The 225,418-nt window shown below is 74.5% G+C and carries 222 protein-coding genes, 1 other RNA gene and 1 pseudogene (2 of these 224 only partly in view); 123 read left to right on the top strand and 101 right to left on the bottom strand.

Translation table 11 applies throughout. From position 1 onward, the window contains the following. Together FB380_RS01365 and FB380_RS01360 are read right to left on the bottom strand one after the other, a co-directional pair. Window positions 1-1,244 carry the 5' portion of a citrate synthase gene (locus FB380_RS01365; RefSeq protein WP_166753515.1) on the bottom strand. It extends 58 nt beyond the left edge of the window, so the window shows 1,244 of its 1,302 coding nt (coding positions 1-1,244); its start codon is at window positions 1,242-1,244; its stop codon lies beyond the left edge, outside the window. A 128-nt stretch (window positions 1,245-1,372) separates the two neighbouring features. After that, window positions 1,373-2,776, bottom strand: coding sequence for a class II fumarate hydratase (locus FB380_RS01360; protein ID WP_166753514.1), 1,404 nt, complete (start codon window positions 2,774-2,776; stop codon window positions 1,373-1,375). Between the two features lie 209 nt (window positions 2,777-2,985). Between FB380_RS01360 and FB380_RS01355 the strand changes: the two genes are divergently transcribed. Then, window positions 2,986-3,645, top strand: a complete 660-nt coding sequence (locus FB380_RS01355) for a DUF1707 SHOCT-like domain-containing protein (RefSeq protein ID WP_166753513.1) — start codon at window positions 2,986-2,988, stop codon at window positions 3,643-3,645. Window positions 3,646-3,699: 54 nt separating this feature from the next. Here the strand turns inward: FB380_RS01355 and glpX are convergent, their stop codons facing one another. Continuing rightward, window positions 3,700-4,755: a class II fructose-bisphosphatase gene (gene glpX / locus FB380_RS01350; RefSeq protein WP_268237741.1), complete on the bottom strand. Its 1,056-nt coding sequence runs from the start codon at window positions 4,753-4,755 to the stop codon at window positions 3,700-3,702. 70 nt (window positions 4,756-4,825) lie between these two features. Here glpX and FB380_RS01345 point away from each other — a divergent pair, with 70 nt between their 5' ends. After that, window positions 4,826-5,497, top strand: a complete 672-nt coding sequence (locus FB380_RS01345) for a DUF4245 domain-containing protein (RefSeq protein ID WP_166753511.1) — start codon at window positions 4,826-4,828, stop codon at window positions 5,495-5,497. A 36-nt stretch (window positions 5,498-5,533) separates the two neighbouring features. Here the strand turns inward: FB380_RS01345 and FB380_RS01340 are convergent, their stop codons facing one another. The 4 genes from FB380_RS01340 to FB380_RS01325 are packed head-to-tail and all read right to left on the bottom strand — an operon-like array spanning window position 5,534 to window position 9,068. Beyond that, window positions 5,534-5,764 (bottom strand): exodeoxyribonuclease VII small subunit, encoded by a 231-nt coding sequence (locus tag FB380_RS01340; protein WP_166753510.1) that lies wholly within the window; start codon window positions 5,762-5,764, stop codon window positions 5,534-5,536. Beyond that, a complete protein-coding gene (xseA, locus tag FB380_RS01335) occupies window positions 5,761-6,996 on the bottom strand; it encodes an exodeoxyribonuclease VII large subunit (protein ID WP_166753509.1) in 1,236 nt (411 codons plus the stop codon). The genes FB380_RS01340 and xseA overlap by 4 nt, the downstream gene beginning before the upstream one ends. Window positions 6,997-7,027: 31 nt before the next feature. Beyond that, complete coding sequence (locus FB380_RS25745; RefSeq protein WP_166753508.1) at window positions 7,028-7,870, bottom strand: M15 family metallopeptidase; 843 nt, start codon at window positions 7,868-7,870, stop codon at window positions 7,028-7,030. Beyond that, window positions 7,863-9,068: a hypothetical protein gene (locus FB380_RS01325; protein ID WP_166753507.1), complete on the bottom strand. Its 1,206-nt coding sequence runs from the start codon at window positions 9,066-9,068 to the stop codon at window positions 7,863-7,865. Before FB380_RS01325 ends, FB380_RS25745 begins: the two co-directional genes overlap by 8 nt. A gap of 156 nt (window positions 9,069-9,224) precedes the next feature. Between FB380_RS01325 and FB380_RS01320 the strand changes: the two genes are divergently transcribed. After that, a complete protein-coding gene (locus tag FB380_RS01320) occupies window positions 9,225-10,196 on the top strand; it encodes a 4-hydroxy-3-methylbut-2-enyl diphosphate reductase (protein ID WP_166753506.1) in 972 nt (323 codons plus the stop codon). A 97-nt stretch (window positions 10,197-10,293) separates the two neighbouring features. Here FB380_RS01320 and FB380_RS01315 read toward each other — a convergent pair whose 3' ends face one another. Next, complete coding sequence (locus FB380_RS01315) at window positions 10,294-10,890, bottom strand: DUF6542 domain-containing protein (RefSeq protein ID WP_166753505.1); 597 nt, start codon at window positions 10,888-10,890, stop codon at window positions 10,294-10,296. A 392-nt stretch (window positions 10,891-11,282) separates the two neighbouring features. Here FB380_RS01315 and FB380_RS01310 point away from each other — a divergent pair, with 392 nt between their 5' ends. Continuing rightward, window positions 11,283-12,278, top strand: a complete 996-nt coding sequence (locus FB380_RS01310; protein ID WP_166753504.1) for a YihY/virulence factor BrkB family protein — start codon at window positions 11,283-11,285, stop codon at window positions 12,276-12,278. 27 nt (window positions 12,279-12,305) lie between these two features. On the opposite strand, the gene FB380_RS01305 is transcribed toward FB380_RS01310, so the two are convergent. From FB380_RS01305 to FB380_RS01295, 3 genes are all read right to left on the bottom strand, one after another. Beyond that, on the bottom strand, window positions 12,306-13,376 hold the full coding sequence (locus tag FB380_RS01305; protein WP_166753503.1) for a DNA recombination protein RmuC: 1,071 nt from the start codon (window positions 13,374-13,376) through the stop codon (window positions 12,306-12,308). A 71-nt stretch (window positions 13,377-13,447) separates the two neighbouring features. Beyond that, window positions 13,448-13,981, bottom strand: a complete 534-nt coding sequence (locus FB380_RS01300) for a methylated-DNA--[protein]-cysteine S-methyltransferase (RefSeq protein ID WP_166753502.1) — start codon at window positions 13,979-13,981, stop codon at window positions 13,448-13,450. Beyond that, window positions 13,978-15,480, bottom strand: a complete 1,503-nt coding sequence (locus FB380_RS01295) for an Ada metal-binding domain-containing protein (protein ID WP_166753501.1) — start codon at window positions 15,478-15,480, stop codon at window positions 13,978-13,980. Before FB380_RS01295 ends, FB380_RS01300 begins: the two co-directional genes overlap by 4 nt. A 140-nt stretch (window positions 15,481-15,620) precedes the next feature. On the opposite strand from FB380_RS01295, the gene FB380_RS01290 reads away from it, so the two are divergent. From FB380_RS01290 to FB380_RS01270, 5 genes are all read left to right on the top strand, one after another. Continuing rightward, window positions 15,621-16,523: an ABC transporter ATP-binding protein gene (locus tag FB380_RS01290; protein ID WP_166753500.1), complete on the top strand. Its 903-nt coding sequence runs from the start codon at window positions 15,621-15,623 to the stop codon at window positions 16,521-16,523. Then, window positions 16,520-17,347 carry an ABC transporter permease gene (locus FB380_RS01285; RefSeq protein ID WP_166753499.1) on the top strand — a complete coding sequence of 276 codons (828 nt, stop codon included), beginning with the start codon at window positions 16,520-16,522 and terminating at the stop codon, window positions 17,345-17,347. The genes FB380_RS01290 and FB380_RS01285 overlap by 4 nt, the downstream gene beginning before the upstream one ends. Further along, window positions 17,344-18,588, top strand: coding sequence for a sensor histidine kinase (locus tag FB380_RS25190; RefSeq protein WP_166753498.1), 1,245 nt, complete (start codon window positions 17,344-17,346; stop codon window positions 18,586-18,588). The genes FB380_RS01285 and FB380_RS25190 overlap by 4 nt, the downstream gene beginning before the upstream one ends. Beyond that, on the top strand, window positions 18,585-19,262 hold the full coding sequence (locus FB380_RS01275) for a response regulator (protein WP_166753497.1): 678 nt from the start codon (window positions 18,585-18,587) through the stop codon (window positions 19,260-19,262). Before FB380_RS25190 ends, FB380_RS01275 begins: the two co-directional genes overlap by 4 nt. Window positions 19,263-19,542: 280 nt before the next feature. Further along, window positions 19,543-20,742: an HNH endonuclease signature motif containing protein gene (locus FB380_RS01270; protein ID WP_166753496.1), complete on the top strand. Its 1,200-nt coding sequence runs from the start codon at window positions 19,543-19,545 to the stop codon at window positions 20,740-20,742. Between the two features lie 73 nt (window positions 20,743-20,815). On the opposite strand, the gene FB380_RS01265 is transcribed toward FB380_RS01270, so the two are convergent. Continuing rightward, complete coding sequence (locus FB380_RS01265; RefSeq protein WP_166753495.1) at window positions 20,816-21,175, bottom strand: cupin domain-containing protein; 360 nt, start codon at window positions 21,173-21,175, stop codon at window positions 20,816-20,818. Between the two features lie 54 nt (window positions 21,176-21,229). On the opposite strand from FB380_RS01265, the gene ychF reads away from it, so the two are divergent. Next, window positions 21,230-22,303 carry a redox-regulated ATPase YchF gene (gene ychF / locus FB380_RS01260; RefSeq protein ID WP_166753494.1) on the top strand — a complete coding sequence of 358 codons (1,074 nt, stop codon included), beginning with the start codon at window positions 21,230-21,232 and terminating at the stop codon, window positions 22,301-22,303. Between the two features lie 120 nt (window positions 22,304-22,423). Here the strand turns inward: ychF and FB380_RS01255 are convergent, their stop codons facing one another. Further along, complete coding sequence (locus FB380_RS01255) at window positions 22,424-22,906, bottom strand: hypothetical protein (protein WP_166753493.1); 483 nt, start codon at window positions 22,904-22,906, stop codon at window positions 22,424-22,426. 150 nt (window positions 22,907-23,056) lie between these two features. Between FB380_RS01255 and FB380_RS01250 the strand changes: the two genes are divergently transcribed. After that, entirely contained in the window at window positions 23,057-23,902 is an 846-nt protein-coding gene (locus tag FB380_RS01250; protein ID WP_166753492.1) for a mechanosensitive ion channel family protein, read from the top strand. A gap of 13 nt (window positions 23,903-23,915) precedes the next feature. Here the strand turns inward: FB380_RS01250 and FB380_RS01245 are convergent, their stop codons facing one another. Then, window positions 23,916-24,602, bottom strand: coding sequence for an LmeA family phospholipid-binding protein (locus tag FB380_RS01245; protein WP_166753491.1), 687 nt, complete (start codon window positions 24,600-24,602; stop codon window positions 23,916-23,918). Between the two features lie 110 nt (window positions 24,603-24,712). Then, a complete protein-coding gene (locus FB380_RS01240) occupies window positions 24,713-27,133 on the bottom strand; it encodes an MMPL family transporter (RefSeq protein ID WP_229682039.1) in 2,421 nt (806 codons plus the stop codon). A gap of 93 nt (window positions 27,134-27,226) precedes the next feature. Between FB380_RS01240 and FB380_RS01235 the strand changes: the two genes are divergently transcribed. Together FB380_RS01235 and FB380_RS01230 are read left to right on the top strand one after the other, a co-directional pair. Beyond that, a complete protein-coding gene (locus FB380_RS01235) occupies window positions 27,227-27,793 on the top strand; it encodes a hypothetical protein (protein ID WP_166753490.1) in 567 nt (188 codons plus the stop codon). A 174-nt stretch (window positions 27,794-27,967) separates the two neighbouring features. After that, window positions 27,968-28,201 carry a hypothetical protein gene (locus FB380_RS01230; protein WP_166753489.1) on the top strand — a complete coding sequence of 78 codons (234 nt, stop codon included), beginning with the start codon at window positions 27,968-27,970 and terminating at the stop codon, window positions 28,199-28,201. Between the two features lie 51 nt (window positions 28,202-28,252). Here the strand turns inward: FB380_RS01230 and FB380_RS25740 are convergent, their stop codons facing one another. Continuing rightward, entirely contained in the window at window positions 28,253-29,527 is a 1,275-nt protein-coding gene (locus FB380_RS25740) for a reverse transcriptase family protein (protein WP_208382717.1), read from the bottom strand. Between the two features lie 367 nt (window positions 29,528-29,894). On the opposite strand from FB380_RS25740, the gene FB380_RS01220 reads away from it, so the two are divergent. Beyond that, the gene (locus FB380_RS01220; RefSeq protein WP_229682038.1) at window positions 29,895-30,509 is read left to right on the top strand and encodes an LURP-one-related family protein; all 615 of its coding nucleotides are present in this window, start codon (window positions 29,895-29,897) and stop codon (window positions 30,507-30,509) included. A gap of 12 nt (window positions 30,510-30,521) precedes the next feature. On the opposite strand, the gene FB380_RS01215 is transcribed toward FB380_RS01220, so the two are convergent. Together FB380_RS01215 and FB380_RS01210 are read right to left on the bottom strand one after the other, a co-directional pair. Further along, entirely contained in the window at window positions 30,522-30,926 is a 405-nt protein-coding gene (locus FB380_RS01215) for a hypothetical protein (RefSeq protein ID WP_166753487.1), read from the bottom strand. 99 nt (window positions 30,927-31,025) lie between these two features. Beyond that, window positions 31,026-31,391 (bottom strand): hypothetical protein, encoded by a 366-nt coding sequence (locus FB380_RS01210; RefSeq protein ID WP_166753486.1) that lies wholly within the window; start codon window positions 31,389-31,391, stop codon window positions 31,026-31,028. 123 nt (window positions 31,392-31,514) lie between these two features. Here FB380_RS01210 and FB380_RS01205 point away from each other — a divergent pair, with 123 nt between their 5' ends. After that, the gene (locus FB380_RS01205) at window positions 31,515-32,504 is read left to right on the top strand and encodes an LLM class flavin-dependent oxidoreductase (protein ID WP_166753485.1); all 990 of its coding nucleotides are present in this window, start codon (window positions 31,515-31,517) and stop codon (window positions 32,502-32,504) included. Window positions 32,505-32,510: 6 nt separating this feature from the next. On the opposite strand, the gene FB380_RS01200 is transcribed toward FB380_RS01205, so the two are convergent. Continuing rightward, window positions 32,511-33,848 carry a C40 family peptidase gene (locus FB380_RS01200; protein WP_166753484.1) on the bottom strand — a complete coding sequence of 446 codons (1,338 nt, stop codon included), beginning with the start codon at window positions 33,846-33,848 and terminating at the stop codon, window positions 32,511-32,513. Between the two features lie 159 nt (window positions 33,849-34,007). On the opposite strand from FB380_RS01200, the gene FB380_RS01195 reads away from it, so the two are divergent. Together FB380_RS01195 and FB380_RS01190 are read left to right on the top strand one after the other, a co-directional pair. Next, a complete protein-coding gene (locus FB380_RS01195) occupies window positions 34,008-34,205 on the top strand; it encodes a hypothetical protein (protein WP_166753483.1) in 198 nt (65 codons plus the stop codon). A 117-nt stretch (window positions 34,206-34,322) separates the two neighbouring features. Beyond that, window positions 34,323-34,931 carry an SGNH/GDSL hydrolase family protein gene (locus tag FB380_RS01190; protein ID WP_166753482.1) on the top strand — a complete coding sequence of 203 codons (609 nt, stop codon included), beginning with the start codon at window positions 34,323-34,325 and terminating at the stop codon, window positions 34,929-34,931. Between the two features lie 52 nt (window positions 34,932-34,983). Here FB380_RS01190 and FB380_RS01185 read toward each other — a convergent pair whose 3' ends face one another. The 4 genes from FB380_RS01185 to FB380_RS01170 form a co-directional block, all read right to left on the bottom strand. Next, window positions 34,984-35,373, bottom strand: a complete 390-nt coding sequence (locus tag FB380_RS01185) for a thiol-disulfide oxidoreductase DCC family protein (RefSeq protein WP_166753481.1) — start codon at window positions 35,371-35,373, stop codon at window positions 34,984-34,986. A gap of 118 nt (window positions 35,374-35,491) precedes the next feature. Further along, the gene (locus FB380_RS01180) at window positions 35,492-36,271 is read right to left on the bottom strand and encodes a succinate dehydrogenase/fumarate reductase iron-sulfur subunit (protein WP_229682037.1); all 780 of its coding nucleotides are present in this window, start codon (window positions 36,269-36,271) and stop codon (window positions 35,492-35,494) included. A 19-nt stretch (window positions 36,272-36,290) separates the two neighbouring features. Then, window positions 36,291-38,237, bottom strand: coding sequence for a fumarate reductase/succinate dehydrogenase flavoprotein subunit (locus tag FB380_RS01175; protein ID WP_166753480.1), 1,947 nt, complete (start codon window positions 38,235-38,237; stop codon window positions 36,291-36,293). Window positions 38,238-38,254: 17 nt separating this feature from the next. Then, entirely contained in the window at window positions 38,255-38,965 is a 711-nt protein-coding gene (locus FB380_RS01170) for a succinate dehydrogenase cytochrome b subunit (RefSeq protein WP_229682036.1), read from the bottom strand. 195 nt (window positions 38,966-39,160) lie between these two features. On the opposite strand from FB380_RS01170, the gene FB380_RS01165 reads away from it, so the two are divergent. Beyond that, window positions 39,161-39,772, top strand: coding sequence for a sulfite oxidase-like oxidoreductase (locus FB380_RS01165; RefSeq protein ID WP_166753478.1), 612 nt, complete (start codon window positions 39,161-39,163; stop codon window positions 39,770-39,772). Between the two features lie 82 nt (window positions 39,773-39,854). Continuing rightward, window positions 39,855-40,568 carry an FAD-binding oxidoreductase gene (locus FB380_RS01160; protein ID WP_229682035.1) on the top strand — a complete coding sequence of 238 codons (714 nt, stop codon included), beginning with the start codon at window positions 39,855-39,857 and terminating at the stop codon, window positions 40,566-40,568. A gap of 48 nt (window positions 40,569-40,616) precedes the next feature. Here the strand turns inward: FB380_RS01160 and FB380_RS01155 are convergent, their stop codons facing one another. Next, on the bottom strand, window positions 40,617-42,728 hold the full coding sequence (locus FB380_RS01155) for a catalase (RefSeq protein WP_166753477.1): 2,112 nt from the start codon (window positions 42,726-42,728) through the stop codon (window positions 40,617-40,619). A gap of 180 nt (window positions 42,729-42,908) precedes the next feature. On the opposite strand from FB380_RS01155, the gene FB380_RS01150 reads away from it, so the two are divergent. After that, window positions 42,909-43,754 carry a formate/nitrite transporter family protein gene (locus tag FB380_RS01150; RefSeq protein ID WP_229682034.1) on the top strand — a complete coding sequence of 282 codons (846 nt, stop codon included), beginning with the start codon at window positions 42,909-42,911 and terminating at the stop codon, window positions 43,752-43,754. A 2-nt stretch (window positions 43,755-43,756) separates the two neighbouring features. On the opposite strand, the gene FB380_RS01145 is transcribed toward FB380_RS01150, so the two are convergent. Next, entirely contained in the window at window positions 43,757-44,305 is a 549-nt protein-coding gene (locus FB380_RS01145; protein ID WP_166753476.1) for a DUF1990 family protein, read from the bottom strand. Between the two features lie 40 nt (window positions 44,306-44,345). Between FB380_RS01145 and FB380_RS01140 the strand changes: the two genes are divergently transcribed. The 4 genes from FB380_RS01140 to FB380_RS01125 all read left to right on the top strand — a co-directional run bounded on the left by FB380_RS01140 (window position 44,346) and on the right by FB380_RS01125 (window position 50,493). Next, window positions 44,346-45,215, top strand: a complete 870-nt coding sequence (locus tag FB380_RS01140) for a HipA family kinase (protein WP_229682033.1) — start codon at window positions 44,346-44,348, stop codon at window positions 45,213-45,215. After that, a complete protein-coding gene (locus FB380_RS01135) occupies window positions 45,212-45,607 on the top strand; it encodes a DUF3037 domain-containing protein (RefSeq protein ID WP_166753475.1) in 396 nt (131 codons plus the stop codon). The genes FB380_RS01140 and FB380_RS01135 overlap by 4 nt, the downstream gene beginning before the upstream one ends. A gap of 233 nt (window positions 45,608-45,840) precedes the next feature. Further along, window positions 45,841-48,069: a PhoX family protein gene (locus FB380_RS01130; protein WP_166753474.1), complete on the top strand. Its 2,229-nt coding sequence runs from the start codon at window positions 45,841-45,843 to the stop codon at window positions 48,067-48,069. A 192-nt stretch (window positions 48,070-48,261) separates the two neighbouring features. Then, window positions 48,262-50,493 (top strand): PhoX family protein, encoded by a 2,232-nt coding sequence (locus FB380_RS01125; RefSeq protein ID WP_166753473.1) that lies wholly within the window; start codon window positions 48,262-48,264, stop codon window positions 50,491-50,493. Between the two features lie 66 nt (window positions 50,494-50,559). Here the strand turns inward: FB380_RS01125 and FB380_RS01120 are convergent, their stop codons facing one another. From FB380_RS01120 to FB380_RS01095, 7 genes are all read right to left on the bottom strand, one after another. Beyond that, window positions 50,560-51,984 carry an FAD-dependent oxidoreductase gene (locus FB380_RS01120; protein WP_166753472.1) on the bottom strand — a complete coding sequence of 475 codons (1,425 nt, stop codon included), beginning with the start codon at window positions 51,982-51,984 and terminating at the stop codon, window positions 50,560-50,562. A gap of 32 nt (window positions 51,985-52,016) precedes the next feature. Then, window positions 52,017-52,400 (bottom strand): nuclear transport factor 2 family protein, encoded by a 384-nt coding sequence (locus tag FB380_RS01115; protein WP_166753471.1) that lies wholly within the window; start codon window positions 52,398-52,400, stop codon window positions 52,017-52,019. Between the two features lie 96 nt (window positions 52,401-52,496). Further along, entirely contained in the window at window positions 52,497-52,790 is a 294-nt protein-coding gene (locus FB380_RS01110; protein ID WP_166753470.1) for a 4a-hydroxytetrahydrobiopterin dehydratase, read from the bottom strand. Between the two features lie 32 nt (window positions 52,791-52,822). After that, entirely contained in the window at window positions 52,823-53,536 is a 714-nt protein-coding gene (locus FB380_RS01105; RefSeq protein ID WP_166753469.1) for a phosphoadenylyl-sulfate reductase, read from the bottom strand. A 226-nt stretch (window positions 53,537-53,762) separates the two neighbouring features. Further along, window positions 53,763-55,442 (bottom strand): nitrite/sulfite reductase, encoded by a 1,680-nt coding sequence (locus FB380_RS01100; RefSeq protein WP_166753468.1) that lies wholly within the window; start codon window positions 55,440-55,442, stop codon window positions 53,763-53,765. Between the two features lie 93 nt (window positions 55,443-55,535). Then, on the bottom strand, window positions 55,536-55,622 hold the full coding sequence (locus FB380_RS26180; RefSeq protein ID WP_371327776.1) for a putative leader peptide: 87 nt from the start codon (window positions 55,620-55,622) through the stop codon (window positions 55,536-55,538). 61 nt (window positions 55,623-55,683) lie between these two features. Next, on the bottom strand, window positions 55,684-56,166 hold the full coding sequence (locus FB380_RS01095; RefSeq protein WP_208382715.1) for an RrF2 family transcriptional regulator: 483 nt from the start codon (window positions 56,164-56,166) through the stop codon (window positions 55,684-55,686). A gap of 27 nt (window positions 56,167-56,193) precedes the next feature. Between FB380_RS01095 and FB380_RS01090 the strand changes: the two genes are divergently transcribed. After that, complete coding sequence (locus tag FB380_RS01090) at window positions 56,194-56,946, top strand: (deoxy)nucleoside triphosphate pyrophosphohydrolase (protein ID WP_166753466.1); 753 nt, start codon at window positions 56,194-56,196, stop codon at window positions 56,944-56,946. Window positions 56,947-57,021: 75 nt separating this feature from the next. Here the strand turns inward: FB380_RS01090 and FB380_RS01085 are convergent, their stop codons facing one another. Next, window positions 57,022-57,192, bottom strand: a complete 171-nt coding sequence (locus FB380_RS01085; RefSeq protein ID WP_166753465.1) for a CsbD family protein — start codon at window positions 57,190-57,192, stop codon at window positions 57,022-57,024. 396 nt (window positions 57,193-57,588) lie between these two features. Between FB380_RS01085 and FB380_RS01080 the strand changes: the two genes are divergently transcribed. From FB380_RS01080 to FB380_RS01050, 7 genes are all read left to right on the top strand, one after another. Further along, entirely contained in the window at window positions 57,589-59,307 is a 1,719-nt protein-coding gene (locus FB380_RS01080; protein WP_166753464.1) for an ABC transporter family substrate-binding protein, read from the top strand. A gap of 226 nt (window positions 59,308-59,533) precedes the next feature. Further along, window positions 59,534-60,523: an ABC transporter permease gene (locus tag FB380_RS01075; RefSeq protein WP_166753463.1), complete on the top strand. Its 990-nt coding sequence runs from the start codon at window positions 59,534-59,536 to the stop codon at window positions 60,521-60,523. 27 nt (window positions 60,524-60,550) lie between these two features. After that, window positions 60,551-61,507: an ABC transporter permease gene (locus tag FB380_RS01070; RefSeq protein WP_166753462.1), complete on the top strand. Its 957-nt coding sequence runs from the start codon at window positions 60,551-60,553 to the stop codon at window positions 61,505-61,507. Window positions 61,508-61,518: 11 nt separating this feature from the next. Continuing rightward, window positions 61,519-62,817 carry an ABC transporter ATP-binding protein gene (locus FB380_RS01065; RefSeq protein WP_166753461.1) on the top strand — a complete coding sequence of 433 codons (1,299 nt, stop codon included), beginning with the start codon at window positions 61,519-61,521 and terminating at the stop codon, window positions 62,815-62,817. Then, entirely contained in the window at window positions 62,814-63,878 is a 1,065-nt protein-coding gene (locus tag FB380_RS01060; RefSeq protein ID WP_166753460.1) for an ABC transporter ATP-binding protein, read from the top strand. Before FB380_RS01065 ends, FB380_RS01060 begins: the two co-directional genes overlap by 4 nt. A 302-nt stretch (window positions 63,879-64,180) precedes the next feature. Then, a complete protein-coding gene (gene mshB / locus FB380_RS01055) occupies window positions 64,181-65,077 on the top strand; it encodes an N-acetyl-1-D-myo-inositol-2-amino-2-deoxy-alpha-D-glucopyranoside deacetylase (protein ID WP_166753459.1) in 897 nt (298 codons plus the stop codon). After that, a complete protein-coding gene (locus tag FB380_RS01050) occupies window positions 65,074-65,499 on the top strand; it encodes a hypothetical protein (RefSeq protein ID WP_166753458.1) in 426 nt (141 codons plus the stop codon). The genes mshB and FB380_RS01050 overlap by 4 nt, the downstream gene beginning before the upstream one ends. Here FB380_RS01050 and FB380_RS01045 read toward each other — a convergent pair. Together FB380_RS01045 and FB380_RS01040 are read right to left on the bottom strand one after the other, a co-directional pair. Beyond that, window positions 65,456-66,208: a GNAT family N-acetyltransferase gene (locus FB380_RS01045; protein WP_166753457.1), complete on the bottom strand. Its 753-nt coding sequence runs from the start codon at window positions 66,206-66,208 to the stop codon at window positions 65,456-65,458. The genes FB380_RS01050 and FB380_RS01045 overlap by 44 nt on opposite strands. Window positions 66,209-66,226: 18 nt before the next feature. After that, the gene (locus FB380_RS01040) at window positions 66,227-69,076 is read right to left on the bottom strand and encodes a bifunctional diguanylate cyclase/phosphodiesterase (RefSeq protein ID WP_166753456.1); all 2,850 of its coding nucleotides are present in this window, start codon (window positions 69,074-69,076) and stop codon (window positions 66,227-66,229) included. Window positions 69,077-69,274: 198 nt separating this feature from the next. Between FB380_RS01040 and fdxA the strand changes: the two genes are divergently transcribed. Continuing rightward, window positions 69,275-69,601, top strand: a complete 327-nt coding sequence (fdxA, locus tag FB380_RS01035; RefSeq protein ID WP_166753455.1) for a ferredoxin — start codon at window positions 69,275-69,277, stop codon at window positions 69,599-69,601. Further along, the gene (gene dapC / locus FB380_RS01030; RefSeq protein ID WP_166755953.1) at window positions 69,598-70,701 is read left to right on the top strand and encodes a succinyldiaminopimelate transaminase; all 1,104 of its coding nucleotides are present in this window, start codon (window positions 69,598-69,600) and stop codon (window positions 70,699-70,701) included. The genes fdxA and dapC overlap by 4 nt, the downstream gene beginning before the upstream one ends. Before the next feature lie 49 nt (window positions 70,702-70,750). Here dapC and FB380_RS01025 read toward each other — a convergent pair whose 3' ends face one another. Then, on the bottom strand, window positions 70,751-71,689 hold the full coding sequence (locus FB380_RS01025) for an AraC family transcriptional regulator (protein ID WP_166753454.1): 939 nt from the start codon (window positions 71,687-71,689) through the stop codon (window positions 70,751-70,753). Window positions 71,690-71,770: 81 nt separating this feature from the next. Here FB380_RS01025 and FB380_RS01020 point away from each other — a divergent pair, with 81 nt between their 5' ends. Both FB380_RS01020 and FB380_RS01015 read left to right on the top strand, forming a co-directional pair. Continuing rightward, complete coding sequence (locus tag FB380_RS01020; protein WP_166753453.1) at window positions 71,771-72,598, top strand: NmrA family NAD(P)-binding protein; 828 nt, start codon at window positions 71,771-71,773, stop codon at window positions 72,596-72,598. After that, window positions 72,595-73,062, top strand: coding sequence for an anthrone oxygenase family protein (locus tag FB380_RS01015; protein WP_208382713.1), 468 nt, complete (start codon window positions 72,595-72,597; stop codon window positions 73,060-73,062). Before FB380_RS01020 ends, FB380_RS01015 begins: the two co-directional genes overlap by 4 nt. A gap of 6 nt (window positions 73,063-73,068) precedes the next feature. On the opposite strand, the gene FB380_RS25185 is transcribed toward FB380_RS01015, so the two are convergent. Both FB380_RS25185 and dapD read right to left on the bottom strand, forming a co-directional pair. Beyond that, entirely contained in the window at window positions 73,069-73,839 is a 771-nt protein-coding gene (locus FB380_RS25185) for a hypothetical protein (protein ID WP_208382712.1), read from the bottom strand. A gap of 235 nt (window positions 73,840-74,074) precedes the next feature. After that, a complete protein-coding gene (gene dapD / locus FB380_RS01005) occupies window positions 74,075-75,058 on the bottom strand; it encodes a 2,3,4,5-tetrahydropyridine-2,6-dicarboxylate N-succinyltransferase (RefSeq protein ID WP_166753452.1) in 984 nt (327 codons plus the stop codon). 52 nt (window positions 75,059-75,110) lie between these two features. Here dapD and dapE point away from each other — a divergent pair, with 52 nt between their 5' ends. Genes dapE through FB380_RS00985 form a run of 4 tightly spaced genes read left to right on the top strand, consistent with a single transcriptional unit; the run spans window position 75,111 to window position 77,920 of the window. After that, window positions 75,111-76,241, top strand: coding sequence for a succinyl-diaminopimelate desuccinylase (gene dapE / locus FB380_RS01000; protein ID WP_229682032.1), 1,131 nt, complete (start codon window positions 75,111-75,113; stop codon window positions 76,239-76,241). Further along, window positions 76,238-77,068 carry an LOG family protein gene (locus tag FB380_RS00995; protein WP_166753451.1) on the top strand — a complete coding sequence of 277 codons (831 nt, stop codon included), beginning with the start codon at window positions 76,238-76,240 and terminating at the stop codon, window positions 77,066-77,068. The genes dapE and FB380_RS00995 overlap by 4 nt, the downstream gene beginning before the upstream one ends. Window positions 77,069-77,070: 2 nt before the next feature. Then, window positions 77,071-77,463, top strand: a complete 393-nt coding sequence (locus FB380_RS00990) for a DivIVA domain-containing protein (RefSeq protein ID WP_166753450.1) — start codon at window positions 77,071-77,073, stop codon at window positions 77,461-77,463. After that, window positions 77,456-77,920, top strand: a complete 465-nt coding sequence (locus FB380_RS00985; RefSeq protein WP_166753449.1) for an SRPBCC family protein — start codon at window positions 77,456-77,458, stop codon at window positions 77,918-77,920. The genes FB380_RS00990 and FB380_RS00985 overlap by 8 nt, the downstream gene beginning before the upstream one ends. Here the strand turns inward: FB380_RS00985 and FB380_RS00980 are convergent. Then, a complete protein-coding gene (locus tag FB380_RS00980) occupies window positions 77,896-78,645 on the bottom strand; it encodes a cytochrome c oxidase assembly protein (protein WP_229682031.1) in 750 nt (249 codons plus the stop codon). The two genes, FB380_RS00985 and FB380_RS00980, sit on opposite strands and share 25 nt — an antisense overlap. Before the next feature lie 10 nt (window positions 78,646-78,655). Then, complete coding sequence (locus FB380_RS00975; RefSeq protein WP_229682030.1) at window positions 78,656-79,120, bottom strand: DUF2243 domain-containing protein; 465 nt, start codon at window positions 79,118-79,120, stop codon at window positions 78,656-78,658. A gap of 176 nt (window positions 79,121-79,296) precedes the next feature. On the opposite strand from FB380_RS00975, the gene FB380_RS00970 reads away from it, so the two are divergent. The 10 genes from FB380_RS00970 to FB380_RS00925 all read left to right on the top strand — a co-directional run bounded on the left by FB380_RS00970 (window position 79,297) and on the right by FB380_RS00925 (window position 88,110). Next, entirely contained in the window at window positions 79,297-80,205 is a 909-nt protein-coding gene (locus FB380_RS00970) for a DMT family transporter (RefSeq protein WP_166753447.1), read from the top strand. After that, window positions 80,202-80,780, top strand: a complete 579-nt coding sequence (locus tag FB380_RS00965) for a DNA-3-methyladenine glycosylase I (protein ID WP_308423032.1) — start codon at window positions 80,202-80,204, stop codon at window positions 80,778-80,780. The genes FB380_RS00970 and FB380_RS00965 overlap by 4 nt, the downstream gene beginning before the upstream one ends. A gap of 116 nt (window positions 80,781-80,896) precedes the next feature. After that, the gene (locus tag FB380_RS00960; protein ID WP_064972432.1) at window positions 80,897-81,064 is read left to right on the top strand and encodes a DUF3117 domain-containing protein; all 168 of its coding nucleotides are present in this window, start codon (window positions 80,897-80,899) and stop codon (window positions 81,062-81,064) included. 173 nt (window positions 81,065-81,237) lie between these two features. Then, entirely contained in the window at window positions 81,238-82,734 is a 1,497-nt protein-coding gene (locus FB380_RS00955) for a leucyl aminopeptidase family protein (protein ID WP_208382711.1), read from the top strand. A gap of 86 nt (window positions 82,735-82,820) precedes the next feature. Further along, the gene (locus FB380_RS00950; RefSeq protein ID WP_229682068.1) at window positions 82,821-82,988 is read left to right on the top strand and encodes an antitoxin; all 168 of its coding nucleotides are present in this window, start codon (window positions 82,821-82,823) and stop codon (window positions 82,986-82,988) included. 57 nt (window positions 82,989-83,045) lie between these two features. Next, entirely contained in the window at window positions 83,046-84,494 is a 1,449-nt protein-coding gene (locus tag FB380_RS00945; RefSeq protein ID WP_166753445.1) for a hypothetical protein, read from the top strand. Between the two features lie 49 nt (window positions 84,495-84,543). Continuing rightward, window positions 84,544-85,242 carry a hypothetical protein gene (locus FB380_RS00940; RefSeq protein WP_166753444.1) on the top strand — a complete coding sequence of 233 codons (699 nt, stop codon included), beginning with the start codon at window positions 84,544-84,546 and terminating at the stop codon, window positions 85,240-85,242. Window positions 85,243-85,405: 163 nt separating this feature from the next. Further along, window positions 85,406-86,332 carry an ABC transporter ATP-binding protein gene (locus tag FB380_RS00935; protein WP_166753443.1) on the top strand — a complete coding sequence of 309 codons (927 nt, stop codon included), beginning with the start codon at window positions 85,406-85,408 and terminating at the stop codon, window positions 86,330-86,332. Then, the gene (locus FB380_RS00930) at window positions 86,329-87,204 is read left to right on the top strand and encodes an ABC-2 transporter permease (RefSeq protein ID WP_166753442.1); all 876 of its coding nucleotides are present in this window, start codon (window positions 86,329-86,331) and stop codon (window positions 87,202-87,204) included. The genes FB380_RS00935 and FB380_RS00930 overlap by 4 nt, the downstream gene beginning before the upstream one ends. Window positions 87,205-87,330: 126 nt before the next feature. Next, entirely contained in the window at window positions 87,331-88,110 is a 780-nt protein-coding gene (locus FB380_RS00925; RefSeq protein ID WP_166753441.1) for a CPBP family intramembrane glutamic endopeptidase, read from the top strand. Here FB380_RS00925 and FB380_RS00920 read toward each other — a convergent pair. From FB380_RS00920 to FB380_RS00885, 8 genes are all read right to left on the bottom strand, one after another. Further along, a complete protein-coding gene (locus tag FB380_RS00920; protein ID WP_166753440.1) occupies window positions 88,064-89,569 on the bottom strand; it encodes a phytoene desaturase family protein in 1,506 nt (501 codons plus the stop codon). The two genes, FB380_RS00925 and FB380_RS00920, sit on opposite strands and share 47 nt — an antisense overlap. A gap of 178 nt (window positions 89,570-89,747) precedes the next feature. Beyond that, on the bottom strand, window positions 89,748-90,620 hold the full coding sequence (locus FB380_RS00915; RefSeq protein WP_166753439.1) for a polysaccharide deacetylase family protein: 873 nt from the start codon (window positions 90,618-90,620) through the stop codon (window positions 89,748-89,750). 252 nt (window positions 90,621-90,872) lie between these two features. Further along, a complete protein-coding gene (locus tag FB380_RS00910; protein ID WP_166755946.1) occupies window positions 90,873-92,342 on the bottom strand; it encodes an HNH endonuclease signature motif containing protein in 1,470 nt (489 codons plus the stop codon). 228 nt (window positions 92,343-92,570) lie between these two features. After that, window positions 92,571-94,118, bottom strand: a complete 1,548-nt coding sequence (locus FB380_RS00905) for a DUF2252 domain-containing protein (RefSeq protein WP_166753438.1) — start codon at window positions 94,116-94,118, stop codon at window positions 92,571-92,573. 195 nt (window positions 94,119-94,313) lie between these two features. Continuing rightward, window positions 94,314-95,333: an ABC transporter permease subunit gene (locus tag FB380_RS00900; protein ID WP_166753437.1), complete on the bottom strand. Its 1,020-nt coding sequence runs from the start codon at window positions 95,331-95,333 to the stop codon at window positions 94,314-94,316. Beyond that, complete coding sequence (locus FB380_RS00895) at window positions 95,330-96,244, bottom strand: ABC transporter ATP-binding protein (RefSeq protein ID WP_166753436.1); 915 nt, start codon at window positions 96,242-96,244, stop codon at window positions 95,330-95,332. Before FB380_RS00895 ends, FB380_RS00900 begins: the two co-directional genes overlap by 4 nt. A 108-nt stretch (window positions 96,245-96,352) precedes the next feature. Further along, complete coding sequence (locus FB380_RS00890) at window positions 96,353-97,348, bottom strand: MsnO8 family LLM class oxidoreductase (protein WP_166753435.1); 996 nt, start codon at window positions 97,346-97,348, stop codon at window positions 96,353-96,355. Then, window positions 97,348-98,460 (bottom strand): spore photoproduct lyase family protein, encoded by a 1,113-nt coding sequence (locus tag FB380_RS00885; protein ID WP_166753434.1) that lies wholly within the window; start codon window positions 98,458-98,460, stop codon window positions 97,348-97,350. Before FB380_RS00885 ends, FB380_RS00890 begins: the two co-directional genes overlap by 1 nt. 99 nt (window positions 98,461-98,559) lie before the next feature. Here FB380_RS00885 and FB380_RS24020 point away from each other — a divergent pair, with 99 nt between their 5' ends. Beyond that, window positions 98,560-98,979, top strand: a complete 420-nt coding sequence (locus tag FB380_RS24020) for a DUF350 domain-containing protein (protein WP_036337523.1) — start codon at window positions 98,560-98,562, stop codon at window positions 98,977-98,979. Between the two features lie 41 nt (window positions 98,980-99,020). Here FB380_RS24020 and FB380_RS00880 read toward each other — a convergent pair. Next, a pseudogene (locus FB380_RS00880) lies at window positions 99,021-99,869 on the bottom strand (EamA family transporter); the annotation flags it as partial. Window positions 99,870-99,941: 72 nt separating this feature from the next. On the opposite strand from FB380_RS00880, the gene FB380_RS00875 reads away from it, so the two are divergent. Together FB380_RS00875 and FB380_RS00870 are read left to right on the top strand one after the other, a co-directional pair. Beyond that, on the top strand, window positions 99,942-100,868 hold the full coding sequence (locus FB380_RS00875) for a LysR family transcriptional regulator (protein ID WP_166753432.1): 927 nt from the start codon (window positions 99,942-99,944) through the stop codon (window positions 100,866-100,868). A gap of 183 nt (window positions 100,869-101,051) precedes the next feature. Further along, window positions 101,052-102,005 (top strand): GGDEF domain-containing protein, encoded by a 954-nt coding sequence (locus FB380_RS00870; protein ID WP_166753431.1) that lies wholly within the window; start codon window positions 101,052-101,054, stop codon window positions 102,003-102,005. A gap of 10 nt (window positions 102,006-102,015) precedes the next feature. Here FB380_RS00870 and glgA read toward each other — a convergent pair whose 3' ends face one another. Then, window positions 102,016-103,188, bottom strand: coding sequence for a glycogen synthase (gene glgA / locus FB380_RS00865; RefSeq protein ID WP_166753430.1), 1,173 nt, complete (start codon window positions 103,186-103,188; stop codon window positions 102,016-102,018). A gap of 71 nt (window positions 103,189-103,259) precedes the next feature. On the opposite strand from glgA, the gene glgC reads away from it, so the two are divergent. Together glgC and FB380_RS00855 are read left to right on the top strand one after the other, a co-directional pair. Beyond that, on the top strand, window positions 103,260-104,480 hold the full coding sequence (glgC, locus tag FB380_RS00860) for a glucose-1-phosphate adenylyltransferase (RefSeq protein WP_166753429.1): 1,221 nt from the start codon (window positions 103,260-103,262) through the stop codon (window positions 104,478-104,480). A gap of 6 nt (window positions 104,481-104,486) precedes the next feature. Then, window positions 104,487-105,008 (top strand): 2'-5' RNA ligase family protein, encoded by a 522-nt coding sequence (locus FB380_RS00855; protein ID WP_166753428.1) that lies wholly within the window; start codon window positions 104,487-104,489, stop codon window positions 105,006-105,008. On the opposite strand, the gene FB380_RS00850 is transcribed toward FB380_RS00855, so the two are convergent. After that, window positions 105,005-105,682 (bottom strand): O-methyltransferase, encoded by a 678-nt coding sequence (locus FB380_RS00850; RefSeq protein WP_166753427.1) that lies wholly within the window; start codon window positions 105,680-105,682, stop codon window positions 105,005-105,007. The two genes, FB380_RS00855 and FB380_RS00850, sit on opposite strands and share 4 nt — an antisense overlap. Before the next feature lie 233 nt (window positions 105,683-105,915). Here FB380_RS00850 and sigE point away from each other — a divergent pair, with 233 nt between their 5' ends. From sigE to FB380_RS00825, 5 genes are all read left to right on the top strand, one after another. After that, the gene (gene sigE / locus FB380_RS00845; RefSeq protein ID WP_229682029.1) at window positions 105,916-106,524 is read left to right on the top strand and encodes an RNA polymerase sigma factor SigE; all 609 of its coding nucleotides are present in this window, start codon (window positions 105,916-105,918) and stop codon (window positions 106,522-106,524) included. After that, a complete protein-coding gene (locus tag FB380_RS25180; RefSeq protein WP_166753426.1) occupies window positions 106,521-107,099 on the top strand; it encodes an anti-sigma factor family protein in 579 nt (192 codons plus the stop codon). Before sigE ends, FB380_RS25180 begins: the two co-directional genes overlap by 4 nt. Window positions 107,100-107,254: 155 nt before the next feature. Continuing rightward, window positions 107,255-108,724, top strand: a complete 1,470-nt coding sequence (locus FB380_RS00835; RefSeq protein WP_229682028.1) for a S1C family serine protease — start codon at window positions 107,255-107,257, stop codon at window positions 108,722-108,724. A gap of 91 nt (window positions 108,725-108,815) precedes the next feature. Further along, on the top strand, window positions 108,816-109,214 hold the full coding sequence (locus tag FB380_RS00830; RefSeq protein ID WP_166753425.1) for a twin-arginine translocase TatA/TatE family subunit: 399 nt from the start codon (window positions 108,816-108,818) through the stop codon (window positions 109,212-109,214). Window positions 109,215-109,219: 5 nt separating this feature from the next. After that, window positions 109,220-109,561, top strand: coding sequence for a TfoX/Sxy family protein (locus tag FB380_RS00825; RefSeq protein WP_166753424.1), 342 nt, complete (start codon window positions 109,220-109,222; stop codon window positions 109,559-109,561). Between the two features lie 66 nt (window positions 109,562-109,627). Here the strand turns inward: FB380_RS00825 and FB380_RS00820 are convergent, their stop codons facing one another. Further along, a complete protein-coding gene (locus tag FB380_RS00820) occupies window positions 109,628-110,788 on the bottom strand; it encodes an Mrp/NBP35 family ATP-binding protein (protein ID WP_166753423.1) in 1,161 nt (386 codons plus the stop codon). Between the two features lie 188 nt (window positions 110,789-110,976). Between FB380_RS00820 and FB380_RS25175 the strand changes: the two genes are divergently transcribed. The 3 genes from FB380_RS25175 (at window position 110,977) to FB380_RS00805 (ending at window position 113,681) form a co-directional block, all read left to right on the top strand. Further along, window positions 110,977-112,569, top strand: a complete 1,593-nt coding sequence (locus tag FB380_RS25175) for an esterase (RefSeq protein ID WP_166753422.1) — start codon at window positions 110,977-110,979, stop codon at window positions 112,567-112,569. An 88-nt stretch (window positions 112,570-112,657) separates the two neighbouring features. Continuing rightward, window positions 112,658-113,350: an AzlC family ABC transporter permease gene (locus tag FB380_RS00810; RefSeq protein ID WP_166753421.1), complete on the top strand. Its 693-nt coding sequence runs from the start codon at window positions 112,658-112,660 to the stop codon at window positions 113,348-113,350. A gap of 13 nt (window positions 113,351-113,363) precedes the next feature. Next, on the top strand, window positions 113,364-113,681 hold the full coding sequence (locus FB380_RS00805) for an AzlD domain-containing protein (RefSeq protein ID WP_166753420.1): 318 nt from the start codon (window positions 113,364-113,366) through the stop codon (window positions 113,679-113,681). Window positions 113,682-113,726: 45 nt separating this feature from the next. On the opposite strand, the gene FB380_RS00800 is transcribed toward FB380_RS00805, so the two are convergent. The 4 genes from FB380_RS00800 to FB380_RS00785 are packed head-to-tail and all read right to left on the bottom strand — an operon-like array spanning window position 113,727 to window position 117,220. Beyond that, window positions 113,727-114,128, bottom strand: a complete 402-nt coding sequence (locus FB380_RS00800) for a universal stress protein (protein WP_166753419.1) — start codon at window positions 114,126-114,128, stop codon at window positions 113,727-113,729. Further along, the gene (locus FB380_RS00795) at window positions 114,125-115,669 is read right to left on the bottom strand and encodes a tripartite tricarboxylate transporter permease (RefSeq protein WP_188959573.1); all 1,545 of its coding nucleotides are present in this window, start codon (window positions 115,667-115,669) and stop codon (window positions 114,125-114,127) included. The genes FB380_RS00800 and FB380_RS00795 overlap by 4 nt, the downstream gene beginning before the upstream one ends. Continuing rightward, window positions 115,662-116,204 (bottom strand): tripartite tricarboxylate transporter TctB family protein, encoded by a 543-nt coding sequence (locus FB380_RS00790; RefSeq protein WP_166753418.1) that lies wholly within the window; start codon window positions 116,202-116,204, stop codon window positions 115,662-115,664. The genes FB380_RS00795 and FB380_RS00790 overlap by 8 nt, the downstream gene beginning before the upstream one ends. Continuing rightward, window positions 116,201-117,220, bottom strand: coding sequence for a Bug family tripartite tricarboxylate transporter substrate binding protein (locus FB380_RS00785; protein ID WP_166753417.1), 1,020 nt, complete (start codon window positions 117,218-117,220; stop codon window positions 116,201-116,203). Before FB380_RS00785 ends, FB380_RS00790 begins: the two co-directional genes overlap by 4 nt. A 155-nt stretch (window positions 117,221-117,375) precedes the next feature. On the opposite strand from FB380_RS00785, the gene FB380_RS00780 reads away from it, so the two are divergent. The 4 genes from FB380_RS00780 (at window position 117,376) to FB380_RS00765 (ending at window position 120,866) form a co-directional block, all read left to right on the top strand. Beyond that, window positions 117,376-118,968: an ATP-binding protein gene (locus tag FB380_RS00780; protein WP_208382708.1), complete on the top strand. Its 1,593-nt coding sequence runs from the start codon at window positions 117,376-117,378 to the stop codon at window positions 118,966-118,968. Continuing rightward, window positions 118,965-119,684, top strand: coding sequence for a response regulator (locus FB380_RS00775; protein WP_166753416.1), 720 nt, complete (start codon window positions 118,965-118,967; stop codon window positions 119,682-119,684). The genes FB380_RS00780 and FB380_RS00775 overlap by 4 nt, the downstream gene beginning before the upstream one ends. 71 nt (window positions 119,685-119,755) lie before the next feature. Continuing rightward, window positions 119,756-120,364: a DUF6518 family protein gene (locus tag FB380_RS00770; protein WP_166753415.1), complete on the top strand. Its 609-nt coding sequence runs from the start codon at window positions 119,756-119,758 to the stop codon at window positions 120,362-120,364. A 4-nt stretch (window positions 120,365-120,368) separates the two neighbouring features. Continuing rightward, window positions 120,369-120,866: a P-loop nucleotide/nucleoside kinase family protein gene (locus tag FB380_RS00765; RefSeq protein WP_166753414.1), complete on the top strand. Its 498-nt coding sequence runs from the start codon at window positions 120,369-120,371 to the stop codon at window positions 120,864-120,866. A gap of 3 nt (window positions 120,867-120,869) precedes the next feature. Here FB380_RS00765 and FB380_RS00760 read toward each other — a convergent pair whose 3' ends face one another. Next, window positions 120,870-121,415: a DUF1003 domain-containing protein gene (locus FB380_RS00760; protein WP_166753413.1), complete on the bottom strand. Its 546-nt coding sequence runs from the start codon at window positions 121,413-121,415 to the stop codon at window positions 120,870-120,872. Further along, window positions 121,408-122,646, bottom strand: a complete 1,239-nt coding sequence (locus FB380_RS00755) for a magnesium transporter MgtE N-terminal domain-containing protein (protein WP_166753412.1) — start codon at window positions 122,644-122,646, stop codon at window positions 121,408-121,410. Before FB380_RS00755 ends, FB380_RS00760 begins: the two co-directional genes overlap by 8 nt. 92 nt (window positions 122,647-122,738) lie before the next feature. On the opposite strand from FB380_RS00755, the gene FB380_RS00750 reads away from it, so the two are divergent. The 3 genes from FB380_RS00750 to FB380_RS00740 all read left to right on the top strand — a co-directional run bounded on the left by FB380_RS00750 (window position 122,739) and on the right by FB380_RS00740 (window position 125,608). Then, a complete protein-coding gene (locus FB380_RS00750; RefSeq protein ID WP_229682027.1) occupies window positions 122,739-123,620 on the top strand; it encodes a PhzF family phenazine biosynthesis protein in 882 nt (293 codons plus the stop codon). Then, entirely contained in the window at window positions 123,617-124,543 is a 927-nt protein-coding gene (locus FB380_RS00745) for a DMT family transporter (protein WP_229682026.1), read from the top strand. Before FB380_RS00750 ends, FB380_RS00745 begins: the two co-directional genes overlap by 4 nt. A 111-nt stretch (window positions 124,544-124,654) precedes the next feature. Next, window positions 124,655-125,608 (top strand): HpcH/HpaI aldolase/citrate lyase family protein, encoded by a 954-nt coding sequence (locus FB380_RS00740; RefSeq protein WP_166753410.1) that lies wholly within the window; start codon window positions 124,655-124,657, stop codon window positions 125,606-125,608. 46 nt (window positions 125,609-125,654) lie between these two features. On the opposite strand, the gene FB380_RS00735 is transcribed toward FB380_RS00740, so the two are convergent. Further along, window positions 125,655-126,080, bottom strand: a complete 426-nt coding sequence (locus tag FB380_RS00735; protein WP_166753409.1) for a DUF4190 domain-containing protein — start codon at window positions 126,078-126,080, stop codon at window positions 125,655-125,657. A gap of 16 nt (window positions 126,081-126,096) precedes the next feature. After that, on the bottom strand, window positions 126,097-126,789 hold the full coding sequence (locus FB380_RS00730; protein ID WP_166753408.1) for a hypothetical protein: 693 nt from the start codon (window positions 126,787-126,789) through the stop codon (window positions 126,097-126,099). Between the two features lie 109 nt (window positions 126,790-126,898). On the opposite strand from FB380_RS00730, the gene FB380_RS00725 reads away from it, so the two are divergent. Continuing rightward, the gene (locus tag FB380_RS00725; protein WP_166753407.1) at window positions 126,899-128,095 is read left to right on the top strand and encodes an acyl-CoA dehydrogenase family protein; all 1,197 of its coding nucleotides are present in this window, start codon (window positions 126,899-126,901) and stop codon (window positions 128,093-128,095) included. Between the two features lie 281 nt (window positions 128,096-128,376). On the opposite strand, the gene FB380_RS00720 is transcribed toward FB380_RS00725, so the two are convergent. Next, entirely contained in the window at window positions 128,377-130,515 is a 2,139-nt protein-coding gene (locus tag FB380_RS00720) for an ArnT family glycosyltransferase (RefSeq protein WP_166753406.1), read from the bottom strand. Then, a complete protein-coding gene (locus FB380_RS00715; protein WP_166753405.1) occupies window positions 130,512-131,813 on the bottom strand; it encodes a bifunctional glycosyltransferase family 2/GtrA family protein in 1,302 nt (433 codons plus the stop codon). Before FB380_RS00715 ends, FB380_RS00720 begins: the two co-directional genes overlap by 4 nt. A gap of 118 nt (window positions 131,814-131,931) precedes the next feature. On the opposite strand from FB380_RS00715, the gene FB380_RS00710 reads away from it, so the two are divergent. Beyond that, window positions 131,932-132,870 carry a quinone oxidoreductase family protein gene (locus FB380_RS00710; protein ID WP_166753404.1) on the top strand — a complete coding sequence of 313 codons (939 nt, stop codon included), beginning with the start codon at window positions 131,932-131,934 and terminating at the stop codon, window positions 132,868-132,870. A gap of 41 nt (window positions 132,871-132,911) precedes the next feature. Here FB380_RS00710 and FB380_RS00705 read toward each other — a convergent pair whose 3' ends face one another. Further along, window positions 132,912-133,577 (bottom strand): DNA alkylation repair protein, encoded by a 666-nt coding sequence (locus FB380_RS00705; RefSeq protein WP_166753403.1) that lies wholly within the window; start codon window positions 133,575-133,577, stop codon window positions 132,912-132,914. A 100-nt stretch (window positions 133,578-133,677) separates the two neighbouring features. Between FB380_RS00705 and FB380_RS00700 the strand changes: the two genes are divergently transcribed. Then, entirely contained in the window at window positions 133,678-135,216 is a 1,539-nt protein-coding gene (locus FB380_RS00700; RefSeq protein ID WP_188959571.1) for an acetolactate synthase large subunit, read from the top strand. 397 nt (window positions 135,217-135,613) lie between these two features. Here FB380_RS00700 and FB380_RS00695 read toward each other — a convergent pair whose 3' ends face one another. Both FB380_RS00695 and FB380_RS00690 read right to left on the bottom strand, forming a co-directional pair. Beyond that, window positions 135,614-136,279, bottom strand: a complete 666-nt coding sequence (locus FB380_RS00695) for a response regulator (protein WP_166753401.1) — start codon at window positions 136,277-136,279, stop codon at window positions 135,614-135,616. Beyond that, window positions 136,276-137,442, bottom strand: coding sequence for a sensor histidine kinase (locus FB380_RS00690; protein ID WP_166753400.1), 1,167 nt, complete (start codon window positions 137,440-137,442; stop codon window positions 136,276-136,278). The genes FB380_RS00695 and FB380_RS00690 overlap by 4 nt, the downstream gene beginning before the upstream one ends. Window positions 137,443-137,611: 169 nt before the next feature. On the opposite strand from FB380_RS00690, the gene FB380_RS25170 reads away from it, so the two are divergent. Further along, window positions 137,612-139,771 (top strand): MMPL family transporter, encoded by a 2,160-nt coding sequence (locus FB380_RS25170; RefSeq protein WP_208382707.1) that lies wholly within the window; start codon window positions 137,612-137,614, stop codon window positions 139,769-139,771. 19 nt (window positions 139,772-139,790) lie between these two features. Here the strand turns inward: FB380_RS25170 and FB380_RS00680 are convergent, their stop codons facing one another. Together FB380_RS00680 and FB380_RS00675 are read right to left on the bottom strand one after the other, a co-directional pair. After that, a complete protein-coding gene (locus FB380_RS00680; protein WP_166753399.1) occupies window positions 139,791-141,380 on the bottom strand; it encodes an FMN-binding glutamate synthase family protein in 1,590 nt (529 codons plus the stop codon). Between the two features lie 84 nt (window positions 141,381-141,464). Next, entirely contained in the window at window positions 141,465-143,258 is a 1,794-nt protein-coding gene (locus FB380_RS00675) for a hypothetical protein (RefSeq protein ID WP_166753398.1), read from the bottom strand. A 408-nt stretch (window positions 143,259-143,666) separates the two neighbouring features. On the opposite strand from FB380_RS00675, the gene FB380_RS00670 reads away from it, so the two are divergent. From FB380_RS00670 to FB380_RS00645, 6 genes are read left to right on the top strand one after another with little or no spacing between them, the layout of a single operon-like run. Next, window positions 143,667-144,914, top strand: coding sequence for a TadA family conjugal transfer-associated ATPase (locus FB380_RS00670; protein WP_229682025.1), 1,248 nt, complete (start codon window positions 143,667-143,669; stop codon window positions 144,912-144,914). Further along, a complete protein-coding gene (locus tag FB380_RS00665; RefSeq protein WP_188959569.1) occupies window positions 144,911-145,774 on the top strand; it encodes a type II secretion system F family protein in 864 nt (287 codons plus the stop codon). The genes FB380_RS00670 and FB380_RS00665 overlap by 4 nt, the downstream gene beginning before the upstream one ends. A 28-nt stretch (window positions 145,775-145,802) precedes the next feature. After that, window positions 145,803-146,744 carry a type II secretion system F family protein gene (locus FB380_RS00660; protein ID WP_188959568.1) on the top strand — a complete coding sequence of 314 codons (942 nt, stop codon included), beginning with the start codon at window positions 145,803-145,805 and terminating at the stop codon, window positions 146,742-146,744. A gap of 28 nt (window positions 146,745-146,772) precedes the next feature. Further along, complete coding sequence (locus FB380_RS00655; RefSeq protein ID WP_166753397.1) at window positions 146,773-146,979, top strand: hypothetical protein; 207 nt, start codon at window positions 146,773-146,775, stop codon at window positions 146,977-146,979. After that, window positions 146,969-147,379 carry a TadE/TadG family type IV pilus assembly protein gene (locus FB380_RS00650; RefSeq protein WP_166753396.1) on the top strand — a complete coding sequence of 137 codons (411 nt, stop codon included), beginning with the start codon at window positions 146,969-146,971 and terminating at the stop codon, window positions 147,377-147,379. The genes FB380_RS00655 and FB380_RS00650 overlap by 11 nt, the downstream gene beginning before the upstream one ends. Then, the gene (locus FB380_RS00645; protein WP_166753395.1) at window positions 147,376-147,837 is read left to right on the top strand and encodes a hypothetical protein; all 462 of its coding nucleotides are present in this window, start codon (window positions 147,376-147,378) and stop codon (window positions 147,835-147,837) included. Before FB380_RS00650 ends, FB380_RS00645 begins: the two co-directional genes overlap by 4 nt. 130 nt (window positions 147,838-147,967) lie before the next feature. Here the strand turns inward: FB380_RS00645 and FB380_RS00640 are convergent, their stop codons facing one another. Continuing rightward, entirely contained in the window at window positions 147,968-148,903 is a 936-nt protein-coding gene (locus tag FB380_RS00640; protein WP_166753394.1) for a sugar phosphate isomerase/epimerase family protein, read from the bottom strand. A 473-nt stretch (window positions 148,904-149,376) separates the two neighbouring features. Between FB380_RS00640 and FB380_RS00635 the strand changes: the two genes are divergently transcribed. Next, window positions 149,377-150,999: an ABC-F family ATP-binding cassette domain-containing protein gene (locus FB380_RS00635; protein WP_166753393.1), complete on the top strand. Its 1,623-nt coding sequence runs from the start codon at window positions 149,377-149,379 to the stop codon at window positions 150,997-150,999. 81 nt (window positions 151,000-151,080) lie between these two features. On the opposite strand, the gene FB380_RS00630 is transcribed toward FB380_RS00635, so the two are convergent. The 3 genes from FB380_RS00630 to FB380_RS00620 all read right to left on the bottom strand — a co-directional run bounded on the left by FB380_RS00630 (window position 151,081) and on the right by FB380_RS00620 (window position 153,284). Continuing rightward, entirely contained in the window at window positions 151,081-151,311 is a 231-nt protein-coding gene (locus FB380_RS00630; protein ID WP_166753392.1) for a hypothetical protein, read from the bottom strand. A gap of 93 nt (window positions 151,312-151,404) precedes the next feature. Next, window positions 151,405-152,058, bottom strand: a complete 654-nt coding sequence (locus FB380_RS00625; RefSeq protein ID WP_166753391.1) for a response regulator transcription factor — start codon at window positions 152,056-152,058, stop codon at window positions 151,405-151,407. Further along, a complete protein-coding gene (locus tag FB380_RS00620) occupies window positions 152,046-153,284 on the bottom strand; it encodes a sensor histidine kinase (RefSeq protein WP_188959567.1) in 1,239 nt (412 codons plus the stop codon). The genes FB380_RS00625 and FB380_RS00620 overlap by 13 nt, the downstream gene beginning before the upstream one ends. A gap of 152 nt (window positions 153,285-153,436) precedes the next feature. Between FB380_RS00620 and FB380_RS00615 the strand changes: the two genes are divergently transcribed. The 4 genes from FB380_RS00615 to FB380_RS00600 all read left to right on the top strand — a co-directional run bounded on the left by FB380_RS00615 (window position 153,437) and on the right by FB380_RS00600 (window position 157,244). Continuing rightward, window positions 153,437-153,655, top strand: a complete 219-nt coding sequence (locus tag FB380_RS00615; RefSeq protein WP_166753286.1) for a hypothetical protein — start codon at window positions 153,437-153,439, stop codon at window positions 153,653-153,655. Then, entirely contained in the window at window positions 153,652-154,416 is a 765-nt protein-coding gene (locus FB380_RS00610; protein WP_166753390.1) for an ABC transporter ATP-binding protein, read from the top strand. Before FB380_RS00615 ends, FB380_RS00610 begins: the two co-directional genes overlap by 4 nt. A gap of 3 nt (window positions 154,417-154,419) precedes the next feature. Continuing rightward, on the top strand, window positions 154,420-156,927 hold the full coding sequence (locus FB380_RS00605) for an ABC transporter permease (RefSeq protein ID WP_208382706.1): 2,508 nt from the start codon (window positions 154,420-154,422) through the stop codon (window positions 156,925-156,927). 131 nt (window positions 156,928-157,058) lie between these two features. Then, complete coding sequence (locus FB380_RS00600) at window positions 157,059-157,244, top strand: hypothetical protein (protein WP_166753389.1); 186 nt, start codon at window positions 157,059-157,061, stop codon at window positions 157,242-157,244. A 4-nt stretch (window positions 157,245-157,248) separates the two neighbouring features. Here FB380_RS00600 and FB380_RS00595 read toward each other — a convergent pair whose 3' ends face one another. After that, the gene (locus FB380_RS00595) at window positions 157,249-157,485 is read right to left on the bottom strand and encodes a hypothetical protein (protein WP_166753388.1); all 237 of its coding nucleotides are present in this window, start codon (window positions 157,483-157,485) and stop codon (window positions 157,249-157,251) included. 280 nt (window positions 157,486-157,765) lie between these two features. Next, window positions 157,766-158,002, bottom strand: a complete 237-nt coding sequence (locus FB380_RS00590; protein ID WP_166753387.1) for a hypothetical protein — start codon at window positions 158,000-158,002, stop codon at window positions 157,766-157,768. A gap of 231 nt (window positions 158,003-158,233) precedes the next feature. On the opposite strand from FB380_RS00590, the gene FB380_RS00585 reads away from it, so the two are divergent. Beyond that, window positions 158,234-160,015, top strand: coding sequence for a putative bifunctional diguanylate cyclase/phosphodiesterase (locus FB380_RS00585; protein WP_166753386.1), 1,782 nt, complete (start codon window positions 158,234-158,236; stop codon window positions 160,013-160,015). Window positions 160,016-160,038: 23 nt separating this feature from the next. Here FB380_RS00585 and FB380_RS00580 read toward each other — a convergent pair whose 3' ends face one another. Continuing rightward, entirely contained in the window at window positions 160,039-160,353 is a 315-nt protein-coding gene (locus FB380_RS00580; protein WP_208382704.1) for a DUF6343 family protein, read from the bottom strand. 45 nt (window positions 160,354-160,398) lie between these two features. Here FB380_RS00580 and prfB point away from each other — a divergent pair, with 45 nt between their 5' ends. The 7 genes from prfB to FB380_RS00545 all read left to right on the top strand — a co-directional run bounded on the left by prfB (window position 160,399) and on the right by FB380_RS00545 (window position 166,724). Next, window positions 160,399-161,511 carry a peptide chain release factor 2 gene (gene prfB / locus FB380_RS00575; RefSeq protein WP_166753385.1) on the top strand — a complete coding sequence of 371 codons (1,113 nt, stop codon included), beginning with the start codon at window positions 160,399-160,401 and terminating at the stop codon, window positions 161,509-161,511. Between the two features lie 177 nt (window positions 161,512-161,688). Further along, entirely contained in the window at window positions 161,689-162,378 is a 690-nt protein-coding gene (gene ftsE, locus FB380_RS00570; protein ID WP_166753384.1) for a cell division ATP-binding protein FtsE, read from the top strand. Window positions 162,379-162,456: 78 nt separating this feature from the next. Continuing rightward, entirely contained in the window at window positions 162,457-163,341 is an 885-nt protein-coding gene (gene ftsX / locus FB380_RS00565; RefSeq protein WP_166753383.1) for a permease-like cell division protein FtsX, read from the top strand. An 83-nt stretch (window positions 163,342-163,424) separates the two neighbouring features. Continuing rightward, window positions 163,425-163,901 (top strand): SsrA-binding protein SmpB, encoded by a 477-nt coding sequence (smpB, locus tag FB380_RS00560; RefSeq protein WP_166753382.1) that lies wholly within the window; start codon window positions 163,425-163,427, stop codon window positions 163,899-163,901. 5 nt (window positions 163,902-163,906) lie between these two features. Continuing rightward, entirely contained in the window at window positions 163,907-164,827 is a 921-nt protein-coding gene (locus FB380_RS00555) for an NADP-dependent oxidoreductase (protein ID WP_166753381.1), read from the top strand. Next, entirely contained in the window at window positions 164,824-165,717 is an 894-nt protein-coding gene (locus FB380_RS00550; protein WP_188959566.1) for an amidohydrolase family protein, read from the top strand. The genes FB380_RS00555 and FB380_RS00550 overlap by 4 nt, the downstream gene beginning before the upstream one ends. Before the next feature lie 11 nt (window positions 165,718-165,728). After that, window positions 165,729-166,724: a GNAT family N-acetyltransferase gene (locus FB380_RS00545; protein WP_166753380.1), complete on the top strand. Its 996-nt coding sequence runs from the start codon at window positions 165,729-165,731 to the stop codon at window positions 166,722-166,724. A 46-nt stretch (window positions 166,725-166,770) separates the two neighbouring features. Here FB380_RS00545 and FB380_RS00540 read toward each other — a convergent pair whose 3' ends face one another. Together FB380_RS00540 and FB380_RS00535 are read right to left on the bottom strand one after the other, a co-directional pair. Further along, window positions 166,771-168,318 carry an MFS transporter gene (locus FB380_RS00540; protein ID WP_166753379.1) on the bottom strand — a complete coding sequence of 516 codons (1,548 nt, stop codon included), beginning with the start codon at window positions 168,316-168,318 and terminating at the stop codon, window positions 166,771-166,773. A 172-nt stretch (window positions 168,319-168,490) separates the two neighbouring features. Then, window positions 168,491-169,126 (bottom strand): TetR family transcriptional regulator, encoded by a 636-nt coding sequence (locus FB380_RS00535; protein WP_229682024.1) that lies wholly within the window; start codon window positions 169,124-169,126, stop codon window positions 168,491-168,493. Window positions 169,127-169,306: 180 nt separating this feature from the next. On the opposite strand from FB380_RS00535, the gene FB380_RS00530 reads away from it, so the two are divergent. The 3 genes from FB380_RS00530 to corA all read left to right on the top strand — a co-directional run bounded on the left by FB380_RS00530 (window position 169,307) and on the right by corA (window position 172,538). Further along, on the top strand, window positions 169,307-170,182 hold the full coding sequence (locus tag FB380_RS00530) for a glycoside hydrolase family 25 domain-containing protein (protein ID WP_166753378.1): 876 nt from the start codon (window positions 169,307-169,309) through the stop codon (window positions 170,180-170,182). A gap of 18 nt (window positions 170,183-170,200) precedes the next feature. Next, complete coding sequence (locus FB380_RS00525) at window positions 170,201-171,082, top strand: SCO6745 family protein (RefSeq protein ID WP_188959565.1); 882 nt, start codon at window positions 170,201-170,203, stop codon at window positions 171,080-171,082. A 307-nt stretch (window positions 171,083-171,389) separates the two neighbouring features. Then, window positions 171,390-172,538: a magnesium/cobalt transporter CorA gene (gene corA, locus FB380_RS00520; protein ID WP_229682023.1), complete on the top strand. Its 1,149-nt coding sequence runs from the start codon at window positions 171,390-171,392 to the stop codon at window positions 172,536-172,538. 10 nt (window positions 172,539-172,548) lie between these two features. Here corA and FB380_RS00515 read toward each other — a convergent pair whose 3' ends face one another. Continuing rightward, on the bottom strand, window positions 172,549-173,454 hold the full coding sequence (locus FB380_RS00515) for a dioxygenase family protein (protein ID WP_166753377.1): 906 nt from the start codon (window positions 173,452-173,454) through the stop codon (window positions 172,549-172,551). Between the two features lie 173 nt (window positions 173,455-173,627). Between FB380_RS00515 and ssrA the strand changes: the two genes are divergently transcribed. After that, window positions 173,628-174,003, top strand: a transfer-messenger RNA (tmRNA) gene (gene ssrA, locus FB380_RS00510). Between the two features lie 86 nt (window positions 174,004-174,089). Here the strand turns inward: ssrA and FB380_RS00505 are convergent. Next, window positions 174,090-174,251, bottom strand: a complete 162-nt coding sequence (locus FB380_RS00505; protein ID WP_166753376.1) for a hypothetical protein — start codon at window positions 174,249-174,251, stop codon at window positions 174,090-174,092. Between the two features lie 200 nt (window positions 174,252-174,451). On the opposite strand from FB380_RS00505, the gene FB380_RS00500 reads away from it, so the two are divergent. Continuing rightward, window positions 174,452-176,077, top strand: a complete 1,626-nt coding sequence (locus FB380_RS00500; RefSeq protein WP_166753375.1) for a sodium-dependent transporter — start codon at window positions 174,452-174,454, stop codon at window positions 176,075-176,077. Next, window positions 176,074-176,208, top strand: coding sequence for a methionine/alanine import family NSS transporter small subunit (locus FB380_RS00495; RefSeq protein WP_166753374.1), 135 nt, complete (start codon window positions 176,074-176,076; stop codon window positions 176,206-176,208). Before FB380_RS00500 ends, FB380_RS00495 begins: the two co-directional genes overlap by 4 nt. Window positions 176,209-176,259: 51 nt before the next feature. Here the strand turns inward: FB380_RS00495 and FB380_RS00490 are convergent, their stop codons facing one another. Together FB380_RS00490 and FB380_RS00485 are read right to left on the bottom strand one after the other, a co-directional pair. After that, entirely contained in the window at window positions 176,260-176,952 is a 693-nt protein-coding gene (locus FB380_RS00490) for an NADPH-dependent F420 reductase (RefSeq protein ID WP_166753373.1), read from the bottom strand. Between the two features lie 97 nt (window positions 176,953-177,049). Then, on the bottom strand, window positions 177,050-178,084 hold the full coding sequence (locus FB380_RS00485; protein ID WP_166753372.1) for a 5-methyltetrahydropteroyltriglutamate--homocysteine methyltransferase: 1,035 nt from the start codon (window positions 178,082-178,084) through the stop codon (window positions 177,050-177,052). A 160-nt stretch (window positions 178,085-178,244) separates the two neighbouring features. Here FB380_RS00485 and FB380_RS00480 point away from each other — a divergent pair, with 160 nt between their 5' ends. Both FB380_RS00480 and FB380_RS00475 read left to right on the top strand, forming a co-directional pair. After that, on the top strand, window positions 178,245-179,183 hold the full coding sequence (locus FB380_RS00480; RefSeq protein WP_166753371.1) for a Rieske (2Fe-2S) protein: 939 nt from the start codon (window positions 178,245-178,247) through the stop codon (window positions 179,181-179,183). Continuing rightward, window positions 179,180-179,662, top strand: a complete 483-nt coding sequence (locus FB380_RS00475) for a hemerythrin domain-containing protein (RefSeq protein ID WP_166753370.1) — start codon at window positions 179,180-179,182, stop codon at window positions 179,660-179,662. Before FB380_RS00480 ends, FB380_RS00475 begins: the two co-directional genes overlap by 4 nt. A gap of 34 nt (window positions 179,663-179,696) precedes the next feature. On the opposite strand, the gene FB380_RS00470 is transcribed toward FB380_RS00475, so the two are convergent. Together FB380_RS00470 and FB380_RS00465 are read right to left on the bottom strand one after the other, a co-directional pair. After that, window positions 179,697-180,434 carry an ABC transporter permease gene (locus FB380_RS00470; RefSeq protein ID WP_166753369.1) on the bottom strand — a complete coding sequence of 246 codons (738 nt, stop codon included), beginning with the start codon at window positions 180,432-180,434 and terminating at the stop codon, window positions 179,697-179,699. Further along, on the bottom strand, window positions 180,431-181,321 hold the full coding sequence (locus FB380_RS00465) for an ABC transporter ATP-binding protein (RefSeq protein WP_166753368.1): 891 nt from the start codon (window positions 181,319-181,321) through the stop codon (window positions 180,431-180,433). Before FB380_RS00465 ends, FB380_RS00470 begins: the two co-directional genes overlap by 4 nt. 130 nt (window positions 181,322-181,451) lie before the next feature. On the opposite strand from FB380_RS00465, the gene FB380_RS00460 reads away from it, so the two are divergent. Beyond that, a complete protein-coding gene (locus FB380_RS00460; RefSeq protein ID WP_166753367.1) occupies window positions 181,452-182,627 on the top strand; it encodes a sensor histidine kinase in 1,176 nt (391 codons plus the stop codon). After that, window positions 182,624-183,274, top strand: a complete 651-nt coding sequence (locus tag FB380_RS00455) for a response regulator transcription factor (RefSeq protein ID WP_166753366.1) — start codon at window positions 182,624-182,626, stop codon at window positions 183,272-183,274. Before FB380_RS00460 ends, FB380_RS00455 begins: the two co-directional genes overlap by 4 nt. 15 nt (window positions 183,275-183,289) lie before the next feature. Here the strand turns inward: FB380_RS00455 and FB380_RS00450 are convergent, their stop codons facing one another. Continuing rightward, entirely contained in the window at window positions 183,290-183,793 is a 504-nt protein-coding gene (locus FB380_RS00450) for a superoxide dismutase family protein (protein ID WP_166753365.1), read from the bottom strand. Window positions 183,794-183,919: 126 nt separating this feature from the next. On the opposite strand from FB380_RS00450, the gene FB380_RS00445 reads away from it, so the two are divergent. Next, window positions 183,920-184,921 (top strand): aldo/keto reductase family protein, encoded by a 1,002-nt coding sequence (locus FB380_RS00445; RefSeq protein ID WP_166753364.1) that lies wholly within the window; start codon window positions 183,920-183,922, stop codon window positions 184,919-184,921. Between the two features lie 63 nt (window positions 184,922-184,984). Here the strand turns inward: FB380_RS00445 and ggh are convergent, their stop codons facing one another. From ggh to FB380_RS25165, 4 genes are all read right to left on the bottom strand, one after another. Then, window positions 184,985-186,553 (bottom strand): glucosylglycerate hydrolase, encoded by a 1,569-nt coding sequence (ggh, locus tag FB380_RS00440; protein WP_166753363.1) that lies wholly within the window; start codon window positions 186,551-186,553, stop codon window positions 184,985-184,987. A gap of 124 nt (window positions 186,554-186,677) precedes the next feature. Next, the gene (locus FB380_RS00435) at window positions 186,678-188,045 is read right to left on the bottom strand and encodes an APC family permease (protein ID WP_166753362.1); all 1,368 of its coding nucleotides are present in this window, start codon (window positions 188,043-188,045) and stop codon (window positions 186,678-186,680) included. Window positions 188,046-188,103: 58 nt separating this feature from the next. Next, window positions 188,104-189,132: a potassium channel family protein gene (locus tag FB380_RS00430; protein ID WP_166753361.1), complete on the bottom strand. Its 1,029-nt coding sequence runs from the start codon at window positions 189,130-189,132 to the stop codon at window positions 188,104-188,106. Window positions 189,133-189,215: 83 nt separating this feature from the next. Next, window positions 189,216-189,758: a MarR family winged helix-turn-helix transcriptional regulator gene (locus tag FB380_RS25165; protein ID WP_166753360.1), complete on the bottom strand. Its 543-nt coding sequence runs from the start codon at window positions 189,756-189,758 to the stop codon at window positions 189,216-189,218. 40 nt (window positions 189,759-189,798) lie between these two features. On the opposite strand from FB380_RS25165, the gene FB380_RS00420 reads away from it, so the two are divergent. Continuing rightward, entirely contained in the window at window positions 189,799-191,943 is a 2,145-nt protein-coding gene (locus tag FB380_RS00420) for an MMPL family transporter (protein ID WP_243850099.1), read from the top strand. On the opposite strand, the gene FB380_RS00415 is transcribed toward FB380_RS00420, so the two are convergent. Further along, entirely contained in the window at window positions 191,855-193,663 is a 1,809-nt protein-coding gene (locus FB380_RS00415) for a class I adenylate-forming enzyme family protein (RefSeq protein ID WP_166753359.1), read from the bottom strand. The two genes, FB380_RS00420 and FB380_RS00415, sit on opposite strands and share 89 nt — an antisense overlap. A 93-nt stretch (window positions 193,664-193,756) precedes the next feature. Here FB380_RS00415 and FB380_RS00410 point away from each other — a divergent pair, with 93 nt between their 5' ends. The 3 genes from FB380_RS00410 to FB380_RS00400 all read left to right on the top strand — a co-directional run bounded on the left by FB380_RS00410 (window position 193,757) and on the right by FB380_RS00400 (window position 196,787). Then, a complete protein-coding gene (locus FB380_RS00410) occupies window positions 193,757-194,611 on the top strand; it encodes a patatin-like phospholipase family protein (RefSeq protein ID WP_166753358.1) in 855 nt (284 codons plus the stop codon). A gap of 31 nt (window positions 194,612-194,642) precedes the next feature. Beyond that, entirely contained in the window at window positions 194,643-195,407 is a 765-nt protein-coding gene (locus FB380_RS00405) for a crotonase/enoyl-CoA hydratase family protein (protein ID WP_166753357.1), read from the top strand. Between the two features lie 243 nt (window positions 195,408-195,650). Next, a complete protein-coding gene (locus FB380_RS00400) occupies window positions 195,651-196,787 on the top strand; it encodes a glycerophosphodiester phosphodiesterase (RefSeq protein WP_229682022.1) in 1,137 nt (378 codons plus the stop codon). A gap of 72 nt (window positions 196,788-196,859) precedes the next feature. Here FB380_RS00400 and FB380_RS00395 read toward each other — a convergent pair whose 3' ends face one another. Together FB380_RS00395 and FB380_RS00390 are read right to left on the bottom strand one after the other, a co-directional pair. Next, window positions 196,860-197,732 (bottom strand): endonuclease domain-containing protein, encoded by an 873-nt coding sequence (locus FB380_RS00395; protein WP_166753355.1) that lies wholly within the window; start codon window positions 197,730-197,732, stop codon window positions 196,860-196,862. 124 nt (window positions 197,733-197,856) lie between these two features. Then, the gene (locus FB380_RS00390) at window positions 197,857-198,372 is read right to left on the bottom strand and encodes a MarR family winged helix-turn-helix transcriptional regulator (RefSeq protein ID WP_229682021.1); all 516 of its coding nucleotides are present in this window, start codon (window positions 198,370-198,372) and stop codon (window positions 197,857-197,859) included. 89 nt (window positions 198,373-198,461) lie between these two features. Between FB380_RS00390 and FB380_RS00385 the strand changes: the two genes are divergently transcribed. Further along, window positions 198,462-199,019 carry a YceI family protein gene (locus FB380_RS00385; RefSeq protein ID WP_166753354.1) on the top strand — a complete coding sequence of 186 codons (558 nt, stop codon included), beginning with the start codon at window positions 198,462-198,464 and terminating at the stop codon, window positions 199,017-199,019. A 103-nt stretch (window positions 199,020-199,122) separates the two neighbouring features. Here FB380_RS00385 and FB380_RS00380 read toward each other — a convergent pair whose 3' ends face one another. Next, a complete protein-coding gene (locus FB380_RS00380) occupies window positions 199,123-201,207 on the bottom strand; it encodes a putative bifunctional diguanylate cyclase/phosphodiesterase (RefSeq protein WP_166753353.1) in 2,085 nt (694 codons plus the stop codon). Window positions 201,208-201,390: 183 nt separating this feature from the next. On the opposite strand from FB380_RS00380, the gene FB380_RS00375 reads away from it, so the two are divergent. The 4 genes from FB380_RS00375 to FB380_RS00360 all read left to right on the top strand — a co-directional run bounded on the left by FB380_RS00375 (window position 201,391) and on the right by FB380_RS00360 (window position 205,818). Further along, window positions 201,391-201,729, top strand: a complete 339-nt coding sequence (locus tag FB380_RS00375; protein WP_166753352.1) for a hypothetical protein — start codon at window positions 201,391-201,393, stop codon at window positions 201,727-201,729. A 202-nt stretch (window positions 201,730-201,931) separates the two neighbouring features. After that, entirely contained in the window at window positions 201,932-203,821 is a 1,890-nt protein-coding gene (gene typA, locus FB380_RS00370) for a translational GTPase TypA (RefSeq protein WP_166753351.1), read from the top strand. A gap of 313 nt (window positions 203,822-204,134) precedes the next feature. Further along, a complete protein-coding gene (locus FB380_RS00365) occupies window positions 204,135-204,614 on the top strand; it encodes a DUF5994 family protein (RefSeq protein WP_208382703.1) in 480 nt (159 codons plus the stop codon). 223 nt (window positions 204,615-204,837) lie between these two features. Then, window positions 204,838-205,818 carry an NAD-dependent epimerase/dehydratase family protein gene (locus FB380_RS00360; RefSeq protein ID WP_166753349.1) on the top strand — a complete coding sequence of 327 codons (981 nt, stop codon included), beginning with the start codon at window positions 204,838-204,840 and terminating at the stop codon, window positions 205,816-205,818. Window positions 205,819-205,864: 46 nt separating this feature from the next. Here the strand turns inward: FB380_RS00360 and FB380_RS00355 are convergent, their stop codons facing one another. The 5 genes from FB380_RS00355 to FB380_RS00340 all read right to left on the bottom strand — a co-directional run bounded on the left by FB380_RS00355 (window position 205,865) and on the right by FB380_RS00340 (window position 210,388). Next, window positions 205,865-206,515 (bottom strand): class I SAM-dependent methyltransferase, encoded by a 651-nt coding sequence (locus FB380_RS00355; protein WP_229682020.1) that lies wholly within the window; start codon window positions 206,513-206,515, stop codon window positions 205,865-205,867. A gap of 9 nt (window positions 206,516-206,524) precedes the next feature. Further along, on the bottom strand, window positions 206,525-207,556 hold the full coding sequence (locus FB380_RS00350; RefSeq protein WP_166753348.1) for an NAD(P)/FAD-dependent oxidoreductase: 1,032 nt from the start codon (window positions 207,554-207,556) through the stop codon (window positions 206,525-206,527). Between the two features lie 110 nt (window positions 207,557-207,666). Then, window positions 207,667-208,671: a sulfite exporter TauE/SafE family protein gene (locus tag FB380_RS00345; protein ID WP_166753347.1), complete on the bottom strand. Its 1,005-nt coding sequence runs from the start codon at window positions 208,669-208,671 to the stop codon at window positions 207,667-207,669. Window positions 208,672-208,762: 91 nt separating this feature from the next. Then, entirely contained in the window at window positions 208,763-208,888 is a 126-nt protein-coding gene (locus FB380_RS25160) for a putative leader peptide (protein ID WP_268237739.1), read from the bottom strand. Window positions 208,889-208,945: 57 nt separating this feature from the next. Then, window positions 208,946-210,388: an MFS transporter gene (locus FB380_RS00340; protein ID WP_229682019.1), complete on the bottom strand. Its 1,443-nt coding sequence runs from the start codon at window positions 210,386-210,388 to the stop codon at window positions 208,946-208,948. A gap of 115 nt (window positions 210,389-210,503) precedes the next feature. On the opposite strand from FB380_RS00340, the gene FB380_RS00335 reads away from it, so the two are divergent. From FB380_RS00335 to FB380_RS00315, 5 genes are all read left to right on the top strand, one after another. Beyond that, window positions 210,504-212,312, top strand: a complete 1,809-nt coding sequence (locus tag FB380_RS00335) for a copper resistance CopC/CopD family protein (RefSeq protein ID WP_229682018.1) — start codon at window positions 210,504-210,506, stop codon at window positions 212,310-212,312. Window positions 212,313-212,349: 37 nt separating this feature from the next. Beyond that, entirely contained in the window at window positions 212,350-213,081 is a 732-nt protein-coding gene (locus FB380_RS00330) for a YcnI family copper-binding membrane protein (protein WP_166753346.1), read from the top strand. Beyond that, complete coding sequence (locus FB380_RS00325) at window positions 213,078-213,746, top strand: SCO family protein (protein WP_166753345.1); 669 nt, start codon at window positions 213,078-213,080, stop codon at window positions 213,744-213,746. Before FB380_RS00330 ends, FB380_RS00325 begins: the two co-directional genes overlap by 4 nt. Further along, a complete protein-coding gene (locus FB380_RS00320) occupies window positions 213,743-214,834 on the top strand; it encodes a hypothetical protein (protein ID WP_166753344.1) in 1,092 nt (363 codons plus the stop codon). Before FB380_RS00325 ends, FB380_RS00320 begins: the two co-directional genes overlap by 4 nt. Window positions 214,835-214,992: 158 nt before the next feature. After that, entirely contained in the window at window positions 214,993-215,871 is an 879-nt protein-coding gene (locus tag FB380_RS00315; RefSeq protein ID WP_166753343.1) for a M23 family metallopeptidase, read from the top strand. 92 nt (window positions 215,872-215,963) lie between these two features. On the opposite strand, the gene FB380_RS00310 is transcribed toward FB380_RS00315, so the two are convergent. The 5 genes from FB380_RS00310 to FB380_RS00290 all read right to left on the bottom strand — a co-directional run bounded on the left by FB380_RS00310 (window position 215,964) and on the right by FB380_RS00290 (window position 220,760). Then, the gene (locus tag FB380_RS00310; RefSeq protein WP_166753342.1) at window positions 215,964-216,446 is read right to left on the bottom strand and encodes a hypothetical protein; all 483 of its coding nucleotides are present in this window, start codon (window positions 216,444-216,446) and stop codon (window positions 215,964-215,966) included. Further along, window positions 216,443-216,730, bottom strand: coding sequence for a helix-turn-helix transcriptional regulator (locus tag FB380_RS00305; RefSeq protein WP_166753341.1), 288 nt, complete (start codon window positions 216,728-216,730; stop codon window positions 216,443-216,445). Before FB380_RS00305 ends, FB380_RS00310 begins: the two co-directional genes overlap by 4 nt. 52 nt (window positions 216,731-216,782) lie before the next feature. After that, a complete protein-coding gene (locus FB380_RS25735) occupies window positions 216,783-217,514 on the bottom strand; it encodes a response regulator (protein WP_166753340.1) in 732 nt (243 codons plus the stop codon). Then, window positions 217,511-220,060, bottom strand: a complete 2,550-nt coding sequence (locus FB380_RS00295; protein WP_229682017.1) for an ATP-binding protein — start codon at window positions 220,058-220,060, stop codon at window positions 217,511-217,513. The genes FB380_RS25735 and FB380_RS00295 overlap by 4 nt, the downstream gene beginning before the upstream one ends. A 67-nt stretch (window positions 220,061-220,127) precedes the next feature. Further along, window positions 220,128-220,760 (bottom strand): DedA family protein, encoded by a 633-nt coding sequence (locus tag FB380_RS00290; protein WP_166753339.1) that lies wholly within the window; start codon window positions 220,758-220,760, stop codon window positions 220,128-220,130. A gap of 224 nt (window positions 220,761-220,984) precedes the next feature. On the opposite strand from FB380_RS00290, the gene FB380_RS00285 reads away from it, so the two are divergent. From FB380_RS00285 to kdpB, 5 genes are all read left to right on the top strand, one after another. After that, window positions 220,985-221,419, top strand: coding sequence for a helix-turn-helix domain-containing protein (locus FB380_RS00285; protein ID WP_166753338.1), 435 nt, complete (start codon window positions 220,985-220,987; stop codon window positions 221,417-221,419). Window positions 221,420-221,429: 10 nt separating this feature from the next. Beyond that, window positions 221,430-221,852, top strand: coding sequence for a VOC family protein (locus tag FB380_RS00280; RefSeq protein WP_166753337.1), 423 nt, complete (start codon window positions 221,430-221,432; stop codon window positions 221,850-221,852). Between the two features lie 369 nt (window positions 221,853-222,221). Then, a complete protein-coding gene (gene kdpF, locus FB380_RS26175) occupies window positions 222,222-222,302 on the top strand; it encodes a K(+)-transporting ATPase subunit F (RefSeq protein WP_166755923.1) in 81 nt (26 codons plus the stop codon). Next, window positions 222,302-224,011, top strand: coding sequence for a potassium-transporting ATPase subunit KdpA (gene kdpA, locus FB380_RS00270; RefSeq protein WP_166753336.1), 1,710 nt, complete (start codon window positions 222,302-222,304; stop codon window positions 224,009-224,011). Before kdpF ends, kdpA begins: the two co-directional genes overlap by 1 nt. A 61-nt stretch (window positions 224,012-224,072) precedes the next feature. Beyond that, window positions 224,073-225,418, top strand: partial view of a potassium-transporting ATPase subunit KdpB gene (kdpB, locus tag FB380_RS00265; RefSeq protein ID WP_166753335.1) — the 5' portion only. The gene runs 712 nt beyond the window's last position; the window shows 1,346 of its 2,058 coding nt (coding positions 1-1,346); its start codon is at window positions 224,073-224,075; the stop codon falls past the right edge of the window.

Below are 225,418 nucleotides of genomic sequence, written 5' to 3'. Positions count from 1 at the left end.
GGGCGGCCGATCTTCGTGGCCGGGTCCTCGATCATCTCCCGCCACTGGGCGATCCAGCCCGGCAGCCGGCCGATGGCGAACAGCACGGTGAACATCCGGGTCGGGAAGCCCATCGCCCGGTAGATGAGGCCGGTGTAGAAGTCGACGTTCGGGTAGAGCTTGCGCTCGACGAAGTAGTCGTCGGAGAGGGCGATCTCCTCGAGCTGGCGGGCCAGGTCGAGCAGCTCGTTGTTGCCGCCCAGCTTGTCCAGCACCGTGTCGGCGGTCGCCTTCACCAGGGCGGCGCGCGGGTCGTAGTTCTTGTAGACCCGGTGCCCGAAGCCCATCAGCTTGACGCCGGGCTCCTTGTCCTTCACCCGGGCGACGAAGCGCTCGATGTCGCCGCCGTCGCGCTTGATCGCCTCCAGCATCTCCAGCACCGACTGGTTGGCCCCGCCGTGCAGCGGGCCGAACAGCGCGTTGATGCCGGCGGAGACCGAGGCGAACATGTTGGCGTGCGAGGAACCGACCAGCCGGACGGTCGAGGTCGAGCAGTTCTGCTCGTGGTCGGCGTGCAGGACGAAGAGCATGTCCAGCGCCTTGACCAGCTCCGGGTCGGCCTCGTAGGGCTCGGCCGGGAACCCGAAGGTCATCCGGAGGAAGTTCTCCACCAGGCCCAGTGAGTTGTCCGGGTAGAGGAACGGCTGCCCGACCGACTTCTTGTAGGCGTAGGCGGCGATGGTCGGCAGCTTGGCCAGCAGGCGCAGCGTGGAGATCTCCACCTGCTTGGAGTCGAACGGGTCCAGCGAGTCCTGGTAGAAGGTCGACAGCGCGCTGACCGCCGAGGAGAGCACCGGCATCGGGTGCGCGTCGCGGGGGAAGCCCTTGAAGAACTGCTTCAGGTCCTCGTGCAGCAGGGTGTGCCGCCGGATGCCCTGGTCGAACTCCGCCAGCTGGTCGGCCGTCGGCAGCTCGCCGTAGATCAGCAGGTAGGAGACCTCGAGGAAGCTGGCCTTCCCGGCCAGCTGGTCGATCGGGTACCCGCGGTACCGCAGGATGCCCTGGTCACCGTCGATGTAGGTGATCTCCGAGGTGCAGGACGCGGTGTTCACGAACCCGATGTCCAGGGCGACCTGGCCGGTGGTGGCCAGCAGCTTGCTGGTGTCGATGCCCTCCGACCCTTCGGTCGAGGGGATGACCCGCAGCGGCAGTTCGCCGCCGGGCCAGCGCAGGGCTACGTCTGGGGTGTTCGCTGTCTCGCTCATCAGGTCTGGACGCTACTCAGTTCTCCGCGGGATGCGACACGGCCCCGCCGCAGAGTCCTGCGACGGGGCCGCGTCGGCCCTCCTGCCGGGCCCGCCACGCGCGTGGTGGGGAGCAGGAGGGGCCTCGGTCAGGGGTGGGTCATCGAGAGCACGTCGAGGGCGGCGTCCAGCTGCTCCTCGGTGAGCTTCCCCTGCTCCACGTACCCGCGCTCCACGACGACCTGGCGGATCGTCTTCTGCTCGGCCAGCGACTGCTTGGCGACCTTGGCCGCCTCCTCGTAGCCGATGTACTTGTTCAGCGGCGTGACGATCGAGGGGGAGGACTCGGCGTAGGTGCGGCACTGCTCGACGTTGGCGGTGACGCCGTCGACGCAGCGGTCGGCCAGCAGCCGGCTGACGTTGGCCAGCAGCCGGATCGACTCGAGCACGTTGCGGGCCATCAGCGGCAGGGTCACGTTGAGCTCGAAGACGCCGGTGGTGCCGGCGTAGGTGACGGCGGCGTCGTTGCCGATCACCTGGGCGCCGACCTGGATCACCGCCTCGGGGATCACCGGGTTCACCTTGCCCGGCATGATCGAGCTGCCCGGCTGGAGGTCGGGCAGGGCGATCTCGCCCAGGCCGGTGCGCGGGCCCGAGCCCATCCAGCGCAGGTCGTTGGCGATCTTGATCAGCCCGACGGCGATGGTCTTGAGCTGACCGGAGCCCTCGACGAGGGCGTCCCGGGAGCTCTGCGCCTCGAAGTGGTCACGGGCCTCCGACAGCGGCAGGTCCAGCTCGCCGGCCAGTCGCTCGATGATGGCGGCGGCGAAACCGGGCGGGGTGTTGATGCCCGTGCCCACGGCGGTGCCGCCGAGCGGGAGCTCGCCGATCCGGGGGAGGGAGGCCTGCAGCCGCTCGATGCCGTAGCGGACGGCGGCCGCGTAGCCGCCGAACTCCTGCCCGAGGGTCACCGGGGTGGCGTCCATCAGGTGGGTGCGGCCGCTCTTCACGACCTCGGCGAACTCGGTGGCCTTGCGCTCCAGCGAGCCGGCCAGGTGCTCCAGCGCGGGCACCAGGTCGCGCACGATGGCGCCGGTCGCCGCGACGTGGATGGCGGAGGGGAAGACGTCGTTGGACGACTGCGAGGCGTTGACGTGGTCGTTGGGGTGCACCGGCGACCCGAGGGCCTCGGTGGCCAGGGTCGCGATGACCTCGTTGGTGTTCATGTTGCTCGACGTCCCCGACCCCGTCTGGAAGACGTCGATCGGGAAGTGGGCGTCCCAGTCGCCCCGGGCGACGGTCGCCGCGGCCTCGGTGACGGCGTCGGCGACGTCCTGCGGCAGCACCCCGAGGGAGGCGTTCACCGCGGCGGCGGCGCCCTTGATCGCGGCCAGCGCGCCGATCAGCTCGCGCTCGATGGGCGTGCCGGAGATCGGGAAGTTCTCCACGGCCCGCTGGGTCTGCGCGCGCCACTTCGCCCACGAGGGGACGCGGACCTCCCCCATGGAGTCGTGCTCGATGCGGTACTCCCCGCCGTCGGTCTCGGTGGCCACGCTGCGCTCCCGGTGTGGTGTGGTGGTGATGGCCTTGCGGGAGCGACCCTAGACACCGCGGGCGGGCGCCGCGGCCAGGGTCCGGCGCACGAGCCGGCGGCAGGCCGCGGGGGAGTGCACGGCAGGGCCGTGGCGGTGCGCTCGTGCTCTGGCCGTACCGGTGCACCAGAGCACGAGCGTCCGCGGGGTCCGCGGCTAGGGTCCCGGGCATGAGCCAGCAGCAGGGCGGCGAGCCCGGTCCGGTGCCCGTGGTGCGTGCGTCCGACGCCGAGCGCGACGCGGTCGTCACCCGGCTGCAGACCGCCCTCGGCGAGGGGCGGATCAGCGTCGACGAGTTCACCCAGCGGGCCGACGTCGCCTACGCCGCGGTGACGACGGCCGACCTGGACCAGCTGCTCGCCGACCTCCCCGCGCCGGCGACGGCCGTCCCGGCCTTCGGGGAGATCGTCGGCGAGCGCACGACGGGCACCATCGCCACCGTCTTCGGCGACGTGAAGCTGACCGCGACCACCAGCGTGCCGGAGCGGGCCAGCACCGTCTTCGGTGACGTCCGCATCGACCTGCGCGGGCTGCGCACGGCCGAGGAGACGGTGGCGCTGCAGCTGGGCACGGTCTTCGGCGACGTCGAGGTGATCGTCAGCGAGGGCGTGGCCGCGGAGATCGAGGGCTGGACCGTCTTCGGCGACCGCAAGACCGAGCTGGCGCCGGTGCCCCGGCTCCCGGGCACCCCGCGGGTCCTCGTCCGGGGCTGGACGGTCTTCGGTGACCTGAAGCTCCGCAGCCTGGCGCCGGGGGAGTCACCCAGCCGCTGGCGGGCCGTCCTGGACCGGCTGGCCGAGCGCCGGTCGGCCCCGCCGCCCGCTCCCTGAGCGGCCGGCCGACCTCGCCGGAGGGCCCGCTGCCCGGGGCAGCGGGCCCTCCGCTCAGTCCTCGTCCTCGCCGAAGGGGACGGCCGAGTACTGGTTGAGCTTCTCCAGCGAGTGCAGGCTCTCGATCGAGCGGATGGTGCCCGACCGCGAGCGCATGACCAGCGACTGCGTGGTCGCGCCGCCGGCCCGGTACTGGACGCCGCGCAGCAGCTCGCCGTCGGTGATGCCGGTGGCGACGAAGAACACGTCGCCGCTGACCAGGTCGTCGATGGCCAGCACCCGGTCCAGGTCGTGACCCGCGTCGAGTGCCCGCTGCCGCTCCTCGTCGTCCTTGGGCCACAGCCGGCCCTGCAACGCACCGCCCATGCACTTCAGGGCGCAGGCGGTGATGATCCCCTCCGGCGTGCCACCGATCCCCATCAGCAGGTCGACGCCGGTGCCCTCCCGGGCGGCCGCGATCGCCCCGGCGACGTCGCCGTCGGTGATGAACTTGATCCGGGCGCCGGCCTCGCGCACCTCGCGGACCAGGGTCTCGTGCCGCGGCCGGTCCAGGATGCAGACGGTGACGTCGCCCACCGAGCTGCGCTTGGCCTTCGCCACCTTGCGGATGTTGTCCGCCACGGGGGCGGTGATGTCGACGACGTCGGCGGCCGCGGGGCCGGTGGCGATCTTCTCCATGTAGAAGACGGCGGACGGGTCGTACATCGCCCCGCGGTCGGCGACCGCCATCACCGCGATGGCGTTGGGCATGCCCTTGGCCATCAGGGTGGTGCCGTCGACCGGGTCGACCGCGACGTCGTAGTCGTTGCCCCAGCCGTCGCCGACGTGCTCGCCGTTGTAGAGCATCGGGGCCTGGTCCTTCTCGCCCTCCCCGATGACGACGACGCCGCGCATGTGCACCGTGCCGATGAGCGCGCGCATCGCGTCGACCGCGGCGCCGTCCCCACCGTTCTTGTCGCCCCGGCCGACCCACCGGCCGGCGGCCAGCGCGCCGGCCTCGGTGACGCGGACCAGCTCCAGGGCCAGGTTGCGGTCCGGCGCCGGACGGCCGGCGCGCAGGGTCGAGGCCGGCCGTGCGTGCGGCGGGCCGTCGGGCAGTGGCAGGGACACGGGACCTCCTGAGAGCCGTCGGGCGACGCTGCCCAGCGGTGTGGTGGAGCGGTGCTGCGATCCTAGGGGCATGCCCGACACCGGCCAGGACGGCCAGCAGCCCCGGCCCGACCAGACCCGGCCCGCCCAGACCTCCGTGACCACCACCGACGCCGCGAGCACCGCCCCCGCGACCGGTGCCTCGCCCGCCGCCTCCCCGGCCGTCGACCGGATGCACCGATTCACCTCGGCCAACATGATCCGGTCGCTGCTGCCGCTGCTGGTCATCTGCCTGGTGATCGTGGGCATCACCGCGCTGCGGCAGAACCCCTCGGACCCGGTCCGCGACGTCGACCCCACGAGCGCGCAGCGGGCGGCCGCGGAGCGGGCCGACTACGCGCTCCTCGTGCCGACCGACCTCCCCGACGGGTGGCGTCCGACCAGCGTGCGCACCAACGCCGGCTCGGTCCGGGCCGGGGACGCGGTCACCCTGGAGATCGGCTGGTTCACCCCCGGCGAGGAGTACGCCGGGTACGTCGTCAGCGACGACCCGGCCGCATCCGCGGTCGCCGACGTCCTGGAGGGCGCGACCGCCGACGGCTCGGAGCAGGTCGGCGGGCAGACGTGGGAGCGGCTGGACACCCAGCGCGGTGAGACGGCGCTGACCCGGGTCGAGGACGGCGCCACCCTGGTGGTCACCGGTTCGGCGACGGAGGAGGAGCTGGCCACGCTGGCCGGCTCGCTGGAGCCCTACGCCCCCTGAGCCCGCTCGGCGGGCGCGGCCGGCTCGCTCGGAGCCCTACGCCCGCTGGTCCTGCTCCGGGGGAGCGGCGGCCGCCAGGCGTTCGCGCGCCCGGTCCAGCCAGTGCTGGCACAGCTCGGCCAGCTGCTCCCCGCGCTCCCAGAGCGCCAGCGACTCCTCCAGCGTCAGGCCGCCGGCCTCCAGCCGGCGCACCACGTCGGCGAGCTCCTCGCGGGCCTGCTCGTAGGTCTGGGTCGGCTCGACGGCCTGCTCGGGCTGTTCGGTCACGGTTGCCCATCCTCCCCGGCGGGCGTGCGGTCGACCCGCACCGGGAGGCGGCCACCGGCGACCCGCACCTGCAGCCGCTCGCCGTCGTCCACCTCGGCGGGGTCCCGGACCAGCGTGCCGTCGGCCCGCTGGACCACCGCGTAGCCGCGGTCCAGGGTCGCCGCCGGGGACAGCGCCGCGACCCGGGCGCGGGCGTGCACGAGGTCGCGTTCGGCGCCCTCCACCCGGTGGGTCAGCGTGCGGGTGGCCCGGGTCCGCAGCGCGGTGACGTCGTCGGCCCGGCCGGCCAGGAGTCGCTGGGGATCGGCGAGCACCGGGCGGCTGCGCACCGACTCCAGCCAGCGCTCCTGCTGGTCCAGCCGGCTGCCCAGCAGGTGCCGGGCCCGGGCGCGCAGCCCCTCGACCAGCCGGGTCTGCTCGCCGATCTCCGGGACGACCCGGTGGGCGGCGTCGGTGGGGGTGGCCGCCCGGACGTCGGCCACGTGGTCGACCAGCGTGGTGTCGGTCTCGTGCCCGACCGCGGTGACGACGGGCGTGCGGCTGGCCGCGATCGCCCGCACCAGGCCCTCGTCGGAGAACGGCAGCAGGTCCTCGACCGAACCGCCGCCGCGGGCGATGACGATGACCTGCACCGTCGGGTCGGCGTCCAGCCGCTGCAGCCCGGCGATCACCGACTCGGCCGCCGTCGGGCCCTGCACGGCGCAGTTGTGCATGGCGAAGCGGACCGCGGGCCAGCGTCGGCGGGCGGTGACCAGCACGTCGCGCTCGGCGGCGCTGTCCCGCCCGGTGATCACGCCGACGACGGCGGGGGCGAAGGGCAGCGGGCGCTTGCGGGCGGCGTCGAAGAGGCCCTCGGCGGCCAGCAGCCGGCGGATCCGCTCGATCCGGGCCAGCAGCTCCCCGAGACCCACCGCCCGGATCTCGGTGGCGCGCAGCGAGAAGGACCCGCGCGCGACGTAGTAGTCGGGGCGGGCCCGGACGATGACCCGGGCGCCCTCGGTGAGCTCCAGGCCCGGCCGGTCCGCGACGTCCCGGTGGCAGGTGACCGGCACCGAGAGGTCCGCGGCCGGGTCGCGCAGGGTGAGGAAGACGGTGGCCGCGTTGCCGCGCCGGGACAGCTGGGCGACCTGCCCCTCGACCCACACCTCGCCGAGCCGGCCGATCCACTCGGCGACCTTCCGGGCGACGGTGCGCACCGGCCACGGTGACTCGGGGGAGGACGGGCTGCTCACCCGGCCGAGCCTGCCATCCCCCTGCTCCTGCTCAGCCGGGGTACCCGGGAGCCGCGGGGAGCCCGAAGAACTCCTCCATGGTCGACGCCCCGGTGCGCTGCATCTCGGTGGCCAGCGGGACGCCGACGTACCGGACGTGCCAGGGCTCGTACTTGAACCCGGTCACGTCCTGCCGGCCCTCGGGGTAGCGCACGAGCCAGCCGAACTCGGCGGCGTGCGCGGCCACCCACTGGCCCTCGGCGGTGGTGGCGAAGCAGCTCTCGATGTCGCAGCCACCGCCGCCGACGTCGGCGGCCAGCCCGGTCTGGTGCTCGCTGTAGCCGGGCCGGGCCACCTGGACCTCGGCCTGCGCCTCCCCGAAGCGGCTGACCTGGGCGCTGAACAGCGCCACCTGGTAGTCGTAGGACCGGTAGGCGCTCTGCACGCCCACCTGCAGGCCCTGCGCGGCGGCGGCGGCGAGCATCGCGTCCATCGCCTGCGCCGCCTCCGCCCGCAGCTGGTACCCGTTGCCGACCGGGACCAGGTCGGTCGGTGCGAAGTCGATCGGGCTGAGCGGGCGGGCCTTGTTGACCACGACCCAGCTGCTGGCCGGGTCGGTGGTCGACAGCTGGGCGCGGTCGAAGGTCGGCGTGGGGGGCGGCGTCGGCGCCGGGCTGGGGGCCGCGGCCGGCGCGGTCGTGGCGGGCTCGCTGTTCGCCGCCGGGGCCGGGCTGCCGGGCTCCCCGTCCTCCCGCAGCCAGGCGGCCACCCCGACGGCGGCGGCCAGCACGACGGCCAGCGTGAGCAGCAGGAGCAGGACGCGGCGGCCGCGGTGCCGGGCCGGCGTCGCGGGCCGCCGCGTCTCCTGCCGTGTCCCTGCTGCCGGCTCAGCCACGGTCGGCGCTGAGCTTCTCCAGCCGGTTCTGCAGCAGCGTCACGTAGGGCGCGCGGGCGCGGGTGGCCCGCTCGTAGTCCAGCAGGTCGGCCACCGTCTCGGTCGGGTAGGCGCGCAGGTGCCCGCGCAGCGCCGGGATGCTGAAGGTGTCGTAGCCCTCGACGGGGCTGACCGGTGCACCGTCGGCGGCCGACCCGGTCGCGTCGGCCGGCGTGCCGGCGGGGACCAGCGGGTCGCTGGCGGCGCTGTCGGTCACCCCGCTGCCCGGCGTGACGCTCTCCGCGGCCTCCGGGCCGCCGAGGTCGACCAGCTCCTCCGTCGCGTCGTCGAGCGCGGGGACGTCGGGGACGGCGTCGTCGACGATCCGGGTCTGCCCGGGCACCTGCTCGGCGGCCTGGTCGGGGGCGATGTCGTCCAGCGTCGACACCCCGGCCGCGAGGACCCCCGCGGGCGGGGTGCCCGGCACCGCGGGCTCGGCGACGAGCTCGTCGGCGACGGCCTCCCCGATCTCGGCCTCGATCTCCGCCTCGTCCTCGGCGATGTCGGCCACGGTGTCGGCGGTGAGGTCCTCGAGCACCTCGTCCGGGACGGCCTCGGGCACCTCGGCCGCCACCTCGTCGGCGACCTCGGCGGCGAGTTCGTCGACGACCGCGGTCACCGCGTCGGCCTCCGGGTCGTCCGGCAGCGCGGCCACCTGCGCGGGCGTCAGGTCGGCGACGGTGTCGTCGGCGCTGGCCGCCAGCACGGCCGCCACCTCCTCGGAGAGGTCGTCGGGGTCGGCCACCGGCAGGTCGGCGGCGGCCAGGTCGTCCGCCAGGTCGTCCGCCAGCGTGTCGGCCGGCGGCTCCTCGCCGAGGTCGTCGTCGAGGTCGGCGACCCGGTCGAAGGCCGAGGTGCGCCCGGCCGAGGCAGGCCGGGCCGGGGGACGGGCGGGGGCCCCGCCGTCGTCGTCCTCGTCGTCGTCGTCGAAGGTGGCCAGCCCCGGCTCGGCGGCGCCACGCAGCCCGGTGAGCACCTCGTCGCCGCGGGCGACGAGGCCGGAGTACTGCTGCTGCAGGTGCAGCGAGGTCTGCAGGGCCTGCCCGATCAGCCGGACCGGGAGCCCCGGGAGCGTCGTGGGGAGCTTGCGGGCCTCGTCCAGCACGGTGGCGGCCAGTCCGGCTGCCGCGCGGACGACCTCGGGGATCTCTCGAGCCATGGGGCCCAGGGTGCCGCACGTGGCGATCACCGGCAGCCCGACCCGGTGCGCCGTCCCCCGTCCGGGCGGGCGTGGGGTCGGCCCAGCGTGTCCAGCGCCACCCGGTCGGGGCCGCAGCGGCGGGTCCTGGGCGTCGGGCGCACATACAGTGGGGGCATGGCTGAACCGCGTGGACGCGTCCTGCTGGCCGATCCCCGGGGGTACTGCGCCGGCGTCGACCGGGCGGTCGTCGCCGTCGAACGCGCACTGGAGATCCACGGCGCCCCGGTCTACGTCCGGAAGCAGATCGTGCACAACAAGCACGTCGTGGCGACCCTCGAGCGCCGCGGCGCCGTCTTCGTGGAGGAGACCGACGAGGTGCCCGAGGGTGCGGTCGTCGTCTTCAGTGCCCACGGGGTCTCCCCGGCGGTCAAGGCGGAGGCGGAGCAGCGGTCGCTGCGGACGATCGACGCCACCTGCCCCCTGGTGAGCAAGGTCCACATGGAGGCCAAGCGCTTCGCCAAGGACGACTACGACATCCTGCTGATCGGTCACCGCGGTCACGAGGAGGTCGAGGGCACGATGGGCGAGGCCCCGTCGAACACACAGCTCGTCGACGGCGCCGAGGACATCGCCAACGTCCAGGTGCGCGACCCGGAGAAGGTCGTCTGGCTCTCCCAGACCACGCTGTCGGTCGACGAGACGCTGGCCACCGTCGACTCGTTGAAGACCCGGTTCCCCGGTCTGCAGAGCCCGCCGAGCGACGACATCTGCTACGCCACGCAGAACCGTCAGCAGGCGGTCAAGCAGATGGCCGCCGAGTGCGACCTGGTGCTGGTGGTCGGCTCCACGAACTCCTCGAACTCGGTCCGGCTGGTGGAGGTGGCCCTGGAGGCCGGGGCCCGGGACTCCCACCTGGTCGACTTCGCCTCCGAGGTCGACGAGGCCTGGCTGGACGGCGTCGGCACGGTCGGGGTGACCAGCGGCGCCTCGGTGCCGGAGATCCTGGTCAGCGAGGTGCTCGACTGGCTGGCCGCTCGTGGGTACGCCGACGTGGAGACGGTCGAGGCCGCGGAGGAGCGGCTGGTGTTCGCCCTGCCGCACGAGCTGAAGCCGCGCCGCGAGGCGCTCGCCGTCGAGACCGACTGACGACCACCCGGGCCCGCCTCCGCAGGGCAGGGCAGGACGGATGCGAGAGGGCCGGCACCCCGGGTGGGGTGCCGGCCCTCTCGCAGGTCGGGGTGGGTCAGCGGCGGGCGGCCAGCCGCCCGAGGGTGATGACGAGCGCGGCGCCGGTGGCCAGGCCCATGGCCGGGAAGCCGCGGACGAGCAGCGTCGCCAGCGTGGGCAGGTTCAGGCTGGCCGACGGCGCCAGGCCGATGTTGAGCAGCGCCACCCCGACGAACACCAGGGGCGGGGCGACCAGGACGCTCAGCAGGTCGCTGCGCCGGGTGACCAGGGCGGCCCCGATGGTCCCGGCGGTCAGCGCCACCAGGGTGATCGTGCCCAGACCGAGGCCGATGTAGGAGTCGGCGGCCGCGGCGACCAGGGTGACCAGGAAGACGCCGGCGATCGCCAGGGCACCCCGGATCCCGGTGGCGTCCGCCTGGGTGCCGCGTGCCGTGGACCCGGTCCGTCGCCCGTCGCGGGGAGCAGCGGACGGCGCGGGACGGAGGTCGTCGGGACGCCGGCCCCCGCGGCCGGCGGCACGAGGGCCGTCCGCTCGGCGCTCGGGCGGCCGTGGGCTGCGCTCGGGGGCGCGGCCGGATGGCGTGCCACCGGCCCGGGGCGACGGGTAGCCGCGTCCTGCGACCCGGCCGGCGTCGCTGCGTTCTGCACGCACGGCGTCCTCCCGCCTGTCTGGAACTCGGGCATCGACAGTGACCGGAGCCATGGTGCACCTCCTCGTCGGCAGCGGAGGGCCGAGACCACCCCGCTGATCGGGCCACGGTATCGGCCCTCCCTGAGTGAACGCTGGACCGAGCCGGGAGTGGCGGGCCAGAACTCGCCGGTGTCGTCCGACCGCGGTGGCACGATGTGGGCACGCGGACCCCAGCCGCCCCACGCGTCCCCGCCGCCACCCCGGCCGCCGATGGGGGAGATGACGATCCCGACACGCGCGCGTGAACCGGGGACCATGGGGGATCGAGGACAGGCTGGTCCTCGCGGAGTGCGGTTGCCGGCTGTGCGGGCACCGCGTCCGTCCACCGACCCCGTCCAGGAGGACCTGCCCGCATGAGCTCGGTGAGCCTGGTGCCTGAGGTCGCCGCGCGGGACGAGGAGCGGCTGACCGCTCGCGACGCGTGGGCGGTCCTGCGCAGCTGCCGGGTGACCGAGCTCTGGCGCGCCTCGTGGTCCCGCTTCCGCTACGGGGACGGCTTCTCCCACGCCCGGGCGCTCGGGCTGCAGCTGTCGCTGGCCGCGGTGCCGCTGCTGATCGCCGCCATCGGCCTGAGCAACCTGCTCAAGACGCCGTCGCTGCGCCTGCTGGTCGACCGGACGGTCCTGCAGCTGTCGCCCAGTGCCTCCGACGCGATGGTCCGGCGGGTGCTGTCGCCGTGGAGCGACCAGCCGGACGGCGTCCCGCTGGCCACGGCGCTGGGGCTGGCGGCGGCGACGGTGGCGATGGCGACGGCCATGGGGCAGCTCGAGCGCGGGGCCAACCGGATCTACGGCATCCAGCGGGACCGGCCCACCGTGGCGAAGTACCGCCGTGCGCTGGTGCTCGCCGGCATCGCCGGGGTGCCACTGCTGGTGGGGTCGGTGCTGGTGACCACCCTCGTCGCCGCGGCCGAGGCGATGGAGGACGTGTACGGCGTCGAGGAGGAGGTCGTCGTGCTGCTGGTCGGCCCGATCGCCGTCGGGCTCCTGCTGGCCGCGATCACCCTGATGCTGCGCCGGGCACCGGACCGCCTCCAGCCCGCCTGGTCGCTGCTGGTGCTGGGGAGCGTGCTCGCCCTGGTGCTGTGGACCGGGCTCACCCTGCTGCTGGCCGGCGCACTGGACCTGATCGGCTACCTCGGCTCGGCGTACGGACCGCTGACCGGCATCATCGCGCTGCTCTTCTGGGCCCAGCTGACGTCCGCGGCGATCTTCCTCAACTTCGCCGTCTCCGCGGAGCTGGAGCTGGCGGCCATCCGCATGGCGGACGACCGCCTGGCGCGGTCCCGTGGGCCGGCCGACGACGGCGCCCGGTCCAGCGGGTCGTCGACCGCCGGCGCCTCCGCCTGACCCGTCGCGACCGCGTCCGGGGCCCGGTCAGCCGGTGGTGCCGTCGCGTTCGTCGAAGCCGGGCAGCTCCTGCGCCGGTGGGCGCAGCGCCCGCACCGTGCCCTCCACCGGAGCCGGGGTGGGCACCGGGGCGGCGGCGACGCCGAGGTCGTCGAACCGGCGGGTGGCCACCAGCACCGACCGCTCGTAGGAGCCGACCGTCTCGTTGTACCGGGTGAGCGCCGAGCCCAGGGCCGAGCCCAGCCGGGTCAGGTGCCCGGACAGCGTGCTCAGCCGGGCGTGCACGGTGCGCCCGGCCTCCAGCACGGCGGCCGCGTCGTGCGCGAGCCGCTCCTGCCGCCAGGAGTATGCGACGGTGCGCAGCAGGGCGAGCAACGTGCTCGGGGTGGCGATCACGACGTCCCGGCCGAAGCCGTGCTCCAGCAGCGCGGGCTCGGCCTCCAGCGCCGTGGTGAGGAATCCGTCGGCGGGGACGAACAGCACGGTGAACGGCGCCGCGGTGCCGAACGCCGACGGGTAGCGGCGGGCGGCGAGGACGTCGACGTGCGCACGCAGCTGCCGGGCGTGGTCGGCGACCCGCTGGGCGCGCACCGCCGGGTCGGTGGCCTGGACCGCCTCGATGTAGCCGGTGAACGGCACCTTCGCGTCGACGACCACCTGCCGGCCGTCGGCCAGCGTGACCACCAGGTCGGGGCGCACGCCGGATCCCTGGTCGGTGGTGCCGGACGGCTGCTCGACGAAGTCGCAGTGCTCGAGCAGGCCGGCCACTTCCACGACCCGGCGCAGCTGCACCTCCCCCCAGCGGCCGCGGACGTGCGGGGTGCGCAGCGCGGTGACCAGCGCGGCCGTCTCCTGCCGCAGCAGGGCCGAGGTCTGGCCGATGGTGCCCACCTGCTCGCGCAGCTCGCCGTGCGCGGTGGCCCGGTCGCGCTCGATGCCGGCCAGCAGCCGGTGCAGGTGGTCGAGCGACTCGTGCACCGGCTCGAGGGCCTCCGGCGCCGCCCCGCCCCGACCGCGCAGCGCCACCACCCCGAGGGTGACGGCGGCGGCCAGCAGCGCCCCGACGAGGAGCCCGACGAGCAGGGAGGCGGCGTCCATGCCGGTCAGGCTGCCGGACGGGTCCGACAGTTCCGGTGAACCGGCCGGGCGCGCCGCTCAGGCGGGGACGGTCAGGCGGGGACGGGGGCGTGCTCGGCCTCGTGGTCCAGCAGCCAGCGCTTCACCGGCGTGCCCCAGCGGAAGCCGCCCAGGCCGCCGCCGGTGGACAGCACCCGGTGGCAGGGGACGAACAGCGCCGCGGCGTTGCGCGCGCACGCCCCCGCTGCGGCCCGGACGGCCGACGGGCGGCCGCAGCGCTCGGCGAAGGAGGCGTAGGTGTCCGGCCGGCCCGCGGGCACGGTGCGCAGCACCTCCCAGGCGTCGGTGAGGAAGGGCCCGGAGCGCTGGCGCACCGGCACGGTGTCGATCGCGGTCACCTCCCCGTCGGCGAAGGCGGCGACGACGTCGAGCACCGGCAGCTCGTCGGCGTGCTCCACCCAGGTCGGCCGCAGGGACCGGTGGACGACGGGCAGCAGCTCGCCGACGTCGTCGGTCCAGCCGCTGGCGAGGACGACGTCGGCGCCGTCCGGGCCGTCGGTGACGAGCACGGTGAACGGGCCGGGCGGCGTGGCCACGGTGGCGTAGCGGGCGGGCGCGGTGGTCATGACGGGCTCCGATCGGGAGAGGTGCCGCGGGTGAACAGGGACGGGACGGCCAGCGCCCACAGGTGAATCACGGCGTAGGAGCGCCACGGCCGCCAGCGGGCCGCGGCGTCGGTGTCGGAGCTGCCGAGCGCGGCGAGGCTGCGCCGCAGCGCCAGGTCACCGGGCAGCCAGACGTCGGGGTCGGCCAGCCCGCGCAACCCGACGAGGGCCGCCGTCCACGGGCCGATGCCGGGCAGGGCCAGCAGCTGACGGCGCGCCTCGTCACGGTCGGCGCCGGGGTCGAGCGGGACGCTGCCGGCGGCGAGCGCGGCGGCCAGGGTGTGCACGGTGCGCCGGCGGGCCCCGGTCAGCCCGACCGCGGACAGGTCGGCGTCGACGAGGGCGTCGGCCCGCGGGAAGGCGTGGGTGAGGGTGCCGACCGGCTCGGCCAGCGGCCGGCCCGCCGCGGTGACCACCCGGGCGGTGAGCGTCCGGGCGCCGGCCACCGAGACCTGCTGGCCGAGCACCGCACGGACCGCGAGCTCCTCGGCGTCGGGGGCCGCCGGGACCCGCCGTCCCGGGGCACCGGCCACCAGCGGGGCGAGCGCCGGGTCGGCGCCGAGGAGCGCGTCGACGGCGGCCGGGTCGGCGTCCAGGTCGAGCAGCCGCCGGCACCGGGCGACGGCCACGCCGAGGTCCCGCAGCTCGGTCAGCCGCAGCCGGGCCAGCACCGCCGGCCCGCCGTCCGGGGCGGGGGAGAGCCGGACGACGGCGGGGCCGTGCGGGAGGTCCAGCACCCGGGAGAACGTCGTCCCGTCCCACTCCTCCAGGCCGGGGGTGGCGTGGGCGCCGAGGAAGAGCAGCACCTCGTCGGCGGCGAACGGGGCGCGGGCGGCCAGCCGCAGGGTCAGCCAGCCGGGGGCGCCGCCGTCGCTGCGCGGGGTGGCCGGGCGGAGCGCGGAGGGCGTCGTCCCGAACACCGACCGGACCGTGTCGTTGAACTGCCGGATGCTGGCGAAGCCGGCCGCGAAGGCGACGTCGGCCATCGGCAGCAGGGTGGTCTCGATCAGCAGCCGCGCGGTCTGGGCGCGCTGCGCGCGGGCCAGCGCCAGCGGGCCGACGCCCAGCTCCGCGGTGAGCAGCCGGTGCAGCTGGCGTTCGGAGTAGCCCAGCCGCGCCGCCAGGCCGCCGACCCCGCCGCGCTCGACCTCGCCGTCGGCGATCAGCCGCATCGCCCGGGCGACGACGTCGGCGCGCACGTCCCACTCCGGTGACCCGGGGACGGCGTCCGGGCGGCAGCGGCGGCAGGCCCGGAAGCCCGCGGCCTGGGCCGAGGCGGCGGTGGTGTGGAAGGAGACGTTGTGCTCCAGCGGGGTGCGCGCCGGGCAGGACGGGCGGCAGTAGATGCCGGTCGTGTGCACGGCGGTGACGAACCACCCGTCGAACCGGGGGTCGCGGCTGGTGACGGCGCGGTAGCAGTGCTCCACGTCGAGCCGTCCGCGTTCCAGCACCTCGGTCATGACACGAGCATGGCACCGTGCGACCCGGTCGACTGGCGGCTTTCGGACACGGTGGTGGCGGCCCCCGTCCACCGATCGGCGGACGGGCGACCCACGCTCCGGTGGTCCCGGCCGGTCCGGCGCGGCGACAGGCTCGGGTCATGACGACGACGGAGGCAGCACCCCTGCCGACCTCGACCGGCGGGCCCGACCCCGCCGTCCTGGTCCGCGGGCTGCGGAAGAGCTACGGGGGGAAGGCCGTCCTCGACGGGCTGGACCTCGAGGTGCGGCGCGGGGAGTGCTTCGCGCTGCTCGGGCCCAACGGCGCGGGCAAGACCACCACGATCGAGGTGCTGGAGGGGGTCCGGCGGCGCGACGCCGGCGAGGTGCTGGTGCTGGGCGAGGACCCGGCCACCGCCGGCCGCTCCTGGCGCGCCCGGATCGGGGTGGTCAGCCAGGGGGAGGGCGCCGGCCAGGCGCTCAGCGTGCGGGAGACCCTCGACCACTTCGCCCACCACACCTCCACCCCGCGGCCCACCGATGAGCTGCTCGCGGCGGTCGGCCTGGTCGAGAAGGCCGGCACCCGGGTGGCCCGCCTCTCCGGCGGCCAGCGGCGCCGGCTCGCGGTCGCGCTCGGGGTGCAGGGCCGGCCGGAGCTGGTCTTCCTCGACGAGCCGACCACCGGGATGGACCCGGTGGCCCGCCGGCAGTTCTGGCAGCTCGTCCGCGACCTCCGGGCCGGCGGGACGACGGTGCTGCTGACCACCCACTACCTGGACGAGGCCGCCGAGCTCGCCGACCGGGTCGGCGTCATCGCCGGCGGCCGGCTGGTCGAGGTCGCCCCGCCGGCCGAGCTCGGCGCGCCGCTGCGCCGGCAGGCCACGGTGCGCTGGCAGGAGGACGGCGGCTGGCGCGCGGTGCCCACCGAGACCCCCGTCGCCGTCCTGCGCGACCTGCTCGCCGCTGCCCCGCACGGTGAGGTCCCCGGCCTGACCGTCACCCGCCCCGACCTGGAGGACGTCTACCTCCAGCTCGTCACCACCGCTGGAGGAGAGCCCCGATGACCGTCCTGACGACCACCGCCCGACCGGCCCCGCCGTCGACCGCCCGCATCGCGCTGGCCCGGGTCGGGCTGGAGCTCCGGCTGTTCGCCCGGGAACGCCAGCAGGTGGTGTTCTCCTTCGCCTACCCGGTCGTGATGATGGTCGTCTTCGGCTCGGTGCTCGGCGGTGACGTGCTGCCCGGCGGGGTGCCGTTCCCGCAGTACTTCCTGGCCGGGATCGCGGCCACCGGCATCATGCTGACCAGCTTCCAGGCGGTCGGCACGGCGATCGCCGCCGAACGCGAGGCCGGCCAGCTGGAGCGGCTGCAGCTGCTGGGCACCCCGCCCGCGGCGTACTTCGCCGGCAAGGCCGGGCAGGTGCTGGTGACCACCGTGGCGCAGCTGGCACTGCTGCTGCCGGTCGCCCGCTTCGGCTACGACGTGCCGCTGCCGGTGGACCTGGGGCACTGGCTGACGTTCGGCTGGGTCGCGGCGCTGGGGGCGCTGTCCGGGACGGTGCTGGGCATCGCGGTCTCCGCGCTGCCGGGAAGCGCAGCCTCGGTGACCACGACGGTCTCGGCGTTCGCGATCGTGCTGCAGTTCTTCTCCGGGGTGTTCTTCGCCTTCTCGGAGCTGCCCGGCTGGATGCAGCAGGTCGCGGCGGTGTTCCCGCTGAAGTGGCTGACCCAGGGGATGCGCTCGGCCTTCCTCCCCGACCAGGCGGCCGCGTTCGAGGTCGCCGGCGGGTGGGAGCACGGCCGGACCGCCCTGGTGCTGGTCGCGTGGGTGATCATCGGCGTCATGGTGTGCGTGCGCACGTTCCGCTGGCGCCGGGGCGAGGGATGACCGTCGGGTCCCGGCTCCGGTCCGCCGTCGTCCCCGCACCCGGTGGGGACGACGGCGGACCGCCGCTGTCCGAGCGGGGGTGGCGGATCACCGTGCTGGTGCTGCACCTGGCCTTCGGGCTGTTCGTCGCGCTGGCGGTGCTCGACACGCTGCTGAGCGACGTCGGCTCCCGCGCGGTGCTGCTCACCGCTCTGGCCGTGCTGGTGCTGGCCTACGCGACGCTCGGCGCGCCCGCGCTCGCCAGCCGCGACCAGCGCCGGGCCACGGCCTACCTGCCGGTGCTCGTCGGGGTGGTGGGGGTGCTCGCCTGGGAGTTCCCCGAGCTGCTGTTCCTGCTCTTCCTCGGCTTCCCGCAGGTCTGGTTCCTCGCGGAGTCCGCGGTCGTGGGGCTGTGCTGGACCGGTGCGCTGACGGTCGCGGCCACCCTGGGGCCGCTGGTGCACTGGTCGGAGGGCACCGAGCCGGCGTCCGGGCCGGGGCAGACCCTGGTCGGGGCGGCGTTCAGCGTGACGATGGGCCTGTGGGTCACCCGCGTGCTGGAGCAGAGCCGCGAGCGGGCCCTGCTGATCCGGGAGCTGGAGGCGACCCGCGCCGAGCTCGCCGAGGCCCACCGGGAGCAGGGCGTCGCGGCGGAGCGGGAGCGCTGGGCCCGCGAGGTGCACGACACCCTCGCGCAGGGGTACACGAGCATCGTCGTCCTGGCCCAGACCGCCGCGGGGCAGCTGCCCGGCGACCCGGGCGCGGCGGGGGAGCGGGTGGCCCTGATCGAGGAGGTCGCCCGGGAGAACCTGGCCGAGGCCCGCGCGATGGTCGCCGCCCTCGCCCCGGTGGCGCTGGACTCCGCGACGCTGGTCGACGCGCTGCAACGGCTCACCGAGCGGTTCGGCCGGGAGACCGGCCTGGCGACCCGGCTGGACACCGCGGCGCTGGAGGACGACGCCGGGCTGACCCGCGCGGAGGAGATCGTGCTGTTGCGCGGGGCGCAGGAGGCGCTGGCCAACGTCCGCCGGCACGCGGCGGCCAGCGCGGTGCTGCTGCGGGTCAGCCGGGTGGGCGCGGGGGAGTCGGCGCAGGTGTCGGTGCACGTCGAGGACGACGGGGTGGGCTTCGACCCGGCGGCGGCCGACGGGGTGGGCCTGGCCGGGCTGCGGGACCGGGCCGAGCAGGTGGGCGGCGGGGTCGAGGTCGTCTCGTCGCCGGGTGCGGGCACCCGGGTGACGGTGCGGGTGCCAGGGCGATGACCGCGGGCACCGGCGAGCGCGGGACGGAGCGGGACGTGACGACGATCGTGGTGGTGGACGACCACCCCGTCGTCCGCGGTGGGCTCGTCGGCTGGCTGACCGCCCAGCCGGACCTGGCGGTCGTGGCGGAGGCCGGCGACGGGCTGGCGGCGCTCGCGGCGGTCGCCGAGCACTCCCCGGACGTCGTCCTGATGGACCTGCGGATGCCCCGGATGGACGGCGTGACGGCCACCGGCCGGATCACCGCCACGCACCCGGGCGTGCGGGTGCTGGTGCTGACCACCTACGACACCGACGCCGACATCGTCCGCGCGGTCGAGGCCGGCGCGACCGGCTACCTGCTCAAGGACACCCCGCTGCCGCAGCTGGCCGACGCGGTGCGGGCGGCGGCCCGGGGGGAGACGGTGCTGGCCCCGCCGGTCGCCGCCAAGCTGGTGTCCCGGATGCGCGCGCCGGCGGTCGAGGCCCCGACCGCCCGGGAGCTGCAGGTGCTGTCCGGGGTGGCACGCGGGCTGACCAACGCCGAGATCGGCCGGGAGCTGTTCATCGGCGAGGCGACGGTGAAGACCCACCTGCTCCGGGTGTTCGCCAAGCTCGGCGTCGACGACCGCACCCGCGCGGTCCTGGTCGCCGTGGAGCGCGGCCTGCTGGCCGGCCCCGGCTCGGCCGGCTGATCGGCGCTGCGGGTCGGGTTCTGGTTCGGCCGGTTGGCCGGCGTTGCGGGTTGGGCGCTGGTTCGGCTGGTTGGCCGGCGCTGCGGATCGGGCTCTGGCTCGGCCGGCTGACCGGCGTTGCGGGCGGGCCCTGGCTCGGCCGGCTGGCCGGGGCCGCGGCGGCCTGTCAAGGGCCCGTGCGCATCTGTGGACGGGCGCCTGACCTGGGGATTCACGTTGTGCGGCCCCCTCTGAGGCGATAAGATTCGTACACACGTTCGAACGGGTCGGGAGGTGTTCGGTGAGCGAGTTGATCTCTGCGCTGGACGCCCTGGCCACCGATGACCTGCATCTCCTGTCCGACGCTGCCGTGCTGGAGCGGACGGCGTTGCTCGTGCAGCTGGGCAATCGTGTTGCGGCGGAGTTGACCCGCACGGTGCGTCAGGCCGACATCGTGCAGGCCGCGGAGCGCGACGGGCTGAAGTCGATGCGGTCCTGGCTGATCGGGCACGCGCGGCTCGCGCCGGCCGAGGCGTCGCGGATCCTGCGGTCGGGTCGGGGCCTGGAGTACTTCCCGGCTCTTGCGGCTGGGTTTGCCGAGGGCTCGGTGACCGCCGAGCAGGTCGACGTGGTGGCCAGGGCGGTCGGCCCGGTCGAGGTCGCCCGCGCCGGGGAGCAGGGCATCGACCTCGGTGCGTTCGATGAGGTGTGGACTCAGGTGGCGATGGCCTCACCGCACCAGTCGCTGGTGGATGCGGTGCAGGCCTTCGAGGACGCCTTGAACCCCGACGGGCCGGAGCCGGACCCGACGGAGGGGCGGCGGCTGACGATCGCCACGCACGCCGACGGTTCGGTGACCGGCCGCTTCGACCTGGACGTGACCGGGGGCGAGAAGGTCAAGGCAGCGATCGAGTCGATCGTGCAGGCCGACCGCCCGCAGGGTGATGAGCGGACCCGGGCGCAGCAGAACGCCGACGCGCTGGTGCAGTTGGCGGACAACCAGCTCGCCGCAGGGAACCTGCCGACCCTGCGGACGGTGAAGCCGCACGTTGTCGTCGGCATCGACATCGAGGACCTGGTCGACCCGGCCACCGGCGCCCGTGCGGGGGAGCTGGGGTTCGGGGCGACGATCTCCGCCGCCCGCGCCCGATATCTGGCCTGTGACGGCAGCATCTCCCGGATCGTGATGGGCCCCGACGGAACTCCGCTCGATCTCGGCCGGGACCACCGGGTGGTCACCCCGGGGCTGCGCAAGGCCGTCGAACGCCGGGACAAGTCCTGCGTGTTCGCCGGCTGTGGTGCACCGACGTGGTGGTGCGACGTGCACCACCTCATCCACTGGGCTCACGGCGGGGACACGGCGCTGAGCAACTCGGCGTTGTTGTGCGAACGCCACCACACCAAGGTCCACCACGGCTTCCGGGTCGAACGAGATCCCGACGGACGATGGCGGACCTGGCGCCCCGACGACACCGAGATCCTCATCGGCCCACCGCTGTAGTCCCCGCGCTGATGCGGCCCGGGGCTCGGGCCACCCTGGGCTCAGGCGACGCAGCGCTGAGACGTCCTTACGGTCAGACGACCCTGCGTTCGGCGGTCAGCTCGCTGGGGGTGTCGCCGGTGTTCACCGTCGCGCTCGGCTCGACCAGCAGCACCTGGGCGCCGTCGGGGCTGTACGGCTGGTGCGGGGTGCCCTTCGGCACGACGTAGAGCTGACCGGGGCCCAGGGTGACGTCGCCGTCGTCCATCCGGATCGTGAGCGAGCCGGAGAGGACGAGGAAGACCTCGTCGGTCTCCGGGTGGCTGTGCCGGGTGAACTCCCCGCGCGTGTGCACCACACGCAGGTCGTAGTCGTTCAGCACGGCGACGGTGCGGGGCGACCACGGCTGGTCGACGGTGGCCAGGACGGCGGCGAGATCCACGGGTTCGGGCATCTGGCCATCCTCGTCCACCGGGGGAGCGCGTCAACGCCCGTAAGCTGGTTCCCCGTGAGTCTCACCATCGGGATCGTCGGCCTGCCCAACGTCGGCAAGTCGACCCTCTTCAACGCCCTGACCAAGAACGACGTGCTCGCCGCGAACTACCCGTTCGCGACGATCGAGCCGAACGTCGGCGTGGTGGGCGTGCCCGACCCGCGGCTGGCGAAGCTCGCCGAGGTCTTCGGCTCGCAGAAGATCATCCCGGCCACCGTGTCCTTCGTGGACATCGCCGGCATCGTGCGCGGCGCCAGCGAGGGGCAGGGCCTGGGCAACAAGTTCCTGGCCAACATCCGCGAGAGCGACGCGATCTGCCAGGTGATCCGGGTGTTCACCGACCCCGACGTGGTGCACGTCGAGGGCAAGGTCTCCCCGGCCGACGACATCGAGACGATCAACACCGAGCTGATCCTCGCCGACATGCAGACGCTGGAGAAGGCGATCCCGCGGCTGGAGAAGGAGTCGCGCAAGGAGAAGGACCGCAAGGTCCTGCACGACGCCGCCGTCGCCGCCCAGGAGGTGCTCAACAGCGGGAAGACGCTCTTCGCCGCCGGTGTCGACGCCGAGCCGCTGCGCGAGCTGACCCTGCTGACGACCAAGCCGTTCCTGTACGTCTTCAACGTCGACGCCGACGAGCTGGCCAACACCGAGGTGCTCGACGAGCTGCGGGCACTGGTCGCCCCGGCGGAGGCGATCTTCCTCGACGCGCAGACCGAGTCCGAGCTGATCGAGCTCCCCGACGACGAGGCCGCCGAGCTGCTGGCCTCCATCGGCCAGGACGAGCCGGGGCTGGACCAGCTGGCCTCCGTCGGCTTCCGCACGCTCGGCCTGCAGACCTACCTGACCGCCGGGCCCAAGGAGTCGCGGGCCTGGACGATCCCGGTCGGCGCCACCGCCCCCGAGGCGGCCGGGGTCATCCACACCGACTTCCAGCGCGGCTTCATCAAGGCCGAGATCGTCGGTTTCGACCAGCTCATGGAGGCCGGCTCGATGGCCGAGGCCAAGTCCAAGGGCTGGGTGCGGATCGAGGGCAAGGACTACGTCATGGCCGACGGCGACGTCGTGGAGTTCCGCTTCAACGTGTGATCCCGCGCGACCCGCAGGCCGCGCGCTGACGGATCACCGAAGCGCGGGCGTCGGACGGGGGCCGGCCTGGGGTCGGCCCCCGCGCGCCTCCGACGGTCGCACCGCTGCGGGACGGCGCGGTCAGCCCAGGGACGCCGTCATGACGACGTTCTCGGGCGTCACGGTCGTGCACTCGAGGTTCAGCGGCCCGGCGGACACGCTCTCGCCCTCGCTGCAGGAGACCTCCTGGCCGGCGATGCCGACGGTTGCCCGGCCGTCCTGGACCTGGCCGAGGGTGACGGTCTGCCCGAGCACCTCCACCTCGGTCCCGTCGCCGGAGAGCGTGACCACGCAGGAGGTCCCGGAGCACTCCACGCCGGACTCGGTGCTCGTGGCGGCGGCGCCCGTCTCCGACGGGGTGGCGGTGTCGGTGGTGGTCTCGGTCTCGGTCTCCTCCGCCATCGTCGACTCGGTCATCTCGGTGTCGGTCTCGATCGCGGTGTCCACTGCGCTCGTGGCGTCGTCCACGGGCTCGTCGGAGCACGCGGAGAGCGGGACGAGCAGCAGGCCGGCGGCGGCGAGGCCGGACGCCAGGCGGCGGGTACGTGTCGGATTAGTGGCCATACCCGGAGCGTAATGTGACCTAGGTCACACCGCGCCCGGTGTCGGGAAAGTGTCACGTCAGCGTGACCTGACGGCCACCTGCCGGCCCCGGTCGAGGGCCACCCGCGGTCCGCCCGACCCGTCCCCGGCCCCCTGGAGCATCATCCCGGCATGCCGGTCGCTCTGCAGCTCCACGACGTCCTGGCCGCCGTCGAGGACGTCGACGTCGTCGTCGAGGACGACATCGCGGTCTCCGAGGTCGCCCAGGCGCTGGCGGTCTTCGTCGCCTCGATCCTGCTCGCGGTGCTGCTGCGGCGGCTGCTGGTCCGGGCCCTCGACCGCGACGCGAACCGGCACGTCGGGCTCGTCGCCGGCCGGTTCCTCGGCCTGGTCGCGGTCGCCGTCGGCGTCGTCTACGCCCTGGACCTGCTCGGGGTCCAGATCGGCCCGCTGCTCGGTGCCCTCGGCGTGGGCGGCATCGCCATCGCGTTCGCCGCGCAGGACATGCTGCAGAACCTGATCGCCGGCGTGATGCTGCAGATCCGCCGTCCGCTGCGGCTGGGTGACCAGGTCGCCAGCGGCGACTTCGAGGGCGTCGTCACCGACGTCAACCTCCGGACGACGGTGCTGCAGACCTACGACGGCCTGATCGTCTACCTGCCCAACGCCGAGGTGCTGAAGAACCCGATCATCAACTACACCCGCACCCCGCTGAGCCGCACGTCGCTCACGGTCGGGCTGGCCTACGACACCGACCTGGTCCGGGCCCGGGAGGTGCTGCTCGCGGCGTGCGCGGCCGCGGACGGCGTCGCGGACACCCCGGGCCCCGAGGTGTGGGTGGAGGAGTTCGGCGACTCCTCGATCAACCTCGCGGTGCGGTACTGGCACCCCGCGGACATCGCCAGCCGCTGGCGGGTGCGCAGCGGCGTCGCGATCTCGCTGAAGTCCGCGCTGGACGGGGCCGGCATGACCATCCCGTTCCCCCAGCGGGTCCTCTGGTCGGGGGAGGGGGACTGACCGGCGACCCGGCTCAGGGGCGGAGGACGACGTCCGTGCCCTCGGCGCGCACCACCAGGCCGTCCTCTGCGCCCTCGATCGCGGTGAGCTCCTGGCCGAAGGGGAGCGGGTCCAGTGGCACCCGCAGCGAGAACCGCTGCCCGAGCAGGAGCCGGCTGGCCGGGGCGAGCTCGGTCTCGGTGTCCAGCGCGGTGGGGGCGATCGACAGCGCACCGCTCTCGGGGGACAGCTGCGCCAGGGCGGAGGCCGACACGGACTGGCCGAGGAGGTCCACCGTCCCGGTCAGCCGGACCTCCTCCCCGGGTGCCGCGCCGATCTCCACCGGGCGCCCGGTGACCTGGAGGTAGCGGTTGAGGTCGTCGTAGCCGAGGAACGCCTCCCCGACCGACCGCTCGATCCACACCGGCCCCGGCTCCTGCACCAGCAGGTCGTGGAAGGAGACGTGCACGCCGCTGAGCCGGGCCTCCACCCGGTCGACCGACATCGGCCCCGACGACACCTCGCTGAGGGTGACCTCGACGTCGTCGTAGCGGCCCTGCACCGCCTGGAGGAGGAAGACCAGGCCGCGCACCTGCACCGACGGCCGTTCGGCGACGCCGGTCGCCTGCTGGACGTCCCGCGCCAGCAGGGACTCGGCCGCCCACCGGGCCAGCCGGTCGGCCCCCCACAGCAGCAGCAGGGTGCCCACCACCACGGACACGCCCAGGACGACGGTCCGCGGTGCGGGCCGAGAGCGCGGGGCGGTCGCCCCTGGGGCGGTGGGTCCGCCGACGTCCGGGTCGGCTCCAGCCTGCGGCTCGCGGTCGCCGGTCACCGGTGGCCCACCTCCGCACCGGCCGGCTGGCACTCTCGTGCCGGGTCCTCCCGTCCCTCCTCCTCCCGTGCCTCCTCCTCCCGTGCCTCCTCCTCCCGTGCCTCGTCCCGCAGCACCTCCGGGCCCCCGCTCCGGGCCCCCGCGGCCGCGGTGCGGCGCAGCTCGTCGACCGGCACCGACTCGGTGCGCACCCGCCGGCTGGGCCAGCTGGCCGCCCGTCCCAGCAGGGTGAGCACCGCGGGGGTGAGGACCGGACGGATCAGGAACGTGTCGATGAGCAGCCCGGCGGCCATGGTGAACGCCACCTGCCGGAAGGTCTGCAGCGGGATGAGGGCCACCATCCCGAAGGTCGCGGCGAGGATCAGCCCCGCGGCACTGATCGCCCGGGCCGTGCTCGGCATCGCCAGCATGATCGCCTTGCTCAGCGGATGTCGCGCGGCCGCCTCCCAGATCGAGCCGACGGCGAACACGTTGTAGTCCGACCCCAGCGCCAGCAGCAGCACGGCGGTCGCGAACGGGACGTAGAAGGCCAGCCCGGGGTCGCCGAGCAGCACCTGGAAGACCAGGACGCTGAGGCCGAGCGCCGCCGCGACGCCCAGCGCGCTGCACGCCATCAGCACCACCGGGGCACACAGCGCCCGCAGGTAGACGATCAGGATCAGCAGCTCCACCAGCACCGCGGCCGTCAACGTGATCCGGAGGTTGTCCCGGGTGATCGCGGCGAGCTCGGCGGCGATCGCGGTCTGCCCGGTCACCGCCACCTCGGCGTCCTCCAGCCCCGCCTCCGCGGCCAGGGTGTCCAGCTGGTCGCTGAGCTGGCGCAGGTCGCTGATCGCCGGCGCGGCCAGCGGGTCGCTGTCCAGGATCACCACGTAGCGGGCGGCGTCGCCCTCGGGGGAGAAGACGACGCCGAAGCCGTCGGGGAGCGGGTTCTGGGCCGGGCCGAGCACCTCGGCCACCCCGGGCTGGGCCTCGATGGCCGCCTGCAGGCGCTCCAGCGCCGGCCGCTGCTCGATGACCGCGTCGCCCTCGACGATGACCTCCGTGGGGGCGATGACGCCGCGGATCCCGGAGTCCTCGAGCACCGCCGCGCCCCGGCTCACCGGGTCCTCGGGCGGCAGACCGGAGGTGAAGGACAGGTCCAGGCGCATCTGCAGCAGCGGCGCCGCGGCCAGGAGCAGCACGCCGGTGGCGAGCAGCGTCGCCACCGTCGCGCCCCGCCGGTCCACGACGATGCGGAGCAGCCGGCCGTTGCCGCGCCGGGTCGGGCGGCGGGGCGAGGCGCGCAGGGTGCCCAGCCCGAAGAGCCGCTCGCCCAGGATCGCCATCAGCGCCGGCACCAGGGTCAGCGACACGAGCACCCCGATGACGACGGTCAGCGACAGCGCCGGCCCGAAGGCCTGGAACAGCTGGAAGTCCGCGGCCAGCAGCGCCGCGGTGCCGGCCGCGACGGTGATCCCGGCGACAGCGATGATCGGCGCGTTGGTGCTCACCGCCCGCCGGGTGGCGTCCAGCCGCGGGAGCCCGCGGTCCAGCTGCTGCCGGAGGCCGGCGAAGAACAGCACGCAGTAGTCGGTGATCACCCCGATCAGCAGCGCGGCGATCAGCGGCTGCAGCTGGTCGGGCAGCGCGAAGCCCAGTGCTGCGGCGAGCACCCCGAGGCTGCGGATGGCGACCAGGTACCCCAGCCCGGCCGCGATGAGCACGACGAACGGTGCGACGACCGAGCGGAAGGTGAGCCCGACGACGACCGCGATCAGCACCAGGGTCGCCACCTCGAACAGGTGCAGCCGGGACTCGAGGTAGTCGGCCTGGGCGACCTGGGCCGGGACCACACCGGTGACGTAGGTCTGCACCGAGCTCTGGTTGTGGAAGTGCGACGCGTACTCGCGGGCCAGGTCTCTGGTCCGCTCCAGTGACGTGTAGTTGGAGACGTACAGGTAGGTGACCGCGGTCTCCGGCGTCGAGGTGGGCAGCGGGACGGCGGCGACGATCTGCCCCCGCCCGGGCGGCACGTTGCCGTCCAGGTACGCCTGGGTGTGGGTGGCCGCCCAGAGCGCCACGTCGGCGCGGGTGAGGACGCTGAGGCCGTTGGGGTCGTGCACCACCACGGACACCTGGGACAGCACCGGCACGTCGAACAGCTCCAGGGACCGGTCCTGGACGGCGGCCGCCGTGCTGTCCTCCGGCAGCAGGTTGCCGATGTCGGCCCCGCCGCCCCCGCCGGCCGTGGGCAGCATCACCGACACCAGCACGGTGAGCAGCAACCAGCCGGCCACCACGAACCAGCGGGCCTTGACGACGGCGTCCCGGTAGGCGCGGGCGGCCCGCCGGGTCGCGGACCGGGCCGGCCGGGTGACCCGCCGGGACGCAGCCGCCAGCCCGGCGGACCAACGCCTGACGGCCGTGGCTGGCACCGGGGCCTCCAGCCTCGCGGTCCTACCGGATGGGCTCAGCAGCCGTAGGCTACCGGCGGTTGTGCGCCTGCGCTCGACGGTGAGAGGACGACCATGGCCGAGTCCGAAGCCGAGCCCGAGACCGATGCCGAGAGCAGGTCGCCCGTCCGCGACGAGCGGTCCGGACGCGCGGTGCGGTGGTGGCTGGCCGCGGCCGCCTTCGTGCTCGGGGTCTTCGGCGGCGGGCTCCTCGTCGGGTTGCTGAGCGAGGGGTCGGCGCCGGTCCCGCAGGCCGCCCCGGCCGCGCCGGCGACCGATGGCGCCGTCCCGTTGCCGGCCGCCCCGCCCACCGGGGAGACCGCCGAGGTCGTCGTCAACGCGGCCTGCCTGCGGGCGGTCAACGGCGCCCAGGACGTCGTCGCCGTCATCGACGACCTGGGTGAGGCGGTCAGCGAGTTCAACGCCGCCCGGCTCGACGAGGTGGTCCGGCGGCTGCAGCCCCTGCAGGGACGGCTGGCCGGCGACATCGCCGGCTGCCAGGTCGTCAGCGAGGTCGCACCGGCCACGCCGTCCGGCACGCCGTCCGGGACGCCCACCGGGACGCCGACCGGCACCCCGCCCGGGGCCCCGCCGGCAGAGCCGGTGCCGACGTCTCCCGGCCCTGTCGCACCGACCGGCTGATCCGGGAGACTGGCAGCGCGGCGTCCGCACGGCCGGCCGCGCCCGCCCGGGATCCACAGGCCGGGCACACCTCGAGCACAGTGGCGTGCCGACGAGCCCGGTGATCGTGTCGGCATGCGTCTGCACTCCTCACCCGGCACCGATGCGAGCGCACCAGTCGGGAGGACGCCGGACATGCACGACGGTGCGCTCCCGCCACGGCGGGACTTCCCGTTCCCCGAGGCCAGCCGTCACCACATGCGGGAGTGGCCGCTGGTGTGGCACCCCGAGCGCGGCCACTACACACGCACCTGCCCGCACGGCGTGGGGCACCCGGACCCCGACGACGTCGTGCACCTGCAGTCGGTGGGCGGCGTCTCCGGCGTGCACCCCTGCGACGGCTGCTGCCTCGCCCCGCTCCGGGACTGACGGCGGTCACTGCGGCCCGGTCGTGCTCCGCGGACCGGGCACTCGTCCGGGTCAGCTCACCGGCGGGACCCACGGGGGAGGGGGTGTCGTCCAGTCGATGCGGTCGGCCAGGGCGTGCAGTCGGGCGCCGAACCCCGGGTCGATCGAGGCCGCCCAGGCGACCCGGCCCAGCACGTGGTCGCGGAAGCCGGCCGGGTCGCGGCCCCGGGTCTGCGTCGTCCAGCCGTGGACGGCGCAGTTGTGCAGCAGCGCCCGCAGCGCGTCCCGCTCCGGTCTCGGCAGCGCCGGGTGGTCGTTGACCACGGTGCCCAGCACCGACTGCCGGCGGGCCGCGCTGGTCGCCGAGGTCTTCGCCGCGTTGACCCGGAAGCCCTCCTCCTCGACCACCGCGGTGACCAGCTCGGCGAACCGGTCCCGGGCGATCCGGCGGTCCCCGCTGAAGGTCAGGTCGTCGACGTAGCGGGTGTAGCGGCCACCGCAGGAGGCAGCCAGACCGGCCAGCCGGCGGTCCAGCCGGTGGCAGACCAGGTTGGCCAGCGCCGGGGACGTCGGCGCCCCCTCCGGCAGGTGCGGCACCGCCAGCCGCTGCACCAGGCGCCGGTGCCGTTCCCGCGCCTCGATCCCGTCCGGGAGCGGGATGCCCCGCTCCACCTCCGCCGGCAGCACCGTCGTCACCAGCCCGGTGAGCACGTGGGCCACCGGCTCGGGCAGGCCGGCGACGCCCAGCAGCAGCCCGTGCACGCGCCCGGCGGCGATGCCGGCGAAGAAGGACTCCAGGTCCATCCGCAGCACCACCGCGGACCCGGCGTGCGGGGCGACCGCGGTGCGCACCGAGCGGCCGGGCACGCAGCCGTGCGCGGCCTCGTGCACCGGGACGCGGTCGAGCACGTGCCGCAGCACCCGCCGCTGCGCCTCCTTGAGCCGCGGCTTGGGTGCCGCGAGCAGCCGGACCCCGGCCGGCCGCTGGACCACCCGCCACCGGTAGTGCCGCAGCGCCTCCCCGGCCGTGCGCTCCAGCCGGCGGGCGTCGGCGAACCACGCCAGCTCGCCGGCGTCGACGTCGAGCAGCCGGGCCACCGCCGCCTGGTCCGGCAGGTCGGCGACCGGCCACCGCCGCCAGGCCACCGCGGTCGGCGTCGGCTGCCACCGCACGGGCCGGGGGAGCGGGGACTCGGACTGCCCGCGCTCCCACCCCCGCGTCGTCCGGACGACGCGGGCCAGTTCCCGCGGCCGGTCGACGGGGGCCGTGGGGTGGTGGGTCTGCACCTCACCGACCAGCGTGCCCACCCAGGTGTGCGCCCGGGCCTGCCCCAGGGCCACCGCCACCCGGCGCACCATCTCCCGCCGTCGCCAGGGACCCGCCAGCAGCGCGGTCGCGATCGCCGACGCCGTCGCGGCGGCCTGCCGCTCGGTGGTCAGTGCAGCCCCGCGGGTGCACGGCGGGGCGGCCAGCCGCTCCTCGCCGGAGGCGCCGTCAGGTGCGCGGAGCGCACTGCACGGCTCATGACGCGATGCCCGAGCTGCTCACGATGCCCCGGGGTTGCCCCGGGGTGACCGGCTGCTGCCGATCGTCCTGCCCGTCCCGCCGTGCACGGGGCCACCGTAGTGGGGCGGGGGAGGAGCCGGGCACCGCGCGGCCGGGGTGCGCCAGGATGGGCGCACCCTGAGCACCCGCCTGACCGAGGAGCCCTGCGTGACCGTGCCGCCCCCGCACCAGCCCGCGATGAGAGTCCCGGCCTTCTTCGTCACCCAGCGGATCACGATGATGGTCAACCGCTACGAGGTCCGGGCGGTGCAGCCGGACGGCTCCGAGGGGCAGCTGCTGGCGCTGGCCGAGCAGAAGCGGATGAAGCTGAAGGAGGAGGTGGTCTTCTACGCCGACGAGTCCAAGGGCCGCCGGGTGTTCTCCTTCAAGGCCCGGCAGCGCCTCGACGTGTCCGCCGAGCACGACGTGTTCGACGAGCAGGGCCGGCCGCTGGGCACGTTCAGCAAGGCCTTCGGCGCCAGCCTGCTCCGCTCCACCTGGCACCTGGAGGCGCCGGGGCTGTCCGCCCGCGGGCAGGAACGTCGGCCGGCCCTCGCGGTGGTGCGCCGGGTGTGGACGGCGCTGCCCGTCGTCGGCGACGTGCCGGTGCCCTTCGTCTTCCACTTCGACTTCGTCGACACCGCGACCGGTACGCCGGTGCTGGTCAGCGAGCGGCAGAAGTCCGTCCGGGACCGCTACACCGTCACCGTGCCGGACCCCCGGCTGGACTTCCGGGTCGCCGCCGCGATGGCCGTCGCCCTGGACGCGCTGCAGAGCCGCTGACCCGGGCGGGCGCTACAGGTACCGGCTCTCCAGCTCCGCGAAGAAGGCCTTGGCGAGCGCGGTGAAGTCGGCCTCACGGACGGCGATCTCGTCGCCGACCCGGTAGTGGAGCACCGTGCGGGCCGGGTCCAGCCGGATGTGCTTGTCGGCGATCATCGTGCTGCCGTGCACCAGCGACCCGGCGATCAACCGCACCTCGTTGAGCGCGTTGCCGTCCACGCCCTCGATGCCGCGGCCGCGGTGCACGAACCAGTTCTCCAGCACCACGACCAGGTCGTTGAAGAAGACCGGCTCGAACTCGCGCAGGGCGGTCGGCTCGGCGCCGGCGGCCAGGCCCCGGTAGGCGGCGAGGCGGACGTCGACCGCCGCGCGCCGTCCGTCGATGTAGTCCAGTGCGTAGGTGCTCTGACACAACACGGCTGCTCCTCACCGATCGCGACGCTGCGCTCGGGCTGGGCCTCCAGGGTCGCACTCCGTGCGGCGATCCGGAACCGGTCCGGGTGCCGCACCCGCGGGTCAGGCCGGGCTGGGGTCGGGCTGCAGGCTGCGCGGGACCGGTAGCGGGGGGAGCGGGGTCGACGTCCGCCGGGACCGCCCTCCGCCGGGGAGCTGCAGGTCCGGCCGGGTCCGGGGCTCCGGCGCGGGCGCCGCCGGGTCGGGCTGGGGCAGGCGCAGGTCGGCAGGGCGCGGCTCGGCGAGGCGCAGGTCGGCGAGGCGCATCCAGCTGCCCCGGGGCAGCCCGCCGACGACGGTCTGGACGCGCACCCAGCAGGTGCCGTCGGGCTCGTGCCACCAGCCGAGCAGCGCGGCGGGGTGCCAGTCGCCGTCGAGCAGGAACTCGACCGGCAGCGGCTCGCCCAGCAGCGGTGTCATCTCCGGCACGCAGCGACTCTAAGTGTGCAGACGATCACGCAGTGGCAGGCGCGCGTGGGTCGTCCGCCGGTCGGGAAGTGGCCCGGGCCGCCGCGCGTTGTCCCGGTCAACCAACGCGAAAGGCCCGTTCCCATGCGCATCCCGCTGTCCGTCCTCGACCTCGCCCCGATCCCCCGCGGCGAGACCGTCAGCAGCAGCATCGCGGCCAGCGTCGCCCTGGCGCAGCGCGCGGAGGAGCACGGCTACCAGCGGGTCTGGTACGCCGAGCACCACAACATGCCGACGATCGCGTCCTCGGCGACCAGCGTGCTCATCGCGCACGTCGGCGCCCAGACCAGCCGCATCCGGCTCGGCGCCGGTGGCGTGATGCTGCCCAACCACGCGCCGCTGACCATCGCCGAGCAGTTCGGCACCCTCGACGCGATGTACCCCGGCCGGATCGACCTCGGCCTGGGCCGCGCGCCCGGGTCGGACCAGAACACGATGTACGCGCTGCGCCGGGACCCGAACTCCGCCGACACCTTCCCGCAGGACGTGCTGGAGCTGCAGGCGTACCTGGCCGGCCGGTCCCGGGTGCCCGGCGTCGACGCGATCCCCGGCAAGGGCTCCGACGTCCCGCTGTACGTGCTGGGCTCGTCGCTGTTCGGCGCCCACCTGGCCGCCGCGCTCGGCCTGCCGTACGCCTTCGCCAGCCACTTCGCGCCGCAGGCCCTGGAGGCCGCCGTCGCCACCTACCGGCGCGAGTTCCAGCCCTCCGCCCAGCTCGACGCCCCCTACGTGATCGCCGGGGTCAACGTCATCGCCGCCGACACCGTGCGCCAGGCGGAGGAGAACCTGCAGGCGGTCCGCCGGACCATGGCGGTCGGCCTGTTCGGCCGGGGCCGCAGCTTCACCGACGAGGAGGCCGACCTGCTGCTCGAGCAGGGGGCCGGGCAGCACGTCAGCTCGATGTTCACCTACGCCGCGGTCGGCACGCCGCGCGAGATCGGCGACTACCTCGAGGGCTTCCGCAAGCAGGCGGACGCCGACGAGCTGATCGTCGCCCACCAGGCCCCCACCACCGAGGGCCGGCTGCGCTCGGTGACCCTGACCGCCGAGGCCCTCGACTCCGTCAGCGTGTAGGGACCGTCAGGCGGTGGGGCGGACGGCGCCGATGAAGCCGCTCCACCGCATCGACGTGAACCGGATGACCGAGCCGCTCTGCGGCGCCTCCAGGATCTGCCCGTCACCGAGGTAGAGGGCCACGTGGTGGATGGTGGCCGGGCGGCCGGTGTCGGTGGCCCAGAAGACCAGGTCACCTCGCTGCAGGTCCGACCGGGACACCGAGGGCAGGGCCGCGTACTGGGCGCGGCTGTTGCGCGGGATGGAGATGCCAGCCTGGGCGTAGGCGTAGCGGGTGAGGCCGGAGCAGTCGAAGCCGACGATGCCGGCGTCCACGCCCCACCCCATGCTGGGCCCGGTGAGCGAACCGCCGCCCCACGAGTAGATGGTGCCCAGGTGGCGCCGGGCGGCGGAGATCGCCGTCTCGACCGCGGAGGCGTCGCCGTCCCCGGCTGAGGTGCCGCGCTGCGGTGCGGAGACGAGGGACCGGCCGGGGGTCGAGGTCCGCTCGGCGGCGGCCCGCTCGGCGGCGGCGGCCCGCTCGGCGGCGGCGGCGCGCTCCGCGGCGGCCCGCTCGGCGGCCGCCTGCTGGGCGGCGTGCTGCTCGGCGGCGGCGCGGGCGCCCTCCAGGCCGAGGAGGGTCTGCTGGGCCCGGGCGAGGTCCTGCTCGAGGGTCGCCTGCCGGGCCGCCAGGCCGGACGCCTGCGCCCGGGCGCCGGCCTCCAGCTCCGCGGCGGCGGCCAGCGCGTCCTCGGCCTGCTGCTTCAGCGACGCAGCCTCGGCCAGGGTGGCCTGCGCAGCGGTCTCGTCGGCGCGGGCCCGAGCCTCGGCGGCCGTCACCTCGGTGACGACGTCGCCCTGGTGGGCGCCGGCGGCCTCGAGGAGGGCGGCGCGCTCCAGCATCTGGGCCGGCCCGTCGGCGGTGGTCAGCGCCTCCAGCGTCGGGGAGGTGCTGCCCTGCTGGTAGCTCTGCCGGGCGAAGGCGGCGATGGCCGCGCGGGCGGTGGCCAGCTCGGCCGCGCTCCGGTCGGCGGTGGCCGCGGCGGCGTCGGCGGTGGCCTGGGCGACCTCGTACTCGGCCTGTTGTGCCTGGAAGGTGTCCAGCGCGATCGCCGACCGGGCCCGGGCGGCGTCCACCTCGGCCTGGGCGGTGGCGAGCTCGGCGGAGAGGGCGCCGACCTGCTGCGCGGCGGCGTCCTGCTGCGCCCGGGCGGCGCCGATCTGCTCGTCGGAGGGGTTGGTCGGGGTCGCCCCGGCGACGCCGGGGGCCGCTCCCAGGCAGAGGGCCGCCGCCACGACCACCCCGGCGATGCGGTGCGCCGGGCGGCGGCCGGTCCGGCGCTGGGTCGTTGCCTCGGTGCCCATGTCCTCGCGTCCCTCCACTGCTCTCGTGCGCCCGATCGGGTGACCTGACAGAGAGGTCGGACGGTCACGGACGGTGCTTGAGCACCTGGTGACCATGAGCTGCCGGGAGCGACACGCGCCCGGTGCGGACGTCGGGCCCGGGCAGGCGACCATGGGGGCATGAACGTCTTCACCGACTACGCCGAGACCCACTGGGTCCCGATCAACGGCGACATGGTCACCGTGCAGACCATCGACGCCGCCGGGGAGCGGGAGACGCACGTGCTCTCGGTGCCCGACGCGCTCGCCCAGTTCAAGGTCAAGTACCCGTTCGTGGACGACGCGCAGGCCGCCGCGCTCTTCGCCCAGGGCGGCTGAGGAGCGCGACCACCACGGGCCGGCGCATCTCCCGGTGCCGGATCCCGTAGCTGCTGAGCAACGGTGGCGAGGCCCGGATCACGGCACAGCGGGCGACGCCGGGCCGTTGCACAGGACGTGACCCTCCGCTTCCTCGTCCTCGGTGACTCCCTCGCGTTCGGCACCGGCGCCGCGACGGCGCGGGACACCCTCGGCGCACGGCTGACCCGCTCGCTGCAGGCGGCCGGGCACGAGGTCGAGCTGCAGCTGGTCGCGGTGCCCGGTGCCACCTCCCTCGACCTCGCCGTCCAGGTCCGCCGGGTGACCGGGCCCGTCGACGTCGCGCTGCTGGTGGTGGGCGCCAACGACCTGACCCGGCAGGTGCCGCCGGCCCGGGCGGCCACCGCGCTGGGCTCGGCCGTGCAGGACCTCCGCGGGACCGGTGCGGCCGTGCTGGTGGTCCCCACGCCGGACCTGTCCTCGGTGGCCTGGGTGCCGCCGGCCTTCCGTGCGGTCGTCGCGGGCATCTGCGACCAGCTGCGCGCCCGGCAGACCCTCGCCGCGGAGCGGGCCGGTGCCGTCGTCGCCCCGGTCGCCCCCGAGCTGTCCCGGCGGTTCGCGGCAGACCCGGCCTTGTTCTCCGCCGACCGGTTCCACCCGTCCTCGGCCGGTTACGCGCTGGTCGCCGAGGCCCTGGCCCCGACCCTGCTCCGGCTGGCCGCCGCGAGCACCGACGCCGCCGCCTGACCCAGGCGACCGCCTGACCCAGGCGACCGCCTGACCCAGCCGACCGGTCGACTCAGCCGGCGTCGGGCGGGGGCACCCGGCAGGCCGCCGTCCCGCCCGGGAGCCGGTGCCGGTTGGCCGCCACCAGCCGGTAGCCGATCGGGGCGACCCAGCGCACCGGCGGGACGGACAGCAGGACGCCGAGCAGCGACCACGGCCGGCCGGCCGCCCGCAGCGCCGCCGCCACCGCGGGCGCGCCCCCGGAGACGTCGCCGCCCCGGCCGAACCACAGCACCTCGGTCTGCGCCCGCGCCGGGCTCACCCCGGCGGACGCCAGGTCGGTGGACTGCCACGGCACGACCCGCACGTCGGCCGGCAGCAACCGCCGGGCGACGTCGGCGCAGCGGGTGCAGAAGGCGCAGTCGCCGTCGAAGACGAGCGCGGGCCCGGTCGCGGGTGTCATCCTCCGCCCCTCCTCCCGGACGACGGACGGGCCGGCACCCCGAGGGGTACCGGCCCATGAAGGACCCCGTCCTCCTCACCCCTCGCGAGCTCGGGGTGAGCCTCTGGACGGGGCCTTGTCAGCTGGTCGGGACGCCGCCGGCCCGCAGCGCGCCGAGCAGGTCGTGGTTCAGCCGGGAGATGGTCTCCATCGAGATGCCCTTGGGGCACACCGCGGAGCACTCGCCGATGTTGCTGCAGCCACCGAAGTCCTCGGCGTCCTGCTGGGCGACCATCTTCAGCACCCGGGCGTCGCGCTCGGGCTGGCCCTGCGGCATGAGCCCGAGGTGGGAGACCTTGGCCGCGGTGAACAGCATGGCCGAGCCGTTGGGGCAGGCGGCCACGCAGGCACCGCAGCCGATGCAGGTCGCGGCGTCGAAGGCGGCGTCGGAGTTCTTCTTCGGCACCGGGGTGGAGTGCGCCTCGGGAGCCGTGCCGGTCGGGGCGCTGATGAACCCGCCGGCGGAGATGATCCGGTCGAAGGCCGACCGGTCGACCGCGAGGTCCTTGACCACCGGGAACCCGCCGGCGCGCCAGGGCTCGATGTCCAGCACGTCGCCGTCGGCGAACGACCGCATGTGCAGCTGGCAGACGGTGGCCTGCTCGGGGCCGTGCGCGATGCCGTTGATCATCAGGCCGCACGAGCCGCAGATGCCCTCGCGGCAGTCGTGGTCGAAGGCCACCGGGTCGTCGCCGTCCAGGATGAGCTTCTCGTTGAGCACGTCGAGCATCTCGAGGAAGGACATGTCGGGCGAGACGTCGGTGACGTGGTACGTCACCATCTTGCCCTTCTTGGTCCGGTCACGCTGACGCCAGATGCGCAGCGTCAGGCTCATCATCGGTGTCTCTGTGCTGGTCACTTGTAGCTCCGCTGTGCTGTCACTTGTAGCTCCGCTGGGCAAGGTGGACGTACTCGTACTCGAGGGCCTCGCGGTGCAGCACCGGCGGCTCGCCCTCCGGGGTGTACTCCCACGCGGCGACGTAGGCGTAGTTCTCGTCGTCGCGCAGCGCCTCACCCTCCGGCGTCTGGCTCTCGACCCGGAAGTGCCCACCGCAGCTCTCGTTGCGGTGCAGCGCGTCGACGCACATGAGCTCGGCGAGCTCGATGAAGTCGGCGACCCGGCCGGCGTGCTCGAGGTTCTGGTTGAAGATGCCCTGCTCGCCGGAGACCTTGACGTTGGTCCAGAACTCGTGCCGGATCTCCGGGATCCGGTCCAGGGCCTTGCGCAGGCCCTCCTCCGAGCGCTCCATGCCGCACAGGTCCCACATCAGCCGGCCCAGCTCGCGGTGGAAGGAGGCCACCGTGCGGGTGCCGTTGATCGACAGCAGCCGCTCGGTCTGGGCGCGGACGGACTGCTCGGCCTCGACCGCCGCCGGGTGGGTGGCGTCGACCTTGGGGAACGGGCCGTCGGCGAGGTAGTTGCTGATCGTGGCCGGGAGCACGAAGTAGCCGTCGGCCAGGCCCTGCATCAGCGCGCTGGCGCCGAGCCGGTTGGCGCCCTGGTCGGAGAAGTTGGCCTCACCGATGACGAACAGGCCCGGGATGTTGGACGACAGGTCGTAGTCGACCCACAGTCCGCCCATCGTGTAGTGCACGGCCGGGTAGATCCGCATCCCGGTCTCGTACGCGTTCTCGCCGGTGATCCGGTTGTACATGTCGAAGAGGTTGCCGTACTTGGCCTCGATCGCCGGCTGGCCCAGCCGGGCGATGGCGTCGCTGAAGTCCAGGTACACGCCCAGGCCGTTCGGCCCGACGCCACGGCCCTCGTCGCAGACGTTCTTGGCCTGGCGCGAGGCGATGTCGCGGGGCACCAGGTTGCCGAACGCCGGGTACTTGCGCTCGAGGTAGTAGTCGCGCTCGTCCTCGGGGATGTCCTTGGGGTTGCGCGTGTCCCCGCGCTCCTTGGGCACCCACACCCGCCCGTCGTTGCGCAGCGACTCGCTCATCAGCGTCAGCTTCGACTGGTAGTCGCCGCTGACCGGGATGCAGGTCGGGTGAATCTGCGTGTAGCAGGGGTTGGCGAACAGCGCGCCCCGCTTGTGCGCCCGCCAGGCCGCCGTGACGTTGGAGCCCTTGGCGTTGGTGGAGAGGTAGAAGACGTTGCTGTAGCCACCGGAGGCCAGCACCACGGCGTCGGCGAAGTGGCTGGTGATCTCGCCGGTGATCAGATGCCGGACGACGATGCCCCGGGCCTTCCCGTCGACGACGATCAGGTCGAGCATCTCGGTGCGCGGGTGCTGCTCGACGTTGCCCAGCCCGATCTGCCGCTCCAGCGCCTGGTAGGCGCCGTAGAGGAGCTGCTGGCCGGTCTGGCCGCGGGCGTAGAAGGTGCGCGACACCTGGGCGCCACCGAAGGAGCGGTTGTCCAGCAGGCCGCCGTACTCGCGGGCGAAGGGCACGCCCTGGGCCACGGCCTGGTCGATGATCGCGGCGCTGACCTCGGCCAGCCGGTAGGAGTTGTCCTCGCGGGAGCGGAAGTCACCGCCCTTGACGGTGTCGTAGAACAGCCGGTGCACGCTGTCGCCGTCGTTGCGGTAGTTCTTGGCGGCGTTGATGCCGCCCTGCGCCGCGACGCTGTGCGCCCGCCGGGGGCTGTCCTGGAACCAGAAGTTCTTGACCCGGTAGCCCATCTCGGCCAGCGTGGCCGCCGCCGAGCCACCGGCCAGACCGGTGCCGACGACGATGACCGAGAGCCGCCGGCGGTTGGCCGGGTTGACCAGCCGGGCGCGGAACTTGCGCTCGTTCCAGCGGTCGGGGAGCGGGACGTCGCGGGGTGCCGTGGTGTCGGCGATGGGCTCGCCCACGGTGAAGAGCTCGAGAGGCATGACGGTGTCCTTCTCTCTCAGTCGATCAAGCCGAAGGCGACGGACAGCGGGACGAGCAGGAAGCCCACGGTGATGACCCCTGCGACGAGGTAGGCCAGGCCGTTGACGGCGCGCTCGCGGCGCTTGTTCGTCTGGCCGAGGGTCTGCGTGGCGGCGAAGATGCCGTGCCGCAGGTGCAGGCCGAGCAGCACCATCGAGACCACGTAGAAGAGCGTGATCGGGATGTTGGAGAAGCTGGCGACCAGGCGGTCGTAGGGCGTGGAGTCGTGGCCGACCGGGTTCACCGCGCCGAGCGTGAGGTCCAGGATGTGCCAGATGATGAACAGCGCCAGGATCAGGCCGCCCCAGCGGACGGTGCGCGAGGCGAAGCTCTGCTGCACGCGCTTCTTGGTCACGTAGGGCACCGGGCGGGCCCGCCGGGCCTGGCGCCACAGCGAGATGGCCGCCCAGAAGTGCGCCACCACGGCGACCAGCAGCACGATCCGGATGATCCAGAGCGCCGTCTGGGCCGGCAGCGCCGGCTCACCGATGGTGCGGATCCACCCGGAGTAGCTGTTGAACGACTCGGGGCCGGAGAAGGCCTTCAGGTTGCCGACCATGTGGGCGAGCAAGTACAGGATCATGATGATCCCGCTGACCGCCATCACGGTCTTCTTCACGACCGAGTTGTCGAACCGGCCGGTCTTGGGGGCCCTGCGCTGGGCCGGCTGCGTCGTCACTGTCGCCACAGGGCCCAAGGTAAGCCCAGTGCCCACATGACACCCAGGTGAACGCACCGTGACACAGCTCATGTAAGGCGACCCTGACCGGTCCGGGGCCCGGACGGCGCCGCCGGTCGGCGGCGGCCACCCAGGGAGACGACCGCCCCCGGGGTGGAGGAAGATCGGCAGCGACCCAGTCCGGTGCCCCGAGAGGACGACGACGTGCCAGGACCCACCCGCGGCTTCCTCGGCCGCCGCCGCGCGGCCGGAGACCCCCGCCTCCCACCCGGCCAGTACGACGCCGGCAGCGACTGGCCGGTGCTGACCGCCGAGCCCACGCCCCGGATCGCGCCGGAGACCTGGACGATCACCGTCGACGGCGAGGTGGAGACCCCGACCACCTGGACCTGGGACGAGGCGCACGCGCTGCCGTCGTCCGAGTACCGCGGCGACATCCACTGCGTCACCACCTGGTCGAAGTTCGACACCCGGTTCGGCGGGATCAGCGTCGACTCGCTGCTGGAGCTCGCCCGGCCGACGGCCGAGGGCCGGTTCGTGATGGCGACGTCCAAGACCGGCTACACGACCAACCTGCCGATCGAGGACGTCACCGGCGGCAAGGCGTGGCTGGTGTGGGAGTTCGACGGCAAGCCGCTGACCGCGGAGCACGGCGGCCCGGTGCGGATGCTCGTGCCGCACCTCTACTTCTGGAAGAGCGCCAAGTGGATCAGCCGGATCACCGTGCTGAAGCGGGACCAGCCCGGTTTCTGGGAGCAGAACGGCTACCACGACCGCGGCGACCCGTGGAAGCAGCAGCGGTACCAGGGCGACTGATGGAGGACCCCACTGCCCCCCACCACTCGCGAGCTCGCGGCGGGACCCTGCAGCGGGGCCGCACGAACCGCGGGGTGGAGGCGTGACCGCGCCCGCCGGCGGCTGGCGGACGGCGACCGTCGCCGGGCTCCGCCGGCCGATCGCGCGCTCGGTGGAACTCCGGCTGGACGTCCACGACCGGGTCGACCACCTGCCCGGCCAGCACTACGTCGTCCGGCTGACCGCCGAGGACGGGTACACCGCCCAGCGCTCCTACTCGGTGGCGTCGGCGCCGGGCGACCCGCTGGTCGAGCTGTTCGTCGAGCGACTGGACGACGGAGAGGTCTCCACCTACCTCGCCGACGTCGTGGAGCCCGGTGACGAACTGGAGGTCCGCGGCCCGATCGGCGGCTGGTTCGTCTGGGACGGCGCCACCCCGGCACTGCTGGTGGGCGGGGGCAGCGGCGTCGTCCCGCTGGTCGCGATGGTCCGGCACGCCCGGGCGCTGGGGCGGCTGGACCTGCTCCGGGTCGCCGTCTCGGCCCGGACGCTCGCCGAGCTGCCCTACGCCGACGAGCTGGTCGAGGCGGGCGCGTTGATCGCGCTCACCCGGGAGGCGCACGGCATCCGCCCGGCGGCCCGGCTGACCGACATGGACCTGCTGCCCCTGTGGGAGCCGGGGCAGACCGCCTACGTCTGCGGGTCGGCGGGCTTCGCCGAGTCGGCATCCCAGCTGCTGGTCGGGCTGGGCCTCCCGCCTGCGTCGGTGCGGGTGGAACGGTTCGGACCCTCGGCGCTGGAGCTGCCGAAGCGCTGACCGCTGGTGCCGGGACGCAGCTGTCTGCGTCCCGGCACCCGGTGCGGGTCAGGCGGCGGGCGGCACCTGCGAGGCGGTGACCAGCGGCGCCCGCTCCCAGACCCGGTGGCGGCCCATGGCCGCGATCAGGTCACCGGCCAGGGCGCCGGCGCTGTCGGCGGTGAGCACACCGGGACCGTCGACGTCGATGCCGGTCGCGGTCAGCACGTCGGCGCCGTCGCCCCAGGCGCCGATCGCCTTGAGCTGGCGGTAGCTCTCCAGCAGCAGGACGACGGACTTCACGTCCTTGTCCTGGGGCGCTCCACCGGCGACGACGACGGCGTCGAACTCGATCGACCGGGCCGTCACGAAGGTGCGCTCGACGACCTCGGTGGCGCCGTCCCGGCTGAGCTCCCCGCCGGTCGGGGCGATCAGCTTGGTCATCGCCCCCTCCGCCTCCAGCGCCTCGCGCAGCGCGGTGACGCCGGCGATGTCGGCGCCGGGGCCGGCGACGACACCCACCAGCCGGCCCTCGATCGGGTAGGACTCCCCGGTCACCTGGGCCAGCGCCGGGCTGGGCGCCAGGTGCTCCACCGGCGTCCCCTCCGGGGCGGGGAGGCCGAGGCCCTCGGCCACCGCCCGGCACAGCCCGGTGTCGATCTTGGCCAGCACGGTGAGCGCGCGCTCCTTGATCGCCTGCTCGTAGACCTTGCCGAGCTCGAACGTGTACGCCTCCGCGACGTGCTTCTGCTCGTCGGCCGAGAGGCTCGCGTAGAACAGTGCGGCGTGCGAGAAGTGGTCGTCGAAGGACGCCGGGGCACCCCGGACGACCTCGCCCTCGACCTCGCGGGGCACGTTCACGTAGCCACCGTGGGCGGCATCGGCCACGGCGGGGGCGTCGCCGTCGATGCCGTTCGGCTTGTAGGCCACCACGCCCTCGTGGATCCCGTGCTGGTGGAAGCCGTCCCGGGAGTTGTCGTTCACCGGGGCGTGCGGGCGGTTGATCGGGATCTGGGTGAAGTTCGGCCCGCCGAGCCGGCTCAGCTGGGTGTCCAGGTAGGAGAAGTTGCGGCCCTGCAGCAGCGGGTCGTTGGTGCCCTCGATGCCGGGGACCAGGTGCCCGGTGTGGAAGGCGACCTGCTCGGTCTCGGCGAAGTAGTTGGTCGGGTTGCCGGTGAGCACCAGCTTCCCGATCCGCTGCACCGGGCACAGCTCCTCGGGGACGATCTTGGTGGGGTCGAGCAGGTCGATCCCCTCGAACGTCTCCTCGGCGTTGTCCGGCATCACCTGGATGCCGAGCTCCCACTCCGGGTACGCGCCGGCCTCGATGGCGTCGGCCAGGTCGCGGCGGTGGAAGTCGGGGTCGACGCCGGCGGCGATCTGCGCCTCCTCCCAGATCAGGGAGTGCACGCCGAGCTTCGGCTTCCAGTGGAACTTGACCAGTGAGGTCTCCCCGTCGGCGTTCACCAGCCGGAAGGTGTGGATGCCGAAGCCCTCCATCGTCCGGTAGGAGCGCGGGATGCCCCGGTCGCTCATGTTCCAGATCGTGTGGTGGGTGGCCTCGGTGTGCAGCGTGACGAAGTCCCAGAACGTGTCGTGCGCCGACTGCGCCTGCGGGATCTCCCGGTCCGGGTGCGGCTTCCCGGCGTGGATGATGTCCGGGAACTTGATGGCGTCCTGGATGAAGAAGACCGGCATGTTGTTGCCGACCAGGTCCCAGGTGCCCTCCTTCGTGTAGAACTTCGTCGCGAACCCGCGGGTGTCGCGCACGGTGTCGGCCGAGCCGCGCGAGCCCAGCACCGTGGAGAACCGGACGAACACCGGCGTCTCCAGGCCCTCCTCCGCCAGCACCGCGGCCCGGGTCACCCCGGCCGCGTTGCCGTAGGCGGTGAAGACGCCGTGGGCACCGGCGCCGCGGGCGTGCACCACGCGCTCGGGGATCCGCTCGTGGTCGAAGTGCATGATCTTCTCGCGGAGGTGGAAGTCCTCCAGCAGCACGGGGCCGCGACGGCCCGCCTTCAGCGAGTGGTCGGTGTCGGGGATGCGCACGCCGTTGGGCGTGGTGAGGAACTCCCCGGCCTGGGCGCGGGGGTCCCGGCCCCGCTCCGGGCCCTCATAGGCCACCCCGGTGGCGCTGACGGTGGCGGGAGCGGACTGGTCGGGCTGGCGCTTCGGGGGCATGCGGGAGCTCCTGTGCTCGGAGAAGGGGTCGGCGTGGCCTACCCGAGCGGGTCGCGCCGGGAAACGGTCGCGCCCCGCCCTGTGACGCTGTCGGAGACGGGTGTGGCCCGGTCGGCAGCGGGTAGGCCGCGCCGGAGACCGCGCGGCGCCGCCCCGGCCGCAGGAGCAGGAGGAGCAGCCGTGGCGATCCACGAGGACACCGAACGGGCGCCGGGCAACGACGAGGCCCGGGAAGAGCTGGGCGAGACCGCCGGGCCGACGGAGGACGAGCTCCAGGAGGCGTTCGACCGGATCGTCAGCGAGGGGGCCCAGCGGCTGCACCGCAGCTGGCGCGAGGTGCTCACCACCGGCTTCGCCGGCGGCCTGGAGGTGGCGACCGGCGTGCTCCTGCTGCTGGCCGTCTACCACGAGACGGGCAGTCACCTGCTCGCCGGCCTGGCCTTCTCCGTCGGGTTCATCGCGCTCCTGCTCGCCCGCAGCGAGCTGTTCACCGAGGGCTTCCTGGTCCCGGTGACCGCGGTGTTCGCCGGCCGGGCGAGCGTCGCCCAGCTGGGGAAGCTCTGGGGCGGCACCCTGGTCGCCAACCTCGTGGGGGGCTGGGTGGTCACCTGGCTGGTCGCCCACGGGTTCCCCGAGCTGCGGGCCACCGCGATCGAGAGCGCCGTCGAGTTCGTCGACTCCCCGCTGGACCTGCGCGCCGCCTCCCTGGCGGTCCTCGCCGGCATCGCCATCACGCTGATGACCCGGATGCAGCAGGGGACGGACTCGGAGGGGGCGAAGATCGTCGCCGCCGTCGCCGGCGCCTTCGTGCTGGCCGGGCTGGTGCTCTTCCACTCCATCCTGGACTCGCTGATCATCTTCACCGCGCTGCACGCCGGGGCGCCGTTCGGCTACGTCGACTGGCTGTCGTGGTTCTGGTACACCGCCCTGCTCAACATGGTCGGCGGGCTGTTCGTGGTCACCGCGCTGCGCCTGGTCCGCAGCAAGGACATGATCAAGGAGGAGCGGGCGTCGGCCGGCCGGTGAGGTCAGCCGGTCCGCGCGGCCCGCTGGATCGCTCCGACGTAGCGGTCCAGGGCCAGTCGCTGCACCCGCCGGCTGACCGGTGCGCCGAGGCGGGCCAGCGGCGTCGCCAGCCGGGAGAACGCCCGCAGCGTGTAGACCACCTCGCCGCCGGGGCCCAGCGTGACGACGAAGGACTCCTCACCGCTCTCGGGGTGCCCGGGCAGCGTGCCGTAGCCGAACCCGCGTCGTCCGGGCTCGTCGACGGCCCACACCACCCGGCACGGGATCTCCAGCCCGAGCCGGTGCAGCCCGGCGGTCATCAGCACGACCGTGCCGGGGGTGCTGGCCGGGCCGTCGGCCCGGACCCGCAGCCCGGCGCCACGCTGGGCGGCCCAGCGGAACACCGCGGCCCCGGCCCGGTCGAACTCCGCCCGGCCCGCGCCGACGACGGCGGACCGCTCGACGTGGTCGTAGCCGGCCGGCAGGGTCGCCTCCTGCGTGGCCCCGACCTCGGGGTAGGTGAACGGCGCGTCGGCCAGCTGCGCCAGCGTCGTGCGCCGGAGGAGTCCCACGCCGTCAGTCTCCCCGGCCGCGCCCCGGCCCGCCGGTAGGGTGCCCAGCACTGTGCTCCCCGCCGTCTCCGCCACCCGCTACGTCACCCCGCTGCGCGAGGGTGGCTCGCTGCCGGGGCTCATGGAGGCCGACGACCTCGGCACCTACGTGGTCAAGTGGCGGGCCGCCGGGCAGGGCGTCAAGGTGCTCGCCGCCGAGGTGGTCTGCGGGGAGCTGGCCCGCCGGCTGTCCCTCCCGGTGCCCGCGCTGGTGACGGTGGACGTCGTCCCCGAGCTCGCGGTGGGGGAGCCGGACCAGGAGGTCCAGGAGCTGCTGCGCAACTCCGCCGGGACCAACCTGGGGATGGACTACCTCCCCGGCGCGCTGGACTTCGAGGCCGGCGCCGCCCAGGTCGACCCGGAGCTGGCCGGGCGGGTGCTGTGGTTCGACGCGCTGACCGGCAACGTCGACCGCTCGTGGCGGAACCCCAACATGCTCTTCTGGCACGGGCGTCTGCACCTCATCGACCACGGCGCGGCGCTCACGTTCCACCACAACTGGCCCGGCACGCCCGCCGCCGTCACCCGGGCCTACGACGCGACCCAGCACGCCCTGGTGGAGTGCGACCCCGACGTCGGAGCCGCCGATGCGGCGCTGGCCCCGCAGGTCACCGGTCGGCTGCTCACCGAGGTGCTGGCCCAGGTGCCCGACGCCTGGCTGGAGGGCCCGACGGCCGAGGAGCCCGCCGAGGAGGTCCGGGCCCGCTACGTCGGCCAGCTGCTGCAGCGGCTGGCCGCCCGCGAGGCCTGGCTCCCCGGCGTCGTCGCGGCGGCCGCGGCCGGTGGCGCGGGACGACGCACCGCGCCGCGGGGGCAGAACCGGCCGACGTGGCTCGGGCCGCCGCCGCCCGAGGGGGTCACCCAGCGATGACCGGCCGGGACACCTTCGAGTACGCGGTGCTCCGGGTGGTGCCCCGCGTCGAGCGTGGGGAGTCGCTCAACGCCGGGGTGCTCGTCTACTGCCGCCAGCGGGACTACCTGGGCTCACGCGTGCACCTGGACGCCGAGAGGCTGCGCGCGCTCGACCCGACCGCGGACCCGGTCGCGATCGCCGCCGCCCTGCAGGCGGCCGCGGACGTCTGCTCCGCCGCGGTCGGGGCCGGTGCCGCCGGGCGGGAGGCGCTGGGGTCGCGGTTCCGCTGGCTGACCGCGCCGCGCAGCACCGTCGTCCAGCCCGGCGCGGTGCACACCGGGCTCACCGCCGACCCGGACGCCGAGGCCGACCGGCTGCTGGAGCTGCTCGTCCTCCCCGTCCAGGCCTGACCTCCGGGTCCGAGGACCGCGGTCCCGGCCCCTCTCGTGGCGTGTCCGCGCTCCCCCGCCGCCGCTCCCGTTCCGGTCGGTGACTACTCACCGTCTACGGCTGTACACGATGCGCTCAGACGCCCCGCCGGGCTCCCGCAGGCGACCCAGCATTCCTCCCTCCTCCTCCGGAGAGTGATGCAGGTCACCTAGCGTCCCCGTCCTCAGCGGCCCACCCGACCAGAGGACCTCCCATGACGGACATCGCGCCCACCCGCCGTCGTCTGCTTCTCCCTCTCCTGGACTCCTTCCGCCATGGCAGTCGGACGCACACGACGTGCCACTACAAGTGCGGCAACGCCTGTGACGTCCCCGTGCCGAACAAGTCGGACAACCCGACCATCGGCGAGGTCGTCGAGAGCGCCTTCAGCCGGCGGTCCCTGTTCAAGGCCGCCGGCGCCGGGGCGCTGGTCGTGGCGGTGGGCTCCGTGCGCTCCACACCCGCGCTGGCCAGCGGGCCGGGCGGAGGCTGGCAGCCGCACCCGGAGGCGCCCCTCACCTTCGAGCCGGTCGAGCAGAACCTCCTGGACGAACTCGTGACCGCCACCGGCTACCAGTACGCCGTCGTCCTGCGCTGGGGCGATCCGGTGGAACCGGGTGCACCGGAGTTCGACGTCGACAACCAGACGCCGGAGGCCCAGGCGAAGCAGTTCGGCTACAACTGCGACTACATCGGGGTCCTGCCCCTGGACCGGAGCGGGCACCGGGCGCTGATCGTGGTCAACCACGAGTACACCAACGAGCAGCTCATGTTCGCGGGCGTGGCGGACGAGGAGGCGCCCACCACCGACCAGCAGAAGCGCATCGCGATGATGGCCCACGGGCTCTCCGTGGTGGAGCTGCACCGGGAGGGGGACTCGGGCAACTGGCGACCGGACCCGAGGGGAAAGCGCAACCGTCGGCTGACGCCGGCGACGACCTTCGAGCTCACCGGACCGGCGGCCGGCTCGGAGTACGTGCAGACGAACGCCGACCCGGCAGGCCGCCACGTCCTCGGGACGCTGAACAACTGTGCCGGCGGCACGACGCCCTGGGGCACCACCCTGCACGGGGAGGAGAACTTCAACCAGTACTTCGGGCCGTCGACGCCGTTCGCGGAGGACCCGAGGGAGCCGCGGTGGTCCCGCTACGGCATCTCCACGGAGGAGCCCAGCGGCCGCCGGTGGGACCAGGTCGATCCCCGCTTCGACGTCACCCAGGAGCCCAACGAGGCCAACCGCTTCGGGTACATCGTCGAGCTCGACCCGTACGACCCCACCTCCACGCCGAAGAAGCGGACGGCGCTCGGGCGCTTCAAGCACGAGGGGGCCAACGTCCAGATCGCCGAGGACGGGCGGGTGGTCGCCTACTCCGGCGACGACGAGCGGTTCGACTACATCTACAAGTTCGTGTCGAAGAAGTCCTACCGGCCCGGCTTCGACCGCGCGTCGCGGGCGCACAACATGACCCTGCTCGAGGAGGGCGACCTCTACGTCGGGCGCTTCACCGGCGACTCGCCGCCCGAGCAGATCGACGGGCTCGCGACGCTGCCGGCCGACGGTGAGTTCGACGGCACCGGACACTGGCTCCCGCTGGTCAAGGACGGGCAGTCGATGATCCCGGGCAAGTCGGTGCCCTGGGTGCTCACCTTCACCCGGCTGGCCGCCGACCGGCTGGGCAAGGAGCTGGACGCCAACGGCGACTTCCCCGACCCGGCCGCACCCGTGGTCGTCGACCCGTCCCAGCTGCCGACCCGGATGGACCGGCCCGAGGACATCCAGGTGAACCCGGTCAACGGCCGGGTCTACGCGGCGCTGACCAACAACTCGCAGCGGGAGGTGGCCGACGAGGCGAACCCGGTGTCCCGGTCCTTCGCCTTCGACCTCGAGGACGGCACCTACGAGTTGCGGGACGGGAACCGGAACGGGCACGTCCTGGAGTGGCTGGAGACCGACGGGATCGCCGGCGACGACTTCTACTGGCGGGTGTTCATCGTGGCCGGTGACCCGGAGACGCCGGGGACCTACTTCGCCGGCTACGACAAGACGCAGGTCAGTGCCCTCTCCTGTCCGGACAACCTGGAGTTCGACCGCGGTGGCAACCTGTGGATCTCCACCGACGGGACCGTGCTCTCCACCCGCAACCGGGAGGTCGGCACCTACGCCGGGACCAACGACGGGCTCTTCGCCGTGCCCACGGCGGGGCCGGAGCGTGGTCACCTCAAGGCGTTCCTGACGGTGCCGATCGGTGCGGAGTGCAGCGGTCCGCTGATCACCCCGGACGTCCGCTCGGTCTTCGTCTCCGTCCAGCACCCCGGGGAGACGCCCGGGTCGACCCGGGAGGCGCCGTCCAGCACCTGGCCGGACCGGCTGGCCGAGCGGCCGTTCCCGCGGCCCAGCGTTGCGGTCGTCTTCCGGGCCGACGGCGGTCGGATCGGCAGCTGACCCGGTGACGCAGGAGCCCGGCCACACCTGCGGCCGGGCTCCTGCTGCGCCAGTGCCTCGGCGCGACACGCCCGATCGTCCCCAGGAAGCCCACAGGTCACTCCGGTTTCGGCCGCCGTTCACCGGATGGGTGGTCAGGCCTTCCTAGCGTCACGGGTCGGAACAGCCCCACCCGACCAGAGGACCCCTCTCATGACGGACATCGTCCCTGCCCGCCGTCGCCTGCTCCTCCCGCTGCTGAACACCGTCCGGCACGGCAGCCGCAGCAACGTGACGTGCTACTACAAGTGCGGCAACGCCTGCGACCACCCGGTGCCGAACGCCACCACGAACCCCACCATCGGCGAGGTCGTCGAGGGTGCGTTCAGCCGGCGGACCGCGCTCAAGGCGGCCGGCGTCGGTGCACTCGTCGTCACGGCGGGTCAGCTGCAGACCCCGAACGCGCGGGCCGCGGAGCTGCCCTTCCAGGACTGGCGGCCGGGCCTGGACGAGCCGCTGACCTTCGAGCCGGTCGAGCAGAACCTCCTCGACGAGCTGGTCACGGCCACCGGCTACTCCTACGGCGTGGTGATGCGCTGGGGCGACCCGGTGGAGCCGGACGCGCCGGACTTCGACGTCGACGCCCAGACCCCCGAGGCCCAGGCCAAGCAGTTCGGTTACAACTGCGACTACATCGGCCTGCTGCCCCTGGACCGGAGCGGGAACCGGGCGCTGATGATCGTCAACCACGAGTACACCGACGAGCAGCTGATGTTCGCCGGCGTGGCCGACGAGGAGGCGCCGACCACCGTGGAGCAGAAGCGGATCGCGCTGATGGCGCACGGCATCTCGGTGGTCGAGCTGCGCCGGGACGGCCGCACGGGCAACTGGCGGCCGGACCGGAAGGGCACCCGCAACCGGCGGATCACCCCGGTCACCACCTTCGAGCTCACCGGCCCGGTGGCCGGGTCGGAGTACGTGCGGACCTCGGCCGACCCCGAGGGGCGGTCCGTCCTCGGGACGCTGAACAACTGCGCCGGCGGGACGACGCCGTGGGGGACGACCCTGCACGGCGAGGAGAACTTCAACCAGTACTTCGGCACCTCGACGGTGATCACCGAGGACCCGCGGGAGCCCCGCCTGTCCCGGTACGGCATCTCCACCGAGGAGCTGCCCGGCCGCCGGTGGGACGAGATCGACCCGCGGTTCGACCTCGCCCTCGAGCCCAACGAGGTGAACCGCTTCGGCTGGGTCGTCGAGCTGGACCCCTACGACCGCACCTCCGCCCCGAAGAAGCGCACCGCGCTCGGGCGCTTCAAGCACGAGGGGGCCAACGTCCAGATCGCCGAGGACGGCCGGGTGGTCGCCTACTCCGGGGACGACGAGCGGTTCGACTACATCTACAAGTTCGTCTCCAAGGCCCGTTACCGCCCCGGCATCGACCGCGCGTCCCGCGCGCACAACATGACGTTGCTGGACGAGGGGGACCTCTACGTCGCCCGGTTCACCGGCGACTCCCCGGCGGAGCAGATCGACGGCCTGGCCACGGTGCCGGCCGACGGTGAGTTCGACGGCACTGGCCAGTGGCTCCCGCTGGTCAAGGACGGGCAGTCGATGATCCCCGGCAAGTCGGTGCCCTGGGTGTTGACCTTCACCCGGCTGGCCGCCGACCGGCTGGGCAAGCAGCTGGACGCCAACGGCGACTTCCCCGACCCGGCCGCCCCGGTGGTCGTCGAGCCGGCGCTGCTGCCCACCCGGATGGACCGGCCCGAGGACATCCAGGTCAACCCGGTCAACGGCCGGGTCTATGCCGCGCTGACCAACAACTCGCAGCGCGAGGTCGCCGACGAGCCCAACCCGGTCTCCCGGTCCTTCGCCTTCGACATCGAGGACGGCACCTACGAGGAGCGGTCCGGCAACCGGAACGGGCACGTCCTGGAGTGGCAGGAGACCGACGGGATCGCCGGGGACGACTTCTACTGGCGGGTCTTCATCGTGGCCGGTGACCCCGAGACGCCGGGGACCTACTTCGCCGGCTACGACAAGAGCCAGGTCAGCGCCCTGTCCTGCCCGGACAACCTGGAGTTCGACCCGGCCGGCAACCTGTGGATCTCCACCGACGGGAACGTGCTCTCCACCCGCAACCGGGAGGAGGGCACCTTCGCCGGCACCAACGACGGGCTCTTCGCCGTGCCGACCGCCGGGCCCGAGCGCGGGCACCTCAAGGCGTTCCTCACGGTGCCGTTCGGTGCCGAGTGCAGCGGGCCGCTGATCACCCCGGACGCCCGCTCGGTGTTCGTCTCGGTGCAGCACCCCGGGGAGACGGCCGGCTCCACCCGTGAGTCCCCGTCGAGCACCTGGCCGGACAAGCTCGCCGACAAGGCCTACCCGCGGCCCAGCGTGGCGGTCGTCTTCCGCGAGGACGGCGGTCGGGTCGGCAGCTGACCGCACGGGCCGGAGCAGCGGCGCACCCCGGACGCCCGGTGTGGGCTGCTGCTCCGGCCGCGGTGGTCAGCTCGCGGTTGCGCCGGCCACCAGCCGCAGCAGCTGGTCCCGGTCCGGCCCGGGGGGAGCGTCCGGCGGGTGCTCCCCGGCGACCCGCATCACCCGCTCGGCCAGACCCGGGCGGCTGAACACCTCCGGGGGCAGGGCCAGGCAGCCGGCGATCTCCAGCATCGCGCGGAACAGCTCGGCGTCGTGCGCCGCGGCCCGGCCCAGCGCCGGCCCCAGGGCGGCCCGTCCCTCTGGTGGCGCGGGCGTCTGCCCCTCCCGGAGTGCGCGCACCTCGGCCAGCCGTGCCCGGTCGACCGCCAGCGTCGCCCGGTACCACGGGGTCAGGGCGCTCTCCACGCGGTCGTCCCAGCGTTCGGCGAACTCCTGCGGGCCGTCGTCCACGCCGTCCCGCAGGACGTCCCGCAGGCACGCGACCTGCATCAGCCCCATGCTGATCCCGCGGCCCAGCGAGGGGTTCGTGCAGGACCAGGCGTCGCCCACGGCGACCAGCCCGGTGACCACCGGCGCACCGTCGACCACCGCCCGGGTCCAGCGGTCCAGGACGCCGGACATCGACAGCACCCCGGTGATCGGTTCACCGTCCAGCCAGTGGGCGTGCCGGGGACAGGCGGCCACGACCGCGGTCCAGGCGTCCTCGTGCCGCAGCTCCTTGAGCGGCCGGTCGTGCGAGTCGACGACCAGCGTGATCGACCAGGTGCCGCAGTCGCCCGGCAGGGTGAGCAGGGAGAACGTGCCGACGTGGGTCTGCATGCTCGCCCGCATCGGGGGCAGACCACCGGACCGCGACCGGAAGAACCGGGTGTAGTAGGTGAACCCGGAGTCCGTCGCCTCCGTCTGCGGCGGGCGGGCACCGGCTGCCTGCAGCCACGCCGGCAGCGGCGACCTCCGTCCGGTCGCGTCCACGACCAGGTCGGCGTCCACCCGCCGGCCGGTGGTGGTGTGCACGCCCGTCACGTGCGCGGCGCCGTCCACCTGCCGGGTCGCCAGGCCCTCCACCTGCACGCCCCGCTCGACCCGCAGGCGCGGTTCCGCCTCGGCCGACCGGGCGACCACCTGCTCGAGGGTGGGGCGCCGTGCGGTGACGCTGACGAACCGGTCGTCGTCCGGCCGGCGGTCCAGCACCCCGACGGTGGGCGGGGCGTTCCGCAGCGGGTCGTGGCGCAACGCGCCGGCGGCGAGCAACGCGTCGCGGACGTCGGGCAGCTCCGCGTCGAGCACCCGGGTCGACCGGGGGTGCAGGTAGTGCGCCTGGTGGAACTGGGCCACCCCGGCCCGGCGCCAGCCGTCCCAGGCCTCGGTGGGGGAGGTCGGCACCGGCTCGCTGTCCCGCTCCAGCACCAGGACGTCGTTCCCGTCCCGGGCGAGCACCATGCCGGTGGCCAGCCCGCACACGCCACCGCCGAGCACCACGATCGCAGCCATGCCGTCCTCCCTCTCCAGAGGCGGCGTCGGTGTCAGCCCGTCGACCCACCCGGGGGGAGGGGGCCGAAGAAGCCGATGACCCGGCGCACCATCCCGTCGCCGTCCATTTCCCCGAAGTCCGTGCCCTCCAGCGCCACCGACCCGTCCGCTGCCCGCAGCTGCCAGGCGGAGCGGAGGTGGCCGTCGTGCTCGTCGACGCCGCTGACCACCTCGAGGCGGGCGCCGGACTGCTCGGCCTGGAAGCCGCCGATGTGGTGGGGCAGTCCGTCCCGCCCGGCCGCCCGGCCGATCGGGTCGCAGTGGACGCCGTCCTCGGCCCAGCACCGGTCGAGCAGGGCCCGGCGCGCCGTCGCGTCGGTCTCCAGCCGGGCGCGTGCGCAGCTGTCGACGGCGGTGTCGACGGTGCTGGTGCTCACCGCCCGGAAGCTACTCGCGACACGCGGGGGTGACGGTCCGGTCTCGACGGCGCGGGTCGCCGTCCGCGCGCCGTGACCGAGGGTCGATGGCCGGGGTCAGCCGGGGAAGAGGGTGTCGACCCGGCGGGCGAGCTCCAGGTCCAGCTCGGTGAGCCCGCCGGCCGAGTGCGTGACGACCGCGACGCGCACGCTGGTCCAGCGCAGGTCCATGTCCGGGTGGTGGTCCAGCAGTTCCGCGACGTCGGCGATCGCGCTGACCGCCTCGACGGCCGCCCGGAAGGTCGGCAGCTGCAGGGTGCGTTCGATGCCCTCGACCCCACCGGACCACAGCGGCAGGTCGCGCAGTGCGGCGGCGGCGTCGTCGGGGGAGAAGCGCGAGGGGCGGGGCATCGGCCCATCGTGCCGTGCGAGGAGGTGCTGCGTCAGGTGTGCAGCCCGCACTCGACCTTGTTCTTGCCGGCCCAGCGGCCGGCGCGCGGGTCCTCGCCCGGGGCGACCGGACGGGTGCAGGGCTCGCAGCCGATCGAGGCGTAGCCGATCTCCGACAGCGGGTTGACCGGCACCTGGTGCTCGGCGACGTAGGCGTCCACGTCGTCCTGGGTCCAGGCAGCGAGCGGGTTGACCTTCACCATGCCGCGCTTGGCGTCCCAGTCGACGACCCTGGTGCCCGTCCGGGTGGCCGACTCGTCCCGGCGGACGCCCGACCCCCACGCGGTGAAGCCGGCCAGTGCCTGCGCCAGCGGCTGCACCTTGCGCATCGAGCAGCAGAGGTCCGGGTCGCGCTCGTACAGCCGCGGCCCGTGCTCCAGGTCCTGCTCGGCGACGGTGAGCGGCGGCTGGACGTCGTGCAGCGTGATCGGCAGGACGCTGGTGATCCAGTCGCGGGTGCCGATCGTCTCGGCGAAGTGGTACCCGGTGTTCAGGAAGACGACGTTGACGCCGGGGACGGCGCGGCTGGCCAGGTGGGCGAGCAGCCCGTCGGCCATGCTCGAGGTGATGGCGAAGGACTCCCCGAAGGTGTCCCCGGCCCAGGTGAGCACGGCCAGCGCCTGCTCGACCGGGTCGGTGATCCCCTCGAAGCGCGCATCGGCCTCGGCCGCCAGCTCCGGCGTCGGCGTGGTGATCGCGATCGTCATGGGTGCTGCACCCCCGTTCCGGTCAGCCGCAGGGTGAAGGTCCGCAGGCAGGCACCGCAGTGCCAGCCGGTCGCTTCGTCACCGTGCGGGGTCAGGTCCTCTTCGCCGCAGTACGGACAGTGGAACGGCGGCAGCTGTCGCGTCCTTCCGGACGTGCGCTCTGTCACACCGCCCGGGTCCGGCGGGGTCACACCGCCCGGGTCCGGCTCGGACGCATCGCTCGGGGTCACACGAGCCACTCGTCGTCGGCCCGCGCCACGTAGGCGGCGAAGCGCTCGCCGGGCTCGCGGCGGTCGAGGTAGCCGCGGAGCACCCGCTCGCAGTAGTCCGCCGTCTCGTCCTTGGTGATCTTGTGACCGCGGAACTTGCGGCCGAACGAGGCGTCGACGCCGAGGTGGCCGCCCAGGTGGACCTGGAAGCCCTCGACGCTCTCGCCCTCGGCGTTGCGGACGATCATGCCCTTGAAGCCGATGTCGGCGGTCTGGAACCGGGCGCAGCTGTTCGGGCAGCCGTTGACGTTGATCCCGATGGGCTCGTCGAAGTCCGGCAGCCGGCGCTCGAGCTCGGCGTAGAGCTCCTGGGCGTGCTGCTTGGTCTCGACGATCGCCAGCTTGCAGAACTCCAGCCCGGTGCAGGCCATCGTGCCGCGGCGGAAGGCGCTGGGGCGCACGAGCAGGTCGTGCTCGGCCAGCGCGTCGACCAGGTCCTCGACGCGGGCGTCGGGGACGTCCAGGATGACCAGCTTCTGCTGGGTCGTCGTCCGGATCCGCCCGCCCTGGGTCCCGTACTCCTCGGCCAGGTCGGCGATCCGGGTGAGCAGGCTGCCGCTGATCCGGCCGGTGCGCAGCGCGAACCCGAGGGCGTTGTTCCCGTCCTTCTGCTTGCTGACCCCCACGTGGTCGCGCTGGTCGTGCTGCGCCGGCGCCGGGGCCGGGCCGTCGGGCAGCGCGGCGTGCAGGTACTCGTCCTGCAGCACCTGGCGGAACTTCTCCGGGCCCCAGTCGGCCATGAGGAACTTGATCCGGGCGTGGTTGCGCGACCGGCGGTAGCCGTAGTCGCGGAAGATCGCGGTGCAGCCGGCCCAGACGTCGCTGACCTGGTCCGGGCGGACGAAGACGCCGATGCGCTTGGCGAACATCGGGTTGGTCGACAGGCCGCCGCCGACCCACAGGTCGTAGCCGGCCTCGCCCTCGGCGTTCACCACGCCGACGAAGGAGACGTCGTCGATCTCGGGCTCGGTGCAGTGGTCGACGCAGCCGGACATCGACGTCTTCCACTTGCGCGGCAGGTTGCTGAACTGCGGGTCGCCCAGGTACTTCGCCACCGTCTGGGCCAGCACGTCGGAGGCGTCGAGCACCTCGTCCTCGAGGATCCCGGCGAGCGGGCAGCCGAGCATGACGCGCGGCACGTCGCCGCAGGCCTCCATGGTGCTCAGGCCGACCGACTCCAGCCGCCGCCAGATCTCCGGCACGTCCTCGATCCGGATCCAGTGGTACTGGACGTTCTGCCGGTCGGTGACGTCGGCGACGTCCCGGCCGAACTCGGTGCTGATCCCACCGAGGACCCGGAGTGCCTCGCTGGTCAGCTGCCCGCCGTCGATCCGGGCCCGCATCATGAAGTAGGAGTCCTCGAGCTCCTCGGCCTCCAGCACGGCGGTCTTGCCGCCGGGGATGCCCTGCGCCCGCTGGGTGTAGAGGCCCATCCAGCGCATCCGGCCACGCAGGTCGCCGGGGTCGATGCCGTCGAAGCCGGTGTGCGCGTAGATGTCCAGGATCCGCTGGCGCACGTCCAGCCCGTCGGAGTCCTTCTTCATCCGCTCGTTGGGGTTCAGCGGCTCGCGGTAGCCCAGCGCCCACTGGCCCTGTCCGCGGACGGGGCGGTTGCTGCTGCGGGTGGGGGTCGACACGTCAGTCGTTCTCCTCTGCGCCGGCACGCCGAGCGTGCGCAACGCGGCCGGGTGTGGGTGCAGCAGGGAGGCTGCGGGGGAGCGGGGCCGTGGTCAGCGCGCGGCGCGACAGGCGGCGCTGGAGACCCGCGCCAAGTCGACGTGCAGGCGCTCCACGAGGAGGGCGCCGCAGTCCGTCACGCCTCGATCGTGCCACACCGGGCCGACTCGTGTTCCCGACCGCGGCCGCGGCGGTCCGCGGTCAGTCCGCAGCGGGGACCCCGAAGGAGCGCCACGCACTCTCCAGCTCGATCATCTCGGCCACGTGCGGCGGCATCGTGCCGGCGACGACGTCGGCCAGCGTCACGTTCTCCAGCACGCGGCGGTAGGACTCCCGGGCCGCCACCCACACCGAGGCCAGCGGCCCGGCGGCGCCGGGGTACTCGACGTCCTCGGGGCGCTGGCCGTGGACCTCGGCGAGGAAGCCCTGCTCCACCCGCATGACCCGGGCGACGGAGATCTCCGACGGCGGCATCGCCAGCCGGTAGCCGCCCTCCCGGCCCCGCTGGCTGGTCACCAGCCGGGCGTGCTGCAGGTCCCCGAGGATGGCCTGCAGGAAGCGGGCCGGGATGCCCTGCGCCTGGGCGATCCGCTCGGAGGTCAGTGAATCGGGTGCCACCGCGGCGAGCTCGACGGCGGCGCGGACGGCGTAGTCGACCCGGGCGGAGATGCGCACGCGGTCCATCCTGCCGTGTCTGCGACCCTGCTCCCCGTGTTCCAGCTGCGGTTCACCACCCTGGTGGAGGCGCCCCTCACCGTCGCCTTCGACGTCGCCCGTGCCCTGGGGCGGCCGTGGCCGCACCCGTTGCAGGAGGTCGTCTCCGAGCGGCCCTGGCGCGACGTGCACGTGGCCCCACCCGGCAACGGCTGGCGGACCCTGGTGCACACCCGCTCCTTCACGGCCACCGCGGCCGGCACGCTGGTCGAGGAGCAGGTCGACGTGGAGGCCGCGCTGCCGGGGTGGCTGGGTGGGCCCACGCTCCGCCGCCGGCTCGTGCGGGCGATGCAGGCGCACCTGGACGCGTACGCGGCGGCGGCCGCCCGGCGCGCGCAGGAGGTCACCCAGGTGGTCGGCGCCGCGCTGGTCGACGACCGGCAGCGGGTGCTGGTCGCGCAGCGGGGTTCGGGGCCGCTGGCCGGGCTGTGGGAGTTCCCCGGCGGGAAGGTCGAGCCGGGGGAGCCCGAGGTGGCGGCACTGGTGCGGGAGTGCCGCGAGGAGCTCGGCGTCGGGATCACGCCCCGGGCCTTCCTGGGGGAGGTTCCGCTGGACGGCGTGGTCGCCGGCGGCGTGCCGGGGGCCTCGACCCTGCGCCTGTGGTGGGGCCGGATCACCGCCGGTGAGCTGGTCGCCCACGAGCACAGCGAACTGCGCTGGCTGGGGCCCGAGGAGCTGGAGGACCTGGACTGGATCCCGGCCGACCGCCCGCTCCTCCCTGCCGTCCGCGCCCTCCTCGTCGACCGCTGACCCCTCTGCTGCGCGGACGCCGCCCCCGGCGGACCGGGGACGGCGTCCCCGTCACGGCTCAGCAGCGGCGGTGGGTCACCTGAAGACGTCCTTGACCTTCTCGCCGGCCTGCTTGACGTTGCCCGCGGCCTGGTCGTTCTGACCCTCGGCCTTGAGGTCCGGGTCGTCGGTGGCGTCGCCGAGCGCCTCCTTGCCCTTGCCGGACAGCTCCTGGGCCTTGTTCTTCATCTTGTCGATGCCGCTCATGGGACTCCTCCGTCGGGGACGCCGATGGACCGGCGTCGGTGCGGCGGTACCCGGGCGGGGGCGGTGCACACGGACCGTGAGCAGGCGGTTCACAGGCCAAGATCACGTTCTCCGGGATGTGATGCGGACAACCGAAAACCGTGCGGTCGGAGGCCGCTTATTGCGGCGATGTTTCAGGTGTTCCCCGCCGTTCGTTTGCACAGGTCACAAAATGATGACGGCCGTGGACGGCCTCTTCCGGCTCTGCCTAGGGTCTGGCCGTTGCGCTCGTCCGAAAGCGTCCCGACAGCTGGATGACAGCGCGTGTTCATGTAGGAGCCCAGTCCGCCCGGCGATCCCGGGTCGGTCAGACCTGATCGTTCCCCCCGCTCCTGCGGGTCGAGGAGGCAAGCGAACGTGAAGTTGAGCAAGCGCACTTCCATGCTCATCGCGACCGGGCTCACCGGTGCGATGGCGCTCTCGGCGTGTGGGGGCGGCAGCGAGGACGAAGGCGGCGGCGAGGCCAGTGGCGGCTCGGGTCGCGTGGTCTTCGGCGAGTCGACCGACTTCCCGGAGAACCTCTACCCGAACATCGCGGCCGGCAACGCCACCTCGGTGGCCAACGTCCTCATCAAGGTGCTGCCCTCCGCGTACCACATCCAGCCCGACTTCACCGTCGAGTTCAACGAGGACCTCTTCACCGGCGAGCCGACCCTCGAGGAGGTCGACGGCCAGCAGGTGAACACCTACGAGATCAACCCGGACGCGGTGTGGAGCGACGGCACCCCGATCAGCGCGGCGGACTTCGAGTTCACCTGGCGGGCCAACCGCAGCGGTGACCCGGCCGACGGCGGCTGCCCCGCGGTCCTGTCGACCACCGGCTACGAGCAGATCGCGTCGGTCGAGCCGGGCGAGGACGACAAGACCGTCGTCGTCACGTACGAGACGCCCTTCGCCGACTGGCAGGGCAACTTCGAGAACCTGCTGCCGGCCCACCTGATGGACGCCGACGACCCGGCCGCGGTCTGCGAGACGATCACCGAGGGCTGGCCGATCGCCGAGGGTCTGCCGGAGGGCATCTCCGGTGGCCCGTGGCAGGTGTCGAACATCGACGCCGGCCAGCAGGTCATCGTGCTGACCCCGAACCCCGAGTGGTGGGGCGACGGGCCGGAGCTCGAGCAGCTGATCATCCAGAACATCGGCAACGACCCGACGACCGCCGTCCAGGGTCTGCAGTCCGGTGAGCTGGGCGTCATCTACCCGCAGCCCCAGCTCGACCTGGTCGAGCAGGTCCAGGCCCTCGAGCCGAACGTCGAGAGCGAGATCAACTTCGGTCTCACCTTCGAGCACCTCGACCTGAACACCCAGGACCCGCACCTCGCGGACCCGCTGGTGCGCCAGGCCCTCGCCTACGCCCTGGACCGCCAGGAGATCGTGGACCAGACCGTCGGGCAGTTCTCCTCCGACGCGCAGGTGCTGAACAACCGGATCTGGCTGAACACCCAGCCCGAGTACGAGGACACCGCGCCGGAGCAGGTCAAGACCCAGAACGTCGAGGAGGCCCGCGCGCTGCTGGAGCAGGCCGGCTACACCGCCGGTCCGGACGGGTTCTACACCCACCCGGAGCGTGGCCCGCTGAACATCCAGATCGACACCACGGAGAACAACCCGCTGCGGCAGACCACGATCGAGGTCATGATCCCGCAGCTGGCCGAGGCCGGGATCAACGCGTCCTTCAACGCCAACCCGGACATCTTCGCCGGTGCCGAGTCGCCGACCTCGCTGGAGGGCGGCGGCTTCCAGGCGGCGCTCTTCGCCTGGGTGGGCAACCCGTTCATCACCTCCTCCCAGTCGATCTACCAGTCGCCGCAGGGTGACAACATCCAGCAGAACTACAGCCGGATCGGCAACCCCGAGATCGACGCGCTCTTCGCCGAGCTGGCCACCGAGCCGGACCGCGAGCGTCAGGCCGAGCTGGGCAACCAGATCGACGGTCTGCTCTGGGAGCAGATGGCCACCATCCCGCTCTACCAGAAGCCGACCTTCGTCGCGCACCAGGCCAACATCGAGGGTGTGCAGGACAACCCGACCGAGGCCGGTCCGCTGTGGAACTCGGAGACCTGGACGGTCGAGTGACCCCCTGAGCTCCACCCAGCACGGCTGAGCACCACCCAGCACGGCTGAACACCACCGGGCCACCGGCACCCGCGGCCCCCGGGAGACCATCCCCGGGGGCCGCGGTGTGTCGGGGCCCGGCACACCGCTCCCTCCGGACCCGGCACGACCTGCGACGGGTCCGGCGAAGGCACGCCGGACCGGCCGATCGGCCGGACGGCTTCCGCTCTCGGCGTAAGGTCACCACATGTTCTTCTTCACGATCCGGCGTCTGCTCGCGTCGGTCCTCGTGTTGCTGGTCAGCTCGTTCCTGGTGTTCGCACTGTGCGCGGCCAGCTTCGACCCGCTGGAGAAGTACTACACACAGAACCCCCGGCCGCCGGAGTCGTTCTTCAACAACCTCCGCGAGACCCTGGGCCTGAACGACAACTTCTTCGTCCGGTACTGGAACTGGCTCTCTGGGGTCGTCACCGGGGACTTCGGCGAGACCGTCAACGGCACCCCGGTGACCGAGCAGCTCTGGCCGCGGCTCATGGTGACCGGCCGGATGATCATCGGTGCGATCGTGATCGCCATCCTGCTGGCGATCATCGTGGGCGTCATCGGCGCCGTGCGGCAGTACAAGGCCTCGGACTACACCTTCACGTTCATCGCCTACATCCTCATCGCCCTGCCGACCTTCTGGTTCGCCGCGCTGCTCAAGGAGTACGTCGCCGGCGGGGTCAACGACCTGTTCGGGCAGCAACTGCTCTACACGATCGGCGAGGAGACACCGGGCCTGTCGCTGTACGCCTCCGGGTGGGAACTGTGGTCCGACCGGCTCGGCCACCTGGTGCTGCCCACGATCAGCCTGGCCGCGCTGTCCTTCGCGGCCTGGAGCCGGTTCCAGCGGGCCGCCATGCTCGACGTGCTGGGCTCGGACTACATGCGCCTGGCCCGGGCCAAGGGCCTCACCTACCGTCGCACCGTGCTCAAGCACGGGCTGCGGAACGCGCTGATCCCGCTCACCACGGTGGTCGCGCTGGGCGTGGGCACGTTGTTCGGCGGCGCGGTCATCACCGAGACGGTGTTCGTCTGGCACGGCATGGGCGAGTACCTGCTGAGCAACGGCATCGATCAGAACGACATCAACGTGGTGCTCGGCTGGCTGCTGGTCAGCGCCGTGTTCGTGGTCGTCTTCAACCTGGTCGCGGACCTCCTCTACGCGGTGCTCGACCCGCGCATCCGGCTGTCCTGACCCGGACTCGCGAGAAGGAACGGACACATGGCCACCACCCAGACCACCACCGGACCCGTCGTCCCTGCGACACCGGGCACGCCCGAGGGCGGCCCGGTCGAGCGCGAGTTCACCGTCAAGGCGCGCAGCCAGCGCCAGCAGATCGTCGGCCGCTTCCTGCACAACAAGGTGGGGATGACCGGCGCGGTCATCTTCGTGCTGCTGCTCGCCTTCGGGTTCCTCGGCCCGCTGGTCACCGGGGTCGACTACGCCGATCAGGACAGCGGTTTCCAGTCCGTCCCCCCGGGCACCGCCGGCTACCTGATGGGCAGCGACGCCATCGGCCGTGACCTGATGGCCGGGATCATGACCGGGGTCCAGCGCTCGCTGTTCATCGTTCTGCTCTTCGTCGCCATCGCGTTCCCGATGGGCCTGCTGGTCGGGGCGCTGGCCGGCTACTTCGGCCGGTGGGTCGACAGCGTGCTCATGCGGCTGGTCGACCTCATCCTCACCGTGCCGCTGCTGGTCGTGCTGATCGTCGTGGCCAGCAACTTCCCGGGCTCCCGCACCCCGCTGGGCGTGGGCATCATCCTGGGGCTGTTCGGCTGGCTGGACCTCGCCCGGATCGTGCGCAGCCAGTTCCTCTCCCTGCGGGAGAAGGAGTACGTCGAGGCGGCACACGCGATGGGCGCCTCCAACGTGCGGATCATCTTCAAGCACCTGATCCCCAACTCGCTGGGGTCGCTGATCGTCTGGACGACGCTGGCCGCCGCCACCGCGATCACCCTCGAGGCCGCCCTGACCTACCTGGGCTTCGGCGTCAACGGCGCCAACCAGACCTCCCTGGGGCGGCTGGTGTCCGACGGGGTGCAGGCCGCGAGCACCCGCCCCTGGCTCTTCTACTTCCCCGGCATCGCCCTGCTGATCATCGTGCTGTCGATCAACCTGATCGGCGACGGGATCCGGGATGCCTTCGACCCGAGCAACCGCCGCGTGCGGGCCTGACGAGGAGCTCCATGTCCACGACCGGGACCACGGGCCCCAGCATGTCCGGTGCCACCTCCACGGGCACCATGCACCAGGGCCGCACCACCAGCCTGCCCGGGTTCGACCCGAGCGCGCCGCTGCTGGAGGTGAGCGACCTCAACGTCCGGTTCCCCACCGAGGACGGCCTGGTGCACGCCGTCCGCGGCGTCGACTACTCGCTGCGCTCCGGTGAGGTGCTCGGCATCGTCGGGGAGTCCGGCTCCGGCAAGTCGGTGACGTCGCTGGCGGTGATGGGGCTGCTGCCCGGCTCCGCGCGCGTCACCGGCTCGATCAAGTACCGCGGCCAGGAACTGCTGGGGCAGAGCGACCGCAGCATGTCGCGAGTCCGCGGCAAGGGCGTCTCGATGATCTTCCAGGACCCGATGACGTCGCTGGACCCGGTCTACAAGGTCGGCGCGCAGATCGAGGAGACGCTGCGCATCCACGACAAGCAGCTGTCGTCGAAGGCGGCCGAGGCACGGGCGGTCGAGCTGCTGGAGCTGGTCGGCATCCCGAACGCCGTCGACCGCGTGCACTCCTACCCGCACGAGTTCTCCGGCGGCATGCGCCAGCGGGTGGTCATCGCGATCGCGATGGCCAACCAGCCCGAGGTGATCATCGCCGACGAGCCGACGACGGCGCTCGACGTCACCGTCCAGGCCCAGATCCTCGAGGTGCTGCAGACCGCCCTCCACGAGACCGGCGCGGCGATGGTCATGATCACCCACGACCTGGGGGTCGTGGCCGGCATCGCCGACCGCGTCCTGGTCATGTACGCCGGCCGGCCGGTGGAGATCGGCAGCGTCGAGGACATCTACTACGAGCCCCGGATGCCCTACACGCTCGGTCTGCTGGGCTCCCTGCCCCGGCTGGACTCCGCGACCCGCGAGCGGCTCACCCCGATCAAGGGCGCACCGCCCTCGGTGGTCAACATGCCGCCCGGCTGCCCGTTCGCCCCGCGCTGCCCGCTGCACATCGACGAGTGCGACGAGGCCGAGCCCGAGCGCTTCCAGGTCGGCCCCGGCCACACCGCCGCCTGCATCCGCACGGCAGAGGTCGCGGCGGCCCACGGGCACGCCGCGGACATCTTCAGCGAGTCCGCCGACGACCGGGACCTGGGGACCACCCCGGCCCCGGCCGGCGTGGCCCTCGCCGCGGACGACCTCGACGGCGACGGTCCGGCCGTCCCACCGGGTGACCAGACCGCGCCCCGGGCCGGCGCGGAGGACGCCGGCACCCAGAGCGTCGTCAGCGCCCCGCCACGCCCCACGAACGGAGACCGGGCATGACCGCCCCCACCACCCAGCGGCCCGCCGACGGCACGCCCGAGCGCGGTGAGCCGATCTTGTCGGTCCGTGGTCTGGAGAAGCACTTCCCGATCAAGGGCGGCGGCCTGATCAAGCGGACCGTCGGCGCGGTCCGTGCCGTCGACGGCATCGACCTGGACCTCTACCCCGGTGAGGTGCTCGGCCTGGTCGGCGAGTCCGGGTGCGGCAAGTCCACCACCGGGCGCGCCATCCTCAACCTCCAGCCGGCGACCGGCGGCTCGGTCGTGTTCCAGGGGCGGGAGCTCGTCGGCCTCGACCGCAAGCAGATGCGCCCGCTGCGCCGGGACATCCAGCTGGTCTTCCAGGACCCGTACGCCTCGCTGAACCCGCGGCTGCCGGTCTTCGACATCGTCGCCGAGCCCATGATCATCCACGGGCTGACCAAGGACGAGGACGAGCTCCGCTCGCGGGTGCGGGAGCTGGTGGAGACCGTCGGGCTGAACCCCGAGCACACCAACCGCTACCCCGCCGAGTTCTCCGGGGGGCAGCGGCAGCGCATCGGGATCGCCCGGGCGCTGGCCCTGCAGCCCAAGGTGCTCGTCCTCGACGAGCCGGTGTCGGCGCTGGACGTCTCCATCCAGGCCGGCGTCATCAACCTGCTCGAGGACCTCAAGGCCAGCCTGGGGCTGAGCTACCTGTTCATCGCCCACGACCTGTCGGTGGTCCGGCACATCTCCGACCGGGTCGCGGTCATGTACCTGGGGCGGATCATCGAGATCGCCGACCAGGAGACGCTGTTCAGCCGACCGGCGCACCCGTACACGCAAGCGCTGCTGTCGGCGATCCCGCTGCCCGACCCGCGCCGCGAGCGCGCCCGGCAGCGGATCATCATCACCGGCGACGTCCCCAGCCCGGCCAACCCGCCGTCGGGGTGCCGCTTCCGCACCCGGTGCCAGAAGTTCGCCAACGAGCTGACCGACGGCCAGCGCGAGATGTGCCTGACCGTCGACCCCAAGCTCGAGGACCGCGGCGCCGGTCACCTCAACGCCTGCCACTACGCGGAGGCCAAGTCGGTGTTGTGACATGGCGGCTGTGACATGGCGATCCTGGCGGATCGCACCGCGGCCAGGGGGCGTGCCCGGGCTGCGTTGAGCCGTTTCGTCGGATCCGAGCAGGACCCTCCGGGTCCGTGCTCGGATCCGACAGCTCGCTCTGCTCGCGTACCGCATCGCGGCTGGGTCGCGGGCCGGCTGCCGGGACGCGCGTACGTCGGTGGCAGGCAGGACCCTCCGGGTCCGTGCCTGCCGCCGACAGCTCGCTGCGCTCGCGGGGCGTGGGGGTGGGTCGTCCGGGCTCGGGTGACCGGCTCCGGGAGGATGGGGCGGTGACTGCTCCGCGGCGGCTTCTGCTCGTGCACGCCCATCCTGACGACGAGACGATCAACAACGGCGCCACGATGGCCCGGTACGTCGCCGAGGGGGCGCAGGTCACGCTGCTCACCTGCACGCTGGGCGAGGAGGGCGAGGTGCTCGTGCCCGAGCTCGCCCAGCTGGCCGCCGACCAGGCCGACCAGCTCGGCGGGTACCGGATCGGTGAGCTGGCCGCGGCGATGGCCGCGCTCGGCGTCACCGACTGGCGGTTCCTCGGTGGGGCGGGCCGGTACCGGGACTCCGGGATGATGGGGACCCCGCCGAACGACGCCCCGCGCTCCTTCTGGCGAGCCGACCTGGACGAGGCGGTGGCGCACGCGGTCGCCGTCGTCCGTGAGGTGCGCCCGCAGGTGCTGGTCACCTACGACGAGAACGGCGGCTACGGGCACCCCGACCACATCCAGGCGCACCGGGTCGCGATGGGTGCGGTGCAGGCGGCCGCCGACCCCGGCTACCGGGCCGACCTCGGACCGGCCTGGCAGGTGGCGAAGATCTACTGGAACGCCATGCCGCGTTCGGTCGTGCAACGGGGCATCGACGCGCTGACCGCCCTGGGGGAGGCCTCGCCCTTCGCGGTCCCGGCCGGCCTGGACGAGGTCCCGTTCGCGGTCGCCGACGACGTCGTCACCACCGAGGTCGACGCCCGGGACCACGCCGCACGCAAGGAGGCCGCGATGCGCGCCCACCGGACGCAGCTGACCGTGGACGGCCCGTTCTTCGCGCTGTCGAACGACCTGGGCCAGGAGGTGCTGGCCACCGAGCACTACCGGCTGGTGCGCGGCGAGCGGGGCCCGGCCGGGCCCGGCCCGCAGGGCTGGGAGGACGACCTGTTCGCCGGGCTGCCCGGGTGAGGGTGCTGCGCCTGCTGGGCTGGTCGGTCCTGGCGGTGGCCGTCGCCGCCTGGCTGGCGCTGGTCGAGGTGTTCTGGTTGCCCTGGCGGGTCGGTGGCGTCCCGGTGCCGGTGTCCCTGCTGGTGGCCGTGGTCGGCAACCTGATGCTGGTCGACGCGGCCCGCCGGCTGTCCGGCTCCCGGCTGGTGGCCGTCCTCCCGGCGGTCGTCTGGCTGGTCATCGCGATCGCCGGCACGATGCGCCGTCCGGAGGGCGACCTGCTGCTGCCCGGCGGCGACGCCGCAACGCAGGCGGTCACGCTCGGGTTCCTGCTGTTCGGCGTGGTCGCCGCGGCCTTCGCCGTCGGCCGGGCGCTGGGCGCCGAGCCGGTCAGGCAGGTCAGGCCGGCCCGCGCCGGTAGTGGTAGCGGTGGTGCTCGATGAACCCCGCCTGCCGGTAGAGCGCCCGGGCCGGGGCGTTGCCCGCGGTGACCTGCAGGTACACCGAGTGCGCGCCCCGTTCGGCCGCCCACCGTCCCAGCGCGGCCATCACGGCGGTGGCCAGCCCGCGGCGCCGGTGCTCCTCGGCCACGGTGACCGCGGTGACCCCCAGCCAGCCGTCGGTCAGCGCCCCCCGGGCGACCGCCGCCAGGGGCGCGGGCTCCGGGGCGAGCCGCACGGAGGCGAAGACGACGTCCGGGGCGGAGGTGAGCACCCGGCGGGCGACCGGCGGCAGCGCCGCCCCCTGGTGCCGGTAGCCGGCCAGCCAGGCGTCGTCCGGGGTGGGGGAGAGGTCGACCGGGACGGCCGGCTCGGCCGGCCGGCCGAGCGGGGCGGTGAGCACCAGCACGTCCTCGTCCCGGGTCCACCCGGCGGCGTCGAAGGCCGCGTCGGCACGCCGGGACTGCACGCCGGGCAGCTGGGCGGCCGGCCGGAGCCCCCGCTCGTCGTACCAGCGGGCGACGGCGGCCACCGCCTCGGGCAGCGGCACCCCGGGGTCACCGACGACCAGGGCCGAGTTGGCCCGGCCGGTGAAGCCGCCGCCGGCGCGCAGCAGCCAGTCGCCCAGCCGCTCCTCCTCCAGGGCCTGCCAGCCGCGGGCGGCCAGCAGTTCCAGCTCCGGTACCCCCAGGGGTGAGCGCCGCTGTCCCATGGCGTCGATCCTGCGGTGTCAGCCGGGCAGGGGTGCGGCCGGGGTCGGCAGCCGGGCGGCGAGCCAGTCCAGGACGTCCTCGGCCGCCATCGGCCGGGCGACGTGGTAGCCCTGCGCCACGTCGCACCGCCACTCCCGCAGCACCGCCAGCGCGGCGGCGTCCTCGACGCCCTCCACCACGATCGTCATCCCCAGGTCCCGGCCCAGCTGCAGCGTGCTGCGCACGATGGCCGCGGACCGGACGTCGGAGGTGAGCTGGCCGACGAAGCTCCGGTCCAGCTTCAGCTCGTGCACCGGCAGGGCGCGCAGGTAGGTCAGGGACGAGTAGCCGGTGCCGTAGTCGTCGATGGAGAGCCGGACGCCGAGGGCCCGGAGCCCGGCGAGCACCTGGGAGCTGCGTGCCGCGTCGGCCATCAGCACGTCCTCGGTGATCTCCAGGGTGAGCGCGGCGGCGGGCACGCCGGTCGCCTCCAGCAGCATGGCGACCTGGTCGGGCAGGGCGACGTCGGCGAGGTTGGACACCGACAGGTTCACCGCGACCGACAGGTCGTGGCCGGCGGCGCGCCAGCCCTGCAGGTCGCGGAGGGAGCGCTCCAGCACCCGCAGCGCGAGCCGGCGCATCAGGCCCGCTTGCTCGGCGAGGCCGAGGAAGGTGTCCGGGGCGAGCAGGCCCCGCTCGGGGTGCGCCCACCGCACCAGCGCCTCCACCCCGGTGACCTGGCCGCTGCGCAGGTCCAGCTGCGGCTGGTAGTGCGGCACGAGCTGGTCGGAGTCGAGTGCGCCGCGGAGCTCCTCGAGGGTCTGCAGCCGGTCGCGGGGGTCCGTGGCGCCGTCCGGGGTCCACACCTGGGAGCCGTCCCGGGCCCGCTTCGCCGAGTACATCGCGGTGTCGGCGCGGGCCAGCAGCAGCGAGCGGTCCCGGCCGTGGTCGGGGCACACCGCGATGCCGATGCTGGCGTCGACGTGCAGCGACATGCCGTCGAGCACGAAGGCCGCCCGCAGCGCGGCGCCGAGCCGGTCGGCCACCTGCTGGGCCCGCTCCGCGTCGGCGTCGGGCAGCAGGACGGCGAACTCGTCGCCCCCCATCCGGGCCAGCAGGTCCGCCGGTCCCAGGGGCTCCTCGAGCCGGGGGCCGACGAGGCGCAGCAGCTCGTCGCCGACGCTGTGCCCGAAGCTGTCGTTGACCTCCTTGAAGCGGTCCAGGTCGATCATCAGCACCGCGCAGGACCGGGCCGGCGTCGCGTAGACGGTGCGCTCCAGCTCCTCGGTGAAGCGCCGTCGGTTGGCCAGGCCGGTGAGCGGGTCGTTGTGCGCCTCGAGCGCCAGCTGCTGGACGCGCAGCTGCTCCACGGCCCGCAGCTCGGCGTTCTGCACGACCAGGGCGCCCTCGAGCACCACCTGCTCGACGGCCTGGCGCAGCGCCGGTGACCACTCACCCGTCCCGCTGGAGGAGCCGGTGACCACGATCCCGTGCAACCGGTCGCCGGACAGCAGCGGCACGCTGACGTAGGAGCTGAGCGCCAGTGCCTGCACGAGGTCGGCGTCGAGCAGGTCGCTGGCGACCGCGTCGGGGACGAAGACCGGCCGCCGGTCACGGGCGGTCAGCCGCCACAGCCGGACGTCGGCGACGTCCCGGCCGACCAGCCGGTCGCGGACCACCCCGACGTTCTCCGCGGACCAGCCGACGTGGCGCACCTCGGCGAGCCGGCCGGCGTCGTCGAGCAGGAAGGCGGCGCTCCGCTCGGTGCCGGCCAGCCCGCGCAGCACGGTGGCGAGCACCTCGGCCGCCTCGGCCACCCCGGTCACCGACGCCCCGTCCACGAGCAGCTGGCGGACGGCGCGGGCGGTGCGGAGCGAGGCGGCGCGGGACTCGGTGGCGCGCGCCTGCTCGATGACCCCGCCCAGGTGGGCGCCGGCGGCCGCGGCGAGCCGGCGGACGTCCTCGGAGAAGGGCTGGATCGAGGGGCTGTCCAGGGTCAGCACCCCGGACAGCTGGGGGCTGCGGCCCAGGGGCACGGCGAGGGCGGAGGCCATGCCGAAGGCGTCGACCCACCAGCCGGTCAGCAGGGAGGAGTCCCGGTCGGCGGACAGCGGGCGACCGGTGCGCAGCACCTCGTCGGCCAGCCGCAGCGGCTCGGGCGCCTGGCAGAGCGGCGTCCAGTCGTCCGGGCCGCGCCGGCCGTCGGCGTAGCTGGCCATCCGCGGCACCAGGACGCCGTCCTCCAGCAGGAACACGCAGGCGCGGTGCACCTCGCCCAGCGCGGCGAGCTGCTCGCAGGCGGAGCTGAGCAGCTGGTCCATCGACCGGGCGAGGGCGGCCCGCTCGATGAGCCCGAGCAGCACCTCGGCCTGGGCGAGCCGGCGCTGCTCCGACCGTCGCGTCCAGGCCGCCCGCAGGGCCAGGGCCAGTCGCGGCGTCGCGTGCCGGAGCTGGGACGCCGAGGCCGCCGCGGCCGGTTCGATGATGAGGGCGCCGACGACCTCGTCGCCCACCAGGAGCGGCTCGCCGTGGGCGGAGCGCACGCCGTAGCTGCCGGCCTCGTCGGCGAGGGACTGCGGGGCGTCGTCGAGGGTCATGTTCAGCGTGCGGCGCTCGCCGATCACGGCGGAGAGCACGGGTGAGCGGTCCAGGGACAGCGGCACCCGGTCGGCGGCCGGCACCTGGCCGACCGGCTCGCCGGCGCGGACCTGGCGGAACGGGACGGCGACGCCGGTGCTGGCCTCGTGCACCCAGACGGCCACCCGGCTGGCGCCGGAGCTGCGCTGCAACCGGAGCAGGAGCTGCTCGAGGGCTGCGACGGCGTCGTACGGCGAGGGCGGGCCGCCGCGGCCCTGCGCTCCGTCCCCGGACGTCCCGACCTCTGACACACCACTCCATCGGCGGGACGGCGCGGTCCTGGAGGGTGTGCAGCAGGTCACCCCCCGATCGGGTGGCGCGCCCCGGTGGCAGATCGGTGGCCCACCCATCGCGCTGAGCGGGGAGGCCTCGGGTGATACTGGACATGATCGACCGCACTCCCTGGCCGGCCAGGGAGCTCACCGCCCCGCACGTCCCGGAGGAACCCCGTGACCTACGTCATCACCCAGGCCTGTGTCGACGTCCTCGACAAGGCGTGCATCGACGAGTGTCCGGTGGACTGCATCTACGAGGGCGACCGGATGCTCTACATCCACCCCGACGAGTGCGTGGACTGCGGCGCCTGCGAGCCGGTCTGCCCGGTCGAGGCCATCTACTACGAGGACGACGTCCCGGACAAGTGGAAGGACTTCTACAACGCCAACGTGGAGTTCTTCTCCGACCTGGGCAGCCCCGGCGGCGCCGCCAAGACCGGGAAGATCGACAAGGACCACCCGCTGGTGGCCGCCCTCCCGCCGCAGGGCGAGGGAAGCTGAGCGCGGTCCGGCTGCCGGACTTCCCCTGGGACTCGCTGGGTCCTGCGCGCGCTCGCGCCGCTGAGCACCCCGGTGGTGCCGTCGACCTGTCGATCGGCACGCCGGTCGACCCGACGCCGACCCTGCTGGGGGAGGCCCTGGCGGCAGCCGGGGACGCCCCGGGGTACCCGACGGCGCTGGGCACCGTGGACGTGCGGCAGGCGGCGGCCGGCTGGCTCTCGCGCCGGCTCGGCGTCCGGCTGGCCGACCCGCTGGGGGCCGTGCCGTCGGTGGTCCCGACGGTGGGCTCCAAGGAGCTCGTCGCGCTCCTGCCGACCCTGCTGGGGCTGTCGGGCACCGGGACGGTGCTGATCCCCGAGGTCGCCTACCCGACCTACGAGGTGGGTGCCGTCGTGGCCGGGCTCTCGGTGCAGCGCACCGACAGCCCGCCGGCCGAGCCGGGGGACGCCGTCCTGGTCTGGCTGAACTCGCCGGGCAACCCGCACGGCCGGGTGCTCACCGACGACGAGCTCCGGGCCTGGGTGGCCTGGGGCCGGGCGCACGGCGTGCCGGTCGTGGCCGACGAGTGCTACGTCGAGCTGGGCTGGGAGGGCGTCCGGCCGCGGTCCGTGCTGCACCCGGACGTCGCCGGACCGGACCACGCCGGTCTGCTGGCCGTCCACTCGCTGTCCAAGCAGTCGACCGCCGCGGGCTACCGCGCCGGCCTGCTGTCGGGTGACCCGGCGCTGGTCCGCCGGGTGTGGGAGGTCCGCCGGCACCTCGGCCTGCTGGTGCCCACCCCGGTGCAGGCGGCGATGGCCGCGGCGCTGGCCGACGACGCGCACGTGGACGCCCAGCGGGAGCGCTACCGGTCCCGCCGGGACCGGCTGGCGCCGGCCGTGCGGGCCGCCGGCGCGCGGATCGACCACTCCGAGGCGGGGCTGTACCTGTGGGTCACCCGCGACGAGGACTGCTGGGCGACGATCGACTGGCTCGCCGGGCTGGGCATCGTCGCCGCACCTGGCAGCTTCTACGGTCCGGCCGGGAGCCGGCACGTCCGGCTGGCGCTCACCGCCACCGACGAGCGGATCGACGCCGCCGTGGAGCGCCTGACCGCCTGACCGGTGCTCAGGCCAACAGCGTGGCCGCCGGGAGGGCCCGAACGCCTGCTCAGCCCACCAGGGTGGACCGGTGGACGGCCGGGCTGACGCCGGTCGCCCGCTTGTACGCGGCGCTCAGCGCGAAGGGGCTGGCGTAACCGACCCGCCGGGCGATGGTGGTGAGGGTGAGGCCGGGGTCGCGGAGCAGGTCGGTGGCCAGCGCGATCCGCCAGCCGGTCAGGTAGCTCATCGGCGGCTCGCCGACCAGGTCGGTGAACCGGCGGGCGAGGGTCGCCCGGGCGACCCCGACCGCGGTCGCCAGCGCGGCGACCGTCCACGGCTCGGCCGGCCGGTCGTGGAGCAGGGCCAGCGCGGGTCCCACCACCGGGTCGCCGGCGGCCAGGTACCAGCCCGGGGCGCCGGCGTCCGGTCGGGCCGCCCAGGTGCGCAGCGCCGACACCAGCAGGACGTCGAGGAGCCGGTCGAGCACCGCGGACTGCCCGGCGGCGTCCCGGTCGATCTCGGTGGCGAGCAGCTCGGTCACCGCCCGGGTGCCCGCGTCGGCGGGGACCACGACCAGCTCGGGCAGGGCGCGCACCAGCCGCTCGCCCACCGCACCCGGTGCGGGGTAGGTGCCGGTGAGCAGCACCGTCGAGCCGGCCGCGTCGTTGCCCCACGACCGCCCGCCCAGACCGGCCATCCGGTCGCCGGGGGCCCCGTCGACGGGCGTGCACACCTGGCCGGGGCCGACCCGCACCTGCGGCGGCGTCGCCGGGTCGTCGGCCACCGTGTACGGCTCCGGACCGCGCAGCAGGACCACGTCCCCGGCCGGCACCGGCACGGTCCGGTCGCCGGCGAGGACGACGCAGGCGGACCCCCGCAGCACGGTGAGCACGGTCAGCGGGGCCTCGTCGGCGATCCGCATCGACCAGGGTGGCCGCAGCACCGAGCGCAACAGGAAGGCGCCGCGGGCGTGCGGCCCGCCCAGCAGCGCGGCGACCGGGTCCATATCGGGCAGCGTAGACGCCGACGTATGCATATGCGCTCCTGCGCCATGGATCGTCTCGCCGGCGGTGGCTGTACTGACGACATGACCGCACAGACGATCCTCGTGACCGGCGGCACCGGCACCACCGGCAGCCGCATCACCGCCCGCCTCCGTGCCCGGGGCGTCGACGCCCGGGTGGCCTCCCGCAGCAGCGCCTGCCGCCTGGACTGGGCCGAGCCCGGTACCTGGGCACCGGCCCTGGCCGGCGCCGGGGCGGTCTACCTCGCCTACGCCCCCGACCTCGCCGTGCCCGGCTCGGACCAGGTGCTCGCCGCGTTCACCCGGACCGCCGCCGCGGCCGGGGTGCGCCGGGTTGTGCTGCTGTCCGGGCGCGGCGAGCCGGCCGCCCAGCAGGCCGAGCTGGCGGTGCGGGCCGCCGCCGACGCTGCCGGGCTGAGCTGGACGGTGCTGCGCTGCAGCTGGTTCGTGCAGAACTTCACCGAGGGCCAGTTCGCCGACGCCGTGCGCGCCGGTGAGCTCGCGCTGCCCGTGGCCGACGTCGTCGAGCCGTTCGTGGACGCCGAGGACATCGCCGAGGTGGCCGTCGCCGCCCTGCTGGACGACGGCCACGCCGGGCGGACCCACGAGCTGACCGGCCCCCGGGCGCTCACCTTCGCCGAGGCGGTCGCCGGGGTCGCGGCGGCGACCGGCCGGCCGGCGTGCTTCCGCACGGTGCCGTTCCCGGCCTACGCCGCGGAGCTGGCCGCCGCCGGGGTGCCCGACGACGTGATCGGGTTGCTGAATCACCTGTTCACCGAGGTGCTCGACGGGCGGAACGCCGCTCCCGCCGACGGGGTGCAGCAGGCGCTCGGCCGGCCGGCCACCGACCTCGCCTCCGCCGTCCGCCGCAGCGTCGGGAGCTGGGTGTGAGCGGGGAGCGGCCGCTGGTGGTGGTCGCGACGATCGGGTCGGGGCTGGTGGCCGGGGCCTTCGCCGTCTTCAGCCTGATGGTGGTTCCCGCGCTGACCGCCCTGCCCGGGGCGGCCGGGGCGACGGCCATGCAGTCGGTCAACCGGGCGGCGATCCGTCCGGGGTTCATGACGCTGCTCTTCGGCACGGCGCTGGTCTGCCTGGTGCTGGGTGGGGTCGAGCTCGCGGGGCAGCGCCGGCCGGCCTTGCTGACCGGGGTCGCGCTGTACCTGTTCGGCGTCGTCGGGGTCACCGTGCTGGCGAACGTCCCGCTCAACGACGCGCTGGCCCGGCTGGACGCCGCGGCACCGGGTGCGGCGGAGGAGTGGCGGGCGAACGCCGGCCGCTGGACCCGGTGGAACACCGTGCGCTCGCTCGCCGCCACGGGGGCGGCGACGGCCCTCGTGCTGGTGACGGCCGACTGACCGGGGTCAGGCCAGGCGGAGCCGGAGCGGGAGCTCGAACGTGCTCGGGGTGCTCTCCCAGCCGGCCGCGGGCGTCCAGCGCCAGCCGTCCATCTCGATCCCGGTGAGGCCGAAGCGCTCGGCGTGCGCCACCGCCCAGGTGGCCTCCGGCCAGCCGGCACCGGCGATGGAGACGGTGCCGTCGGCCTCGACCGTGGGCGCACCGGCCTCCCGCCGGGCGGCCTCGGTGACCACGGCCGTCCGGTCGGCCACGGTGGCGGGCCCGGCGCCCGGCTCGGCGCCGCAGGCCAGGGCCGAGGGCGAGGTGGCGAGCAGGGCGCCGCTCAGCGCGCTCGCCATCGGCTCCCACTGCTGGTACGCCTCCGGGTAGCCGCTGCGCTGGACCGCCTGGGCCACCTCGGTGAGCCGTCCGGTCTCCCAGCCGGGCACCTCGACCAGGCCGTCGAAGAACTTGCCGGCCGAGTAGACCGGGTCCTGCACCTGCGCCTCGCTGCCCCAGCCCTGCGAGGGCCGTTGCTGGAACAGCCCGAGGGAGTCGCGGTCGCCGTAGTCCAGGTTGCGCAGCCGGGACTCCTGCTGCGCGGTCGCCAGCGCGATGACGGTGGCCCGCGGCGGCAGGCCACGCGACCGCGCGACCGCCGCGATGGTCGCCGCGTTGGCGGCCTGCTCCGTGGTGACGGCGACGTCCGTGCCGGGCACCGTGCACCCGGCGAGCACCGACGGCGTGCCCTCCTCCTCGCGCCAGAACGGGGCGACCGCGGCCAGGAGGACGGCCACGAGCACCAATGGCCCCAGGGCCCGGCCACGGCTCGTCCGGCGCGCGGGGCGCCGGGGTGTGGGCCGGGCCGGGGGACGGCGTGCCGGGCGCGCGGCGGGGCGGTTGGCCCGCGGCGGGGGCCGTCGGCCCGCGACCGGGGTGCTCACCATCGCGCCGATCGTAGGTCGCCGAGCTGTCAGGAACCTGGAAGACGCGGGCCCGCGCGGCGCCCGGTCCCCGGCAGGGGGTCCTCGATCAGTTGGCGTGCAGTGCCGCGTTCAGCGCGCCCCAGTCGCCGTCGCGAGGGAGCGCCTCGAGCGCGCCGCTCAGGGAGTTGCGGCGGAACAGCAGACCGTCGCGCCCGGAGAGCTCGCCGGCCTTGATCGACGTCCCGTCGGGGAGCTGCACCTTCGACCCGGCGGTCACGTAGCAGCCGGCCTCGACCACGCAGCCGTCGCCGAGGGAGATCCCGATGCCGGCGTTGGCGCCCAGCAGGCAGCCCTTGCCGATCGAGATGACCTGCTTGCCACCCCCGGAGAGGGTGCCCATGATCGACGCCCCACCGCCGACGTCGGAGTCGGCGCCCACGACGACCCCGGCGCTGATCCGGCCCTCCACCATCGAGGGGCCCAGCGTGCCGGCGTTGAAGTTGACGAAGCCCTCGTGCATGACCGTGGTGCCCTCGGCGAGGTGGGCGCCCAGCCGCACTCGGTCGGCGTCGGCGATCCGCACCCCCGAGGGGACGACGTAGTCGACCATCCGCGGGAACTTGTCGACCCCGAAGACGGTCAGGTGCCCGGCGGCGGAACGGAGCCGGGCGCGCGCCGCGTCGAGCTCGGTGGCGAGCACCGGTCCGGCGCTGGTCCAGGCGACGTTGGCCAGCAGCCCGAAGACGCCGTCCATGTTGATGCCGTGCGGCCGGACCAGCCGGGCGGAGAGCAGGTGCAGGCGCAGGTAGACGTCGTGGGCGTCGACCGGCGGGGCCGAGAGGTCGGCGATGGTGGTGGAGACGGCGACCGACCGCACGCCACGGGCCTCGTCGCTGCGCACCAGCCCGGAGAAGTCGGGGCCGAGCAGCCCCTCCAGCTCCAGCACCCCGATCTGCTGGGTGCCGCTCTCGCCCTGGTCGGCCCCGCTGAGCGTGGGGGAGGGGAACCAGGTGTCGAGCACCGTCCCGTCGGCGGTGAGGGTGGCGATGCCGACGCCGTTCGCGCCGGTGGTCTCTGCAGCGGTCGTCACGGGCGTCGAGGCTACCCAGCGCGCCGCGTCCCCTTCACTACCCTCGGCAGTCGTGAGCCCCGCCGACGAGCCGTTGCCCCCGCTGGACCTGTCCGCCGACGTCCTCACCCTGACCCGGGCGCTGGTCGACGCCCCGTCGGTCTCCGGCACCGAGGGGCCCCTGGCCGACGCCGTCGAGGCCGCGCTGCGCGGGCTGGGCGGCCTGGAGGTCGAGCGGGTCGGCGACACCGTGCTCGCCCGCACGAACCTCGACCGGCCCACCCGGATCGTGCTCGCCGGCCACCTGGACACCGTGCCGCTCGCCGGCGACCTGCCCAGCCGGCTCGAGGTCGTCGACGGCGAGGAGCGGCTCTACGGCTGCGGCACCAGCGACATGAAGGCCGGCGACGCGGTGATGCTGCGGCTGGCCGGGGTGTTCGGCGTCCGCGGCGCGCAGCCGGCCCGCGACCTCACGTTCGTCTTCTACGACAACGAGGAGGTCGAGGCGGTCCGCAACGGGCTGGGCCGGGTGGCCCGCGAGCGCCGCGGCTGGCTCTACGGCGACCTGGCGGTGCTGCTGGAGCCCACCGACGGGGTGGTCGAGGGCGGCTGCCAGGGCACGCTGCGCGTCGTCCTCACCGTGCCCGGCACCCGTGCGCACAGCGCCCGTTCCTGGCTGGGGGTCAACGCCGTGCACGGCGCCGCCGGCATCCTCGCCACGCTGACCGCCCACCAGGCGCGGGAGGTCGAGATCGACGGGCTGCTCTACCGCGAGGGGCTCAACGCGGTGCGGATCGAGGGCGGGGTCGCCGGCAACGTCGTCCCCGACGAGTGCCGGGTGACCGTGAACTTCCGGTTCGCCCCGGACCGGGACGAGGACCAGGCCCTGGCGTACGTGCGCGAGGTGTTCGCCGACGCGCTGGCCGCCGGGGTCGCCCTCGAGCTCACCGACTCCTCCGGCGGTGCGCTGCCGGGGCTGGCCGAGCCGGCCGCGGCGGCGTTCGTGGCCGCCGTCGGGCAGCCGCCGCGGGCCAAGCTGGGCTGGACCGACGTGGCCCGCTTCGCCGCGTTCAGCATCCCCGCGGTGAACTACGGCCCGGGTGACCCGACCCTGGCCCACACGGTCGACGAGCACGTCCGGGTCGACCGGCTGCAGCCGGCCGAGGACGCCCTGATCGCCTACCTGAGCGGGAGTGACGCATGAGCCAGACCGACGACGGTGCGCGGCGGCGGCCGATCCGGCACCGCGGCCCGATCACCCTGCGCGGCGGTGAGCCCGACCCGCAGATGGCCGGGACGACGACCGACCAGCGCCTGCTGGACCGGCGCGGCAGCAGCGACTGGGTGCACACCGACCCGTGGCGCGTCTTGAGAATCCAGGCCGAGTTCGTCGAGGGCTTCGGGCTGCTCGCCGACCTCCCGCGGGCGGTCAGCGTCTTCGGCAGCGCCCGCACGCCCCGGGACTCCGCCTACTACGCCACCGGCGAGCAGCTGGGCGCCGCGCTGGCCGACGCCGGCTACGCGGTGATCACCGGCGGCGGCCCGGGCGCGATGGAGGCGGCGAACAAGGGCGCCTGCGACGCGGGGGGCACCTCGGTCGGGCTGGGCATCGAGCTGCCGTTCGAGCAGGAGCTCAACGAGTGGGTCGACGTCGGCGTGCTGTTCCGCTACTTCTTCGTGCGCAAGACGATGTTCGTGAAGTACGCGCAGGCGTTCGTCATCCTCCCCGGCGGCTTCGGCACCCTCGACGAGCTGTTCGAGGCGCTCACCCTGGTGCAGACCCGCAAGGTGACCCGCTTCCCGGTGATCCTGTTCGGCAGCGAGTACTGGGCCGGGCTGGTCGACTGGATCCGGCAGACGATGGTGGCGCAGGGCACGGTGAGCCCGGGTGACCTCGACCTGCTGCACGTCACCGACGACGTCGCCGAGGCGGTCGCGATCATCCAGGCCGCCGACGCCACCCGGGCGCAGCACGAGTCGGAGCCCCCCGGCGGGCAGGCGGTGCCCGACCCCGCCCCGGTCGACGACTGAGCATGACCGGACTCGTCTTCGTCATCAGCCTGCTGCTGGTCGGCGGGCTGCTGTTCCTCGGCGCCTCGCTGCTGCTCGGGCGGGGGGAGACCCAGCCGCCGGCCGAGCCCGGGCGCTCCTCGGTGCAGCTGCCCGAGGGCCGCGCGGTGGTCGCCGACGACGTCCGGGCGCTGCGCCTCTCGGTGGCCGTGCGCGGGTACCGGATGACCGAGGTCGACTGGCTGCTGGACCAGCTGGCCTCGGTGCTGGACGACCGGGACGCGGAGATCGCGGCCCTGCGCGCGCAGCTCCCCGCGGGACACCGGGGAGCCGATCAGCAGGACACCGACCCCGGAGGCGTCCCCGTCGTGGGCGACGGCCGCGGGAGTGACGAGGAGAGGCGGGCCGATGCCTGAGCTGGTGGAACAGGTGGACGTGGACGCACCACCCGAGCAGGTGTGGGCGGCGCTGGTCGACTGGGACCGGCAGGGGGAGTGGATGCTGCTCACCGACGTCCGCGCCGGCGCGAAGGACGGCCAGGGCGTGGGCGGTGAGCTGGCCGCGACGACCGGGGTGCGGCTGCCGGTGCTCGGCCGGCGGGTGGGGGTGCTCGACACCATGCTGATCACCGGCTGGGAGCCGCCCCGCCGGGTCGACGTGCGGCACACCGGCCGGGTGGTGCGCGGCACCGGCACCTTCGAGGTGCGGCCCCGGGAGGGCGGCGGGTCGACGTTCGTCTGGACCGAGGGGCTCGACCTCCCGCTCGGCGCGCTGGGCCGGGCCGGCTGGCCGCTGGTGCGCCCGGTGATGGCCGCCGGCGTGCGGTTGTCGCTGCGCCGGTTCGCCGCCTACGCCCGCGCCCACGGGCGCTGACCGGCCGCCTGCTCGGCGTCCCGGACCGCCGCCCGGCTGCAGTACCACTGCCGCCACAGCAGCGCGGCGACGACCACGTGCACGACGGTGCCGCCGTCGTACAGCAGCCGCGCGCCCGCCTCGGCGTGCGTCACCCCGGCCGGTGGGTGGGCGTACAGCCACTTCGCCAGCACGTCGTGCCCGGCCATGCCGGCGCCCAGGGCGACGGCGCGGGCCACCACGCCCCGCCGGTGCGGCGCCGGGTCGACCGCCAGGACGGCGGCGGTGGCCAGCCAGCCGGTCAGCAGCACGTGCACCGAGACCAGCAGGTGGCTGCCGGGCGAGTGCGCGACGGTGCCGAGCAGCCCGCTGCCGTGCAGCACCCACAGCCCACCGACGTTGAGCGCGACCGCGACGAACGGGTCGCCGAGCACCCGGGCCGGTGCCGAGCGCAGCAGCCGGCTCACCGAGCGGGCGCGGCCGAGCGGGAGCGCCCGCAGCAGCACCGTGACCGGTGCGGCCAGCACCAGCAGCACCGGCGCCACCATCCCGGTGAGCAGGTGGGCGGCCAGGTGCGCCCGCAGGTCGCCGTGCGCCTGCGCCAGCGGGCCGGTCAGCCCCGCCGCCGCCACGGCCAGCCCGGCCAGCCAGCTCGCCGTCCGCAGCGGTGACCAGCGCAGGTCGACGGCCGCCAGCACGTAGCCCAGCGCCAGCAGGGCCAGGACGGCGAGGACGACGCCGGTCACGGGCGGGCGCTCACCGGTCGGCCGCCGGGGTCCGGGCCCGCGCCAGCAGCGCGAGACCGGCGGCCAGCAGGACGACGCCCGCACCGATCCAGGCGACGTCGTAGGGCAGCAGGTCGACGCCGTAGCGGACCTGGTGCACCCGCAGCACCTTGTGGTCGACGACCCCGTCGAAGGTCTGGAACGCCCCGGCGCCCACCAGCACCGCCCCCCACCACGTGCGCGGGGTGAACGAGCCTCGGCGGCGCACGTCGGCGAGCAGCGCCAGGCCGGCCACGGTCGCCGACCAGGTGACGGCGTGCAGCAGGCCGTCGGAGACCAGCGCGGCGTCCCCGCCGGCGCGGTCGTAGAAGTGGTGCCAGTGCAGCAGCTGGTGGAAGACGATCTCGTCGAGCGCGCCCATCGCGCCGATGCCGAGCAGCAGGCCGGAGACGAGCAGCCGGCGACGGTCGGTCCGCGCGGGGTCGGCTGCGGTCACGGGGCCTCCGTCGTCTCCGGGCATGTGCCCGCTCGCTGCCCGCCGGACCCGCCGGGGAAACGCCGGCCACCACGGCGGGACCGCGGGTCGGTGGGACGCAGCTGACGGCGGCCCGCCGGGACCGTCGGACCGGGCGGCCATGATGTGCCGGTGGGCGTGGTGGCGGGAGGACGAGGGTGAGCCGGCGGGGCTGGGCGCTGTTCGTGGCGATGTCGCTGATCTGGGGACTGCCGTACCTGCTGATCAAGGTGGCGGTCGAGGACGTCTCCCCGGTCGTCGTGGTCTTCCTGCGCTGCGCGATCGGCGCGGCGCTGCTCGTGCCGTGGACCCTGGCCCGCGGGCACCTGGGCACCGCGCTGCGCCGGCACTGGCGGGCGCTGCTGCTGTTCACCGTGCTGGAGATGACCGGGCCCTGGCTGCTGCTGCCGTGGGCCGAGCAGTCGCTGTCCAGCTCGCTGACCGGCCTGCTCGTCGCGGCGGTGCCGTTCGTGGCGGCGGTGGCGGCCCTGCTCGCCGGCGACGAGGACCGGCTCTCCCCGCTGCGGGTGGTCGGGATGCTCATCGGGGTGGTCGGCATCGTGGCCCTGCTGGGGCTGGACGTCGGCGGGGCGCAGCTCAGCGCGATCGGGGCGGTCGCGCTGGTGGTGGTGGGCTACGCGGTGGCCCCGATCGTGATCAGCCACCGGCTGCCCGACGTGCCGGGCGTGACGGCGGCGTCCTTCGCGCTGCTGTTCACCGCCCTGGTCTACGCGCCGTTCGCCCTGCCCCGGCTCGGCGAGGCCGTCGAGGCGCCGCCGCAGGCCTGGCTGGCGCTGCTCGCGCTGGGCACGGTCTGCACCGCGCTGGCCCTGGCGCTGTTCTTCGCGCTGATCCGGGAGGCCGGCCCGCAGCGGGCGCTGGTGATCACCTTCGTCAACCCGGCGGTCGCCGTGCTGCTGGGCGTCCTGGTGCTCGACGAGCCGTTCACCCTGGGCCTGGCCCTGGGGCTCCCGCTGGTGCTGGTCGGCTGCGTGCTGGCCACCCGGCGCAGCCCGGTCCGCACCGCGCGGTCGGAGTTCGACGACCTCGACACGGCCGTCCCGTGACCGGGGAGACGCCGGCGTCGGTGGAACGGTGCGGGTGGGCGACGAGCGCGCCCGAGTACGTCCGCTACCACGACGAGGAGTGGGGGGTGCCGCTGCACGGCGACGACGCGCTGTTCGAGCGGGTCACCCTGGAGGCCTTCCAGTCGGGCCTGTCCTGGATCACCATCCTGCGCAAGCGCCCCGCCTTCCGGGCCGCGTTCGCCGGCTTCTCGATCCCGGCGGTGGCCGCCTTCACCGACGACGACGTCGAGCGGCTGATGGCCGATGCGGCGATCGTCCGCAACCGCGCCAAGGTGACGGCTGCGGTGCGAAACGCCCGGGCGGCACTCGACCTGCCGGAGGGTCTGTCGGCGCTGTTGTGGTCCTTCGCGCCGCCCGCGGGACGGCCACGGCCGGAGACCCTCGCCGACGTCCCGGCGACCAGCACGGAGTCCGTTGCGCTGGCCAAGGAGCTGAAACGGCGGGGGTTCTCCTTCGTCGGACCGACCACCTCCTACGCCCTGATGCAGGCCACCGGGATGGTCGACGACCACGTCGCGACGTGCTTCCGGGCGGCCGGCACGTACCCGGACTGAGGGGTCCGGGTTGGTCGATGGCCGGGGATACGGGATCATGGACCGCACAGCTCTGCACGAACAGTTGCCACACCACGGTCCAACCGGGCTGTGGGTGGCCGGTGAAGGAGGCACGCATGGCGGCCATGAAGCCGCGTACGGGTGAAGGTCCCCTCGAGGTCACCAAGGAGGGCCGCGGCCTGGTCATGCGCGTCCCGCTGGAGGGTGGTGGCCGGCTGGTCGTCGAGCTGTCCCCCGACGAGGCGAGCGCCCTCTCCGAGGCCCTGAAGGGCGCGATCAGCTGAACACCGACGCGAGTCTGCCCCCGGGCAGCCCCGCGACCGACGACGCGGCCCCGGCCGCCGGCAGCACGCCGGCGACCGGGGCCGTGCCGTCGTCCCAGGCGGCTCCTCAGGGTGGAGCCCGCCAGGGTGCCCTGCCGTCGCCGCGGGTCGAGGTCGTCCCGGCGCTGCCGGTCATGGGTGCCGACGACGTCCTGGCCGTGCCGGTGGGTGCCCAGGGCGCGCTGCCGGACTGGCTGACCGCGGCCGACCAGCCGCCGGTCGACCCGGGGTTCCTCGCCGCGGCCCTGGCCGACACCGGCAACGGCGGCAAGCCCGGCGGGATCACCAACGTGCCGCTGCAGAGCCGGCGCCCGCGCAGCGTGCTGGCGGTCGGGGTGGGCGATGCCACCCTGCCGCACCTGCGCTCCTACGTGGCGGTCGCCGTCCGGCGGGCGCAGACGCTCGCCGAGTCCGGCGCCCGCCGGCTCGTGCTGCCGCTGGACACCGGCGTGGCCCCGGCCGGGGCGGACGAGGTGCGCACGGCGGTCGAGACCGCGCTGCTGGCCGGCTACCGCTTCCGGGACACCTCGACCCCGCACCCGACCCGGCTCGCCGAGGTGCTCGTGGTGGCTGCTGCTGCCGACGACCCGGCGGTGGCCGCCGGTGAGCTCGCCGGCCGGGTCGCCGCGGAGTCCGTGGCGTGGGCCCGCGACCTGGTGAACACCCCCAGCAGCACCAAGACCCCGGACTGGCTCGCCGAGCAGGCCCGTGGGCGGCTGGCTGCGGTCGCCGGCGTGACGGTCACCGTGCTCGGCGCCGACGAGCTGCGCGCCGGTGGGTTCGGCGGGGTCCTCGCCGTCGGCGGGGGATCGGCGTCCCCACCGCGGGTGGTGGTCGCCACCTACCGGCCGCGGGGCGCCGGACCGGCCCACCCGGTGCTGGTCGGCAAGGGCATCACCTTCGACACCGGCGGCATATCGATCAAGACCAACGCGGGCATGCGCGAGATGAAGACCGACATGGCCGGTGCCGCCGCGGTCCTCGCCGCCGTCGACGCCGCGGCCCGGTTGCAGCTGCCCGGCGCCGTCACCGCCGTCGTCGCGCTGTGCGAGAACGCCGTCTCCGGTGCCGCCTACCGCCCGGCCGACGTCGTGCGGCACGTGGGCGGGCGCACCACCGAGGTGCGCAACACCGACGCCGAGGGCCGGCTGGTGCTCGCCGACGCGCTGGCGCACGCCCGGCTGGCGCTGGGGGCCACCGTGCTCGTCGACGTCGCCACCCTGACCGGGGCGATGCGGACGGCGCTGGGGGCGCGCACCGCCGGGCTGTACGCGACCGCCGACGGGCTGGCCGACGCCCTGCTCACCGCAGCCGGTCACGCCGGTGAGGCGTGCTGGCGGATGCCGCTGACCGAGGAGCACGTCGGGCACCTGCGCGCGCAGCTCGACTCCGAGGTGGCCGACGCTAACAACGCCCCGGGCAACCCGGGGTCGACCACGGCGGCGCTGTTCCTGCAGCCCTTCGCCGGGGGCCTGCCGTGGGCGCACCTGGACATCGCCGGCCCCGCACGCGCCGGCAGCGACGACGCCGAGGTGGTCAAGGGCGGCACGGGGTTCGGCGTCCGCACGCTGCTGCGCTGGCTGGAGGCCGGCGCGCCGGCCGAGCTGCCGGAACCGGTCGTCCGCGACTGAGTGGTTGCCGGCGCCGGTCGGCGGGCATGTCCGGGCTCGAGCCGCGCCGTCGGCGCGACCGGATCACAGGGGGACCACCCGTGAGCATGATGGACAAGGCCAAGGGCGCACTGAACAGCGACAAGGGCGAGAAGGTCAGCGACTCCGCGCTGGACAAGGGCGAGCAGTTCGCCGACAAGAAGACCGGTGGCACGCACGACGCCCAGATCGACAAGGGGCGGGACGCCGCCGACGGCAAGATCGGCAACCAGTAACCGACCGTGCCCGCGGCTGGGGCCCAGTGCCCCGGCCGCGTCGGGCAGGATCGGCCCGTGACCGACGAACAGCGCGGAGTCGTCTTCCCGGCCGGGCCTGACGGCCGGCGCAGCACCGCCACGCTCGGCCGGGCGGTGGTCGCCGACGCGCTGCGGCCGGTCGACCCGACCGGTGCGCGGGCGGCCGAGCAGGAGACCAACTGGCGGGCCGGCTACCTGCCCCACCTGCGCCGCGCGGTGGAGGCGGGGCTGAGCTCCCGCGCTGCGGCGCTGCAGATCGCCGGTGCGGGACTGGACTCGCTGCACGCCCGCATGCGGGTGGCCGGCCCGGACGGCGAGACCGACCTCGGCGCGCTGCAGACCGCGCCGGCCGCGCGCCGGCTGCGCACCGTCGAGCTGACCGGGGACGCCGAGCCCGAGCGCGAGCTGTCCCTGCCCTACCGCGGTGCCCGGCTGCGCGGCGACGAGCTGCACCGCCGGCTGGTCGCCTGGGTCGACGCCGGGGTCATCGAGCCCAGCTGCGCCGACGCCGTGCGCACCGTGGCCGACCACCCCGAGTGGCTGGCGCTGCCCGACCGCACGGTCGCGGTGCTCGGGGCCGGCGCGGAGATGGGGCCGCTGACCGCCCTGCTGCGCTGGGGCGTCCGCGTCGCCGCCGTCGACCTGCCCCGGCCGCCGCTGTGGGAGCGGGTGCGCGACACCGCCCGGCGCGGCGCCGGCACGCTGCTGCTGCCGGTCGGGGAGGACGACGCAGCCGGCGCCGACCTGATCACCGAGGTGCCCGCGGTCACCGACTGGCTCGCCGCCCTGTCCGGCTCGCCGGTGCTGGGCAACTACGTCTACGCCGACGGCGCGACCAACGTCCGGGTCTCCACCGCCGTCGACGCCCTCACCCTGCGGCTGGCCGGCGCCCGCCCCGACCTGGCGCTGGCCTTCCTCGCCACCCCGACCGACGTCTTCGCGGTGCCCGGCGAGGCCGTCGACTTCTCCGTCGCCGCCTACGCCGCCCGGCCACGGACGGCGAAGCTGGTCGGCCGGCCGCTGCGCACGCTCTCGGCCGGCCGGTTGCTGCGCCGGGCGTACGTGCCGGGCGCCGACCCGGGCATCGCCGACAGCCTGGTGCCGCAGCAGGGGCCGAACTACGCCCTGGCCAAGCGGCTGCAGCGCTGGCGTGCCGCGGTGGCCCGGGAGGCGGGCAGCACCGTGTCGATGAACGTCGCCCCGCCCACCCGCACCCGCTCGGTGGTCAAGAACCGGGCACTGGCCGCCGCCTACGCCGGTGCGCACCGCTTCGGGGTGGAGGTGTTCGAGCCGTCGACGTCGAACGTGCTGATGGCGGCGCTGCTCGTGCACGACCTGCACACCGACGGCGGCGCCGCCCAGCAGCACCCCTGGCAGGACGAGGCGCACGCCGCGGCGCACGGCGGGCTGTGGCGCACCCCGTACGCCCCGCGCAGCGCGCTGGGCCTGGCGGCGGTGCTGGGACTGGGCGCCGCACGCAGCTGAACCGGCCGGCCGTGTTCCGCTGACGGCCGGTCACCTCTACGGTTCCGCCATGCCGGCCACCGGACCCCTCACCCCGGCCCCGCCCCGGCCGCGGCCGCGCGTGCGGGACCCGTGGACGGCGCTGCGGGTGGTGCTGGTCGTGGTCGGGCTGGGCATGGTCGTGGTCGCCGTCCTCGTCGGTCAGCGTCCGGCGTCCCTGGCGGACCTGCGGGCGGCGGTCGACGCCGGTCGGGTGGAGACGGTGCGGGTCAGCGAGGGGCTGGAGCCGGGCGCGACCGGCTACGCCTGGCAGATAGCGGTCTGGCGGTCCGGTCCGGTCACCCACCGCACCGAGGTGTGGGAGGCCGCTCCCGGGGTCGCGGTCCCGCAGGACAGCCGGCCGGTGCTGCGCCGCGACCTGGCCGACCAGCTGCAGGCCGCGGACCCCGACCTGCGCGTCGTCCCGTGGGTGGAGCCGCCCACCTCGGCGGAGGTGCTCGGCTGGTGGCTGCCGGGCTGGACCGGGACGGTCTTGCTGGGGCACGCCGTGGCGGTGGTGCTCGTGCTGGTGGGTGGTCCACCCCCGGCCCGGGCCACGCGCTGGGCCTGGCTCTGGCTGAGCTGGCCCCCGATCGGCAGCCTGGCGTTCCTGCTGCTGTCCGGTCCGTTCCCCGGCCTGCCGGCGCCGCGTCCCGGTGGGCGGCGGTTGACCGGGGGCTGGGCGTTCCTGCTCAGCTGGGTGGTCGTCGGCGCACTGGTCGGCGGCTGACCCCTCGCCGCCGGTCGGGCCGGACCCCGAGCGGGGGCCTCAGGGTCTGGCTCCGGGGCGGCTCAGGGTCGGTTCAGGGCGCTCACCGATGTCGCCGAGGACGCCGCGCCGACAGGCTCGTCGGCATGGACACCACCTCTCCCGCCCACCCCGGGGGGACGCTGTGATCGTCGCCCGGGGACTCACCAAGACCTACGGCGCCAAGACCGCCGTCGACAACTTGAGCTTCACCGTCGAGCCCGGCCGGGTCACCGGCTTCCTCGGCCCGAACGGGGCCGGCAAGTCCACGACGATGCGGATGATCCTCGGCCTGGACCGCCCCACGTCGGGCAGCGTGACCGTGAACGGCCGCTCCTACGCCGCCTCCCCGGCGCCGCTGCGCGAGGTCGGTGCGCTGCTGGAGGCCCGGGCGCTGCACCCCGGCCGCAGCGCCCGCGACCACCTGCGCTGGCTGGCCGCCAGCAACGGCATCCCGCGCACCCGGATCGACGAGGTGCTCGACCTGGTCGGTCTCGAGGCGGTCGCCGACCAGCGGGTGGGTCGCTTCTCCCTCGGCATGGGCCAGCGGCTCGGCATCGCGGTGGCGCTGCTCGGCGAGCCGCCGGTCGTCGTCCTGGACGAGCCGGTCAACGGGCTGGACCCGGAGGGCATCCGCTGGGTGCGCAACCTCGCCCGGGAGCTCGCCGGCCAGGGGCGCACGGTGCTGGTCTCCAGCCACCTGATGTCGGAGATGGCGCTCACCGCCGACCACCTGGTCGTCGTCGGCCGCGGCCGGATGCTGGCCGACTGCTCGATGGCCGACTTCATCACCGAGCACGCGTCCTCCTACGTCCGGGTCCGCAGCCCGCGGCTGCGCGACGCCGAGGCGCTGCTGCGCAACAACGGTCTGGACGTCGACCCGGCGGGCGACGAGCTGCGGGTGCGCGGCCGGAACGCCGCCGAGATCGGTGAGCTGATCGGTGGCGCCGGGCTCCACATCCACGAGCTCGCCCTCGTCCAGTCCTCGCTGGAGGACGCCTTCATGACCCTGACCGCCGACAGCGTCGAGTACGCCACCCACCCCACCGAGACCGCAGGAGCAGCGCGATGAGCGCCTCGCCGACCGTGAGCACCGTGTCCGCCCGACCCGGCGCCGGTTCCGCCGCCGACGTCGTCCGGCTCGACCCGAACCGGCACGTCCCCGGCGTCCGGCAGCCGGGCTTCGCCCAGGTGCTGCACGCGGAGTGGGTCAAGTTCTGGACCGTGCGCTCCACCCGCTGGTCGCTGGGGCTGCTGTTCCTGCTCGGCGCCGGACTCACCACGCTGGTCTGCTGGGCCGCGGCCGGGGAGCTCGCGGCCGGTGACACGGGGGAGTCCCCGGCGTCGTTCATCACCTGGGGCCTCCTGTTCTCCCAGCTCACCGCGATCGCGCTGGGCACGCTGATGGTCACCAGCGAGTACGGCACCGGGATGATCCGGGCGACGCTGTCGGCGGTCCCGCGCCGCGGCCGGGTGGTCGCAGCGAAGGCGCTGGTGCTGGCTCCGGTGCTGTTCGTCGCCGGTGTCGTCACCGCCTTCATCGGCTACCTGGGCGGCAACTGGTTCCTCGACCGGGAGGGCATCGGGCTGGCGCTGTCCGACGACGGTGTGGTCCGTGCCCTGTTCGGCAACGGGCTCTACCTCGCCGGGCTGGGCGTGCTGGCCCTCGGTGCCGGCTTCCTGATCCGGAACACCGGCGCGGCACTGACCGTCGGCATCGCGCTGGTGCTGATCGTCGGGAACCTGGCCTACGCCCTGCCCGGCACGTGGGGGGAGTGGGTGGCCAAGCTGATGCCCGGCAACGCCGGCGGCTCGGTCGCCCAGGTGATGCCCTTCAACGGCGGCGCGGTCCTCGCACCGTGGACCGGCTTCGCGGTCTTCGCCGCCGAGGCGCTCGCCGTCCTGGTCGCCGGCTACGTCGTCCTCCGCCGCCGCGACGCCTGACGAACGACGCGACGAAGCCCCGGCCCCCCGCACGAGGGGACCGGGGCCTCGTCGCGCCTGCGTGGCGTCGCTGCCTGGACGCCTGTGCCTGGACGGCGGTCCCTCGCTCGCGGGAGGCTGCCGGCCGTGCGCCTGCGCGTGCTCGACCTCGCCCGGCGGCGGCCGCTGACGGTCGCCGCTGCACTGACACTGCTCTGGCACCTCGCGCTGTTCGCCGTCGAGGACCTGCTGCCCCCTATGTCGCCGGCCTGGTCGCCGTCGCTGGGCGCGGTCGTGGTGAACCTGGTCCTGGCGGCCGGGACCGTGGCGCTGATCGGGTGGCTGGGCTGGTGGCGGGAGACCGGGCTGTGCTGGCGGCGGCCGGACCGTCGCTGGTGGCTGGCCGTGCCGCTGGTGGCCGAGGGGGCGGTGTTCGCGGTGCCCGGGTTGGCCGGCTCCTCGGTCGCGCTGAGCAGCCTCGCGGTGATGACCCTCTCGATCGGGCTGTCGGAGGAGGTGCTGAGCCGGGGGCTGGTGCAGCGGGTGCTCGCCGGGCTCGGGCCGGCCGCCGCCGCGGTCTGGGTGGGGGTGCTGTTCGGCCTGGGCCACGCGCTGTCCGGGTTCTGGTTCGACCGGCCGTGGGGCGACGTGCTCTACGTCGTGGTCGCGGCGGGCTGCTACGGCTTCTGCCTGGCGGCGCTGCGCTGGCACCTGGGCACGATCTGGCCGCTGGTGCTGCTGCACGCGCTCACCGACTTCACCCAGCTGGCCAGCCCCGGCAACCTGCCCTTCGGCGTCCGGGTCGTGCTGGTGGTGGGCCTGGTCGCCTACGGCTGGTGGCTGCTCCGGCTGCTGGACCGCCCCGGGCCGGACGCCGACCTCAGGCCGGGCCCACCAGACCGGCGACGATCTCCGCGGAGAGCGTGACCAGCGGCAGCCCGCCGCCGGGGTGCGACGAGCCCCCGACGAGGAACAGGCCGGGCAGCGGCGAGGCGTTGGCCGGCCGCAGGAAGGCGGCGCGGGCGCCGTTGCTGGACGTGCCGTAGATCGACCCGCCGGGGCTCGCGGTCTCGCGCTCGAGGTCGGCCGGGGTGCGCACCACCCGCCAGCGCAGCCGGTCCCGCACGTCGAGCCCGCGGGCGGCCATCGTGGCGAGCAGTTGGTCGGCGTACCGGTCGGCCAGCCCGGGCGCGGTCCAGTCGACCCCGGCGCCCGGCTCGTGACGGGGCGCGTTGACCAGCACGAACCACGACTCGCTGTCCTCGTCCGGTCGGGTGGCCGGGTCGTCGGGGGCGCTGACGTAGACGGTCGGGTCGGCCACCGGGCGCTTCGGGCTGCCGCGTCTGCCCCGGCCCCCGAAGAGCGCGTCGAACTCGGCGTCGTAGTCGGTGGGGAACAGCACGGTGTGGTGGGCCAGCCCGGGCGTGCGGCCGCGCAGGGCCAGCAGCAGCACGAAGCCCGAGGACGACGGTGTCACCCGGCGCAGCGCGGTCCGGGCCCGCCGCACCGGTGCCTGCGGGGGGAGCAGCCGGCCGTAGAGGCTGGCCGCGTCGGCGTTGCACACGACGACGTCGGCCGGCACCACCTCGCCGTCGGCCAGCCGCACCCCGGCCGCCCGGCCCGCCGTCACCAGCACCTCGGTCACCGCGGCGTCGGTGCGCACGACCGCTCCCCGCTCGACCGCCCGCGCGGCCACCGCCTCGGGCAGCCGGCGCAGCCCGCCGGGGACGTACCAGGAGCCGAAGGCCTGCTCGGCGTAGGGGACGGTGAGCAGTGCGGCGGGGGCGCGCCGGGGGTCGGAGCCGGAGTAGGTCGCGTACCGGTCCAGCAGCATCCGCAGCCGCGGGTCGGTCAGGTAGGCAGCGCCCAGGCCGCGCAGCGTTCGGCCGGGTGCGATCGTGCGGACGTCGGCGGTGTCGCGGGCAAGCCGGGCCAGCGTGGCCGCACCGGCGAGCGGGGTGCGCAGGAACGGCTGCTCGGTGGCCCGCCACATCGCCTCGGCGCGGGTGAGCAGCCCCGCCCACTGGGCGCCGCTGCCGGGGCCGAGGTCGGCGTCCAGCCGGGCCGGGACGTCCTCGAGGTGCCCGGGCATCGCCGTCGTGGTCCCGTCGGCGAACCGGTAGGCGACCGCCGGGTCCAGCCGCTGCAGCGGCAGGACCTCCGACAGCGGGGCGCCGGTGGCGGCGAAGAGGTCCTCGAGCACCTGCGGCAGCGTGACCAGGCTGGGCCCGGTGTCGAAGCCGTGGCCGTCGCGGCCGTACCAGCCGAGCTTGCCGCCGACCTGCGGCGCCTGCTCCAGCACGGTCACCGCGTGGCCGGTCGCGGCCAGCCGGGCGGCGGCGGCGAGACCCCCGAGCCCGGCGCCGACGACGACGACCCGGGCCACGCCGCCCACCGTAGTCAGCGGGCGCCGGCCGCGGTCTCCGGGACGGCCGCCTGCGGGCGCAGCCGCGTGCCGGGGCTGGTCCCCCTGGAGCTGTTCGGGTCGCCGGAAGGTGGCGTCACGGGCGGCGACGCACGAGGGAGCGCACTCCGGCCGATGCCGGCCGGACGGCCGTCCGGGGTCAGAAGTCGCTGTCGAGGTGGCCGAGGAGCGTCGGCCCGTCCCAGGTCGGCGGCGGCATGATCCGCCGGATGGTGAGCAGCGGCTGCGCCGGGTCGGTGGGCTCGGAGAGCTGGAACGCGGCCCGGTAGCCCGCGGCGGCGACGTGCGGCAGCGCCTCCTGGCTCCACATGCCGTGCGGGTAGGCGAGCAGGTCGACCGGGTGGCCCAAGATGCCGGCGAGGGTGGCCGCCGGGGCGTCGAGCTGCTCGGTCCACTGGTCACCGGTCAGCTGGTCCATCCGCTGGTGGTCCCAGCTGTGCGCGCCGATCGTCATGCCCGCCGCCTCGAGCTCCCGCAGCTGGTCGCTGCTGAGCCAGTCGGGCTTGTCCAGCACCACGGTCATCGGGAAGAACGCCGCCGGGAAGCCGAACTGGCGGAGCACCGGTAGGGCCGCCGTGACATGGGTGACCGACCCGTCGTCGAACGTCAGCAGGACCGGCCGGTCGGGGAGGGCGGTGCCGAACTGCAGGTGGTCGACGAGCGCCGGGGCGGTGACCGGGGTGTACCCGCCGTCGCGCAGGGCCTGGAGCTGGGCGGTGAGCACGGCCGGGGGCGTGATGATCGTGCGGGCGTAGGCGCTGTCGTCGGGGCGGAACTCGCGGATCTGGTGGAAGCAGAGCACCGGCACCGTCGACCGGGCGAGGATCTCCGCCGGTGTCCCCGGGGTGGGCGCGGGTTCCTCGGTGGGGCTGGGGGCTGCGCTGGAGGACTCGGCTGCCGACCTCGTGGGCGTCGCGGACGTGCTCGATGCAGCTTCCGAGGAGCTGTCGGACCGGCTGCACCCAGCGAGGAACAACGCGCCGCTGGCAGCCAGGAAGTCACGTCTGCGCACGGCCTCACCGTCGCGCACCGAGGGGTGCCGGTGCAAACCCCTCTCGACGTGTCGCCGGCAGGCGAGCAGCCGCAGGGACGACAGGAGGCCTTGGCAGAGGTCGGTCGCAGGTGGACAAGTCGGCAGGTGGGCTTGACGACGACAGCGCTCGTCGACAAGCGGGCATGTCGACGGAGCGGCATGTCGACATGAGGCGACTCGACAGGAGGTCGTCGACACAGGGGCAGGCCGGGGCGACGCCTGCTGCGGGGGTCAGAAGGGTGGCGGATCGTCAGTCGGGTCGGAGGGTGGTGGTCCCGCTGAGGGTCCTGGCTGGGAGGCCGCGCTCTCCGGCGGTGAGGAGTCGGGTGGTCGTTGGCCGGGTGGTCGTTGGCTGGGTGGTCGGGTGATCCGGGTGACGCCGCTGGGGGTGGTGACGTGCAGGGTCCCGTCCCTGTCGAGCCGGTACTGCCAGCCGGGGGCGAAGGTCTTGAGTCGGTGGTGGGAGCGGCACAGGCAGCAGAGGTTGGTGCAGTCGGTGGCTCCGCCGCAGGCGTGGGCGGTGACGTGGTCGAGGTCGGTCCAGCCGACGCGTTGGCCGCAGTTGGGGAACCGGCGGCGTTGGTCGCGGGTGAGGACGAAGGCGCGTTGGCGGTCGGTGGGTCGGTAGGCGTCGGTCGGTGGTGGCGGCCCGGGCACCGCGCAGTCGCACGGCCGGCTGCCCGCCTCGCCGTCCCCGTCGCATCCGTCTCCGCCGCCGCCTCCATTGCGCCCTTCTCCGTTGGCGCGCCGGTCGGCAGCGCCGCCGGCGCGATCGTTCGGGTGACTGGGGCAGCCGCGGCGGGCCAGGCGGGCGAGTTCGGCGGGGGTGAGCGTGGCCAGCAGCTGCCCGTTCGGGCCGGTGAGGGCGTAGGTCAGGGTGCCGCCCTCGGGGGTGGTGAGGCCCAGTGCGCCGACCCGAGCGAGGAGTTCGCGCAGGTGGGCGGCGGTGATCGGCAGCCCGTTGACCTCACCCGGTGTGCTGCTGGCACCGGTGAGGGCGGCCAGGTCGGCGGTGATCGTCAGGTGGGCGGCCACCGCGGGCAGGCCGGTGTCGGCGGGGCGGCGGATCAGCGCCGAGAGCACGTGCGCCCGCAGCGCCCCGATCGGGCGGGGGTCGCCGTCGGCTTTGAGCATCCGCGCGAGTTGGTCGAGCAGGTCGTGGCACTCGGCGGCCTCGTCGGTGGGCAGGTCCGCGGCCAACGTGGACCGGCCGTCGATCCCTGAGGGGTAGAGGCGTACGTCGGCGGACTTCGCGGCTTCGGCCCGGCGTTCCTCGGCGGCCGCGGCGTCCAGGCGGAGCAGTTCCTCGGTGGCGCGTTTCTCCAGCCGGGCCACCGACAGGTCCCGCGCCTGGTCCAGCAGCGCGGCCTCGACCTGGCCGGCGAGCTGGGCGTGGGTGTGCTCCAGAACATCGGCCAGTACCTGGGCGCGGCGTTCGTCCAGTTCCCCGGTGGCCAGGGCGGCGAAGGTGCCCGGCAGCTTCCTCGACCAGGTCAGTGCCCGCCGCAACCGGACCGCCGCCGTCCCCCGACCGAGGTTGAGGACGGTGGCGAGTTCGGCGAGGAAGAACTCACTGATCTCCTCACCGCCGGGCTCATTGGCCCACCCGGGCCGTCGGGCTCCGGGGCCGTCGGGGTCCAGGGCGGCGGGCCGGTGGCCGGCCAGCTCCAGGATCAGCTCGGCCTCCTCAGCGGCGGCCATCGCCCGCCGCCGCTGCACGGCCCGCAACCAGGCAGCCAGCTGCCGGTCACGCGACCCAGGCTCGGCCGACGCCCTCCGGGCACCGTGCAGGCTGCCGGTGAAGAACACGTCGACGACCGCACCCAGCGGGCCGGAAGGCAGCGTCGTCGTCACGCATCGAACATACGTTCGAGGTCTGACAGTTCCGGCGGGGACGGGACGGCAGCCCCGCCCCCGCCGGCTGCGGGGTCAGCGGTAGACGACGTCCACGCTGCGGAAGGCGCCCAGGGCGTGGTCAGCGACGAAGTGCTCGTGGTCCCGGCGGACCCGCTCGGCGGCCTCCTCGGCGAAGCGCAGGATGTCGTCGACGAACAGGTCCCGCCCGCCGATCGCCTCCAGGATCGCGGGCTCGACGTCGTAGTCGACGTTGCCGGCATCGTCGGACATCGCGTGGGTGTGCGCGAGGACCCGGCCGCAGATCTCCGCGTACTCCTTCCACTCGTCGGTCGACAGCGAGCCGAGGCTGATGTCGTCGCGGAAGGGGGCCCGCTCGCGCACCATGAAGCTCTTGCCGTCGATGTCGACGCTGCCGTAGAAGACGTCGCCGTCGACCAGGTGCACCCGCTGCGCGTGCCGGATCCGGTCACCCTGCGCGTCGACCTCGTACCCCGAGGGCGGCACCAGCCCGGCCAGCGCCGACCGGCGGGCGCGCTTGAACTCCAGGAGCAGGTCGTCGGTGCCGTCGTCCCGCACGCCGGCGATGAGCACGTAGAACCGGGTGAGCCCGAGCGACGCAGTACCGCTGCCGCGCTTCTCGGCGACGTCCTTCACCCGCATCTTTCCGGCCCGCTCCGGCACGGCGACCTCGTTCTCCTTCAGGTACCGGTCGACGATGCCCTGGAACTCCTCGCGGCGGCTGCTGACCGGCACGAGCTCCTCGTCGGTGCGGAAACCGCGGCGGGTGTCCTCCAGCAGGTCCGCCAGCCACTCGGCCCGGCTGGTCTCCAGCGTGCTGGCGATCAGCTCCGCGATCAGCGGCGGGGCGTTGTCCATCCGCAGCTGCTCGGTCTGCTCCTGGCCGTCAGCGGCGTAGGAGGCGATCCCGGCCACGTAGCCGCGCAGGAACCGGCGGGCGATGGCCCGCTGCTTCTTCGGGCCGTGGCCGGACTTCTCGGCTGCGCCGAGCATGAAGCCGACGGCGCCGCGCTTGAGGTCCCAGGTGAAGGGCGCGTAGTAGGCGTCGTCGAAGTCGTTGACGCCGAAGATCGGCACGTTGTCCGAGCTCGGCATCACGCCGAAGTTGCCGGGGTGGACGTCGCCGAGGGCGAGCACCGTGGGCAGCCGGGCGTCCTCGCCGACCAGGTCGCGGTAGAAGAGCAGGTTGGTGCCGCGGAAGAAGTGGAAGACCGAGCCGGCGAGCTTGTCGAACTTCTCGCGAGCCTCCAGGTCGCCGGTCGCGATGCGGGTCTCGTGGTCCTCACGGACGGTCTCCCGCACGTGCACCCGGCGGTCGTTGCCGGTGAGCATGCGGGGGATCAGCACCATCTCGCCGCGGGCCCGCGCCTCGGCCAGCAGCCGGAAGGCGTCGACCCGGGAGTGCACCGGACGCGACCCGTCGCCGCGGACGCCGTCGGACGAGGCACCGTCGGACGAGGCGCCGTCGGACGAGGCGCCGTCGCCGGACGTCAGCGCGTCGACCAGTTGCTCCTTGGTCATCGACGAACGTCCGGGTACGTCCTGCTCACGCGCGCGGCGGAGCAGTTCGGTGCGGGTGGCGGACTCGAGGTCTGTGTCCATGCCCTCCGCCTACCCGCGACCCTCCCCGGCCCCAAACGCCTGTCATCGGGTCTTCAGACACCGGGGCGGCTCAGCGCACGAGGCGGACCTCCGCCGGCCCTGCCCGTCCGCCGCCGGTGAGGTTCGGCCCCGGCTGCACGGTGGGACCAGTGGCCGCGGAGGAGGGGACGGGGCGCCGAGAGCGCGCAGGCGCGCTCAGTGCAGGTCCCGGCGGGCGAAGAGCACGGTGCCCAGGAGCAGGACGACGGCCGTCACCACGGTCATGTAGACGCCGGCCTGCAGGTTCCCCAGGACGTACACGGTGGACTCCCCGGTGACCCGGTCCGAGCCGGTGAACAGGCTCAGCCCGTCGGGCACCACCAGGGCCGAGGCGTTGTTCGTGAGCAGCCAGGGCTGCCACGCCGGGCGCACCGCCCGCACCGCCGTCTCGAGCACCGCGAAGTAGACGAACCCGATCCCGAGCGTCGCGCCGGTGTTGCGGACCAGGTTCGTGAGCCCGAACCCGAGCAGCCCGGTCAGCGTGGTGAGCAGCACCCCGCGGCCCCCGGTGGCCAGCAGCTCCGACCAGAAGCCGTCGGGGAGGGCGACGCCGTCGCCGGCGAAGGACCGCCACAGGCCGGCCATCGCCAGCCACGCGCCCTGCGCGACCACCCCGAGGACGGCGGAGGCGACGGCGACGACCACGATCTTCGCGCCGAGCACCCGCGGCCGCCGGGTCTCCCAGAACAGCAGCGCCACCATCGACCGGGACGACCACTCGGCGCCGACGAACGTGGCGCCGATCAGGAAGGCGAGCACCGCACCGGCTGCGCTGAACGCCACCGCCCCGGCGACGCCGTCCGCGGAGAACGAGAACGGCGCCGGGTCCAGGTACCAGTCGAGGTCGAGGTCCGCGGCGGTGACCGGTGGGCCGCAGAACTCCTCGGGGGAGACGTCCGGCGGGACGTCGGCCGAGGCCAGGCACTGCTCCCGGAACTCGTTCGACCGTTCCACCTCCGCCTGCAGCTCCTGCTGGGCCGCGGCGAGCCGCTCCGGCGTGGGGGTGGCGAACTGCGTGAGGCCGACGGCGGTGAACGCGGCCCAGCCGAGCACCGCCAGGAGCAGCAGGACCTGGATGAACCGGCGGGCGCCGAAGCGGTGCGCCTCGGCCCTCAGCAGTCCGCCGAACCGGCCGGCGGGTGCGGTCGGGGGTGCCTCGGTGCGGACGGCGGTCATGCCGGCTCCGCCGTCAGCGCCAGGAACGCGCTCTCCAGGTCGGCCGCCACCGGGGTCAGCTCCTCCAGGTAGTGACCGTGCTGCGCGAGCACCCGGGTGACCTCACCCGGAGCCGGGACGGCGGAGACGAGCAGTGCGTCCTCGGTCGGGGTGACGCTGAAACCGGCGGCGGTGAGCACCGCGGTCGCGGCAGCCCGGTCGGGCACCCGCACCCGCACGTCGCCGGAGGAACGGCCGGCGAGCACCTCGTGCACCGGTCCCGAGGCGATGCAGCGGCCACGCGCCATGATCGAGACCCGGTCGGCGACCTGCTCGATCTCGGCCAGCAGGTGCGAGCTGAGCAGCACCGTCGTCGAGCCGTCGTGGCCCAGCCGGCGGATGAGCTCGCGCACGTCCCGGATGCCGGCCGGGTCCAGCCCGTTGCTGGGCTCGTCCAGGATCAGCAGTCGCGGGGACTTCAGCAGCGCCGCGGCGATGCCCAGCCGCTGCTTCATCCCCAGCGAGTACCCCTTGAACCTGTCGTCGGCCCGGTCGCGCAGCTCGACGGTCTCCAGCACCTCCTCGACCCGGGTGCGGGGCAGCCCGGCCGTCTCGGCGAGCAGCCGCAGGTTGCGGCGGCCGGAGAAGCCGGGGAAGAACAGCGGGGTCTCGACCAGGGCGCCCACGCTGCCGATGACCTGCGGGAGCCCGTCGGGCACCGGCCGGTCCAGCAGCCGCACGTCCCCGGCGTCGGGCCGGATCAGGCCCAGCAGCACCCGGATGGTGGTCGTCTTCCCCGAGCCGTTCGGGCCGAGGAACCCGTGCACGCCGCCGGACTCGACCACCAGGTCCAGGGAGTCCAGGGCCCGCTGCGGCGGACGGCCGCGCCGGGCGTAGCTCTTGGACACCGCGTGCATCTCCACGGCCGGCACGAGTGCCTCCTGTCGGGGGACGGGGCTGGGCGGGAGCACCGTGGCACAGCGCAGGGCCGGGCGACACCACCTGGCGTGCGTGTCCGGAACGGGTCCGGACGCCGGTGGTCAGGAGGCGGCGCGCGGCGACCCGAGGAGCCCGGCCAGGGCGGCGTCGGAGGCGGCCAGCGCCGCGCGGTCGGAGGTGCTGCTGGAGGCGACCAGCTCCGCGGCGCCGGTCCGCTCGCACAGCTCGGTCAGCCGGCTCGCCACCTGGGTGGGGCTGCCCGCGATCGCCGCGGCGGTGGTCTGCTCGACGTGGGACCGCTGGCGCGAGGTCCACGTGCGGGCCCGGATCGCGTCCACCGGTTCCAGGGGCGGGAAGGCGCCGGTGGTGCGGGCCTGGGCCATCGCCCAGGCCTCGGGCAGCAGCAGGTCGGCGGCCTCGGCGGCGGTGTCGGCGACCAGCACGTCGAGGCTGATCGCCACCCGCGGCTCCGGTGCCTCCTCGCTCGGCCGGTAGCTGCGCCGGTACCCCGCCAGCGCGGCCAGGCCGGGCTCCGGGTCCCCGGCCACGCCCAGCAGCGGGCCGCCCACGATCACCGGCAGCCCCAGCTCGGCCGCGACCGTGAGCCCCGAGCCGGTCGCCAGCACGTACATCGGGACGGCGGCGGCCGGGCGCGGGTGCGCGGTGATCGGCGCGGAGCCGGCGAGGAAGGCCCGGAGCTCGGTCAGGTCGCCGGCGAAGTCCGGCTCGCCGGTGGAGCGCAGCGCCTGCCGCACCGGCGCGGTGAAGCCGGGGGAGCGGCCCAGCCCGAGGTCGACCCGGCCGGGGGCGAACGCGCTCAGCGTGGCGAACTGCTCGGCGACGACCAGCGGCTGGTGGTGCGGCAGCATCACGCCCGCGGAGCCGAGCCGGACGGTCGTCGTCCGGCCCGCGATCACGGCCAGCAGCACCGCAGGGGTCGCGCCGGCGATGCCCGGGACGCCGTGGTGCTCGGCGACCCAGAACCGGTGGAGGCCCAGCCGCTCGGCGGCGACCGCCCGCTCGACGGTGCCGGTCAGCGCGGCGGCGTCCGGTTCGCCCACGCGGGTGCGTGCGCGGTCCAGCAGGGACAGCAGCATCAGAACGCGTAGCGGACGCGCAGCCACGGGGCGTGCTGCCGGATGAGCTGCTGCAGCCGGTCGACGCCGGCGCGCTTGACGTCGTTGCGGTAGCGGACGTTGAGCATGCCGTTCTGGCTGACCTTGGGCTGCTGCAGCTCCGGGCGCCACAGCAGCTCCTCGGCCTGCGGGTGCCAGCCCAGGTTGACCTCGTGCAGCTGCTCGTTGTGGGTCAGCATGATGATCTCGGTGGCCGCCTGCGCCTTGGTGGCGTCGGACAGCTCGTCGTCCAGCTGCTGCAGCAGCGTCGTCCAGTCCGCCTCCCACCCGTCGCGGAGGACGACGGGGGAGAAGTTGAGGTGCACCTCGTAGCCGGCCTCGACGAAGTCGTCGATCGCCGCGATCCGCTCGTCGATCCGGCTGGTGCGGACGTCGAGTGAGTGCGCGTCGGCATCGGGCATCAGGGAGAAGCGCACCCGGGTGCGGCCCTGCGGGTCGAGGTCCAGCAGCTGCCGGTTGACGAACTTGGTGGCGAAGGAGGCCTTGGCGGTGGGCAGCGTGCGGAAGGTGGCGACCAGGTCGGCGATGTTGTCGCTGACCATCGCGTCGACCGAGCAGTCGCTGTTCTCGCCCAGGTCGTAGACCCAGTCGAACGGGTCGCACTCGTTGGGCTCGGGCTTCACGCCCTGCCGGTCGACGTGGCGGCGCACCGCCCGGGTGATCTGGTCGATGTTGGTGAAGACCGTGATCGGGTTGGCGTAACCCTTGCGCCGCGGCACGTAGCAGTAGGCGCAGGCCATCGCGCAGCCGTTCGCGGTCGACGGCGCGATGAAGTCCGCCGACCGGCCGTTGGGGCGCACCGTGACCGACTTCTTGACCCCGAGCACCAGCGTCTCGGTCTTCACCCGCACCCAGCGCTCGACGTTGCCCTCGTTGCCGTGCAGGTCGGGGATCTGCCAGTGCGAGGGCACCTCGACCAGCTCCGCGTCGGGGAACCGGGCCAGCACCTGCCGGCCGCGCGGCGAGGCGGCGGCCGCGGGTTCGGCGTAGACCGTCCGCACCTGCAGCAGCCGGTTCGACACCGGGGTCTCGGGCGGGAGGACGTCGTCGAACAGGGTCAGTGCGTCCGTCACACCGGGTGCAGCGCCGCCGGGCCGACCGCTGTTCCACCGGGCGGTGTGGTGCGGGCCCTAGGCTCAGCGCTCCGCCGTCCCCCAACTCGGAGGTCCTCTGTGCTGGCCAGCATCGGCTACGCCGTCGCCTACACCGGCGTCGGCATCCTGCTGCTCGTGGTGGGCGCCCTCGCTCTCGACCTGCTCACCCCCGGCCACCTGGCCAAGCACATCTACGAGGAACGCTCGGTCAACGCCGGCATCGCGCTGGCAGCCGGCTTCCTCGGCCAGGGCGCGATCGCGTTCACCACCATCTGGACGAACGCGACCAGCGGATTCGGCCGGGCGCTGCTCTACACCGTCGTCTTCGGGCTGCTCGGCGTGCTGCTGCAGGCGCTGGCCTTCCTGCTGCTGGACCTGCTCACCCCCGGGCGGCTGGGCCAGCACCTCACCGAGGTGGCCTTCCACCCGGCCAGCCTGGTCTCCGCCGGCGCGACGCTGGCCGTCTCGGCGATCATCGTCGCCTCCATCTGGCCCTGACGGGGCTCCCGGCGGGTCCGTCCGGTCGTCGTCGCCAGCAGCACCCCGGCGACGACGAGGGCGCCGCAGCCGAGCTCCACGGCTGACGTGCTGTCGCCCAGCACCAGCCACGAGGTGCCGATGCCGACCACCGGCACCAGCATCGAGAACGGGGCGACGGTGCTCGACGGGTGCCGGGCCATCAGCGCCGTCCAGAGGCCGGACCCGAGCAGGGTGGCCACCACGACGGTGTAGAGCAGCCCCGCCAGTGCCAGCAGCCCCTGCTGGCTGCCCAGTGTGGTGAAGGAGCGGGCGATCGCGTCCGGGCCCTCGGCGACCAGGGCGACCCCGAGCATCGGCAGCGGGGGCACCACGCTCATCCAGAGGGTGAGCTTGAGCGGCTCGGACGCCCGCGCCTGCCGGGTGCAGAGGTTGCCCAGCGCCCAGCCCAGCCCGCCGCAGAGGGTGAGCAGCACGGGCAGCGCCAGCGCGGTGCCCCCGAGGTCGGCCCGGTAGAGGGCGATGCCGCCCAGGCCGGCGACCGCGATGCCGATGCCGGTGAGCTGGCGGGCGGTGAGCCGCTCGTGCAGCAGCAGCCCGGCCAGCAGCACGGTGAACGGTGCCGAGGACTGCAGCACCAGCGAGGCCAGCCCGGTCGGCATGCCGGTGTCCATCGCCAGGTAGAGGAAGAAGAACTGCAGGACGCCGAACCCGGTGCCGTAGCCGATCAGCCAGCGGAGCGGGACGTCGGGGCGCGGCACGAACAACAGCGTCGGGACGGCGAGGACGGCGAAGCGCAGCGCCACCAGGGCGAAGGGCGGGAACTGCTCCAGCGACAGGTGGATGGCGGTGAAGTTCAGCCCCCAGAGCACGGCGACGAGGCAGGCGAGCAGGCGGTCACGAGGGGGCACAGGGGTGAGCGTGCCGCCCGCCGTCGTCCAACTCCAGTGAAGAGATGTTGACCGTCCTTGCAGACTGGCTACATGGACCTGCGCACCCTCGAGACGCTGCGCGCCGTCCGCAGCCAGGGCGGGGTGACCGCGGCGGCCGCCGTGCTGCACCTCACGCCGTCGGCGGTCTCCCAGCAACTGGCCGGGCTCGCCGCGGAGATGGGGGTGGCGCTCACCGAGCGGGTGGGGCGCGGGCTGCGGCTCACCCCGGCGGGTGCGGCGCTGGCCGATGCCGCCGTCGACGTCGCCGTCGCCGTCGAGCGGGCCCGTGCCGCCTGCCAGGGGCACCGGGACTCACCCGTCGGCACGGTGCGCGTCTCGGCCTTCCAGAGCGCGGCACAGCTGGTCTTCCCCCGGCTGCTCGGCGCGGTGGCCGGGTGGGGCGGCGTGACCCTGGAGTGCAGCGACGAGGACGTCGCGCTCGCCGACTTCCCCGACCTCACCGACCGCTTCGACGTGGTGGTCGCCCACCGGCCGGACGGCGCCGCGGACTGGCCCGCCGGCGTGCGCGTCGTGCCCCTGTTCCGGGAACCGCTGGACGTCGCGGTGAGCCCGCACCACCCGCTCGCCGGCCGGGTCGAGATCAGCCCCGAGGAGCTGGCCGGCGAGGCGTGGATCACCGTGCGGGACGGGTTCCCCGTCGCGCCGGTGCTCGCCGCGGTGGCGGCGCGGTCCGGGGCCGCCCCGCGGATCGCCCACCGGATCAACGACTTCGCCGTCGCCAGGGCGATGGTCGCGGCCGGGCACGGGATCTCGCTGCTGCCCCGGCACACCACGCCGGCCTCCCCGGGGGTGCACCTGCTGCGGCTGACCGGGGTGCCGGCCGGGCGCCGGGTGGAGGCCCTGCTGCGTCCGGACCGGGCGGAGCGGCGGGTGGTGACGCGGGTGGTCGGCGCGCTGACGGCACTGGCTGCCGAGATCGACCACCGTGCCGGCCGGCCTCCTGACCGATCCGGGTGAGGTCCTGCCGGGAACCGGGCCGGTGACCGGGAGTCAGCAGCTAGGTTGCCCACAACGGAACCGCCCGGTCTCGCACGTGTGCCAGGACCGGCCGGCACCGCGCCCAGCGAGCAACGGACGCAGCGAACAGCGGACCCGGTGAGCAGCGGACCCAGGACGAGGACCAGGAGGTGGCAGCAGCAGATGCGCAGCGGACCCGAGGTGGCCACCGCCCGCGTCATCGCCCCGGTCATCGGGGCGCTGTACCTCGCCGGTGGCCTCGCCGTCCTCGCCGTCGTGCTGCTGGGCGGAGCCGGCGTCTCCCCGGTGCTGGCGGTGATCGGCCCGGTCGCCCTGCTCAGCGGCGGTGCGGTGGTCCGCTGGGGCCACCACCTGCCGCGGTCGTCGTTCCACCTCATGGTGCCCGTCGGCGCCGCGCTGATCAGCACCGTCGTGTACGCGGCGCCCGACCCGGCGTCGGCCATGGCGTTGGCCAGCATCTACTGCTTCGTCGCGGTGGCCGCGTTCTTCCTCTTCGCCCTCCCGGTGGCCGCCGTGTACCTGGCGCTCGCGCTCGCCGCCTGCACCGTCGTCCTGCCCATCCGCGGGGTGTCGGCCGGGCCGGTCGTCGCGCTCGCCGTCGTCATGGCCGCGATCGGGCTGGTGGTCGCCACGCTGGCCCGGCGCGCCTCCGCCGCCAGCCTGGACGGGCTCACCGGCCTGGCCAACCGGCGCGGCTTCGACGACGCGCTCGAGGAGACGGTGCGGGTCGCCGGGCGCAGCGGCACCGACCTGTCCGTGGCGCTGGTCGACATCGACCACTTCAAGTCCATCAACGACCAGCACGGTCACGCCGCCGGCGACGAGCTGCTCCGGACGGTGGCCGACGAGTGGCTGCCCCGGGTGCCCCGTGGGTCGGTGCTGGCCCGGCACGGCGGGGACGAGTTCGCGCTGCTGCTGCCGTCCCACGGCGGCCCGGCCGCGCTGGCGGTGGTCGAGCGGCTGCGGCTCGCCTGCGCGGGCGTGCCGCTGTCGATCGGCGTCGCCGAGCACGAGCCGGGCGAACCGACCTCCCAGTTCATGCGCCGCGCCGACAGCGCCCTGTACCGCGCGAAGGCGGCCGGGCGCGCCCGCAGCGTCCTGCACGAGGACGGCTGAGGACCTCCGGTCAGCGGCGGGCGGCGAGCACCGTCTCGTAGACCTCGACGGTCTGCTCGGCGATCGCCGGCCAGCCGAACTCCGCCAGCACCCGCTCCCGGCCGGCCGCGCCCATCGCGGCGGCCCGGTCGGGGTCGGCGAGCAGCTCGGCCATCCGCGCGGCCAGCCCGGCGGCGAAGGCGGCCGGCTCCTCGGCGTCGTAGGGCACCAGCAGGCCGGTGCGGCCGTCGTCCACGACCTCCGGGATGCCGCCCACGGCGCTGGCCACCACCGCGGTGCCGCAGGCCGCGGCCTCCAGGTTCACGATGCCCAGCGGCTCGTACACCGACGGGACGACGAAGACGGTCGCCCCGGTGATCAGCGGCACCAGCTGCTCGCGGGGCAGCATCTGCTCGATCCAGACCACGCCGGTGCGGCGGGTCTGCAGCTCGGCGACGGCGTCGGCCACCTGCGCGCGCTCGGCCGGGGTGTCGGCCGCGCCGGCGCAGAGCACCAGGCCGGCCTCGGCCGGCAGCTGCTCGGCCGCGGCGAGCAGGTGCATCAGCCCCTTCTGCCGGGTGATCCGGCCGACGAACAGCGCGTACGGCCGGTCGGGGTCGACCCCCACCGAGCGGACGACGTCCGGCGCCTCGATCGGCCGGTAGGCCTGGGCGTCGACCCCGTTGCCGACCACGACCACCTTCGCCGGGTCCAGGTCGGGGTACACGTCGAGGACGTCGGCCCGCATGCCCCGGCTGACCGCGATCACCGCGTCGGCGGAGGCGTAGGCGGTGCGCTCCACCCAGGAGGAGAGCCGGTAGCCCCCGCCCAGCTGGTCGGCCTTCCACGGCCGGCGGGGCTCCAAGGAGTGCGCGGTCACCACGTGCGCGGAGCCGTGCACCAGCGAGGCCAGGTGCCCGGCGTGGTTGGCGTACCAGGTGTGGGAGTGCACCAGCTCGGCCTCGGCCAGCGCGGCGGCGATCTCCACGTCGACGCCGACGGCCTGCAGCGCGCCGTTGGCGGCCTGCAGCCCCGACGGCACCCCGTGGCCGGTCGCGTCCGCCCGCGGACCGCCGAAGCAGTGGACGTCCAGCTCCGGCCCGTGCTCGAGTCCGCGCAGGGCGGCGACGAGGTGCTCGACGTGCACCCCGGCCCCTCCGTAGACGTCCGGCGGCCATTCCCGGGTGATCACTCCGACGCGCACGGACTCACCCTAGGTGGTGGACGGGCGCGGTAGATGGGGCGAAGCGCGGACACACCCGTTACGGTCCGTCCATGCGTGGCGGCCCTCGAGTTCTCGGCATCGTGCTGGCAGGTGGTGAGGGCAAGCGCCTCGCCCCGCTGACCCAGGACCGGGCGAAGCCCGCGGTCCCGTTCGGCGGCAACTACCGGCTCATCGACTTCGTGCTGTCCAACCTGGTCAACGCCGACATCCGGCGGATCGCGGTGCTCACCCAGTACAAGAGCCACTCGCTGGACCGGCACGTCACCACCGTCTGGCGGATGTCCACGCTGCTGGGCAGCTACATCACGCCGGTGCCGGCGCAGCAGCGCCTCGGCCCGCGCTGGTACACCGGCAGTGCCGACGCGATCTACCAGAGCCTCAACCTGATCTACGACGACCGGCCGGAGATCGTCGTCGTCTTCGGTGCCGACCACGTGTACCGGATGGACCCGGCGCAGATGATCGACCAGCACCTGGCCACCGGCGCCGGCGTGACGGTCGCGGGCCTGCGGGTGCCGCGCGAGGAGGCCACCGCCTTCGGCGTGATCGACGCCGACGAGAACGGCAAGGTGCGCCAGTTCCTGGAGAAGCCGGCCGACCCGCCGGGGATGCCGGGCAGCCCGGACGAGACGTTCGCGTCGATGGGGAACTACGTCTTCACCACCGACGCCCTGCTCGAGGCGCTGCGGGTCGACGCCGCCGACGACGACTCCGTGCACGACATGGGCGGGTCGATCATGCCGATGATGGCCGAGGCCGGGGACGCCTACGTCTACGACTTCAGCAGCAACGTCGTGCCGGGGGAGACCGAGCGCGACCACGGCTACTGGCGCGACGTCGGGACGCTGGACGCCTACTACGACTCGCACATGGACCTGGTGTCGGTCAGCCCGATCTTCAACCTCTACAACGACCGCTGGCCCATCTACACGCTGCCGCCGATGCTGCCGCCGGCCAAGTTCGTGCTCGGTGGCCGGGCCGAGGAGTCGATGGTCAGCGCCGGGGTGATCATCGACGGCGGCTCCGTGCACGGTTCGGTGGTCTCGCCGAACGTGCGCCTGGAGCGCGGTTCGCGGGTCGAGGCCAGCGTGCTGATGGACGGCGTCCACATCGGCGAGGGCGCCGTGGTGCGCCGCGCCATCCTGGACAAGAACGTCGTCGTCCCGCCCGGTGCGCAGATCGGGGTGGACCCGGCGCGGGACCGCGAGCGCTACCACGTGAGCGCCAGCGGGATCACGATCCTCGGCAAGGGCTCCCGCGCGATCCTCTGAACGACGGTGACCGCCCCGCTGATCGTGACGCTGCTGCTGGACGACGCCGCTCAGCAGCGGTTCGACCGGTTGAGGGCCGCGCACTTCCCGGCCGAGCGGAACCACCTTCAGGCGCACGTCACGCTCTTCCACGCACTGCCGGGTGAGCACCGGGCAGCGGTCGGCCGTGAGCTGGCGGCGGTGGCCGCGCGGCCGGCGTTCGAAGTCGCGGTGTCCGGGGTCCGCTTCCTCGGCCGGGGCGTCGCCCTCGACCTGACGTCACCCCAGCTCCTCGCCCTGCGCGCCGGCCTGGCCGACGCCTTCGACCCGTGGCTGACCCGGCAGGACCGGCAGTGGTCCCGGCCGCACGTCACCGTGCAGAACAAGGTCGCCCCGGACGTCGCGCGGGCGCTGCACGCCGAGCTGACCGCGAGCTTCCGGCCCGAGACGGTCACCGCCCGCGGGCTGGGCCTGTGGCGCTATCTCGGTGGGCCGTGGGCCGCGGAGGCGGAACACCCGTTCAGCCAGGAGGCCTCGGCGGGCAGCTAGTTGCGCTTGGTCGCGACCAGCAGGCCGGTGCCGATCGGCAGCACCGCGCAGGTCAGCGTCTCGTCCTCCTGCAGCGTGCGGGTGATCTCCCGCCACGCGACGGTCTGCGCATCGCGGGCGGAGCTGTCGGCGATCCTGTCCTCGGCGAGCAGGCCGTGGCAGATCAGCGACCCGCTGTGCCGGATGAGCCCCAGCAACCCGGCCAGGTTGCTGGCGTACTCCAGCGGCGGGCCGGCGCAGCTGACCAGGTCGTAGGCGCCGGGGGACAACCGGGGGAGCACCTCGCCGGGCGTGCCGAAGATGAGCCGGGTCCGGCCGCTGGGGACGCCGGCCTCGGTGAAGGCCTGCCGGGCGGCGCGCAGCTCGGCCGGGTCGGCGTCCAGGGCGGTGAGGACGCCGTCGGGGCGCATCCCCTGCAGCAGCCAGAGCCCGGCGACGCCGCCACCGCTGCCGATGGACACCACCGAACGGGCGTCGCAGGCCGCGGCGAGGACGGAGAGGGTCGCGCCCACCGCCGGCTCGACCGGGAGCTGGGTCCCGAAGGCCGCGGCGGAGGTCAGGGCGCGCTGGCGGGCGGCCACCTGGGCGGGGGTCTCGACGGCGAAGCCGTCGGCATAGGCCGCCGCGCCCGTCGGGGAGCCGCCGGTGGGGGGCGGTCCGGCAACGCTGGTCACCGGGCGAGGGTAGTGGCGGGGGCAGGGTCGCCGCCTGCCCGGGTCAGGGCCGGGACGACGCCCGGGCGGCTGCCTGGCAACTGGCTGTGTGTCTGCCCTGTCCGGGAACACCGACCGAGCGCCTGGCCGTTGGACCGGACGTGCGTCTCTCGCGTGCCACCAGCCAGCGCTCTCCCGAGCGGTCCACCCCCGCTGGGGAGGTGTCGACCCCGGCCGTCTGCGATCCTGGGGCCGTGACCGAGCCCACCGCGACCGGGTCGGCAGCGTCCGCCGGCCTCGAGCCCGTGGCCGCCGACGCGGCCGAGGGCTGGGTCGCGCCCACCTGGGAGCAGGTCGTCCGCGACCACTCGGCCCGGGTCTACCGGCTGGCCTACCGCCTCTCCGGCAACCAGCAGGACGCCGAGGACCTCACCCAGGAGACCTTCGTCCGGGTGTTCCGCTCGCTCGCCGACTTCTCCCCGGGCACCTTCGAGGGCTGGCTGCACCGGATCACCACGAACCTGTTCCTGGACATGGTGCGCCGGCGGCAGCGGATCCGCTTCGACGCCCTCCCCGAGGACACCGAGCGGCTGCCCGGCTCCGCGCCGTCCCCGGAGCAGGTCTACGCCGACACGCACCTCGACCCGCAGATCCAGGCGGCCCTCGACGCGCTCTCCCCGGAGTTCCGGGTCGCGGTCGTGCTGTGCGACATCGAGGGCCTCACCTACGAGGAGATCTCGGCGACCCTCGGGATCAAGCTCGGCACCGTCCGCAGCCGGATCCACCGCGGTCGCGTGCAGCTGCGCGAGGCGCTGGCCCACCTCGCGCCCGGTCGGCCCGTCCCCGCCGTGGAGGTGTCGTGAGCATCCCGGAGAGCCACCTCGCCCAGGAGGCGATCGCCGCCCTCGTCGACGGAGAGCTCTCCGGCGGGGCGGCGAACCGGGCCGCCCGGCACCTGGCCGGCTGCGTGCAGTGCCGCATGGCGGTCACCGCCCAGCGCGAGGCCAAGGACGCGCTGCGGCGCGGCGTCGACGTCGCCGTCCCCGGTGACCTCCTCTCCCGGCTGCAGGCCATCCCGTTCACCGCCGCCGGCCCCGGCGGCGGGCTGGGCTCGCTGAGTGCCGGCGCCGAGGGGCTCACCGCCACCGGCGCGGGTGGCTCCTGGGCGATCCCGCTCGCACCGGCCGAGGACGCGCCCCGTGCCGACGGCAACGCCCGCTGGCTGCGGCGGGGGATGACCGGGGCACTGGCCGGCCTCGGCCTGGGGGTCGCCGTGCTCGCCGTCAACCTGCCTGCCGCCGAACTGCCCGGCCGGGAGCCGGTGGCCGACGCCGTGCGCTACACGGCGCCGACCGAGCGCACCGACATCGTCCCGCCCGTGGTGCGCACCATCACCGTCGGTTCCACCACCGGCCTGCCCGCCGGCGGGACGCCCTGAGCGGGACGCCCGGCACCGAGCCGTCCGAGGCCGGCCCGCGTCCCGACACGACCGACACCGCCGTCGACCGGACGGTCGTCCGGCCGGACGAGCAGCCGGCCGCCTATGCCCGGCCCGCGGGGACGACGGGCGCCTTCGCGCCGATCACCGCCCGGTTGCAGCCCAGCACGCCGCCGGCCCCGGCCCCCGAGCCGGAGCAGCAGGCCGCCTTCGGCCGACCGGCTGCGGTCGACGGGTCCTTCGGTGGCGACCGCCCGGCGCCGGCCCCCCGGCCCGTGCCCGCACCGCCCCCGGAGGCGGTGCTGCGCGCCTTCGCCCCACGGGACGGCGCCACCGGTCTGGGTGAGCCCCCCGGCGGCCGCCCCGTGCAGCGGCGGACGGCGGCGGCCCCCTTCTGGAAGCCCGACGCGGCGAGCGACCCGTGGCGCGACCCGCACGCTCCGGCCGCTCTCGGTGCGCCCGCGCAGTACCCGCAGGAGCCGCCGCAGCCACAGGCCGGCCCGGTGGTGCTGGACCCGAAGGGCCGCCGCAAGCTCCGGGTGCGGGACCTCTCCGTCCGGCTGACCGTGCTGGCGTTGCTGAGCCTGCTCCTGGTGGGCATGGTCGGCGGCACGACCGCCTGGTACCTGGGCCGGACGGCCGACGAGGCGCCGCTGCTGGCCGAGGGCACCCAGCTCTCCGAGGTCTCCCCGGGCACCAGCCGGGAGCCGGGGTCGATCGCCGACATCGCCGACCGCGTCATGCCGGCCGTGGTGTCCATCGAGGTCCAGCTGGCCAGCGCAGGCGCCACCGGTTCCGGGGTCGTGGTGGACGCCGCGGGCGGCTACATCGTCACCAACAACCACGTGATCTCCGGGGCGGCCGACGTGCCGGGTGCGGAGATCCGGGCCGTCTTCAGCGACGGCAGCGGTTCGGCCGCCCGGATCGTCGGCCGCGACCCGGCCAGCGACCTCGCCGTCCTCAAGGTGGAGAAGCCGGGGCTGGTCGCGGCGTCCCTCGGCACCGCCGGCGACCTCGTCGTCGGGGACCCGGTGGTGGCCATCGGCTCCCCGCTCGGCCTGGCCGGCACCGTCACCAGCGGCATCGTCAGTGCGCTGGACCGCCCGGTGCGGCTGTCCGGCGAGGGCAGCGACACCAACGCCGTGATCAGCGCCGTGCAGACGGATGCACCGATCAACCCCGGCAACTCCGGTGGTGCGCTGGTCGACGCCAGCGGTGCGGTGATCGGGATCAACACCGCGATCGCCTCGGTGGCGGGCAACGGCACCACCGGCGGCTCGATCGGCCTGGGCTTCGCCATCCCGGTCGACACCGTCCGGGACATCGCCGAGGAGCTGATCAGCACCGGGACGGCGGTGCACGCCTCGCTCGGGGTGAACGCCCGGACGGTCACCGACGGCACCCGCGACGGGGCGCTCGTGCTCAACGTCGAACCCGGCAGCGGTGCCGCCGAGGCGGGGGTGCAGGAGCAGGACGTGGTGATCGCGGTCGACGGCGAGCCGATCGTCAGCTCGGAGGAGCTGGCCGTCGAGGTCGACGCCCGGGAGCCGGGCGAGACGGTGACCCTCGAGCTGGTGCGCGGTGGCAGCTCCCGCGAGGTCGACGTCACCCTCGGGGTGGCCTGACACCTGCTGTTGGGCTGCGGGTCGTCCGACAGCCAGCCGGTCCACCTACGCTGGACACGACCGCGGTCCGCGGCGGGCGCGAGGAGGAGCGGTGTTCGACTCGATCGGCTGGGGCGAGATCATCGTCCTGGCGCTGGCGGCGCTGTTCATCTTCGGCCCCGAGCGCCTGCCCTCGCTGGCCAAGGACGTCGCGAGCGGGCTGAAGAAGGCGCGCGAGGCGGTCACCGGCATGCGCGGGCAGCTGCACGACACCCTGGGCGACGACTTCGACCACCTGCGCGACATCGACCTGCGGCAGTACCACCCGAAGACGTTCATCCGGTCGCAGCTGATGGGTGACGACGAGCCCCGTCCCCGCACCGGGAGCACCGCCGCCGGGGCGGGTGCGACCGCCGCCGGGTCGGGTGCGACCGCCTGGGCCGCGGGTGCGCAGGGGGCCTGGGTCCGCGACGCGAGCACCCCGCCGCCGTTCGACGTCGACGCCACCTGACCCCGATGGCCCACGACGCCGAGCTCGCGGAGCGGGTCCGCACCGCGCTGTCGGGCCGGGACGTCCGTGAGGTGCGGATGTTCGGCGGCCTCGCGTTCATGGTCGACGAGAAGATGGTGGCCTGCGTCTCGGGCGGCGGCGGTGCCCTGCTGGTCCGCGTCTCCCGCAGCCGGGACGCCGAGTACCTGGGGGTGCCCGGGGCCCGCCGGGCGGAGATGGGCAGGGGCCGGTCGATGGGCGAGGGGTGGATCGCCGTCGACGACGAGGCGCTCGCAGGGGACCACGACCTGCAGTTCTGGGTCGACGCCGTCCTGGCGCACCACGCCGAGCAGGCCGCGGGGCGCTGACCGGACGTACGACGGAGGCCGGTCACCCCGCTTGGGGTGACCGGCCTCCGTCGTGCCGTGCGGTGACTACCGCTTGACCGGGGTCAGCCCCAGGGACATGCCGGACAGCCCGCGCTGGCGGACGGCGAGGGCATCGGCGATCGCGGACAGCGACTGCGCCGCGGGGGCGTCGGGCTGGGCGAGCACGATCGGCGCCCCGGCGTCACCGGCCTCGCGGAGCCGGGTGTCCAGCGGGATCTGGCCCAGCAGCGGCACCCGCGCACCGAGGGTCTTGGTGAGCGCGTCGGAGACGGCCTGACCGCCGCCGGAGCCGAAGACGTCCATCCGGGAACCGTCGGGCAGCTCCAGCCAGGACATGTTCTCCACGACGCCGACGACCTGCTGGTGGGTCTGGGTGGCGATCGCGCCGGCCCGCTCGGCCACCTCGGCGGCGGCGAGCTGCGGCGTCGTCACGACCAGGATCTCGGCGTTGGGCACCAGCTGGGCCACCGAGATCGCGACGTCACCGGTGCCGGGCGGGAGGTCCATCAGGAGCACGTCCAGGTCGCCCCACCACACGTCGGCGAGGAACTGCTGCAGCGCGCGGTGCAGCATCGGGCCACGCCAGACCACCGGGGTGTTGCCCGGGGTGAACATGCCGATCGAGATGACCTTCACGCCGTAGGACTGCGGCGGCATGATCATGTTGTCGACCTGGGTGGGCTTGTCGTCCACGCCGAGCATCCGGGGCACCGAGTGGCCGTAGATGTCGGCGTCCACGACGCCGACCGACAGGCCCTTCTTGGCCAGCGCGGCGGCCAGGTTCACCGTGACGCTGGACTTGCCCACGCCGCCCTTGCCCGACGCGACCGCGTACACCCGGGTCAGCGAGCCGGGCTGGGCGAACGGGACGACCGGCTCGGCCGCATCGGTGCCGCGGACGGTCTTGCGCAGCTCGGTCCGCTGCTCGTCGCTCATCACGTCCAGGCCGACCGACACCGACGTCACGCCCGGGACGGCGGAGACGGCCTGGGTGACCCGGTTGGTGATCGTCTCGCGCATCGGGCAGCCGGCGACGGTCAGGTAGACCTCGATGCGCACGGCACCCGGGTCGCCGCCGACGCCGATCTGCACGTCCTTGACCATGCCCAGCTCGGGCAGCGGACGGTTGATCTCGGGGTCCTGGACGGTCGCCAGCGCCGCGTTCACGGCGTCCAGCGCCGGGGATCCGGTCAGCGTGTCGGACATGTGCGGGTGTGTCTCCTTCGACGGGGAGCTCGCGGGTTCCGGGCCCGGATGGGGGCCCGCGCGCGGGCGGCCTCCACTGTACGGCGGGTGGTCGACCCGGCCCGGGCCAGCGGGTGTGAGCCCGGTCGGTGCCGGCTCCGCCACCGGGAGTGACAGGACGCCGGAGCGTGGTCATGATGGAGCGCCCTGTGACACAGCTCACCGTCGAGCAGTCGGGAGACACCCAGATGGCCCTCGTCCAGCACCGATACGCCCGCTTCGGCGCGGTCACCACCGCCGCCACCCTGCTGGTCGGGGGGTGGCTCGGCAGCGCCGGTGCCACCGACCACCCGCGCGACCGGGACCGCGGGCACCCGGACGACGCGGCCTCCCAGGAGAACCCGGGCTTCCAGGAGGCCCAGCAGTCACCCGCGCTGCCCGCCGTCCCGGCCCGGGACATCGAGTGGACGATCGCGGACCCGGCGTTCGACTACGACCCCTCCACCGGGCAGCCGGGGGAGGCGTTCACCCCGCTGCTGGACGACGCGGGCCAGCCGCGCACCCGGGTGCTGACCGGGGTGGAGAAGGGCGCCGCCTACCGCATCGAGGTGCCCACCGAGGGCTGGAACGGCGACGTGGTGTTCTGGGAGCACGGCTACCGCGGCACCGGGACGGTCCTGTGGGTGGACAGCCCCTCGTTCGGGCTGCGGCAGACCTACATCGACGCCGGGTACGCCTGGGCGGCGTCGTCCTACGACGCCAACCGGTACGACATCCGGGCCGGCGTCACCTCGACCGAGCAGCTGGCCCGGGTCTTCGACCGGGAGGTCGCGCCGGCCGACGACCGGTACCTGCAGGGCGTGTCCATGGGCGGCCACATCATCGGCGGCCTGGTGGAGCGGCAGAAGGTGGACTGGGCCGGTGCGGCGCCGATGTGCGGCGTCATGGGCGACCTGGCGCAGTTCGACATCCGGCTGGACTACAACCTGGTGGCGCAGGCCCTTGCCGAGGTCGACGCCTACCCGCTGACCACGACCGAGGCCTACCTGGCCGCGGTCGCCGAGATGAAGGCGACGCTGGGCCTGCCCACCTCGCCCACCGGGCCCAACCCGGAGCTCACCGAGCGCGGCGAGGTCTTCCGGGACGTGGTCATCGACCTCACCGGTGGGCCCCGGCCCGGCGACGAGGCGGCGTTCACCTACTGGGAGGGGCTGAGCTTCAACCTGGCCCGCTTCGCCGACGACCCGAGCGGGACGCTGACCCAGCTCACCGCCGGCGCGGTGGCCGAGAACGCCGACCGGCTGTACCCGACCACCTTCACCTTCCCGGACGGCTCGACGCTGAACTCCCGGGTCGAGCGGGTCGAGGCGGCGCCGGGCACCCGTGAGGAGACGAAGAGGGCGCCGATCCTGCAGCTGGACGCCGACTTCTCCGTCCCGGTCCTGTCGGTGCACACCCTCGGTGACATGTTCGTGCCCTTCGAGCACCAGCGGATCTACGCCGCCGAGGCCGCGCGGCAGGGCACCGGCGGGCTGCTGGTCCAGCGGACCGTCCGGTCGGTGGGCCACTGCGAGTTCAGCCCGGAGGAGGCGGCGCAGACCTTCACCGACCTGGTGACCTGGGTCGAGTCCCGCGAGGGAGCCGGCCCGGAGGTGCGGCCGGCCGGGGAGGACGTGCTGAACCGGAACGCGGTGGCCGAGGCGGACCTCGGCTGCGCCTTCACGACGCCGCAGACCGGCGGGACCCGGGACCTCTTCCCGGCCTGCCCGGTGCCCGCGGAGCCGGTCGGCGCCGGCTCCTGACCGCGCTGCCCCCGGCCGGTCCCGACCCGGCCGGGGGCTGCGGGCCAGGGGTGGCGGCCGGGCGGTGACCGCTCACTAGGGTCGGCGCGTGCCGTCCGACGCCCGCACCGCCACCCTCCGGGACGCCGTCGGGCTCGGCGTGGCGGTGGGGCTGTACGGGATCGCCTTCGGTGCCGCCGCGGCCGGGGCGGGGCTGGACACCTGGCAGGCGCTGGCGATGTCGGCGCTGATGTTCACCGGCGCCTCGCAGTTCGCGATGATCGGCGTGCTCGGTGCCGGCGGTGGCGCGTTCTCGGCGGTGGGCAGTGCGCTGCTGCTGGGCACCCGCAACACCGTCTACGGCGTCCGGCTGGCCCCGATGCTGGCGCCGCGCGGCTGGCTGCGCCGGGCCGGGGCGGCGCACTGGGTGATCGACGAGACGACGGCGATGGCGGTGGCCGCGCCGGACCGGGAGCTGGGCCGGCTGGCGTTCTGGGTCACCGGCGCCACCATCTACCTGGGCTGGAACGTCACGACGCTGATCGGGTCGCTGGGGGCCGCGGCGCTGGGGGAGACGGCGCAGGCGGCGCTGGACGCCGTGGTGCCGGCGGCCTTCCTGGCCTTGCTGTGGCCCCGGCTGCAGCGCTCGGCGCGGGAGCCGGCGGTGCAGCGGCGGGTGGCCCTGGGCGGCGCGGTCGTCGCGCTGGTGCTCACCCCGTTCGTGCCGGCCGGGGTGCAGGTGGTGCTGGCCGTGGTCGCGGTGGCGCTGGCCGGCCGGCCGCGGACGACGGCGGCCGCATGAGCACGGGGACCGCATGAGCACGGGGACGCTGTGGGCGGTGGTGCTGGTCGGCTCGCTGGGCTGCTACCTGCTGAAGCTGGCCGGGCTGTCGGTGCCGGCGGCCTGGGTGGAGCGGCCGTGGGTGACCCGGGTGGTGGAGTTCGTGCCCGCGGCGCTGCTGGCCGCGCTGGTCGCCGTCCAGGCGGCGTCCTCGGGGCCCGACCTGGTGGTCGACGGGCGGCTGGCCGGGCTCGCGGTGGCCGCGCTCGCACTCGCGCTGCGGGCGCCGTTCATCGTCGTCCTGGTGCTGGCCGGTGCAGCCGGGGCGCTGGTGCACGTCCTCACCGGCTGAGCGCGGGGGTCGCCGTCCCCGTGGGGACGGCGACCCCCGCCCGGGTCAGCCGGCCGGCGTGGCCTTGACCGACAGCACTGGGCACTCGGCCTCGAGCAGGACGCGCTGGGCGTCGCTGCCGAAGACGAGCTTGCCGGTGGGCGAGCGCCGGCGGATGCCGATCACGATGAGCGAGGCGCCCAGCCGTGCCGCCGCCGCCACCACCTCGTCCGCCCCGCTCTGGCCGCCGACGTGCTGCTCGAGCTCGAAGGTCAGGCCGGTCTCCTCGAGCAGGCCGCGGACCTCGGCGAGGTCCTCGGGGCTGGCGTAGGAGGGGTCGACGTAGGCGTCCCCGCGCGAGGTGTTCAGCACGTGCAGCGACTCCCCGCGCAGGTCGGCCTCCTCCACGGCCGCCCGGAGGGCCGCGCGGCCCTCCGGCTTGGGCACGTAGCCCACCACGATGGTCACGACGGACTCCTCTCGGACGTGGCAGGTGCGGTGGCCACGGTGGCGGCCAGCTCTGCCTCGGTACGGGCCTGGCGGCGTCGGAGCCACCAGCCCAGGAACAGGAAGACGACCAGGGCCGCGTACACGACCGCGGCGAACGGGCTGGTCACCAGGGCGGTGGGGTCGCCCTGGCTGATGGCGAGGGTGCGGCGGAGCTGCTCCTCGGCGATGGGCCCGAGGATCAGGCCGACCACCGCCGGCGCGATCGGGTAGCCGAAGTTGCGCATCGCCCAGCCGAGCAGGCCCAGGAGGAACAGCAGGACCAGGTCCTCGGTCGAGGCGCCGACGGAGTAGCTGCCCAGCGCGGCGAAGGTGAGGATGCCGGCGTACAGGTAGGGCCGGGGGATCTGCAGCAGCTTCACCCAGATGCCCACCAGCGGCAGGTTGAGCACCAGCAGCAGGACGTTGCCGATGTAGAGGCTGGCGATCAGGGCCCAGATGAGGGCGGACTCGTCCTCGAACAGCAGGGGCCCCGGCTGGATCCCGTAGCTCTGGAAGGCGGCGATGATGATCGCCGCCGTCGCGGAGGTGGGGAGCCCGAGCGTGAGCAGGGGCACCAGCACGCCGGCCGCCGAGGCGTTGTTGGCCGCTTCCGGGCCGGCGACGCCCTCGATGGCGCCCTTGCCGAACTCCTCCCGGTGCTTGGAGAGCTTCCGCTCCACCGAGTAGGACAGGAACGTGCCGACCTCCGCGCCGCCGGCGGGCAGGGTGCCGATCGGGAAGCCGATGGCGGTGCCGCGCAGCCACGGCTTCCAGGACCGGCGCCAGTCGTCCTTCGTCATCCAGCGGCCGCTCACCGGCACCAGCGGGATGGGGCCGCGGCGCAGCCGGGAGGCGACGTACAGCGCCTCCCCGACGGCGAAGACCCCGACCGCCACGACGACGACGTCGATGCCGTCGGCGAGCGCGGGCAGCCCCAGGGTGAAGCGCTGCTGACCGGTGAGCGTGTCCGTGCCGACCAGGCCGAGGAACAGCCCGATGCCGAGCGAGGCGATCCCGCGGGGCGGGCTGGAGCCCAGCACCGCCGCCACCGTCAGGAAGGCGAGCACCAGCAGGGCGACGTAGTCCTGCGGGCCGAGCTGGACCGCCAGCCGGGCGATCGTCGGCGCCACCAGGGTGAGCGCCACGGTGGCGATGGTCCCGGCGACGAAGGACCCGATGGCCGCGGTGGCCAGCGCCGCCGACCCCCGGCCGGCCTTGGCCATCCGGTTGCCCTCCAGCGCGGTGATGATGGAGGAGGACTCACCGGGGGCGTTGAGCAGGATGGACGTGGTCGACCCGCCGTACATGCCGCCGTAGTAGATCCCGGCGAACATGATGAACGCCGCGGTCGGCTCCAGCGAGTAGGTCAGCGGCAGGAGCAGCGCCACGGTCATCGCCGGGCCGATGCCGGGCAGCACGCCGACCGCGGTGCCCAGGGTCACGCCGATCAGCGCGTACAGCAGGTACATCGGCTGCAGGGCGGTGGCGAACCCGTCGAGCAGCGCGCCGACGTCACCCAAGGAAGCTCACCCCCTCCAGCGGTCCGGCCGGCAGGTACAGGTCCAGCAGCTGGGTGAACAGGACCTGGGTGGTGAAGGCCAGGACGGCGCCGGCGAGCACCGGGCGCCACCACGGGCGGGCGCCCAGCGACCAGGCGGCACCGCCGAAGAGCACGGTCGCCGCGATGGGCCAGCCCAGCGGCTCCACCAGCACGACCAGGGCGGCGAACGACCCGGTCAGCTTCAGCACGGTGACCCAGTCGGTGGTCGCCGACGGGTCGACGTCCTCGCCGTCCTCCGCGGCGCCGCGGCGGCCGCGGACCACGTCGACGAAGAGCGCGACCGAGGTGAGCACCAGCAGCACCCCGACCGCGTACGGGAAGGCCTGCGGGCCCACGGTGTTCACCGAGCTCGGCGCGACGATGGTGCTCGCGTCGACCACGGTGAAGACGCCCAGCGCCAGCAGCGCCGCCGGGAAGGCAGCCTCGGCCCAGGACCACCCCCGCACCGGCGCACCGGTGCGGGGGTGCTCCTGCGCGGCTGCCGACGAGCTCACTCGACCAGCCCGATGTCCTGCAGGACGCCCTGCACCCGCTGCTGCTCCTCCTCGAGGAAGGCGTCGAACTCGTCGCCGGAGAGGTAGGTGTCCTCCCAGCCGTTGGTCTCCAGCCGCTCCTGCCAGGCCTCGGACTGCACGGCCTCGTCGACGAGGTCGATCAGCGTCTGCCGGGCCTCCGGGGACAGGTCGGGCGGACCGACGACCCCGCGCCAGTTGCTGAGCTCGACGTCCAGGCCCGCCTCGGTCAGCGTGGGGGCGTCGATGCCCTCGACCCGCTCGCTGCCGGAGACGGCCAGCGCCCGCAGCTCGCCGGCCTCGATCTGCTCGGCGTACTCGGAGACACCCGAGATGCCGGCCGAGACCTGGCTGCCCAGCAGCGCGGCCAGGGACTCACCGCCGCCGGAGTAGGCCACGTAGTTCAGGTTCTCGATCGGCACGTCGCCGGCCTGGGCGATCAGCCCGGCCAGGATGTGGTCGGTCCCGCCGGCCGAGCCACCGGCGATCGACACCGACCGGCCGTTGGCCTTCATGTCGTCGACCAGGTCCTGGACGTCGGTGTACGGCGAGTCGGCGGGGACGACGACGACCTCGTCCTCGGCCGTCAGCCGCGCGATCGGGGTGGTGTCCTCCAGCGTGGCCTGCGACTGGTTGGTCTCGATGGCGCCCAGCATCACCAGGCCCATCACCATGAGGAACTCCTCGCTGCGCTCGTTGGCGAGCTCGGCCAGGCCCACGGTGCCGCCGGCGCCGCCGACGTTGGTCACCTGGGTGCTGCTGGCCAGCCCGGCCTCCTCGATGGAGGCGGCCAGCGCGCGGGCGGTGGAGTCCCAGCCGCCGCCGGGGTCGGCCGGGGCCATCATCTCCAGGCGGCCGACGGACGCCTCCGCGCCGGCCTCGCCGCCACCGGAGTCGCTGCAGCCGGTGAGCAGGCCCAGCAGTGCCGCGCCGGCCGCCGCGGTCAGCCGCCAGTGGCGGGCCGCGGACCGTGGTCGTGCGCTGGTGGTTCGGGACATCGGGTGGACCTCCTCGTCCGCCGGGCCGGGACTCGGCTCGGTTCTCTTCGGACGCTAGGAAGGCCGCGGGGCGGTGGGAACGTCGCGGTCGTAGTGGTTGTTTCGGTCTTTGTGGTCGGCGCCACATCCGGGGCCGGCCAGCGCACACTGAGCCGGTGCGCCGCCGGACCATGCCCCTCGGGGCCCAACTGCTCCTGTTGCAGGTCGGCATCGTGCTGACCACCGTGCTGCTGGCCGGTGCGGTGGCCGTGCAGCACCAGCACGACCAGATCCGCGACGCCTACCGCCAGCAGGTGCTCACCGTCGCCAACAGCACGGCCCGGCTGCCCAGCGTCGTCGACGCCTACGGCAGCCCCGACCCCGCCGCCGTCCTCCAGCCGCTGGCCGAGCTGCTCCGGGCGGCCTCCGGGGTGACCTTCGTGGTCCTCACCGACGACGCCGGGATCCGCTACTCCCACCCCGATCCGGACCGGATCGGGGAACCGGTGTCCACCGACCCGAGCCCGACGCTGGCCGGCGAGGTCTTCGTCGGCACCGAGCAGGGGACGCTGGGCAGCTCGCTGCGCGCCAAGGTGCCGGTGCGCGACGCCTCCGGGCGGGTGATCGGCGCGGCGTCGGTGGGCATCCTGGAGACCCAGCTCGCCGCCGAGTTCCGGCAGGAGGCCCCGGTGCTGGTCGCCTGGCTGGCCGGGGCGGCACTGCTGGGGTCGCTGGGCTCCTTCCTCGTCGTCCGGCTCGTCCGGCGGCGGATCTTCGGGCTGGAGCCGGAGGAGATCGCCCGGCTGCTGGAGACCCGCGAGGCGATGGTGCACGGCATCCGCGAGGGCCTGGTCGCCGTCGACGACAAGGGCCGGGTGGTCCTGGTCAACGACGAGGCGTCCCGGCTGCTCGGCCTGGGGGACGACGTGGTGGGCCGCCCCGCCGCCGAGGTCCTGGACGCGGCGATGCTGCCGCTGGTCGGCGGCGACCGCGCGGTGACCGACGAACTGGTGCTCTCCGGGGAGCGGCTGCTGGTCGCGAACCGGACCCCGGCGGTCGTCGGCGGCTGCCGGGTGGCCGAGGTGCTCACCCTCCGCGATCGCACCGAACTGTCCAGCGCACTGCGTGAACTGGACGGCCAGCGCAACCTGACCAACACCCTCCGCGCCCAGGCCCACGAGTTCAGCAACAAGCTGCACGTGATCCAGGGGCTGATCGAGCTGGGGCGGGAGTCCGACGCGGTGGCCTTCATCGACCGGGCCGGTGGCGGCCAGCTGCTCGACGGCCGATCGCTGGCCGCGGTGGCCGACCCGGCGGTGACCGCGCTCGTGCTCGCCAAGGCGGCCGTGGCCCACGAGCGCGGCATCGCCCTGACCCTCGCGCCCGGGACGTCGCTTCCGGCCGGGAGTGGGGACGACGTGGTGACCGTCCTCGGCAACCTGCTGGACAACGCCATGGACGCCACCGGGAACGGCGGGACGGTGGTGGTCTTCCTCGGTGCGCAGCCGGACGGCGGGCTCGTCGTGCGGGTGGACGACGACGGGCCGGGCGTGGCCGAGGCGGACCGGGCCCGGGTCTTCGAGGTGGGGGTCACCACCAAGCGGCCGGGCGACGCCGACCACGGCCGCGGCATCGGCCTGGCCCTGGTGGCGCGGATCGCGGCCCGCCGGGGCGGCTCGGCCACGGTCACCTCCGCACCGCTGGGGGGAGCCCGGGTCGAGGTGCACCTGGGCGCCCTCGCCCCGGCGATGGCCGAGGCGACCCCGTGACCGGTGCGGACACCGTGCGGGTGCTGGTCGTGGACGACGACTTCGCCGTGGCGTCGGTGCACCGGGGCTACGTCGAGTCCGTACCCGGGCTGGAGGTGGTCGGCGAGGTGCACCGCGGACTCGAGGCGCTGCAGGCCGTCCAGGTGCTCGCCCCCGACCTGGTGCTCCTGGACATCCACCTGCCCGACCTCTCCGGCGTCGAGGTGCTGCGGCGGCTCCGGTCGCTGGCCGGTCCGCAGCCCGACGTCATCGTCATCACCGCCGCGCGGGAGGTAGAGACCGTCCGGGCGGCGATGACCACCGGCGTGGTCGACTACCTGGTCAAGCCCTTCTCGCTGGGTGCGTTCCGGGAACGGCTGGAGGCCTACCGGGCGCACCGGGCGGAGCTGCTGCGCCGCACGGCCGAGCCGGGCCGGGGGTTGCAGCAGAGCGACGTCGACCGGCTGTTCTCCACCAGGCGGCGGGTCAGCGAACCGCTGGCGGCCACCCCGCTGCCCAAGGGCCTCTCGCCGCGGACGCTGGAGTTCGTCGCCCGGACGCTCGCCAGCAGCCCGGCCGACGACCTGTCCGCCGGCGAGGTCGGCCAGCGCTGCGGCCTGGCGCGGGTCAGCGCGCGGCGGTACCTGGAACACCTGGAGCGGACCGGGCTGGCCGCCGTCCGCCCCCGGTACGGAGCCGCCGGCCGCCCGGAGAACGGGTACCGCTGGACCGGCTGACCCCCTCGGCATCCGGCACTCCGCGGCGCGGCAGACGACGGCGGGTGGACGGCGGCGGCACGATCGGCGCCGTGACGGCGACTCCCGAGGCACCGGCCCGCCGCGGGTCGGCTCTCGCCCTGGCGGCGCTCGCCGGCGTGCTGGCCGGCGTCGCGGCCAAGGCGGGTGACGAGTCCGGGTGGGGATGGGCGGCCGACCTCGGGTCCTACCCGGCCGCCTGGGTGCTGGCCGTGGCGCTGATCGGCTGGGCGGCGCCCGCGCCGAGGGCGGCCGCCCTTCGCGCCGGGGTGTTCTTCGCCGCGATGACGGTGGCCTACTACGGGTGGGCCGCGCTGGTCCTGGACTTCGGCTGGTCCGTCCGGCTGCTGGTCGCCTGGCTGGTGCTCTCGGCCACCGCGGTGCCGGCCACCGCCGTCGCCGCGCACGTGGCGACCCGGCGCTCCGGGTGGCTCCCGGGTGCGCTGCTGGCCACGGCCGCCGGCATCACGCTGGGCGGTGGTGCGCTGACCGACGCCGCCGGCCACCCGGTGCAGGCGGCGGCCGACGTCGTCGTCGTGCTGGTGCTCGTCGTCGTCCTGGCCCGTGACCTGCGCACCCGGCTGTGGGCCGCGGCGCTGACGCTGCCGCTGACCGCGGTGGCCGCTGCGCTGCTCGGCCTGCTGCGCGACCTGCTGGGCTGACCGGGTGCTCATCGTGGTCGGCGGGCTGCCCGGGGTCGGGAAGACGTCGGTCGCCCGGGCGGTGGCCGGCGAGCTCCGCGCCGCCCACCTGCGGGTGGACGCCTTCGAGGTCGCCCTGCTCCGGCAGGGCCTGGTGCCCGGCGCGGCCGAGGTCGGCGCGCACGGCTACGACCTGGCGCTGGCCGCCGCCGACACCTGCCTGACCGCCGGCACCGACGTGCTGGTCGACGCGGTCTTCGACGTCGCCGCCGCCCGCCGGCCGTTCCGGGACCTGGCTGCCGGGCACGGCGTCCCGGTGCACTGGGTGCGGCTGATCTGCACCGACCGGGCCGAGCACCGGCGCCGGGTCGAGGGGCGTTCCGCCGACCTGCCCGGCCACGTCGTCCCGACCTGGGAGCAGGTGCGGGCCCGGCGGGTCGACCAGTGGCACGAGCGGCACACCGTGGTCGACACCGCCACCGGCGACCCGGCCGCCGCCGTGCTCGCCGCGCTGCGCGGCTGACGGTCAGCCGGTGGGCTCGGCCGCAGCCTCCCGGCGCTTCTTCTTCTGTTTCTTGCGCTCGCCGGACTCGTCGTCGGGGTCCTCGGGCACCAGCCGGTTCAGCTCGCCGCGGATGAAGTCGCGGGTGGCGAGCTCGCCGACCGACACCCGCAGCGACGCGAGCTCCCGGGCCAGGTACTCGGTGTCGGCGCGGGTCTGCGCCGCGCGGTCGCGGTCCTCCTCGGCCTGCACCCGGTCGCGGTCGGCCTGCCGGTTCTGCGCGAGCAGGATCAGCGGGGCGGCGTAGGCGGCCTGGGTGGAGAAGGCCAAGTTGAGCAGGATGAACGGGTAGGGGTCCCAGCGCAGGTCTATGGCGACCACGTTGAGCGTGATCCAGACGATCACGATGATCGTCTGGACCGCCAGGAACCGGCCGGTGCCCAGGAAGCGGGCGATCCCCTCGGCGAACCGGCCGACGGCGTCGGGGTCCAGCCGGAGGAAGCTGCCGATGCCCCGGCTCGCGCGCGGCTGGTCCAGCCGCAGGTCGGCACGCCGTTCGGCCTCAGCCACGACGGGACCTCTCGCGCCAGTCCTCGGGCAGCAGGTGGTCCAGGACGTCGTCGACGCTCACCGCGCCGACCAGCCGGCCCTGCGGGTCGACCACCGGTGCGGCCACCAGGTTGTAGGTGGCGAAGTAGCGGGTGACCTCGGTCAGCGGGGTCTCCGGGCGCAGCGGCTCCAGGTCGTCGAGCACCCCGCTGACCAGGCCGGACGGCGGCTCGCGCAGCAGGCGCTGGATGTGCGCCAGCCCCAGGTACCGGCCGGTCGGCGTGGCCGAGGGCGGCCGGCAGACGTACACCTGGCTGGCCAGCGCCGGCGAGAGCTCCGGCACGCGCACCCGGGCGAGCGCCTCGGCGATCGTCGCGTCGGGGGCGAGGATGACCGGCTCGCTGGTCATCATCCCGCCGGCGGTGTCCTCGGAGTACTTCAGCAGCTGGCGCACCGGCTCGGCCTCGTCCGGCTCCATCAGCTCCAGCAGCCGGTCCCGGTCCAGCGTGGAGAGCTCGGCCAGCAGGTCGGCGGCGTCGTCGGGGTCCATCTCCTCCAGGACGTCGGCGGCCCGGCTCTCCTGGAGGGTGCCGAGGATGGTGATCTGGTCGGCCTCGGGCAGCTCCCCGAGCACGTCGGCGAGCCGGGGGTCGTCCATCGCCTCGGCGACCTCGTGCCGCCGCTTGATCGGCAGCTCCTGCAGCGCGTGGGCCGCGTCGGCGGCGTTGAGCTCGCGGTAGGTGGCGATCAGCGTCTCGGCGCTCTGCCCGGACTCGGGCAGGGCGAGGCCGGTGACCTCGTCCCAGGCCAGCTGGTGCAGCTGCCCGCGGCGGCCGAGCCGGCCCGGCTCCTGGACGGCGAGCCGGGTGACCACCCAGTCGCCGGTCCGGGTCTGCTCGATCGCGGCGTCGACGACGGTGGCCGACCGGTCGTTCTCCTGGATGGTCACCCGCCGGTCCAGCAGCTCGCCCAGCACCAGGGTCTCCCCGGCCCGCTGCTCGAAGCGCTTGAGGTTGACCGTGCCCGAGGACAGCCGCACCGAGGCGGAGTCCAGCCCGGTGACCCGGCCCATCGGGCAGAAGATCCGGCGCCGTGGCACCACCTCGACGATGAGACCGAGCACCCGGGGCGCGGCGGTGCCGACCCGGAGCGCGACGAGCACGTCGCGGACCTTGCCGACCCGGTCGCCGTTGGGGTCGAAGACGGTCAGCCCGGCCACCCGGGACACGTAGGCCCTCGTCACCGTCGTCACTGGCTCTCCTCGGTGCTGTCTCGGTCCCGGGACCAGTGGGTGCGATGACCTCGGCAACCAGGCCACCGCAGCGGAAGGCTACCGTCGCCGTCGTGGCGGCTCCGGGACCCGATCGACTCAGCTACGAGGTCGTGGACGTGTTCGCGCCCCGGCCGTTCAGCGGCAACCAGCTCGCCGTCGTCCTGGACGCCGGCGACCTGAGCACCGAGCAGTGCCAGGCGCTCGCCGCCGAGTTCGGCTTCTCCGAGTCCACCTTCGTCAGCGCCCCCACCGATCCCACGGCCGACTACCGGGTGCGGATCTTCACCCCGAGCACCGAGCTGCCCTTTGCCGGGCACCCGAGCGTCGGGACGGCGCACACGCTGGTCCGGCTGGGCCGGCTGCCTGCCGGCGTGCTCCGGCAGGAGTGCGGGGCCGGGGTCGTCGAGGTCGAGGTGGACGACGACGGTGCCCGGCTGACCGGCGGCACGGTGTCGCTGCGGCCCGGTCCGGACGTCGCGGCGCTGGCCGCCGCTGTCGGCCTCGGCCCGGCGGACGTCACCGGCCGGCCGGCGCACCTGGTCGGCTGCGGCATCGACTTCGCCCAGCTGGAGGTGCACCCCGGCGCGCTGGACCGCGCGGTCGCCGACGTCCCGGCGCTGACCGGCCTGCTGCCGGGGGTGCAGGGCGGGGTCTCGCTGCTCGCCTGGGACCCGGCGTCGGGCTCCGGCACCGTCCGGGTGTTCGCCGACGGCCTCGACTTCGCCGACGACGCGGCCACCGGGTCCGCGGCGCTGGGCACCGGCATCTGGCTGGCCGCCGTGGGCCTGGCTCCCGACGGCGTCACCGAGTACCGGCTGGCGCAGGGCACGGTGATCGGCCGGCCGTCGGAGCTGCGCGGCCGGGTCGCCGTCGCCGGGGGAGAGGTGACCGAGGTCAGCGTGTCGGGCACCGTGCAGCCGATCGCCGGCGGCACCGTCCGGGTCCCCGCATGAGCACCGCCGCTCCGTCGGTGCCGGCGTGGGCGGTGACCCGGCCGGGCGGGCGGGACGTCGGGCTGATGGCGGTCGCCGTCATCGGGGTGTCCTTCTCCGGTCCGCTCACCGCGCTGGTGACCACCTCGTTCCTGGCGATCGCCTTCTGGCGCAACGCGGCCGGAGCGGTGCTGCTGCTGCCGGTCCTGCTGCTGCGCGAGCGCGCCACGCTGACCGGGCTGCGCGCCCGGCAGCTGGTCAGCTCCGTCGTCGCCGGGCTCTTCCTGGCCGCGCACTTCGCCGCCTGGCTGCCCAGCCTGTCGATGACGACGGTCGCCGCCTCCACGGCGCTGGTGACGACGACACCGATCTGGACGGCGCTGGCCGCACACTTCTCCGGTGTCCGGCTGCCCCGGCAGGTGTGGTGGGGGCTGGCCCTGGCGGTGTTCGGCGCCGCGCTGATCGCCGGCGTCGACGTCACCGTGTCCTGGACGGCGCTGGCCGGCGACGGGCTCGCGCTGCTGGGCGCGATCTGCGCCGGTGGCTACATGCTCGCCGGCGCCCGGGCGCGCGAGCGGCTGACCACCTCGGCCTACGCCGTCGTCTGCTACTCGACCTGCGCGGTCGCCCTCGCGCTCGCCGCCCTGCTCGTCGACGTGCCGCTGGCCGGGTTCAGCGCCCGCGACTGGTGGCTGATCGCGGCGATCACCGTCTGCGCGCAGCTGCTCGGGCACACGCTGCTGAACCTGGTGCTCTCCTCGGTCGGCCCGACGGTGGTCGGCCTGGCCGTGCTGCTGGAGGTGCCGGGTGCGCTGCTGGTCGCGCTGGTGCTGCTGCAGCAGGCGCCGCCGCTGCTGGCGCTGCCCGGGATGGTCGCCGTCGTGATCGGGGTGGCACTGGTGATCCGCGCCGGCCGCCCGACGCCGGAGGCCGACCCGGTCTGAGCCGGTGCTGCTGCTGGCCGACGATCACGCGGGGAGGACGTCGCTACTCTCCGGTAACCAACGTCGACCAGCGGGGTTGTCCACCCACCCCGCCACCCCAGCGGAGGCACCGTGGCCGAGCTCCGATCCCGTCGTTCCAACCTCGCCGTCCCGGGCAGCAACCCCCGGTTCCTGGAGAAGGCCAAGAGCCTCCCCGCCGACCAGGTGTTCCTCGACCTCGAGGACGCGTGTGCACCGCTGGCCAAGCCGGGCGCGCGGAAGAACATCGTCGCCGCACTCAACGAGGGCGGGTGGGGGAGCAAGATCCGCACCGTCCGGGTCAACGACTGGACGACGGAGTGGACCTACCGCGACGTGGTCGAGGTCGTGGAGGGCGCCGGCGCCGAGCTGGACTGCCTCATGCTGCCCAAGGTCGCCGACGCCGCCCAGGTGAAGGCGCTGGACCTGCTGCTCACCCAGATCGAGAAGAGCAACGGGCTCGAGGTCGGCCGGATCGGCATCGAGGCGCAGATCGAGACGGCGCAGGGCCTGATCAACGTCAACGACATCGCCTTCGCCAGCGACCGGATCGAGACGATCATCTTCGGCCCGGCCGACTTCATGGCCAGCATCAACATGAAGTCCCTCGTGGTCGGCGCGCTGCACCCCGACTACCCGGGCGACCCCTTCCACCACATCCTGATGACGATCCTCATGGCCGCCCGGGCGCGCGGGGTGCAGGCCATCGACGGGCCGTTCCTGCAGGTGCGCGACGTCCCCGCGTTCGAGGAGGTGGCCCGGCGGTCGGCGATGCTCGGGTTCGACGGCAAGTGGGTGCTGCACCCCGGTCAGATCGACGCGGCCAACGAGATCTACGCGCCCTCGCAGGAGGACTACGACCACGCCGAGCTGATCCTCGACGCCTACGGCTGGGCCACCTCGGAGGCCGGGGGCAAGAAGGGCTCGGCGATGCTGGGCGACGAGATGATCGACGAGGCCAGCCGGAAGATGGCGCTGGTGATCGCCGGCAAGGGCCGCGCGGCCGGGATGTCCCGCACCTCGGCCTTCACCCCGCCGGAGAGCTGACCCGGCTCTCTCGACGGCCCCGCCCCGAGGAGGGCGGGGCCGGTGGTCAGGGCGCGAACGCGCCGTCGCTGATCGAGGCGAGCAGGCCGATCCAGACGACCAGCCCGGCGGCCATCAACGTCGTCCCGAGGCCGCCGACGATGACGGCGGCCAGCGCGAGGCCGTCGCCCTGCTCGCCGCTCCGCCGGATCTGCCCGCGGGCCACCAGGCCCAGCACCAGGCCGACCGGGGCGAGGAGGAAGGTGGCGACCAGGGCGACGATCGCCAGTTGGTTGGTCGACCGCCGCCAGCCGGGGCCGTACCCGGGCGGTCCGTAGCCCGGCGGTCCGTAGCCCGGCGGTCCGTAGGACGGCGTCCCGTAGCCGGGTGGGCCGTAGGACGGCATCCCGTGGGGCGGGCCGTAGGACGGCGTCCCGTGGGGCGGGGCGCCGTGCGGCGGCGGGTCCCCGCGGTAGAAGTCGTCCTGGCTCACCGCGTCAGTCTGCCGGTCAGCCGCCGATCGCCCCGGCAGGCAACGCGGCGATGCGGGTGGCGATCGACCGGCCCGCGGCGGCGGTGACCTCCGGGTCCTCGCCGACCAGCACCGAGAGCACCTGCCCCCGCGCCTGGGCGAGGGCGACCTGGGTCGTGCCGTCGGCGAGGCGGTACTGGAAGACCACGCTGTTGGCGGCCAGGCCCTCCGCGCTCGGACCCGGCTCGAACGTGTACTCCTCGGCCGGGCAGCTGCCGAACGCCTGGACCAGCTCCTGCACCGCGGTCGTCGCCGCGGCCGGGGTCGCGTAGGCGATCGCCTCCGACGACAGCTGTGCCGTGCCGGCGGGGTCCACGCCCACCACCGGCTGCTTCGCCGTCCGCTGCGCCTCGGAGGTGAACGTGTGGCCGCAGATCCCGGCCAGGCTCGGGTTGTCCGCGAGGTCGGCCCCGGACGGCACCGGGTTGGCCTGCACCGACCAGCCCTCCGGGAGGTCGGCGGCCCGCAGGGCGGTGGCCACGACCGCCTCGGTCGGGTCCTGCGCGGCGGCGGGGTCGGCCGTCGCCGCCGCAGCGGCCGCCGCGTCGGCCGGCGCGGGCTCGGAGGTGGGTGAGCCGGTCGCCGCACCCTCGGCCACCTCGTCGGTCGAGCCGCAGCCGGTCAGGGCCAGGAGGGTCACGGCGGTGAGGGCGAGGAGGCGGTGCGTCACCGCAGCGACGGTAACCCCGCAACGGAGCGGGCGGGACGCCGCAGCACCGGGCCGGGCCTGCTCCATACTCGCCGGTAACCGAGACACCGTCGTCCCGAGGAGCGTGCGCATGACCCGCCTGGCCCAGACCGCGGACCTGACCGACGTCCAGACCCAGATCCTGTCGACGGTCCGCGACTTCGTGGACGCGGAGATCATCCCCCGGGCCCAGGAGCTGGAACACGGGGACGTCTACCCGACGGAGATCGTCGAGGGCCTGGCGGAGCTGGGCATCTTCGGGCTCACGATCCCCGAGGAGTTCGGTGGGCTGGGGGAGTCGCTGCTGACCTACGCCCTGGTCGCCGAGGAGATCGCCCGCGGCTGGATGAGCGTCTCCGGCGTCATCAACACGCACTTCATCGTGGCGCACCTGATCACCCAGCACGGCACCCCCGACCAGCAGGCCGAGTACCTGCCGCGGCTGGCCACCGGTGACCTGCGGGGCGCGTTCTCCATGTCCGAGCCGGAGCTGGGCAGCGACGTCGCAGCGATCCGGACGAAGGCCACCCGCGACGGCGACGAGTACGTGGTCAACGGCTCGAAGATGTGGCTGACCAACGGGGAGAACGCCACCCTGGTCGCCTTCCTGGTCAAGACCGACGAGGGCAGCGACTCCCCCTACCGGAACATGACCACGTTCCTGGTGGAGAAGACGCCGGGCCTGGGCGAGCGGCTGCCCGGCTTCTCCATCCCCGGGCGCATCGACAAGATGGGCTACAAGGGCATCGACACCACCGACGCCAGCTTCGACGGGTTCCGGATCGGCGCCGACAAGGTCCTCGGCGGGCAGCCCGGCCGCGGCTTCTACCAGATGATGGACGGCGTCGAGGTCGGTCGGGTGAACGTCGCCGCCCGGGGCTGCGGGGTCGCGATCCGGGCCTTCGAGCTGGCCATCTCCTACGCCCAGCAGCGGGAGACCTTCGGCAAGCCGATCGCCCAGCACCAGGCCATCGCCTTCAAGCTCGCCGAGATGGCCACGAAGGTCGAGGCGGCCCACACGATGATGGTGCGCGCGGCCCGGCTGAAGGACTCCGGCGCCCGCTTCGACGTCGAGGCCGGCATGGCGAAGCTGCTGGCCAGCGAGTTCGCCAGCGAGGTGACCCAGGAGTCCTTCCGCATCCACGGCGGCTACGGCTACTCCAAGGAGTACGAGATCGAGCGGCTGATGCGCGAGGCGCCGTTCCTGCTCATCGGCGAGGGCACCAGCGAGATCCAGAAGACGATCATCAGCCGCGGCCTGCTCAAGGAGTACGCCGTCAAGCGCTGACCCCCTCAGGGGCGGACGTCACGACCCCGGCCCCCGAGGAGGGTGGGACCCCGGTTCGGACGTGCACTCCTCGGCCGGGCAGCTGCCGAACGCCTGGACCAGCTCCTGCACGGCGGTCGTCGCCGCGGCCGGGGTCGCGTAGGCGATCGCCTCCGACGACAGCTGTGCGGTGCCGGCGGGGTCCAGGCCCACCACCGGAGCCGGCGGAGCACCGCTGCGACGGTGACCGCCGCAGCTGGGCGGTCGCGCTCCACCAGGCGAGCGCGACCTCCCCGACCGGCTCAGCCGGCGGCGCCGCTGAGGTCGTACATCGTCACCCCGTCGATCGTCTGGGCGGTGTAGTTGTCCGCCACCCAGGCGGCGATCTCGGCCGAGGCGCTGCTGCCGCTGTCGCTGCTCATCCCCGTGCCACCGCCGATGAACCAGTGCACCTCGCCGTCGGCGACGTACTGCTGGAACTCCGCCAGCGTGGGCGAGGGGTCGCTGCCGTTGAAGCCGCCGATCGGCATCACCGGCTCCTCGGTGGCCAGCTGGTAGCCGGCGGCGTTGTTGGAGCCGACGGCCGCGGCGACCCAGGTGTAGTCGTCGGCGTCCGCGAGCAGGGCGGCGACCACCTCGTCGCTGGCATCGGTGGCGTTCAGCAGGCCACCCATGCCACCAGCACCCATGCCACCACCGGAGCCGCCGCCGTCCGTGCCCCCGGCGGCCGTGCCACCGCGGGTCCCGCCGGGCGGGGTGCCCATCGTCCCGCCCATCGTCCCGCCCGTGGTGCCGCCGGGTGGGGTGCCGAACTGCCCGCCGCCGGTGGGCGGGGTGCCTGCCTGGCCACCACCGGGGAAGCCGCCGCCACCGGGCCCGCCGCCGAAGCCGCTGCCCCCGCTGACCGTCGGCCCCGCAGTCGGGATGGAGCCGGTGTGCGCGGTGCCGGCGGTCTGCACGGCGTAGGCGGCCGGGCCACCGAGGGAGGCGAAGACGGCGACGGCGAGCACCGTGGCCGCGACCGGCCGGCCCACGCCGTGTACGACCAGCAGCCCGACCGCAGCGAGCAGCCCAGCGACCAGCACGACCCAGCGCAGCCACGGCAGGAAGTCCGCCGACCGGGTGAGCAGCACGAACGACCACACCGCGGTGCCGGCCAACGTGAGGGCCAGCACGATCCGTGCCCAGGCGGTTCCGCGGCGCTGCCAGAGCAACCCACCACCGATGCCGACCAGCGCGGCGATCGCCGGGGCCAGGGCGACGGTGTAGTAGGCGTGGAAGATCCCGGCCATGAAGCTGAAGGTCGCGCCGGTGACCAGCAGCCAGCTGCCCCAGGTGAGCAGCGCGGCACGGCGGACGTCGGTGCGCGGCGCGCGACCGACGGCCACGAGGCCGGCGATCAGCAGGGCCAGCGACGCGGGCAGCAACCAGGCCACCTGACCGCCGATCTCGGCGTCCACCAGCCGGCCGAGGCCGGTGTCGCCCCAGTTGCCGCCGGTGCCACCACCGCCGCCACCGACGCTGCCGGTCTCGTCGCCGGTGAGCCTGCCCAGGCCGTTGTAGCCCCAGATCAGCTCCCAGGTGGAGTCGGTCTGGGAGCCCCCGACGTAGGGCCGCCACGACTCGGGCACCAACTCGACGACCGCGACCCACCAGCCGCCGGCCACGAGCATCGCCGCGCCGGCGGCCAGCACGTGGCCGAAGCGCCTGGCCGCCGTGGTCGGCGCGGCGACCAGGTAGACCAGCGCGAAGCCGGGGACGACCAGCATCGCCTGCAGCGTCTTGGTCAGGAAGGCGAAGCCGATCAGCACGCCGACGCCGACCATCCAGCGCACGCTGGCCCGCTCCAGCGCCCGGGTGGTGGCGTAGGCGGCGAGCGTCATCAGCAGCACGAGCAGCGCGTCGGGGTTGTCGAAGCGGAACATCAGCACCGCCACCGGGGTCAGCGCCATCGCGGCCCCGGCGAGCAGCCCGGCGCCGGGGCCGACGACCCGGCGCACCGCCAGGTACACCACGCCGACGGTGGCCACGCCCATCAGCGCCTGCGGCACCAGCAGCGACCAGGAGTTCAGCCCGAAGACGCGGACGGCGAGCTCCATGACCCACAGCGAGGCCGGTGGCTTGTCCACGGTGATCGAGTTGGCCGCGTCCGAGGAGCCGTAGAAGAACGCGACCCAGCTCTCCGAGCCGGCCTGCACCGCAGCCGCGTAGAAGGCGTTGGCCCAGCCGGAGGCGGCCAGGTCCCACAGGTAGAGCAGGCCGGTGGCGGCCAGCAGGCCGAGCAGGGCCGGGCGCACCCAGGAGGGGTCCTCGAGGCGGCCGCGCAGCAGCCGGCCGGCCCGGCCGGGCGCCGACCGGGCGGGCGGCGCGGTGGCGGTGGCGCCCGGCGGGGTCCAGGCCGGGGCGCCGTAGGCCGGCGCGTGGGAGGTGTCGGTGCTCATCGGGTGGTCTCCATCGCCGGGACGGCGGGGTCGGTGGCCGGGACGGCGGGGTCGGTGGGGGGAGCGTCGGGCGCGGGGACGCGGAAGACCCAGCCGCGGAGGAGGAGGAAGCGCAGCAGCGTCGCGAGGGCGTTGGCCACCACCAGCAGCAGCACCTCGGTGCCGCGGGCCGGGACCGGGGCGACCGCGTGCAGGACGGCCAGGGTGCCGCTGGTCAGCGCCAGGCCCAGGCCGAGGACGACCAGGCCCTGCAGCTGGGCGCGACCGGCACCGGGGCCGCCGCGGATGCCGAAGGTGATCCGCCGGTTCGCTGCGGTGTTCGCCATCGCGGTGAGCAGCAGTGCGACCAGGTTGGCCGCCTGCGCGCCGGCGACGGTGCGCAGCAGCACGAACAGCACCAGGTACGACAGCGTCGACAGCACGCCGATGGTGGCGAACCGGACCAGCTGACCGACCAGCCCGGCCGGCACCCCGGGCACCGGGTCGGCCAGCGGGCCCCGGCCGAGCTGGGCGCGGAGTTCGGCGACCGGCAGCCGGCCGCTGGTGAACGCGCGCAGCATCCGGGCGATCCCGGCCAGGTCGGCCTTCGCCGTCGCCACGATGTCCACCCGGCTGTCCGGGTCGTCGACCCAGTCGACGGGCACCTCGTGGATCCGCAGGCCGCTGCGCTCGGCCAGCACCAGCAGTTCGGTGTCGAAGAACCAGCCGGTGTCCTCCACCAGCGGCAGCAGCCGGGTGGCGACGTCGGCCCGGATGGCCTTGAACCCGCACTGGGCGTCGGACAGCCGGGTGGCCAGCGCCCCGCGCAGCAGCAGGTTGTAGCCGCGGGAGATCAGCTCGCGTTTGGCGCCGCGCACCACCCGGGAGGACGCCGCCAGGCGGGTGCCGATGGCCAGATCGGAGTGGCCGCTGATCAGGGGGGCGACCAGCGGCAGGAGTGCGGCGAGGTCGGTGGACAGGTCGACGTCCATGTAGACCAGCACGAGCGCGTCCGAGGCGAGCCAGGCGGTGCGCAGGGCGCGGCCGCGCCCGGGTTCGGGCAGCATCCGCACCTCGATGCCGGGCAGCTCGGCGGCGACCCGGCGGGCCACGGCGACCGTGCCGTCGGTGCTGGCGTTCTCCGCGACGGTGATCCGGAACGGGTAGGGGAGCTCGGTGGTGAGGTGGTGGTGCAGCCGGCGCAAGCACGGCTCCAGGTCGGTCTCCTCGTTGTGGACCGGGACGACGACGTCGATCACCGGGCGCAACGGTGCGGCGTCGCCGGACGCTTCGGCGGTACCCAGGGGATGCGGTGGCATGGGACGACCGTCGGCGGGCTGGCTGCAGGCCCGCCCAGCCCGGACTGCGCGCCAGCTGTGAGTCGTCGCTCGTGCACCCGGGGTGTGGCCCGCGCCGTCCCGCGGGTAGCGGTCGGAGATGAGAGCTGCAGGAGTGACGGAGTTCGGTGGTCCGGAGGCCCTGCGCCTGGTCGACGTGCCGCGGGAGCCGCTGGGCCCCGGGCAGGTGCGCGTGCGGGTGACGGCGGCCGCGGTCAACCCGACCGACACCTACGCCCGCAACGGCACCTACGCCCAGCGTGACCCGGTCAAGGAGTTCCCCTACGTGCCGGGCATGGACGTCGCCGGGGTGCTGGCCGAGATCGGCGACGGCGCCGACACCGACATCCACGCCGGCGAGCACGTGATGGGCATCGTCGTCCCGACCGGTGCGCACGGCGGCTACCGGGAGGACATCGTGCTGCCCGCCGGCTCCATCGCCCGGGTGCCCGACGGCGTCGGCGATGCGGCCGCGGCCACGCTGCCGATGAACGGTCTCACCGCCCGGCTGGCGCTGGACCGGATGGCGCTGCAGCCGGGCCAGGTGCTGGCGGTCACCGGTGCGGCCGGGGCGTTCGGTGGCTACGTCGTCCAGCTGGCGAAGAGCGAGGGGCTGACCGTCGTGGCTGACGCGAAGGCCGAGGACGAGCAGCTGGTGCGCGACCTCGGTGCCGACGTCGTCGTCCGGCGGGGTGAGGACGTCGCCGACCGGATCCGCGAGCAGTTCCCCGACGGGGTCGACGGGTTGGCCGACGGCTCGGTGCAGGACGCCGCCGTGCTGCCCGCGGTCAAGGACGGCGGGGCCGTCGCGACGGTGCGCGGCTACCGCGGCGACGGGCAGCGGGGCCTGCGCGTCTCCCCGGTGATGGTCCGCGACTACGCCGAGGAGCACGCGAAGCTGGACCGGCTGCGCGAGCAGGTGGAGAAGGGCGAGATCACCCTGCGGGTGGCGCAGACCCTCCCGGCGGCGCAGGCCGCGGAGGCGCACCGCCGGCTCGAGGCCGGGGGCGTGCGGGGCCGGCTGGTCCTCACCTTCTAGGGTCCGCCACTGCCGCCCCCGCCGCGGGGGCACCTCCGTGGTCAGGAAGGCAGGTGCCTGGCCGCCTCCCGGCGGGAGAGCGGGCTGAGCTCGTGCTCGGCCAGGAAGCGGCGCACCCAGTCGGGGTCGGTCTTGGTGTGCTCGCGCAGCGCCCAGCCGATCGCCTTGCGGACGAAGACCTCCGGGTCGGCGGCGTTGACCTCGACCACCTCGGCCAGCAGTGCGGTGTCGGTGCGTTCCCTGGCCCCGAGCTGGGCGATGACGGCGCTGCGCCGCAGCCACCGGTCCGGGCTCCGGGCCCACCCCTGCAGCACCGGGCGCAGCTGCGCGGGGTGGGCGAGCAGCAGGTCGCGGACCCGGGGCTGGACGCCGTCGACCAGGTCCCACCACGCGCCGGTGGTGATCATCTCCCGGTACAGCGGCAGCAACGAGAGGTCACCGCGGGCCACGGGCAGGCCGGTGAGCGCGAGGGCGGCGTGCCGCTCCTCCCGGGCGGACGCCTCCCGCCACAGCCGGCCGGCCGCGCTCTCGACGTCCGGTGGGGCCTTCTCCGCGGCGGCGCGGACGATCCGGCGGACCTCCGGCAGCCGCACCCCGAGGCAGGGCTCCGCCGTCTTCAGGTAGGCCTGCATGCCGCGGCCGCGCGCCGGGTCGGCCGCCGCCCGCAGCGCGGCGCGCACCTCCGGGACCAGGTCGTCAGCGGCCACGCCGGCGATCCTGCCGCAGTCGGATCGCCTCCCGGCAGCCCTCGTGCGAGGCTGCCGGGGAGGTCGCCCGCCGGAGTGCGGCCACGGTCGGGAGGTCGACGTGAACGGCGCGCAGGCAGTGATCCGCACCCTGGTCGACGGCGGGGTGGACGTCTGCTTCGCCAACCCCGGCACCTCGGAGATGCACTTCGTGGCGGCCCTGGACGACGTCCCGGAGATGCGGGCGGTGCTCACCCTGTTCGAGGGGGTCGCCACCGGCGCCGCCGACGGGTACGCCCGGATGACCGGATCGCCGGCGGCCACGCTGCTGCACCTGGGCCCGGGGCTGGGCAACGGCATCGCCAACCTGCACAACGCCCGCCGGGCCGGGACGCCGCTGGTCAACGTCATCGGTGACCACGCGCTGACCCACAAGCGGCTGGACGCGCCGCTGGAGTCCGACATCGACGCCCTCGCCGGCGCCGTGTCGGGGTGGGTGCGCCGGTCGCTGGCGACGAGCGAGGTCGGCGCGGACACCGCCGACGCGGTCGCCGCCGCCGCCCGCGGTCAGGTGGCCAGCCTGGTGCTCCCCGCCGACGTCTCGTGGAGCGACGGTGCACGCGTGGCCGCCGTCCCGGCCCGGCGCCCGGCCCCGCAGGTGCCGGCCGCGGTGGTCGAGGAGGTGGCCGGTCTGCTCGGCGGTTCGACGATGCTCTTCCTCGGCGGTGACGCGGTGCTCGAGCCCGGGCTCCGGGCGGCGGCCCAGGTCGCCGCCGGCACCGGCACCCGGCTGCTGTCCCAGCGTTCCCCCGCGCGGATGCAGCGCGGCGCCGGGGTGCCCGACGTGCTCAAGCTGCCCTATCCGCCCGACGGCGCGCGCAAGCAGCTGGACGGCGTGGAGCACCTGGTGCTGGTCGGCGCGAGGGAGCCGGTGGCGTTCTTCGGCTACCCCGGGATGGACGGCCGGCTGGTGCCCGACGGCTGCACCGTGCACGTGCTCGCCGAACCGGGGGAGGACGTCGTCGCGGCGCTGCAGGCGCTGGCCGAGCTGGCCGCACCGGACGCCACCCCGCAGCTGGCCGAGGCCCGCCGTCCGGAGCTGCCCACCGGGGAGCTGGACATCAAGGCCCTCGCCGAGGTGGTCGGCGCGCTGCTGCCCGAGCGGGCGATCGTGGTCGACGAGGCGCTGACGAGTGGGTACTTCCTGCCCCTGGCGACGGTCGGGGCGCCGGCGCACGACTGGCTGACGCTCACCGGCGGGGCCATCGGGCAGGGGATGCCGGTGGCGGTCGGCGCCGCGGTGGCCTGCCCGGACCGACCGGTCATCTCGCTGCAGGCCGACGGCAGCGCGATGTACACGATCCAGGCGCTGTGGACCCAGGCCCGCGAGCAGCTCGACGTCACCACGGTCATCTGCGACAACAGCGCCTACGCGATCCTCGCCAGCGAGCTGGCGAACGTGGGCGCGGCCGGCGGGGGAGAGCGGGCCGGGAAGCTGCTGGACCTCGGCGGGCCGGCGCTGGACTTCGTGGCGCTGGCCACCGGGATGGGCGTGCCGGCCACCCGGGCGACGACGGCCGAGGAGCTGGCCGAGCAGTTCCGGGCGGCGCTGGCCGAGCCCGGGCCGCACCTGATCGACGCCGTCCTGCCGCGCGGCTGACCGCCCGCTGGCGGGCCGGTCGGACGGGCCGACATTACAGCCGCTGTAACCAGCGGTGTGCCGCCGGACGCCGCGGCTCCGTGCGACCCCTTCGCCGAGGGGGTGGGGCCGTTGCGCGATGCCGACGGCGAGCGAGCCCCGTCGTGGGCGGTCCGCTGGGATGCTCGGGGCACCCGATGGAGGAGGCGTCCCATGGACGACTGGCTGTCCCTGGTTCTCATCATCGCGGCACTGGTCGTGCTGGCGCTGGTCACGTTCTCGGTCGCCCAGCGCCGCCACATCGCCAAGAAGCGCAGGCGCTGACGGGCCGGCGGTCATCTGTGGACCGGGCCACGCGCCGTCCGCGTGCTGGCCCAGGGCGGTACCGCCCAGCTTGCAGTGGCTGTACTCAGCGGCGTCAGGCGCGCGGCAGGAGACCGGTTCGCCAGGCGAGCGCGGCGAGCTGCGCCCGGTCGCGCGCGCCCAGCTTGCTGAGCACCCGGCCGACGTGGGTGCGCGCCGTCGCCGGGCTGATCACCAGCGCTCGGGCGATCTCCTCGTTGGACAGCCCCTCGCCGACCGCGGCCAGCACCTCGCGCTCCCGGGCGGTCAGCTGCTGCAGCTCCTCCGGCGCGACCGGGGTCTGCGCGGCGACGGCGGTCACCGCCGCCCGGACCACGCCGCGAGTGACGGCGGGGGAGAGGACGGCCTCGCCGGCGGCTGCGGCCCGCACGCCGCGGCGCAGTTCGTCCGGCTCGGCGTCCTTGAGCAGGAAGCCGCTCGCCCCGGCCCGCAGCGCGCCCAGGACCAGCTCCTCGTCGTCGAAGGTGGTCAGGGCCACGACCGCGACCGCCTCCAGCTGCGGGTCGGCGACGATCCGCCGGGTCGTCTCGATGCCGTCCAACACCGGCATCCGCAGGTCCATCAGCACCACGTCGACGTCCCGGGCGATGCGCAGCCGGTCCAGCGCCGCCCGCCCGTCGCCGGCCTCGCCGACCACCGCGACGTCGCCGGCCCGGTCGAGTACTGCACGGATGCCGGCGCGCACCAGCGGCTGGTCGTCGACCACCAGCACCCGGATCACGCCGGCGCGCCCACCCGGTCGACCGCGACCGGCAGCACCGCGGTGACCGTGAAGCCGCCGCCGTCCCGGTTGCCCGCCGAGAGCCGGCCACCGAGCAGCGCCACCCGCTCCCGCATCCCCTGCAGGCCGTGGCCGGGGGCGGTGGTCGCGGGCTCGCCGGCCCCGTCGTCGGTCACCGTCACGGTGAGGTCGGCGGCCCCGTGCTCGAGGGTGACGGTCGCCGTCCGGGCGTGCGCGTGCCGCAGCACGTTGGTCAGCGCCTCCTGCACCAGCCGGTGCACGGTCGCCTCGACGGCCCTGGGCAGCGGTTGCTCGGGGCCGCGCACCACGAGCCGGACGTCGAGCCCGGTCGAGGCCGTCGCGGCGACCAGGTCGGCGACGCCGGACGACCCGGGCGCCGGCTCCACACTGGTCGGGGCGTCACCTCGCAGCAGGCCGACGGTGTCGCCCAGGTCGTGCAGCACCTCCCGGCTGACGCTGCGGATGGTCTCCAGCGACCGGCGGGCGGCCTGCGGGTCGTCGTCCAGGGACTCGGCGGCGACCGCCGCGTGCAGGGTGACGATGGCGACCGCGTGGCCGAGCAGATCGTGCACGTCGCGGGCGATCCGCACCCGCTCGTCGGCGACCCGACGCTGCGCCTCGGTCTCCCGCTCCTGCCCGGCCAGCCGCAGCCGCCGGTCGAGCTCCTCCTGCCAGCCGCGGCGGGACCGGACCGCGTCGCCGAGCGCCAGGACCGCGGCCAACAGCGCCAGGGACAGCACGCCGTCGTAGCCGATGACGACGCCGGGCTCCTGGTCCCGCTCGCCGCCGAGCAACCGGAACGCGGTGGACAGCACGAGGAGCGTGCTGCCCACCACGGCCCCCAGCCGCACCCGGCCGGCCTGCGCCACCACGAACAGCGCCGGGGCCAGCGGGAGCACCAGCCCCACCGCCGCGTAGCCGGTCCAGTAGTAGCCGAACAGCAGGGCGATGCTCAGGCCCAGCGCGGGCACCGGTGCCCGGCGGGCGACCAGCATCGGCAGCCCGACCACGGCCACCAACGTGAAGGCCAGCGGGTCCGGTGGCCGCGCCTCGTGCTCCAGGTGACCGGCGAGCGCGGCCCACGCCGGCAGCACCGAAGCGAGCACCAGCACGACGTCGATCCGCCCGGGACGCCAGCTCATGCCGGGAGGCTAGGGGAGTTCCCGGCGGCTGCGCGTCCGCGCTGCGGCGTATCTCGTCCTCGCCGTACGTCCAGGTGCGCAGTGCGGTCGAGCTCCCGGACGGACGACGTCCGGGCGGGGCGTTCCTAGCGTTCGGCGGGTCCGTCCCGGCCGTCGTCAGGAGCTCGTCGTGCTCGACTCCCTCGCCCGTTCCTGTGTCCGCTCGCGGCGCCTGGTCGTCGCCGTCTGGGTGGTCTCCGTCCTCGTCCTGTCCGTGCTGGCCGGTGCCTTCGCCGGTCCGACCAGCGACGACTTCACCCTGCCCGGCGCCGAGAGCACCCGCGCCGGCGACCTGCTGGCCGATGCCGGCTTCGAGGCCCGCTCGGGCACGTCGGCCCAGCTGGTGCTGCACCGGGCCGAGGGGGTCGACACGCCGGCGGTGCGCGCGGCCGCCGCCGACCTGGCCGCCGACGTCGTCGAGCAGGTGCCCGGCGCGCAGGTCACCGGCCCGTTCGACCCGGGCGGTGGGCAACAGGTCGCCCCTGACGGCACCATCGCCTACCTCCAGGTGGACCTGCCGCAGCGCACGGTCGAGGAGCTCGCCGAGGTCAGCGACACCCTGGACGCCCTGCGCGCGGACGTCGACGTCCCCGGGCTGCAGGTCGAGGTCGGGGGTCTGCTGCTCGACGAGGGCGGCGGGCCACCGGCCGAGGTGATCGGGGTGCTCGCCGCCGGCGTGATCCTGTTCCTCGCGTTCGGGTCGCTGCTGGCGATGGCGCTCCCGCTGGTGGTCGGCGTCCTGGGTGCGCTCTGCGGCGTCGCCGCCATCGAGCTGGCCGCGCACGTCGTCGACGTGCCCAGCTACGCCACCGCCGCCGCCGGGATGATCGCGATCGGCGTCGGCATCGACTACTCGCTGCTCGTGGTCACCCGCTACCGGGAGGCGCTGCGCACCGGGGCGCCGGTGGTCGATGCGGTCGGGCTCGCGCAGACGACGGCCGGCCGCTCGGTGCTGTTCGCCGGCACGACGGTGGTCATCGCCATCCTCGGCCTGGTGCTGATGGGCATGGACCTGATCAGCGGCATGGCGCTGGGCATCGCGGCCGCGGTGCTGGTCGCGATGCTCGCCGCGGTCACCCTGCTCCCGGCGCTGCTGGGCTTCGCCGGGGCGCGGGTAGACCGGGTCCGGCTGCGGGGGCTCGGCCGGGGTGGGGCGGGGACGGGCGCGGCGGCGGCGCGGTGGGCGCGCACGGTGCAGCGGCGTCCGGTGGTGTGGCTGGTCGGGTCGCTGACGGCGCTGCTGGTGCTCGCCGTCCCGGTGCTGGACCTGCGGCTGGGCTTCAGCGACGCCGGCACGCTGTCGGAGGAGTCCACCGCCCGGCGGGCCTATGACCTGGTGGCCGAGGGCTTCGGTCCAGGGGTGAACGGGCCGCTGGTCGTGGCGGTGGACGCGCCGTCCGGGGACGTCGGCCCGGCCGCGGACGAGCTCGCCGGCACCCTGGCGGACGACGCGGGGGTGGCGTCGGTGAGCCCGCCGGTGGTGTCGGACGACGGCGGCACGGCGGTGCTGCGGGTGGTGCCGACGTCGGCGCCGCGGGACGAGGCGACCACCGAGCTGGTGCACCGGCTGCGGGACGACGTCGTCCCGGCGGCCGTCCCCGCGGACGTGGAGGTGGCGATCGGCGGCGCGCAACCGGCGGCGATCGACTTCGCCGACCACACTGCGCAGCGGCTGCCGCTGTTCTTGGCGGTGGTGCTCGGGCTGTCGTTCCTGCTGCTGATGGTGGTGTTCCGCGGGCTGCTGGTCGCGCTGAAGGCCGTGGTGGTGAACCTGCTGTCGATCGGGGCGGCGTTCGGTGCGCTGGTGGCGGTGTTCCAGTGGGGCTGGGCAGCGGAGGCGCTGGGCGTCGAGGGCGTGGCGCCGATCGAGGCGTGGGTGCCGATGCTGCTGATCGCGATCGTGTTCGGCCTGTCGATGGACTACGAGGTCTTCCTGCTGTCCCGGATCCGGGAGGAGTACGACCGCTCCGGCGACAACGCCGAGGCGGTGGCCGTGGGCCTCGCCCGGACGGCGCGGGTGATCACCGCGGCGGCGGCGATCATGGTCTGCGTCTTCGGCAGCTTCGTGCTCGGCTCGTCGCGGGAGCTGCAGCTGTTCGGCTTCGGGCTGGCGATCGCGGTGCTGATCGACGCGACGCTGGTGCGGATGGTGCTGGTGCCGGCGGCGATGGAGCTGCTCGGCAACGCCAACTGGTGGCTGCCGCGTCGGCTGGACCGGGTGCTGCCGCACCTCACCGTCGAGGTGCCCACCGAGGAGCGGGTCCGGGAGGACGAGCTGGTGCGGTCCTGACCCGTCGCCCCGGCCGCGGTCAGCCCGGTGCCGGGCCGTCGACCGCGGTCGGGGACGGCGGGGCGCTGCCACCCTCCGGTGCCTCGCCGGTCATCAGCGCGACGATCCGCTCCCGCTCGGCCGCCGAGGGCAGCCCCCAGGACGGCTCGTACCCGTAGACCTCGGCGAGCGGGCGCGAGGCGGTGCGGCCGGTGAGGATCTCCACGGTCGAGGTGTCGATCAGCCCGGGGTGCTCCACGCCGCAGGCCTCGGCGACCTTCAGCAGGTCGCGGCGCAGCGTCTGCACGTAGGTGGCCGCCCGCACCGACTTCAGCGCCGGGTCCAGGCCGTGGGTGAGCCAGGCGTTCTGGGTGGCGACGCCGGTGGGGCAGGTGTCGGTGTGGCACTTCTGCGCCTGGATGCAGCCGATCGCCAGCATCGCCTCCCGGGCGACGTTGACCAGGTCGCAGCCCAGGGCGAAGGCGACGATCGCGTTGTCGGGCAGGCCGAGCTTGCCGCCGCCGATGAAGGTGACCTGCTCGTGCAGCCCGGCCCGGGCGAAAGCGGAGTAGACGCGGGCGAAGCCGAGCTGGAAGGGCAGCGACACCGAGTCGGTGAAGATCAGCGGCGCCGCACCTGTGCCGCCCTCGCCGCCGTCGATGGTCACGAAGTCCACGCCCCGGCCGGTGGTGGCCATCAGCTCGGTGAGCTCGTGCCAGAACGCCATGTCGCCGACGGCGGACTTGATGCCGACCGGCAGCCCGGTCTCGCTCGCCAGCAGCTCGACCCAGTCGAGCAGGCTGTCGGGGTCGGAGAACTCGGCGTGCCGGGACGGGCTGATGCAGTCCACGCCCTCCGGGACCCCGCGGGTGGCGGCGATGTCGGCGGAGACCTTGGCGGCGGGCAGCACGCCGCCCAGGCCCGGCTTGGCGCCCTGGCTCAGCTTGATCTCCAGGGCCCGCACGGGGGCGGAGGCGACCACGTCCTTCAGCTTGGCCAGGTCGAAGCGGCCGTGCTGGTCGCGGCAGCCGAAGTACGCCGTCCCGAGCTGGAAGACCAGCTCCCCGCCGTGCCGGTGGTGCGGGGAGAGGCCGCCCTCGCCGGTGTTGTGCAGGCAGCCGGCCAGTGCGGCGCCGCGGTTGAGTGCCTCGACCGCCGGTCCGGACAGCGACCCGAAGCTCATCGCCGAGATGTTGACCACCGACTGCGGCCGGAAGGCGTGCGCCCGGCCGAGGGCGGCACCGAGCACCTTGGCGCCGGGCAGCGGCGTCTCCTGCCCGGCCTGCGCGGTGGTGGCCGGGACGGCGCGGCCGAAGGTGCGGTGGTTGATGACCGGGTAGCCGGCGGTGAACTCCAGGTCGATGTCGGTGCCGAAGCCGAAGTAGTTGTTCTGCTTCTTCGCCGAGGCGTACACCCAGCGGCGCTGGTCGCGGGTGAAGGGCCGCTCGTCGTTGTTGCCGGCCACCAGGTACTGGCGCAGCTCCGGGCCGATGGACTCCAGCAGGTAGCGGGCGCGGCCGACCACCGGGAAGTTGCGCAGCAGGGTGTGCTCCCGCTGCAGCAGGTCGCGGGCGGCGACACCGGCGAGAGCGGAGAGCCCGGCGGTCGCGGCGCGGGTTGCCCAGGTCATGTCCCACTATGACGCCTCGGCCACCGCTTCGGGACCGGTTCGCGGTCCGCCCCTGCCCCGGTGTCCCCGCACTACGGAGCTCGTTCAGCCGCGCAGGAGGCCGCCTTGAAACCGTTGCTTCCAGAGGCTGCCGGAGCGGTGCCGCCCACCGGTGGGGTATCCCAGGCGGCCGGTCTCCCAGCCCTGCTTGGCCCAGGCTCGGAGGATGGCTCCGCTGAGGGCGTGCGCGCCGCTGGCCGGGGACCAGTGGATGGTCCCGCCCTGGAAGGTCTGGAAGCAGCCGCCTTCGCGGAGGCCGCAGTTCTCGTTGCCGGTCGGGTAGCCCAGCTTGCCGGTCTCCCACCGGGTGGATGCCCAGGTGGCGTGGATCGCCCCGCGGGTGACGTGCGCGCCGCTGGCGGGGGACCAGTGCATGATGCCGCCCTGGAAGGGCTGGAAGCAGCCGCCCTTCCGGAGCCCGCAGGTCTCGTTTCCGGTGGGGTAGCCCAGCGCGCCGGTCTCCCACCCCCGGTCGGCCCAAGCGTCGTAGATGGCCCCGCGGGTGACGTGCGCGCCCCTGGCCGGGGACCAGTGGATGGTCCCGCCCTGGAAGACCTGGAAGCAGCCGCCGTCCCGGAGCCCACAGTTCTCGTTGCCGGTCGGGTAGCCCAGCACACCGGTCTCCCATCCCCCAGCAGCCCAGGCGCCCTGGATCGCCCCGCGGGTGACGTGCGCACCGGTGTCCGGCGACCAGTGCATGCTCCCGCCCTGGAAGGTCTGGAAGCAGCCGCTGCCCACGAGGCCGCAGTAGGTGTTGGTGGTGGGGTGGCCGACGAAGGAGCGCTCGGCCCCCAGCGCCGTCCAGGTGGAGCGGATGCCGCCCACGCTGACCACCGCGCCGGTGGCCGGTGACCAGGAGATGGACCCCGTCTCGAACCGCTGGGTGCAACCGCCGCTGCGCGGTCGGCAGACCGTGTCCTGGACCGGGTAGCCCAGCGGGCCGCTCTGGGCGAAGTAGCCGGACCACGAGTCCCGAATCGGGGTGCTGGTGATGGCCCGAGCGCCGGTCTTGGGCGACCAGGCGATCAGGCCCTTGGTGTACCCGCGGACGCAGCCGTCCTTCTTCAGGTCGCACGCGGTCGAGGTGGTGGCGTGGCCCAGCCGCGCGGGACCGATCGTGGCGTACCGGGTGTCGACCGGGTTGCGCCTCGGCACCGCCACCGGGGTGTCGAACGGCGGCTGGGTGGCGGTCCCGGAGACCTGGGGGACACTGCTCTGGATCAGCCGGAACCGTCCGTTGTCACAGCCGGCCGCGTGGTCAGCGATGTGCAGCTGGTCCCCGGCGATGACCCGGGGGTGGGTCGTGGCGTGGCCGTGCCAGTCCAGGATCCGCAGGTTGGGCCAGCGCGTGGCCGCATCGTTGAGGACGGCGTTGTACGCGTCGGCCTTGGCCGCGTACTGCGGGTGGTGGATGTTGAACCACTGGACCGGGCGGCCCTGGGACTGCTGCATGAACCATTCCACGTTGGCGCGGAACTGGGCCGCGGTGCTGACGACCACGTCGTTGGTGCCCAGACCGACGACCCACGAGCCGGCCTGCCTGAAGTCGGCCAGCTCCTCCGCGTGCGAGCGCTCGCTCGTGTAGGGCCAGTCCTCGGCCGTCGACGTCATCCGGTTGCGCATGTCCTGCGAGGTGCCGCCCCACCAACCGACCATGCCCAGCGACCGAGCGCCGAGGCCGAGTGTGTCACCGCACTGGGCGAACAGGGAGTCGCCCATGCCGAAGACCGTTGCCTTGGTCGAGGTCCATGTGGCGGCGGCCTGTGCAGTCGGGGCGAGGGCCGTCCCACCGACCACGGACAGGGTCGCGGTGGTCAGGGTCAGGACCAACGCAACCAACAGTGCGCGGACTCCCCGTGTCCGCCGGTGGGCCCGCTGGACGGCTGGGACGGTCGCTGGGCCCGGCGCGGCAGCGCGAGCGAGGGGCGTACCTGTGGGGGTCACAGCCTGTCCGTTCAGTCCTGGCATGGGCCACGTTGGTGTTGGTCTGGACGTCGGCGCCAGCGTGCTCGGGCTGAGCTGGACGAGTGGGTGCGCTCACCACTCCGAGGGAGTGAGCCGGGGTTTTCGTGTGACGAGCCGTCGATGTCACGGGTCGGCTCGCGCCCCACCCGTCGCCTGATCGGGTGAACCGCCCGGGTGAGTGGGTCACTCTTCGTCCACAGGGCGTCCCGCGGAACCGCGTCATCCCCTTACAGTCACCGCACTCAACTGACCAAGTGGCTGCTCAACGGGGGTGTCGTGCCGGTGGCGAGCTCTGCCGTCGATCTCGTCGACGGCGAGGTCCGTGAGCTGATCCGTCGCCGGGGGCTGGACCCGTTCAGCGATCCCGGGCCGGTGCGGATGCTGGTGCGGGACGTCGTCGCCGACTACTCCGAGCGCTCGCTGTCCTCCACGCTGCCGCCGGTCGGTGACCCGGAGGGCGTCGTCCGCGACGTGCTGGACCGGGTGGCCGGCTACGGGCCGCTGCAGCGCTGGCTGGACGACCCGGAGGTGGAGGAGATCTGGGTCAACGAGCCGGGCCGGGTGTTCGTCGCCCGCCGCGGCCGCAGTGAGCTGACGACGACGATCCTGGGCGCGGGGCAGCTGGCGGATCTGGTCGAGCGGATGCTGCGCAGCTCCGGTCGGCGGATCGACATGTCCACCCCGTTCGTCGACGCGATGCTCCCCGACGGGTCGCGGCTGCACGTCGTGATCCCGGACGTCACCCGCCGGCACATGGCGGTCAACATCCGGAAGTTCGTCCTGCAGGCGCACTCCCTCGACGAGCTGGTCGCGCTGGGCACGCTGACCTCGCAGGTGGCCCGCTTCCTGGAGGCCTCGGTCGCCGCCGGTCTCAACATCCTCGTCTCCGGCGGGACGCAGGCCGGCAAGACCACGATGCTCAACTGCCTGTGCGCGGCGGTGCCGGCCCGCGAGCGGGTGGTCACCTGCGAAGAGGTCTTCGAGCTGCGGGTGCCGCTGCCGGACGTCGTGGCGATGCAGACCCGGCAGGCCAACCTCGAGGGCGCCGGGGAGATCCCGTTGCGCCGGCTGGTCAAGGAGGCGTTGCGGATGCGGCCCTCCCGGCTGGTGGTCGGGGAGGTGCGCCAGGAGGAGTGCCTGGACCTGCTGATCGCGCTGAACAGCGGCTTGCCCGGGATGTGCACCCTGCACGCCAACAGCGCCCGCGAGGCGGTGGTCAAGATGTGCACCTTGCCGCTGCTGGCCGGGGAGAACATCGGGCACGCCTTCGTCGTCCCGACCGTGGCCTCCAGCGTCGACCTCGTGGTGCACGTGGGCACCGAGCCCAGCGGTGCCCGGCGGCTGCGCGAGGTGGTGGCGTTGCCCGGCCGCACCGAGGGCAGCGTCGTGGAGACCGCCGACGTCTTCACCACCCGCGACGGCCGGCTGGTCCGCGCCGACGGCTACCCGCCGCACGCCGACCGGTACGCCGCCCACGGCTTCGACCTCGCCGCGCTGCTGGGCGACCCGGCCGAACGGCGGCCCGCGTGAGCGTGCCCGGTGGCCTGCTCGGGCTGGCCCTCGGTGTCGGGCTGCTGCTCATCTGGCGCAGTGGCGCCCGGGCACCGGTGCGCCGGACCGGCACCTCCCGGCCGGGACGACGCCAGCAACTGCTCTCCGCCGCCGGCCTCACCGGGATCAACTCCGCCCAGCTGCTCGCCCTCCAGGTCGCCCTGGGCGTCGCCGCGCTCCTGCTGGTGCTGCTGACCACCCGGACCGTGACGATCAGCCTGGCGTTCGGCGTCTTCGGCTCGGCGGTGCCCTACCTGCTGGTGCGCCGGCTGGCCGCCAAGCGCCGGGCCGACCTGCGCGAGGTGTGGCCGGAGGTCGTGGACAACCTGGCGTCGGCGGTGCGGGCCGGGCTCTCGCTGCCGGAGGCGCTGTCGGCGCTCGCCGTCCGCGGCCCGGAGGTGCTGCGGGGCTCCTTCGCCCGGTTCGCCGCCGATCACCGCTCCAGCGGCCGGTTCAGCGACGCCCTCGACCGGCTGAAGGACGACCTCGCCGACCCCGTGGGCGACCGGATCGTCGAGACGCTGCGGGTGGCGCGCGAGGTGGGCGGCAGCGACCTGGGCCGGGTGCTGCGCACCCTGGCCGCGTTCCTCCGCGAGGACGCGCGCGCCCGCGCCGAGCTGGAGACCCGGCAGGGGTGGGTCATCCAGGCCGCCCGGCTCGCCGTGGCTGCGCCCTGGGTGGTGCTCCTCCTCCTCGCCACCCAGCAGCAGACCCTCACCGCCTACGACAGCCCGGTCGGGACGGCGCTGCTGCTCATCGGCGGCGGGGTGTGCCTGCTGGCCTACCGGCTGATGCTGAAGATCGGGCGGCTCCCCGAGGACATGCGGGTGCTGCAGTGACGGGGTCGCCGAGCGGCGGGGTGTCGTCGTGAGCGCCGGTCTGGCCGGCATGCTGCTCGGGCTGGTCGCGGCCACCGGCGTGCTGCTCGCGGTGAGCTTCTCCCCGCCGTTCCGGCAGGTGCGGCTGGTCGACCGGCTCGCGCCCTACGTGCACGACAGCCCGGCGCCGTCCCGGTTGCTGGGCACGGCCACCCAGCCGGGGATGCTCAGCGCCGCCCGGCGGGTCTTCGGCCCGGTGCTGGCCGACGGCGCGCGGCACGTCGACCGGCTGCTCGGTGGCCGGGTGGCGGTGCGGCGGCGGCTGGATGCGCTGAACGCCGAGACCACGGTCGAGGACTTCCGGATCGAGCAGGTCGTGTGGGGTGGGCTCGGGCTGCTGGGCGCCGCCGTCCTGGCCGTCGTGGGGTCGGCGCTGGCCGGCGCGGTGAACCTGCTGTCGGTGGTGCTGCTGTGCGTGGCCGGCCTCGTGGGCGGGGTGCTCGGCCGGGACTGGTGGCTGACCCAGCAGGTGCAGCGGCGGGAGGAGCTGCTGCTGGCCGAGTTCCCGGTGGTCGCCGAGCTGCTGGCCCTGGCCGTGACGGCAGGGGAGAGCCCGACCGCGGCGATCGCCCGGGTCACCCGGCTCTCCGGTGGCGAACTTGCCCGGGAGCTGGGCGCGACCCTGGCCCGGGCCCGCGCCGGGGTTCCGCTGGTCGACGCGCTGCAGCAGCTCGCCGACCGCACCTCCCTGGACCCGCTGGCCCGGTTCGTCGACGGCCTGATCGTGGCCATCGAACGCGGCACCCCGCTGGCCGAGGTGCTGCGGGCCCAGGCCGCCGACGTCCGGGAGGCCGGCAAACGCCGGCTGCTGGAAGCGGGCGGGCGCAAGGAGATCGCGATGATGGTCCCGGTCGTGTTCCTGGTGCTGCCCGTCACCGTCCTGTTCGCCCTCTACCCGGGGCTGATCAGCATCGTCTCGCTGGCGCAGTGACGCCGGTGACCGACAGAGAGGACCACGGATGCGTGCCTACGCGTTCCTGTTGACCACGCTGGCTGCGCTGGCGGCCCGGCTGCGGGAGGACGATCCCGAGCGGGGCGACGTCCCGGGCTGGGTGATGATCACGGTGATGACCGCGGCGCTGGTGCTGGCGATCCTCGTGCCGTTCCGCGCGGCGATCGTGGAGGCGGTGTCGAACGCGCTGGAGTCCGTCACGAGTGCGCCCTGAACGGCTGACGGACGACGACGGCGAGCGGGGCAGCGCCGTCGTCGACTTCGTGCTGGTCGGCGTGCTGGTCGTGGCGCTGCTGCTCGCGGTGTTGCAGGTGGCGGTCTACGTGCACCTGCGCAACGTCATCGTGGCCAGCGCGCAGCAGGGTGCCCGGTACGCGGCCAACGCCGATGTGCCCGCCGAGGCGGGGGCTGCCCGGACGTTGGAGATCGTCGGGCAGGCGACCACGCGCGGGACGGCGGCGGGGTTGGCGTGCGAGTCGGTGCAGGAGGTCGACGACAGCGGGCTGACGCTGGTCGTCGTCCGGTGCGTGGGCGCGGTGCCGAGCCTGTTCGCCCCGCTGGGTGACCTGCTGCCGCTGTCGGCGACCGGGCGTTCGGTGGCGGAGACGCCATGACGTGGATGCGGGCTCGGCTGGGCGGCTCCGAGCGGGGGTCGGCGATCGTGGAGTTCGTGTTCATCGCGCTGGTGGTGTTCCTGCCGCTGGTCTACATCGTGGCCGGGTTCTCCTCCGTCCAGCGCGGGGTGTTCGCGGCCAATGCGGCGGCGCGGGAGGCGGGGCGGGCGATCGCGACCGCACCGGACGTGGCGACGGGTCGGGCGCGGGCGGAGGCGGCGGTGGCGATCGCGGTGGCCGACCAGTCGGTGGAGGCGACCGACGTCGTCCTGGCCTATGCCCCGGCCGGCGCGGGGTGCGAGGCGGCGGGCGGCTATGCGCCGTCGTTGGTGCCGGGGGAGGAGTTCTCGGTGTGCGTGACGGTGACGGTGCGGATCCCGCTGCTGCCGGAGTTCATCGACGCCAACACCGCCACCGGCCAGTTCGTCGTCGAACGCGACCGCTACGTCGACGGCTGACCCGCCCGCCGTGTGCGCTCGTGGTCGGTCCCGACCCCGCCGACCGACGATCAGCGCACAACGGGACAGGCACACGCGAGAGGGGCGGCCCCGGCTGACCGGGACCGCCCCCTGCGCTGTTGCTGCTACCTCACCAGGTCACGTCGGTGAGGTAGTCGAGGCCCGCCTGGGCGGCCTCGAAGGGGTCGAACGTCGGGTCGCCGAAGCGCGGGTCGTGCTCGACGACGTAGTAGCGGACACGGTGGGCGGCGTCGAAGACAGCCGGGAAGTCGAGGGACCCGCGGCCCACGATCTCGATGCGGTTGTCCAGCTCCGGGTTGAGGTCCTTGACGTGGAGCAGCTTGATCCGCTTGCCGTACTCCTCGACGACGTCGACCGGGTCGAGGCCGGCGTAGGCGACCCAGTACAGGTCGAGCTGGGAGACCACGTTCTTCTTCTGCGTGTGCTGCATCAGGATGTCGAAGGCGGTGCGGTCGCCGAAGACGGTCGTGAACTCGAAGTCGTGGTTGTGGATGAACAGCGTCTGGCCGGCCTGGCGGGCCTGCGCACCGACGGCGTCGAGGTAGTCGGCGTATGCGACCCAGTCGGCCTCGGTCTCCAGCTCCCCGACCCACGGGGCGCCCGCGGTGCTGCCGGAGCCGAAGTACGTGATGCCGAGGACCCGGTTGTCCTCGATGATCTGCGCGATGTCCGCCGGGTTCAGAGGCGAGCCCACGTCGACGTGCCGGGCCGAGGCCTTGAGGCCGTACTGGTCCAGGAGGGCCGCGTACTCCGCGGCGGTCCAGCCGCTCAGGGTGTACGGCTCGACGTTGCGGTAGCCCATCTCGGCCAGCCGGCGCAGGACCTCCTCGTGCCGCGCCTGCGAGCCCTCGTCGTCGCCGATGACGTCGGCGAACGTGTAGAGCTGGATCGAGATCTTGCTGAGCGGCACGTTGTGGTCGGCGCACTCCCAGGCCGGTGCGCCCCTCGTCGGTGGGGCCGCGCTCGCCGGGCCGGTGAGGCCGACGAACAGCAACGTGGACAGGACGGACACGAGCACGGCCCGCAGACCGATCGACACCTTCATGGGTCCCCCTCTGAGTGACGTGGGCAGACCACTCCGCCGCAAGGCGCCCGAGGTCAGAGGCGCGAACCCTGCACCGGCGTGTGCTGTGCGTCACAACGTAGCGGCACTTGTGCAAGACACAAAGCAGAAGTCTGCTCGGATCCGAGCAGAACGTCGGACCGTCTCGGGAACGCCGGATGACGGTCAGGACGTCGAGGGCGGACCCGCCGCCGTTGTGCGCTCGGTGTCCATCCAGGCGCGACGAACCGACGACCAGAGCCCAGCGAGGAAATCGGTCGCGGGGCGCCCGGGCCCGCGCGTACGGTCCGGCACGGACGTCCCCGGACCGAGGAGCAGCGACATGGGTGGCAGCGGCGACATCTCCGGGTGAACCCCTGGGATGTGCCCGGCAGGCGAGGAGCCGCCGGGGCCTTCGTCGTCCTCGTCCACCGCCGGGCCGCCCAGTGCGCCCGCGTCCCCGCAGAGGTCCCGCCATGCCCGACGCCTCCGTCGTCTGCTCCCACCTGTCCTTCGCCTGGCCCGACGGCACCCCTGTCCTGACCGATCTCTCGTGCGCCGTCGGCGCGGGCCGCACGGGTCTGATCGCGCCCAACGGCGCAGGCAAGAGCACCCTGCTCAAGCTCATCGCCGGCGACCTCCGCCCGACCGCCGGCACGGTCACCGTCGAGGGGCTGCTCGGTCACCTGCCGCAGACGCTGCCGCTGGCCGGTGACCTCACCGTCGCCGAGGCGCTCGAGGTGGCCCCCGTGCTGCGCGCGCTGGCGGCGATCGAGTCCGGCGACGCCGCCGACGAGCACTTCGCCACCATCGGCACCGACTGGGACGTCGAGGAGCGCACCCGCGCCCAGCTCGAGCGGCTCGGCCTGGGCGACGTCACCCTCGACCGCCGGCTCGACGCCCTCAGCGGCGGGCAGGTGGTCACCCTCGGCCTCGCCGCGCAGCTGCTCAAGCGCCCCGACGTCCTGCTGCTCGACGAACCGACCAACAACCTGGACGCCGACGCGCGCCGCACTCTGTACGCCGCGCTGGACGACTTCGCCGGCTGCCTGCTCGTGGTCAGCCACGACCGGGCGCTGCTCGACCGGATGGACCGCATCGCCGAGCTCGACCGCGGCGAGCTGCGGGTCCACGGCGGCGGGTTCACCGACTGGGAGATCGCCGTCCGGGCGGAGCAGGAGGCGGTGGCGCGCGACGTGCGCACCGCCGAGCAGCAGGTCAAGCGGGCGAAGCGGGAACGTCAGCAGGCGCGGGAGCGGGCGCAGCGGAAGTCCGGCAACGCCGCCCGCACCGTCAAGGACGCCGGGCTGCCGAAGATCCTCATCGGCAAGATGAAGCAGACCGCCCAGGAGTCGGCGGGCAAGGCCGACGACGTGCACGCGGCCCGGCTCGACGGCGCCCGCACCCGGCTGGAGGACGCCGAACGCTCGCTGCGGGACGACCCGGCGATCGTGCTCGAACTGCCCGGCACCGCGGTGCCGGCCGGGCGCACCGTGTTCGCCGGCGAGGGCCTGCAGCTGCGGCTGGGGGAGCGGGCGCTGTTCGCCGAGGGCGGCGTCGACCTCACCGTCCGCGGCCCCGAGCGGATCGCGCTGACCGGCGCGAACGGTGCGGGGAAGTCGTCCCTGCTGCGGCTGATGACCGGCGACCTGCTGCCTGATGTAGGGGAGGTCCGGCGGGCCGACGGCCGGGTCGCCCATCTCTCCCAGCGGCTGGACCTGCTCGACCCCGACCGCAGCGTGGCCGAGGCGCTGGCCGGCGCGGCACCGGCGATGCCGGCGGCCGAGCGGATGAACCTGCTGGCCCGCTACCTGTTCCGCGGCAGCCGGGCGCACCTGCCGGTGGGGGCTCTCTCGGGTGGTGAGCGGCTGCGGGCGACGCTGGCCTGCGTGCTGCACGCCGAGCCGGCACCGCAACTGCTGCTGCTCGACGAGCCGACCAACAACCTCGACCTGGTCAGCGTCGCGCAGTTGGTGAGCGCGCTGGCCGCCTACCGGGGTGCGTTCGTGGTGGTGAGCCACGACGAGCGGTTCCTCGCCGACCTCGACCTCACCCGCCGCCTGCAACTGGCGGGAGGCCGCCTGCAGGAGGGGCGGTGACCCGGCGCCCGTTGTGCGCTCGTCGTCGGTCCTGGGCCGGCGACCCGACGATCAGCGCACAACGGGCGGGCGCCGGGAGAGTCAGCCGGCGATGCGGGTGCACTCCGGGCAGCGGTCGGCGCCCGGGAAGGCGAGCCAGTCCTGGTCGGCGACGGCGGAGACCAGCACGCCGCAGACCGACTGGTCCAGGCCGTCGACGACCGGGCGGGCGACGGCGTGGGTGACCCGGTCGCTGCTGCGGGGGTCGTGCGCCGTGGAGGCCACGTGGGTGGCGGAGAGGTCGGTTCCGATCGTGGAGAGGCTCACCGTCATGGCGCCGAGCGTGCCGGACGAACATGACGATCGGACGACGAGTGGACGTTGATCTCGCGATGACCCGTCACACGGGCGCGCGGTGGGAGCGGCTCAGCGCCGCACCGCCTCCAGGTAGCGCAGCACCGCGCTGACCCGGCGGTCGGTGGCGTCGGTGGGCGGCAGGTCGAGCTTGGCGAAGATGCTTCGGATGTGCTTGTGCACGGCGCCGTCGGTGACGACCAGCCGCCCGGCGATCGCCGTGTTGCCCAGCCCCTCCGCCATCAGCGCCAGCACCTCCCGCTCGCGGGCGCTCAGCCGGTCCAGCCCGGCGTCGGGCCGGGAGCGGGTGAGCAGCTGGGCCACCACCTCCGGGTCGATCGCCGTCCCGCCGTCGGCCACCCGGTGCAGCGCCCCCAGGAACTCCTCCACCCGGCCCACCCGCTCCTTGAGCAGGTAGCCCAGCCGCCGCGCCCCGCCGGCCAGCAGCTCGGTGGCGAACGCCTGCTCCACGTACGCCGACAGCACCAGCACCGCCAGCTCCGGCTGCCGGCGCCGCGCCTCGACCGCGGCCCGCACCCCCTCGTCGGTGTGCGTGGGCGGCATCCGGACGTCGACGATCGCCACGTCGGGCCGGTGCTCGTCGACCGCGGCCAGGAACCCCTCCGGCTCACCCGCGGTGGCCACCACGTCCAGGGACTCCGCGCGCAGCAGCAGCGCCAGCCCCTCCCGCAGCAGCGCGTCGTCCTCGGCGATCACGATCCGCACGGCAGCTCCACCTCCAGCGTCGTCGGCCCGCCCGGCGGGCTGTCCAGGGTGAGGACGCCGTCGTGCGCCTCCACCCGCCGGCGCATCCCGGCCAGCCCCGACCCGCCACCCTCGACGGCGCCGCCGTGCCCGTCGTCGGTGACCGTCACGAACAGCCGGTCCGCGCGCCGGCGCGCGGTCACCCGCACCGACGAGGCGCCGCTGTGCCGGGCCACGTTGGTCAGCGCCTCGGCCACCACGAACCACGCGGTCGCCTCCACCGACACCGGGCAGCGCCCCGGGACGTCGACGTCGACCGTGCACGGCACCGGGCTGGACGCCGCCAGGCCGCTCAGCGCACCGGCCAGCCCGCGGTCGACCAGCACCGGCGGCAGGATGCCCCGCGCCACCGACCGCAGCTCGGCCAGCGCCTGCTCGGCGGCGTCCTGGGCGCGCTCCATCAGCTCGCCGGCCGCGGCCGGGTCCCGCTCCATCGACCGCCGCGCCGCGCCCAGCAGCACGGTGACCGTCACCAGCCGGTTCTGCGTGCCGTCGTGCAGCGACCGCTCGATCCGCCGCAGCTCCGCCACGTGCGCGTCCAGCGCCGCGGCCCGGGTGGCGGTCAGCTCGGCCACCCGCAGCGACAGGTCGGTGCCCGGTGGCGGCCCGAGCAGCCGGCCCACCGCCTGCCGCTGGACCCGCGCCATCAGCGGTGTCAGCCCCACGGTCAGCGCCGCGAAGCCCAGCCCCAGCAGCGACACGGCCACCGCGTCGGTCCAGCCGGACACCGGCCACCACCAGGGCGAGCCGAACTCCTCCGGGGCCAGCGCCCGCCAGTACAGCGGGTAGGTGACGTCCCGCACCGCGTACACCGGCAGCGCGATCCCGACCAGGTCGTAGACCAGGCCGAGCGTGCCGTGCCCGGCCACCCAGACGAGCTCGCGCCGCGATGCGGCGTCGGCCAGCGCGGCCCGCCAAGACGACGGCGCCGGCCCCGGACCGAGCACGTCCGGGCCCCACCGGCTCAGCCGGGCGCGCTCCCGGTCGGCCAGCCAGCGCACGCCCCGCAACGCCGCCGGCGCGAGCAGCAGCCCCAGCCCGACCAGCGACAGCACGGCCACCACGCCCAGCCAGAGGAGCAGGCAGAACGCCAGCAGCGCCGTCCCCAGGCCGCCGCCGAGCTGCTCCAGCGCCCCGAGCACCGGACGGGCACCGCCCCAGCGGGCGGAGGGCGAGGGGCGCAGCACGGCCCAGACGCTAAGGCGGCGCGAGCCCGGCGTCACTCGAACGGGGCCAGGAGTACAGCAGGCTGTACCTCGAAAAGGCCAGGTGAGGGGATCGGAAGCCGGCCCGGACCGGACGAACCTCGACGGGGACACCGCATCCCCAGGAGGACACCGTGCCCGACCCCTACCGCCTCGACAGCGCCCCGCAGACCCCGACGGCGCCCGCTGCCCGCCCGCTGCGCACCCTGCTCTGGGTGCTGCTCGCGCTCAGCGTGGCCGGCAACAGCCTGGCCTCGCTCGGCGTGCTGCCGCTGGCGCTGAACATCGCCTTCGGCGTGGTCACCGCGGCGTGCGTCGTCGCGCTCGTCGTCGACCACCTCCGTCGGCGATGAGCGCCTTCCTGACCACGCCCGGCGAGCGCCGCGCGGAGCTGCAGGAGCCGGCCGTGGTGCTGCGCTCGGTGAGCAAGCTGCACCCCGGCGGCGTCCGCGCCCTCGACGACGTCTCCCTCAGCGTGCGGCGCGGCACCTTCCTCGCCGTGATGGGGCCCTCCGGCTCGGGCAAGAGCACCCTGCTGCACTGCGCCGCCGGGCTGGACACCCCCACGAGCGGGGAGGTGCTGCTGGCCGGGCAGGAGATCGGCCGGCTGGACGAGGCCCGCCGCACCGAGCTGCGCCGCGACCGGATCGGCTTCGTCTTCCAGTCCTACAACCTGCTGCCGGCGCTCACCGTGGCCGACAACGTCACCCTCCCGCTGCGGCTGGCCGGAGCCCCACTGGACCGCGGCTGGGTGCAGCACCTGCTGGACCGGGTCGGCCTCGGGCAGCACCTGGACCGCCGGCCGGCCGAGCTCTCCGGCGGGCAGCAGCAGCGGGCCGCGATCGCCCGGGCGCTGGTCGCCCGGCCCGCCGTCGTCTTCGCCGACGAGCCCACCGGCGCGCTCGACCGGGCCAGCGCCGCGGGCGTCCTCGCGCTGCTGCGCGAGCTGGTCGACGAGCTGCAGCAGACCGTCGTGATGGTCACCCACGACCCGGCGGCCGCCGCCGAGGCCGACCGCACCGTGGTCATGGCCGACGGCCGGGTCGTCGACACCCTGGACTGGCCGACCGCGTCGGCCCTGGCTGCGCGGCTCGTCGCGCTCGGGGAGGGCTGAGCCGTGCTCGGACTCGCCACCGCGATGGCCCGCCGCCGGCTCGCCGCACTCGTCGCGGTCTTCTGCGCGGTGCTCGGGGCCGCGGCGATCGTCACCGGCACCGGCGTGCTGATGGAGTCCGGGTTGCGGTCGGAGCTGTCCGCCGGCCGGCTCGCCGGAGCCGACGTGCTCGTCTCCGCCGACCAGACCGTGCGGCCGCCGGAGGACCTGCCGATCGCGCTCCCCGAGCGCGCCCCGCTGCCCGCCGACCTGGCCGGCCGGCTCGCCGACCTGCCCGGGGTCACCGCCGTCGCCACCGACGTCAGCTTCCCCGCCGCGCTGCTCACCGGCGACGACGCCGTCGCCGCCGCCGACCCGGCGCAGGGCGGGCACGGCTGGTCCTCCGTCGGCCTGCTGCCCGGCGCGGAGGTCACCGGCGTCGCACCCGACGGACCCGGTGAGGTCGCGCTCGGTGCCGACCTCGCCGACGCCGCCGGGCTCGCCCCCGGCGACGTCACCCGGGTCGCGCTGGAGGGCGTGCCCAGCGAGCTGACCGTCACCGCGGTGGTGTCCCCGGCCGGTGCCGGGGTGCTGCTCCCCGACGCGGTCGCCACCGCCCTGCGGGACGACGGCCCGCGGGCCGGCACCGTGGACCTCATCGGCCTGCGGGTCGAGCCCGGCACCGCCGACGACGTCGCCGCCGCCGTCCGCCGGCTCGTGGGGTCCGACGGCGTCGAGGTGGCCACCGGCGACGCCCGCGGCGAGCTGCTGCAGCCCGAGGCCGCCGCCGGTCGTTCGCTGCTGGTCGTGCTCGCCGGGTCGCTGGCCGGGGTGCCGCTGCTGGTCGTCGGCTTCATCGTGGCCGGGGCGCTCAGCGTGAGCATCGCCGGCCAGCGTCGCGAGCTGGCGCTGCTGCGCGCGGTCGGCACGACCCCGCGCCAGGTGCGCCGGCTGGTCGCCACGCAGGCGTCCCTGGTCGGCGCCGTCGCCGCCGTCCCGGGGCTGGCCCTGGGGTACCTGCTGGCCGGCCAGCTCCGCCGGCTGCTCGTGCACCTGGGCATGCTGCCGGCCGAGCTGCCGCTGACGATCTCCCCGCTGCCCGCGCTGGCCGCGGTGCTGCTGGTGCTCGCCGTCGTGCAGGTCGCCGCCCGCTCGGCCGCCTGGCGGGTCTCCCGGGAGCCGGTGACCACCGCGCTGGGGGAGTCGCGCACCGGGCCGAGGACGCCCTCGCGCGGCCGCACCGTGGCCGGGCTGGCGCTGCTCGCGGCCGCCGTCCCGCTCGCGGTGGCACCGCTGCTGGACCGCACGGTGCTCGGCGCGGCCGGCACCTCGCTGGCCGGCATCGTCGCCGCCATCGGGCTGGCGATGGCCGGGCCGGCGCTGCTGCGCGCGGTCACCGGCCGGGTCATCCGGGCGCTGCCCGCCGGCACGTCGGCGCCGAGCTGGCTGGCGGTGGCGAACCTGCACGGCTACGCGCTGCGCTCGGCCGGGGCGATCACCACGCTGGCGATGGCGGTGGTGTTCACGCTCACCTATGCCTTCTCCCAGACCACGATCAGCGGGGCCGCCGGGCAGGAGGCCGAGGCCGGCACGCTGGCCGACACCGCCGTCGCCGCACCGGCCCTGGGCGGGGTGCCGACCGACCTCGCCGCCACGGTGGCGGCCGTGCCCGGCGTGGAGGCGGCGGCGCCGGTGAGCACCACCACCGTCCTGCTCGGCACCCGGCTGCTCGGTGACGTGACCGTCGAGGCCGAGCCCGCCCTCGTGCTCACCCCGGACGCCGCCGGCGTGCTCGACCTGGACGTGCGGGACGGCGACCTGGCCGACCTGCGCGGCCCGACCGTGGCCGTCGCCCGCGGGGTCGCCGACGTGGGGGAGGACCTGCCGCTCACGCTGGGCGACGGCACCGACGTCGACGCCCGGGTGGTCGCCGTGTACGACCGGGCCCTCGGGTTCGGTGGGGTGGCGGTCTCGGCGGACCTGGTCGCCGGGCACCGCACCACCGACCTCGCCGACCAGGTGCTGGTGCGCACCGACGGCGCCCCGGCGACCGCGGACCGGCTCGCAACGCTGGCCGGCGAGCGCCCCGGCGTCGTGGTGGACGACGCGGCGGCCGGCACCGAGCAGGGCGTGCCGCCCGAGGTGTGGCTGAACATCGCCGTCCTCGGGGTGCTGCTGGGCTACGTGCTGCTGGGCATCGCCAACTCGCTGGTCGCCGCCACCGCCCAGCGCGGCGACGAGCTGGCCGCGCTCCGGCTCACCGGCACCACCCCGGCGCAGGTGCGGGCGATGATGCGCCGGGAGGCCGGGCTGGTGTCCGTCGCCGCGATCGCGGCGGGCACGCTGGTCGCCGCCGTCCCGCTCGCGCTGCTCGGGATCGGCTTCCTCGGCCACCCCTGGCCGGCCGGGCCCTGGTGGCTCCTGCCGGCGACCGCCGCCGTCGTCGTCGGGGTGGCGTTCACCGCGATCGAGGTGCCGACCCGGCTGGCGCTGCGCACCGGCCCGGCCGACACGCTGGCCCGGGCCACCTGACCCGGCCCGGTCGCGGGACGGGACCTCCGGCCCGCGCCGGAGGACCTGCGACCCCGGTTCGGCACCGGTGCCCGCGCGCAGGATCGGCGGTGCGGGCACCGACCGGCGCCCGCAGTCCCTGGGGAGTGGTCATGTCCATCGACGTCGAGCAGCGTGCCGGCACCGGGGAGCCGTCCCGGCCGGAGCCCGCGCCGAAGCGGGGGGTGGAGGAGCACGCCGCGCTCGTCGTGGCGGGGACCCTCGTCATCGCCGTGCTGGTCTTCGTGGCGATGGTGGTGCTCACCGTGCTGGCCGGGGGCGACGGCTACCCGAACTGAGTGCTCACTGTCCGAGGTCGCGGTTCTGGCTGTGCTCGCTGACCTGCGGCACCTCCGCGCCGCCGGAGCCGACGCGCACCGGCTCGCCGGCCGACGTGCGCGCCCAGCAGAGCCGGCACAGGTGGGTGGGCTCCTCCGGCAGCAGCGGGTGCGCGCCGAGCGGCTGCACCTGCACCCAGCCGACGGCGGCGGGGGCCTCGGCCACCTCGGCGCACCGGTCACAGCGGTACTGGACGGACATGCGGATCGCCTCCTGGCCCGGGGGACGACGGTGGCCCTCGGGACACCAGCGTCCCCCTCTACCGCCCGGATCGCACTGCGGATCCGGTCAGCAGCGCACGGTGATCAGGCTGGCGGCAGCTGCTCCTGCAGGTCGGCCTCGAACCAGTCGCGGCCCAGGTCCTCGACCTCGCGCAGCTCGAGTTCGGCGAGCAGGGCGTAGGCGGTCTCGATGTCCATGCCCCCGAGCCAACGGCGGCTCCCGCACGCCCGGCTGGAGGGAACCGCAAGAGAACCGCAGATCAGCCGCCGCGGTTGACCTCGGCCTGGACGACGCCGAGCAGGGCGGTCTGCAGCGTCTGGTCGTCGTGGTCGCCGCGGTCGAGCGCCTCCTGGGCCGGCGCAGGGAGCTGGCTCACGTCGACGTCGTCCAGCCACGTCGTCTCCCCGCCGACCTGGCGCCCCAGCGAGAGGGTGCCCCCCTCCCGCCGCACCAGGTACTCCTCGCCACCGAGCTCGATCGTCGTTGAGTCGCTCATGGCGTCGCCGTACCCGGGGCCCCGGCCGGTCTACACCCGCCCGACCCGCGCACCCCCGGTGATCGGGTGGCCGGGACACGCCGTCCTGAGCTGCCGGTGTTCACTCTTTCCGGGCCGACCGGCGTGGCGGGCGTCCAGCTGTGTCCACTGTTGCCGATGGTCGCAGGGGGACAGTGGAGGCCCGGGGACCGACCGGAGCGGCCCTGGGACGGACCGGAGGAGGAGGTGGGCGTGCCGCGGACGAGGAGTGGGGCGCAGCTGCCGGTGGACGTTCGGCACCGGGACGGCGGCGAGCAGGGGCAGGCGGGGCTGGTGGCCGGCGTCCTGGACGCCCTGCCGTCCCCGACGGTGCTGATCGACGCCGACGGCACGATGCTGCTGGTCAACTCCGCCTGGCAGGCCGCCGGTGACCTGCTGGACGACGACCGGCTCCGGGTCGGCGTGGGTGGCAACTACTTCTCGGTGATCCTCAGCCTCTCCGACGACGCCGCGAACCGGGAGCGCATCGGCCAGCTGCAGGAGCTCGCGGCGGGCCACCGGACCACGGTCTCGGCGGACTACGCGCTGGCCACGGTGACCGGGGTGCGCTGGTACCACCTGCAGGCCTCGCGCGCCGACCGGTCCGGGCGGGTGGTGGTCACCCACACCGACGTGACCTCCCGGGTGGAGGCCGAGCGGGCGTCGTCCTGGCGGGCCCGGCACGACCACCTCACCGACCTGCCCAACCGGGCGCACCTGCACGACCTGATCAGCGCCGAGCTGCGCCGCCCCGACCGGGGACCGGTCACCGTGCTGTTCCTGGACGTCGACGGCTTCAAGGACGTCAACGACACGCTGGGCCACGAGGTGGGGGACCACCTCCTCCGCGAGCTGGCCACCCGGCTCACCAGCCGGACCCGGGCCCAGGACACCGTCGGCCGCCTCGGCGGGGACGAGTTCGTCGTCCTCTGCCGGGACTGCGACGTCGACGGCGCGCTGGCGCTCGCCGAGCGGTTCCAGAGCACCTTCGACGAGCCGTTCGACCTCGGGGAGCGCGTCACCCGGCTCACCGTGAGCATCGGCGTCGCCACCGCCCCCCGGGACGACCTCGGGCTGCGCTCGACCGACCTGGTCCGGGACGCCGACCTCGCCATGTACGCGGCGAAGGCGGCCGGCCGCAACCGGGTGCGGGTGTTCAGCCCCGAGCTGCGCAGTGCCGTCGAGCAGAAGGTGCTCGTCGCCGCCGAGCTGCGGGAGGCGATCGAGGCCGGCCAGCTGGTGCTGCACTACCAGCCGGTCCTGCACCTGCCCAGCGGCGAGGTCTCCGGGGTGGAGGCGCTGGTCCGCTGGCAGCACCCCGAGCGGGGGCTGCTGATGCCGTGCGACTTCATCCCGCTGGCCGAGCAGACCGGGGTCGTCGTCCAGCTGACCCGGTGGGTGCTGGCCGAGGCCACCCGGCAGGCGGCGGCCTGGGAACGGGCCGGCCTCGCGCTGGTCACCGGGGTGAACATCAGCGCCGCGCACTTCGGCACCGGCACCCTCGTCGCCGACGTCCACGACGCCCTGGACGCCGCCGGGCTCGCCCCCGAGCGCCTGGTGCTGGAGCTCACCGAGACCAGCGTCGCGGAAGACCCGCTGCGCGCCGCGGCCCAGTTCGCCCAGCTCCGCGTCTCCGGGGTGGAGGTGTCCATCGACGACTTCGGCAGCGGCTTCTCCTCGCTGAGCCAGCTGGTCTCCATCCCGGCCGGGATCCTGAAGCTGGACCGCAGCCTGGTCGCCGGCATCGAGGTGCGGCGCAGCGAGTCCGCCGCGGCGATCGCCGCGGTGGTCGGGCTGGGCGCGGCCTGCGGCATGCGCAGCCTCGCCGAGGGGGTGGAGACCGCCGGGCAGCTGGAGCTCATCGCCGAGCTGGGCTGCACCCACGCGCAGGGCTTCCACATCGCGCGGCCGATGCCGGCCGCCGAGGTGGCCGACTGGCTGGTCATCCGGCGTGCTGCCCGGCGCTCCCGGCGCACCCGCCTGCAGACCGCCTGAGCGCAGGCAGGCGGCCGGCGCGGTCAGCCCGGCTCGCCGCGCAGCTTCCGGCGGGCCACGACGACCAGGTCGACGAGGGCGATGACGGCCAGCACCACCAGCGCGATCGAGAGGACGACCGGGGCGTCGGCGGCAAAGGCCAGGACGGCGAGGACCCCGCACAGCACCAGCCCGAAGGCGGCCAGCACCAGCCGCAGGGTGAGTGCGCTGCGGGCGTTGCCGGCGCCTCCTTCCTCCATCCGCGGCTGCGAGTCCGGGATCCCGTGGGGGAACTGCTCGCGCTCGTACTCGGTGAGGTCGTCCGGGTTGCGCCGGTCGTCCGACGGTGACGTGCTCATGCCGCCGGAGGTACCCGGTGGGGGAGCGCACTACCCTGGACTGCCGTGGCCGCTGACTTCTCCGTCGTCCTGGACGAACTCGACACGACCCTGAAGTCCATCGAGGCCGTGATGCGGGTCGATGACCTGCGCCGGGAGGTGGCCGAGCTCGAGCAGAAGGCCGCCGCCCCGGACCTCTGGAACGACGTGGAGGCCGCGCAGGCGGTGACCTCCCGGCTGTCCTACCTGCAGGGCGACCTGCGTCGGGTGGAGGAGCTGCGCAGCCGGCTCGACGACGTCGGCCTGATGCACGAGATGGCCGCCGACGAGGGCGACGAGGCCACGCTGGCCGAGACCGAGCGGGAACTGGCCAGCATCCGCACCGTGCTCGAGGAGCTCGAGGTGCGCACGCTGCTCTCCGGCGAGTACGACGCCCGCGAGGCGCTGGTCACCATCCGCTCCGAGGCCGGGGGCGTGGACGCCGCCGACTTCGCCGAGATGCTGATGCGGATGTACCTGCGCTGGGCCGAGCGGCACAAGTACCCGACCGAGGTCTACGACGTCTCCTACGCCGAGGAGGCCGGCATCAAGTCGGCCACCTTCGCCGTCAAGCAGCCCTACGCCTACGGCACCCTCTCCGTCGAGCAGGGCACCCACCGGCTCGTGCGGATCTCGCCCTTCGACAACCAGGGCCGCCGGCAGACCTCCTTCGCCGGCGTCGAGGTGCTGCCGGTCGTGGAGCAGACCGACCACGTCGACATCCCGGAGAACGAGATCCGGGTCGACGTCTTCCGCTCCTCGGGCCCCGGCGGGCAGAGCGTGAACACCACCGACTCCGCCGTCCGGATGACCCACATCCCCACCGGCATCGTCGTCTCCTGCCAGAACGAGAAGTCCCAGATCCAGAACCGGGCGGCCGCCCTCCGGGTGCTGCAGGCCCGGCTGCTCGTCGTCCGGCAGGCCGAGCAGCGGGCCGAGATGGACGCGCTCAAGGGGGAGGGGAGCAGCTGGGGCAACCAGATGCGCTCCTACGTGCTGCACCCCTACCAGATGGTCAAGGACCTGCGGACCGAGCTGGAGTCCGGCAACCCGGCCAACGTGCTCGACGGGGACATCGACTCCTTCATCGAGGCCGGGATCCGCTGGCGCCGGCAGCAGGAGTCCGCACCGCTGAACTAGGCCCCGGGCGCCTCCCCGGAGGAGAGACCGGCCACAGCCGGATCCCGCCCGGGGAGCACGCTGGGTGACCAGGGCGCCCAGGGCGGGCCGTGCGCGCTCACCGTCCGCACACAACGTCGCGGGGCGCGCCGGGCGAACGTGTCATCGGGCGGCGCGGGACAGGTACCGTGGCACCCCGTGATCGAACTGCAACACGTCACCAAGGTGTACCCGACCAGCCCTCGGCCGGCGCTGGATGACGTCTCGATGCACATCGACAAGGGTGAGTTCGTCTTCCTCATCGGTTCGTCGGGTTCGGGCAAGTCGACCTTCCTGCGGCTGCTGCTGAAGGAGGACAGCCCCACCAAGGGCGTCATCACGGTCAACGACAAGAACCTGACCACGATGAGCAAGTGGCAGGTGCCCAAGCTCCGCCGCACGATGGGCTGCGTCTTCCAGGACTTCCGGCTGCTGCGCAACAAGACGGTCGCCGAGAACGTCGCCTTCGCCCTCGAGGTGATCAACAAGCCCCAGCGCACGATCAAGCGGGTCGTGCCCGAGGTGCTGGAGATGGTCGGCCTGGACGGCAAGGAGAACCGGCTGCCCAGCGAGCTCTCCGGCGGTGAGCAGCAGCGGGTGGCCATCGCCCGGGCGTTCGTGAACCGGCCGCTGGTGCTGCTGGCCGACGAGCCCACCGGCAACCTCGACCCCGAGACCAGCCAGGACATCATGCTGCTGCTGGAGCGGATCAACCGCACCGGCACCACCGTGGTCATGGCCACGCACGACTACCACATCGTCGACTCGATGCGGCGGCGCGTGATCGAGCTCAGCGACGGCGTCGTCAGCCGCGACCAGAGCCGCGGCGTCTACGGCGTCGGCCGCTGAGGTGGCGGCTGTGCCCGCCCGCCCGCGGAACGAGACGACGCCGAACGGCACGATGCCGAACCACATGACAGGGAACTGATGCGCGTCAACTTCGTCCTCTCCGAGGTGGCTGCCGGGCTGCGTCGGAACCTGACCATGACGGTCGCGATGATCCTGACCACCGGGATCTCGCTGGGCCTCATGGGCACCGGCCTGCTGATCGCCAACATGATCGGCGACATGCGCGAGATCTACTACGACAAGATCCAGGTCTCGATCTACCTCGCCGACGACGTCACCGACGAGCAGCGCGACTTGATCGCCGCGCAGCTGGAGTCCTCGCCCGAGGTGCAGGACTACATCTACGAGAGCCGCGCCGAGGCCTACGAGCGGTTCACCCAGCAGTTCCAGGAGCAGCCGGCGCTGATCGCCAACACCCCGGAGGACGCGCTGCCGGAGAGCTTCCGGGTCGAGCTGGTCAACCCCGAGCGGTACGAGGTCATCGCCGAGCAGTTCCCCAACGGGGCGGCCGGCATCGACGAGGTCCGCGACGAGGGCGACTTCCTGGACCGGCTGTTCAGCCTGCTCAACGGGGCGCGCAACGGCACCCTGGCGGTGGCCCTGGTGCAAGCCCTGGCCGCGTTGCTGCTGATCTCCAACACGATCCAGCTCGCGGCGTTCAACAGACGCAACGAGACCAACATCATGCGACTGGTCGGCGCCTCCCGCTGGTACACGCAGCTGCCGTTCATCCTGGAGGCGGCGCTGGCCGGGCTGATCGGTGCGCTGCTGGCCATCGGCGGCCTGGTGCTGACCAAGATCCTGTTCGTGGACAAGACGCTCGCCGGGCCGATCAAGGCGGGCATCATCCCGCCGGTCGACTGGTCGGCGATCATCGCGATCTCACCGATCATCGCCGCGGCCGGGGTCGGGCTGGCCGCTGTCGCCGCGTACGTGACGCTGCGCCTCTACGTCCGCCTGTAGCCCCCGCCGTCCGCCGGTCATGGCGCCTGCCCCGCGAGGGTCGGGCGCCATGATCGGTTGCGGCCCCTGGGTAACCTGGGGGGATGCCGCGGGAACAGGGGCGCAAGTTCATCGCCCAGAACAAGAAGGCGCGGCACGACTACTCGATCCTCGACACCTTCGAGGTGGGCCTGGTGCTCACCGGCACCGAGGTGAAGAGCCTGCGTGCCGGGCGTGCCTCGCTCGTCGACGGCTTCGCCAGCGTCGACGACGGCGAGGTGTGGCTGCAGCACGTGCACATCCCCGAGTACACCGAGGGCACGTGGACCAACCACGCCCCGCGCCGCAAGCGCAAGGTGCTCATGCACCGCGCCGAGATCGAGAAGCTGATCGGCAAGACCAAGGAGGGCGGGCTCACGCTCGTCCCGCTGGACCTGTACTTCAAGGACGGCAAGGTCAAGGCCACCCTCGCGCTCGCGAAGGGCAAGAAGAGCTACGACAAGCGCCAGGACCTGGCCGAGCGTGACTCCCGCCGGGAGATGGAACGCGCCTTCGGTCGCTACGTGAAGGGACGGCGCTGACCTCCATGCGCGGCATCGCCTACGACCGGTTCGGCGACGAGTCGGTCCTGCAGTTGCGCGACGACCTGCCCGAGCCCCCGGTGGGGCCGGACACGGTGCTGGTCCGCACCCGCGCGGCCGGGGTCAACCCGGTCGACATGGGCATCCGGGCCGGCGGTCTGGCCGGCGCGTTCCCGCACCACTTCCCGATCGTGCCCGGCTGGGACCTCGCCGGCGTGGTGGAGCAGGTCGGGCCGGCGGTGGTCGACTTCGCCCCCGGTGACGAGGTCTTCGGCTACCTGCGCCGGGACGACGTCCAGTGGGGGACGGCGGCCGAGCTGGTCCCCGCCCCGCAGCGGTGCATCGCGCACAAGCCCGACTCGCTCGGGTTCACCGAGGCCGCCGCGCTGCCGCTCGCCGGGCTGACCGCCTACCAGGCGCTGACCGAGGCCCTCGAGGTCGGCGAGGGCGACCGGGTGCTCGTGCACCGGGCCGCCGGCGGGGTCGGCTTCTTCGCGGTGCAGATCGCCGCCGCGCTCGGCGCGCACGTCATCGGCACCGCCAGCCCGCGCAACCACGGATTCCTCACCGACGCCGGCGCCGCCGAGGTGCTGGACTACAACGCCGGGCCGATCTCCGGGCAGCTGTCCGAGCCGGTCGACGCCGTCCTGGACCTGGTCGGTGGGCCGGCGCTGGGCGATGCCCCCGACCAGGTGCGCGACCCGAAGCGGATCGTCAGCGTCGTCGACCCGGTGGTGCGCGAGCTCGGCGGCCGGTACGTCTTCGTCCGCCCCGAACGGCACGACCTGGAGGAGCTCGGCCGGATGGCCGACGCCGGGCAGCTGCGGGTGGCGATCGCCAAGGCGTTCCCGCTGGCCCAGACCGCCGACGCGCAGCGGCTGGTGGCCGAGGGGCACGTCCGCGGCAAGGTCGTCGTCACGCTGTGACGGTCGGCCCGCCGATCTCGGACGACGACGTCCCGAGGTGGTGGCGGGAGCTGGGGCTGCCCGGGCTGGTCGACGTGCACGTGCACTTCCTGCCGGAACGGGTGCAGGCGAAGGTCTGGCAGTACTTCGCCGACGCGGAGACGCACTACGGCCGGCCCTGGCCGATCACCTACGCGCTGCCGGTCGAGGAGCGGCTGGCGGTGCTCGCGGCGCTCGGCGTCCGCGCCTTCCCGACGCTGCCCTACCCGCACCGGCCGGGGATGGCCGCCTGGCTCAACGACGAGGCGGCCGCGTTCGCCCGGGACCGCCCGGCCGTGCTCCAGTCGGCCACCTTCTACCCCGAGCCGACGGCAGCGGCCTACGTCGCCGACGCGCTGGCGGCGGGCGCGCGGGTCTTCAAGGTGCACGTGCAGGTCGGCCGCTTCGACCCGCGCGACCGGTTGCTGGACGCCGTGTGGGCCCGGCTGGAGGAGACCGGCACCCCGGTGGTCATCCACTGCGGGTCCGGTCCGCTGCGCGGGGAGCACACCGGGCCGGCGCCGATGGCCGGGCTGCTGGAGCGCCACCCACGGCTGCAGCTGGTCATCGCGCACCTGGGCATGCCGGAGTACGCGGCCTTCCTGGACCTCGCCGAGCGGTACGAGCGGGTGCACCTGGACACCACGATGTTCGCCACCGACTTCACCGAGGGGCTGATGCCCTTCGACCGGGCGCTGCTGCCCCGGCTGGCCGCGCTGCGGGACAAGGTGGTGCTCGGCAGCGACTTCCCGGCGATCCCGTACCCCTACGCCCACCAGCTGGCCGCGCTGCACCGGCTGGACCTGGGTCAGGAGTGGCTGCGGGCGGTGCTCTGGCACAACGGTGCACGGCTGTTCGGGGTGACCCCCTAACCTCGATCACCGTGACCCCTGCACCGCTGACCCTGCCCGACGGCTTCTCCGCCCGCCCGATCCGCCCCGACGACGTCGTCGCCGTGGCCGAGCTGCTCGCCGTGGCCGAGGCGGTCGACGACACCGGCGTGCACGAGTCGCCCGAGGACCTCGCGGGGTGGTTCGTCAACGAGCTGGTCGACCTGGAGCAGGACACCCGGCTGGTGAGCGCGGCGGACGGCACCGTCGTCGGCTACGCCAGCACGATCGCCCCGCCCACGTTCCGGGACGCCTACGGCGTGCACCTGGAGGGGCGGGTGCTGCCGAAGTGGCGGGGTCGCGGCATCGGCCGGGCGCTGCTGGCCTGGCAGCTGGCGCGCGGTGCGGAGCTGCACGCCGAGCGGCACCCGGGGTCGCCGGCCCGGCTGACCGCCACCGTCTACACGACGATGCCCTCGCTGGAGGCCATGGTGCGCCGGGCCGGGCTGGAGCAGGTCCGCTGGTTCTTCCACATGGAGCGGCCGCTCACCGACCTGCCCCCGCGGCGCACGCTCGACGGGATCGACCTGGTGCCCTTCACCTGGGACCGCGACGAACAGGTCCGGCTGGCGCACAACGCCGCCTTCACCGAGCACTACGGCTCCAGTGAGCGCGACGTCGCGTCCTGGCAGGTCATGTTCACCGGCCAGCGCTCGTTCCGCCCGGACCTGTCCGTGCTGGCCGTCGAGGACGGCGAGGTGCTCGGCTACGCGCTGGCCTACGTGTCGGAGGCGACCGCGGCGGCCACCGGCTCCCGGGAGAGCTACTTCGGCCAGATCGGCGTCGTCCCGGCCGCCCGCGGGCGGGGGGTCTCCAAGGCCGTGATCATCGAGGCGATGCACGCCGCCGCGGTGCAGGACTGCCAGACGTCCGGGCTGGAGGTCGACAGCGAGAACGTCACCGGCGCGCTGGGGCTGTACGAGAGCCTCGGCTTCGCCACCGCCCGCACTCAGGTCTCCTGGTCCCGGCGGCTGGACCCGCTCCGCTGACGCACCGGAGGGGCCGACGCCGCGACGTCGGCCCCTCCGCCGCGGATCAGGCGGCCAGCGCCATCTCGGCGGGCAGGTCGTCCTTCTTCGCCCGGATCAGCACCACGCTGATGACCAGGGCCACCGCCAGGAACACCGCGGCCCAGACGAACGCCACGTGGTAGCCGTGCACGAACGCCGCACCCGGGGCCGAGCCCGGGTTGTCGGCGAGGTAGCCGGTGACGGCCGAGGCGTAGAAGGTGTTCAGCAGGGCCAGGCCCAGCGAGCCGCCGACCTGCTGGCTGGTGTTCAGCACCGCCGAGGCGATGCCGGCGTCGTGGCTCTCCACCCCGACCAGCGCGGTGCTGGACGCCGGGACGAACACCGCCGCCATGCCGAGGCTGATCGCCAGCTCGGCCGGCAGCACCTCGGTGACGTAGGAGCTGGTCTCACCGATGCCGGTCAGCCAGAGCATGCCGACCGCGGCGAGCAGCAGCCCACCGATGATCAGCGGCCGCGGGCCGACCCGGGGGAGGACCTGGGAGACGATGCCGGCGCCCAGGATGATCCCGCCGCTGAAGGGCAGGAAGGCGAACCCGGACTCCAGCGGGCTGTAGCCCAGGGTCTGCTGGAAGTAGAAGGTCAGGAACAGGAAGATCGCGAAGATCCCGGCCCCCACCAGCAGGAAGACCAGGTACGAGCCGCCCCGGTTGCGGTCCAGGACCACGCGCAGCGGCAGCAGCGGGTGGCTGGCCCGCCGCTCGTAGAGCACGAAGGACACCAGCAGGACGGCGGCGGCGGCCAGCAGGCCCAGGGTGACCGGGTCCGTCCAGCCCACGCCCTCCTCGGCGGCCTTGCTAAAGCCGTAGACCAGGCTGACCAGCCCGGCGGTCGACAGCAGCACGCCCGGGACGTCGTACCGACGGTCGCCCTCGGCGCGGCTCTCCGTGATCAGGCCGATCGCGAAGACGGCGGTGACCAGCGCGATCGGCACGTTGACGCCCAGCGTCCAGCGCCACGAGGCGTACTCGGTGAGCACGCCGCCGAGGATCAGCCCGATCGCGGCGCCACCGCCGGAGATCGCGCCGAAGACGCCGAAGGCGCGGGCCCGCTCCTTGGGGTCGGTGAAGGTCACGGCCAGCAGCGACAGCGCGGCTGGTGCGAGCAGCGCGGCGAACCCGCCCTGCAGGGCGCGGGCGGCGAACAGCAGCTCCTGGTTGGGGGCCAGGCCGCCCAGCGCGGAGGCGCCGGCGAAGCCGGCCAGGCCGATCAGGAAGGCGCGCTTGCGGCCGATGAAGTCCGCGACCCGCCCGCCGAGCAGCAGGAGCCCGCCGAAGGCGAGCGTGTAGGCGGTGACGACCCACTGGATGTTGGCTGCCGTGATGCCGAGGTCGATCCCGGCGTCGGGCAGGGCGATGTTCACGATGGAGGCGTCCAGCACGACCATCAGCTGGGCGACGGCGATGACGGCGAGGGCCAGCCAGCGCCGCGGGTCGGGGCCGACGTCCGGCACGGTCGGGGGCAGCGCGGAGGTGATCGGTGCGGCGGGTGCCGCGGCCGCCGGTGGCGGCAGGTCGGGGACCCCGGGCGGGGTCGTCGTGCTGTCTGCGGGCATGGCGGAGCCGTCCTTCCTGCGCAGCGCGCAGTGACGAGAGAGCGGTGAGAGGGGGCGCGGCCGGCGACGGTGCGCGGTCGTGTCGACGTCATGACGAGTCGAACGGCACGGCCGTGACAGCGCGGTCGTGACGGTGGAGACGGGTGGTCGGCGTCCGTGCCGACCGAGGGGATCAGCTCACGGGGTGGGCGAGTCCTGCGCCGGCCCAGCGCAGGCAGGTCCGCACCAGCTCCAGGAGCTCGTCGAAGGAGTCGTCGGGGTCCCAGACCTCGACCGCGGTCATGAACGCGGCCAGGGCGGTGTTGAAGACCAGGGCGGTCCGGAGCTCGTCGCCGTCGGGGAGGCGGCGGGAGATCCAGGCGCGGAGGTCGGGCGCGAAGCTGTCACAGCTTCCGCGCGCGGAGTTCGCCAGGCCCGGACACTCCTGGACCAGCCGCTTCTGCACCGGCAGCCAGTCGGGGAGCAGGCGGGCGACGTCGACGAACAGGTCGGTCAGCGCATCCCACAGCGGGCGGTCGTCCACGACGTCGTCCTCGAGGAGGCTGCGCCACCGCTGCAGTTCCAGCGGGTCGAACTCGAAGGCGACGGCTTCCTTGCTGGGGAAGTAGCTGAAGAAGGTGGTGCGTGAGACGCCGGCTTCGGCGGCGATGTCCTCCACGCTGACGGCGTCGAACCCGCGCTCGCTGATCAGGCGCAGCGCGGCGGAACGGATGGTGCGCCAGGCGGCGAGCTTCTTGCGCTCCCGCAGCCCCATGACGACGTCCACGGGGCAGCGCGGGGCGCTCGCTGCCTTCGCCGACCTCGCCATGGGGAGAACCTAGACCGAAACCTGAACTCAGTACAAGTTCTTACTGCGTCCGACTTCGTCCCGTCCGCTGACCGGGTGACGGGGCCGGTCCCGACCCGGGTCGTCGGGCGACGCGCCGACCCGGCAGCCATGTCGGCGAGCACCGCCGCGAGGGTGCCGCGAGCGCGTACCGTGGTCGTGATGCGGAGCACACGGCGCGCGGCCCTCACGCTGGCGGGTGCGCTGGGCGTGCTCGCGGTCGCGTCGCCGGCCGCCGCCGAGCAGCCCGCGCCGTCCACCGTCGGCTACGACGTCTCCTACCCGCAGTGCGACACCGAGCTGCCCGATGACGCCGCCTACGCCGTCATCGGGGTCAACGGCGGCATCGCGACCACGGAGAACCCCTGCCTCGCCGAGCAGTGGGAGTGGGCGCACGACTCCTCGGGTGCGGAGCCGGCCCAGCCGCGGGCCCAGCTGTACGTGAACACCGCCAACCCCGGCGAGGTGCGCCAGCAGGTGAGCACCTGGCCGCGGTCGGGAGCCACCCGGTACGGCGTCTGCGACGGGGACAACAGTGCGGCCTGCTCCTACGAGTACGGCGTCGACCGGGCCGAGGACGACGTGGAGATGGTGCTCGACACCCTCGGTGACCTGCCCGGCGACGCCGCCGTGACGGAGGACGACCTCGAGGGCCTGCGCTGGTGGCTGGACGTCGAGACGATGAACACCTGGCAGACCGACGGCGCCGCGGCGCAGCGGAACAACCGGGCCACGCTGGAGGGGATGACCGACCACCTCGAGTCGGTCGGCGGCCGGGTCGGGCTCTACTCGACCGGCTACCAGTGGGGCGAGATCGTCGGCGACGTGCCCGCGTGGAGCAGCCTGCACGGTCTGGACAGCTGGCTGGCCGGCGCCCGCAGCCTCCCCGGCGCGATCGCCAACTGCGCCGACGCCCCGCTCGTCGACGGCGGCCGGGTCGTGCTCACCCAGTACGTCGAGGACGACCTGGACCACAACCACTCCTGCGTCGAGTCCGTCCGCTGGCCCGGGTCGGCTCCCTCGGGGCCGCGCGGCTGAGTGGCTAGGGTGCGCGCCATGGTCAGCGTCGATCAGCCCGCCGTCCCGCTCGCCCCCGACCTCCGCCTGGTCGCCCGCACCCACCGGCGGCTGGAGCCGCTGCACTCGCACGTCTACTTCGCGCCGGAGACCGACGAGCACCTGGCCGCCGCCGGCCTGCGCCCGGGCCGGATGGTCTACTTCGCCGGCCGCGCGGCGGCGATGGGCGCGGTCGGCCCGGGGGTCGTGACGGCCACCTTCGCCAACTTCGCCCCGGCGATCGTCGCCCGGCACCTGCCCCGCGCGTGGACGCTCGCCACCCCGGACCAGGTCCTCGCCGCCCGCACCGCGGCCGCGCGCGCCTCCCTCACCCGGCTCCTCGACGGCGCCGACGGGAGCAGTCTCGAGGAGCTCGCCGCGCTCCTGCGGGAGGCGTGCTCCGTGCTGACGCCGGAGGCCCGGCCGCTGTTCGCCGCGCACGCCGACCTGTCCTGGCCGGACGAGCCGGTGCTGCAGGTCTGGCACGGTGTCACGCTGCTGCGGGAGCACCGTGGCGACGGGCACGTGCTCAGCGTGGTCCGGCACGGGCTGACCGGGCTGGAGGCGCTGGTCACCCACACGCTCACCGGCCGCGGGTTCACCCGGCAGGCCGCCCAGGCGACCCGGGGCTGGTCCGACGAGGAGTGGACGGCGGCGCTGGACCGGCTCGCCGAGCGCGGCCTCGTCGCCGACGGCGCGCTCACCGAGGCCGGTCAGCAGCTGCGGGCGTCGGTCGAGCAGGAGACCGACGCGCTGTCGGCGACCCCGTTCGTGCACCTGGGCGTCGAGCGCACCGAGCGGGTCGCCGCGCTCGCCGGTGACCTGACCGGCCGGCTGCTGGGCAACGGGGCCTTCCCGCCCGGGGTGCTGTCCCGGTCGTGACCGGCGCCCGGCGGCCCGACGCCGACAGCGACGGCCCGGTCGCGGGGACGATCAACGCCGGCTGACCCGTTCACCCCTGGTGGGGCGACCGGGGTGACCCGGAGCGGCGCGGCGTGTCACGATGGACGACGGCCGCGTGACGGGCGCCGGCCCCGGGGAGACGGGAGGTGCTGGGCCGTGCGATCGGAGCCTCCCAGTCACAGTCCCGAGGTCCCCTCCCGCTGACGCCCCCGGTCGCCTGACCCGGGCGGGCACGCGCACGGGGACCTCCCGCGCCCACCGTCCCCGCGTCTCCCGGGAGCCCACCGTGGCCGATCGTCGTCTCGCCCCCCGCACCGCCCTGTCCACCCTCACCCGCCGGCCGCGCGCCGTCCTCGTGCCCCCGCGGCCGGTCGACCCGTCGGTGTCGGGGGCCACCGCAGCCCCGCGGCGCTCGCGGATGGTCGACAACGCGGTCTACGCCGGCGGACGGCGGATCGCCACGCCCGACTCGACGGCGGAGAGCCACGAGTGGCTGACCGAGGGCTTCGACGACCGGATGGTCTGGCTGGGGCTCTACCGCCCGGAGCCGGCCGAGCTGGGTGAGCTGGCCGAGCAGTACGACCTGCCCGACCTCGCGGTCGAGGACGCCATCCACGCCCACCAGCGGCCCAAGTTCGAGCGCTACGGGGACACGCTGTTCGTCGTCCTCAAGGCCGCCCGCTACCTGGACGAGGCCGAGGAGGTGGAGTTCGGCGAGCTGCACCTGTTCCTCGGCAAGGACTTCGCCATCACCGTGCGGCACGCCGAGTCACCGGACCTGGCCCGGGTGCGCCGGCGGCTGGAGAGCTCCCCGGAGCTGCTGGCCCGCGGCACGGAGGCGGTGCTGTACGCGATCCTGGACGCCGTCGTCGACGGGTACGCCCCGGTCGTCGCCGGGCTGGACAAGGACATCGACGAGATCGAGGTCGAGGTGTTCCGCGGCGACCCGCAGGTGTCGCGGCGCATCTACGAGCTGTCCCAGGAGGTCGTGGACTTCCAGCGGGCGGTCCAGCCGCTGACCGGCATCCTCGCCGCGATCACCGCCGGGTTCGAGAAGTACGGCGTCGACGAGGAGCTGCGCAGCCACCTGCGGGACGTCGCCGACCACGTCACCCAGATCACCGAGCGGGTCGAGGGCTTCCGGCTGCAGCTGCGCGACATCCTCACGGTGAACGCCACGCTGGTCGCCCAGCGCCAGAACGAGGAGATGAAGACCCTCACCGAGACCAGCCTCGCCCAGGGCGAGGAGGTCAAGAAGATCTCCGCGTGGGCGGCCATCCTCTTCGCCCCCAGCCTGGTGGGCGGGGTCTACGGGATGAACTTCGACCACATGCCGGAGCTCGAGTGGGCCTACGGCTACCCGTTCGCCGTCGTGCTGATGTTCTCGGTCAGCCTGACGCTGTACGTCATCTTCAAGCGCCGCGACTGGATCTGACGGACCCCGGTCACGGCGACGGCGTCCCGGCCGGCTCCACCACGAGGTCGATGACGGCGAGCCGGAACGGGTTCGCGGTGCCGAACCGCGCGGCCTGCTCGGCGTCGTCGACGGGGGCGAAGTCGCGGATCAGGCTGCGCTTGACCGCGAAGACCGCGTCGGCGTCCAGGTAGGGGCTGCCGTCGACGAAGACGTGCGTGGTCACCGGCACGAACCCCGGCGCCTCGGCGATGAAGTGGACGTGCGCCGGCCGGAACGGCGGCCGGGCGGTCGCGGTGAGCAGCTCGCCGACCGGGCCGTCCGTGGGGATCGGGTAGTGCGCCGGCACCGTGGTGCGGAACCAGAACCGGCCCTCCTCGTCGGTGGTGAACAGGCCGCGGCCGTTGCCCGCCGGCTGCACGTCGGGCTGCTGGACGTCGTAGAAGCCGTTCTCGTCGGCCTGCCACACGTCCACGCTCGCCCCCGGCACCGGTTCGCCGGAGACCGACAGCACCCGGCCGGTGACGACGCACGGCTGGTGACCGCCCACCTCGTCGATCGAGTCGCCGTTGCGGCGGGGTGGCGAGGCGGTCATGTGGAAGGGCCCGAGGACGGTCGCCTCGGTCGCCCCGCCGACCTTGCGGTGGTTGATGTTCTCCACCAGGGAGGAGACCCCGAGGACGTCGGAGAGCAGCACGAACTCCTGCCGCACGTCGTCGCACGTCTGCCCGGTGCGGGTGAGGAAGTCGATGGCGTGCTCCCACTCGCCGATCGTCGGTTCCACCTCCCGGATCGCGGTGTGCAGCCCGCGCACGAGCGCGCCCAGCACCTCGCGCAGCCGCGCGTCCGGCGTCGCGGCGAAGCTGGCGACGACGGCGTCGGTGATCGTGTGCTCGTCGATGTCGGCGATGACGTCGTCGGTCGGCGCGTCGGTCATGCGCTGCTCCCTGGCTGGTCGGGCGGGACGACGGGCAGCAGGGGCGCCGACGGCCCTCGGTGACGTGGCGGACGGTGTGCAGTGTCGTCCGCGGACGCGGCTCGCGCCGAGGCGCGCGCTCGGGGGAACAACTCCGGGGCGGGTGCCGTTATGCTGGCCGTACAACTACACAGGGGGGCGATTGGTCTCGACTGCGGTCGTTTGACCAGGGGAAGCGAGCCGAGGAAGGCAACGATGATCTCGTTAACCATCCGTTGCAAAACACACAAGCGCCGATTCCAATCAGCGCGACTTCGCTCTCGCTGCCTGACGGCAGCTAGGCGAGTCTGTCAGCCCGGGTTCGTCATCGGCCCGGATCCTGGCATCAGCTAGATGACTCACCGCACGCATCGGTCGCGGTTGCGTGTGGGACACCAAACAGCGACTGGGCCCGTCATCCTGACTCGTTCGTGAGATCAGGAGGGCCGAGCAGAGGCAGAGCGAACTGCGCTCGGAGAAGCCCTGGTGATGCGTCGCAGGACGCGGGTTCGATTCCCGCCGCCTCCACCAGCACCCACCCCCCGCACCACGACGAACCGCCCCGGACCGCCAGGTCCGGGGCGGTTCGTCGTGCAGAGGGGTCGGTCGGCCGGACGTCAGCCGGGGAAGACCCACGGCGCGCTGCCGAACGGGCTGCCGGTGCGCTTCCCGCACCGACGGCAGATCTTGTCCTCCGACCTCGCGGGCCGATCGCCCTCCGGGTGTCGCTGGACCCAGGCGTGGAACCCGAAGCGGCACCGCAGTGGCTTCCGGGTCATGGGACGACGGTAGGAGTCCCGGATCCCGCCGGGAAGGGCGTCCGCAGCGCCGCGTCGGCCCGCTCGTGCGCGGGTGCCGACGTCGCGGTCGACGGGTGCCCGCCCGACCTCACCTCCTGAGATCATCTCCCCGACGGCCGCGATGTGGACCGGTGCGCCAGGAGCCCGCCGGTCCGGTGGGCGACGACACGGGAGGTCGGATGAGCACGACGGCAGGGGAGGCCATGGGGCAGCCCGACGAGGAGCAGCGGCGCGGCGGGTTCAGCTCCCGGCGCGTGTTCATCCTGGCGGCGATCGGGTCGGCCGTCGGGCTCGGCAACATCTGGCGGTTCCCCTACGTCGCCTACGAGAACGGCGGCGGCGCCTTCCTGCTGCCCTACCTGATCGCGCTGCTGACCGCCGGCCTGCCCTTCCTGCTGCTGGACTACGCGATCGGCCACCGGCACCGCGGTTCGGCGCCGCTCTCCTTCGCCCGGCTGCGCCGCGGCACCGAGGGGCTCGGCTGGTGGCAGGTGGGCATCTGCTTCGTCATCGCCGTCTACTACGCCGCGGTGATCGCGTGGGCGCTGCGGTACACCTTCTTCTCCCTCGACCTGGCCTGGGGCGACGACCCCGAGGGGTTCTTCTTCGGCGAGTTCCTCCAGGCCGGCGACGTCCGGGTCACTGCGGACGTCGTTCCCGGGGTGCTCTGGCCCCTCGCGCTGGTCTGGCTGGTCGTCCTGGTGGTCATGGCCCTCGGCGTCCAGCGCGGCATCGGCCTGACCTCGCTGCTCTTCATCCCGGTGCTGGTGCTCGCCTTCGTCGCCCTCGTGGTGCAGGCGCTGCTGCTGCCGGGGGCGGGGGCCGGGCTCGACGCCCTCTTCGCGCCCGACTGGTCGGCGCTCACCGCGCCCTCGGTCTGGGCCGCCGCGTTCGGCCAGATCTTCTTCTCGCTGTCGGTCGGCTTCGGCATCATGATCACCTACGCCTCCTACGTCCGTCGCCGCGAGGACATGGTCGGCTCCGGCCTCGTCGTGGGCTTCTCCAACTCCGGCTTCGAGCTGCTCGCCGGCATCGGGGTGTTCGCCGCCCTGGGGTTCATGGCCCAGGCCAACGGGGTCGCGGTCGACGAGGTCGCCAGCGGTGGGATCGGGCTGGCCTTCATCGCCTTCCCGGCGATCATCAGCGAGGCCCCGGCCGGCGCCCTCCTCGGCGTCCTGTTCTTCGGGGCGCTGGTCATCGCCGGCATCACCTCGCTGATCAGCGTGATCGAGGTGGTGATCTCCGCGGTCCGCGACAAGCTCGACACCGGCCGGCTCACCGCGACCCTCGCCGTCGGCGTCCCCGCGGCGGTGCTGAGCCTGGTGCTGTTCAGCACGACGAGCGGCGTCTACGTGCTCGACGTCGTCGACCACTTCGTCAACCAGTACGGCATCCTCGTCGTGGCGCTGGTCAGCATGCTGGTCGTCGCCTGGGTGGTGCGGGCCCTGCCCGTCCTCGGCGGGCACCTCAACGTCCACGGCCGGCCTCGGCTCGGCACCGGCTGGCGGCTGCTGACCAGCGTCGTCGCCCCGGTCGGCCTGGCCGTCGTGCTCGTCCTCGCCCTGCGGGACGACCTCACCGCGCCCTACGAGGACTACCCGACCTGGCTGCTCCTGGCGCTCGGCTGGGCGCTGGTCGCGGTGCTGCCGCTCCTCGGCTTCCTCCTCGCCCGGCTGCCGTGGCGCGCCGGGACCCACCTGGACGGACCGCCACCCGGTGCCGATCCGGCGGCGCCGCTGCACGCGGCCTCGACGACGGCCCCGGCCCCGCACGACCGCCCGCTGGACGAGGGAGGACCCCGATGAGCACCGCCGCGATCGTGATGATGGTGGTGGCGATGGTCGTGCTCTGGGGCGGCCTCGCCCTGGCCGTCGCCAGCCTGGTGCACCACGGCGCCGTCGAGGACCGCACCGAGGGCCCGCACCGGAACGGCTGACCGCGGTGCGCGGAGAGGCGGCAGCGTGCTGCCTCCCCGCGCGCCGGACCGTCACATGTCGCGGTAGCGGCGCGCCGCGGCGAGCAGCTCGACCAGCGTCGCCCGGGTGACCTGGCGCCCCGGCACCTCCGGGAAGCCCTCGCCGGGCACGGCGTAGGGCGTGACGTAGGCCGCGGTGTCGCGCTGGAAGCGCCAGCCCTCCGCGAGCGGGCCGACGTCGTGGGCGTCGTACCCGATCGAGTCGAGGAACGCCGCCACCGCCTGCTTGGCCGTCTCGTCGTCCCCGGCGATGGGCAGCACGGAGCGCTCCGGGTCGCCCGCGGGCCGCTGCAGCGTGCCGAGCTGGGTGACGTAGATGGAGTTGAACGCCTTCACCACCCGCGACTCCGGCAGGTGCGCCTGGAGCAGCTCGCTGGTGGTCGTCGACTCGTCGTCCAGCTCGGGGAAGTGCCCGTCGCGCTCGGGGTAGTAGTTGTCGGTGTCGATCACGACCTTGCCGCGCAGCGGTTCGACCGGCACCTGGCGGTAGGCCTTGAGCGGCACGGTCACCACGACGAGGTCGCCGGCCGCCGCGGCCTCGGCGGGGGTGGCCGCCCGGGCGCGCGGGCCGAGCCGGTCGACGAGGTCGGTGAGCGTCTCCGGTCCCCGGCTGTTGCTGAGGACGACGTCGTGGCCGGCGTCGACCGCCAGCCGGGCGACGGTGCTGCCGATGTTGCCGCTGCCGATGAGTCCGATGGTGGTCATGTCGGCGGCAAGCCCTCCGCCTCTGGGGTCATTCCCGGTCGGCGGGGGACAGCGGAGGCGGGGTGCCGGCCGGGGGAGACCGGACGGCACCCCGACCTCAGAGCTCGGCGCGCAGCAGCTGCGCGGCGCGGGCCAGGGAACGCATCTTCCCCGCCGCCGACTCCCGCGGCAGGTACTTCAGCCCGCAGTCGCTGGACAGCACGAGGCGGTCGACGTCCACGTGGTCCAGCGCGCGGCGAACCCGGTCGGCGACCGTCTCCGGGGTCTCCACCTCCGGCGTGGCGAGGTCGAGCACGCCGAGCGCGACGCCCGTGCCGCGCAGCGGGCGCAGGGTGGCCGGGTCCAGGTGCGACTGCGCCGTCTCGACGGAGACGGCGGCGGCCGGGACGTCGGCCAGCTGCGGCAGCACCGAGTAGCCCTCGGGCCGGTCAGCGACCATCGCCGCGTAGCCGAAGCAGACGTGCACGTGCACCGGTCCGGGTGCGTCGGCCAGGGCTGCGGTGAGCACCTCGACGCCGTACCGGCGGGCCACCTCGGGCCGGGCCTGCAGCCAGGGCTCGTCCAGCTGCACGATGTCGGCGCCGGCGGCGAACAGGTCGGCGATCTCCGCCCGCACGGCCTCGGCGTAGGCCAGCGCCAGGGCGCGGTCGTCGCCGTAGTGGTCGTCCTGCGCCTGCTGCGCCATGGTGAACGGACCGGGCACGGTGATCTTCACGGCCCGGTCGGTGTGGGCGCGCAGGAACCGCACGTCGCCCGCCTGCACCGCGGCCGGCCGGCGGATCTCACCGACCACTCGGGGGGCCGGGATGTCGATGCCCGAGCGGTTGCGCACCGACCCGGGGTGGTCCAGGTCCAGCCCCTCGAGCGCGGTGGCGAAGTGGTTGGAGTAGGACTCACGCCGGATCTCGCCGTCGCCGATGATGTCCAGCCCGGCCTCCTCCTGCACCCGGATGGTGGCCAGCGTGGCGTCGTCCTGGGCCTCCTGGAGGAACTCCGGCGGCACCCGCCACAGCTCCCGGGCCCGGACCCGGGGCGGGAACTGGTGCCCGAGTCGGTCGCGGTCGATCAGCCAGTCGGGCTGGGGCAGGCTGCCGACGACGGTCGTGGGCAGCGGCGGGAGCGGGGCTGGCATCTGTTCCTCCTGAGGACGCGGACGCCCCGATCCTCCACGCCGCGCGGAACGCGTCCGGGGCTGGCTCCCCGCTCCGGCCGGTCGGCGGCCGCGGGCTGGGTCGTTTCGACCGGCGGGCACCGGGCACCCGGAGGGGCGTGACTGGACCGGGGACGCCCCGATGAGCGTGCGGAGTCGGCTGGAACGCGTCCTGGGGGCGGTCGAGCGCTGGGAGGTGCTGGACGCCCCGGGCTACCAGGTCGAACACGGCATCGCGCTGACCTACCTGCTCACCGGCCGGTACGCCCGGCCGCTCCAGGACCTGCTGCACGGCGTCTGGCTCGGCCACCCGCTGCACCCGGCGCTGGTCACCGTGCCGGTCGGCGCCTGGACCGCGGCGTCGGTGCTCGACGGTCTCGACGCCACCGGCCGCGGGGGACCGGGCGCCGGGCCGGCTGCGCGGACCGTGGTCGGCGTCGGCGTGGCCGGCGCCGTGGCGTCCGCGGCGACCGGGTTCACCGACTGGCAGCACGCCCACGACGGCGCCCGGCGGGTGGGCCTGGTGCACGCCGGGGTGAACAGCACCGCCCTCGCGCTGTACGTGTGGTCCTTCGCCGACCGGGGGCGGGGCCGGGCGGTGCGGGCCCGGGTCACCGCGGCCGCCGGCCTGACCCTCACGGTGGCGAGCAGCTGGCTGGGTGGGGCGCTGTCCTACCGGCACGGGCTCGGCACCGACCACGCCGACCGCACCCTGCACCCGCGCCGGTTCACCCCCGTGCTGGCCGAGGCCGACCTCGTCGACGGCGAACCGGTCGGCGTCGACGTGGACGGCCGGCCGGTGGTGCTGGTCGCCCGGGACGGCGAGGTGCACGCCGTGGGCGGCACCTGCCCGCACCAGGGCGCCCCGCTCGGTGAGGGGTGGCTGCACCGCGGCGAGCTGGTCTGCCCGTGGCACGGGTCCCGCTTCGACCTGGCCACCGGCGAGCCGGCGCAGGGCCCGTCGACCGCGCCGCTGCCGTGCTTCGACACCCGGGTGCGCGACGGCCAGGTCGAGGTGCGGCGCCGCGCGCGCTGGCGTGGCCCCACCGCAGTGACGACCGTCGAGGAGGCGTCCCGATGAAGGCCGACGAGGTGCTGATCGCCCACCACGACGTGCTGCGGGGGCTGCTGCGGCAGCTCGCGGAGACGACCGGCGACCAGGTCGCGGAACGCCGGCGGCTGCGGGACGAGCTGCTGCGCGAGCTCGAGGTGCACACCCAGATCGAGGACGAGCTGTTCTACCCGGCCGTCAAGGACGTGTCGCCGCTGCTGTCGCTGGCCCATGCCGAGCACCGGCAGATCGACGACCAGCTCGCCACGGTGATGCGCACGGCCCTGGACGACCCGGAGTTCGTCACCGAGGTCCGGATGCTCGAGTCGACGCTGCGCCACCACACGTTCGAGGAGGAGGAGCGGATGTTCCCCCAGTCGCACGCCCTCGGTGCGGAGCGGCTGGAGGAGCTCGGCCGCCAGCTGCAGGAACGCCAGGACGAGCTCGGCCGGTCCGGTGCGATGCGGCTGATCGTCCGGCTCAAGCGGATGACGCTGAAGCTCGTCTGATCCTGCCGGAGGTGCAGCACCGGGTGCTCCGCGCCTAGGCGTCCCTGCGGCGCAGCACCCACCAGGCGCCGAGCACGGCAGCCGCGGCCCACAGGGCCAGGACGGCGAGCCCGGCGACCGGGCCGAAGACGTCGATCGGGCGGGCGTGCAGGCGGATGGCGACCTGTCCGGCGCGGTCGGGCAGGTAGACGGCGAGGCGCTGCAGCACCGGCACCAGCTCGAGGAGCGGCGAGACCAGGAAGAAGAACGGGATCAGCAGGCCGAGGGCGATCGCCTGGTCGCGCATCATCATGGCCGCGCCCATGCAGACCACGGCCAGCAGCGTCGGCTGGAGCGCGGCCGCCACGGTCGGCCGGGCCAGCTCCGAGAGGGCGACCCCCGCCGGTCCGAGCAGGCGCTGGGTGACCACCGCGCTGACCACCGCGGTGACCGTGGCGGTGACGAGCACCAGGGCGCTGCCCACCGCCACCTTGCTCGCCAGGAACACCCCGCGCCGGGGGACGGCGACCAGCGACGTGTGCAGCGTCTGCCGGCCGTGCTCCCCGGCGGTGAGCAGCACCGCCAGGACGACGAGGGCCACCTGCCCGAAGTTCAGGCCGTAGAAGGTGAGCAGGCCGGCGTCGTACCCGGGCTGGGTGGCCTCGAGGTCGCCGATCGCACCGACCACGGCGGCGCTGATGCCCGCGGCGGCGACCGCGAACCCGGCCAGGCACAGCCAGGTCGACCGCAGGGTGGTCGCCTTGACCCACTCGGCGTGCAGGGCGGCGATCACTCGTCGGCTCCGGTGGTCAGGGCCAGGAAGGCGTCCTCCAGCGACCGGTGGCCGGCGCCCAGCGCCAGCAGCGGCACCGCGTGCCGGGCAGCGACCGAACTGACGACGTCGGCCCCGACGCCGGCGACGTGCAGTGCGCCGTCGGGCTGGACCGCGACCGTGGCGCCGCCGGCGGTGAGCAGCTCCGCCAGGCGCCGGGCCTGCGGGGTGCGCACCAGCACCCGGGTGGCGGAGTGCCCGGCGAGGAGGTCCGGCAGCGAGGTGTCGGCCAGCAGCCGGCCGCGGCTGAGCACGAGCAGGTGGTCGGCGGTCTGCTCCACCTCGCTCATCAGGTGGCTGGAGACGACGACCGTGCGGCCCTCGGCGGCGAGCTGCCGCAGCGACGTGCGCAGCCACCGGATGCCCTCGGCGTCCAGGCCGTTGACCGGTTCGTCGAGCAGCAGCACCGACGGGTCGCCGAGCAGTGCGGCGGCCAGGCCCAGCCGCCGGCGCATGCCCAGGGAGAACCCCCGCACCCGCCGGTCGGCGACGGCGGTCAGGTCGACCACGTCGAGGACCTCGTCGATCCGGCGTGCGGGGACGCGGTTGCTCGCGGCGAGCCAGCGCAGGTGCGCCCGCGCCGTGCGGCCGGGATGCGGCTCGCTGCTGTCCAGCAGCGAGCCGACGGTCCGCAGCGGCTCGCGCAGCTCGGCGTACGGCGAACCGTCGATGCGGGCCGTGCCGGCGGTCGGCCGGTCCAGCCCGAGCAGCATCCGCAGCGTGGTCGACTTCCCGGCCCCGTTGGACCCCAGGAAGGCGGTGACCACCCCTGGTGGCACGTCGAAGGTCAGCCCGGCCACCGCGGTCACCGGGCCGTACTGCTTGGTCAGTCCCCGCACCTCGATCACGTCGCGCTCCCGTCGTCCGGCATGCCTCCACGCTGGTCGACCGGAGGTCCCGGCACCTCCGTCGCGCGGTCCGTCCGGCTCCCTCTCCAGCGGGAGGCCGCGGGCGACCGGGAGACGGGATCATGGCCACGTGCACAGCGTGCTGCGGCCGGTGACCAGCAGGACGACGTGGACGCGCGTCCTGCACCTGACGGTCGGGCTGTGGTCAGCGGTCGCCTGCGCGATGGTCTGGCCGGGGCTGGAGGACGCCTCACCGGCCACGATGACCGGCCTCACGCTGGCCCCGCTGCCCCTGCTGGTCCTCCTGGCCGCCGTCCCGGTGGTGCGGCGGAGCGAGGGCGTCCAGGTGCGGGCGCTGGTGCTGCCCGGCGACGACGACGTCACGGTCGAGCCCTCGCGGAGCTGGCCGCACCGGGTCCGGCTGCTGGCCTGGCTGGTGGTGCGGGTCGAACTCGGCGTCGTGGCCGGTCAGCTGGCGGCGGTCACCGTGGCCGCCGCCGGGTCCCTGCTGGGGCTCCCGTCGGCACCGTCGACCGCGGCGGGCGTCCCGGGCTGGGCCCGCCTGCTGCTCGCGGTGCTGCTGGTGCTCGGGCTGGTGTACGCCCTGGCCGCGCTCGGGAGGCTGCTCGCGGCGGCCGCCCGGCACCTGCTGCACCCCTCGGCGGCCGAGCGGCTGGCCACCCAGCGGGCCCGCACCGAGCGGCTGCTGGAGCGCACCCGGCTGGCCGCCGAGCTGCACGACTCGATCGGTCACGCGCTGACGGTCACGCTGCTCCAGGCCGGCGCCGCGCGGGAGGTCGCCGGCCGGGACCCGGCGTTCGTCGACGGTGCGCTCCGCGCCATCGAGGACGGTGCCCGGCAGGCGACCGCCGACCTGGAGCGGGTGCTCGGCCTGCTGCGCGACACCGCCCGCCCGCCCGTGGCGGCGCCCACGCTGGCCGACCTCGACCGGCTGGTGCGCTCGGCCGAGGCCGCCGGGGCGCGGGTCGACCTGCACGTCACCGGTCCGGTGGGCGACCTGCCGGGGCAGCTGTCGGAGGAGGGGTACCGGATCGTGCAGGAGGCGCTCACCAACGCGCTGCGGCACGCCGGGCCGGTGCCGGTCCGGCTGCGGGTCGCGGTGGCCGGCGGGGGACTGGTCGTCGACGTCCGCAACCCCCTCCCTGCGGCGCTGCCTGCGGGAGCCGGTACCGGGAGCGGCGTGCCCGGCCTGCAGACCCGCGCCGCCGCCCTCGGCGGGACCGCGGAGGCCGGCCCGGTCGACGGCGGGTGGCGGGTCGCCGTCCGGTTGCCGGTGCCCGGATGACGATCCGGGTGCTGCTGGTCGACGACGAGGAGCTGGTGCGCAGCGGTCTGCGCACGATCCTCGACGCGCAGGAGGACATCGAGGTGGTCGGCGAGGTCGCGGACGGGGCGGTGGTCGTGCCGGCGGTGGCGCGGTCCTGCCCGGACGTCGTCGTCCTGGACATCCGGATGCCGCTGGTCGACGGCATCGAGGCGACCCGGACGCTGCGCCGGCGCTATCCCACCGTCCCGCGCGTCCTCGTGCTGACCACCTTCGCCGACGACGAGAACGTGTACGCGGCCCTGCACGCCGGCGCCGACGGGTTCCTCCCCAAGCGGGCGCGGCCGGCCGAGATCGTGGACGCCGTGCGCACCGTCGCCGGGGGCGAGAGCCTGCTGTTCCCCGCCGCGATCCGTTCCCTCGCCGTGCGGCACGCGGGCGGGGGCGGGGCCCGGGGCGCGGCGCGGGTGGCGCTGACCGATCGCGAGGCGGACGTGCTGCGGCTGATGGCGCACGGGCTGAGCAACGGCGAGATCGCCACCGAGCTGTTCCTCGGCCTGCAGACCGTCAAGACCCACGTCAGCAGCCTGCTGCGCAAGCTGGGCGCCCGGGACCGCACGCAGGCCGTGATCGCGGCCTACGAGTCGGGTCTGGTGCCGCTGCGCTGACGCCGGGCCCCTCGGTCAGCCCTCGATGGAGGCGCAGGCCGACCAGGCGGCGCCGTCGGCCAGGGCCTCGCCCTCCGCCGGCAGGACGATCAGCGAGGTGCCGTCCTCGTCGACCAGCAGGTCCAGGTCGAACTCCCCGGCCAGGGTGTCCAGCGCACCGACCTCCTGGTCGGTCACCGGCAGCGCCGGGAGGTCGGCCACCGGCTCGCCGTCGAGCGCGCCCTCGCCGCAGCCGCCCTCGCCGACCAGCAGCATCGGGTGGTCGCCCGGGGTCAGCCCGCTGGCCTCCACCTCGACCTCCGTGCCGGCGGTGGTGCTGGTGAAGGTGGCGGTGCCCAGCACGCTGCCCTCCGGGTCGACCAGCTCGCTCGTCACGTCGACCAGCACCTCGGGGGTCTCGGTCACCGCCCCGTCGTCCAGCGCCTCGAAGGAACCCCCGACGCCGTCCTCGTCGTCTCCACAGGCGGTGAGCACGAGAGCCGCGGCGGCGGTGGCGGAGAAGAGCATCGTGCGCTTCACAGGGGGACTCCTTCGGGTCGTGGGAGTGGGTCCAGAGAGGCACTGCCCGCCTCCGCCGCGTCCCACTCCCGTCGGCCGCTGAGTCGATGCCGAGCCGTGACCTGGCCCAGCGGGTAGGAACGACACATGGAGTTCCGACACCTGGGCCGCAGCGGCCTGAAGATCAGCGAGATCACCTACGGCAACTGGATCACCCACGGCGGGCAGGTGGAGTCCGACGCGGCGAACGCCTGCGTCCGCGCCGCCCTGGACGCCGGCATCACCACCTTCGACACGGCCGACGTCTACGCCGGTGGCCGCGCCGAGGAGGTGCTCGGCAAGGCGCTGGCCGGGGAGCGGCGCAGCGGGATCGAGCTGTTCAGCAAGGTGTACTGGCCGACCGGGCCCGGCCGGAACGACCGTGGCCTGTCCCGCAAGCACGTGCTCGAGTCGATCGACGCCTCGCTGGGCCGCCTCGGCACCGACTACCTCGACCTCTACCAGGCCCACCGCTACGACGTCGAGACGCCGCTGGAGGAGACGATGCTGGCCTTCGCCGACGTCGTGCGCAGCGGCAAGGCGCTGTACATCGGCGTCTCGGAGTGGCGGGCCGAGCAGATCCGGGCGGCCAAGGTCCTCGCCGACGAGCTCAAGATCCCGCTGGTGTCCAACCAGCCGCAGTACTCGGCGCTCTACCGGGTGCCCGAGGCGGAGGTCATCCCCACCTCCCGCGAGCTCGGCATCAGCCAGATCGTCTTCTCACCGATCGCCCAGGGCGTGCTCACCGGCAAGTACCTGCCCGGTCAGCCCGTCCCGGCCGGCTCCCGGGCGACCGACGAGAAGGGCGGCGGGGCGAACATGATCGCCCGCTGGCTGTCCGACGACGTCCTGGAGCGGGTCCAGGAGCTCAAGCCCATCGCCGACGACCTCGGGCTGTCGATGGCCGCGCTCGCGGTGGCCTGGGTGCTGCAGGAGGAGAACGTGGCGGCGGCGATCATCGGGGCCAGCCGCCCGGAGCAGGTGACCGACAACGTCAAGGCCTCCGGCGTCCGGCTCGACGACGACGTCAAGCGGCGGATCGACGAGGTGCTCGCCCCCGTGGCGCAGACCGACCCGGCGCTGACGAAGAGCCCCGACCCGCGGCCGTGAGACCCGGCCGGGCGGGCTCCACCCCGGAGCCCGCCCGGCCGGTCCATCTCGGGACGACGCGGGTCAGGACGGCCGCTGCTGCGGCTGCGGGGTGGTGGCCGGGCCGCGGCTGTGCGGCGGGCGGTGCCCGGCGAGGTGCCCGGCGTGCGGGGTCGGCGATGCCGGGCGGCCGTCCCGGTGGGCCTCCCGGTGGGCGTCGTGGTGGGCGTCCCGGTGGGCGGGGGTGATCCGGGGCAGCTCGCTGGTCAGCCAGCGGACCGGGCGCCGCTGCGCCGGGCGCCGGGCGGCCAGGAAGTCCAGCGCGATCGCCGCCGTCCACGACTGGTCGCGGCTGCCCAGCGTCTCGCCGGTCACCGGCTGGTAGTACTCGGCGAAGTCGCAGTCGATCAGCTGGGACAGCCCGGCCAGCCGCAGCTGGTTGGCCGCCTCGGGCTCGCCGGAGCGGTTCAGCGCCCAGGCCATCAGCCAGTTGAGCACCGGCCACTGCGGCCCGCGCCAGTAGGTCTGCTCCCGGAACGCCGGGGAGGCGGGGGAGACCGAGGGCACGACCGGCCAGCGCAGCCGGGAGTGCCCGCACCACCGCGGGCCGAGCAGCAGGTCGCGCTGCCGGCGGGTGAGCGCCTCGTCGCCGCCGCACAGCAGCGGGGCGAACCCGGCGGCGCTCTCCACGTCCAGCCACTGACCGGTGCGCAGGTCCAGGTCGCGGGCCAGCCCGGTCTGCGGGCTGACCGAGCGCAGCACCCCGGTGCGGAACCGCCGGGCGATCGCCCGGGACTGCTCGACGCCCCCGGCCGTGCCGCCGCCGATGCCGAGCTCCTCGCCCATGTCGGCGAGCAGGTCGCTGGCGGCGGCCAGCAGCGCCGACACCAGCACGTCGCCCACGACGAAGTCGCCGGTCGCCCGGTAGGCGGTGTCGTCGTAACGGGCGCGGACCTTCTGCTCCACCAGCCACAGGTAGCGGGCGTACTCCGCGTCGCTGGGCCGCTGCGACGGGTCGGCGACGTGCGCGAGATCGGCGCGGACGAACGGCGGCATGTCCGGCTGGGGGTGCACGTTGGCGTAGGGGGAGTCCCAGCGCGGGGAGTCGTCCATCCCCGACTCCCAGCCGTGGTGGATCTCCACCAGGCCGTAGGAGTACGGGTCGCGGGCGGTGGCCAGGTACTGGTGCCAGGCCAGCCAGGAGTCGAAGGTCTCCCGCACGAACTCCTCGGCCAGCTCCTGGTCGGCGCCGCCCTTCCGCCGGGCGTCGTGCAGGATCCGGGACAGCGCGATCACGTGGATCGGCGGCTGGCAGATGCCCGACGTCAGCACCCCGGCCGGGCGTGCGGCGGCCACCTGCGTGCGCCAGCGCTCCGGACCGGGGAAGTAGTCGCTGGGCTCGTGGAACAGGATGTGCGGGATCATCCCCGTCGCCCACTGCCCCGACAGCAGGCTGCGCAGCTCGTTGAGCGCCCGCGGCACCGAGACCGTCGCGATGCCCAGCGCCACGAAGCCGGCGTCCCAGCTCCACATGTGCGGGTAGAGGGTGGGGGAGGCGACGGTGAAGGCGCCGCGGTCGTTGGCCCGCAGGACGTAGCCGGCCCGGCCGGACATCAGCCCGATCTCAACCGCGCTCGGTTGGGACACGGTCATCTGCAGGTCCGTTCCTCTCGCCGGTGCCCGGCCATCCTCACCCCCGACGGGTCAGGACGCCGGTCCGCCGGGCACATTTCACGCGAACGTCACGCCCCGGTCGTTGACCGCCACGCCGGGAGGCTCACGCGGCGCGGGTCGGCTCCCCGGACCGGGCCGGCCGGCCGCCCCACCACGGCGCCCGGGCCAGCAGGTACAGCAGCACGCCGACCAGCAGCAGCAGCCCCGCCCGCACCCAGGTGGCCGCCTCCTGCTGCGACAGCAGCAGCAGGCACGAGGCGATCGCGAGCACCGGCAGGACGACGGGTGCGGTGAAGTGCTCGGCGGCCACCCGGTCGCGGCGCAGCACGAGCACCGCGACGTTCGTGCTGAGGAAGACCAGCAGCAGCAGGAGGACGACGATGTTCGCCAGCTCACCGAGGTCGCCGACCAGGGTCAGCCCCATCGCCACCGCCGTCGTCACCACGATCGCCACCCACGGGGTGCGCCGGCCGGGCAGCACCCGGCCCAGCGTCGCGGGCAGCAGCCGCTGCTCGGCCAGCCCGAACACCATCCGGCTGGCCATGATCATGGTGAGCAGCGCGCCGTTGGCGACCGCGACCAGCGCGATGACGCTGAACAGCTGGTCGGGCACCGCGACCCCGCTGGCCTGCACCACCGCCAGCAGCGGGCCCGTCGAGCCGGAGAGCTCGTCGGCCGGCAGCACGAGCGAGGCGGCCAGGCCGACCAGCACGTAGACGGCGCCCGCGGTGAGCAGCGCGCCGAACAGCGCCCGCGGGTACACCCGGCGCACGTCCTGGACCTCCTCGGCGACGTTGGCCGAGACCTCGAAGCCGACGAAGGAGTAGTAGGCCAGCAGCGCGGCGGCCAGCACCGCCGACCCGGCCGAGACGCCCTCGGGGAACTGCACCACCCGGCCGGGGTCGCCGTCGCCGCGACCGAGCACGATCGCGCCGATCACCACGATCAGCAGCAGCCCGGAGACCTCGACCACGGTCATCACCACGTTGGCCCGCACGGACTCCTGGATGCCGCGGGCGTTGAGCAGCGCCACGAGCAGCAGGAACACCACCGCCGCCGGCACCGCCGGGACGTCGAGGAAGACGCCGAGGTAGTCACCGGCGAAGGCCAGGGACAGGCCCGCGGCGCTGGTGACACCGGCGGCGAGCATGCAGTAGCCGACCAGGAACGAGACCAGCGGCCGGCCGAAGGCCCGCTCGGCGAAGACCGCCGAGCCGCCGGCCCGGGGGTACTTGGTGACCAGCTCGGCGTAGGACGCCGCGGTGAGCAGCGCGAGCAGCAGGGCCAGCAGCATGGGCACCCAGATGGCGCCACCGGCCTCGCCGGCGATCTCCCCGACCAGGGCGTAGATCCCCGCGCCGAGCACGTCGCCGAGGATGAACAGGTAGAGCAGCCGGCCGCTGATCGCCCGGCGCAGCGGGCTGCTCTCGTCGCCGGCCGCACCGGTCTGCTGATCTTGGTGCTGGGTCACCGGCCGAGTCTCGGTGGGTGCACCGCCACCGGCAACCCGGGCCGGTGGCCGCCCGGGGTCAGTCCTTCTCGGCCGGGGACCGGTGGGCCTTGACGACGACGAGCACGTCCTCGCTCTGCAGCGTGCCGATCAGCGGGTCGTCGAAGCGCAGGGTGCGCCCGCCGCGGGCCACCGACAGGACGACGTCCCGCAGCTGCCGGGGCGCCAGGCCCACCTCGGACTGGGTGACGGTGCGCTGGGCGAGGTCCAGCCCGCGCCCGCTGGTCAGGAGGTCCTCGACGACCGCGACCACGCCGGGCTGGTCGGTCGACAGCCCGAGCAGGCGTCCCGAGGTCGCCGAGGAGGTGATGACCGAGTCGGCGCCGGACTGGCGGAGCAGGCTGGCGTTCTCCTCCTCGCGGACGCTCGCGGTGATCGGCACCGTCGGGTTCAGCTGCCGCACGGTCAGGGTGATCAGCACGGCGGCGTCGTCGCGGTCGGCGGCGACGATGACCGCCCGGGCCTTCTCCACCGACGTCCGGCGCAGCACCTCCATCCGCCCGGCGTCCCCGAGCACCCCGGTGAAGCCGGAGGCGGTGGCCTCGTCGATGGCCTGGGGCGAGGGGTCGACGACGAGGATGTGCGCGGCGTCGGTGCCCGTGCTGAGCAGCGCCCGGATGGCGCTGCGGCCCTTGGTGCCGTAACCGCACACGATGACGTGCTGGCGCACGCGTGACCTCCAGCGTCGGATCTGGAACTCCTCCCGGGAGCGCGCGGTCAGCGCTTCCAGGGTGGTCCCGATCAGGATGAGCAGGAAGGTGATCCGCAGGGGCGTGATCACCAGGATGTTGACCAGCCGGGCTCCCGGCGTCACCGGGACGATGTCGCCGTACCCGGTGGTGGAGAGCGTGACGGTGGCGTAGTAGGTGGCGTCGAGCACGCTGATCTCGCCACCCTGGTTGTCCGCGTAGCTGTCCCGGTGCAGGTAGACGATCAGGACGGTGGCGCTCAGCACGATGGCGGCGATCAGCACCCGGCGCCAGACCTGCCGGGCCGGGGACTCCTCGGTGTGCGGCAGGTGGACGCCGCTGTGGTCCTGGTTCACCATGCCCGGCTCACCGGGCCGGTCGCTCGCACGTCACCGGCGGGACGATAGCCGCCGTCGCTGGGTACCGCGGGCCGCCCGGTCGCTCAACCGGGGATGTCGGCCGGTCCGGGGTTGGGCTGCGGTCCGTCGGCCGCACCCGGCCCGGCCAGTGGCTGGACGGCGTCGAGCACCCGCTCCAGCAGGCCGGCCAGGGTGGCCACCTCGGACTCGGTCAGCCCCAGGACGGCGGGCCGGCCGAGCTCGGCGAGCACGGGGCCGGCGGCCAGCAGCGCCTGGTGGCCGGCCGCGGTGAGGTGCACTTCGACCCGCTGACCGCGGCGGACCGCCTCGGGTCGCTCGACCCAGCCGGCGTCGACCAGCCCGTGCAGCAGGGCGCTCATGCTCTGCGGCGTCAGCTGCAGCCGGCGGGCCAGCTCCGCGGAGGTGAGCGTGGAGGCGCGGGACAGGTGCACCAGCACGACGAAGGTGTGCGGCCGCAGCCCGACGGTGGCCAGCTGCCGGGCGAAGAGGGCGTTGACCGCGGCGCCGGCGCGGGCGAGGGCGTAGGCGGGGATGCCGGCCGGGTCCTCGGCGAGCCAGGGCGGCAGACCCGCCCCCGGATCGCGCCCGTCCCCTGGCTCCGCCACGCAGGACACCGTAGGTTGCCGACTGACCATCAGTCTCCTGATGGTCGACGGGGTCGAGGAGGAGACGATGGGCAGAGTGGCCGACTGGGTGCTCGGGCACCGCCGGACCGTGGTGCTGGCCTGGCTGGCGCTCGCGGTCGTGGGCGGGGTGCTCGCGCCGACCACGATCGACCGGCTCGGGTTCGACTTCTCCACCCCCGGGCAGCCCGCCTACGAGGCGAACGAGGCCATCACCGACCAGTTCGGCAACGGCGGGGCCATCGACCCCCTGCTGGTCACCGTCCCGCTCCCCGAGGGCAGCACCGTGGCCGAGAACCAGGCCGAGCTGGCCGCCGTCGTCGAGCGGCTGCGGCAGCCCGGCTGGCGGGTGGCCAGCCCGCTGGACGAGGGCGCGGCGGCCGACGTGCTCGCGGCCGACGGCAACGCGGTCGTGCTGGTCTGGCCCCCGGCGGTCGAGGGCCCGGCGCCCTACGCCGCCGCGCTGCCGCAGCTGGAGGGCGCCCTGCAGGGGGCCACCGTCGCCGGCGCCGAGCCGGTCGTCACCGGTACCCCGGTGCTGGCCGAGGGCGGCGGCGAGGAGCGCCCGATCATCGTGGAGATCGCCCTGGGTGCCGGCGGCGCGATCGTCGTCCTGGCGCTGGTGTTCGGCTCGCTGCTGGCCCTGGTGCCACTGCTGGTCGCCGCGGTGGCGATCACCACGACCTTCCTGCTGGTGCTCCTCCTGACCACGGTCATCGACGTCAGCTTCATCGTGCAGTACCTGGTCGGGCTGATCGGCCTCGGCGTGGCGATCGACTACTCGCTGCTGGTGGTCATGCGCTGGCGGGAGGAGCGGGCCGCCGGCGCCGACGACCTGGTCGCGGTGCGCACCGCGATGACCACCGCCGGCCGGGCGGTCGTGTTCAGCGGGGTCACCGTGGCGATCTCGCTGCTGTCCCTGGTGGTCCTGCCGCTGCCCTTCCTGCGCACCGTCGGCTTCGGCGGGCTGTTCATCCCGCTGGTCAGCGTGCTCGTCGCGCTCACCCTGCTGCCGGTCCTGCTGGCCTCGGTCGGGCCCCGGCTGGAGTGGCCACGACGCCGGCTGCGCGGCACGGAGAGCCGCACCTGGCACCGGGTCGGGACGACGGTGGTGCGGCACCGCTGGGTCGCCGCCGCGCTGGCCACCGCGGTCCTGCTGCTGCTCGCCTCGCCGGTCCTCGGCATCAAGCTGGGCACCCCGCAGGTGTCGGCGATCGCCACCGGGTCCTCCCCGGCGGCGACCGCCTTCCAGCAGCTCACCGGGGCCGGCCTGCCGGACGGGCTGGCCCGGCCCGTGGAGGTGCTCACCGACGACCGCGCCGCCGCCGTCGAGCGGCTGTCGGCGGTCGAGGGCGTGGCCGGGGTGCTGGCGCCGGCGGGGGAGCCGTGGGAGCAGGGCGGGACGGGGCTGGTGGACGTCGTCCTCGCCGACGACCCGTCGTCCACGGCCGGCCGGGAGGCGCTGACCGCCGTCCGGGCGGCCGCCGACGGGCTCCCCGGGGCCCAGGTCGGCGGCACCGCGGCCGGCGACGCCGACTCGGTGGAGGCGATCTACGGCAACGCCTGGTGGGTGCTGCCGCTGGTCGTCGTCATCACCTTCGCGCTGCTCGCCCCGGCGCTGCGCTCGATCTGGCTGCCGGTCAAGGCGCTGGTGCTCAACGTCGTCTCGATCGCGGCCGCGTACGGGATGACCGTGTGGATCTGGCAGGAGGGCAACCTGACCGACCTGCTCTTCGGTGCCTCCGCGACCGGCACGCTCACCTTCTGGGTGCCGGTGGCGGCGTTCTCGTTCCTGTTCGGGCTGTCGATGGACTACGAGGTGTTCATCCTGTCCCGGATCCGGGAGGGCCGGGACGCGGGGATGAGCACCGACGAGGCCACCGTGCACGGCGTCGCGTACACCGGCCGGCTGGTCACCTCGGCGGCGCTGATCCTCTTCCTGGCCTTCGTCGCGCTCTCCACGGTGCCGGTGGTCGACGTGAAGATCTTCGCCACCACGCTGGCGCTGGGCATCCTGCTCGACGCCACCGTCGTGCGCGGGGTGCTCACCCCCGCGCTGGTCGCGCTGCTGGGCGAGGTCAACTGGTGGTGGCCGTTCCGCCGGTACGGGCACCGTCCGGCGCACGCCCGCCCGCGGCACGCTCACGCGCGGTCAACTCGCGCTTGAGCACCTTGCCGGCCGGCGACACCGGCAGCGCGTCGACGAAGACGACGTCGCGCAGCCGCTTGTACGGCGTCACCTGCTCGTCGACCACCGCCCGCAGGGACTCGGCGGTGAGCGCGGCGCCGGCGTCGTCGGCCCGGCGCACCACGTAGGCGACCGGCAGCTCACCGGCCTCCGGGTCGGGCCGGCCGACCACCGCGGCGGCCGCCACCCCGGGGACGCCGAACAGGATCTCCTCCAGCTCGCGCGGGAAGACGTTGTAGCCCTTGTAGAGCAGCATGTCCTTGGTGCGGTCGACGATCGCCAGGTAGCCGTCGGCGTCCAGCACCCCGACGTCGCCGGTGTGGAACCAGCCGTCGGGGTCGATCGACTCCGCGGTCGCGTCGGGGCGGCCGGCGTAGCCGCGCATCAGCTGGGGCCCGCGGATGCAGACCTCGCCACGCTCCCCGGCGGGCAGCGGGTCGCCGCCGCCGAGCGGCCGGATGCTGATCTCGGTGTCGGGCAGCGGGACGCCCACGGTGCCGGCCTTGCGGATGCCGGAGGTGTGCGGCGGGTTGCCGGTCGCCATCATCGTCACCTCGGTCAGCCCGTAGCCCTCGGCGATCACCACCCCGGGCACCAGCGCCGCCATCCGCTCGATCAGCGGCACCGGCAGCGGCGCCGCGCCGCTGGAGAACCCGCGCACGCTGGACAGGTCGGCCTCGGCGATCCCGGGCACCTGCAGCAGCGCGACGAACACCGGCGGCGCCCCGCCGATGCTGGTGACCCGGTACCGGACGGCGTCGGCCAGGTACTGCACCGGGTCGAACCGGTCGTGCACCACGACGGTCGAGCCGCTGAGCACCTGCCCGTTGAGGTAGCCGATCACCCCCATCGCGTGGAACCAGGGCGTCAGGTTGATGATCGTCGCGGTGCCCAGGCGGGTGGGGTGCTCCGCCGGGTCGCTGAACTGGTCGAGGGTCACGTCGCCCTCGGCGTCCAGCGCCGGGACCGAGCCGGTGGTGAAGCAGGCCGACTGCAGCACGTTGGTGACCACGGCCCGGTGCGGCAGCTCCACGCCCTTGCTGACCCCGGTGGTGCCGCCGGTGTAGGCCAGGTGCGCCAGGTCGGCGGCCGGGTCGAGGTCGGCGTCGCGGTGGGCGTCGGCCGGGTCGGCGGCCAGCAGGTCGGCGAGGGAGACGGCACCGGGCAGGTCGGCGAGGTCGACGGCGGCCGTCGGGTCGGCGACCTGCTGCGGGCCGGTGACCACCACGGTCTCCACCCCCGTGCCGGGCAGCGCCAGCCGGACGACGGGCAGCACCGGCTCCCAGGTGACCAGCGCCCGCGCGCCGGCGTCGGCCAGCTGGTGCGCCAGCCCGGCCGGGGGCAGCAACGGGTTGGTGGGGGAGAAGGTCGCCCCGGCCAGCAGCACGCCGTAGTAGACGGCCGGGTACTGCAGGCAGTTGGGCAGGTGCACCGCCACCACGTCGCCCCGGCCGATGCCGCGGGCCGCCAGCCCGGCGGCCACCGCGTGCGCCCGGCGGCCCAGCTCGGTGAAGGACAGCGCCACGTCGTGGTGGACGAAGGCGGTCCGGTCGCCCCAGCGGCGCACCGCCGCCCGCAGCACCGACCCGACCGGGACGTCGGGGTACTCCAGCGAGCGCGGCAGCCCGGGGGGCCACGGGGAGCGCTCGGCCGACGGCCCGGTCGGTGCGGGGGTGCTGGTGGCCTGCGTCGTGGTCATCCGTCGTCCTCACGCTCAGCGTCGTTGCCGGCCCTCAGGGTGGCGCAGGTCACCCTCCGAGTCGAGATGGGAGGCGTGCGTCAGGATGGCCCGATGAGCGCGCGACGCACGGCCCTGGTCCTCGGTGGCGGCGGCATCACCGGCATCGCCTGGGAGATCGGGGTCGTCGCCGGGCTCGCCGAGGCCGGCGTCGACCTGACCTCCGCCGACCTCGTCGTCGGCACCTCGGCCGGCTCGGTGGTCGGTGCCCTGCTCACCACCGGCGCCGACGTCGAGTCGCTGCACGCGCGGCAGCTGGAGCCGGTCGGGCCGCACGAGCGGGCCGCCCGGCTGGGCCGCGGCACGCTGGCCCGGTACGGGCTGGCCATGCTGCTGGCCCGCCGCGACGACGTGGCCTTCCGCCGCCGGATCGGCGAGCTGGCGCGCACCGCCGCCGACACCGGCCGGACCCCGTCGGAGGAGGAGCGCCGCGCCGCGATCGAGGGCCGGCTGGCCGGCGCGCAGTGGCCCGACCGGCCGCTGGTGGTCACCGCCGTCGACACCGGGAGCGGGGAGTTCACGCCCTTCACCCGCGACTCCGGGGTCGACCTGGCCACCGCGGTCGGCGCCAGCTGCGCCGTCCCGGGCGTCTACCCGCCGGTGACCATCGGCGACCGGCGCTACATGGACGGCGGCATGCGCTCGACCGCCAACGCCGACCTGGCCGCCGAGTACGAGCGGATCGTGGTGATCGCACCGCTGCCGCGCGGCGCCGGCCTGATGGCCAGCGTCGACGCCCAGGTCACCGGCCTGGTCAGCCGGGTCGCCGTCGTCGCACCGGACGAGGCGAGCCGCGCCGCCATCGGCAAGAACGTGCTCGACCCCGCCGCCCGTGCCCCGTCGGCCCGGGCCGGGCGCACCCAGGCGGCCGGCGTCGCCGCCCGGGTCGCCGAGGTGTGGCAGGGCTGAACCGATCCGTCGACCCACGAGAGGACAGGCCATGACCGCACCGGTGCTCACCGAGGTGATCGACGGCGTCGGGGTGCTCACCCTGAACCGGCCGGAGGCCAGGAACGCCGTCGACCTGGCGACGACCGAGGCCCTGGCGGCCGCGATCGACGAGTTCGAGGCCCGCGACGACGTCGTCGTGCTGGTGCTGACCGGCGCCGGCGGGACGTTCTGCGCCGGCATGGACCTCAAGGCGTTCGCCCGCGGTGAGCGGCCGCGGATCGAGGGCCGGGGGTTCGCCGGGCTGACCGAGGCGCCGCCGGCCAAGCCGCTGATCGCCGCGGTCGAGGGCTGGGCGCTGGCCGGCGGCTGCGAACTGGCGCTCAGCGCGGACCTGGTGGTGGCCGCCCGGGACGCCCGGTTCGGCATCCCGGAGGTCAAGCGCGGGCTCTTCGCCGCCGGTGGTGGGGTGCTGCGGCTGGCCAAGGCGCTGCCCTACCAGCGGGCGATGGAGATGGCGCTGACCGGTGACCCGCTGCCCGCCGAGGAGGCGCACCGGTTCGGGCTGGTCAACGCCCTCACCGAACCCGGCGGCGCGCTGGCCGGTGCGCGCGAGCTGGCCGCCCGGATCGCGGTCAACGGCCCGCTGGGTGTGCGGGCCAGCAAGCAGCTGATCGCCGGGTCGGTCGGCTGGACCAACCGGGCCGCGCTGGAGGCCCAGCGGGAGCTGGCCGACCGGGTGTTCGGCTCGGCCGACGCGCTGGAGGGCGCCCGGGCCTTCGCCGAGAAGCGCACCCCGGTCTGGCGCGGCGAGTGACAGGCCGGCGGGCTCTCCCGGCCGGGAGAGCCCGCTGGCCTGTCACTCGATGAGCTCCCCTCCCGGGTGCGCGACGCGCCGGGCGACTCGCCGGACGCGCCGTCCGACTTCACCCGGTGTTCGCCGGGCATTGCCTGTGCGGGGTCCCAGGGCCCACTGTGCTGTCGGGCGGGCCGTCGGCGAGGGTCGCCGTCCGAGCCCGTGGGGGTCCCGATGAGCCGTACGTCCAGGCTGTCCGCCGCTGTGCTGACTGCCCTGCTCGCCGTCCTGCTGTCCCTGGTCGTCGCCCCGGCGTCCTCGGCCACGCCGTCCAGCAGTGCTGACCGCGGTGGCCACCAGGGCGCCGACCCCGACGAGGACCTGCTGGTCATCGGCCACCGGGGGGCCTCCGGCTACCGGCCCGAGCACACGCTGGCGTCCTACGAGCTGGCCGCCCGGATGGGCGCGGACTACATCGAGTGCGACGCGGTCAGCACCGCCGACGCCGTGCTGGTCTGTCGGCACGAGAACGAGATCTCCGGCACCACCGACGTCGCCGACCGCCCGGAGTTCGCCGACCGGCAGACGACCAAGACCGTGGACGGCGTCGAGCTGACCGGCTGGTTCACCGAGGACTTCACGCTGGCCGAGCTGCAGACGCTGCGCGCGGTGGAGCGGCTGCCCGAGCTGCGGGAGGAGAACACCCTCTACGACGGCCTGTTCGCGGTGCCGACCCTGGACGAGTTCCTGGAGCTGCGCGAGGAGCTCAGCCGGGAGCTGGACCGGGAGATCGGGGCCTACATCGAGACCAAGCACCCCACCTACTTCGACGGCATCGGGCTCTCCCTGGAGGAGCCGCTGCTGGCCGACCTGCGTGAGGCCTGCCTCGACCGTCCCGACTCGCCGGTCTTCCTGCAGTCGTTCGAGACGACGAACCTCCGCGAGCTGGACGCGGCCGGGGTCCGGGTGCCGCTGGTCCAGCTGCTGTCGGCCAGTGGCGCCCCGGCCGACCTGGTCGCCGCCGGCCAGCCGTACACCTACGCCGACCTCTCCAGCCCCGCGGGCCTGGCCGTGGTCGCCCGGTACGCCGACGGGGTGGGCCCGGAGAAGTCGCAGGTGATCCCGGTGGCCGAGGACGGCACGCTGGGCGAGCCGACCTCCTTCGTCGCGGACGCGCACGCCGTGGACCTCCTCGTCCACCCGTACACCTTCCGCAACGAGAACGAGTTCCTGCCGGCCGAGCTCGACGAGGGCACCGACCCGGCGGCCTACGGCCGGGCGCTCGAGGAGCAGCTGGCGTTCTGGGCGGCCGGCGTGGACGGCATCTTCACCGACAACCCGGACACCGGCGTCCTGACCCGCGACCTGTTCCTGGACGAGGCCCTGGCCCCCGCCGCCTGACGGGGGCACCCCTCCTGCGCACCGAGTGACAGCTCAGCGGGGTCTGCGGCTGCAGATGACCCCGCTGAGCTGTCACTCGCCGAGGGCAGCGGCGATCCTCGCCAGCAGGGCGGCGGGGGAGTGGAGGTCGGCCGCGGTCACGAACAGCACGCGCCAGCCCGCGGCCTGCAGCCCCTCGAGCCGCCGCCGGTCCGCGGCGATGCGGGTGGTGTGCCAGGCGCCCTCGTACTCCAGGGCGATCCGCCGGGCGGGCCAGGCGAAGTCGACCCGCGCCACGAACACCCCGTCGCGCCGGACGACGTGCTGGGCGACCGGGCGAGGCAGCGGGGACCGGTGGAGCAACAGGCGCAGCCTGGTCTCCTGCGGCGAGCCGGCCAGCCCGTCGGCGAGGGACGTCGCCTGGCGGGCCCGGCGGCAGCCGCGGCCGCTCAGCTCTGCGGCCGTGAGCTGCAGCGTGGTCAGCGTGGTGAGCCGGGCGGCCACGAACCGGTCGAGCAGGACGACGGCGTCGTCCGGCGCCAGCCGTGCGGCGAGCTCCAGGGCCGTCGTCTCCGGGGCGGTCGCCCGGACCCCCTCGACCGGGCGCACCTGCGCAGCGGGGACCAGCCGACGGCGCACCGCCACCCCGGCGGCGGCGCCGCGGGGCGTCCCCGGTGCGACGGTGACCTCCACGTCGTCCTCCGGGAGCGCGAGGTCGGCCAGCCCCCACAGTGCCGCCGCGCTGGCGCCGGAGAGGACACCGTGCGGGAGCAGGAGCCGGCCGACCGCCCGGGCGCGCACCGTGTGGGTCACGTCCAGGGTCGCGTCGGCGTAGACGTCCGGGAAGAGCCGCACCCAGCCGGGGCCGCGCAGGCAGTCGGCGGTCAGCAGGCCGCTGCGGACGGCCGACGTGCCGCGGAAGACGCGGCCGCGGAGCTGCTCGGGACGACGGACGGGGCGAGGCACCGCCGCACCCTGCCGCAGCGCGGGAGGTCGCCGCTGCCGTCGTCCACAGTCGGCGAGTGACAGCTCGCGGCCCCACGCAGTCGCGGAGGGCCCGCTGAGCTGCCACTCGGCAGCAGCGGTGGGGTCAGTCGTCGTTGAGGTGGCGGAGCAGGGTCTCGCCGATGTCCTGCATCGCCGCGACCTGCTCCGGGCTGAGCTGGTCGAACAGGTGGCTGCGCACGCTCTCCACGTGCACCGGCGCCGCGCCCTCCAGGGCCGAGAACCCCTCGTCGGTCAGGACGGCGAGCTGCCCGCGCCCGTCGTCGGGGCAGACCTGCCGGCGCACCCAGCCGCGCTCCTCCAGCCGGGACACCGCGTGGGACAGCCGGCTGCGGGAGGACAGGCAGCGTTCGGCGAGCTCGCTCATCCGCAGCTGCCGGCCCTCGGTCTCCGACAGCTGGACGAGGATCTCGTAGTAGGCGTGCGAGATGCCCGTCTGGCGGGTCAGCTCGCGGTCGAGCCGGTCGTCGAGGAGCATCCAGCTGTACAGCCAGGCGCGCCAGGCACGCTGCTCGTCGGCGTCCAGCCAGCGCGTCGCGGCGGGCGGGACCGGGGCGGCTGCGCCCGCCGCCCGCACCGCGGGGGACACGTCACTCGTCATGGGTGCGAGGGTACTGGCGGAATGCTCAAGCGTTCAACTACGCTGTGCCCGACGCAGGCAGTCAAACGCTCAACCACTCGGAGGTCACCATGGTCAGCACCACCCAGATCCCCGGCTACGTCGTCGGCACGTGGGACATCGACGCCTCCCACTCCACGGTGGGCTTCTCGGTCCGCCACATGATGGTCAGCAAGGTCCGCGGCTACTTCCGCGAGTTCTCCGGCGAGATCGTCACCGCCGAGGACCCGGCGCAGTCCGCGGTGCACGCCACGATCGACATGGACTCGATCGACACCCGCCAGGAGCAGCGCGACGCCCACATCAAGTCCGCTGACTTCTTCGACGTCGGCAACCACACGGTCATGGAGTTCCGCTCCACCGGCGTGCGCAACAAGGGCGAGGACTGGGTCGTCGAGGGCGACCTGACGATCAAGGGCATCACCAAGCCGGTGACCCTCGCCCTGGAGCTCAACGGCTTCGGCCCCGACGCCTACGGCGGCACCCGCGCCGGCTTCTCCGGCAAGACCTCGATCTCCCGCAAGGAGTTCGGCGTGGACATCGACATGCCGATGGACGGCGGCGGCGTCGTCGTCGGCGACAAGATCGACGTCGAGCTCGAGATCGAGGGCGTGCTCCGCACCGCCTGAAGAAGGACTTCTGCCCCCCACCGCTCGCAAGCTCGCGGCGGGCCCCTGCAGAGGGGCCGGACAGCAGCGCTCCCACCCGCCCGGGTGGGAGCGCTGCTGCGTCTCAGGGCAGGCGCAGCCGCCGGCTCTCCGCCAGCAGCACGCCCACCCGGTCGCCGGTCACCGGTGGGCAGAGGTGGTCCCCCTGGGCGTAGGTGCACCCCGCCCGGCGGGCCAGCTCCAGCTGCTCGGCGGTCTCCACCCCCGCGGCGAGCACCGCCATGTCCAGCGCCGCGCCCAGTGCGGCGACCGCGCCGAGCAGCGCCTCAGGCGCCGGGGCGCCGGCCGGCAGGGGCCTGACCAGCTCGCGGTCCACCCTCAGCACGTCCGCGGTCAGCGAGGCCAGCACCGCCAGGGAGCCGTGGCCGGCGCCGAAGCCGTCGACGGCGATCCGGACGCCGGCCGCGCGCAGCGCACGGAGCTGGTCCACCGCGGGGCCGGGATCGCGGGCCAGCGCCGTCTCGGGCAGCGCCAGCACGAGGCCCTCCGGGTCCGGGCCGCCGGCAGCCAGCGCCCCGAGGACGTCGTCGACCAGCGTGCCGGAGGAGAGGTGGACGGCGCCCACCCCGACCGTGACGGCCAGCTCGTGCCCGTCGGCCCGCCACGACCGGGCCTGCGCGATCGCCGTCCGCAGCAGCCAGCGGGTGACCGGCACGATCAGCCCGGTCTCCTCGGCCATCGCCATGAAGCCAGGGGGTTCCAGCCGGCCGTGGCGCGGGTGGTCCCACCGCACGAGCGCCTCGCACCCGGTCACCTCGCCAGTGGGCAGGTGCAGCACGGGCTGCCAGGACACGGTCAGTTCGTCCAGTGCCGCGGCGTCCGGCAGGTGGGTGTCGACCGCACGCCGGTCCTCCAGGGCAGTGCGCCGGGTCGAGGTGGGGTGCTGGTCGCGGCCGTCGGACTTGGCGGCGTACATCGCGGCATCGGCGTCCCGGAGCAGGTCGTCGGGCCCGGTGTGCGCCGGGTCGGAGGTGGCCGTCCCGATGCTGGCGGTCACCGACACCCGCGTGCCGGCCAGCTCGAAGGGGTCGTCGAAGACGGCCCGGAACCGCTGGGCCAGCAGCTCCCCGGCCGGGGCGTCGCAGTCGCGGGCGACCACCACGAACTCGTCGCCGCCCAGCCGGCCGACCACGTCGGTCGTGCGGGTCCGCTCGGACAGCCGCGTCGCCAGCTCCCGCAGCAGCAGGTCGCCGGTCGAGTGCCCGAGTGAGTCGTTGACCTGCTTGAACCCGTCGACGTCCAGGTAGAGGACGGTCACCGGGCCGGCGTCCTCCGCCAGCGCGCCGGCGATCGTCTCGTGCAGGGCGGCCCGGTTGGGCAGCTCGGTGAGGTGGTCGTGGCGGGCCTGCCAGGCGGCCTGCTGTTCGGCGCGCACCCGGTCGGTGATGTCGGTGTGGGTGACGACGACGCCCGGTCCGCCGTCCACCGGGAAGGCCTGCAGGTGCCACCAGCGGCCGGCCTTGCCGGTGCCGGCGGGCGGCGGGGAGTAGTCCAGGGAGAAGGACGGGACCCGCCGGTCGAGCACCGCCTCCAGCCCCTCGACCGCCAGCCGGGCGTCGGGGTCGCCCGCCGCGGCCAGCGCCCGGCAGGCGGCCAGGTAGTCGTCGCCGGTCCCGCAGGCGGCGGGACGGCCGGCCGACGCCGCCGCGCCCAGGGCCCAGGCCGCGTTGGTGGTGAGGATGGTCCCGTCACCGCCGAGGATCGCCGTCCGGGCCGGCAGCGCGTTGAGCACCGCTCGGACCAGCGAGGACTCCGCAGCCCGCTCCTCGTCGAGGGTGCGGCGTTCGTGCACGTCGCGGAAGAAGAGCACCAGGTCGTCGAGGACGGGGTGGGCGCGCATCTCGAACCACCGGTCCAGCGGTTCGTAGAAGAACTCCAGGTGCTGGCTCTCACCGGTCGACCGGGCCCGCCGGACCGACTCCTGCCACGCCGCACCGGGCCGGTCCGGGAACTGGGTCCACAGCACCTGGCCGAGCAGCTCGGAGGCCGGGCGGGCCAGCAGCCGCTCGGCGGCGACGTTGACCCAGGTGTAGCGGTAGTCGGCGTCGAGGAAGCAGACGGCCTCGCTGATCGAGGTCAGCGCCTCCGTCGTCCGCGCACGCCAGGACCCGTCGGCCACCCACGGTGGTGGGTCGGCGTGCTGGGCCATCGGCGACTCCTCGCACCGTCCGGACGGACTCGAGCGGCGAACCGTACCGCCCAGCATCGCCGATCATCCCGCTCCGTGCCCGGCAGCTCGCAGGGGACACACAGGTGGACGCCGGGACCCGGACGGCTCCCCGCACGACAGCGCCGACCCCACCGGCCCGTCCGCGCTGGGACACTGGGCGACATGTCGACCTCGACCCTCAGCCGCGTGCAGACCCGCTTCCCGTCGGCCGTCGCGGTGGCCGTCGGACTGGCCGCCGGGTTCGCGGTGGCCCAGGGCACCGGTGTGCGGGCGCTCGGCGGCGTCCTGTTCGCCGCGGGCGGCCTGGCCGCCGGGTGGCTCTGGTACCGCCGTCGCGGGGCGGCGGTGGCCGCCGCGCTCGCGGCCGGCTACGTGGCCGCCTTCGTCCTGGCGCACGTGCTGGCGATCGGCGTGGGCTGGCCCGCCTGGCTCGCGGTCGGGTCGGTCACGGTGCTCGCTGCCGCGGTGTCGTGGGTGGTGGCGGACCGGCCGACGTCGTGAGGCCCCGGTCCAGCGGCTGGACCCGAGCCTGCGGGGGATGAGGGGGGGACCGAGGTCCGCCGAGAGTGGTAGACCGGTCACAGCCGACCGGCGAGGGGCCGTCGTCCCCTACCATGGGAAGGCCTCGGCCGCCCGTGCCGTTGCACCTGTCGCGCGCCGCTGCGCGCAGACCCCCACGCGATCCCCCGAGGTGCCTCTCCGCATGCCCACCCGCAACGACCTGCGCAACGTGGCGATCGTCGCCCACGTCGACCACGGCAAGACGACCCTGGTCGATGCCCTGCTCCGGCAGGCCGGTGCCCTGGGCCGCGCCAAGGGCGAGGGAACCGACAACGACTCGACCCAGGACCGGGTCATGGACTCGATGGACCTGGAGCGCGAGCGCGGGATCACCATCCTCGCCAAGAACACCGCGATCCACATGCGCGACGACGACGGCAACCCGATCGTCGTGAACATCGTCGACACCCCCGGCCACGCCGACTTCGGTGGTGAGGTCGAGCGCGGCCTGTCGATGGTCGACGGCGTCGTCCTGCTCGTCGACGCCTCCGAGGGCCCGCTGCCGCAGACCCGCTTCGTGCTGCGCAAGGCGCTGGGCAAGGGGATGCCGGTCATCCTCGCGGTGAACAAGACCGACCGGTCCGACGCCCGCATCGAAGAGGTCGTCGACGAGTGCTACGAGCTGTTCCTCGAGCTGCTCGAGGACGCAGGGCTCCCCGCCGAGGCGCTGGAGTTCCCGATCGTCTACTGCAACGGCCGCACCGGCCAGGCCTCCCTGAACCGCCCCGAGAACGGCACCGTCCCGGACAGCCCGGACCTCGGCCCGCTGGTCCAGACCCTGCTGGAGACCATCCCGGCGCCGGAGTACGACGCCGAGGAGCCGCTGCGCGCGCAGGTCACCAACCTCGACGCCTCCCCGTTCCTGGGCCGGCTGGCGCTGCTGCGCATCCACTCCGGTGAGATGAAGCGCGGCCAGCAGGTCGCCTGGTGCAAGGTCGACGGCACCATCGACCGGGTCAAGATCACCGAGCTGCTGGTCACCGAGGGCCTCACCCGCACCCCGGCCGAGAGCGCCGGCCCCGGCGAGCTCGTCGCCATCGCCGGCATCGAGGACATCATGATCGGCGACACCCTCGCCGACCCGAACGACCCCCGCCCGCTGCCGCCGCTGACCGTCGACGAGCCGTCGATCTCGATCACCATCGGGATCAACACCTCGCCGCTGTCGGGCAAGTCCGGCAAGAAGGTCACCGCCCGGCTGATCAAGAACCGCCTCGACCAGGAGCTGGTCGGCAACGTCTCGGTGAAGATGCTGCCCACCGAGCGCCCGGACACCTGGGAGATGCAGGGCCGGGGCGAGCTGGCCCTGGCCATCCTGGTCGAGCAGCTGCGCCGTGAGGACTTCGAGCTCACCGTCGGCCGCCCGACCGTGGTCACCAAGGAGATCGACGGCAAGCTGCACGAGCCGGTCGAGCGGGTCACCATCGACACCCCCGGTGAGTACGTCGGCACGCTGACCCAGGCGCTGGCGATCCGTCGCGGCCGGCTGGAGAACCTGGTGCACCACGACACCGGCTGGGCGCGGATGGAGTACATCGCGCCGTCCCGTGGGCTGATCGGGTTCCGCACCGAGTTCCTCACCGAGACCCGGGGCACCGGCGTCTTCAATCACCAGCTCGAGGGCTACGAGCCGTGGCTGGGCGACATGCGCGCCCGCCCGACCGGCTCGCTGGTCGCCGACCGCTCCGGCGTGGCGACGACGTACTCGATGTTCTCGCTGCAGGAGCGCGGCCAGATGATGGTCGAGCCGGCCACCGAGGTGTACGAGGGCATGATCGTCGGGGAGAACTCCCGCCCCGACGACATGGACGTCAACATCACCAAGGAGAAGAAGCTCACCAACATGCGCAAGTCCACCTCCGAGGAGCTGGAGCGGCTCATCCCGCCGAAGATCCTCAACCTGGAGCAGGCGCTGGAGTTCTGCGCCGAGGACGAGTGCGTGGAGGTCACCCCCGGCGCCGTGCGGGTGCGCAAGGTGGAGCTGGACCAGACGATCCGCGGGCGGGCCAAGAACCGGAAGCCCAAGCCCTGAGGCAGCACCCCGTCCGCCGGACGGGGTCGCCCGGACGCCGTCGTCCCCTCCGGGGGACGGCGGCGTCCGTCGTCCCGGGGGTCTGACACGCCGACCGGGTCTGCCGAGACGCGTGGGGCAGTTGTGTCGAGAGTTGCCGGTCGGTCACGTGCCGTGAGGGCTCGCGGGGCGCGGCGGCGGGGTTCGGTGGTGCTCCTCGTGGCGCGCCGGGGTGTCGTGGCGGCGGCCGTACGTTCCGGTCCGGAGAGGTGTGCCCGGCAGGGGAAGGCCGGGCACGCCTGGGGGAACGGTGCGAGAGGTGGTCGGGGAGCCGATGACGGTCCAGCGGGCAGCGGGTTTCCGGAACGGGATCGACGTGCGGGTGCGGCTGCGCCCGGCGACGGCAGCGTCCGACGGGACGTTCGACGGCGCATGGTGGCCGCGCAGCCGGCTGCTCTCCGTCGAGCTGCCCGAGCTGGCGGCGGCGCTGCAGAGCCTGGGCGTGCGGATCGACCGCTTCACCTACGCCGTGGGCGCCTGGGACGAGCCGCCGGCCCGCAAGGTGCAGATCGGCGACCGGACCGTGCGCACCGGCGGGTTCGCCAGCATGGACCAGCAGCTGGTCTCCCTCACCGTGGACGGCGAGCGTCGGGTCGACCTGCTCGTGGTGCCGCCGGAGGCCGACGCGCTCACCGGCGTCCGGGCGCTCCGGCTGGCCGGTCTGCGCGAGGACGCCGGCAACCCGCAGCGAGGGCTGCTCACCGCGCCGTCCCGGTCCCAGGTCGTCCCGCTGACCGGCGTCCGCGCCGGCTGAGCTGCGCGACGGCGCCGGCTCGGCGGCCTCCCACCGGCTCGGCCCGGCGGGCTCGCCGGCTGGGCCCGGCGGCCTGGAGGCTGAGCCGGGTCACCGACCGTGGGGCCGTGCCGTGACGCGGTGACCCCGACGGTCCGGTGGCTCCACCCCGGCTCGGTGTCGGCTGCTACGCCGGGCGCGAACCGGCTGGACGGCGGACCGGTCGCTGCGCTGAGGTCGGGGGATGCGACTCCTGGTCCTCGGCGGCACGCACTTCCTCGGCCGGCACGTCGTCGACGCGGCGCTGGACCGCGGGCACGAGGTGGCCACGTTCACCCGCGGGGTCACCGGCGCGCCTCCGGCCGGGGCCCGCGCGCTGATCGGTGACCGCGACGACCCGCTCGCCCTCCCCGCGGCGCTGGACGGCTGGACGCCGGAGCTGGTGGTCGACACCTCCTGCCAGACCCGCGCGGCGGCGGAGCACGCGGCGACCGCGCTCGCCGACGTGACCGGCTACGCCTTCGTCAGCAGCCTCAACGCCTACCGGGACTGGCCGCCGGGCCCAATCGCCGGCGAGCAGGCCCCCACCTGGGACACCGACGAGGACTCCTACGGCCCGGACAAGGCCCATGCCGAGCGGGTGCTGGGCGCGACGCTGGGGGAGCGGTTCCTGACCGCCCGGGCCGGGCTGATCGTCGGGCCGCACGACCCGCTGTACCGGCTGGGCTGGTGGCTGGACCGGATCGCCGCCGGTGGTCGGGTCGTCGTCCCGGCCGAGGGGCTGGACCAGCCGATCGCCCTGGTCGACGCCCGGGACCTGGCCGGCTGGCTGGTCGCGATGGCCGAGCGCGGGCAGGGCGGCGCGGTCAACGCCACCGGCCGGGCCGGGATGACGACGTTCGGCGGGCTGCTGGACACCTGCCGGGAGGTGACCGGCGGCGACGCCGAGTGGCTGCCGGTGCCGGAGGCGGAGCTGCTGGCGGCCGGCGTCAAGGAGTGGGTCCACCTGCCGATGTGGCTCGCCGCCGCGACCGCCCGTACCGCCTGGGACGTGGACACCACCCGCGCCCGGGAGCTCGGCCTGCCCTCCCGCCCGGTGCGCGACTCGGTCGCCGACACCTGGGGGTGGATGCAGGACAGCGCGCGCCCGCAGCCCCCGGCCGGCCGGGAACTGCCGGGCCTCCCGCCGGAGCTGGAGGCCTCCCTGCTGGCTGCCCGGGGATGAGCAGGGGTGGAGCCGCGTGCTCGCGGCTCCACCCCGTGCCGGGTGGTCAGCCCCGGCGGCGGGCCCGCACGATCACGTCGGCGTGGTGGTGGTCGTCCCCGCCGGCCGGTCGCGGCCGCTCCTCGGCGACGAGCACCTCCCACTCCTGCGGGTCCAGGTCCGCGACCACCTGCTCCGCGGTGGCGAACCGGTCGCCGCCCCACATCGCGGCGCGCTGCTCGTCCCAGGGGTGGCCGACCCACAGCAGCGTGCCGCCGGGGGCGACGCCGGCCGCCAGCCGCGGGACCAGCTCGTGGCGCAGCGCCTCCTGCGGGTGCAGGAAGTGCGCGGTCACCAGGTCGTGGGCCCGCTCCGGCGGCTGCCACGTACCGACGTCCCCGCGGACCCACTCGACGCGCTCGGTGAGGCCGGCCGCGGCGGCGTGCTCCGCGGCGCGGGCGAGGGCCACCTCCGACCAGTCCAGCCCGGTCACCTGCCAGCCGCGGCCGGCGAGCCAGAGGACGTCGCCGCCCTCGCCGCAGCCGACGTCCAGCGCCCGGCCCGGTGGCAGGTCGGCGACCTCGGCCACCAGCGCGGCGTTGGCCCGCCCGCTCCACAGTGCAGCGGAGTCGCGGTAGCGCTCCTCCCAGGACGCCAGGTCGTGGCCGCCGGAGGGCTGGGCGTGCTCGTGGTCGTGGTCGTGGTCGTGGTCGTGCACCGTTCCTCCTCAGATCCCGTGCCGGCGGTCGCCGAGCACCTGGTCGCACAGTTCCCGTTCGCTGGCGGGGGAGAAGACCAGCCGGGCGGTGGTCGCCCGTCGGGCCGCCACGGCCCGCCGGGTGTCCTCGGCGATCAGGTCGCCGTTGAGCCCGGCACCGGCCTTGAGCCCGGCGGCGGCCGCGCCGATCACCTGCGCCATCAGGTCGGTGACGTTGCCGGCCACCCAGACCCCGGGGACGTCGGTCGAGCCAACCGGGGTCGAGGGGACGGCGCTGCCCACGACGTGACCCATCACCTCCAGCGGCTCCACCGGCAGGCCCAACGACTCCAGCAGGGCGGACCGGGCGGTGAACGTGGGGGCGACGACCAGGGCATCGCGGGGCACCACCTGACCGGAGGCCAGCCGGACGCCGGTCAGCCGATCCCCGTCGGACTCGACGGCCGCGACCGTGCCGACGACGACCGAGACGCCGCGGGCCGCCAGCTGCTCCCACTCCTCGTCGGTGGGCTCGGCCTGGGCGTGCAGGAAGAGGGTGACGTCCTCGCTCCACTGCCGCCACATCAGCGCCTGGTGCACCGACATCGGGCTGGTCGCCAGGACGCCGATGGCCTGGTCGCGCACCTCCCAGCCGTGGCAGTACGGGCAGTGCAGGACGGCGCTGCCCCACAGCTCCCGCACGCCCGGGACGTCGGGCAGTTCGTCGACCAGCCCGGTGGTCACCAGCAGCCGCCGGCCGCGCACCGACCGGCCGTCGGCCAGTCGTACCTCGAACCCGCCCTCGACCGGGGTGGCGGAGGTGGCCTCGCCCTCGGTGAACTCCCCGCCGTAGCCGGCCACCTCGCCGCGCCCGATCGCCAGCAGTTCGAGCGGCGGGGTGCCCTCCCGGCCCAGGTAGTTGTGCGCGTGTGCGGCGGGGGCGTTGCGGGGGGCGCCGCCGTCCACCACCAGGACCGACCGGCGGGCGCGGCTGAGTGCCAGCGCACCGCTCAGGCCGGCGGCTCCGCCGCCGACCACGACCACGTCGTACTCCGTCTCCACCGTGCACTCCTCTGCTAGGACCGCGGGTCACCGGGGTGGTGACCCGCAGGTCCGACAGTGCGCCGACCGAGCGGTCTACGGCAAGGGAGTTTGCTGCTACGGCAAGACCGTCAGCGTGGGGTGTGGCACACCGGGAGGTCGTCGGCGGGCGCCACCTGGCCGGGGTGCGCCCGGCGCTCGGTCCGGGCCAGCCGCTCCTGCTCGGCCAGCTGCTCGGCCTCGGCGGCCAGCGCCTCGGCCGCCTCCTGCGCCCGCTCCCGGCGGTACTCGCGGAACGACCAGACCGCCGCTGCCGCCCAGGTCACGTAGACGAGCGTCAGGACCACGTACCGCACCGGGTCGCTCGCGCCGACCCAGTCGCTGTCGAGCAGGCTGGTCGCGTTGGTCGAGACGATCATGCCGCCGACCCCGGCGCCGAGCAGGCGCGGCGGGACGAAGCGCACCAGCCAGGCGGCCAGCGGTGCGGCGACCAGGCCGCCGGCCAGCAGGCCGACCACCCAGAAGGCGTTGATGCCCTGGCTGCCGAGGGCGAGCAGGAAGCCCAGGCTCGCGGCGAGGGAGACCAGGAACTCCGAGGTGTCGATCGAGCCGATCGTCTTGCGCGGCTCCATCCGGCCGCTGGCCAGGATGGCCGGCGTGCTGACCGGGCCCCAGCCACCGCCGCCGGTGGCGTCGATGAACCCGGCGGTCAGGCCGAGGGGGGCGAGGAACCGCTTGCGCATCGGCTTGCCGAGCTGGCGCCGGTCGATGCCGCGCAGGGTGAACCGGGCCAGCAGGTAGAGGCCCAGGCCCAGCAGGATCAGCGACATCACCGGCCGGGCGACGGCGGTGGAGATGTTCGACAGCACGGTCGCCCCCGCGAAGGCACCGATCGCGCCCGGGACGCCGATCTTGGCGACCACCTTCCAGTCGACGTTGCCGAACTTCCAGTGCGACAGGCCCGAGGCGAGGTTGGTGCCGATCTCGGCGAGGTGCACCGTGGCCGAGGCGGCGGCCGGGTTGGTGCCGATGGCGAGCAGCAGCGTCGTCGAGGTGACGCCGTAGCCCATGCCCAGGCTGCCGTCGACGAGCTGCGCGCCGAGGCCCGCGAGGGCGAGCAGGATCAGGGTCTTCACGAGGGGTGTGCTCCGGGTTCCGGGGTGCGGGCGCGCCGGGTGAGGCGCAGCGGACCGCGGTGGACGAGGGGCGCCGGGACGGCGCGGGAGGTCAGCGGCCGAGACAGACGGCGGTGCTGACCCGGAGCAGGTCGACGTGCAGGCGGCTGACCAGGAAGGCGCCGGGGAGGGCGGCCGGGAGGCGGGTGGGGAGCCCACCGGTGGCCGTCGTCGTCACGGCGACATTCCTACCATGTTGGTAGGGATTGCGCGGGAGGAGGCCGGGAGTGCGCCGTCACGTCCGCAGGACGTCGTTGCGCACGGTCGCCCAGGAGACCGCGGCACCCAGCACCATCACCGCCGCGCACACCCCCACGGCCAGCGAGTAGCCGTCGCTGAAGGACGCGGCATCGGTGTGGTCGTCCCCGGAGAGCCCCACCGCCACCGGCAGCGCCGCGACCGCGAGCAGGTTCGCGGCCCGGGCCACCGCGTTGTTCACCCCGCTGGCGACCCCGGCCAGGTGGTCGGGGGCGGCACCGAGCACGGTCGCGGTCAGCGGAGCCACCACCAGGGACATGCCCAGCCCCAGGCCGAGCGAGCCGGGCAGCACGTCGACCCACCAGGAGCTGCCGGGCCCGACCCGGGTGAGCCACAGCAGGCCACCGGCGGCCACCAGCGGGCCGACGGTCATCGGCAGCCGCGGGCCGATCCGCTGGGCGAGCGCACCGGCCCGGGCCGACAGCAGCGTGATCACCAGGATCGTCGGCAGCAGTGCGGCACCGGCCGCGGTGGCCCCGTACCCGAGGACGGTCTGCAACTGGAGGACCAGGAAGAACATCACCCCGCCCAGCGCCCCGTAGACGGCCAGGGTGCTGAGGTTGGCGCCGGTGAACTGCCGGTCGGCGAAGACGCCCAGCGGCAGCATCGGCTGCGCGGCCCGGCGCTCCCGGACGACGAACGCGGCCCCGGCCAGCACGCCGACGGCGGCGGCGACCCACACCTCGGGCTGCCCGGGGTCGCTGCCCGCCGTGATCAGCGCGTCGGTCACCCCGGCCAGGGCCAGCGCGCCGAGGACGGCGCCGAGCACGTCGAAGCGCCCGGTGCGCTCGGGGTCGCGGCTCTCCGGCAGGTGCCGGGCGGCGACCAGGACCACGACCACCGCGAACGGCACGTTGATCCCGAACACCCACCGCCAGCCGACCGTGTCGACCAGGAACCCGGCGAGGAAGGGGCCGACCAGGCCGGCCAGCCCACCCAGCGCCGACCACAGGCCGATCGCGCGCGGCCGGTCCTGATGCCGGAAGGAGGCCTGGATGATCGCCAGGCTGCCGGGGGTCAGCAGCGCGCCGCCGATGCCCTGCAGCACCCGGGCGGCGACGAGTTGTCCGGTCGTCTGCGCCAGCCCGCAGGCCAGCGAGGCGACGGCGAACCAGACGACGCCAAGCACGAAGACCCGGCGGCGTCCGTACCGGTCGCCCAGCGCGCCACCGAGCAGCACCAGCGAGGCCAGCGCCAGGGTGTAGCCGGTCACCGTCCACTGCAGCCCGGACAGCGACGATCCGAGGTCCCGGCTGATCGACGGGAGCGCGACGTTGACCGCGGTGGCGTCCAGCAGCGCCATGGCCGAGGCCAGCACGGTGGCCAGCAGCACCCAGCGGCCCGGGGCGGTGCCGAGCGCGACCGGCTGACCGGTGATCGGCCGTGGCGCCCCGGCCGCCGCGGGCGGGGTCGTGGTCACCGGGTCATCCTCGCCGACGTCGGGAGCCGTGCGCCTCCGCTCGGTGTGGGCCGGCTCTCGTCCCCGGCCCGGTACCGCCGGGAACTGGACGGCGGGCCGCGACGACTGTGCAACCGTGCAGCAGCAGGAACGGACCGGGCGAGCAGCTCCTCGCCGTCCCGCGGCGGGGGTGCGCCGGCTGTCCGGCGCCGTCCTGCTGCTGGGGGTGCTCCTCGGCGTGCTCGTCGACGTGGGCACCGCGCGCCCGGCGTCCGCGCACGCCACGGTGGTGACGACGACGCCGGGAGACAGCGCCCGGCTGGACTTCGCGCCGGCCGAGGTGGTGGTCGAGTTCGACGAGCCGGTCTCCCTGGGCGCCGGGTACGCGCGGGTGCTCGACGGGGACGGCGAGCGGGTCGACACCGGCGCCGCCGACGTGCGCGGCAGCACCCTCACCGTGCCGCTGCGCGAGGGGCTGCCCGACGCCGGCTACGTGGTCACCTACCGGGTGGTCTCGGCGGACTCCCACCCCGTCTCGGGGGCCTTCTCCTTCGCGGTGGGGGAGGGGGAGCTGGTGCCGGCCGGCTCCGTGGGCGAGGGGGACGGCGCGGACCCGGGCGTGGCCGTGGCGTTGCCGGTCGCCCGGTGGCTGACCTACCTCGGTCTGACTCTCGGGGTCGGCGTGCCGCTCACGCTGGCCACGTGCTGGCCGGGGGGCTGGGCGGTGCCGCGGCTGCGGCGGCTGGCCGGTGCCGGGCTGGCCGCGGTCGTCGTCGGTGGGGTGCTCTCGCTGCTGCTGCAGGGGCCCTACGCGGCCGGGAGCGGCCTCGGGTCGCTGCTGGACCTGCAGCTGCTGGGCACCACGCTGGACTCGACCTTCGGCCGCACGCTGCTGCTGCGGGTGGTGCTCGCCGGCCTGCTGGCCGCCGTCCTGCTGGGCGCCTGGCGGCGGGGTCGTGGGCCCGGCACGGGCGGGCTGGTCGCGGCCGGCGTGGTGGCCGCCGCGCTGGTCGTGTCGGTCGCGGCGGTCGGCCACCCGGTCGCCGGGCAGCTCCCGGTGCTGGCCGTGGCGGTGGCCGCCGTGCACGTCGCGGCGATGAGCGCCTGGCTGGGCGGACTGGTCGCCCTCTTCGCCGGTGCCCTCCGCGGGCCCACGCCGGCCGCGGAGCTGACCGCCGCGCTGCCCCGGTGGTCGTCGCTGGCGGCCGGCTGCATCGGTGCCCTGGTCGTCACCGGGGTGCTCCAGTCGGTCCGGGAGGTCGGGTCGGTCTCCGCGCTCTTCGCCACCACCTACGGCTGGGTGCTGGTGGCCAAGGTCGGGGTCGTGCTGCTGGTGCTGGTCGCTGCGCTGGTGAGCCGAGACTGGGTGCAGCAGCGGGTGGGCACCCGCCGCCGTCCCTCGCGCCGGGTCGTCGCGCAGGCCTTCGCGGCCGGGGAGGCACCCACCACTGGCGACGCCGCCACCGAGGACGCCGCCACCGAGCCGCCGGCGACGGTCGGCGTGCTGCGCCGGGCGGTGCTGCTCGAGGTCGTCGGGGCGGCCGTCGTCCTCGCGTTGTCCGCGGTGCTGGTCGGCACGCCGCCGGCGAAGGCCGCCGTCGCCCAGCCGGTCGAGGTGACGCTGCCGCTCGAGTCGGCCGCCAGCACGACCGGGAACGGGATGGTGCAGGTGACCCTGGACCCGGCCACCCCCGGGCCCACCACGCTGCACCTGTACCTGTTCGACGCCGACGGACGGCTGACCCAGCCGCAGCAGATCGGGGTCACCCTCACCGAGGTCGAGCAGGAGATCGGCCCGCTGGACGTCGAGCTCGCCCCGGCCGGGCCCGGTCACTACATCGGCGAGCCGACGCTGCCCACCGACGGCACCTGGACCCTGACGGCGACCGTCCGGCTGGACGAGTTCACCGCGGTCACCGCCAGCACCGTCTTCCCGGTGCGCTGAGCACCCCCGTCACGACACACCCATCCGAGGAGAACCGTTGTCCCCGTCCCTGCTCCGTCCCGCGCGCCGTCCGGCCGTCGTCCTGCTGACCGCGCTGCTCGCCTCGACGGGCGTGCTCGTCGCCGGCACCGGGGTCGCGTCCGCGCACGTCACCGTCTCCTCGGTCGACGCCGAGCCGGGTGGCTACGGCAAGCTCACCTTCCGGGTGCCGAACGAGAGCGACACCGCCAGCACGGTCGGGCTGCGCATCCAGGTGCCCACCGACACCCCGCTCACCTCGCTGCGGGCCCAGCCGGTGCCCGGGTGGACCGTGTCGATGACCGAGGCGCAGCTCCCGGAACCGGTCGAGGTACACGGCGAGCCGGTCGAGCAGGCCGTGTCGGTCGTGGAGTTCCGGGCCGACGAGGGCCAGGGCATCGCGCCGGGTGAGTTCCAGGAGTTCGCCCTCTCGGGTGGGCCGTTCCCGGACACCGACGAGCTGACCTTCAACGCGGTGCAGAGCTACAGCGACGGCACCGAGGCGGCGTGGATCGAGCCCACCGTCGACGGCCAGCCGGAGCCGCAGTACCCGTCGCCGGTGCTGTCGCTGACCGCCGCGGGCGCCGAGACCCCCACCGACACCGCGGGGACGGCGACCCCGGCCGCGGACGACGAGGCCGGCAACGGCACGGCGGTCACCGCGCTGGTGCTGGCGGTGCTCGGGCTGCTCGCCGGGCTGGGCGGTCTGTTCCTCGGCCTGTCCGCGCGCCGACGTACCGTGTCCTCGTGAGCGTTGCGTCCCGCCCGGCCCGTACCGGCCTGACCGCCCTGGCCCTCTCGACCGGCCTGCTGCTGGCCGGCTGCGGCGGGGACGCCGACGCCAGTGCCGGGGACGCCGGGCACGACCACGGGTCGGCGGAGGCGCCGGCCACGCTGGAGGGCGGGGTCCGGGAGGGCGGCATGCAGCTGGTCGACCCGTACCAGAAGCCGGACTTCACGCTCACCGACACCAGCGGTGCGCCGTTCGACTTCGCCGCGCAGACCGCGGACGGGCCGACCCTGCTGTTCTTCGGGTTCACGAACTGCCCGGACATCTGCCCGACCACGATGGCCGACGTCATGCTGGCCCTCGGCGAGGTCGACCCGGCGGTCGCCGAGCAGACCTCGGTGGTCTTCGTGACCACCGACCCGGCGCGGGACACCCCGGAGGTGCTGGGGGAGTACCTGGACCGGTTCGACGCCGGCCTGCCGACCTCCTTCGTGGGCCTCACCGGGAGCCAGGAGCAGATCGACCAGGCGCAGCTGGCCGCCGGCGTGCCGCTGGCGCAGGACGGCGGCGAGAGCCACTCGGCGCTGCTGCTCCTCTACGGCACCGACGGGGAGGCCGACGTCGCCTTCGACTCGGCCAACACCGCCCGCGACATCGCCACCGAGCTGGCTGCCGCCGCCGGGTGACCCGCGCGGGGCACGTCCGGAGGACCGCGGCGGGCCGGCTGCTCGTCGTCCTGCTCGGGGTGCTGGCCGTCCTCGCCGTCGCGGCGCCCGCGTCGGCGCACGTGGGCGGGGGCGAGGCGGGCAGCGACTTCGACGCGGCCGTGCGGTCGGTCTCCCCGGACGTGCCCGGGCTGACCGTGCGGGTGCTGCAGTTCGGTGACGAGCTCGAGGTGGTCAACGCGACCGACACCGAGGTGACGGTGCCGGGGTACTCCGGTGAGCCCTACCTGCGGATCGGGCCGGACGGCGTCTGGCGCAACGCCGCCAGCCCGGCGACGTACCTCAACCTGGACCGGTACGGGCGGACGCCGATGCCCGACGGCGTCGACATCACCGCGGCGCCCCGCTGGGAGCAGGTGTCCACCCAGGCGCAGTACGTGTGGCACGACCACCGGACGCACTGGATGACCCAGGACCAGCTCCCCCCGGGCGTGGCCGCGGACCCGTCCCGGCCGCACACGGTGATCGAGTGGACCGTGCCGATGGCCCACGGCGGCACCGACGTCGTCGTCGCCGGCGTGCTCACCTGGAGCCCACCGCCACCGGCCTGGCTGGTCTGGCCCGGCTACGCGCTGGTGCTGGCCGGCGCGGTCGCGGCCGGCTGGTTCGCCCGCGGGCCGCGGCTGCTGGCCGGTGCGCTCGCCGTCGGGGCGCTGGCCTCGATGTACCACGCGCTGGCCACCCCGGAGCCGCCGAGCAGCGTCTCCTCGCACGTCGGGGCGATCGTGTCGGCTCTGCTCCCGGCGTTGCTGGTGCTGCTGGCCGCGGCGGTCGGGGTGCGGGCGGCCGGTCGCGGTAGCGGCGGGCTCACCGGCCTGATGGCGGTGGCGGTCGGCTGGCTGCTGCTGGTGCAGGGCCTGCCCGACGTCGACGTGCTGTGGACGGCGAACGCGCTGACCGCCGGGCCGCCGGTGCTGGCCCGGGTGGCGGTGGCGGTGCTCGTCGCCGGTGGGCTCGGGCTGGTGCTCGGCGGGGTGGGCGCGGCCCGCCGGTTCCGGGACGGCGCCCGCGCGCCGGTCCACCAGGTGGACGAACCCGCCCTGTCCTGACCTGGTCGGCGGGTCCGTGGGACGCCTGTGACAGTGACTCGGCGTGTCGTGGCGAACACGCCGAGCATCGAATTACAACGCTGTCACTTGATGTTTGGATGTCCCGGACCGAGCCGGAGCCAGTGGGGGACGCCGGGGGTCCCAGGGGAGGCAGGCGCATGGGTTCGAGGCACGCCGGCGCCACGGTCCGCACCCGCGGACGTGCGGTCGCCCCGTCCTCGGGCGCTCAGCCCTCGGTCGCACCGTCCTCGGGGGCGCAGTCCTCGGTCGCGCGGCCCGTTGCCTCCCCGTCGTCGGGGTCCTGGCCGGTCGTCCTCCCGGCCACGCCCGGTGCGGTGGCCCGCCGGCGCCCGGCGGCGCTGCTCGCGGCGCTCGTCGTCGGTGCCGTGGTCGCCCTCGTCGGCACCCAGGCGCTGCCCACCGCCGATGCCCGGGAGTCGATCCCGGTGGAGCAGCTGCTCGGCTCGGACGCCGAGGGGCTGCTGGAGACCGAGCTCACCCCGCAGCTGGCGATCACCGAGGTCGAGGCGCGTGCCCGGCTGGAGGAGGTCGCCGCCTCCCGTGCCGAGCGGGCCGACCGGGTCGCCAAGGAGCAGGCCGCCGCAGCTGAGGCCGCCGAGGCAGCGGCGGAGGCCGCCCGGCCGAAGGCGTCGCCGCCGGTGAAGGGGGCCCGGCTGACCAGCTGCTTCTGCCAGCGCTGGGGCACCATGCACTGGGGGATCGACCTGGCGGCGCCGATGCTGACCCCGGAGTACGCGGTCGAGGACGGCGTCGTGCTGCGCGCCGGTGCGGCCAGCGGCTACGGCCTGGCCGTCTACATCCTCGGCGTCAGCGGGGACGTGACCGTCTACGGGCACATGGAGAAGATCCAGGTCGAGGCCGGTGAGGTGGTCAGCGCCGGCGATCAGATCGCGCTGCTCGGCAGTCGTGGCCAGTCGACCGGCCCGCACCTGCACTTCGAGGTCCACTCCGGCGGCCTGGACGGCAAGCGGGTCGACCCGGTCGCCTGGCTGGCCGCCCGCGGCGTCGAGGTCTGAGGGAGGGCGCCCACGACTCGCGAGCTCACCGCGAGATCCCGTTCAAGGTCCCGCGCTGAGCGTGCGAAGCGTGGGGGGAGCGGGGTCCTTGCTCAGATGCGGCGGGTGGCGGCGGCGACCATCGTGGGCAGCACCAGGCTGATGTGGAACGTCAGCAGGAGAGCGCCCAGGACGACGCCCGCGCCGGGGGCGGCCCAGCCGGCGGTCAGCCAGACGGCGGCGACGGCGAGCTCCACCGTCAGCAGGCCGAACCCGATCCAGTAGGCGCGGGCGTACACCTCGCCGCGCACCTGCCACTGGCGCTCGTCCAGCGCGTCCGCCGGGAGCTCCTCCACCCCGCGGGTGCTGGCCTTGAGGGCGCCGAGGAGCAGGACGAAGGCGATCATCACGATGCTCAGGCCGACGACGAAGACCACGGGTGCACGCTCGGCGAGAAGGCAGAGGGCGCCCTCGACGACCAGCAGCCCAGCGAGGGCGGCGACCAGCCGGCGGCGCATGCGCGGGGTGCGGAGCGACTCGAACTGCGGGTCGTCGAGGCGGGCGGCGCGGCGCTGGGTGCGGGTGGGGGTGCTCATCGGGACTCCCTTTCTCGGGGCAGCGGGGTGCCGTAGACCTGCTCGGACAGGGTGCGGAACGGGGTGAGGGAGAAGACCGCCTCCATCGGGAGGCCGAAGACCGCAGCCAGCCGCAGCGCGAGGGTGGCGCTGGGGCTGTACTCGCCGCGCTCGAGGTAGCCGATGGTCTGGTAGTGCACGCCGACCGCGTCGGCCAGCTCCTGGCGGGACATCCCGCGCTCCGTGCGCAGGACGGTGAGCCGGTTGTACAGCTGAGGCTCGTCGGAGCGTTTGCGCGGCGGCATGTAGCAAAGTTACTACAAAGGATCTGTCGCGCGCTACGCCGGCGTCAACCCTTCAGTGGCCCCCGTCCAGGGGCCCGCCCTCAGCGTGCGAGGGGTGGGGAGGAAGGGGGTCCTTCACGAAGCGGTAGCCCATGCCGGGCTCGGTGTGCAGGTACCGCGGGTGGGCCGGGTCGGGCTCGAGCTTGCGGCGCAGTTGGGCCAGGTACACCCGCAGGTAATTGGTCTCCCGCTCGTAGGCCGGTCCCCACACCGACTTGAGCAGCTCCCGCTGGCCGACCAGCCTGCCTGGCGCGCGGACGAGCTCCGACAGCAGCGCCCACTCGGTGGGGGTGAGCCGCACGGGGACGCCGCCGACGATGACCTGGCGGGCGGCGAGGTCGACGGTGAAGTGGTCGGTCTGCACCACCGGCTCACCGGGCAGGGGGGTGGCCCGGCGCAGCGCCACCCGCAGCCGGGCGAGCAACTCGGGCATGTCGAAGGGCTTGGTGACGTAGTCGTCGGCGCCGGCGTCCAGCGCCCCCACCTTGTCCGAGCTGTCGCCGCGGGCGGAGAGCACCACGACCGGCCCGGTGAACCAGGGGCGCAGCCCGGCGAGCACCTCGGTGCCGTCGAGGTCGGGCAGGCCCAGGTCGAGCACGACCAGGTCGGGGTGCGCGGCGGCGGCCTCGGCGAGCGCGGTGCGCCCGTCCTCGGCGGTGACGACGTCGAACCCGGCGGCGCGCAGGGTGATCCGCAGGGCGCGGCGCAGCTGCGGGTCGTCGTCCACGACGAGCACCCGGCTCACGCCTCGGCCACCGTCAGCCGCGGCACGGGGGCAGCGCCAACCGGGGCGGCCGGCAGCGACACGACCATGGTCAGCCCGCCGCCGGGGGTCTCCTCGGCGGTGAGCGTGCCGCCCATCGCCTCGGTCAGGCCGCGGGCCACGGCCAGTCCCAGGCCGACGCCCTGCCCGGCGGGGGAGTCGCCCAGCCGCTGGAACGGGGCGAACATCCGGTCGCGGTCCCGGGCGGGCACGCCGGGGCCGCGGTCGACGACGCGCAGCTCGACCCGGCCGTCCAGCCGGGAGGCGTCGACGTGCAGGCCGCCGGTCGCGTGGCTCGCGGCGTTGAGCAGCAGATTGGCCACCACCCGCTCCAGCAGCCCCGGGTCGGCCAGCGCCGGCGGCAGGTCGGCGGCCTCCCCGCGGGCCACCCGGCGTCGCTCGGTGGGCTCCAGCCAGGTGAGCGCGCGGCTGACCACCGCGGCGAGGTCGACCGGCGCCGCGGCGGGGGTGACCACGCCGGCCTGCAGCCGGCTCATGTCCAGCAGGTTGTCGACCAGGCCGGTCAGCCGGTCGGCGGACTCGTCGACGGTGGCGACCAGCTCGGCGCGGTCGGACTCGCTGAGCTCCAGCTCCTCGGTGCGCAGCGCGGAGGCGGCGGCCTTGATCCCGGCCAGCGGGGTGCGCAGGTCGTGGCTGACCGCGGCAAGCAGGGCGTTGCGCATGCTGTTGCCGGCGGCCAGCCGGGAGGCCTCCGCGGCCTGCGCGGCGAGCCGGCCCTGCTGCAGGGCCACGGCGGCCTGCTCGGCGAAGGAGACCAGCACGCGCCGGTCGCCGGCGGGCAGCGCCCGGCCGCACAGCCGCAGGGTCAGCGTGTCGGTGACGGCGACGTCCTCGACCTGCTCGTCGGCGCCGTGCTCGCCGCAGGTGCCCACGGTCTGCTCCCGGCCCTCGGCCGTCTCGACCATGGTCACCGAGCGCAGCCCGAACGCCTCCCGGATCTGCTCCAGCAGGCTGGGCAGCCCCCGGTCGCCGGCGAGCACGGAGCGGGACAGCGACGCGAGCATCGCGGTCTCGGCGCGGGAGCGGGCGGCGGCGGTGGCCCGGCGCGCGGACCGGTCGACGACGGCGGCCACGGCGACGGCCACGACCACCCCGCCGAAGAGCGAGACGACGTCGTCGACCTGGCTGACCGTGAGCCGGCCGGTGGGGGCGGTGAAGAACCAGTTGGCCACCAGACCGCCGGCGACCGCCGCGGCGAGCGCCGGCCACAGCCCGCCGACGATGGCGACGGCCATGACCAGCAGCACGAACACCAGCAGCACGCTGGCCAGGGACAGCGCCGCCTGGGCGGCGATGCAGCTGAGCGCCAGCACCGGGACGCCGACGGCGGCCAGCAGCCACCCCAGCCAGTGGCGCCGCGCGGTGAGCGCGCCCTGGCTGCGGGGCAGCCGCCAGCGCTGTGACCCGGCGGCCGAGTGGGTGACGATGTGCACGTCGATCTCGCCGGAGCCGGCGATCACCCGCCCGCCGATGCCGCCGCGCAGCGCCCTGGCCCAGCGGGTGCGCCGGCTGGTGCCGATCACGAGCTGGGTGGCGTCGACGCCGCGGGCGAACTCCAGCAGCGCCTCGGCGACGTCGTCCCCGACCACCTGGTGGTAGCTGCCGCCCAGGCTCTCCACCAGTGACCGCTGGGCGCGCAGCGCGCCGGAGGAGGCGCCGGCCAGGCCGTCGCCGGACAGCACGTGCACGGCGAGCAGCACGCCGTTGCCGCTGCGCCGGGCCACCCGGGAGGCGCGGCGGATCAGCGTCTCGCCCTCCGGCCCGCCGGTGAGCGCGACCACCACGCGTTCGCGGGCCTCCCAGACGTGGTCGATGGCGTGCTCGGCCTTGTACGTCCGCAGCCCCTCGTCGACCCGGTCGGCCAGCCACAGCAGGGCCAGCTCGCGCAGCGCGGTGAGGTTGCCGATCCGGAACCAGTTGCCCAGCGCGGCGTCGACCCGCTCGGCGGCGTAGACGTTGCCGTGCGCGAGCCGGCGGCGCAGCGCCTCCGGGCTCATGTCGACCAGCTCGATCTGGTCGGCCCGGCGGACCACCGCGTCGGGCACGGTCTCCTGCTGCGGGACGCCGGTGATCTGCTCGACGACGTCGTTGAGGCTCTCCAGGTGCTGCACGTTGACCGTGGTCAGCACGTTGATCCCGGCGTCGAGCACCTGCTCGACGTCCTGCCAGCGCTTGGCGTGCCGGCTGCCGGGCACGTTGGTGTGCGCGAGCTCGTCGATGACCACCCAGTCGGGCCGGCGGGCGAGCAGCGCGTCGACGTCCAGCTCCGCCAGGGTCACGCCGCGGTGGGTGACGGCGGCACGGGGGAGCACCTCCAGCCCGTCGAGGGCGGCGACGGTGCGTGGGCGGCCGTGCGTCTCGACCAGGCCGACGACGACGTCGCAACCCCGCTCGCGGCGCCGGTGGGCCTCGCCGAGCGCGGCGAAGGTCTTCCCGACGCCGGGAGCGGCGCCGAGGTAGATGCGCAGGGTCCCGCGGGCCATGCCGCCCATGATCACCCCGCCCACCGACACTCCGGTGCAGCCGGGCGTCAGGATCCCGTCAAGACCACCTCCGGCGGGTGAGGGCGGTGGCTCAGCCGGCCTGGCGGTGCGGCCGGCAGGTCAGGGGCCCGTGCCGCAGCCGGCGACGGACCAGCAGTGCCCCGGCCAGGACGATGACCACGGTGACCGGCACCCAGCCGGCCTCGGCGGCGACCTGCTGCCCGAGCTCCCGGGCCAGCAGGACGACCGTGGTGGCCCACGCGGTGCTGCTGGCGGCGACGACCGGCCCGAGCAACCGCAGCGGCACCCCGCCGCCGCCGGCGACGCGGGGCGTGAGCGTCCGGGTGACCGCGGCCCAGTGCGCGGCCGCGAGCACCAGGGCCGTGTGCCGGGGAGACCGGCTGGTCAGCCACGTCTCCGCCTGCCGGACCGCGGGTTCGACCCGGGTCCGCAACCTGCCCTGCGGTGGGCCGGTGGCCCGGCGCTGGTGGCCGCGCAGCCAGCCGTGCACCGCCCCACCGGCGCTCGCGGCTGCGGCGACGGCGATGGGCAGCGCCGGGTGGGTCCCGGTGGTCGCCGACCACAGCCCCAGGACGACGAGCGTGGTCGAGCCGGGCAGCAGCACCCCGGCGATCACGCCGCTCTCCAGTGCCAGGACGAGGGCGGCGACCCCGAGCACCAGCACCGCCGGCCAGCCGCCGACCCGGTCGAGCACGGCGCTCACCACGGGAGGGTCCGCACCGTCGTCGTCCGCATCTGCCCGCCCCCTTGATCGCCGTCGGGCCGACGGTGGTCGGTGCCGCTGGCGATCGGCTGGGCTGAGCCTGTCGGGAACCGGTGCCCGGGCGCATCAGGGAACGCCCTGATCCTTGACGGCGAGGGCCGGCGACGCGACCGTCGTCCGGTCAGGGGAGGGGGCGCCATGGGCAGCACGCCGCGACCGGTCCGATGAGCCGGGCGAGCGAGGACTCCAACCGGCGGATGCTGCGCGCCCGGGACGCGATGGACCGCGCCTACGCCGAGCCCCTCGACGTCCCGACGCTGGCCCGGCTCGCGCACGTCTCACCGGCGCACTTCAGCCGCACCTTCACGGCCACGTTCGGCGAGCCCCCGCACCGCTACCTGCAGCGGCGCCGGGTGGAGCGGGCGATGTTCCTGCTGCGCAGCAGCGACCGGTCGGTGACCGAGATCTGCATGAGCGTCGGCTTCAGCAGTCTGGGCACGTTCAGCCGGGTGTTCGCCGACATCGTCGGGGAGCCGCCGAGCGTCTACCGGCGGCGCGGGCCGCTGGCGCCGGTGCCCTCCTGCTTCGGCATGCGGTGGCTGCGGCCGAGCGGGGAGACCGCACGTTCGGAGAAGCCCGGGGACCCCGCCCGGTCCTAGCGTCGCTCGCATGTTGACCTCCCTCTCGATCACCTCCCTCTACGTCCTCGACCAGGACCAGGCGCTGGACTTCTACGTCGGCACGCTCGGCTTCGAGGTGCAGACCGACCAGCAGTTCGGTCCGATGCGCTTCCTGACCGTGGCGCTGCCCAGCGACCCCGGGCACGCCGTCCTGCTGGAGCTGCCCGCGCCGCCCTCGGTCAGCCCGGAGATCGCCGGCCAGGTGCGCGATCTGGTCACCAAGGGCGCCGGCGGCGGACACCTGTTCTTCACCACCGACGACGCGCACAAGACTCACGCCGCGCTGAAGGAGAAGGGCGTCGAGCTGCCCGAGGAGCCGGTCGTGCAGCCCTACGGCATCGACTTCGGCTTCCGCGACCCGTTCGGCAACTCCGTGCGGATCGCCCAGATGACCCCGCCGCCGTCCGCCTGAGACCGCCGTTGTGCGCTGACGGCCGGTTCCCCAGCCGGGAACCAGCAGTCAGCGCACAACGGTGGCTACGGCCCGCGCGCCGCCGTTCGCCTGGGACCCACCGTGGGGCAGAAATGGCCATTTCTGTCCCCATCGGGGACGACCGTCAGGACGGCGTCAAGGTCGCCGCCTCCCGCCGTCAAGGACGCGTCAAGACACCCGTCAGCACCGCTGAGCGCTCCTAGCGTCGCCGCCCGGACGTGGACGACGACCGGTCGTCCACCCGGATGCGGATGAGGGTGCTCTCGACGTGACCGACGTGGTCTACGTGCTCCTGACGCTGGTGGTCTTCGGGCTGCTGGCACTGGCGGTGCGAGGGGTGGAACGGCTGTGACCTGGGTTGCGCTCGCCGTGGCCATCGGCCTGGTGCTCTACCTGCTCGGCAGCCTGCTGTTCCCGGAACGGTTCTGATGAGCAGCACCGCAGCCGGCTGGCTGCAGGTGGCGCTGCTGGTGCTGGCACTGGTCGCCGTGCACAAGCCCCTGGGCGACTGGATGGCCCACGCCTTCACCACCGGCCCCGCCTCCCCGCCTGGGCAGGAATGGCCATTTCTGCCCACTGGTTCAGGGCACTGGCGGGTGGAGCGGCTGGTCTACCGCGCGGTGGGCGTGGATGCGGACACGGAGCAGCGGTGGCCGGTCTACCTGCGCAGCGTGCTGGCCTTCTCGCTGGTGTCGGTGCTCTTCCTCTACCTGCTGCAGCGCGTGCAGCAGTGGCTGCCGCTGGACAACGAGATGGCTGCGGTCGAGCCGGGCTCGGCCTGGAACACCGCGGTCAGCTTCGTGACCAACACGAACTGGCAGGGCTACAGCGGCGAGTCGACGATGGGCCACCTGGTGCAGATGGCCGGGCTGGCGGTGCAGAACTTCGTCTCCGCGGCCGTCGGCATCGCGGTGGCGATCGCGCTGGTGCGCGGCTTCGCCCGCAGCGGCACCGACCGGCTGGGCAACTTCTGGGTCGACCTCACCCGGGCGATCGCCCGGGTGCTGCTGCCGCTGGCCACGGTCGCCGCCGTCGTCCTGGTGCTCGGTGGCGTGGTGCAGAACCTGTCGTCGGGCACCGACGCGACGACGCTGGCCGGCGCCACCCAGTACCTGCCCGGCGGGCCGGTGGCCTCGCAGGAGGCGATCAAGGAGCTGGGCACCAACGGCGGTGGCTTCTACAACGCCAACTCCGCGCACCCCTTCGAGGGCCCGAGCGCCTGGATCTCGCTGTTCCAGGTGTTCCTGCTGCTGGCCATCCCCTTCTCGCTGCCGCGCACCTTCGGCCGGATGGTCGGTGACCGTCGTCAGGGCCTGGCCATCGTCGGCGTGATGGCGTCGCTGGCCGTCGCCTCGGCGGCGCTCACCAGCTGGGCGCAGGCCCGGGCCGGGGGAGCGGCGCTGCAGCTCGCCGGCGCGGCCACCGAGGGTCAGGAGGTGCGCTTCGGCGGTCCGCTGTCGGCCCTGTTCGGAACGGCGACGACGCTGACCTCCACCGGCGCGGTCAACTCGATGCACGACAGCTACACGCCCACCGGCGGGATGCTCGTGCTGGCGAACATGATGCTCGGCGAGGTCGCGCCCGGCGGGGTCGGCTCGGGGCTCTACGGGATGCTCGTGCTCGCCGTCGTCGCGGTGTTCGTCGCCGGCCTCATGGTCGGCCGGACGCCGGAGTACCTGGGCAAGAAGCTCGGCCGCCGCGAGATGACGCTCGCCTCGCTGTACGTGCTGGTCACCCCGGTGCTCGTGCTCACCGGGACGGCGGTGGCGGTCGCCACCGACACCGGCCTGAGCTCGCTGCTCAACAGCGGGTCGCACGGCTTGAGCGAGCTGCTCTACGCCTTCACCTCGGCGTCGAACAACAACGGCTCGGCGTTCGCCGGGCTGAGCGCGAACACGCCGTTCTTCAACACCGCGCTGGGCCTGGCGATGGCGTTGGGCCGGTTCCTGCCCATCGTGCTGGTGGTCGCGCTGGCCGGCCGGCTCGCGGTGCAGGGCAAGGCGCCGGTGACCGCCGGGACGCTGCCCACCCACCAGCCGCTGTTCGTCGGCCTGCTGGGCGCCGTCGTCCTGGTCGTCGTCGGCCTCACGTACTTCCCGGCGCTCGCGCTGGGCCCCCTGGCGGAGGCCCTCGCATGACGACCACCCCTTCCACCGATATGGCCATTTTGGTAGCCCCGACACACGCAGAAGGACTGTCATGACCGCGGCGCTCGATCGCCCACCCGTGCACACCCCCGCCGAGCCCCGCCCGCAGCAGCGGGCGTCGATCGAGTGGGGCCCGGCCCTGGCCGGCGCCGTCCGCAAGCTCGACCCGCGCGGCCTGGTGCGCCAGCCCGTGGTGTTCGTGGTCTGGGTCGGCTCGGTGTTCTCCACCGTGCTGGCCATCACCGACACGTCGGTGTTCGGCTGCCTGATCGCCGGCTGGCTGTGGCTGACCGTGCTGTTCGCCAACGCCGCCGAGGCCGTGGCCGAGGGGCGGGGCAAAGCGCAGGCCGACACCCTGCGCAAGGCCCGGCAGACCACCGTCGCCTACCTGCTGGACGGCGGTGAGGTGCCCGCCGCCGACCTGCGGCCGGGCATGCGGGTGGTCGTCGTCGCCGGGCAGATCATCCCGGGGGACGGCGACGTCGTCGAGGGGATCGCCAGCGTCGACGAGTCGGCGATCACCGGGGAGTCGGCGCCGGTGATCCGCGAGTCCGGCGGTGACCGCTCGGCGGTGACCGGCGGGACGACGGTGCTCTCCGACCGGATCGTCGTGGAGGTCACCAGCAAGCCGGGAGAGACGTTCGTCGACCGGATGATCGCGCTGGTCGAGGGCGCCTCCCGGCAGCGGACGCCGAACGAGATCGCGCTGAACATCCTGCTCAGCTCGCTGACGATCGTGTTCCTGGTTGTCGTCATCACGCTGCAGCCGCTGGCCGTCTACTCGGGTGCGGAGCAGTCGCTGACCACGCTGATCGCGCTGGTGGTGTGCCTGATCCCGACCACGATCGGGGCGCTGCTGTCGGCGATCGGCATCGCCGGGATGGACCGGCTGGTGCAGCGCAACGTGCTGGCGATGAGCGGCCGCGCGGTCGAGGCCGCCGGTGACGTGAACACCCTGCTGCTGGACAAGACCGGCACCATCACCCTCGGCAACCGGCAGGCGTCGGAGTTCGTCGCGGTCGGCGGGTGCTCCGACGAGGAGGTCGCCGACGCCGCGCAGCTGGCCTCGCTGGCCGACGAGACGCCGGAGGGGCGCAGCATCGTCGTCCTGGCGAAGGCCAGCTACGGGCTGCGCGGGCGGGACGACCTGCCCGGTGCGGAGTTCGTGCCGTTCACCGCGCAGACCCGGATGAGCGGGGTCGACCTGCCCGACGGCCGGCAGCTGCGCAAGGGCGCCGCGGGTGCGGTGCTGGCGTGGGTGCGGTCGCAGGACGGGCCGGTGCCGCCGGAGGTCGAGGACGTCGTCGACAGCATCTCCGCCGTCGGCGGGACGCCGCTGCTGCTCGCGGTCGCTGCTTCGGACGGCGCCCGGGTGCTGGGTGTCATCCACCTGAAGGA

This window comes from Modestobacter marinus (assembly GCF_011758655.1).
GTDB classification, from domain to species: Bacteria; Actinomycetota; Actinomycetes; order Mycobacteriales; family Geodermatophilaceae; genus Modestobacter; species Modestobacter marinus.
Note: the sequence above shows the minus strand (reverse complement) of the source record. Positions and strands in the feature narration are given on the sequence as shown.

What these genes read in the sequence shown, in the direction of transcription:
- FB380_RS01355 (WP_166753513.1), top strand. Translation starts at nt 2,986, where the DNA reads ATGAGCCAGCAGCAGGGCGGCGAGCCCGGTCCGGTGCCCGTGGTGCGT.
- FB380_RS01345 (WP_166753511.1), top strand. Translation starts at nt 4,826, where the DNA reads ATGCCCGACACCGGCCAGGACGGCCAGCAGCCCCGGCCCGACCAGACC.
- FB380_RS01325 (WP_166753507.1), bottom strand. Translation starts at nt 9,068, where the DNA reads ATGGCTCGAGAGATCCCCGAGGTCGTCCGCGCGGCAGCCGGACTGGCC.
- FB380_RS01320 (WP_166753506.1), top strand. Translation starts at nt 9,225, where the DNA reads ATGGCTGAACCGCGTGGACGCGTCCTGCTGGCCGATCCCCGGGGGTAC.
- FB380_RS01310 (WP_166753504.1), top strand. Translation starts at nt 11,283, where the DNA reads ATGAGCTCGGTGAGCCTGGTGCCTGAGGTCGCCGCGCGGGACGAGGAG.
- FB380_RS01305 (WP_166753503.1), bottom strand. Translation starts at nt 13,376, where the DNA reads ATGGACGCCGCCTCCCTGCTCGTCGGGCTCCTCGTCGGGGCGCTGCTG.
- FB380_RS01300 (WP_166753502.1), bottom strand. Translation starts at nt 13,981, where the DNA reads ATGACCACCGCGCCCGCCCGCTACGCCACCGTGGCCACGCCGCCCGGC.
- FB380_RS01295 (WP_166753501.1), bottom strand. Translation starts at nt 15,480, where the DNA reads ATGACCGAGGTGCTGGAACGCGGACGGCTCGACGTGGAGCACTGCTAC.
- FB380_RS01290 (WP_166753500.1), top strand. Translation starts at nt 15,621, where the DNA reads ATGACGACGACGGAGGCAGCACCCCTGCCGACCTCGACCGGCGGGCCC.
- FB380_RS01285 (WP_166753499.1), top strand. Translation starts at nt 16,520, where the DNA reads ATGACCGTCCTGACGACCACCGCCCGACCGGCCCCGCCGTCGACCGCC.
- FB380_RS25190 (WP_166753498.1), top strand. Translation starts at nt 17,344, where the DNA reads ATGACCGTCGGGTCCCGGCTCCGGTCCGCCGTCGTCCCCGCACCCGGT.
- FB380_RS01275 (WP_166753497.1), top strand. Translation starts at nt 18,585, where the DNA reads ATGACCGCGGGCACCGGCGAGCGCGGGACGGAGCGGGACGTGACGACG.
- FB380_RS01265 (WP_166753495.1), bottom strand. Translation starts at nt 21,175, where the DNA reads ATGCCCGAACCCGTGGATCTCGCCGCCGTCCTGGCCACCGTCGACCAG.
- FB380_RS01255 (WP_166753493.1), bottom strand. Translation starts at nt 22,906, where the DNA reads ATGGCCACTAATCCGACACGTACCCGCCGCCTGGCGTCCGGCCTCGCC.
- FB380_RS01250 (WP_166753492.1), top strand. Translation starts at nt 23,057, where the DNA reads ATGCCGGTCGCTCTGCAGCTCCACGACGTCCTGGCCGCCGTCGAGGAC.
- FB380_RS01235 (WP_166753490.1), top strand. Translation starts at nt 27,227, where the DNA reads ATGGCCGAGTCCGAAGCCGAGCCCGAGACCGATGCCGAGAGCAGGTCG.
- FB380_RS01230 (WP_166753489.1), top strand. Translation starts at nt 27,968, where the DNA reads ATGCACGACGGTGCGCTCCCGCCACGGCGGGACTTCCCGTTCCCCGAG.
- FB380_RS01205 (WP_166753485.1), top strand. Translation starts at nt 31,515, where the DNA reads ATGCGCATCCCGCTGTCCGTCCTCGACCTCGCCCCGATCCCCCGCGGC.
- FB380_RS01200 (WP_166753484.1), bottom strand. Translation starts at nt 33,848, where the DNA reads ATGGGCACCGAGGCAACGACCCAGCGCCGGACCGGCCGCCGCCCGGCG.
- FB380_RS01195 (WP_166753483.1), top strand. Translation starts at nt 34,008, where the DNA reads ATGAACGTCTTCACCGACTACGCCGAGACCCACTGGGTCCCGATCAAC.
- FB380_RS01185 (WP_166753481.1), bottom strand. Translation starts at nt 35,373, where the DNA reads ATGACACCCGCGACCGGGCCCGCGCTCGTCTTCGACGGCGACTGCGCC.
- FB380_RS01175 (WP_166753480.1), bottom strand. Translation starts at nt 38,237, where the DNA reads ATGCCTCTCGAGCTCTTCACCGTGGGCGAGCCCATCGCCGACACCACG.
- FB380_RS01155 (WP_166753477.1), bottom strand. Translation starts at nt 42,728, where the DNA reads ATGCCCCCGAAGCGCCAGCCCGACCAGTCCGCTCCCGCCACCGTCAGC.
- FB380_RS01135 (WP_166753475.1), top strand. Translation starts at nt 45,212, where the DNA reads ATGACCGGCCGGGACACCTTCGAGTACGCGGTGCTCCGGGTGGTGCCC.
- FB380_RS01130 (WP_166753474.1), top strand. Translation starts at nt 45,841, where the DNA reads ATGACGGACATCGCGCCCACCCGCCGTCGTCTGCTTCTCCCTCTCCTG.
- FB380_RS01125 (WP_166753473.1), top strand. Translation starts at nt 48,262, where the DNA reads ATGACGGACATCGTCCCTGCCCGCCGTCGCCTGCTCCTCCCGCTGCTG.
- FB380_RS01120 (WP_166753472.1), bottom strand. Translation starts at nt 51,984, where the DNA reads ATGGCTGCGATCGTGGTGCTCGGCGGTGGCGTGTGCGGGCTGGCCACC.
- FB380_RS01110 (WP_166753470.1), bottom strand. Translation starts at nt 52,790, where the DNA reads ATGCCCCGCCCCTCGCGCTTCTCCCCCGACGACGCCGCCGCCGCACTG.
- FB380_RS01105 (WP_166753469.1), bottom strand. Translation starts at nt 53,536, where the DNA reads ATGACGATCGCGATCACCACGCCGACGCCGGAGCTGGCGGCCGAGGCC.
- FB380_RS01095 (WP_208382715.1), bottom strand. Translation starts at nt 56,166, where the DNA reads ATGGACCGCGTGCGCATCTCCGCCCGGGTCGACTACGCCGTCCGCGCC.
- FB380_RS01085 (WP_166753465.1), bottom strand. Translation starts at nt 57,192, where the DNA reads ATGAGCGGCATCGACAAGATGAAGAACAAGGCCCAGGAGCTGTCCGGC.
- FB380_RS01075 (WP_166753463.1), top strand. Translation starts at nt 59,534, where the DNA reads ATGTTCTTCTTCACGATCCGGCGTCTGCTCGCGTCGGTCCTCGTGTTG.
- FB380_RS01070 (WP_166753462.1), top strand. Translation starts at nt 60,551, where the DNA reads ATGGCCACCACCCAGACCACCACCGGACCCGTCGTCCCTGCGACACCG.
- FB380_RS01065 (WP_166753461.1), top strand. Translation starts at nt 61,519, where the DNA reads ATGTCCACGACCGGGACCACGGGCCCCAGCATGTCCGGTGCCACCTCC.
- FB380_RS01060 (WP_166753460.1), top strand. Translation starts at nt 62,814, where the DNA reads ATGACCGCCCCCACCACCCAGCGGCCCGCCGACGGCACGCCCGAGCGC.
- FB380_RS01045 (WP_166753457.1), bottom strand. Translation starts at nt 66,208, where the DNA reads ATGGGACAGCGGCGCTCACCCCTGGGGGTACCGGAGCTGGAACTGCTG.
- FB380_RS01025 (WP_166753454.1), bottom strand. Translation starts at nt 71,689, where the DNA reads ATGGACCCGGTCGCCGCGCTGCTGGGCGGGCCGCACGCCCGCGGCGCC.
- FB380_RS01020 (WP_166753453.1), top strand. Translation starts at nt 71,771, where the DNA reads ATGACCGCACAGACGATCCTCGTGACCGGCGGCACCGGCACCACCGGC.
- FB380_RS00995 (WP_166753451.1), top strand. Translation starts at nt 76,238, where the DNA reads ATGAGCCAGACCGACGACGGTGCGCGGCGGCGGCCGATCCGGCACCGC.
- FB380_RS00990 (WP_166753450.1), top strand. Translation starts at nt 77,071, where the DNA reads ATGACCGGACTCGTCTTCGTCATCAGCCTGCTGCTGGTCGGCGGGCTG.
- FB380_RS00985 (WP_166753449.1), top strand. Translation starts at nt 77,456, where the DNA reads ATGCCTGAGCTGGTGGAACAGGTGGACGTGGACGCACCACCCGAGCAG.
- FB380_RS00960 (WP_064972432.1), top strand. Translation starts at nt 80,897, where the DNA reads ATGGCGGCCATGAAGCCGCGTACGGGTGAAGGTCCCCTCGAGGTCACC.
- FB380_RS00955 (WP_208382711.1), top strand. Translation starts at nt 81,238, where the DNA reads ATGGGTGCCGACGACGTCCTGGCCGTGCCGGTGGGTGCCCAGGGCGCG.
- FB380_RS00950 (WP_229682068.1), top strand. Translation starts at nt 82,821, where the DNA reads ATGATGGACAAGGCCAAGGGCGCACTGAACAGCGACAAGGGCGAGAAG.
- FB380_RS00940 (WP_166753444.1), top strand. Translation starts at nt 84,544, where the DNA reads ATGCCGGCCACCGGACCCCTCACCCCGGCCCCGCCCCGGCCGCGGCCG.
- FB380_RS00930 (WP_166753442.1), top strand. Translation starts at nt 86,329, where the DNA reads ATGAGCGCCTCGCCGACCGTGAGCACCGTGTCCGCCCGACCCGGCGCC.
- FB380_RS00910 (WP_166755946.1), bottom strand. Translation starts at nt 92,342, where the DNA reads ATGGCCGCCGCTGAGGAGGCCGAGCTGATCCTGGAGCTGGCCGGCCAC.
- FB380_RS00905 (WP_166753438.1), bottom strand. Translation starts at nt 94,118, where the DNA reads ATGGACACAGACCTCGAGTCCGCCACCCGCACCGAACTGCTCCGCCGC.
- FB380_RS00900 (WP_166753437.1), bottom strand. Translation starts at nt 95,333, where the DNA reads ATGACCGCCGTCCGCACCGAGGCACCCCCGACCGCACCCGCCGGCCGG.
- FB380_RS00890 (WP_166753435.1), bottom strand. Translation starts at nt 97,348, where the DNA reads ATGCTGCTGTCCCTGCTGGACCGCGCACGCACCCGCGTGGGCGAACCG.
- FB380_RS00875 (WP_166753432.1), top strand. Translation starts at nt 99,942, where the DNA reads ATGGACCTGCGCACCCTCGAGACGCTGCGCGCCGTCCGCAGCCAGGGC.
- FB380_RS00870 (WP_166753431.1), top strand. Translation starts at nt 101,052, where the DNA reads ATGCGCAGCGGACCCGAGGTGGCCACCGCCCGCGTCATCGCCCCGGTC.
- glgC (WP_166753429.1), top strand. Translation starts at nt 103,260, where the DNA reads ATGCGTGGCGGCCCTCGAGTTCTCGGCATCGTGCTGGCAGGTGGTGAG.
- FB380_RS00825 (WP_166753424.1), top strand. Translation starts at nt 109,220, where the DNA reads ATGGCCCACGACGCCGAGCTCGCGGAGCGGGTCCGCACCGCGCTGTCG.
- FB380_RS00820 (WP_166753423.1), bottom strand. Translation starts at nt 110,788, where the DNA reads ATGTCCGACACGCTGACCGGATCCCCGGCGCTGGACGCCGTGAACGCG.
- FB380_RS00805 (WP_166753420.1), top strand. Translation starts at nt 113,364, where the DNA reads ATGAGCACGGGGACGCTGTGGGCGGTGGTGCTGGTCGGCTCGCTGGGC.
- FB380_RS00785 (WP_166753417.1), bottom strand. Translation starts at nt 117,220, where the DNA reads ATGTCCCGAACCACCAGCGCACGACCACGGTCCGCGGCCCGCCACTGG.
- FB380_RS00745 (WP_229682026.1), top strand. Translation starts at nt 123,617, where the DNA reads ATGAGCACCGCCGCTCCGTCGGTGCCGGCGTGGGCGGTGACCCGGCCG.
- FB380_RS00725 (WP_166753407.1), top strand. Translation starts at nt 126,899, where the DNA reads ATGACCCGCCTGGCCCAGACCGCGGACCTGACCGACGTCCAGACCCAG.
- FB380_RS00720 (WP_166753406.1), bottom strand. Translation starts at nt 130,515, where the DNA reads ATGAGCACCGACACCTCCCACGCGCCGGCCTACGGCGCCCCGGCCTGG.
- FB380_RS00715 (WP_166753405.1), bottom strand. Translation starts at nt 131,813, where the DNA reads ATGCCACCGCATCCCCTGGGTACCGCCGAAGCGTCCGGCGACGCCGCA.
- FB380_RS00710 (WP_166753404.1), top strand. Translation starts at nt 131,932, where the DNA reads ATGAGAGCTGCAGGAGTGACGGAGTTCGGTGGTCCGGAGGCCCTGCGC.
- FB380_RS00690 (WP_166753400.1), bottom strand. Translation starts at nt 137,442, where the DNA reads ATGAGCTGGCGTCCCGGGCGGATCGACGTCGTGCTGGTGCTCGCTTCG.
- FB380_RS00680 (WP_166753399.1), bottom strand. Translation starts at nt 141,380, where the DNA reads ATGACCTGGGCAACCCGCGCCGCGACCGCCGGGCTCTCCGCTCTCGCC.
- FB380_RS00655 (WP_166753397.1), top strand. Translation starts at nt 146,773, where the DNA reads ATGCGTGCCTACGCGTTCCTGTTGACCACGCTGGCTGCGCTGGCGGCC.
- FB380_RS00645 (WP_166753395.1), top strand. Translation starts at nt 147,376, where the DNA reads ATGACGTGGATGCGGGCTCGGCTGGGCGGCTCCGAGCGGGGGTCGGCG.
- FB380_RS00640 (WP_166753394.1), bottom strand. Translation starts at nt 148,903, where the DNA reads ATGAAGGTGTCGATCGGTCTGCGGGCCGTGCTCGTGTCCGTCCTGTCC.
- FB380_RS00635 (WP_166753393.1), top strand. Translation starts at nt 149,377, where the DNA reads ATGCCCGACGCCTCCGTCGTCTGCTCCCACCTGTCCTTCGCCTGGCCC.
- FB380_RS00630 (WP_166753392.1), bottom strand. Translation starts at nt 151,311, where the DNA reads ATGACGGTGAGCCTCTCCACGATCGGAACCGACCTCTCCGCCACCCAC.
- FB380_RS00610 (WP_166753390.1), top strand. Translation starts at nt 153,652, where the DNA reads ATGAGCGCCTTCCTGACCACGCCCGGCGAGCGCCGCGCGGAGCTGCAG.
- FB380_RS00600 (WP_166753389.1), top strand. Translation starts at nt 157,059, where the DNA reads ATGTCCATCGACGTCGAGCAGCGTGCCGGCACCGGGGAGCCGTCCCGG.
- FB380_RS00595 (WP_166753388.1), bottom strand. Translation starts at nt 157,485, where the DNA reads ATGTCCGTCCAGTACCGCTGTGACCGGTGCGCCGAGGTGGCCGAGGCC.
- FB380_RS00590 (WP_166753387.1), bottom strand. Translation starts at nt 158,002, where the DNA reads ATGAGCGACTCAACGACGATCGAGCTCGGTGGCGAGGAGTACCTGGTG.
- FB380_RS00580 (WP_208382704.1), bottom strand. Translation starts at nt 160,353, where the DNA reads ATGAGCACGTCACCGTCGGACGACCGGCGCAACCCGGACGACCTCACC.
- ftsX (WP_166753383.1), top strand. Translation starts at nt 162,457, where the DNA reads ATGCGCGTCAACTTCGTCCTCTCCGAGGTGGCTGCCGGGCTGCGTCGG.
- smpB (WP_166753382.1), top strand. Translation starts at nt 163,425, where the DNA reads ATGCCGCGGGAACAGGGGCGCAAGTTCATCGCCCAGAACAAGAAGGCG.
- FB380_RS00555 (WP_166753381.1), top strand. Translation starts at nt 163,907, where the DNA reads ATGCGCGGCATCGCCTACGACCGGTTCGGCGACGAGTCGGTCCTGCAG.
- FB380_RS00540 (WP_166753379.1), bottom strand. Translation starts at nt 168,318, where the DNA reads ATGCCCGCAGACAGCACGACGACCCCGCCCGGGGTCCCCGACCTGCCG.
- FB380_RS00535 (WP_229682024.1), bottom strand. Translation starts at nt 169,126, where the DNA reads ATGGCGAGGTCGGCGAAGGCAGCGAGCGCCCCGCGCTGCCCCGTGGAC.
- FB380_RS00530 (WP_166753378.1), top strand. Translation starts at nt 169,307, where the DNA reads ATGCGGAGCACACGGCGCGCGGCCCTCACGCTGGCGGGTGCGCTGGGC.
- FB380_RS00525 (WP_188959565.1), top strand. Translation starts at nt 170,201, where the DNA reads ATGGTCAGCGTCGATCAGCCCGCCGTCCCGCTCGCCCCCGACCTCCGC.
- FB380_RS00515 (WP_166753377.1), bottom strand. Translation starts at nt 173,454, where the DNA reads ATGACCGACGCGCCGACCGACGACGTCATCGCCGACATCGACGAGCAC.
- FB380_RS00505 (WP_166753376.1), bottom strand. Translation starts at nt 174,251, where the DNA reads ATGACCCGGAAGCCACTGCGGTGCCGCTTCGGGTTCCACGCCTGGGTC.
- FB380_RS00500 (WP_166753375.1), top strand. Translation starts at nt 174,452, where the DNA reads ATGAGCACGACGGCAGGGGAGGCCATGGGGCAGCCCGACGAGGAGCAG.
- FB380_RS00495 (WP_166753374.1), top strand. Translation starts at nt 176,074, where the DNA reads ATGAGCACCGCCGCGATCGTGATGATGGTGGTGGCGATGGTCGTGCTC.
- FB380_RS00490 (WP_166753373.1), bottom strand. Translation starts at nt 176,952, where the DNA reads ATGACCACCATCGGACTCATCGGCAGCGGCAACATCGGCAGCACCGTC.
- FB380_RS00485 (WP_166753372.1), bottom strand. Translation starts at nt 178,084, where the DNA reads ATGCCAGCCCCGCTCCCGCCGCTGCCCACGACCGTCGTCGGCAGCCTG.
- FB380_RS00480 (WP_166753371.1), top strand. Translation starts at nt 178,245, where the DNA reads ATGAGCGTGCGGAGTCGGCTGGAACGCGTCCTGGGGGCGGTCGAGCGC.
- FB380_RS00475 (WP_166753370.1), top strand. Translation starts at nt 179,180, where the DNA reads ATGAAGGCCGACGAGGTGCTGATCGCCCACCACGACGTGCTGCGGGGG.
- FB380_RS00455 (WP_166753366.1), top strand. Translation starts at nt 182,624, where the DNA reads ATGACGATCCGGGTGCTGCTGGTCGACGACGAGGAGCTGGTGCGCAGC.
- FB380_RS00445 (WP_166753364.1), top strand. Translation starts at nt 183,920, where the DNA reads ATGGAGTTCCGACACCTGGGCCGCAGCGGCCTGAAGATCAGCGAGATC.
- ggh (WP_166753363.1), bottom strand. Translation starts at nt 186,553, where the DNA reads ATGACCGTGTCCCAACCGAGCGCGGTTGAGATCGGGCTGATGTCCGGC.
- FB380_RS00430 (WP_166753361.1), bottom strand. Translation starts at nt 189,132, where the DNA reads ATGGTGAACCAGGACCACAGCGGCGTCCACCTGCCGCACACCGAGGAG.
- FB380_RS00420 (WP_243850099.1), top strand. Translation starts at nt 189,799, where the DNA reads ATGGTCGACGGGGTCGAGGAGGAGACGATGGGCAGAGTGGCCGACTGG.
- FB380_RS00415 (WP_166753359.1), bottom strand. Translation starts at nt 193,663, where the DNA reads ATGACCACGACGCAGGCCACCAGCACCCCCGCACCGACCGGGCCGTCG.
- FB380_RS00410 (WP_166753358.1), top strand. Translation starts at nt 193,757, where the DNA reads ATGAGCGCGCGACGCACGGCCCTGGTCCTCGGTGGCGGCGGCATCACC.
- FB380_RS00405 (WP_166753357.1), top strand. Translation starts at nt 194,643, where the DNA reads ATGACCGCACCGGTGCTCACCGAGGTGATCGACGGCGTCGGGGTGCTC.
- FB380_RS00390 (WP_229682021.1), bottom strand. Translation starts at nt 198,372, where the DNA reads ATGACGAGTGACGTGTCCCCCGCGGTGCGGGCGGCGGGCGCAGCCGCC.
- FB380_RS00385 (WP_166753354.1), top strand. Translation starts at nt 198,462, where the DNA reads ATGGTCAGCACCACCCAGATCCCCGGCTACGTCGTCGGCACGTGGGAC.
- FB380_RS00380 (WP_166753353.1), bottom strand. Translation starts at nt 201,207, where the DNA reads ATGGCCCAGCACGCCGACCCACCACCGTGGGTGGCCGACGGGTCCTGG.
- FB380_RS00375 (WP_166753352.1), top strand. Translation starts at nt 201,391, where the DNA reads ATGTCGACCTCGACCCTCAGCCGCGTGCAGACCCGCTTCCCGTCGGCC.
- typA (WP_166753351.1), top strand. Translation starts at nt 201,932, where the DNA reads ATGCCCACCCGCAACGACCTGCGCAACGTGGCGATCGTCGCCCACGTC.
- FB380_RS00365 (WP_208382703.1), top strand. Translation starts at nt 204,135, where the DNA reads ATGACGGTCCAGCGGGCAGCGGGTTTCCGGAACGGGATCGACGTGCGG.
- FB380_RS00360 (WP_166753349.1), top strand. Translation starts at nt 204,838, where the DNA reads ATGCGACTCCTGGTCCTCGGCGGCACGCACTTCCTCGGCCGGCACGTC.
- FB380_RS00315 (WP_166753343.1), top strand. Translation starts at nt 214,993, where the DNA reads ATGGGTTCGAGGCACGCCGGCGCCACGGTCCGCACCCGCGGACGTGCG.
- FB380_RS00310 (WP_166753342.1), bottom strand. Translation starts at nt 216,446, where the DNA reads ATGAGCACCCCCACCCGCACCCAGCGCCGCGCCGCCCGCCTCGACGAC.
- FB380_RS00305 (WP_166753341.1), bottom strand. Translation starts at nt 216,730, where the DNA reads ATGCCGCCGCGCAAACGCTCCGACGAGCCTCAGCTGTACAACCGGCTC.
- FB380_RS00285 (WP_166753338.1), top strand. Translation starts at nt 220,985, where the DNA reads ATGAGCCGGGCGAGCGAGGACTCCAACCGGCGGATGCTGCGCGCCCGG.
- FB380_RS00280 (WP_166753337.1), top strand. Translation starts at nt 221,430, where the DNA reads ATGTTGACCTCCCTCTCGATCACCTCCCTCTACGTCCTCGACCAGGAC.
- kdpA (WP_166753336.1), top strand. Translation starts at nt 222,302, where the DNA reads ATGAGCAGCACCGCAGCCGGCTGGCTGCAGGTGGCGCTGCTGGTGCTG.